Origin of the sequence: Pantoea sp. PNT03, from assembly GCF_014852515.1 — a bacterium.
Classification (GTDB): domain Bacteria; phylum Pseudomonadota; class Gammaproteobacteria; order Enterobacterales; family Enterobacteriaceae; genus Pantoea; species Pantoea leporis.
Genome location: NZ_JACVBT010000003.1, coordinates 115,343 through 346,028, shown reverse-complemented (window position 1 = coordinate 346,028; position 230,686 = coordinate 115,343). Strand labels below are relative to the sequence as shown.

Here is a 230,686-nt window from a genome sequence, read left to right as displayed (position 1 = left end):
TCACCAGACCGGCAATCGCGGGCGATAAAATGGAGCCGAAGCGCACCGTCAACATGGTGATAGCGCCCGCCTGCATAATGTTTTCCCTACCGACCAGCGCGGGCGTCGCCGCCAGCAGCGCGGTGACGCCAATCGCGCCGAAAAAGCCATCCCAGAAACCCAGCAGATAAACCGCGATCAGAGAGGGTTCTGGCAGCGCGGCGTTAATGGCCAGCGCGATAAAACCTAAGCCGCAGGTGGACCGGGCAAACAAAATCAGCTTTTTGCGTTCATGGCGATCCGCCAAAACGCCGCCGGTGAGCAGGCCGATAAACATGCCGGCAGCGGCCAGCGTCACCGCCAAGCCCACCAGCAGCGGTGAATGGGTCATGTGCTGAATCTGCACCGGCACCGCCACAGCGAGCATGCCGAGCGCGACAATCGAGATAAAACGCGCGATAAACACCGCGCGAAAAGCCGGGTGAGTTTTCAGCAGCGAGAGATCGATAAAGTGGGAAGATTTGTTCATGTGTTCGCCTTATTGCACCAATTTTCCTCATCGTCCGCGAGGCGAGTCATGGTAACATAGCTAAACGCGAGTAATAACGATAACCATTATCAAGTTACATCGCGCATGCGACGACGTTGAACAGTGAAGGTTTAGAACGCTATGCGCCAGATTCGTGCATTAGCAGGCTCAGGGATTCTGCTCTTGCTCCTCATTGCGCTCAGCTTAATGCTGGGGGCAAAATCAATACCGCTTCCCGATGTTTATCATTCGCTTACCACCTCCTGTCACAGCGCGGAGTGCGTCATCGTGCGTGACGCGCGCCTGCCGCGTACGCTGGCCGGTTTGCTGGCGGGCGTGGCGCTCGGCCTCGCTGGTGCGTTGATGCAGAGCCTGACGCGCAATCCGCTGGCCGATCCCGGCATTCTTGGCGTCAACGCCGGAGCAGGTTTCGCGGTGGTAATTGGCATTGCGCTGTTCGGTGCTGACTCGCCGGTGGATTGGCTCGGCTTCGCCTTTGGCGGCGCGCTGCTGGCGTCCGTGCTGGTGGCGATGACCGGCGCGATTGGCGGCGGGCGCGTCAATCCGGTGCGTCTGACGCTGGCCGGCGTGGCGCTGGGCGCGGTGCTGGAAGGATTAACTTCTGGCCTGTCGCTGCTCAATCCCGACATCTACGATCATCTGCGCTTCTGGCACAGCGGCTCGCTGGATATTCGCAATTTCACTACGCTGCGCACGCTGTTCCCAGCAGTGCTGATCGGCAGTGTGGTCGCCATTGCGCTATCGCAGGCGCTGAACAGTTTGAGTATGGGTGGCGACATGGCGACCGCGCTCGGTACGCGGGTGGCGCGCACCCAACTGCTGGGCCTGCTGGCGATTGCGCTGCTGTGCGGCGCAGCCACGGCGGCGGTGGGCCCGATTGCGTTTGTCGGTTTGATGACGCCGCACTTTGCCCGCTGGCTGGTGGGCAACGATCACCGCTGGATGCTGCCTGCGACCGCGCTGATCACGCCGATTTTGCTGCTCGCCGCCGATATCCTTGGCCGCCTGCTGGTGGCGGGCGAGCTGCGGGTTTCCATCGTCACGGCGATGCTCGGTGCGCCGATGCTGATTGTGCTGGTGCGCCGTAAATTGGGCCGGGGTGCACTATGACGCGTCGTGTCGGGTTACATACGCTTTGGCTGCTGTGCGCCTGCGCTCTGCTGGCTTATCTGGCGATGACGCGCGGTGCATTGCAGATCAGCGGTGATCAAATCTGGCAAATTCTGCTCGGGCAGGGCGCCAGCAACGTCAAACTGATCGTGCTGGAATGGCGCTTGCCGCGCGTGCTAATGGCGCTGCTGATTGGTGCGGCGTTAGGCATCAGCGGCGCGATTTTCCAGTCGCTGCTGCGTAATCCGCTTGGCAGCCCGGACATTCTCGGTTTCAACACCGGCGCTTACAGCGGCGTGCTGGTGGCGCTGGTGCTGTTTAATCAAAGCGTCACGGCGATGACCGGCGCAGCGTTGATTGGCGGCATCGCCACGGCGGCGCTGGTCTATCTGTTTGCCTGGCGCAACGGCGTAGAGACCTTCCGGCTGATTATCGTCGGCATCAGCGTGCGCGCGCTGCTGATGGCGTTGAATTCCTGGCTGATTATCAACGCCTCGCTGGAGTCGGCGCTGAGTGCGGGTTTGTGGAGCGCCGGATCGCTCAACGGCATTACCTGGGCAAAAACGCCGCCGGTGATTGCGGTGCTGCTGCTGGCGTTACTGTTGATGGCGCTGCTGGCGCGGCGGATGCGTTTGCTGGAGATGGGCGACGATACCGCCTGCGCGCTTGGCGTGCCTGTGGAGCGCAGCCGCATGTGGCTGATGCTGATTGGCGTGGTGCTCACGGCGGCGTCAACCGCGCTGGTCGGGCCGATTTCGTTTGTCGCGCTGCTGGCGCCGCAGATTGCCCGTCGTCTCGGCGGCGGCGTTAAAGGTGCCTTGCCGCTGGCGGCGCTGTGCGGCGCGCTGTTGCTGATTGCCGCAGACTTCGCCGCGCAGCATCTGTTCCTGCCTTATCAATTACCGGTTGGCGTGATAACCGTCATTCTCGGTGGACTTTATCTGATCGCTTTACTGGTGCGGGAGGCGCGACGCCAATGACCGATATCCCTTCACGTCTGCGCGGCGATAGCCTAACGCTGGGCTATGACAAAAAGGTGGTGGCAGAGAATCTGTCAGTGACGATTCCGCAAGGTGAGCTGACGGTGATTATCGGCCCTAACGCCTGCGGAAAATCGACGCTGCTGCGCACGTTGAGTCGCTTGCATACGCCGTTAAAAGGTGAGGTGTTGCTGGATGGCGCGGCCATTGCCAGCTATCCCACCAAAGAAGTGGCGAGGCGTTTGGGTTTGCTGCCGCAAAGTTCCAACGCGCCGGCGGGCATCAGCGTCACCGAGCTGGTGGCGCGCGGACGTTATCCGCATCAGGCGCTGTTTGGTCGCTGGCGTGCGGAAGATGAAGCGGCGGTGCAGAACGCGATGCGCGCCACCGGCGTGGCCGATTTGGCCCAGCAGTCGGTGGATACGTTATCGGGCGGTCAGCGTCAGCGCGTGTGGATTGCCATGGTGCTGGCGCAGGAAACGCCGCTGCTGCTGCTGGACGAACCGACCACCTGGCTGGATATCACCCATCAAATTGAGCTGCTGGAATTGATGCAGGAGCTGAATCAACAGCATGGGCGAACGCTGGTGGTGGTGCTGCACGATCTCAATCACGCTTGTCGCTATGCCACGCATTTGATTGCGATGCGTGACGGCAGGATTGTCGCCGAAGGGAAGCCGTCGGAGATCGTGACGCCCGCGTTGATCGAGCAGGTGTATGGCTTGCGCTGCGTGATTGTGGACGATCCGGTGGCGCATACGCCGATGATTGTGCCGCTGGGGCGCGGGGGATAATTAAACACGGTGCGCGCGGGCCCTCATCCCAGCCTTCTCCCGCTTGCGGGAGAAGGGGCCGACCCAGCTTGTATGTTACACCCGTTACCACACCTAAACATTCCCTCTCCCGTCAGCGGCTCCTGATTGTTCCCTCTCCCGCTTGCGGGAGAGGGTTAGGGTGAGGGAAAGATCGCTATCCCAACAACCGCTGCAACAACGGGCCAATCTGCTCAAACATCTGCGGTGAAATGATCTCCACGTGGGCGCAATCCATCGGCCACACTTCCAGTTCACCAACATACGGTGTCCAGGCGCGGCGCGCATCTTGTCCTGGCTGCTGCGTCTGTTCGGCGAGGAACAGCGTGGCGCGACCGTTGAAACGCGCGCTGCGTGCGGTCGCCAGCAGGCGCACCGAACTGGCGTAGTTGGCCTCGATGGTGTCGAACATCGCGCGCATCTCTTCACCGGCCTGATGGCGCTGCGCGGCGATAAACTGCTCGCGCTCGCGGTTCACCTCTTCCAGCACCGCCGGATCCAGCACGTTCTCGCCGCGTTTCTCATCCCAGTTTTGCGTTTCTGGTGGCCAGGTATCCAGCAGGCCGAGGAACGCCACCTCTTCACCGGCCGCTTCCAGCCGTGCCGCGATGCCCTGCGCCAGGGTTCCGCCAAGCGAATAGCCGAGGAAATAGTAAGGTCCGTGCGGCTGCACGTCGCGCAGGGTTTGCAGATGGGCGTCGCACACGTCATCCAGATGCGCGCTTTGGTTCAGCGGGCTGCTGATATCCGGCGACTGAATGCCGACCAGCGACCAGCGCGCATCGAGATAACGCTGCAGGATGCTGAACTGCCAGGCAAACCCCGACGCCGGATGGAAGCAGAACAGCGTTGGTCCGTTGCCCTGACGCAGCGGCAGCACCGCTTCGAAACCGGCTTGCTGATGTGACTGCGTATCACTGAGCAGCGTTGCCAGCTTCTCCACAGTGGAGGCCACCATGATTTGTCCCACCGACACCGGCTGTTGCAGCTCACGGCGCAGCTGCGCCGCTAAGCGCATCGCCAGCAGCGAATGGCCGCCGAGGGAGAAAAAGTCATCCTGCGCGCTGATTTCCTCGCGCGCCAGCAGCTGACAGAAAGCATTAGCTAAGGTGGTTTCCAGCCCAGCGTGCGGTGCACGTCCCGCACTGACGCCGGCGGATGCGGGCAACGGCAGCGCTTTGCGATCCAGCTTGCCATTGCTGCTGAGCGGGAAGGCATCGAGCTGCACAATAGCTACCGGCACCATATGCGCGGGCAAGCGTTGCGCCAGCGCCTGACGCAGCGCGTCGCGATCAACCGGCTGCCCGGCAATCACGTAACCGACCAGCTGACGCGCATCACCTTGCGCTGCCGTGCCGCCAAGCACCACCGCGTGTGTGACCGCCTGCTCAATGCCGGGCTGCGCGCTGAGCACATGATCGATCTCATTCAGTTCGATACGCTGACCGCGAATCTTCAGCTGATCGTCGCTGCGACCGAGATATTCCACCGCACCGTTATCCAGCCAGCGCGCCACGTCGCCGGTGAGATACATGCGCTCGCCGGGCATGAAAGGATCGGCGATAAAGCGGCTGGCAGTAAGATCGGGACGGCCGAGATAGCCATGCGCCAGCTGCACGCCGGTTAAGTAGAGATCGCCCGCCACGCCCGGCGGCACCGGCTGCATGCGGGCATCAAGGATGCGCAGGCCGGTATTCCACACCGGGAAACCAATCGGCACGCTGGCACCTTCGACGGCGGCCAGGGCAGCACCAAACGCCGGATACCAGCTGACATCCACCGCCGCTTCGGTTGGGCCATACAGATTGTGCAGCGGCACGCGCGTCAGTTTTTCCCACTCGCGCGATAAATCCGTCGGCAGCGCTTCACCGCTGCAGAACACGTTACGCAGGCTGGCGCAGCAGGCAATTGCCGGTTGATCATCCAGCGCCGCGACAAAGGCCGCCAGCATTGAGGGGACGAAATGCGTGGTGGTGACTTGGTAGCGGGCAAACAGCTGCTGCAGCGCTTCCGGGTCGCGATGGGCTTCTGGCGGTGCCATCACCAACTGCGCACCGACCAGCAGCGGCCAGAAGAATTCCCACACCGAAACGTCGAAGCTGCTCGGCGTTTTTTGCAGCACCACGTCATCGGCTTGCAGCGGATAGCGATCCTGCATCCACAACAGGCGATTGACGATGGCTTCATGCCCCACCAGCACGCCTTTAGGGCGACCGGTCGAACCTGAGGTGTAAATGATGTAGGCACCATCCTGCGGCGTCGGCGCGCTGGCCGGCTGCGGTGCATGGGCATTGTGATACAGCACATCAAAATGCAGTTGATTGACCGACGCGATGGCGCTGAAACGTGCGCTGAGCGCTGCGCAGGTGATCAGCGTTTTTGGCGCGGCGTCTTCCAGCATCAGCTGTAAGCGGTCATCCGGATAACCCGTATCGAGCGGCAAATAGGCAGCGCCGAGCGAAACAATCGCCTGTAGCGCCAGGGATAGCTGCACTGAACGCGGCAGCGCCACGGCGACAATATCGCCACGCTGCACGCCGGCGGCGCTGAGATCGGCGGCCAGCGCAAACACCTGCTGTTGCATCGAGCGATAGCTAAGCTGATGCTGCGCATCGGCCAGCGCCGGTGCATCGGGGGTGCGTGCCGCCTGCTGCGCTAACAGTGACGCCAGCGTTTCTGCTGGCAGCGGATAGGCGGTTTGGTTGATTGCGGCAATCTGCGCATGCTCTTCGGCAGTGAGCAGATCGAGTTCGCCGCACGGCTGCTGCGGCTGTTGCGCCAGCTGATCGAGCAGCAGGGCAAAGCGGCTGGCATGACGCTGCAAAGTTTGTTCGCTGTAGCGTTCGGCATTGGCCAGCAGCTCCAGCGTCAGTTCACCGTGCTCGCTGATGTAAATGGCGATCTCCAGATCGCGCACCGGCCCGGACGCCAGTTGATGGGTGATGCCTTCCACGCCAGCGAAATCGAGCTGGTAGTCAAACATCTTCAGGTTGATCACCGGACCGTACAGCGGATCGCCATCGCCGAGGCGGCCGAGATCGCGCTGCACCTGTTCGGCGTCATAGCGCTGATGACGACGCATCTTTTTCACTTCACCCGCCAGCTGCGCGGCGAGCGCGCCGATCGGCTGCACGGGATCGTAATGGATTGCCATCGGCAATACGTTGATCACCGGACCGGTGGCGCACAAGGCGGCCGAGCCGATGCGGCGCATAAAGATGAAGCCAGCGGCAAAGTCGTTTTGCCCGCTGAGACGCGCCAGCCACAGCGCCACCAGCGCAAAGGCGAGATCGGCCGCGCTAGCGTGCGGTTGCTGCTGCACCAGCGTCTGGAAGGTGCTGCGATCCAGCGTAACGCTATGGCGCAGCAGATCGGTGCTGGCGTGTTGACCGGCGAGCGGCAGTGGCGAGAGCGAAGCCGGTGAGGGCAGCGCCGACCCTTTTTCGCGCCAGAACTGGCTGTCACGTGCAAAAGATGAGGATTCGCGGTAGCGCTGATACTCGTCCACCACTTCGCTAAACGGAATAAACGGCGTCGGTTCAGCGGCTTGCTGGCGTACGGCCGCGCTGTAGAGATTGGCGATGCGGCGCGTCAGCGCGGTAAAGCTGAAGCCATCCACCACCAAATGATGGTAGCGCTGATACCAAAACCAATGCTGATCGTCGAGACGGAACAGGCGGTGATGCCACAGCTTTGCGCCGCTCAATACACGCAGATCGCTATTCATGTCGTCACGCATCAGCGCGCGCGCTTTGGCAGGCGCATCGGCCTCCGCGCGCAAATCGACAATCTGCGGCAGGCTAAAGGCGTGTGGCTGCGGCCACTGCAAGGCTTCGCCTTCCACCTCACCAAAGGCCATATTCAGCGTGTCGGCTTCCTGCATGCCCGCAACGATCGCCTGCGCCAACAGGGCGCTATCAATCTCACCACGCAGTTCGACAAAGTGCGCCACCGCGTAAGCGTTGTGGTGAGGTGACAGCTGATCGGCAATCCAGATGCCGGGCTGTGCCGCGACTAACGGCAAGGTTTGTTGGTCGGTCATAGGCTTATTCATCAGGGATTCGGACATGGATGCTCCGGTTTGCTCCACAGCGCTTGCAGGCCATTCAGCAGGCCGCCGCGCCAACAGAGCGCGTCATGGCCGCCTTCCACCGGCAGGTAATTCACCTGATAGCCGGCAGCGCTAAGCTGCTGTTTAAGTTGTTGATTAGCTTGCAGAATCAAGCCTTCGCGTTTGCCCGCTTCGAGCCAGAAACGCAGCGGTTGACGCGGTGCAAGACCGTTATCCAGCGCCTGCAGCAGCCAGCCGTGCGGATTGCCGCGTTCCGGCCACCAGAAGGAGCCCGATAAGCTGAGCGCGTTGCCAAAGGTTTCCGGCCAGTGCAGCGCGGCAAACACCGACGCCAGGCCGCCAAAGCTTTGTCCGGCGACGATGGTACTGTGCGCCTGCTGGCGATAAGGCGTTGATTGTGCAACTTGCGGTAACAGTTCTTGCTGAATGGCTTGCCAAAACTGCGCGTTACACGGCAGCTCGCGGCTGCGGTGTTCGCGGTCAATGATGTCGATAAACAGATACACCGCTGGCGGCAAAGAACCGGCATCAGTGAGCTGCTGCAGCGGTCCGGCAATCGGCATGCTGTGCGCCCAGAATTGCCCGTCAAGCATGATGGCCAGCGGACGCTGTGCGGGATTGGCTGCGCCGGTGGTGTAAATCCACACCTTGCGGCTGTTGCCTAATAGCGCGCTATCCCATTGCTGCTGTTGCAGTTCAATGGTTGGCGCTGTGCCGTTATCCACCGCTTGCCACAGCTGTTGATCGGGCGCGTGAGGCAGATGCAGCGGCGAGACGCCCATGCCGCGACCACCGGACCAGCCACGTAAGCTGTTCAAAGGATCGGCCTGCGCCGTCGGGAATTTGTCGCGCCACCAGTTGCGCAGCGTGGACATGTCGGCAACGCCAGTGAAGTCCGTGGCCTGTTCATCGGGCATCAAACAGTAACTGCCGCGCCAGTTGGCGGGCAGCGAGGTCTGCCAATACCAGACGTTGGTGCCCGCCACACGCATTAACGACTGCGGCGGGCGGCGCTGGTGGTGATCGGTCACGCCGGTAATGTTAATCCACACGCGCTGGGTCGACGATTGCGTCTCGTCGCCTTGCGGATCACGCCAGAAGAAGGTGACCTGACATTGGCCATCGTCTGCTAACTCAATGCGGGGAATGCCTTGGGATTGTTGCGCCTGCCACCAGGCTGCACTGCCGGTTACATCATTTCGCCAGGTCATAGGGCTGCCAGTCGGTGTTTACGCGGAGATTTACATAAGCCTGATGAATAATACTATTGATAATAATTTGCATTTGCAATAGGGTGACTGCGCTCAAAAATGAGCACGCCTGTTCCGCCAGAGGCTTACCGTTCGGTAAGGTTGCGCTACGGATGGTTTGAAGGGTCTGGAACTGGGCGCGATATGGACAGGGATCTTCTCACCGGCTCGCCAGTTAAGCATCCAACGGCTTTTTGCTGGCCATCCAGGAACGTATAAAATGAAAAATTACTCACGGTTATCGTTAGCCATTCTGATTGAACTGGGGCTCAGCGCCTCACTGCTTTCCAGCAGCGCCTGGGCAGCAGAGACTTCCTCCAGCAAAACCTCAGCCAGCACGACTGACGCACAATCAATGGACGGCGGCACTTTGATGGTCACCGCGCAGCAGCAGAACCTGCAAGCGCCGGGCGTCTCAACCATTACCGCCGACGAAATCAAAAAACATCCGCCCGCGCGTGATGTGTCCGAAATTATCCGTACCATGCCCGGCGTTAACCTGACCGGCAACTCCACCAGCGGCCAGCGCGGAAACAATCGCCAGATCGATATTCGTGGTATGGGCCCGGAAAACACCTTGATCATGGTGGACGGCATGCCGATCACCAGCCGCAACTCGGTGCGCCTTGGCTGGCGCGGCGAGCGTGATACGCGTGGCGACACCAACTGGGTGCCGCCGGAGATGATCGATCACATCGACGTGATTCGCGGACCTGCTGCGGTGCGTTACGGTAACGGCGCGGCGGGCGGTGTGGTGAATATCATCACTAAAAAACAGACCGATCAGCAATGGCACGGTTCCTGGAACACCTATTACAACGTGCCGGAACATAAAGCGGAAGGCGCCACTAAGCGCACTAACTTCAGTCTGGAAGGGCCGCTGGGCGATGATTTCAACTTCCGTTTGTACGGTGGTTTAGCCAAAACCCAGGCCGATGCCTATGACATCAACGAAGGGCATGCGGCGGCGCGCACTGGCAGCTATGCGGGCAGCTATCCGGCCGGTCGTGAAGGTTCGGTTAATAAAGATATTAATGCTTTGCTGAGCTGGGCGTTTGCACCGATGCAGACGCTGGAGCTGCAGGCCGGTTACAGCCGTCAGGGCAACCTGTATGCGGGTGATACGCAGAACACCAACACCAGCGCGCTGGTGAAAAGCCTGTACGGTGATGAAACTAACCGCCTGTATCGCCAGAACGTCTCATTAAAATGGACCGGCGCATGGGATAACGGCGTCAGCACCAATACCTACGCGCGCTATGAGAAAACCCGCAACTCGCGTATCAATGAAGGTTTGGCCGGCGGCACCGAAGGCATCTTCTCTAACAGCGGTTTCAACACCATTCAGCTGGATGACGTGCTGCTGCATAGCGAAGTCAGCATTCCGTTTGAGCTGCTGTTTAACCAAACGGCGACGCTGGGTACCGAATGGAACCAGCAGCGCATGAAGGATGGCTCTTCCAACACGCAGGCGGCGAGCTACGGTGCGGTGCCGGGCATCGATAACACCGGTCGCAGCCCGTATTCCCAGGCAGAGATTTTCTCGCTGTTTGCGGAAGACAACATGGAGCTGACCGACAGCACCATGCTGACGCCAAGCCTGCGTTTTGATCATCACTCGATTGTTGGCAATAACTGGAGCCCGTCGCTCAACCTGTCACAAGGTTTGGGCGATGACTTCACGCTGAAGATGGGGATTGGTCGCGCCTATAAAGCGCCGAGCCTGTATCAGACCAACCCGAACTACTTGTTGTACAGCAACGGTCAGGGTTGTGCGGCCAGCACCGGCGCCTGTTATCTGCAGGGTAACAGCGACCTGAAAGCGGAAAACAGCATCAACAAAGAGATTGGTCTGGAGTGGAAACACGAAGGTTATCAGGCCGGTTTAACCTGGTTCCGCAACGATTATCGCAACAAGATCGAAGCCGGTTACTCGCCTGTGAGCAAAGCATCCAATGGCACCACGGATATTTATAAGTGGGAAAACGTACCGAAAGCGGTGGTGGAAGGGCTGGAAGGCACCGTCAACGTGCCGTTCTCCGACAGCGTGATGTGGAATAACAACTTCACCTATATGCTGCAGAGTAAGAACAAAGAGACCGGCGATCGTTTATCGGTGATTCCGGAATACACGCTGAATTCGACGCTGAGCTGGCAGGCGACGCAGGATCTGTCGCTGCAAACCACGCTGACCTGGTACGGCACGCAGACGCCGAAGAAGTATGATTACAAAGGGAATCTTTCGACCGGCAGCGCAACGGATAAAGTGAGTCCTTACTCAATTATCGGTATGAGCGGTACCTACGATATCAACAAGTACGCCAGCGTCACGGTGGGCATCGATAACCTGTTCGATAAACGTCACTATCGCGAAGGTAATGCGCAAACCACCGGTAACGCCAACACCAACTCTTATCTGTATGGAGCGGGTGCAAATACCTACAACGAATCTGGTCGTACTTACTTTATGAGCCTGAATACCCACTTCTAACGGCGCTTAGCCAATCAGTTGATGCGGTAAATAGCAGCGGGCAATCAGCCCGCTGCGATCTTCACGGTTCACCAGCTCCAGCCTGCCGCGATGCATCTGCACGATGCGCAGCACGATATTCAAACCCAAACCGCTGCCGCCATAACGCTGATCGCGACGACGAAACGCCTGCGTCAGCTCTTCCGCAGCGGCGGCTTCAATGCCGGGACCCTGATCCCACACTTCGATGATCACCTGCTGCTGGTCCTGCTGCATCTTCACCGCGACTTCGCTGCCTTCCGGGCTGTAGCGCGAGGCGTTTTCCAGCAGATTGCGCAGCATCAGGCGCAGCAGTACCGCTTCACCTTGCTGCGGCACATCGTCGTTCTGCGGCCAGTGCAGGATTTGCTGACGCTGTTGATACAGCTCGGTCATTTCTGGCTCCAGCGGCTGCATGATGTCCTGTTGCCACTGCAACTGCTGATAGTGACCGCCCGCCAGCGCTTGCCCGGCGCGCGATAACATCAACAACTGTTCCACGGTGTGCATCAACTGATCGATACGTTCAATTAGCATCTCGCTCTGCGGCACGTTCTGCTGGTGGAGCAGCTCGAGATGCAGGCGCAATCCGGCCAGCGGCGTGCGCAGCTCGTGCGCCGCATCGGCAGTGAACAGGCGTTCCTGCTGCAACGTGTGATCGAGGCGTGAAAACAGTTGGTTGATCGAGGTGGTTACCGCCACGATCTCATCCATTTCGGAGTAGATCGGCAACGGTGTCAGATTATCCGCTGAACGATGCGCAAGGCTGTCCTGCAGCGATTTCAGCGGACGAATAATCCAGTTAATCGCCCAAAACGACAGCAGCAAGGTGAGGGCGACCATGACTAAGGAAGGCAGCAACAATGAGGCAATGGCTTCACGGATCTCGTTTTCTACCCGATCGTTACGCGCCTGCGCGGAGAGCGTTTCGTTGACTAAAAAACTGATCTGCTCGCGGCTTTCATGCCACAGCCAGATGGCGCTCATCACCTGACAGGTGAGGAGAATCAGCGCCAGCATAATCAATAACCGCTGACGCATGCTGTTCATTCGCGGATTTCCAGACGGTAACCGACGCCGCGCACGGTTTTTATGCGATCTTTCCCGAGCTTGCGACGCAAATTGTGGATGTGAACTTCGAGAGTGTTGGAGCCGGGATCGTCATTCCAGCTGTAGAGATCCTGTTGCAGCGTTTCGCGGTGTACGTTTTGCCCCACGCGCATCAGTAAGCGGGTGAGCAGTGCGAACTCTTTGGGCGTGATCTCCAGCGGCTGATCTTCCAGCAGAACCTGTTGTGAACTGAGATTGAGTGTCAGATCGCCCTGTTGCAGCAGGTTATCGCTGTGGCCCTGATAACGGCGGATGAGCGCCCGCACGCGTGCCTGCAGTTCAACCAATGCAAACGGCTTCACCAGATAATCGTCAGCGCCGGCATCCAGACCATCAACGCGATCCTCCAGCGCATCGCGCGCCGTGAGGATCAGTACCGGCACCGCAATGCCGTCACGTCGCCATTGTCGCAGCAGTGATGCTCCATCGCGATCCGGCAAGCCGAGATCGAGCACGATCAGGCTGTACTGACCGCTACGCAGCAGCGCGTTGCTCTCTGCGGCGGTACTGGCGCAGTCGATGGCGTAGCCTTGCGAGCTTAACGCCTGCGCAAGGCCCGATTGCAACAGCGCATCATCTTCAACGATTAGCAGTTTCATCAGTTGTTCTTGTTGATATCCGTATAGAGGCGGCTCTCAAAACGTACCAGCGGAATGCGGCGCGTTTTCTGATTTTCCGGCGGTACCGCGTAACCGGACAGGAACTGGACAAAGGCGACGCGCGCGCCGCTGGAGGTGGTGATGAATCCTGCCAGATTATAGACGCCCTGCAGCGAACCGGTTTTCGCCGAGACTTTGCCATCCAGCCCTGCTTCATGCAGACCGCCGCGATATTGCAGCGTGCCGTCGTAACCGGCCAGCGGCAGCATCGAAATGTAATTCAGCGTCGAATCATTTTTCGCAATGTATTGCAGCACTTGCATCATGGTCTCTGGCGCGATCAGGTCATGACGCGACAGCCCGGAACCATCAACCTGAATGCTGTTGCCGAGATCGACCCCGGCTTTTTCGCGCAGAATACGACGTACCGCATCTGAACCCGCGCGGAAGGTGCCCGGCACGTTGAAGTAATGATGGCCGATGGTGCGGAACACGGTGTCGGCAATCATGTTGTCCGACTTCTTCAGCATAGTGTGCAGCAGCGTGTGCAGCGGCGCTGATTGCGTTGAAGCCAACACGGTACCCGGCGACGTCACTTGCGCCTGGCGAACCAGATGACCGCTGTAATCAATATCGGCGGCGCGCAGTTCGGCTTTAAGTATCTCACCGGCCCACGCAGCACCATCCTGCACGGCAAAGGCCAGCGGTAGCGGCTCTGAACGTTGACGCATGCAGCCGGTTAAGGTGTAACGATTGAGCTCGCCTGGTACCACATCCAGCTCGCAATATTGTCCGTCACCGCTGTTGCGGCCAATGGTGCGCACCTGACTGAACATGTGGGCCGGATAATAGGAGGCGATACGCACAAAGGCGTTTTCGCCCGGTGTATTGGCGCTATACAGCGACACGGAGAAACAGTTTTTATCGACGATGGCCGCTGCAGGTGGCGCACTGAAGCACTGCGTCAAATCGTTCCACGGCCAGCCTGGCGCCATATCGTGGCTGGCGAACACCGAGGTGTCGATCACCAGATTGCCCTTAATATGGGTGATGCCCTGCTTTTTCAGCGCAGTAACCATGTTGCGCAGATCCTGGCGGCTCAGCGTAGGATCGCCGCCAAATCGTGCCACTAAATCGCCATTCAGGGTGCCATCATTGACCGCTCCTTTGGTTTCCATGGTGGTCTGGAAACGAAAATCGGGCCCGAGCTCTAGTAAAGCCGCCAGCGCTGTCACCACTTTCATGGTGCTGGCCGGTAACGCCATCTGTTTGCCGTGATAATCGATTATCGGGGTGGATGCGCCCACTTTTTGTACCATCAGCGCCAGGTTTGCGCCGTCTGGCAAATACTGCATGTATTCTTCAACGGGAGCTGCTTGTGCCTGCAGCATAAACGCACAGGTTAATCCGGTAACAAGTCGTGAAAATCGCATAATCTCGCGGTAACTGACGGGTGAGGGCGTCAATACTACGTCCCCGGACGGTGCAAAGTAAACGATGACCCACAGTGAACTCTGGGGTAAAATACGTATCAAAATGCAAAACCGAACCTGACCCGGAAAGCTTTCCGGGTCAGGCTTCTTTTGCTTGTGAAAAGAGGTAACGCGCTGCAGAAGCTGTTTTCTGCTGTCACCGGTCAGGATGACGCCGTTAACCAGGATAGATGACGAGGAGCCAAAATGAATCAGATTCCGATGACGTTGAAAGGCGCTGAGAAGCTGCGCGAAGAGCTGAACGAACTGAAAACTGTGAAGCGTCCGCGCATCATCGCCTCCATCGCCACAGCCCGTGAGCACGGCGATTTGAAAGAGAATGCCGAATATCATGCGGCTCGCGAAGAACAGGGTTTCTGCGAGGGGCGTATTCAGGAGATTGAAGCCAAGCTTTCCAATGCGCAAGTCATTGATGTGACTGCCATGCCGAAAACCGGTCGCGTGATTTTTGGCGCTACCGTTACCATTCTTAATGTGGATACGGATGAAAAATTCACCTACCGCATCGTGGGTGACGATGAAGCTGACTTCAAGCAGAACCTGATTTCAGTGAATTCGCCGATGGCGCGTGGATTGGTTGGAAAATCAGCCGACGATGTCGCGATTGTGAAAACCCCAGGCGGGGATGTGGAATATGAAGTCCTGAAGGTGGAATACCTTTAAGACATTGCTACGCTTTGCAATATGTCGCTGCATTTTGTAAAGAAAGGAAAAAGGCCGCATTGCGGCCTTTTATCACATGCAGGAGCGTGGCACTTTCTTTGCCCGTCGCCGCCTTTAAAGGCATGATTAACGCGGAAGAGTAATTTTACGCTCTTTGGCAGGGCGATACAGCACCAGCGTGTTGCCGATTACCTGTACGTTGCCTGCTTTAGTTTCACGCACGATAGCGTCCACGATCAGCTGCTTAGTTTCACGATCTTCCGAGGCAATTTTTACCTTGATCAATTCGTGATGTTCGAGCGCCAGTTCGATTTCGGCAAGCACGCCTTCGGTAAGGCCATTTCCGCCCAGCATGACAACCGGCTTAAGCGGATGGGCAAGGCCTTTCAGGTGCTGTTTTTGTTTGGTACTCAGATTCATCGTATTTTTTGCTTACTCAGGGATTGAAAACGGTTCATTCTACCGCCATCTCGGGTATATCGCCAAATCAACGCAACCATTGCGTGCTGATTTATCGCTACGATGACGATTTAATTGGAAAAATTATGACGGGTAAAAAGCGTTCGGCCAGTTCCAGTCGCTGGCTACAGGAACACTTTAGCGATAAATATGTGCTGCAGGCACAGAAAAAAGGGTTACGTTCGCGTGCCTGGTTTAAACTTGAAGAAATTCAGCAGGGTGACAAGATTTTCAAACCCGGGATGACGGTTGTTGATCTCGGTGCGGCACCCGGCGGCTGGTCGCAATATGTGGTTCAGCTTATCGGATCAAGTGGTCGTATCATCGCCTGCGATCTGTTACCAATGGATCCGATTGTCGGCGTTGATTTTTTGCAGGGCGACTTTCGTGATGAGGCGGTACTTAACGCCTTACTGGAGCGCGTTGGCGACCAAAAGGTGCAGGTGGTGATGTCTGATATGGCACCCAACATGAGCGGTACACCTGCGGTTGATATTCCACGTTCGATGTATTTGGTAGAATTGGCGCTGGAAATGTGTCGGGATATCCTGGCCCCAGGCGGCAGTTTTGTCGTGAAAGTGTTTCAGGGAGATGGCTTCGATGAATACCTGCGGGAAATTCGCTCCCTGTTTACGAAAGTAAAAATTCGTAAGCCGGACGCTTCGCGATTACGTTCGCGCGAAGTGTACATTGTGGCGACGGGGCGCAAACTTTAGCCCGAATTGCCGGAATCAAAGCAAGACGACCAATGCGTTTACTCTGATGTGTAATTCTGAGTTTCAGGGTAAACAAGCAAAATCATCCGCACTGCGATTCCAGGTATGAAGGATCTATAGTACCCTACGCTGTCTGTTAACATCGTTGTAATATGAGGTTAATCCCTTGAGTGACATGGCGAAAAACCTGATTCTCTGGTTAGTCATCGCGGTCGTGCTGATGTCTGTATTCCAGAGCTTTGGGCCCAGCGAGTCGAATGGCCGTAGGGTTGATTATTCAACTTTCCTATCGGAAGTGAACCAAGATCAGGTCCGCGAGGCACGAATTAACGGGCGTGAGATTAACGTTGTCAAAAAAGACAGCAATAAATACACCACCTATATCCCCGTCAACGATCCTAAGTTACTCGATAACCTGTTGACCAAAAACGTCAAAGTCGTTGGCGAACCGCCTGAAGAACCAAGCCTGCTGGCTTCCATCTTCATCTCATGGTTCCCAATGCTGCTGCTAATTGGCGTGTGGATCTTCTTTATGCGGCAGATGCAGGGCGGCGGCGGCAAGGGCGCGATGTCCTTCGGCAAGAGCAAAGCCCGCATGCTGACCGAAGATCAGATCAAAACCACTTTTGCTGACGTGGCCGGTTGTGATGAGGCCAAAGAAGAAGTTGGTGAGCTGGTTGAGTATCTGCGTGAGCCGAGCCGTTTCCAGAAGCTGGGCGGTAAAATTCCGAAAGGCGTCCTGATGGTCGGCCCTCCGGGTACCGGTAAAACGCTGCTGGCGAAAGCGATTGCTGGTGAAGCCAAAGTCCCGTTCTTTACCATTTCCGGTTCTGACTTCGTGGAAATGTTTGTCGGTGTCGGTGCATCTCGTGTGCGTGACATGTTCGAACAAGCGAAGAAAGCGGCACCGTGCATCATCTTTATCGATGAAATCGATGCGGTTGGCCGTCAGCGTGGCGCCGGTTTAGGCGGTGGTCACGATGAACGTGAACAAACGCTGAACCAGATGCTGGTTGAGATGGATGGCTTTGAAGGTAATGAAGGCATCATCGTTATCGCGGCAACTAACCGTCCAGATGTTCTTGACCCGGCGCTGCTGCGTCCAGGCCGCTTCGACCGTCAGGTTGTGGTGGGTCTGCCAGACGTGCGTGGTCGTGAGCAGATTCTGAAAGTCCATATGCGTCGTGTGCCGCTGGCAACCGATATGGATCCATCAGTTATCGCACGTGGTACGCCTGGTTTCTCCGGTGCGGATTTGGCTAACCTGGTCAACGAAGCTGCGCTGTTTGCTGCTCGCGGCAACAAGCGTGTTGTTTCGATGGTTGAGTTTGAAAAAGCCAAAGACAAAATCATGATGGGTGCGGAACGTCGCTCCATGGTGATGACCGAAGAGCAGAAAGAATCGACGGCTTATCATGAAGCGGGTCACGCGATCGTGGGTACGCTGGTTCCGGGTTACGATCCGGTGCACAAGGTCACCATCATTCCGCGTGGTCGTGCTCTGGGTGTGGCTTTCTTCTTGCCAGTAGGCGATGAGATCAGCGCCAACCGTCAGAAGCTGGAAAGCCGTATTTCTGTGGCTTACGGCGGACGTCTGGCGGAAGAGATCATTTATGGTCCGGACTATGTTTCTACCGGTGCTTCATCTGACATCAAAATGGCGACCAGCGTAGCACGCAACATGGTTACGCAGTGGGGCTTCTCTGAGAAGCTGGGTCCATTGCTTTACGCTGAAGAAGAGGGCGAAGTGTTCCTCGGTCGCTCAGTGGCGAAAGCAAAACACATGTCAGATGAAACGGCGCGCATTATCGATCAGGAAGTTAAACACCTTATCGATACCAACTACCAGCGTGCACGCCGTATTCTGAATGAAAACATGGACATCCTTCACGCGATGAAAGACGCGCTGATGAAGTATGAGACCATCGATGCACCGCAGATCAGCGATCTGATGGCACGCCGCGAAGTGCGTCCACCAGCAGGTTGGGAAGAGGCGAAAGTTGCTGTGGGTAACGGCGACTCTACGCAGGCTCCACGTCCTGTTGATGACCCGAAAACGCCGGGTTCAGACAAGATCATGTGATGGCATTCTGGCGGGATGCGTTGCTCACCGCCAGTTCTCCCTCCCGCAATACTTGTTACAATGCAAACCCCGGCCAGTCCGGGGTTTTTTACATTCCGTGATTCAGTGATTCCTCAAGGAGATTCTCGCCATGAAGTTGTTCGCCCGTGATTCCCATCTCGATCTCTCTTTTCCCCATGTGATGGGTATTTTGAATGTCACGCCGGACTCTTTCTCTGATGGTGGAAGTCACAACACGCTGGTCGATGCGCTGACGCACACCAATGAAATGGTGAATGCCGGTGCCACCATTATTGATGTGGGCGGTGAATCAACGCGTCCGGGCGCTGATGAAGTTAGCGTGGAAGAGGAGCTGGCACGCGTTATTCCGGTGGTTGAAGCCATCGCGCAGCGTTTTGAGGTGTGGATTTCGGTCGATACTTCCAAGCCAGAAGTGATCCGTGAAGCGGCGCGAGTGGGTGCTCACATTATCAATGACATTCGTTCTTTGTCCGAACCGGGCGCGCTGGCGGCGGCGGCAGAAACAGGCTTGCCGGTGTGTCTGATGCATATGCAAGGTGAACCGCGCACCATGCAGCAGGCACCGGAATATAACCACATCGTGAGCGAAGTGGATGCTTACTTCGCTGCACAGATTGCGCGATGTGAAGCAGCCGGCATCAAAAAAGATAATCTGATGCTCGATCCTGGCTTCGGTTTCGGTAAGAATCTCAGCCACAACTATGAACTGCTGGCCAACCTCAGCCATTTCCACCACTACGGCTTACCGCTGTTGGTAGGAATGTCACGCAAGTCGATGGTTGGGCAGTTGCTAAATGTCGGTCCGGCCCAGCGTCTGACCGGAAGCCTCAGCTGTGCGGTGATTGCCGCCATGCAAGGGGCGCAAATTATTCGCGTGCATGATGTGAAAGAGACTGTCGAAGCGATGCGCGTCGTCGAAGCGACACGGAGAGCAAAAGGATAAAGCATGAGTAATCGTAAATATTTCGGTACAGATGGGATTCGCGGCAAAGTCGGTGAAGCACCGATTACCCCTGATTTTGTCCTCAAGTTGGGCTGGGCGGCGGGTAAGGTGCTGGCGCGCCAGGGTTCACGCAAAGTATTGATTGGTAAAGATACGCGTATTTCAGGCTATATGCTGGAATCGGCACTGGAAGCTGGCCTGGCGGCGGCGGGATTGTCGGCGGCTTTCACCGGCCCGATGCCGACACCTGCAATTGCTTATCTGACCCGCACTTTCCGCGCGGAAGCGGGCATTGTGATTTCAGCTTCTCATAATCCCTTTGACGACAATGGCATCAAATTCTTCTCGGCTGAAGGTACCAAGCTGCCGGATGAAGTTGAAGAAGCCATCGAACTGGAGATGGAAAAGCCGATCACCTGCGTAGAGTCGGCTGAACTGGGCCGCGCCAGTCGCATTGTCGATGCTGCTGGTCGTTACATCGAGTTCTGCAAAGGGACTTTCCCAAGCGAGCTGAGCCTGAATGGGCTAAAGATTGTGGTCGATTGTGCGAATGGCGCGACGTATCACATTGCGCCTAATGTGCTGCGTGAGCTGGGTGCGAATGTGATTGCTATCGGCGTGCAGCCGGATGGCATGAACATCAACAAAGATTGCGGTGCGACCGATCTGCGTTTGCTGCAGCATCGCGTGTTGGAAGAGAAGGCCGATCTCGGACTGGCGTACGACGGTGATGGCGACCGCATCATGATGGTTGACCATTTAGGTCACAAAGTCGATGGCGATCAAATTCTCTACATCATTGCGCGTGAAGGGCTGCGTCAGGGCCAGCTGCGCGGTGGCGTGGTGGGCACGTTAATGAGCAACATGGGTCTGGAACTGGCACTGAAACAGCTGGGTATTCCGTTTACCCGTGCGAAAGTGGGCGACCGCTATGTGCTGGAAAAAATGCAGGAGAAGGGCTGGCGTCTAGGAGCCGAAAACTCCGGTCACGTCATTCTGCTGGATAAAACCACCACCGGCGACGGCATCGTAGCAAGTTTGCAAGTGCTTACTGCAATCGTACGCAACCATATGACGCTACACGACCTGTGCAGTGGCATGAAAATGCTGCCGCAGATTCTGGTCAATGTGCGCTTCGCTGGCGAGCACGATCCGCTGGAAAGCGAAAGCGTGAAAGCTGTCACTGCGGAAGCTGAAAAAACGCTTGCGGGACGCGGTCGCGTGTTGCTGCGCAAATCCGGCACTGAACCCCTGATTCGTGTGATGGTGGAAGGTGAAGATGAGGCGCAGGTCAGTGCGCTGGCGCATAAAATCGCGGATGCAGTAAAAGCGGTGTAAGTTTTCAGGCGGGGAGTTTTTAAACTTTCCGCCTGCAAAATCACCGGGATGGTGCTTTTTTCCGCAATCGAAAGCGATGGTGAAAATTGCACTTGCAGAGGTATGTGCCTTTGGTTAGTATTCACACCCGCTTCTGATGGGTGATGACGAGACTCCCCATCGATATTGGTTGAAGCTTTAACTGTGCAGATACGCGCAAGGAAACAGGTTGATTATGTACGAAGCTCTGTTAGTTGTTTTCCTTATTGTAGCGATTGGCCTCGTGGGTTTGATCATGCTGCAGCAAGGCAAAGGCGCTGATATGGGAGCCTCATTCGGTGCAGGCGCTTCTGGTACGCTGTTTGGTTCAAATGGGTCTGGCAACTTTATGACTCGTATGACCGCGGTACTGGCTACGCTGTTCTTCATCATCAGCCTGGTTCTGGGTAACCTGAACAGTAATAAAACAGCCAAAGGTAGCGAGTGGGATAACCTCACTGCGCCGGCGCAGTCTGAACAGCAGACTCAGCCAGCTAAACCGGCAACACCGGGCAATGATATCCCGCAGTAAGATCGTCAACGCTGTAGTGCGATAAAACAACGTCGCAGTCTAGTGATGTACCGAGGTGGTGAAATTGGTAGACACGCTACCTTGAGGTGGTAGTGCTCGAAAGGGCTTACGGGTTCAAGTCCCGTCCTCGGTACCAAATCTCAGTTTAACTTGCATTTTTTGCAAGGTCGGCGTATTATTCGCCACGTTTTCGGACGCGGGGTGGAGCAGCCTGGTAGCTCGTCGGGCTCATAACCCGAAGGTCGTCGGTTCAAATCCGGCCCCCGCAACCACTTTCCCTTAGAGTTCTTTTTCAAATATACTGTATGCATCGACGGACGCAATCTCAGTGATTTTTGAAAAAAATTCTTTTGGATTGTGCTCCGAAGCCGCTATGCGGCGTACAGGGTCCAGTCACAAAAAGCCCCGAATATTCGGGGTTTTTTGTTATCAGGAAATCGAAACACTGGGCTATAGGCCCTTTTTTTATGTCTTGGGGGTGGGCTTGTCCACATTAGAGCAAAAATTGACAGAGTTGATCTCTGCTCCAGTAGAAGCGCTTGGCTACGAATTAGTCGGTATTGAGTTTATTCGTGGTCGCACATCAACCCTGCGCATCTATATTGATAGTGAAGAGGGTATCAATGTTGATGATTGCGCCGATGTTAGCCACCAGGTTAGCGCAGTAATGGATGTGGAAGATCCAATTACCGTGGCTTACAACCTTGAAGTTTCCTCGCCGGGTCTCGAACGTCCTCTTTTCACTGCTGAACACTATGCACGTTTTGTCGGTGACGAGGTGAGCCTGGTACTACGCATGGCCGTACAAAACCGCCGTAAATGGCAGGGTATCATCAAGTCTGTTGAAGGCGAGATGATCACGGTGACCGTTGAGGGTAACGATGAAGTGTTCGCGCTGAGCAACATTCAGAAAGCGAACCTGGTCCCCCACTTTTAAAAGTCCGGATTGAGGCTAACCAGGATGAACAAAGAGATCTTAGCTGTAGTAGAAGCCGTTTCTAACGAAAAAGCCCTGCCGCGTGAGAAAATCTTCGAAGCGCTGGAGAGCGCTTTGGCCACTGCGACCAAAAAGAAGTATGAGCAAGAGATCGAAGTGCGTGTCAGCATCGATCGCCGCAGCGGCGATTTTGACACCTTCCGTCGCTGGCAGATTGTAGAAGAAGTCACGCAGCCGACTCGCGAGATCACGCTGGATGCAGCCCGTTATGAAGACGAAGCGTTCAATCTGGGCGAATTTGTCGAAGATCAGATTGAATCTGTCACCTTTGACCGTATCACCACCCAAACTGCTAAGCAGGTTATCGTACAAAAAGTACGTGAAGCTGAGCGTGCAATGGTGGTTGATCAGTTCCGTCAACACGAAGGCGAAATCATCACCGGCGTGGTGAAGAAAGTGAACCGTGACAACATTTCACTGGACCTCGGCAGCAATGCTGAAGCCGTGATTTTGCGTGAAGACATGCTGCCGCGTGAAAACTTCCGTCCAGGTGACCGTATCCGCGGTGTGCTGTATGCCGTTCGCCCTGAAGCGCGTGGCGCGCAGCTGTTCGTCACCCGTTCTAAACCAGAAATGCTGATCGAGTTGTTCCGCATTGAGGTGCCAGAAATTGGCGAAGAAGTTATCGAGATCAAAGCGGCAGCGCGCGATCCGGGTTCACGCGCCAAAATCGCGGTGAAGACCAACGATAAACGTATTGATCCAGTGGGCGCTTGCGTCGGTATGCGCGGTGCGCGTGTCCAGGCGGTTTCGAGCGAGCTGGGTGGCGAGCGTATCGACATTGTGCTGTGGGACGACAACCCGGCGCAGTTCGTTATCAACGCTATGGCGCCAGCCGATGTGGCGTCAATTGTGGTGGATGAAGATAATCACACCATGGATATCGCTGTTGAAGCCGGCAATCTGGCTCAGGCGATCGGCCGTAACGGCCAAAACGTGCGTCTGGCTTCCCAACTGAGCGGTTGGGAACTAAACGTGATGACCGTCGATGATCTGCAGGCTAAGCACCAAGCTGAAGCCCATGCAGCGATCGATATGTTCACCAAACATCTCGACATCGACGAAGAGTTCGCCACCATTCTGGTGGAAGAGGGCTTCTCTTCGCTGGAAGAATTGGCTTATGTGCCAATCAACGAGCTGCTGGAAATCGACGGCCTCGATGAAGAGACCATTGAAGCCCTGCGTGAACGAGCAAAAAATGCGTTAACCACCCTGGCATTAGCGAAAGAAGAGAGCCTTGGTAATCAGGAGCCCGCTGAGGATCTTCTGAATCTTGAGGGCTTGGATCGTGCGCTGGCGTATCGCCTGGCGTCGAAAGGCGTTTGCACGCTGGAAGATCTCGCTGAGCAAGGTGTTGACGATCTGACAGATATTGAAGGGCTGGATGACGAGAAAGCCGGTGCGCTGATTATGGCTGCACGTAATATCTGCTGGTTCGGCGATGACGCGTAATAACAGGAAGGAACAGCATGACAGATGTAACCGTAAAATCGCTGGCCGCCGAAATTCAGACCCCGGTCGATCGCCTGGTACAGCAATTTGCTGATGCAGGGATCCGTAAGTCTGAAAACGATGCGGTATCCCAGCAAGAGAAAGAAACCTTACTGTCTCACCTGAATCGTGAGCACGGTCAGACCGGTTCAAGCAAGCTGACTTTGCAGCGCAAGACGCGCAGCACCTTGAATATTCCCGTCACCGGGGGTAAAAGTAAGTCGGTACAAATCGAAGTCCGCAAAAAGCGCACATACGTGAAAGGCGATGCAGAGTCTGAGCAAGCTCAGGCAGAAGCGGAAGCCGAGGCGCAGCGTGAAGCGGAAGAGCAGGCGCGTCGCGAGGCGGAAGAACAAGCCCGTCGCGAAGCTGAACAGAAAGCGCAACGTGAAGCCGAAGACAAAGCCAAGCGCGAAGCCGCTGACAAGGCTAAACGTGAAGCAGCGGAAAAAGAGAAATTGACTAATCAACCTACCGATGTAGTAGCCAAGGCTGCGCAATCTGATAAAGCCCGTCGTGAAGCAGAAGCTGCCGAACTGAAACGTAAAGCAGAAGAAGAAGCACGCCGTAAGCTGGAAGAAGATGCGCGCCGCGTGGCTGAAGAAGCCCGCCGCCTGGCTGAAGAGAAAGGCGCTGAATGGGCAAAACCTGAAGAAGAGGATAAAGGCGACTATCACGTCACTACCTCTACTCACGCCCGTCAGGCAGAAGACGAGAACGATCGCCAGGTAGAAGCTGGCCGTGCACGTGCTCGCACCACCAAAGCGGCTCGTCCGGTTAAGAAAGGCAACAAGCATTCTGAAGCTAAAACCGATCGCGAAGAAGCGCGTGCTCAGGTGCGTGGCGGCAAAGGCGGTAAGCATCGTAAGCCAAGCACCCTGCAGCAGGGCTTTAACAAGCCGGCTCAGGCGGTTAACCGCGATGTTGTCATCGGTGAAACCATCACCGTTGCTGAACTGGCCAACAAAATGGCGATCAAAGGTTCTCTGGTCGTTAAAGCGATGATGAAGATGGGCGCCATGGCGACCATTAACCAGGTTATCGATCAAGAAACCGCTCAGATGGTTGCGGAAGAGATGGGTCACAAAGTGATCCTGCGCCGCGAGAATGAGCTGGAAGAAGCGGTAATGGACGATCGTGACACCGATGCTGCGCAGGAAAGCCGTGCGCCAGTCGTCACCATCATGGGTCACGTTGACCACGGTAAAACCTCGCTGCTTGACTACATTCGTTCAACGAAAGTGGCATCAGGCGAAGCGGGCGGTATTACCCAGCACATTGGTGCTTACCACGTTGAAACTGACAACGGTATGATCACCTTCCTCGATACCCCGGGACACGCCGCGTTTACCGCAATGCGTGCTCGTGGTGCGCAGGCCACGGATATCGTTATCCTGGTTGTGGCTGCTGACGATGGCGTGATGCCTCAGACCGTTGAAGCTATCCAGCATGCGAAAGCAGCCGGTGTGCCAGTGGTTGTTGCGGTTAACAAAATTGATAAGCCTGATGCTGATCCAGACCGCGTTAAGAACGAACTGACCCAGTACGGAATTCTTCCGGAAGAGTGGGGCGGTGAGAACATGTTCGTTAACGTCTCTGCGAAAGCCGGTACCGGTATCGACGACCTGCTGAATGCGATTCTGCTGCAAGCTGAAGTTCTGGAACTGTCTGCTATCCGTGAAGGTATGGCCAGCGGCGTAGTGATTGAATCGTTCCTCGACAAAGGTCGTGGCCCGGTTGCTACCGTGCTGGTACGTGAAGGAACGCTGAATAAAGGCGATATCGTACTGTGCGGCTTCGAATATGGCCGTGTACGTGCGATGCGTGACGAACTGGGTCGTGAAGTACTGGAAGCGGGTCCATCCATTCCAGTCGAAATCCTCGGTCTGTCCGGTGTGCCGGCTGCGGGTGATGAAGCGACTGTAGTACGTGATGAGAAGAAAGCGCGTGAAGTTGCACTGTATCGTCAGGGCAAATTCCGCGAAGTTAAGCTGGCGCGTCAGCAGAAGTCTAAGTTGGAGAACATGTTCGCCAACATGACTGAAGGCGAAGTGTCTGAGCTGAACATCGTGCTGAAATCTGACGTACAGGGTTCTGTTGAAGCCATCTCTGATTCGCTGCTCAAACTCTCTACCGACGAAGTGAAAGTACGCATTATCGGTTCAGGCGTGGGTGGTATCACCGAAACCGACGCCACGCTGGCTGCAGCATCCAACGCCATCATTCTCGGCTTCAACGTGCGTGCTGATGCATCTGCTCGCCGCGTGATTGACGCTGAAAACGTTGACCTGCGTTATTACTCCGTCATCTATAATCTGATCGACGAAGTGAAAGCTGCGATGAGCGGTATGCTGGCTCCAGAGTTCAAACAGCAGATTATCGGTCTGGCTGCGGTACGTGACGTGTTCAAATCACCGAAGTTTGGTGCCATCGCGGGCTGTATGGTCACTGAAGGTATCATCAAACGTCACAACCCAATACGTGTACTGCGTGACAACGTGGTTATCTATGAAGGCGAACTGGAATCACTGCGTCGCTTCAAAGATGACGTTAACGAAGTTCGTAACGGCATGGAATGTGGTATTGGCGTGAAGAACTATAACGACGTTCGCGTTGGCGATATGATCGAAGTGTTCGAAGTGATTGAAATTAAACGCACCATCGATTGATCATCATTTGATGTGTTGCAATTTGGGAGGCCTCTGGCCTCCCGAATTATTTGGGAGAAAGAATAATGGCAAAAGAATTTGGCCGCCAACAGCGCGTTTCTCAGGAGTTGCAGAAAGAGATCGCAATTATCCTGCAGCGCGAAATTAAAGATCCACGTCTCGGTATGATGGTGACGGTTTCGGGCGTCGAAGTGTCGCGCGATCTTGCCTATGCCAAGGTGTTTGTGACCTTTTTGAATGACAAAGATGAAGAAGCAGTGCAAAACGGCCTGAAGGCGCTGAAAGAAGCCTCTGGCTATATCCGTACGCTGGTAGGTAAAGCGATGCGCCTGCGCATCGTGCCGGAGCTAACCTTCTTCTACGACAACTCGCTGATCGAAGGTATGCGCATGTCGAACCTGGTCAGCAACGTTATTAAGAGCGATGTTGAGCGTCGTGGCGATAGCCCGGCGGAAGATGACAAGGAGGACTAATGAGTCGTCCTCGTCGTCGCGGTCGCGACGTCCACGGTGTGTTTCTGCTGGATAAGCACCAAGGCGCATCTTCCAATGATGTGCTGCAGAAAGTAAAACGTCTGTTCAACGCGAACAAAGCGGGCCACACCGGCGCCCTCGATCCTCTGGCGACCGGCATGCTGCCGGTTTGCCTCGGCGAAGCCACCAAGTTTTCGCAGTATCTGCTCGATTCGGACAAGCGTTATCGCGTCATTGCTCGCCTGGGTGAACGCACCGATACGTCTGATGCCGACGGTAATATTGTTGACACGCGTCCGATTACTTTTGATCAGGCGGCACTGGATGCAGCGCTGGACTATTTTCGTGGCGACACCATGCAGGTGCCGACCATGTTCTCCGCGCTGAAGTATCAGGGACGCAAGCTGTACGAGTACGCACGTGAAGGCATAACCGTGCCGCGTGAAGCGCGCCCGATCAAAGTGTTTGAGCTGCAGTTTATTCGCTGGGAAGGTGATGAACTGGAGCTGGAGATTCACGTCTCTAAAGGCACTTACATCCGCACTATCATCGACGATCTCGGTGAACGGCTTGGCTGCGGTGCGCACGTTATCATGCTGCGTCGTCTGCAGGTGGCGCGTTATCCGATCGAAAGAATGGTGACGCTGGAGCAGCTGCAGGAAGTGGCGGCCACCGTCAACATGGCGGAAACGCCGGATTACAGTGCGCTCGATGCGTTATTGCTGCCGATGGATAGTCCGGCAGAAGAGTTCCCGATAGTGAATTTGCTGCCTACGGTGGCGGCTTATTTCAAACAAGGTATGCCGGTTCAGGTGGCGGATGCGCCGGAACAGGGATTGGTGCGCGTGACGGAAGGTGATGAGCAAAAATTCATTGGTATGGCCGAAATCGCCGACGATGGGCGCGTGGCGCCGCGTCGTCTGGTGGTAGAATTTCCTGCGTAATCAAGCCTCCCGCATTTGACCTAACGGCGCATTTGCGTTGCTATCAGGCGAAGAGTAGAATGGCGCGGCTTTAAAAGCGGGCTGCTGAATTAGAGATCGGCACCCATACATTCATTATCCAACGGAGTTTATTATGTCTCTAAGCGTAGAAGCTAAAGCAGAGATCGTTGCTAAATACGGTCGTGGTACCAACGACAGCGGTTCAACTGAAGTTCAGGTTGCTCTGCTGACTGCTCAGATTAACCACCTGCAGGGTCACTTCTCTGAGCACAAGAAAGATCACCACAGCCGTCGCGGTCTGCTGCGCATGGTATCTCAGCGTCGTAAGCTGCTGGACTACCTGAAGCGTAAAGACGTTGCTCGCTACACCGGTCTGATCGAAAGCCTGGGTCTGCGTCGCTAAGTCTGAAGAATCTGATCAAGGATGTAGCGCATGCACCATGCAAAAAAACGCATCTGACGATCAGATTTGTGCGAGTTTCGCGAAAAGGGGGCCTTTATGGCCCCTTTTTTCGAGCAATCCGCAGCAATCCGGACCAAACTCATGTATTGTTGCAGAGAGTGATCTTTGCTTGCAGAGGTTCGCGCGGCTAATGAGAGGCTTTACCGCATGGGCGGTTAAGGTTGTCATTAGTCGCGAGGATGCAACTGAAGATCGGTAATCCCCGGCGCGCCAGAATGGGCTGCGCCTCTGAATTTAAGGACTTAAATTTTGCTGAACCCGATCGTACGCAAATTCCAATATGGTCAGCATACCGTCACGCTGGAAACCGGCATGATGGCGCGCCAGGCTACCGCTGCAGTAATGGTGAGCATGGATGACACTGCTGTATTCGTTACCGTTGTTGGCCAGAAAAAAACTAAACCAGGTCAGGATTTCTTCCCGCTGACGGTTAACTATCAGGAGCGTACTTACGCTGCTGGTCGTATCCCGGGTAGCTTCTTCCGTCGTGAAGGCCGTCCAAGCGAAGGCGAAACCCTGATCTCACGCCTGATTGACCGTCCAGTTCGTCCGCTGTTCCCGGAAGGCTTCATTAACGAAGTGCAGGTTATTGCAACCGTTGTTTCTGTTAACCCACAGGTTAACCCAGACATCGTTGCGATGATCGGTGCATCCGCTGCGCTGGCTCTGTCAGGTCTGCCGTTCAATGGCCCAATCGGCGCAGCGCGCGTGGGTTATATCAACGATCAGTACGTACTGAACCCAACTGCTGATGAAATCAATGAATCACGTCTGAACCTTGTTGTTGCCGGTACCCAGAACGCGGTGCTGATGGTGGAATCAGAAGCTGACATCCTGACTGAAGAGCAGATGTTGGGCGCTGTGGTATACGGTCACGACCAGCAGCAGATCGTTATCGAAAACATCAATGCGTTGGTTGCCGAAGCGGGTAAACCACGTTGGGATTGGCAGCCACTGCCAACTAACGATGCATTGATCGCACGCGTTACTGCATTGGCAGAAGCGGGCATCAGCGACGCCTATCGCATCACTGATAAGCAAGAGCGTTACACTCAGGTTGGCGCAGTGAAAGACGCGACCATCGCTGCACTGCAGGCTGAAGATGAAACGCTGGATGCTGGCGATATCGCTGACATCGTGCACGATCTCGAGAAGAGCGTTGTTCGTAGCCGCATCATCCGTGGCGAACCGCGTATCGATGGCCGTGAGAAAGATATGATTCGTGGCCTGGATGTGCGCACTGGCGTACTGCCACGCACGCACGGTTCTTCACTGTTTACCCGTGGTGAAACGCAAGCGCTGGTTACCGCAACATTGGGTACCGCACGTGATGCGCAGAATCTGGATGAGTTAATGGGCGAGCGTACCGATAGCTTCCTGTTCCACTACAACTTCCCTCCATACTGCGTGGGCGAAACCGGTATGGTTGGCTCACCGAAGCGTCGTGAAATTGGTCACGGTCGTCTGGCGAAGCGCGGCGTGCTGGCAGTAATGCCTAAGCAAGCTGATTTCCCCTACACCGTGCGTGTGGTTTCAGAGATCACTGAATCTAACGGTTCTTCTTCAATGGCTTCCGTGTGCGGTGCATCTCTGGCACTGATGGACGCTGGCGTACCGATCAAAGCTGCCGTAGCCGGTATTGCGATGGGTCTGGTTAAAGAAGCCGACAACTTTGTGGTTCTGTCTGACATCCTGGGTGACGAAGATCACCTCGGCGATATGGACTTTAAAGTAGCGGGTAGCCGCGATGGTATCACTGCGCTGCAGATGGATATCAAAATCGAAGGCATCACCCGCGAAATCATGCAGGTTGCTCTGAACCAAGCGAAGGGTGCGCGTCTGCACATTCTGAGCGTGATGGAACAGGCAATCAGCACGCCGCGTCAGGAAATTTCTGAGTTCGCGCCGCGCATTTACACCATCAAAATCAGTTCAGACAAGATCAAAGATGTCATCGGTAAAGGCGGCTCAGTGATCCGTGCGTTGACCGAAGAAACCGGCACCACCATCGAAATCGAAGATGACGGTACCGTGAAGATTGCTGCTACTGATGGCCTGAAAGCCAAAGAAGCCATTCGTCGTATCGAAGAGATCACTGCTGAGATCGAAGTTGGCCGCGTTTACTCTGGTAAAGTGACACGTATCGTTGATTTCGGTGCCTTCGTGGCAATCGGCGGCGGTAAAGAAGGTTTGGTGCACATCTCTCAGATCGCCGATAAGCGCGTAGAGAAAGTGACCGATTACCTGCAGATGGGCCAGGAAGTTCCAGTGAAAGTCATGGAAGTGGACCGTCAGGGCCGTGTACGCCTGAGCATCAAAGAAGCGACAGAGCAGAAACCAGCGGAAGAAGTTGCTACCGCTGCATCTGATGCATCTGACGCCGAGTAAGCGTTTACCGATTTACCTCTCCCTGCTTTGCGGGGAGAGGTGTTTAGATCATCGCGAGGGCGGGAATCCTTGTGCACAGCAGGAGGATGACAGGATGGTTGTCCCAATGTTTGTATTCGGGAGTGGGAAATGAAGCCTTTTTTGCGCTGGTGTTTTGTTGCGACAGCTATCACGCTGGCAGGATGCAGCAACTCCAATTGGCGTAAGAACGAAGTTCTGGCAGTACCTTTGCAGCCCACACTGCAGCAAGAGGTGATCCTGGCGCGAATGGAACAAATTCTTGCCAGTCGTGCCCTGACCGATGATGAACGCGCACAGCTATTATATGAGCGCGGAGTGTTGTATGATAGTTTGGGTCTGAGGGCATTAGCGCGGAACGATTTTTCGCAAGCGCTGTCTATAAGACCAGATATGCCTGAGGTATTTAACTATCTCGGTATATACTTAACGCAGGCAGGCAACTTTGATGCTGCCTATGAAGCGTTTGATTCTGTACTTGAGCTTGATCCAACTTACAACTATGCGCATTTAAACCGTGGTATCGCCCTCTATTACGGCGGTCGATACAAGTTAGCGCAAGATGATCTGCTGGCGTTTTATCAAGACGATCCTAACGATCCATTCCGCAGCCTTTGGCTCTATCTCGTTGAAAGCGATATGGATGCCGACAAGGCAAAAGTTACGCTGAGACAGCGTCATGACAAAGCGGTTCGCGATCAATGGGGATGGAATATTGTCGAGTTCTACCTTGGCGACATCAGTGAAAAAACGCTGATGGAACGTCTCAAGGCGGACGCAACGGATAACACCTCGCTCGCTGAACATCTCAGTGAAACCAACTTCTATTTAGGTAAGTATTACCTAAGTCTGGGGGAGAAGGACGACGCGAAAGCGTTGTTCAAACTGGCGGTGGCCAACAACGTAAATAACTTTGTTGAGCACCGATACGCATTGTTGGAACTGGCGCAACTCGGCCAGACACAAGACGATTTATCAGAATCTGACCAGCAATAGCTGACGAACTTTTATTGCCTGAATACCTGTAAAGTCATCATCTTCAGAGATGAGGGCTTTTCTGTTCGTCAAAACTTCTAATTTGAGCCGGTTCACACTTTTTGATGAAAATGACTGAAAGTTTTCACGACGAGTTATGTAGACTGGCCGCCGCAATCTAAGAGGCACGTGTACTACATGACTGATATTCAAACCACTTTTGCTGACCTTGGCCTGAACGCCGACATCCTCGAATCACTGAACGGTATGGGCTACGTAAAGCCTTCTCCAATCCAGGCTGAGTGTATTCCTCATCTGCTGGCTGGCCGTGACGTGTTGGGTATGGCGCAGACCGGTAGTGGTAAAACTGCGGCATTCTCACTGCCGCTGCTAAACAACATTGATGCTACTGTTAAAGCACCGCAAATTTTGGTGCTGGCACCTACCCGCGAATTGGCGGTACAGGTTGCTGAAGCCGTCACAGAATTCTCTAAACACATGCGTGGCATTAACGTGGTAGCTCTGTACGGCGGCCAACGTTATGACGTACAGCTGCGCGCACTGCGTCAGGGACCACAAGTTGTTGTGGGTACCCCTGGTCGTCTGCTGGATCACCTGAAGCGTGGCACGTTAGATCTGTCTAACCTGCGCGGTCTGGTGCTGGACGAAGCGGATGAAATGCTGCGTATGGGCTTCATCGAAGACGTTGAAACCATTATGGCGCAGATTCCAGACGGTCATCAGACCGCGCTGTTCTCAGCCACCATGCCAGAAGCGATTCGTCGTATTACCAAGCGTTTCATGAAAGATCCACAGGAAGTGCGCATCCAGTCAAGCCTGACTACGCGCCCGGACATTTCTCAGTCTTACTGGACCGCATACGGCCGTAAAACTGATGCGCTGGTTCGTTTCCTGGAAGCGGAAGATTTCGATGCAGCCATCATCTTCGTGCGTACCAAAAATGCCACGCTGGAAGTGGCCGAAGCGCTGGAGCGCAGCGGTTATAACAGCGCAGCACTGAACGGCGACATGAACCAGGCACTGCGTGAGCAGACGCTGGAGCGTTTGAAAGATGGTCGTCTCGACATCCTGATCGCGACCGATGTTGCAGCACGTGGTCTGGACGTTGAGCGTATCAGTCTGGTCGTAAACTTTGATATCCCAATGGATGCAGAGTCTTACGTTCACCGTATCGGTCGTACCGGCCGTGCTGGTCGTGCAGGTCGTGCGTTGCTGTTCGTTGAGAACCGCGAGCGTCGTCTGCTGCGCAACATCGAACGCACCATGAAGCTGACCATTCCAGAAGTTGAGCTGCCGAACGCAGAACTGCTGGGTGAGCGTCGTCTGGCTAAGTTCGCGGCGAAAGTACAGCAGCAGCTGGAAAGCAGCGATCTGGATCAGTACCGCGCACTGCTGAGCAAAATGCAGCCGGGCGAAGATCTGGATATCGAAACGCTGGCCGCAGCACTGCTGAAAATGGCTCAAGGCGAACGTCCACTGATTCTGCCACCAGAAGCACCGCGTCCAGCACGTCGCGAGTTCAGCGATCGTCCTGACCGTGGTGAGCGTCGTGATTCACGTGATTCTCGTGGTCCACGCGAAAGCCGTGACAGCCGCGATGGCGATCGTCCACGTCGTGAACGTCGTGACGTTGGCGAAATGCAGCTGTATCGCATTGAAGTGGGCCGTGATGATGGTGTTGAAGTTCGTCACATCGTTGGCGCGATCGCTAACGAAGGCGACATCAGCAGCCGTTACATCGGTAACATCAAGCTGTTTGGTACTCACTCAACCATCGAGCTGCCGAAAGGCATGCCGGGCGAAGTGCTGCAGCACTTTACTCGTACGCGTATTCTGAACAAACCGATGAATATGCAGCTGATGGGTGATGCGCCAGTGCACGAGCGTAGCGAACGTCGTCCATCTGCTGGCGGCGAACGTCGTGGCAATGGCGCACCGCGCGGTGATGGTGCTCCACGTGGCGAAGGCGCTCCACGTCGCTTCTCCGAACGTCGTGAAGGTGGCCGTGAAGGCGGACGCTTCAGCCGTGAAGGTGGTCGTGGCCCGCGTCCAGAAGGCGCTGCTGCACCACGTCGTCGTGACGCATAAGCGATAAACGCGAAAAGTAAAAAGGGACGCTGATGCGTCCCTTTTTTTATGCGCGTGGAAGGTAAATTTTACACGCCACCAGCAATCAGCACGCGTTCACCGCTGACGTAAGCTGACTCTTCTGACGCCAGAAACAGCGCCACCTGCGCCACATCTTCCGGCAAGCCAAAGCGTCCGAGCGGCGTTGCCGCTATCAGCTGTGCTTTCAACTCCGGGTGCATCTTCTTCGCCGCCAGCAAACCTTCAGTCAAAATAATGCCGGGTGCTAACGCATTGACGCGAATATTACGTGGCCCAAGCTCGCGTGCGAGGCCCTGCGTTAAGGTATCGATCGCGCCTTTGGTTGCTGCCCAAAGCACCGAGCCGGGCGTGCTGCGTTGGCTATTTAAAGCGCTAAGGTTGATGATGGAACCGCCGCGTGCGGGGAAATGTTTTGCCGCCTGCTGACACACCAGCAAGGTGCCCAGCAGATTCACATTCAGCTGCTGCTGCATCTCGCTGAGGCTAAGCCCGGCAAAGTCACCGTGGTGAAAAATCCCGGCGTTATTCACCACAATATCGGGCGCGCCAAACTGCTCAATGCTGCTAGCGAACAAGCGCTGCACATCGGCCTCGCGTGAAATATCAGCCTGTACGGCGATGGCGTCGCTACCCAGCGCCTGAATGTCGGTCACCACATCCGCCGCACCCACTTCGTCCTGAAGATAATTCACCACTACCCGAGCACCGGCCGCCGCGAAAGTCATGGCGATGGCGGCACCAATGCCTTTCGAAGCGCCCGTCACCAGCGCAATTTTACCTTCAAGTGTTTTCATCGTGTCTCTCCACCTGAGATTTCGGGGAAAATAAAGCATGCGCTGTCCATACAATCGGGTGGTAGCGCAATCCTGCAAGCTTCTTGCACGATCCTGCAAATCTGCTGTTCAAGGACTAGTCGCAGCGCCAACCACAAGCGAGAATATCAAATCAGTGATTTCTTACCGCGGAGCACCGAGCACATGATTCATCAGGAACAATGGCAGCAGTTGGTGGCAATTATTGCTCGCCACGCACCGCAGGATGGTCGTCACTATTGCCCAATCGACTTTCTCTCTTTCGGCCGCAGTTCTCAGCCCACCAGTTTGTCGCATGTGGCGACCTGGGCGAGCTTTGCCCTGATCGCGCAGGGGCAAAAAGCGCTGCGCATGGGTGATGAAGTGATGCATTACGGGCCGGGCGATTTACTGTTGGTGACGCTTGATATGCCGGTGCAATCCTGCGTGGTCATGGCAACGCCAGAGAAACCGAATCTTGGTGTGGGCATCACCATTAACGAAACGCGTCTGATGCGTTATCTGGAACACTTTCCGCACCATCAACTCGGCAGCACGGCGGTGAGCGAGCGCGGTATCGCCGTGCATAAAGTCGCGCCCCCGTTGGTGGATGCGGTGATGCGTTTAGTCGAATTGCTGGATCACCCGCAGGACATAGCGGCGCTGGCACCGTTGATTGAGCAGGAGATTTTCTATCGTTTGCTGACTGGGCCCGAAGGGCCGCGCATTCTCAACATGGCGTTGACGGAACGGCCAGGCAACAAAGTGGCGCGCGCCGCGCGTTGGCTACGCGAAAACTTTCATCAGCCGTTGAAAATGGATTTTCTGGCGAGCAGCGTAGGGATGAGTATTTCGTCGCTGCATCATCACTTTAAAGCAGTAACGGCGATGACGCCGATGCAGTATCAAAAGCAGCTGCGGCTCAACGAGGCGCGGCGTTTGATGTTGATTGAGAAGCTGGATGCCGGCACGGCGGGTTATCGGGTGGGTTATCAAAGTGCTTCGCAGTTCAGTCGTGAATACAGCCGTTTTCACGGTCAGTCACCGGCGCGAGACGTGCGAACCCTTGCGGTGGGCCCAGAGTGGTTAAACCCACCGCAATGAGGTTTACAGCGTGCGCGCCGCTTCCATTGCCAGCGCGAAGGAGCGCAGACGCGCCTGCGAATCGTAAATCTGGCCGTTAACCATAATTTCATCCGCCTGGGTTTCACGCATCAGCGCGGCGAGGCCGCTGCGGACTTTATCGCTATCGCCGACAATCGACATGCTGAGTGCCTGCTGCACGCCATATTGCTCGGACGGCGACCACAGATTATCCATGTTCTCCACCGGCGCAGGTAGCGGACCCGGTTTGCCGCGACGCAGGTTAATAAACTGCTGCTGCATCGAGGTGAATAGGAAGCGAGCGTCACGTTCGCTATCGGCTGCAACGACGTTGACGCACACCATCGCATACGGCTTCGCCAGACGCGCGGAAGGTTTGAATTTCTCACGATAGAGATGCAGCGCCTGGAACAGCAGATCCGGCGCGAAATGCGAGGCAAATGCAAACGGCAAACCCAGCTGAGCGGCCAGTTGCGCGCTGTACAGGCTGGAACCGAGCAGCCACACCGGAATTTTCAATCCTAAACCTGGAACCGGTTGTACTGGCGGATGTTCTCCCTCTTCGGCGTCAAACCAGCGAATCAGTTCAGAGACATCTTCCGGAAAACTATCTGCCTGGCCGCTGGAAAGATGACGACGCAACGCCAGCATGGTGCGTTGGTCGGAACCCGGCGCGCGGCCCAGTCCCAAATCGATGCGCCCAGGATAGAGTGACTCGAGGGTACCAAACTGTTCGGCGATCACCAGCGGCGCGTGATTGGGCAGCATAATGCCGCCTGAACCGAGGCGCAGCGTTTCGGTATTGGCCGCTAAATAGCCAATCAGCACTGACGTCGCGGCGCTGGCAATCCCCGTCATATTATGGTGTTCCGCCAGCCAGTAGCGGTGAAAGCCCAATGCTTCGGACTGACGGGCCAGTGCCAGCGAATTATGGAACGCGTCGCGTGCAGTGGAACCTTGTGGAATAGGGGCCAGATCCAACACGGACAGGCGAACAGTTTTTTTCTCAGACATGGGCACTCCAAATAGGGATGGCGCAGGTGTTTAGTCGGACCTGCGCTTGTGAGTATTACTCATCGTTACCTATATTAAAACTGCTAATAACAGCAGGAATATAGCCGGAATGTGCCTTTACCTGCCGCCTTCCAGTGCCATTCCCGCCAGGCGACGCCAATAACCATTACAATCACTGCCGCGCGCCATCATTAGCGGTGCCTGACCGGCTTCGTTGGCGCGGAAGCGATCCACTTCGGCGAGCGTACTTTCGCCCTGGGGCGACAAACGTACAATGTCGATCCAGTTATGCATGCCGCTCAGGTCATTGCCGAGGTTGTAACAATAGCCGCTCATGGTCTGAATGCCGTTGAGCACAAACACCTGCTGGCCTTCCTGCGAGAGCACGCGGCGGCCGGTTGGGTAATTGATGCAGCAGGTTTGGCAATCATCTTTGCCACGATTCTCAGCGCGTGCGGTAAAGCAGCGTGCTGACAGCGCCAGCGGCAGATGACCATAGCCGAGCACTTCCACCTCAAATTGTTCGCGCACACCCGCCGCATCGCACTGTTGCAGCAACTGAATCAGCCAGTCGCGGGACATCTCCACCGGGATGCACCAGCGCGTCATGCCTTCTTTCAGCAACAGTTGCAGCGTCTGCGCGTTATACACATTCAGCGTTGGGCCGGCGACAAACGGCAATTTGCGCTCCGCCGCCATATTTACGGTGCCGATATCATTGGCTTCCAGCAGGAACTCACCGTTCTCGACATAGCGGCGCAGCTCTTTGACTTCCGATGGCGACTGCAGCAGTGCCAACGTACTCAGCACCACTTGCTTGCCCTGCAGCGCCAGCATGCGCGCGATGTCCATCCATTGATGGAACGAGGTAGCGCGTCTTTTACTGCAGACGGCTTCGCCGAGATAAATGATCTCCGCGCTGCTCTCGGCGGCGCGTTGATAAAAGGTTTCCAGCGTTGCAGTTGGCCAGTACCACAGCACCGGCCCGATGGCGTATTTCATGCGATCTCCTTATTGCCAGTCACGGTGATAAGCACCGAGCGTGGTTTGGCTGCCTTCTGATAACTCGCCCAACGCCTGCATCCAGGGTTCCTGCACGGCATACTGTTCCGGCGATGCCATGCAGCGATCAATGGCCTGACGCCACACTTTCGCTACCTGCGCCACATAGGCCGGGCTGCGCTGGCGTCCTTCAATTTTCACCGAGGCAATGTTGGCGCGCAGCAGTTCAGGCAGCAGCGACAAGGTGTTCAGGCTGGTAGGTTCTTCCAGTACGTGATAGAGCTGGTTATCCACTTCATAACGGCCTTTGCACAAGGTGGGATAGCCAGCGCTCTCGTCGGGCGCATAACGGTCAATCAGCACCTCATTCAGGCGCGATTCCATGCCTTTTGGCGTCTGCTGCCAGCGGACAAATTTCGCCGGCGAGCAGGCTCCCGCGCTATTAGGCGACTCGCCGGTCAGCCAGGAAGAGAGGTAGCAGCGGCCTTCAGCCATAATGCACAGGCTACCGAAGGCGAACACTTCCAGCGGTACCGGCGTTTCACGCGCCAGCTGTTTGACCTGATGCATCGACAGCACGCGCGGCAGCACCACGCGGCTGAGTTGAAAATGACGATGGTAAAAATGGATGGCCTGCAGATTGGTGGCGGAGGCCTGTACCGAAAGATGACGCTCAACCTGCGGATAATGTTTTGCCGCGTACTCCAGCGTGGCAATATCGGCCAGAATCAACGCATCCGCGCCGTTCTGAGCGGCAACATCAATCGCGCTTTGCCAGCGATTGATGCCATCAGGATGGGCGAAGGTGTTGATTGCCACATGCAGTTTGCGCCGATGCTGATGCAGATAGCGTGCGGCTTCAGCCAGTTTCTTATCGGTAAAATTGAGGCCAGCAAAGTGGCGGGCATTGGTATCGTCTTTCAGGCCGACATACACCGCGTCAGCACCATGCTCCACCGCCGATTTCAGCGCAGGCAAATTCCCCGCCGGACACAGCAGTTCCATACATTTTCCTCCCCGGATTCTGAAGCCGAAGAGTGTAAATAACTGACCCGACAGCAATGTTGATTTAAGGCAGTGAAAGCGGCATTGATGATCGGGAGTGAAGGTTTTTCGTCCAGCCAGGCGGCGATTTCCTTGATCTCAGTGGAGGCGAAGCCGGTCAGATGTGGCAAAATAGATGAAACTTTCTGAAGGGAATGACGATGATGTTTGCGCGCTTACGCGGTCTGATTGTTGAAAAAGGGCCAGAATTCCTTGCTTTACCTGTTTCCATTACCCCTTTCCCGCTAAAAAAAACTATTCTGCAACAACTCCTAAACTGGCAATTTCGTCATGCTTTGTCTGAAGGTGAGTTAGACTTTCTGGAAGGGCGTTATCTGGGGATTGAGGTTGCCGATGTGAATCTGCGCTGGATCACCACCCTGCAAGCAGGGCGCCTGACCGTTTCGCGCGACACCGAGGCTGATGTCTGGTTTCGCGGTGAAGCCAACGATCTGTTGCTGGTGGCAGCACGCAAAGCGGATCCCGATATGTTGTTCTTTCAACGCCGTCTGGTGATTGAAGGTGACACTGAGCTGGGACTTGAGGTGAAAAACCTGATGGATGCCATTGAACTGGATGCCATGCCCACGCCATTACGCACGGGATTGCAGCAGCTCGCTGCTTTTATTGAGACAGGAATGAAACAGGACGCGAAGGCCGCTGAGGCGCGCGCGGGGATCTCATGTTGATTCGTACTGAAATTGGCGTTGATGCAGCAGGCATCGATAGCCTGTTAAAGCGCAGTTTTGCTACCGCTGCCGAAGCGGAACTGATACAACAACTGCGCGAAGATGGCTTGCTGACTCTCGGTGTAGTTGCCACGGATGATGAAGGTCAGGTGCTGGGTTATGCCGCTTTCAGTCCGGTGACCCTGCAGGGAGAAGACCGCAACTGGGTCGCGTTGGCGCCGCTCGCCGTGGATGAATCGGTGCGCAAACAGGGCCTTGCTAAACGGCTGGTGTATGAAGGGTTGGATTCACTGAATGAGTTCAGCTACAGCGCCGTGGTGGTGCTGGGCGATCCTGAGTTCTACAATCCACTCGGCTTTGAACCGGCGGCACGTCATGGTTTGCACTGTCGCTGGTTAGGCAGTGAAGCGGCCTTTCAGGTCTACAAACTGGCCGACGATGCGTTTGTCGGTGCAGAAGGACTGATCGAATTCGCGCTGCCGTTTAACCGTTTCGACTAAACCAGGCCACTAAGCAGGGCGGCTGCTGTGTAACCAGCAGCAGCTTTTGCGCGCGGCTCAGCTGCTTCACCTGATATTCCAGGCGTGACGCCGCCGCCCGATCGCCCGCATCGCAGTGAAACACCAGCGTCAGCGGGCCCTTGCCACGCAGCGAACGCGCGCCGCGTCCCTGCTGATGCTGTTGCAGCCGACGATTAACATCGGTGGTGATGCCGGTATATAGCATCCCTGCGGCGGTTTGTAGCAGATAAAGCTGCCAGCCTTGTTCCATCATACTTATCCAGAAAATTAGCTGGCAGGCAGTGTAGCGCGCTTCAGGCCGCATCGCTATTCGCCGCACGGAGTCCAATTTTGTCCGACCATGCTCATCTGATTCGCTACTTAAAAAAACAGCACGTGCTGTCGTTATCTGCCAGCCACGGCGACGATCTGTGGTGTGCCAACTGCTTTTATGTATTTGATGCCGCGAACATGGCGTTCTGGCTGATGACTGAACCAGACACGCGCCATGGCGCATTAATCCAGTCAAATCCGCGCGTGGCGGGCACGGTGAATGGCCAGCCAAAAAGTGTGCTGCTGATTAAAGGCGTGCAGTATCGCGGCGTGATTCAGCTGCTAAGCGGAGACAGGGAAGTTATTGCGCGTCACGCTTATCAGAAGCGTTTTCCAGTGGCAAAGAAAGTCACCGCACCGCTATGGGAAATCGTGCTCGACGAAGTGAAGATGACCGACAATGCGCTGGGCTTTGGCAAAAAGATTATCTGGACCCGGCCTTAGGGCCGCCATTCACGGCGACCCCAATGCAGGAAAAACTATCAGGCCGCGTTCAAAATCCGCAGCGACTCGCGATTAAACGCGGGCAGGTCTTCAGGCGTGCGGCTGGTGACTAACTTGTCATCATCCACCACCACTTCTTTATCGTAAAAATCCGCACCGGCATTACGCAGATCGATGGCGATGGCTTTTACGCTGGTCATTTTGCGGCCGCGCACGCCGTTCGCGCTGATCAGCAGCTGCGGGCCATGGCAAATGGCAAACACCGGCTTGCCGCTGGCGACAAACTCCCTGGTGAAGTTGACGAAACGATCGTCACCGCGCAGGGCATCCGGAGAGTGTCCGCCGGGCAGCAGCAGCGCATCGAACTCGGCTGCATTCACATCATCAATAGCCTTGTCGATGTTGACCTCAGCTTTACCCTGTTTCCCTTTAACGATGTTGCCGGCCTTAAACTCGATGGTAACCACTTCGTGGCCCGCCTGAGTGTAAGCCTCCGCCGGTGAGGTAAACTCTGAGTCTTCAAATTCATCGGTAATCAGTACCGCTATTTTCTTGCTCATCTTTTTTTCCTCCTTGTTGATCACGAACCTTATGTTCGTTGCACTTCTAACCCAACAAGTCTGGTAGCCATGTCGCAAAAAGCAAGCCAGCCGGCAATTCTTCCGGGAGGTAAATTTCCGCGCCGGATCAAGTTTAGGCGATTTCCACATGGCGCAATGAAATGACCTGAATGACACTACGGCCTTTCCGCCGCGTATCCTAACGCGGCATCGTTATTCAGTTGAATACGGAATTCCGTGATGACCCAACTCCCTTCTCATGCCCCGGCGACACGCTTCGCCTGGTGGAAACCGCTGCTGTTCCTCGCCGTGGTAGTAATCGGCCTGTGGTATGTCAAATGGCAGCCTTATTACGGCAAAGCCTTTACTGCTGCCGAAACGCATTCCATCGGTAAATCGATTCTGGCCAATGCGGCGGACTTACCGTGGCGCGCGGCGCTTGATTACGCCATGGTCTATTTCCTCGCCGTGTGGAAAGCGGCCGTGCTCGGGGTGATCCTCGGATCGTTGGTGCAGGTGCTGATTCCGCGCGCCTGGCTGCTGCGTCTGATGGGCAGCTCACGCTTTGGCTCGACGCTGATGGGCACTGGATTAGGTTTGCCGGGCATGATGTGCAGCTGCTGTGCGGCACCAGTGACCGCTGGCTTACGTCAGTCACAGGTTTCCAGCGGTGCGGCGATGGCGTTCTGGCTGGCGAATCCGCTGCTCAATCCTGCCACGCTGATTTTTATGGGCTTTGTGCTCGGCTGGCATTTTGCGGCGATTCGGCTGGTGGCAGGTTTGATGATGGTGTTGGGCATCGCGTGGCTGGTGCAGCGCAGCGTGCCGGATCAGGTCGTTACCGCGCCCGTTATCCCGGCCCGCGATGAACAGCCGTTTCTGTCACGCTGGCTGCGGGTGATGTGGCGACTGTTCTACAACACCATTCCGCTGTATATCGTCGCGGTATTATTTCTCGGCGCCGCGCGCGTGTGGCTGTTCCCGCACGCGGATGGCGCGGTGGGTAATACGCTGTTTTGGGTGATGTTGATGGCAGTCGCCGGCTGCCTGTTTGTGATTCCTACCGCCGCGGAAATCCCGATTGTGCAGACCATGATGCTGGCGGGCATGGGCATTGCGCCCGCGCTGGCGTTATTAGTCACGCTGCCCGCCGTGAGTGTGCCGTCGTTATTGATGCTGCATCGCGCCTTTCCCGCACGGGCGCTGTGGATCGCGCTGATCGGCGTGGCAGTCAGCGGCATGCTGCTCGGCGTGCTCGCCTTGTGGCTGGCGTAACCACCAAATCTTCTGATTGCGGCTGCCGCGCCACAGCAGCCGCGCATCTTTCTCCGCTTCGATAAAGCGTCCATCAATCAGCACATCAATTTCATCCACCACTTCGCGCTGCGCCGCACTGAGTTCCGCCATTTCATATCCGGTCCACAGCCAGATATCCTTATCCGGACACTCACGCCGCACGCGTTTCACCAGACGACGTATATGCGGCACGTTGTGCGGATGCAGCGGATCGCCGCCGCTCAGCGACAAGCCCTGGCGCGCAATGCGCCGATCGTTAAGATCGGCGATCAGCTGCTCTTCCATCTCCAGCGTAAACGGCACGCCGGAATCCAGCCGCCACGTGCTTTGGTTGTAGCAGCCGCGACACTGATGTTCGCAGCCCGCGACAAACAGCGTGCAGCGCGTGCCGGGCCCGTTAACGATATCGACCGGATAATAGCCGTGGATGCGCATCATCCCGGTTTTCCTGGCTCCAGATGTTTAACGCGCCGCTGTACTTCTTGCTGCTTACCGGCGTTAAACGGACGCGCATCCGGGCTGCCGAGATAGCCGCACACGCGGCGCGTCACCGACACGCGCGCCGGATCGTGATTACCACAGCATGGGCAGGTAAACCCTTTGCTGGTGCAGCTGAACTCGCCGCTAAAGCCGCATTCGTAGCACTCATCAATCGGCGTATTGGTGCCGTAATAGGGCACGCGGTGATAGCTGTAATCCCAGACATCTTCGAGCGCTTTGAGGTTGTGCTGGATGTTGGGATATTCCCCGTAACAGATGAATCCGCCGTTAGCGATGGCGGGATAGGGCGCTTCAAAGTCGATCTTGTCGTACGGATTGACCTTCTTCTCCACGTCGAGATGGAAGCTATTGGTGTAATACCCTTTGTCGGTAACGCCGGCCACCACGCCAAATTCGGCGGCATCGAGGCGACAGAAGCGGTCGCACAGATTCTCGCTCGGCGTGCTGTACAAGCTGAAGCCGTAGCCGGTTTCCGCTTTCCACGCATCCACCGCGCGGCGCAGGTGCGTGACAATCGCCACGCCTTTTTCCCGCAGGTAATCGGCGTCATACGGATGCACTTGGTTGCCGCTCAGCGCATTCAGCGTTTCATGCAAGCCGATGTAGCCAAGGGAAATTGAGGCGCGGCCGTTGCGGAAAATGGCGCCCACTTCGTCATCCGCTTTCAGGCGCACGCCGCAGGCACCTTCCATATAGAGAATCGGCGCTACGCGCGCTTTGGTTTTTTCCAACCGGGCGATACGCGTCATTAAGGCACGTTTCGCCAGCGCCAGACGTTCATCGAGCAAGCGCCAGAACTGCGCTTCATCGCCTTTGGCTTGCAGGGCGATACGTGGCAGATTGAGGCTAATGACGCCAATATTGTTGCGGCCTTCGTGAATCTGCTCGCCGTTCTCTTCATACACGCCAAGGAAGCTGCGGCAGCCCATCGGCGTTTTAAACGAGCCGGTGACTTCCACCACTTTTTCGTAGTTGAGGATATCCGGATACATGCGCTTACTGGCGCACTCTAGCGCCAGCTGCTTGATATCGTAATTAACATCGCCAGGCCGACGATTCACGCCTTCGCGGATTGCAAACACCAGTTTCGGGAATACCGCGGTTTTGTGATTTTTGCCCAATCCGGCAGTGCGGTTGCGCAGAATGGATTGCTGGATCAGGCGCGCGGCCCAGTCGGTGCCGAGGCCAAAGCCAAAGGTGACAAACGGCGTCTGGCCGTTGGCGGTGTGCAGCGTATTCACTTCATATTCCAGCGACTGAAACGCGTCGTAGCACTCTTTCTCGGTGCGAACGCGCGCATAGGCTTCGGCATCCGGAATCTGCCATTCCAGCGCCACCGCGCGGTGTTTTACCAGACTGAGCGTAACGAACGGTGCCAGCACTTCATCAATGCGATTGATGGTGGTGCCGCCGTAAATGTGGCTGGCGACCTGCGCGATGATCTGTGCGGTCACCGCCGTGGCGGTGGCGATTGATTTGGGCGGCTCGATCTCGGCGTTGCCCATCTTAAAACCGTGGGTCAGCATGCCGTGCAGATCGATCAGCATGCAGTTAAACATCGGGAAGAACGGGGAATAGTCGAGATCGTGATAATGGATGTCGCCGCGTTCATGCGCCAGCACCACATCGCGTGGCAAGAGTTGCTGCTGAGCGTAATGTTTGGCGACGATGCCAGCCAGCAGATCGCGCTGGGTGGGAATCACTTTGCTGTCTTTATTGGCGTTTTCATTGAGCAGCGCGGCGTTGGTTTGCTCCACTAAACCGCGAATAGCGTGATGCAGTTTACCGCGCTGCTCGCGTGCTAAATCGCGGTCATGGCGATATTCGATGTAGGCACGCGCCAGCTGCGGCCAGCGCCCGCTCATCAGCGTCTCTTCCACCGCACACTGAATGTCGCGGATATCCACTTCAGCCTTGTCAGCCAGCTGTTGACTGACCTGCGCCGCCACTTGCGTGCACCACGCCGTATCATCGATTTGTACCGCAGCTGCAGCCGCGTTGACTGCCGCCTCGATCCGCTGCGCATCAAACGGCACTCTGCAGCCGTCACGCTTAATCACCACCGTCGCCATTTCTTCTCCATGAAACTATATGTAGATAATTTTAAGGAGTTTAATCGCTATATGTGGTGTTTGCGCTGAGATTAATCGCCGGCGGTTTGACCTACAACAAAGAAGCCACAACCAGGAATGAAAGCCGCGCAATGGTAATCTGGCTAAAATACAAAAGTATTAACCCGCCTTGATTTCAGTTTGCGGCCACTTGCTTTGCAATGCGAAACAGGTTTAATGGGCCTTTTGCCCATTTTGGTCCGTTGTTTCATTTACAAGGATGCCCAGATGCCATTGCAAAGAACTCTGCTTGCCTGTTGTTTATCCATGACTTTTTCCGCCTTCGCCGCGCCGGCTGGAGATTTACCGTTGATGCCGTGGCCACAAAGCGTTGTGCAGCCAGGCGGCGGCGGGGCGTATACGTTAACACCGCAGCTCACGTTGCATATCTCGGGCGATCATCTGGAAGGTGCTGAATCGCGCTGGCGCGCGCGCATTGCGCGGCAAACCGGCTGGCCGCTGCTGCCGACCAGCGCATCCAGCGATCATCCCAGCATTCAGGTGCAAATCGCGCAGGCGGTTGATCCGCTTCCCCAGCCAGACAGCGACGAAAGTTATCATCTGCTGGTTAACAGCGATGGCGTCTTGCTGAAAGCCAACACGCGCTTTGGCGCGATGCGCGGCATGGAAACCGTGTTGCAGCTGATTGAAAACACCGAAAATGGCACCGAAATTCCCTACGTCACCATTGACGACAAACCGCGCTTTCCGTGGCGCGGCGTGCTGATCGATTCGGCGCGCCACTTCCTGCCAATTGAAACCGTGAAACGACAAATCGACGGCATCGCCGCCGCGCGTATGAATGTGTTTCACTGGCACTTAACCGACGATCAAGGTTGGCGATTTGCCTCCAGCCACTATCCGCAGCTGCAGGAGAAAGCCAGTGACGGCTTGTACTACACGCAGCAGCAGATGCGCGATGTGGTGCGCTACGCCACGCAGCGCGGCGTACGCGTGGTACCGGAAATCGATCTGCCCGGTCATGCGTCGGCGATAGCAGTGGCGATGCCGGAGTTAATGAGCGCGCCGGGACCGTATCAGATGGAGCGCGGCTGGGGCGTGTTTAAGCCGCTGCTCGATCCCAGCAACGAAGCGGTATTTCGCTTTATCGACACCTTAATGGGCGAAGTGACGGCGATCTTCCCCGATCCCTACATCCACATTGGCGGTGATGAGGTTGATCCAACCCAGTGGAATGATTCCACACGCATTCAGCAGTTTATGCGCGACCACGGTCTAAAGGATACGCATGCGCTGCAAGCCTGGTTTAATCAGCGCGTTGAGAAAATCCTTGAAGCGCATCAGCGCCGCATGATCGGCTGGGATGAGGTTTACCATCCTGATCTGCCTAAAAGCATTCTGATTCAATCGTGGCAAGGACAGGATGCGTTGGGCACGGTGGCGAAAAACGACTTCCGCGGCATCCTCTCCACCGGTTTCTATCTCGATCAGCCGCAAACCGCCGCTTACCACTATCGCAATGAACCCTGGCCGCAGGGGCTCAACGGCGCGGATCAGGTGCAGGCTGGTGAGCAGGCGCAGAGCTGGCAATTCACCATGCCGCGTTTGAAAGGCAGCGCGCTGAAAGGCAGCTTTACCCTGATAGAAGGGAAAAACGGCTGGCGCGGCTTTATCGATTTCAGCGGCAAAGCGCGTCGCATGGTCAGTGATATTCGCTGGCTGTCGCCCACACAGCTGACGTTCAGCGTCGATACGTGGATGGGGCCATTCCAGCCGATGGTGACGCTAACGCAAGACAAGCTGACCGGTTATATGCTGGTGGGCAACGTGCGCTATCCCGCAGAAGGCAGCAAGTTGCCGCAGGTGCCAGCCGGCATTGCGCCATCGCTGCCGACGCCGCAACAGATGCAGAACAACCTGATTGGCGGCGAAGCGGCGCTGTGGGCGGAGAATGTTAACAGCCGGGTAATCGATACACGCCTGTGGCCGCGCGCCTTTGTGGTGGCGGAGCGGTTATGGTCGGCGCAGGATGTCACCGACAGCGATAACATGTATCAGCGCCTGAGCGCGGTGGATCGCTGGGGCACTGTTTCAGTCGGCTTGCAGCAGCATCAGCAGGCTGAAGTGCAGATGATGCGACTGGCGAACAGCAGTGACATCACGCCGCTGCGCATATTGGCCGAAGTGCTGGAGCCAGCGCAGTACTACACGCGCCAGCATCTGAAATTTCAGGCGGGACATTATGACTATTTTGAACCGCTCAATCGTTTGGCGGATGTGTTGCCGGCCGAGAGCAATGCGGTGCGTGTGCTGGATAAGCAGGTGGATCGCTTGATCGCCAATCGCGCCGATCATGCGGCGGCGCATGCCATCCGTCAGCAATTGCAGCGCTGGCAGAACAACAGCGATGCGGTGATGCCGCTAATTCTGCGCAGCTATCAGCTCAAGCCGCTGCAGCAGCAAGTACAGCAAGTAGCAGAGTTGAGCCGGATGGGACTGGATTTGGTCAATGCGCTGGAACGTAATCAGGCGTATGGCGCAGGTGAGGTGGCGCAGATGCATTCACAACTTGATACGGCAGCGCAGGTGCAGGATGAAACAGTGCTGGCGCTGGTGCGGCCGCTGGAGAGGTTGCTGCGATCGTTTAAATAAATATTGTGCTGGCTGTCCCCCTCCTCGGTCCTCCCCCATAAATGGGGGAGGAAGAGGCTGCCATATGTCAGTGATGAAGCTGCATGTGGCAGCATCTCCTTCCCCCGCTTGCGGGGGAAGGCCGGGATGGGGGACAGCCAGCACCAACCAACCAAATCAACGACGTACCGCAATCGCCTCGATCTCAATCTTCACATCTTTCGGCAGGCGCGCCACTTCCACGCACGAACGCGCTGGGAAGCTGGCGTTGTGCTCGGTGAAGAACGCTTCATAGGTCGCGTTCACGGTGGCGAAGTCATTCAAATCCTTCACAAACACGGTGGTTTTCACGATATCGCCCACTTTCAGGCCGGCGGCTTCGACAATCGCCTTCACATTCTCCAGTGATTGACGTGCCTGCGCGGAAACATCGTCGGCCACGGCGCCAGTGGCCGGATCAACCGGGATCTGGCCTGAAGTGATGATCATGCTGCCGAGATCCACGCCCTGCACGTAAGGGCCAATCGCTGCGGGTGCGTTTGAAGTACTGATTTCGCGAGACATTATTTCTCCTTGAAAGTGCGCGGCCGACCGATGTCCGCCGCGAAATGAATCGTCCCATTATAGGGACGACGCGGGCGATTACCAGTGACCGAGCACCACGTGGCGCGCGAACTCTTTCTCGCAATATTTGCACTTCAGATGCACATCATCTTCGCGCTTTTTCACCGCAAAACTGGTGAATACCGGCTCGTTACGGCTGATGCAGTTGCTGTTCGGGCAGGTCAGCACGCGGTCAATACGATCCGGCAAGGTGGGGGCGATCTTCGCCACCACTTCGTATTCGTCAATGCGGTTTACCGTGGCGAGCGGCGCATACACCGCCAACTGATTGATCTGATCGTCGGTCAGGAAGGTATTTTCGATCTTGATCAGATCTTTACGGCCCATCTCGCCCGACGGCAAGTTAAGGCCGATGGTGATGCGCTGATCGGTTTCGGTCAGACGAAACAGCGAAAGTAACTTAAAGCCGACCTGCGCCGGGATATGGTCAATCACCGTGCCGCGTTTGATGGCTTCAACCTGCAATTTATTATCGTGAGTCATCGCTTTCTCCTTACAGTGCCAGTTCGCGATTCAGTACCAGCGCCAGCAGCGCCTGGCGAGCGAAGATGCCATTTCCAGCCTGCTGAAAATACCAGGCGTGCGGCGTGCTATCCACGTCGGTGGTGATCTCGTCGATACGCGGCAGCGGATGCAGCACTTTCATGTTGTCGCGCGCACCGGCTAAATCAGCGGCACGCAGAATGAACTGTGCTTTAACGTTGGCGTATTCCGACGGATCGAGGCGCTCTTTCTGCACGCGCGTCATATACAGAATATCGAGTTGTGGCATCACTTCTTCGATGGTGTCGTGGCGTGACCAGGCAATGTTCTGCTCATCCAGCATATCGGTGATGTACGCCGGCATCGCCAGCGCATCCGGCGCGATAAAGAAGAAGCGGTTGCCATCAAACTTCGCCAGCGCCTGCGTCAGTGAATGCACGGTGCGGCCATATTTCAGGTCGCCGACCATTGCCACATTCAGGTTATCCAGGCGATTTTGCGTTTCTCGGATGGTGAAGAGATCGAGCAGCGTTTGCGTTGGATGCTGGTTAGCGCCATCACCGGCGTTGAGGATTGGAATGCCGCCGGAGAATTCCGTCGCCAGACGCGCGGCGCCTTCCTGCGGATGACGCATCACGATGGCATCAACGTAAGTCCCAATCACCGAAATGGTATCGGCGAGGGTTTCGCCTTTCTTGCCGAGCGAGGTGTTGCTACCGTCGGCGAAGCCCACCACTGACGCGCCGAGACGATGCATCGCGGTTTCAAACGACAAACGCGTACGCGTTGAAGCCTCAAAGAAGCAGCTGGCGATCACGTTGTGTTTCAGCAGCTCCGGCTGGGGATTGGCTTTCAGCTGGGCAGCGGTATGCAGCACCAGCTCCAGCTCGTCGCGGTTGAGATCGTTGATGGAAATAATGTGCTTGCGATATAGCGGGTTGGCCATAGCGTTCTCCTCTGCGCTGCCGGATTGCGGACAAAAAAAAGCCCCTGCTTAAGGGGCTTTTTTTACGATCGATTGATGACGGAAAGAAACAGATGCGCCGCCCGCTGTCAGGCGTCGTTGAGCGTCAAATTGTGCGCTGCGCTGTTGCATGTTTCCTCCGGCAAATTGGGCCGCATTATACGCATTCACTGATTTGCATCAAGCAAATATCGCGCGCGAGGTAAACGTTTGCGGCGCCACCAATCATAGCTTGCCGAGCGTCGCGACCATCACCGCTTTAATGGTGTGCATGCGGTTTTCAGCCTGATCGAACACGATGCTGTGCGCAGATTCAAACACCTCATTACTCACTTCCATGCCATCGTGCAAACCGTGCTGCTCGGCCATTTGACGGCCCAGCGTGGTTTTGTCGTCATGGAAGGCCGGTAAGCAGTGCAGGAACTTCACCTGCGGATTGCCGGTCAGCGCCAGCATCGCGCTATTAACCTGATAAGGACGCAGCAGGGCGATGCGATCTTCCCACACCGATTTGGCTTCGCCCATCGACACCCACACATCCGTGTAGATGAAGTCGGCACCTTGCACGCCTTCGGCTATATCTTCAGTCAGGGTGATTTTGCCACCGGTTTGCTGTGCGGCCACGCGGCACTGCTCCACCAGTTCCGCTTCCGGCCAGCAGCCTTTTGGCGCCACCAGACGCAGATCGAGGCCGACCAGCGCAGCGGCTTCCAGCATGCTGTTGCCCATGTTGTTGCGCGCATCGCCGACGTAAACCAGCGTCATTTCATTCAGCGATTTACCCGGTAAATGTTCCTGCATTGTCAGCAGATCGGCCAGCAGTTGCGTGGGATGGAATTCGGTGGTCAGGCCGTTCCACACCGGCACGCCAGCGAATTCCGCTAAGGTTTCCACCAGTTCCTGGCCGTAGCCGCGATATTGAATACCGTCATACATGCGTCCCAGCACGCGCGCGGTGTCTTTCATCGACTCTTTATGGCCAATTTGGCTGCCGCTTGGGCCGAGATAGGTGACGTTAGCGCCCTGATCGTAAGCGGCAACTTCGAAAGAGCATCGGGTACGAGTCGAGTCTTTTTCGAAGATGAGCGCGATGTTTTTGCCTTTCAGGTACTGCGTTTCGCTGGCATTTTTCTTTGCGTGTTTTAATTCACCTGCCAGACTCAGCAGAGAATCGATTTCGGCTGGGGTGAAATCCAGCAATCTCAGGAAATGTCTTTGATGTAGCTGACTCATACAGCGCTCCGGATGACTACATTAAATGAATTAAAATTCAATTTAACCGTATGAATATGCATTTTCAACCCCGGCGTTAAGAAACTTGTTGTTTTGTGTAGTGGCGCGCGAGGCAGTGTGGGAAAATAATTGAATTCAGCCGAATATTTGAGGACACACCCATGGCATATGAAGCATTGCTGGAAGAACAGCGCGAAGAGACGCGACTGATCATTGAAGAGTTGCTGGAAGACGGCAGCGATCCAGATGCGCTTTACACTATTGAGCATCATCTTTCCTGCAACAACTTCGACTCGCTGGAGAAGGTCGCGGTTGATGCCTTCAAGCTGGGCTACGAAGTGAGCGAGCCAGAAGAGCTGGAGCTGGAAGACGGCACCACCGTAATGTGTGTGGATATCCTGAGCGAAGGCGCGTTGAAGCCAGAGCTGATTGATGCGCAGGTTGAGCAGCTGGTGAATCTGGCGGGCAGCTACAACGTCGATTACGACGGGTGGGGCACCTACTTTGAAGATCCTGATGCCGAAGATGAAGACGACGATGGCGAGTTCATCGACGACGAAGAAGACAACGGTGTGCGTCACTAAGCATTAATGGGCGGCACTCGCCGCCCTGAACACGTTTCCCCGTAAGACAAAAGACTGCCCATGAATTACGCTCCGCTATTAGAACCGATCTATCAATTCCTGCATTGCCGCACGCCACAAGCGTGGATTGATGAAGCGCGCAAGCCGGAAAATCTGACGTTGCTGCTCACCGATCACATGGTTTGTGAATTGAAAGCCGCGCAAACCGCGGTGTTCATCATCCGTAAATACGTGGCGGATAAGCCAAGTGGTGATGCCATTCTGGCGTGGCTCAAGCCGTATGAAGATTTTATCTACCGCGACGAGCAGGACGGTAACTTTATCAATGCCCACAAGAATCTGACCAAAAGCATTATCGTGCGCAACGAGCTGCCGTGGGCCGATGATTTGGTGGAGATGATGGTGCTGCTGGTGAAAGAGGAGTTGCACCACTTCTATCAGGTGTGGGAAATCATGCAGTCGCGCGGTTTGCCGTATCGCAAAATCACTGCCAGCCGCTATGCCAAAGGTTTGATTCGCGAGATTCGCACATACGAGCCGGAAGCGCTGGTGGATAAGCTGATTTGCGGGGCGTACATCGAAGCGCGATCCTGCGAACGTTTCGCCAGCCTGGCGCCGTATCTGGATGAGCAACTGGAGAAGTTCTATATTTCGCTGCTGCGCTCGGAAGCGCGTCACTATCAGGATTACCTGAAGCTGGCGCAGCAGATTTCGCCGAAGGAGATTGCGCCTCGCGTGCAGGTGTTTGGCGAGGCAGAAGCGCGCTTAATCAGCGAGCCGGATGGCGAACTGCGGTTTCATAGTGGAGTGCCGGCGGTTTAGGTTTGTGCGCGCTGTCCCCCATCCCGGCCTTCCCCCGCTAGCGGGGGAAGGAGATGCTGCCACATGCAGCTTCAACGCTGACATGTGGCAGCATCTTCCTCCCCCATTTATGGGGGAGGACCGAGGAGGGGGACAGCGAGCACACACAGCGAGCAAATCACAACACCTTCAGCATCCGCACTTCACAATCCACATGCCCGGTACAACCCATCGCGCTATCAATCAGCTCAAACCCCAACGACTCATACAACTTAATCGCACGCGTCAAACTGCCGGTGGTTTCCAGATAGCAGCGCTGAAAGCCCTGCTGACGGGCGAATTCCATGGCACGCAGCGCCAGATCGCGCGCCAGACCTAAGCCGCGCACCTGCGGCAGGAAATACATTTTCTGCAGCTCACAGATATCCGGCGCGCTACAGGCCAGCGGTGCAACGCCGCCGCCGCCCACCACCACACCATCATGTTCCACAATCCAGTAAGCGCTGTTGGCTTCGCTGTAGAGTTCGAACAGGCGATCGAGATGGGGATCGGACACGGTGTAGCCTTTATCCGCCGTCAGGCCAAATTCGGCTGACACATCACGGATCACCTGCGCAATCAGCGGGTTATCGGCGGCTGAAATGGGGCGCACCTTTAAATTGATGGGAGCGTCGCTGGTCATCATTATCTTCCGGTATAAAAAAGCCGGGCAGTGCCCGGCTTCGATTAAGCAGTTGGACTGAAGCGCTTACAATGCCGCAATCACGCCCTGCTGTTCAAACAGTTTTGCTTTTGATTGCTCAAGCTCAGCCACGCGCTCACGCTCTTTGGCGACAACCGCTTCCGGCGCACGTGAGACGAAGCCTTCATTGGCCAGCTTGGTCTGGATCTTCTCGATTTCGACATCAAGTTTCACCAGCTCTTTCGCCAGACGCTCCAGCTCGGCTTCTTTGTTGACCAGATCCGCCATCGGGATCAGCAACTCAGCGCCTTCAACAATCTTGGTGACCGAAACCGGGCCTTTCTCGCCTGCAGGCAGAATGGTCAGGCTTTCCAGACGCGCCAGACGCGACAGGAAGGTGCGGTTCTCTTCGACGCGACGCTGCGCAGCCGCAGAGCAGTCACGCAGCAGCACGTCGAGCGGCTTGCTTGGTGCGATGTTCATCTCAGCACGGATATTACGTACCGCGACAATCGCCTGCTTCATCCACTCGATATCGGCTTGCGCCTCGGCATCCTCTTTCGCCGCGTCATACTGCGGGAACGGCTGCAGCATGATGGTATCGTGATCGATGTTTTTCAGGCCTTTCACACGCTGCCAGATGGTTTCGGTGATGTAAGGAATGATCGGGTGCGCCAGACGCAGCAGCGCTTCCAGCACGGTGACCAGCGTATTACGCGTACCGCGCAGTTCCGCTTCGCTACCGCTGGTCATCACCGGCTTGGTCAGCTCCAGATACCAGTCACAGAACTGGTTCCAGGTGAAGTCGTACAGAATGTTGGCCGCGATATCAAAGCGATAGTTATCCAGCGCTTCGCGATAGGCTTTCACGCTGCGGTTGAACTCGCTCAGAATCCAGCGATCCGCCAGCGACAGCTTCATTTCGCCGCCATTTTGTCCGCAATCCTGCTCTTCGGTATTCATCAGCACGAAGCGGCTGGCGTTCCACAACTTGTTGCAGAAGTTGCGGTAGCCTTCGAGGCGCTTCATATCCCAGTTGATGTCACGACCGGTAGAAGCCAGCGCGGCAAGGGTGAAGCGCAGCGCATCGGTACCTGAAGGCACGATGCCGTCCGGGAACTGCTTTTCGGTACGTTTGCGGATCTTCTCAGCCAGCTGCGGCTGCATCATGTTGCCGGTACGTTTCTCCAGCAGATCTTCCAACGAAATGCCGTCAATCATATCCAGCGGATCGATGACGTTACCTTTCGACTTGGACATCTTCTGGCCTTCTTCATCGCGGATCAAACCGGTCATATAAACGGTTTTGAACGGCACCTGCGGCTTGCCGTTTTCATCTTTGATAAAGTGCATGGTCAGCATGATCATGCGCGCAATCCAGAAGAAGATGATGTCGAAGCCGCTCACCAGCACGCTGGTTGGATGGAAGGTACGCAGCGCTTCGGTATTCTCCGGCCAGCCCAGCGTCGAGAAGGTCCACAGACCGGACGAGAACCAGGTATCCAGCACGTCGTCGTCCTGGCGCAGCGCCACATCGGCGGCCAGATTGTTTTCCTGACGCACTTCGTCTTCGGTGCGGCCAACATAGACGTTGCCGTCGTTGTCGTACCATGCTGGGATGCGGTGTCCCCACCACAGCTGACGTGAAATACACCAATCCTGAATGTCACGCATCCATGAGAAGTACATGTTTTCGTACTGCTTCGGCACGAACTGGATATCGCCATTTTCTACCGCTTCAACCGCGACTTTCGCCAGCGGTGCGGTGCGCACATACCATTGGTCGGTCAGCATTGGCTCGATGACCACGCCGCCGCGATCGCCGTAAGGCACGGTGAGGTCGTGCGGTTTGATCTCTTCCAGCAGGCCAATCTCATCAATGGCGGCAACCATCGCTTTACGCGCGGCGAAACGCTCCATTTTCTGGAACTGTGCCGGGATGTCGTCTGCGCACGCGTCGCTGACTTCGCCATTGGTGTCGAACACTTCCGCGCGCTCGCGGATGTCGCCATCAAAGGTCAGAATGTTGATCATCGGCAGCTTATGACGACGACCCACTTCGTAGTCGTTGAAGTCATGCGCAGGCGTGATCTTCACGCAGCCGGTGCCTTTTTCCATATCAGCGTGTTCATCGCCAACGATCGGAATACGACGGTTCACCAGCGGCAGGATCAGCTCTTTGCCGATCAGATCTTTATAACGCGGATCTTCCGGGTTAACCGCGACGCCGGTATCGCCCAGCAGGGTTTCCGGACGCGTGGTTGCCACCACCAGATAATCTTTGCCTTCAGCGGTTTTCACGCCGTCAGCCAGCGGATAGCGGATGTGCCACATCGAGCCTTTGCTCTCGCGGTTTTCCACTTCCAGATCGGAGATTGCGGTACGCAGTTTTGGATCCCAGTTTACCAGGCGTTTGCCACGGTAAATCAGGTTCTCTTTGTACAGGCGGACAAACACTTCGCGCACGGCGTTGGACAGACCTTCGTCCATGGTGAAGCGCTCGCGCTCCCAGTCAACCGAGTTGCCGAGACGACGCATCTGGCGAGTAATGGTGCCGCCGGATTCCGCTTTCCACTGCCAGATTTTGTCGATGAATGCATCGCGGCCATAATCCTGGCGCGTCTTGCCCTCTTCAGCGGCGATTTTGCGTTCTACCACCATCTGCGTAGCGATACCGGCGTGATCGGTACCGGCCTGCCACAAGGTATTTTTACCCTGCATGCGCTGGTAGCGAATCATGGTATCCATGATGGTCTGCTGGAAAGCGTGACCCATATGCAAGCTGCCGGTGACGTTCGGCGGCGGGATCATGATGCAAAAGCTTTCCTGGCTGGTATCGCCATTCGGTTTAAAGTAGCCCTGCTGTTCCCAGTGCTCGTAGAGCGGCTGCTCGATATCTTGCGGGTTATATGTCTTTTCCATTTCTACACTGTCGTTTGCGGCGAGGGTGGCGTCGCCGTATTCAATTGGAAACCAACGCTGCGATAGGCTTTGTAGCGATCGCGCGCCAGTTGTTTTAGAGATTCTTCATAAGGAACGAAGTCTATCACTTCATGGAAACCAGTAGCAAAATCTGCGAACTGTGGCAGAAGGCTGATCAGCAGGTCGCGCGGTGAACTGCCGCGACGCTGTGGCCAGGCCAGCTCAACCGGAGCGCCGTAGCGCGGGCCTTCTCCAGCCAGGTTGTGCGGCACAAAGGCGTTAGCCGGAAGTTGCCAGAGCGCTTCATCCAGCCGATTGGCTTGTTCTTCGTTTTCGCAGGCAATCAGGATGCGTTTGCCGTCACGCCAGCGTGTTTCGGCAAGAGAGCACACCAACGCTTCGATGGCGGTTAGGCCGTCGTCGGCGCTCTCAGACTCCATCACATAGAAAGTGGCGTTTTTCATGGGATCCTTTGGATGAGAGGGGGAGCTGGGTGCTTGCTGTCCCCCACCTCGGTCCTCCCCCACAAGTGGGGGAGGAAGATGCTGCCCTATGTCAGTTGTGAATTCGCATGTAGCAGCGTCTCCTTCCCCCACTTGTGGGGGAAGGCCGGGATGGGGAACAGCCATCACCAAATCAATGATGGGCGACAGCCATCACCAAATCAATCGTCGCCGTTCAACCCTGCGCGATTCAGCAGGAACTGCGACAGCAGCGGTACCGGACGACCGGTTGCGCCTTTGGCTTTACCGGAACGCCATGCGGTACCGGCGATATCCAGGTGAGCCCAGTTAAACTTACGCGCAAAGCGCGCGAGGAAGCAGGCGGCGGTAATCGCACCGCCAGGACGGCCGCCAATGTTTGCCATATCAGCAAAGTTGGATTCCAGCTGCTCCTGATACTCATCCGCCATCGGCAGACGCCAGGCGCGGTCGCCGGACTGCTCAGATGCGCTGATCAGTTCGTGCGCAAGCGGATTGTGGTTCGACATCAAACCGCTGACATGATGACCCAGCGCAATCACGCAGGCACCGGTCAGCGTGGCCACGTCAATCACCACTTCTGGCTCGAAGCGTTCAACGTAGGTCAGCGCATCGCACAGCACCAGACGGCCTTCGGCATCGGTATTCAGCACTTCAACGGTTTGACCTGACATAGTGGTCAGCACGTCGCCCGGACGCATCGATTTGCCATCAGGCATGTTTTCACAGCCCACCAGCACGCCCACCACGTTCAGCGGTAAATTCAGTTCCGCCACCATGCGCATCACGCCGTAAACGGACGCCGCACCGCACATGTCGTACTTCATCTCATCCATGGAATCGGCGGGTTTGATCGAGATACCGCCGGAATCAAAGGTTAACCCTTTGCCGACCAGCACGATGGGGCGCGCTTCCGGATCGTGATTGCCTTTGTACTCAATCACCGACATCAGCGATTCATTGTGCGAACCTGCGCCAACCGCCAGATAGGCGTTCATCCCCAACTCTTTCATCTGCTGTTCGCCGATGACGCGGGTGGTGACATTTTTGCTGTACGCATCCGCCAGCTGACGCGCCTGCGACGCCAGATACGCGGCGTTACAAATATTTGGCGGCATATTGCTGAGATCTTTGGCGGCTTTCACACCGGCAGCTACGGCCAAACCGTGCTGAATGGCACGCTCGCCGCTGGTAAGTTCACGGCGGGTCGGCACGTTGAACACCAGCTTACGCAGCGGACGGCGCGGCTCGACTTTGTTGCTTTTCAGCTGATCAAAGTTGTAGAGCGCTTCTTTAGAGGTTTCGACCGCCTGACGCACTTTCCAGTAAGTATTGCGACCTTTGACGTGCAGTTCAGTCAGGAAGCACACCGCTTCCATTGAGCCGGTGTCGTTCAAGGTATTGATTGTCTTCTGAATGACCTGCTTATACTGGCGCTCATCAAGCTCACGCTCTTTACCGCAGCCGATCAGCAGGATGCGTTCGGAGAGGATATTCGGCACATGGTGCAGCAGCAGCGTTTGGCCCACTTTTCCTTCCAGTTCACCGCGGCGCAGCAGGGCGCTGATGTAGCCATCGCTGATTTTATCCAGCTGCTCAGCAATGGGTGACAAACGGCGCGGTTCGAAAACGCCAACAACAATGCAGGCGCTACGCTGTTTTTCCGGGCTACCGCTTTTTACACTGAACTCCATGCACTCTCCTGAATCTTAAAGACAACGGCCTTGGCTGTCGTTAGAATGTAGCGCGCTCGTAACTCATTAATTCGTTGCGACGCCATGACAATTCAACGCCGGTAGTCATAATGAGTGGTGGTGACAAGTATGTTGTTTTTTCACCACACTAACGCGTTCGTCATACTATTTTAGCTACGATGACGGCCATTGATGAAGAAAAATGGCTGATAAGCGTTGAAACTAGCGATTTTCCTGCAAAAAGACAAGTTATCACAGGCGTACTAAGCGTGATCATCATTAGATATCTGGTTCGGGAAACGCTCAAAAGCCAGCTGGCTATCCTCTTCATCCTGCTGCTGATCTTCTTTTGTCAGAAGTTAGTGCGGATTTTGGGAGCTGCGGTGGATGGCGAAATCCCAACAAACTTAGTTCTGACATTGTTAGGACTCGGCGTGCCTGAAATGGCACAACTTATCCTGCCCCTAAGCCTGTTTCTGGCGATTTTAATGACCCTTGGGCGGCTGTACACCGAAAGTGAAATCACGGTGATGCATGCCTGCGGCCTGGGCAAAAGTGTGCTGATTAAAGCCGCGATGATCATGATGCTGTTCACCTCGCTTGTGGCGGCAGTCAACGTCATTTGGTTAGGGCCATGGTCATCACGTTATCAGCAGGAAGTGACGCAAAATGCCAAATCTAACCCAGGCGCGGCGGCGCTGGCGGCTGGGCAGTTCCAGACCTCCAGCGACGGCAATGCGGTGCTGTTTGTTGAAGATGTGAAGGGCAATACCTTCGGCAACGTGTTCCTGGCGCAGCTGCGTCCGAAAGGCAACGCGCGTCCCTCGGTGGTGCTGGCTGATAGCGGCCACATGGAGCAACACAAAGATGGCTCGCAGGTGGTGACGCTGGATAAAGGCACGCGTTTTGAAGGCACCGCCTTGCTGCGTGACTTCCGCATCACGGACTTCGTCAACTATCAGGCGGTGATAGGCTACAAAGAAGCCACGCTCGATCCGAACGATGCCGATCAGGCGGATATTAGCACGCTGCTCAAGACCAAAACCCCGCAGTTCCAGGCGGAGTTGCACTGGCGCTTGACGCTGATCTTTGCCGTACTGGTTATGGCGTTGATGGTGGTGCCGCTTAGCGTGGTGAACCCGCGTCAGGGCCGCGTGCTGTCGATGCTGCCTGCCATGCTGCTGTATCTGATCTTCTTCTTACTGCAAAGTTCTCTGCGTTCCAACGCCGCGAAAGGCCGCTTCGATCCGGCCATCTGGATGTGGGTGGTGAACTTCTCCTATCTGGCGCTGGCGGTGCTGCTGAACATGTGGGATACCGTGCCGATGCGTCGCATCCGCGCGCGCTTTAGCCGTGGAGGATCGGTCTGATGTTTAAGGTTCTTGACCGCTATATCGGCAAAACCATCTTTAACACCATCATGCTGACGCTGTTCATGCTGGTGTCGCTGTCGGGCATTATTAAGTTCGTCGATCAGCTGCGGAAAACCGGGCAGGGCGCTTACACCGCACTCGACGCCGGTTACTACACGTTGCTCAGCGTACCGAAAGATATCGAAATCTTCTTCCCGATGGCGGCGCTGCTAGGCGCACTGCTCGGTTTGGGCACGCTGGCGCAGCGTAGTGAACTGGTGGTGATGCAGGCATCGGGCTTTACCCGTATGCAGGTGGCGCTGGCGGTGATGAAAACGGCGATTCCGCTGGTGCTGTTAACCATGGCGGTGGGCGAATTCGTTGCACCGCAGGGTGAACAGATGGCGCGTAACTACCGTGCGCAGCAGCTGTACGGTGGCTCGCTGGTTTCAACGCAAAACGGCCTGTGGGCGAAGGACGGCAACGACTTCATCTACATCGAGCGCATCAAAGGTGATAACGAGATTGATGGCGTCAGCATCTACAAGTTCAGCGATCAGCGCCGTTTACTCAGCGTACGCTATGCGGCGAGTGCCGCCTGGGATGCGGATAAAAAGGTCTGGGCGCTGTCGCAGGTCGATGAATCGGATCTGCAAGATGCCAAACAAATTACCGGCTCGCAAAGCCTGAGCGGCGAATGGAAAACCAACCTGACGCCTGACAAGCTCGGCGTAGTGGCGCTGGACCCGGACGCGCTCTCGATCACCGGCCTGTATAACTACAGCAAATACCTCAAGCAGAGCGGCCAGGTTGCCGGGCGCTACCAGCTGAATATGTGGAGCAAAATCTTCCAGCCGCTCTCTGTGGCGGTGATGATGCTGATGGCGCTGTCGTTTATCTTTGGTCCGCTGCGAAGCGTATCGATGGGCGTGCGCGTGGTGACGGGGATTAGCTTTGGCTTCCTGTTCTACGTGTTGGACCAGATTTTTGGCCCGCTAAGCCTGGTATACGGTTTGCCGCCGATTCTGGGTGCGATTCTGCCGAGCGGTGCATTCTTCGCCATCAGCTTGTTCCTGCTGATGAAACGCCGCTAAGCCTTGTAAGGTCGCCATTCATGGCGACCTTTTTACTGAATACGCTCGATCCAACCCGGCACCTGCGACAACACATACAAAATCAGCCCAATCGTCCCGCCAACCAGCGTGCCGTTAATGCGGATAAACTGCAGGTCGCGGCCGATATTCAGCTCAATTTGCTGCGACATATCGCGCGCATCCCAGCTTTTCACCGTATCGCTAATATGGCGCGTCAGGAAAGCAGCAAACTCAGGCGCCACGCTGCGTGCGGCATCTTCCAGATGCTGATTCATCGAGGCGCGCAGCGCTTCGTCAGCAGCCAGCGTCTCGCCCAGCCACAGCGCGGCCAGTCTGACGCGCTCCTGCACCCGTGAATCCTCACTATTTAGATCGTCTTTCAGCCAGCCCCGTAAATCCTGCCACAGCTCGCCAATGTAGCGATTGAACGACTCATCTTCCTTCAGCCAGCTCTTGATGTTTTCAGCACGTTCCGCCATTTCGGTATCGCTTTTCAGCCTCTCAATCAGCCGCTGCACCGCGCGGTCGAAGCCCAGGCGCAACTCATGCCCCTGATCGAGCGCGACCTGATCGAGTATCGAATCCACCGCATTCGCAACCAAATCGGCGCTGTGTTCGCCCAGCCATTCGGTTGGCAGCATTTTGGCTTTGATCGGATGTTCACGCTTGAGCCAGCGCACAATCTGCGCGGCGATAAACTCGCGCGTACCGGGCTTGTGCAGCAAGCGCAGCAGCTGTTGTACCGCCGCATCCAGCAGCTCCTGATGGCGATTATTTTTCGTCAGGCTATCCAGCAGCAGCGCGCTGGATTGGGTGAGATCGACCTTATCCAGCGCGCGATGCACCGCACGGCGCAGAAAGCGCTGAATGCGCTGATCATCGGTGAGATCGAGAAAACCGCGCATCACCTGCAACAGATGACGACCAATGCGATCGGCGTTGCCCGGCGTGTTCAGCCACTGCGCCAGCATCTGCGACGGATCGTGGCGGCGAATCAGCGCCAGCAGCGAATCGGTATCGAGGAATTTCTCCTGCACGAAGCGACCCAGATTCTCGCCAATGCGATCTTTATTGCGCGGAATAATTGCTGTATGACGCGAGATAAACGGCACCGGCACGCGCCGGAACAGCGCCACCACGGCGAACCAGTCGGCTAATGCGCCGACCATCGCCGCTTCTGCGATTGCCTTCAGCCCAAGCACCCAAAAGTTGGCTGGCAGAAACAGCGTCACAATAAAGGTGGCTGCCGCAATCAGCAGCAGTGACAGCGCCAGACGTTTGCTGCGCTTAAGTTGTTGGAATTTATCCATAGTTCCTTAAATACCCTAAATAATTCGAGTTGCAGGAAGACATACAGCTAACGCACCTGCGGCTTGAAGTATGCCGGGTATTAGCGACGGCGGCCGCCAAGAAGGCTTCCTAATACACCTCGAATGATCTGATTGGTGACCTGGCGCGCGGCACTCTTCGCCACGCTCTGCACCACGCCGTCGCGCTTGCCGCCGCGTGGGCCGGTGGTGCCGAACAGAATGTCCTTCAGGCCGCCGAGAATACCGTCATCAACGGCAACCTTGTTGCCTTTGGCTTCCGGCGCATTGGCTTGCTGCGTGGTGGCCTGCACGCCTTTTTGCAGCATTTCGAACGCCGACTCGCGATCGACTTCGCTATCGTATTTACCGTACAGCGGCGAATTGTTGATCAGGCCATTGCGTTCATCCTGCGTAACCGGCCCCATGCGCGAGCCGGGCGCAATCACCATCGCTCGCTGCACCATCGATGGACTGCCTTTTTCATCGAGAAAGGAGATCAGCGCTTCGCCGGTACCGAGCGCCTGAATCGCCTCGACGGTATCAAACGCCGGATTGGCGCGCATGGTTTCGGCGGCACTTTTTACCGCTTTCTGATCTTTCGGGGTAAAGGCGCGCAGCGCATGCTGAACGCGGTTGCCGAGCTGGCCCAGCACGTTATCGGGAATATCGGCGGGATTCTGCGTGACGAAATAGACGCCAACGCCTTTCGAACGGATCAGGCGAATCACCTGCTCAACTTTCTCCAGCAGCACCGGCGGTGCATCGGTAAACAGCAGATGCGCTTCGTCGAAGAAGAACACCATTTTAGGCTTATCGAGATCGCCGGCTTCGGGCAAGTGCTCATACAGCTCGGCCAGCAGCCAGAGCAGGCTGGTGGCGTAGAGTTTCGGCATTTGATAAAGCTTTTCTGCCGAGAGGATGTTGATAAAGCCTTTGCCGTTGCTATCGCAGCGCATCCAGTCGCGGATATCCAGCATCGGCTCGCCAAAGAAGTGCTCGGCACCTTGCTGCTCCAGCGCCAGTAATCCGCGCTGAATCGCCCCAACGGACGCGCTGTTGATGTTGCCGTATTGCGTCTGGAAGGCTTTGGCGTTGTCGCCGATGTATTGCGTCATGGCGCGCAGATCTTTGAAATCCAGCAGCAACAAGCCCTGATCGTCGGCGATGCGGAAGATGATTTGCAGCACGCCCGATTGCACGTCGTTAAGGTTGAGCAGCCGCGCCAGCAGCAGCGGGCCGAGATCGGATACCGTGGCGCGCACCGGATGGCCTTGCTGACCAAAAATATCCCACACCATCACCGGATTTTTCTGCGCCTGCCAGTCGCTGACGCCAATCTTCGCCAGGCGCGCCAGCAGCTTCTCGGATCCTTCGCCTGCGGTGGAAATGCCGGTGAGATCGCCTTTCACATCGGCCATAAACACCGGCACGCCGATATCGGAGAAGGATTCCGCCAGCTTTTGCAGCGTAACGGTTTTGCCGGTGCCGGTAGCGCCGGTGATCAAACCGTGGCGGTTCGCCATGTTGGAGAGAAGATGCAGTTGAACGTCAGGCGTTTGGGCAATCAGTAACGGAGTGGTCATGATTTTTTCGCTCTCAGGCAATAGGTTATGCCAGAAGGATAGCAAGCGGCGCGCGAGGAGGGAGGAGGATTGTGCCGAAAAAGGCGTAATTATGTGCCTGCTGTCCCCCATCCCGGCCTTCCCCCGTAAACGGGGGAAGGAGATGCTGCCACATGCAGCCTCAGCACTGACATATGGCAGCATCTTCCTCCCCCATTAATGGGGGAGGACCGAGGAGGGGGAAAGCGAGCACAATCCAAAACTATTTCTGCACCGTATCAAAAAACAGCAAACTCACACCAATCCCTTGCTGTACATGATTCACGTTATTCCGCACCGCAACCTGCTGCGCGCCCTGCAGCGTCACCACAAACGGTGAGTTCTGCTGCACGGTTTTCTGCAAATCGGTATAGAGCGCACGGCGCTTAACCGCATCGCTTTCACCGGCCGCTGCGCGGGTTTTCGCACTCAGATCCGGAATATCCCAGCCGACGCGCCACGCCAGGGTTTTGGAACCGCCCGGCACGTTATAGGCAAAGGCGCTGGCGTTGGTGTTTGGATCGACATAGTCTGCGCCCCAGTAAATGAAGATCGACTGGAAATCGCGACCGCGCATTTTGCTCCACAGCTCCGATTCCGCCACCGGCTGTAACTCAATCTGCACATCCGCTTTGGCGAAGCTGGCCTGCAGCGCCTGCGCCACGTCAATATAGGGCGGCTGATTGATCACCGTCAGCGCAAACTTCGTCCCCGGCTTGATGCCGCCTTTGGCTAAAATCTCTTTGGCTTTCGCCACATCGTAGTGGAACGGCTGATCGTCCAGCGCGCCGTCAAAACCCTGCGGCAGGAAGCTCTGATGAATGCGGTACTGACCTTTCAGCAAATCCCTCGAGAGGGTGTTGTAGTCCACCAACCAGCGCGCGGCTTGCCACAGCGCCGGATTGCCCAACGCCGGTTGCGCTTTATCTTTGGTATTGAAACCGAGGTAGTAAACCAGGCTGGAAGGGAAGGCTTCAATGCGCAGATTCTTGTCGCTCTTCAGCGCATCAATCTGATCCGGGCCAAGCTGATACGCCACATCAACATCGCCTTGCTGAATCAGCAGACGACGCGCACTGGCATCCGCCACGCCTTTAAGCAGAATGCGTTTCAGCTTCGGCTGCGGATTCGCTTGTTGGTTGGCGCTCAGCACCAGCGCCTGCTGCGGCACATATTGCTGAAGGATAAATGCGCCGCTGCCGGCGGAATGGGTATGCAGCCAGCCGTTGCCGAGATCGTTATTAGCGACGTGTTGCTGCACGGTTTTGCTATCCACCACCGAGGCCACCGGAGCGGTCAGCAGGCGCAGCGCCAGATTCTGACCAATCTGCGCTGGCCACTGAATCTCCAGCTGATGGTCATTCAGCACTTTGAACTGGCTGGCGATGTTTTCATTGGTCCAGCCAAATTCGGCGAGGATGAAAGAGGGCGCTTTGTTCAGCTGCACCGCGCGCGTCAGTGAGAAGATCACATCCTGCGCCGTCACCGGATTGCCGCTGGAGAAGTGTGCGTTGGGTTTGATGTTGAACACTAAGCTGTGCGGCGTGCTGCCTTGTTGCCAGTGGGTGGCCAGCAGCGGTGCCAGCTTCTGCGGATCATGACGATCCGCCTCCACTAATGTTTGGTAGATGTTGCGCTGCACGCTGTTACTGACGGTTTCGAAGCTTTCAGCGGGATCGAAGCTAATAATGCCGTCGAGCGAGACGGCGACGACAAGGGTATCTTTCGGTGTGGCGGCGTGCAGTGCAAAACTGCTGCCCCATAAAGCGACGAGCAAAATCAGTGAGCGCATTATTATTGTCCTGAGTGATAGATAAATTCACTCTATCTCTGCCGTCGCTTTGGCAAAATGCCGGTTTGTTCTGAGCTGTGCCGGAATATTACAATTGATTACCTGGGGGAATTATTGCGTTTATTTTGTGCGCGACTTGTTATTTCCGCTAAATAGATCGTTCATCTGCTGGTCAATAAAGTAAATAAGATGTTATAAATGAGAATAATTCTCTGGTATGGAAGTATGATTTTTTTTCATTGATTCATTTCTGCGATTATTTCTTTGCGCGATAATTCCTGGTCAAATGCCCACTGATTCGTGCCACTTTCCCCTCAAATGTACGGTTAAACCCTGTTTTTTCGCCTCGAAAACCTTTTACCAAGCCTTAACCTAAATTCAACATGATGACTGAATTTCATCAAAACACATCCATAATTGAATTTTTACATTCTGAAATACCTATATCCCTAAGATTGCCAGGTTATTTACCGATTTATAAAGCTATTAACAAAAATAATTATCTTTCTTAGCAAGTGAGAGTCGTCGCGCCATGCTTCTAAATAAACCGACCACCAGACGTAAGTTTTTACTTGGGTCGCTGTTGGCTTTGCCATTAAGTGACCTGGTATTTAAGGGATTAACTGCGGCGCAAGCTGCGGAAATGGCAGCACCAGAGCTCGCCGACTATAAACCGATCTTTTTCAGTACCGATGAGTGGCAATTTATTCTGGCCGCAACCGATCGCCTGATTCCAGCCGGCGGCAAAGGTAAAGCGCCAGGTGCACTGGAAACCAACGTGCCGATCTTTATCGATCAGCAGCTGCACAGCCCAGAGTTCGGGGCAGAGATCTACATGCAGGGTCCGTTCAACGTGCATGCACCTGCCACCATGGGTTATCAAATCCCGTTCACGCCACAGCAGATGTACCAAACCGGTATCAAGCTGGTGAATCAGTGGACGCAAAGCAACTTCCAGAAACCGTTCCATGAGCTGTCACTGGAAGAGAAAGATGCGGTGCTCACCAAAGTGAACAAAAACGACGGCATTGACTTCGCCGCCCTGGGCGAAGAGAACCTAAAGGCCTCGCAGTTCTTCGGCCAGCTGCTTGCAGATACCAAACATGGCTACCTCGCTGACCCGATGTACGGCGGCAACAAAGGCATGAAAGCCTGGATTGCCATCGGCTTCCCGGGCGCACGCGCCAGCTTTACCGAATGGGTGAAGCAGCACAACGTGCCGTACCCGCTGGGACCGGTCAGCCTCCTGGGTGAAAGCGCGTAAGCACACCCCCGTTTTTGGTATGTGAGACAGGATTAACATGGCACAGATTACAAAGAAAGAAGTCGACGTCGTCGTTTGCGGCCTCGGCTGGGCCGGCTCGTTGATGAGTATTGAACTGGCGATGGCGGGACTCGAAGTGCGCGCATTGGAGCGTGGCGGCGAGCGTGATTACCCGGATTTCGCTTATCCGAAACCGGCTGATGAATACGCCTACAACGTGCGTAACAAAGTGTTCGCTACGCCAAAAGAAGTGGCGGTCACGGTGCGTTACAACAGCAGCCAGACGGCGTTGCCGACCCGTAAATGGGGCGCGTTTGCGCCGGGAACCGGCGTGGGCGGCGCGGGCATGCACTGGACGGCGGTGCTGATTCGTCCAACCCCAACCGACCTGAAGTTGAAAACCTACGTCGATGAGGCCTACAAGCCGGGCATCCTGCAGGAAGATATGCGCGTGATGGACTTCCCGTTCACCTGGGAAGAGATCGAGCCGTATTACTACAAGTTTGAGCTGATCTGCGGTCAATCCGGCACCACCGGCAACCTGCGCGGCCAGATTCTGCCGGGCGGCGATCCGTTTGAAGGTCCGCGTTCTGAACCTTATCCGTTGCCTGCGCTGGAAGACACGCTGAACAACGTGATGTTCAAAGAGGCGGCCACCAAACTCGGCTACCATCCGTTCCCGAACCCATCTGCGTGCGTATCACGCGCGTGGAAAAACCCTTACGGCAACCAGATCGCGCCGTGTAACTACTGCGGCTACTGCTCGAAATATCCGTGCCTCAACTATTCAAAAGCCTCACCACAAACGGCGGTAATGGATGCGTTGAAACGTATGCCGAACTTCTCTTACGAAGTGCATGCGGAAGTGGTGAAAGTGGTACTGCATGACGACCAGAAAACTGCCAAGGGCGTGATTTACTACGATGTGGACGGCAACGAAGTGTTCCAGCCGGCGAAGATCGTGGTGCTCTCCAGCTTCCAGCTCTACAACGTACGCCTGATGCTGCTCTCCGGTATCGGCAAGCCGTATAACCCAATCACCGAAGAGGGTGTGGTGGGGCGTAACTACGCGTTCCTGTCGAACGGCGGCGCAACCCTGTTCTTCAAAGACAAAAACTTCAACTCTTACGCCACCGCCGGCGCCACCGGCCAGATGTTCAACGACATCTCGCCAGGCAACTTCGACGGTCCGGGCCTTGGCTTCCTTGGCGGCGCCAAGATCCACAGCTCGCAAGCCACCGGCACGCCAATGGCTGCTGCGCTGCCGAAAGGCACGCCATCGTGGGGCATGGGTTACAAAGAAGGTCTGGAGGAGTGGTACAACCACTCCATGAAGATCAGCATCACCACTACCTGCCAGTCGTATCGCGATATCTATCTGGATCTGGATCCGAATTACACCGACCATCGCGGTCAGCCGTTGCTGCGCATGACGTTCAACTGGAAAGAGAATGAACTGAAGCTGCAACAGCACCTGAAAGGCATCGTCGGCAACATCGCCAAAGAGCTGAACCCAGACAGTATGAGCATGAGCTTCCTGCCAATGGGCGCGGACTTTGACCTCACCAAATACGTTTCAACCCACAACGTGGGCGGCGCGGTGATGGGCGATAACCCGAAAACTTCTGCACTGAACAAGTACCTGCAGAGCTGGGATGTTCATAACGTGTTTGTACCGGGCGGCAACGCCTTCCCGCAAAACTTCCAGGCGAACCCGACCGATACCATCGGCGCGATCACCTTGATGGCGGCACAAGCCATTAAAGAACATTATCTGAAAAATCCCGGTCCACTGGTACAGGCATAAGCGCATGAAATTAAAATCATTGTTAATCGCCAACGCCGTGCTGCTGGGCAGCTTTGCACTGCAGGCACACGCGGAAGATGAAGCTCAATTGATCAAGCAGGGTGAATACCTGTCGCGTCTCGGCGACTGTATGGCGTGCCATACCGTTTCCGGCCAAGGGGATTACGCTGGTGGTTTGGCGATTGAGTCGAATCTCGGCACCATTTACTCCACCAACATCACGCCGGACAAAGAGCACGGCATCGGCAACTACAGCGAGCAGCAGTTCTCCGACGCGGTGCGCAAAGGCGTATTGCCGAACGGGTCGCGTCTCTATCCGGCGATGCCGTACCCGGATTACGCCAAAATCTCCGACGCCGATATGCACGCGCTTTACGTCTACTTCATGAAAGGCGTGAAGCCGAGCAGCGAGCAGCCGCCGGAAACCGATCTGAGCTTCCCGTTCAGCCAGCGCTGGGGCATGCGCTTCTGGAACTGGGCGTTCACCTCTGACAAGCCATTCCAGCCAATTGGCGGCGCGTCAGAAGAGGTTAATCGCGGTGCTTACATCGTGGAAAGCCTGGGTCACTGCGGCAGCTGCCATACGCCACGTGGCCTCGGCATGAACGAGAAAGCGCTGGATAGCGGCGACGATCAGTTCCTTGCCGGTGGCAGCCTGAACAGCTGGGATGTGCCGTCACTGCGCGGTCTGCCGCGCTGGAGCGAGCAGGAGATTGTCGATTACCTGCAAACCGGTCGTAACGATAAGGCAGCAGTGGGCGGTGAGATGAAGTCGGTGATTGAGCACTCGAGCTCGCACATGACCGATGCCGACTTGAAAGCGATTGCCTCCTATCTGAAGTTCCTTGGCGGCAACCCGGCGCTGCAGGCGTATGACGTGAAGAAACAGCAGGCGACGGAAGCGAAACTGACCGCTGCGAAAGGCTTGTCGGAAGGTGAGCGTCTATATATCGACAACTGCGGCGCCTGCCACTTTGTCACCGGTAAAGGTGCGCCGGGGATCTTCCCGGAGCTGGATCAGGCGACCATCGTCAATGCCAAGGATCCAGGTGGTTTGATCCACACCATTCTGGCCGGTGCGCAGCAGCCATCCACTGAGAAAGCGCCATCAACGCTGGCAATGCCTGGTTTTGCTAAGCGTCTGGATGATGATCAAGTGGCTAAACTGGCGACCTTCATTCGTCAGGGCTGGAGCAACAATGCGCCAGCGGTGAAGAAAGATCAGGTAGCAGAAGTGCGTAAAACGTTGAAAGGTGAGTAAATCGCTTAAAACTGCGTGATAAATCGCGCCGCTACGGATAGGCGCAAATACCGTAGCGGCGCAATTCATTGCGCGTCTTCAACGTGGTCTCAATGATAATTGTGAATCACTTCTAACACGCCATTAATCACGAACTGCACGCCCATACACACCAGCAAAAAGCCCATCAGACGTGAAATCGCTTCGATGCCACCTTTACCAACCAGCTTCATGATGGCGCCCGAGCTGCGCAGCGAAATCCACAAAATCACCGACACGGCCAAAAACGTCAGCACCGGCGCGACGGCAACCACCCACGCCGGGAAATCTACGCCCGATTTAACCGTCGACGCGGAACTGATGATCATCGCAATGGTGCCCGGCCCGGCGGTGCTCGGCATCGCCAGCGGCACAAATGCGATGTTGACGGTTTCACGGTTGCTGTCGGTCGCGTCCAGTTCATCCTGTTTGTGCTCGGCTTCGACCGAATGCCCGACCGGTTTCGCCGGAAATAGCATGCGAAAACCGATAAATGCCACAATCAATCCGCCCGCCATGCGCAGGCCGGGAATGGAGATGCCAAAGGTGTGCAATACCGCGCTGCCGGCATACCACGCCACCATCATGATCAGGAACACGTAGATCGAGGCCTGCATCGCCTGGCGATTACGCTCCTGGAAATTCATCTCTCCGGCCAGGCCGAGAAACAGCGCCACCGTGGTCAGCGGATTGGCGAGCGGCAAAATCACCACCAATCCCAGCCCGATGGCTTTAAACAACTCCAGCATGAAATGTCCCATTTGAAAAATTATTCGATAATCGCACGGCTCGTAACGGCGCAATTTATTGCGCGTTAAGAGGATGGAGAGTCGGTCAAAACCGCGCGATAAATCGCGCCGCTACGGTGTGTGCGTTCATTGATTAGTGCTTCGGCGTATCCAGCGCCTCGATCAGCTCAGGGAAGAAATCCTGCAGCAGCTCAGGCGTCATCAGTTCGGGATAATTGATTAAATGCTCGCGAATGCGCTCATTCACATCCGGCAGCAGGCGCTGGGCGGCGTCCTGCGCGCTGATCTTCTTCTGCTTCATCAGGCGCAGCACGTCATCCGGCAGATTGTCTTCATCTTCAACTTCATCCACACCTTCGAGATCGTCCAGCTCATCCAGCAGATCCATCAACGCTTCAATCTGCGGCGTGCGTGACTGGTATTCGGATGGCTGCTCGTTCTCCAGATAACGCAGCAACGCGCGCACCGGTGAACCATCGGGTTCGGCAGGCGGTTCGTTGGCGAACCAGGTCAAGAGATCGTGCTGCGTCACCTGATGGACGTGATAACCGTTATCCACCAACTCATCGGCAAGGATATCGGCGGTATCGTGCTCAATCAGGCAAATGTGGGTGCGATTAGGCGTGAACCGCTCCAGCCACTGATAGATCTCTTCAATTACGCTGTCGTCGTAAATAAAGTGTTGGCTGAGATAGCTGTCATCCTGCTGGTGAACGCAGATGTGAATCTGGTCGGGATCGAAGTAAATCGCAATGTTGATGCCTTTCATGTGCGCTGTCCTGTGTGGTGCAAAATCTCACTATAGCCTCAGGCAGCGCAGATGAACATGGTGCCGCCAGCAGCATGAGCGACTGGCGGTAAAAATTAACGTAAATCAGCACGATCCAACCCATAAGCGCTGTCCAGTGCGCCCGGTGTCATCTGCGACAGCACCATCAGGCGATTCCAGGTATTGATCACCGCGATACAGAACGTCAGCTCGCTGGTCTCCACTTCGGAGAAGTGCGCGCGCACCTCGCTATACAGCGCTTCGTCGATGCCGTTATCGCCCAGACGCGTCAGCGCTTCGGTCAGCGCCAGCGCCGCTTTCTCTTTGGCGGTGAACAGCGGGGATTCGCGCCAGATCGCCACATGATGCAGACGCAGCTCGCGCTCGCCATGCAGTTTGGCCTCTTTCACATGCATGTCGACGCAGAACGCGCATTGATTGAGCTGCGAGGCGCGCAGATCGACCAGATGCTTCAGTGAGGTTTCTAATGAAACATTACTGACGTTCATGGAGAGATCGGACATGGCTTTGACCAGTGTCGGTACGGTTTTAAAGTGGTTAACGCGTGCAGTCATGTTTTTTTCCTCAGGTGAGTCGTTTTTCAATGCGAAGGTGATGCGGGCATCTTAAACTTTCATGTCTGAGTGAAAAGGGTCAAAAAACGTGAAAACAGGTAGGGCATGGCGTGGGTTATAAAGAGATTTATGCGCGATATCGCCAGCAGATTCTTGCAGGGCAGCTGAAGCCGGGCGACCGCGTACCGGCGATCCGTACGCTGGCGAGTGAGTTGCAAGTGGCGCGAAAAACGGTGGAAGCCGCTTATGAAATCCTGATCGGCGAAGGCTATTTTGTCAGTCAGGGCGCGAAGGGCACGCGCGTTAATCCCGAACTGATTCTGCCGGAAACAATCGGGAAAACGGCAGTGCCTGCGCCGCCAGTGAGCGCGTTAATCCAGCGCGAGAGCAAAGGCGAGCTGCGGCTTGGCATCCCGGCGCTGGATGCGTTTCCGCACAAAAAATGGCTGCTGATTTCCGGCAAAGCGTCGCGCAGCCTGCGCGCGGATGAGATGATTTTGCCGCCGGTCATGGGTTATCAGCCGCTGCGGGAAGCCATCGCCAGCTACCTGAATATTTCGCGTGGACTTAACTGCCAGCCGGAACAGATTTTTATCACCAGCGGCTATCGCGCCAACCTGCGACTGATTCTGGCGGTGCTGGCGCAGCCAAGCGACAAGGTGTTGTTTGAAGATCCCGGCTATTTCTTCGGGCAAAAACTGCTGAAGCGCATCGCGCCGAATCTGCATTACGTGCCGGTCGATCGGCAAGGCATGGATGTGGATTATCTGCTGCGCTATCACGCCGATGCGCGTTTCGCCATCGTCACGCCTACGCATCACAGCCCGCTGGCGGTAACCTTATCGCTGCCGCGCAAACATCAACTGCTGGAGTGGGCACAGCACAACGACAGCTGGATCATTGAAGATGATTACGACGGCGAGTTTCACTACACGCGCAAAGTGATTCCGGCGCTGAAAAGCCTGGATGTGCACGATCGGGTGATTTACACCGGCACCTTCAGCAAAACCATGATGCCGGCGATGCGCGTGGGTTATCTGGTGATGCCGAAAGAGACCATCGCGCGCTTCAGCGAGTTGGGGGAAATCCTTGAAACCGGTATGTCGCTGCTGCCGCAAAAGATTCTGGCGCAGTTCCTCAGCGAAGGGCATTTCTATCGCCACATCAAAAAGATGCGCACGCTTTATCAGCAGCGACGCCGCATGATGCTGGATGCCTTGCAGGCATGTTTTCCGGATGTGTTTGATTTTGAACTGACGGATGGCGGCATGCACATTATCGCCTTCCTGCCGCATGGCACGCAGGACACAGCGCTGGCGGAGATATGGCAGCGGCATCAGCTGCGCGTATTGCCGCTCTCCGGCTGGTATATGCAGACGCAGAAACGCTATGGCCTGGTGATTGGCTATACCAACATTCGGTCGCTGGACCAGGCGCGGGAGTTGTTGCAGAGAACGGTGCTGGAGACGCGAGCGTTACTGGACTAAAGAAAAGGCGCGAGGGACAGCTCGCGCCTTGATATCGGCGCGTCCTTACATGCCGATATATTTTTTGCCTTGCTTCAGAACCACATCGCAGGCTTTGGTTTTCAGCTTCTCACCCATCGGCGAGTTGCTCAGGCTTTGCAAATTCAGTTGCTGACCGTTGCCGGTGTTAAGCAAGCCTTGCAAACCCTGCTGGTAATCGGTTTTCTGCTCTTGCGCGGTGGTGCTGTTCAGGCCGAGTTTGCTCAGCACCTGATCTTTTACCGACTTCACGTTGTTATCCACCACGTTGTGCTGCACGCAGTAGGACATCACGCCTGCAGCGTTGGTCATGCTGTTGGAACTCACCGCTTTATCGCCGCCGTTGAGCAGGCCGGTAAGCGATGAGAGCGACATGCCGCCGTTCTGCGTGGTGCTGGTGTTGCTGGTGCTGTTGTTTTGCTGTGACAGCTGCGATGCCGCGCTGCTCAGCTGATCCTGCCAGCTTGCTGCCGATGCGCTCCCCGCAACCATGGCTGCCGCGATGCCCCATCCCCAAATCATGCGTTGTACTTTCATCTCAACCTCGTTGTCTTTTATGTTCTGACTGCGTCAGTTTTGGTTAAGAGAGGTTTGAATTCGGAAAGTTCCAGTTAACCGGGCTGATTGGGGAAAATTGGGAGCGTTCTGGATTTAGGTTTTTGGGATCCGTTTGATGGGATCGATGTCATAACAAGCAGTTATCCGCGAAGTGATGTTTTTTTCAACGCTTAGCGCACATCCCTAACGATTCCGGTTGCGCACGCTGTTCGTAACGGTATAATCCCCAACGTTTTCCGCATCCTCTTCAGTGCCGAAGTGGCGAAATCGGTAGACGCAGTTGATTCAAAATCAACCGTAGAGATACGTGCCGGTTCGAGTCCGGCCTTCGGCACCATTCACTTTAATTTCTTATTAAACAGTGAGTTAGACGTAAAATTCTATCTCTTATGTATGTAAGAAATGATCTAAGCTTTCACCAGAAATTGCCACTTGGTCAGTAGTGGCAGATCTTCGGGAATACTATCTCATAGCGGCGTGTAGTTCCAAGCTTCAAACACGTACAGTTTTCAACTTGAAAAGCTATGACGCAGCCCACGTCTCTAAATATCCCAAAACAGTTTGATCGCACGCATTCAAGCCCGATGTGTGGCGTTTTCCAGCCCCAAAACAAGTCTATGGTGGTTCAACGTACCTGCATACGAAATGCAGGCTCTGCCAGCGTCTCACCGGCAGTTTAGGGATCGCAATAATCCCGAAAAGAATAATGAACAATGCGACCACCCGAGCGAAAACCGGGCGCTTAATGAAAAACTGAGCCATTTTACTCTCCGGCCTTCATGGTCAGTGTTGCAGGGGAAGCGGTTGAAATCACTGCCGCGACGTTCATGCCGTTGCCAAGCTTATCCATGCCCTGAACGACCACACGGCTGCCGGCAGGTAAGCCTTCGACAATGCGGTAGGCGCCATGGATTAGCTCCCCGACACGGACGTTGATCTGGCGGGCCTTTTGCTCATTGTCAACCACCCAGAGTACAGCGTGACCTTCCTGATGCGAGACAGCCTACTGGGGAACCATCAGCGCATCCTCATAATGCTGACGGGGGATCTCAACCCGCACAAACATGCCGGGCAGGAGTTCGCGATTCGGATTACTCACCTCGATGCGGACTATAACGTCGCCTGTCGCGGTATCGACGCTAATGCCGGAGAAAAGGATTCTGCCCGGCTGGTGATAGACAGCGCCACCGGGTAACAAAATCTTAACCGGCACGCCCGTCGTAGTGGCCTTCTGACTTGCCGACTGCTGGCGCAGCTGGTGGTAAACCCCGGCGGGCTGGTGGATGTCCACATAAATGGGGTCTTTCTGGTAAATGCGGGCCAGAGGAGTGCTGTCGCTGGCTGTCACATAAGCCTCTTCGGAAACCAGAGCCTGATCTATACGTCCGGATATCGGGGCCCCGACGGTGGCAAAACTCAGGTCGAGTTCTTTGCGCCTGAGCGCGGCGCTGGCCTGCGCCACATCTGCCGCGGCCTGGCGGGCATTCGCGATGGCCTCATCGAAACTCTGACGGCTCACCGCGCCCGTTTTCATCAGTGGCCGCAGATGGGCAGCCTGCTGTTGGGCTTTGTCATTGGCGGCTTTAGCACGCAGTAAACCGGCCTGCGCACTGGAGACTTCCGCTTCAAAAGGTGCCGCATTGATCTGGAAAAGAGGCGTCCCTTTTTTAATTTCTGCGCCCTGTTCAAACAGGCGGCGCTTAATGATACCGCTCACCTGCGGGCGTATTTCTGCTGTTTGCAGCGCGTTAACGCGGCCCGGAAGCGTCTCGCTGACCGCTAACACCTGTGGCTGAATCACCTCAACGGCAACCTGAGGTGCAGTGCTTCAGCTTCCGTAACGGCTTTATCATCGCAGCCTGTCAGCGCGGCAATTATGGCAACCAGAAGTAAAGGCAGAGAAAACAGTTTGAGGGACAACATGGGTTTCTCGTATTAAAGAGTGATGACCCATGTTACCGGACACGCGTTTATTCACCGTTGAGAGTGTGTTGAGATTGTGTGTAGAAGCAAAATGTTTTTCTCTATATAGGTACGTGTATTACCTGTGTGAAATGCGGGAGGCAAATGCAAAAAAATCCATATTTCCAACTTCAGAACAGCGTACGACCCGAGGGCATAATATCGCACCACTGTTTTTTGTAATACCAGTCTGGGTTATAGGCACCCAGAGAAAATATAAATTGCTTATCCAATGACGCGGCTAACGCTCTGGCGTGCTGGATGTTTTCCCAGAGCAAAACAGAGCCGACCCCCATAGATCTAAACTGCGGGTCGATCCCGCCATTAAAGTCCTCGAAGTAATACCATGATGGGCACTCAACTTTATAGTTGAGATCAAAAGCGCAGGGTGAGTCATTGATGAATAATATTTTGCCAAAGATCATGTCTCTGAACATGGAGAACGTCTCAGTCAGGATCCCGGTGTCAGTGCACTTAAGACTGTTTTGCCACCGCAAATCGAACAGGTGCTGATAGATAGCCGAAAGTTCAGCAGGGGAAAAAGAAGTCACATCCTCAATTGTTCCGCCCGCTTTTGTAAATCGTCGCACCTCTCCGATACGCTTCTTAGCGGTTTTCACGGAAAAATCGGACTTGATGTGAGCCATTTTTTTCTTAAACAGATTGTGACGGATGCTGTTAAATATGACACCCTGAGAATGAGGTGATAACCGCTTGGTTTTAAAAGGAAGTATGACTTTTACACCCGCTTTTATCGGCAGGATAAGATCATCAAAAACAAAGGGAAGCGTTGAATTTTTATATTCCAGAGAGCCATTGACAGAAAACACGCCAGCAATGGGTTGCCCGTCTTGCCTTTTCATATAGTACTGAATACGGACGCCTCCACGCTCGGAAAGATAAGCGAGAACGCGGGGATGGGTGCACACGCTCCCCCCGAATGCAGTGTAAATCTGAGCATACGCAGAAAGCGTGCATTCTTCCCAGCCGGTATTTTTAAGTTTTAAATATGTTGTAAACATGCCTGTTACCTAAAGTGAAATACAAGGGGCCGCTTAATGATTTGTGCGCAAATATTTCATGACAGGCAAGGGTATAATTGATGAGTATTAAACAAGGGGTAAACAAATGCAGGGGTTTATTCTATAAATTGTCTTTTTTAGCTTCTACACATGTTCTACACACAGTCTGAACTGATCCTCAATAAATAAGCACATAAAAGGTTCACTCACTAAATTAATTATTAGTTCGCAAAAAAATACAAATAAAGCTTGATCCTAAATGGAAAGAATTGTTCAAATCAGATTGTGAAATCAACAGGGTGGTAATGATTTTTAAGAATTGCTTCCTGCGCATGGAATATAAACATAAGCTAAATGAAAAAGTTCAATGAAGTATCTACACTGTTGTTGAGCCTGGCGATAGTTATTAGCTTTATACTGGTCTGGTTTACGACCTGATAAGTGATTAAATCGTCAGTGTGGGATCTAACGTCAATCCTTAATTTATCTTTAAATTCACCATAAATAATTAATTTATTTTTGTGTTTTTTTTGTGTTCGGAAGGCGTTCTGTTAAAGCTTTCCTTTGATCAACCAGAATGGAATGGCACTATCATGAAAAATATCCTTATTACTGGTTCAACAGGTTTATTAGGGGGCAGGGCTCTGGGTATTGATTATCAAAAGGTTTCCTATAAACAGCTTTCTGACAGCAGAAGAACATTTAAGGATCTGTTTGGCCCGAGCAACGAACGGATCATGCTGCGTGCGATGAACCTTTACGGCCATTTCTCAAATCTGAATGTGGTGTTTGATAATTCTAAACTGCTGCAGCTTGGTATGAGTAAGCCTTCCAGGTTCACCGATTATCTGGATCGCTGCGTGCTGACAACGCGTGACGCAACAATTGCCGAACCGATGCAGGTCGATTTTAAATAGTCAGGTATCCGAAAAGCAATAAATACTGAAGCGTAAGTGGGGGCAGGGATCGATTTATGTCGCCCTGTTCATTATGAGCAGGGCGTCCCTGGAATATCACAGTTTGCGAACAACGTTAACGCGTAGAGGGCTAACCTGCAGCCAGATTGCCACACAGATCCCCGCAGCGCGGAGGTACTCTCTGTAGCGCTCAGGAACCCCTGCTGCTTAACAAATCTGCGTACCCGTGTGGAGTGCTGCCATAGCGTGTCAGCCTGTGCCTGTGTGAGTTGACGGGCCTTGCGTGCCGTTATGATATCAGCCTGCAACACGTTGACCCTTGAGGAAATATTCGCATCAAGCAGATCTTCGATGATGCCTCCCGTTTCCGCTTTGACGTTACGCTGGGCCTGCAATGCCGCAGGAAGGGTAAGTCTGTGCAGATTTTATGCCTGCCATTGCCTGGCTGGATACCAGCATAATGAGTCCTACTGTGAGATATTTCATGTATATGACCCTGTAGGTTTTTTTCGCATTGAATGTAACCTTCCTCCGGGGAAGAATGCGTGGGTACAGACCATGGTTGAGTGTCCTGTCTGATCTCACAGAGATAGGGCGTAATATTAAAACGTTTGGATCTCGGCTGTGAGCGAGATGCCGAAGTATGAATGTTTGTTTAACTCCACTGGCTTTTATCCGCTCTTATCCCAGTTCTTCGCGAGTTGGACCTTGAAAGTAGATGCTGCTTATATGACAACTACGTGGCTGAGTCAGCAAAAAACGAACTGTTTCCCAGACTGAGTGCCCATTCATCAGACGTTCCCCCATTCTGGATTCTGTATCAAAAGACGTATCTAACCCTGTAAGTTCGAAATCCGGTGGATACAACCCGGTCACACGTATGTTTTCTTCGGACAACTGCTGTGACAGTTTGGTGATAAACCCGCTAAACCCATGTTTGCTGGCGAAAAAAGCAGGGTGCGCAATTGAATCCGTAAAATTCGGGATCCCACATGAAGATATAATTGAGACGATATCAGCATTGCCTGAACGTCTTAACCCGGGCAGCAGAGCCTGAGTCAGTAGAATCGAACCTGTCAGACCTGAACTGACGGTGTTGATAATTTCTGTGTCAGGCTGATCGTCTAATCTCCCTGACAACCACTGAGCAGCATTCAGGATTAAAATGTCTATCGGCTTGTTTGAAATTAACAACTGTGAAGAAAACTGAGAAAGGGATTCAGGGCGTGATAAATCACAGATATACCCTTTTGCAATGCCGCTTTCAGCAGTGATGCTGCTGCAGGTTTTTTAAATATCTTCAGCCCGCCGTCCGCAAAAATCCACCTCTACCCCCTCTCGTGCCAGCCACACGCACAGCGCCTGACCAAATCCCCCGCCGCCACCGGTAATAACAGCTCTTTTACCTCTCTGCATCTTCATTCATCCTTTTCCTGATGACTATGTGTGGATGTAGATATACATGAGGAAGTTAAGTGACATCTTTCAGTTAATGCCCTTTTTACATGAGGAACAGAAATAAGCTGCATTGCAAACTGTTTAGCGTGTGTCAGGGGATTAGCAATGTCCGCTTCTGGCACAAAGCGGACATTAGGTTAAATAAACGCGGGAGAAGGCGAGATGCTTCAAGCTCAGGTAACAACTTTCTAGCTGTAACTGGGCAGCATTTCAGCCATCCACAGGGCGTAAGAGCCAAGTGCACTCAATATGTAGAATGCGAGCTTTCGGCCACTTCAGCCCCTAAGCGCTATTTCTATCATTCCTATCGCGCTTACATTGAAGCCAACCGCCATAAGATTCCGCATAACATAAATATGTTTGACCTGCTACTTAAGAGCATCATTCGGTTGCGCGGGGCATCACTGACTAAAGCTTCACAAAAAGTCAGTGATGCAATCCAATCTCGATCTCACGGGAGAGAGCACGAGCGATTAGCTGCTAGGGTGCGATGAGCCCACAGCAATATGACTATATTTTCCGGCGAAAGCCGGTTTTTTACGTCCAGACTTCACCTGATATGAATGATAATCGTCACCCTGCACCAATCATTCACAGTATAAGGTTATGTTTCTAATCATAAAAATCAATAAGTGAATAATGTGAAGGATAATTATTAAAATCTTTTTTTAGGTGGAAAATGATTATGTGGATTTCAACCTTAGAACGAATCCGCCACATTAAGCAGGCTTTTACTTGAAACGGGCAATACAAAAATTTAGTGAAAGGATATCTATGAAGATTTCGCCAAAAAAAAGCGGGGGCACATAAGGGGGCATTAACAGTGATGGTTTGTTGTTTTTTATTTAAAATCAATCGCTTGAATTGATTATCGAGTCCGGCCTTCGGCACCATTTAAAGATACGAGAACTTCCGTAACAGTCCGCAAGTTACTAAAATTAAAGCCGAAAGGCTTTTTTTTGGTCCAAATCCGTCCGAGCCTTATTGTGGTTATGCTAAGGTCGACGGGGCACTTACTCTTCTATTGTCTTTTTCTCCTGAAGTACAATTCAACGCCCGCCCGATCAAAACCTGACCTTTTTCTTGTTGGTTTCGCTTTGCATCGTCACAGTGAGTTTTAACAGCAGCGCCTGTTGATGACCACGTCTTGATATTCCATCCTGCGAAATTGGAAATAAATTTAATTGATTGATATTGCTGATTTATATTTCCTTTATTAGTCTCAGTTAATTTTTCCATTCCTGCCGTTTTACTTACCTCATTTCTTATGATTTTCAGTAGACCCGCGGTGCGCGCGAAAAAGAAATCTCGCCAGCATCACAAAAATGAAAATCATCAGATACCTTTCTGTGACAAAAGACACAACCTGATTACAACTTCAGGCACAGAAGGGCGTTTGTCGAGATAATGATTGTACTCTGTACATCTAAGTTTTACACAGTACAACAATCGGCATTGCGAACATATCATCGCGTAAGGCCATGACAAACTTGTGAGGATTATCATGTCTGAGAAAAAGCACACCACGTCTTTCTCTGCCGATATAGAGCAGCAGACCGTTAAGAAGGTGGTTTGGCGCATTTTGCCCTTTCTCATCGTCTGCTATCTGATTGCCATCATTGACCGTGGCAACATCGGTATGGCCTCGCTACAGATGAATGAAGATTTGGGATTATCTAAAGCCGTTTTTGGTCTGGCCAGTAGCCTGTTCTTTGTGGGTTACTTTCTTTTTGAAGTACCCAGCAACCTTGCGATGCAGAAAATCGGTGCGAAGATTTGGATCTCTCGCATCATGGTCTCGTGGGGCATTATCTCGGTCTGTACCGCCTTCGTTGAGAGTGCCAATACACTTTACGTATTGCGTTTTTTACTGGGTGCAGCTGAGGCCGGATTCTTCCCTGGCGTGATTCTCTATCTGACTTACTGGATTCCGGGTAAATATCGCGCCCGCGTGATCGCCACCTTTATGGTTGCCATCCCCGCAGCGAATTTTATCGGCTCGCCCATTTCTGGGGCCATATTGTCACTTGATGGCTGGTACGGCATGCGCGGCTGGCATTGGTTGTTCATCCTGGAAGGCATTCCAGCGGTGGTTTTGGGTATTGCCGCCTTCTTTATGCTGAGCAACAGACCAAGCGATGCCAGCTGGTTAAATCAGGAACAAAAAGCGTGGCTGAATAGCACGCTTGAAGCCGAGAACGCGAAGAAGAAAGCGATCGGCCACATCTCTTTGTGGCAACTGCTGCGCCATAAACATATCTGGGTGATGGCGCTGATTTATGCCGGCGCTTCTGCGGCAGGCTCAACGCTGAGCGTCTGGTCGCCGCAACTGCTTAAATCATATGGCCTGGATAACTTTACCACCGGTTTGGTGAACGCCATCCCTTACGGTCTGGCATCTATCCTGATGATTGTGTGGGGCAGAAGCTCCGATCGCAGCGGCGAGCGTCGCTGGCATACCGCGTTAACCCTTTTCCTGATTGCGGGTGGTCTGTTATCTGCCTTTATCACCAACAGTTTGACGGGCAGCGTGGTGATTCTGTCGCTGGTACTGGTAGGCGCGTATTCAATGAAAGGTCCGTTCTGGGCGCTCGCATCGGGATGGATGTCTTCCACTACTGCGGCCGCCGGTCTGGCTGCGATTGGCGCCATGGCTAACCTGATCGGCGGCGGACTGATGGTCAACGTTTACGGCATCATCAACCAGGCCACGGGCAGCCACACACTGGCTATGGTGCCGCTGGCGATTCTGTGTGGTATTGGCGGTATCGCCGTGCTGATCATGGGCCGCAAAAAAGAGTTAAACATTGAAGTCGAAAACACCGCGTCGCCGGTGAGTAAATAACGTCACCCTCCCGCGGGCGCTTATCTGAGCGTCTGCGGGAGGCTTTTCTCCCATTCCTCCCACCATCAATCCACTCCAAAAGAAGTTCACGTTCCGCCTCATCCAAGCTATGCACTTCTCGTTATCAAGCCGCTAAACGTCAGTGAGATCTCAGTGACAAGTCTGGATTGGAAAGACGTAACTGTCTTATCGAAGGGGCAACGCTGAGGGAGTGACGGAGATTTGCAGTGATAGCCGAGGTTGATGAACGACCTTACCGGCAAGCAAGTTGGTAAGGTCGTTTAACAAATGGTGGGGAGGGTTAATGCATTAAGACAGGGCACTTTCACTTTTGATCGGTTCAGCCAGCACCTTCAAAACGTTACTCGCTGCAGCTGTTCCCATTTTCACGTATGAGTTGTCACTGACGCCACCAATGTGCGGCGACAGGATGACGTTATCAACAGCCTGCCAGACATGTGGTGCGGTCAGCGGCTCAACAGCAAAACTATCCAGAGCAGCCCAGCTAAGGGTGCCGTCACCCAGCGCCGTTAGAAGCGCGTTATCATCGATCAGGCCACCGCGTGCAGTATTGACGAGAATCGCGCCTTTTTTACACTGACTCAGCCTGTCGCTGTTGATCATGTGCTGTGTCTGTTCCGTCAATGGGCAGTGCAATGAAATCACATCTGCCTGTTGTAGCAGAGCTTCAAGCGTGGAGGATTCACACTCGTCGGGAAAGGACCTGGCGAACGGGTCATAGGCAAGGACTTTCATACCAAACGCTTTGCCAATGCGAGCGACCCGACCGCCAATCGCACCCAACCCAATCAGACCCAGCGTTCGGCCTTCAAGCTCAACCGACTTGTGGGTCGATTTGTCCCAATGTCCCTGACGCATTCGGCGATCCAGCGGGAGAACCGCTTTGGCGCAGGCCAATATCATCGTCCATGTATGTTCAGCCACCGCTGCTGCATTAGCACCGGGCGCTGACTGCACGCTGATATGGCGCTCAGCCGCCGCTTTTTGATCGATAACATCAATGCCGCTGCCGTGCTTGGAAATAACCCGCAGGTGAGGTGCGGCATCCATGATGCGGGCGTTGATTTTGCCGTATCGAACAATAATCGCCACCGGATCGTGTTGGTGACACAGCTGACACAATTCGTCTTCACTGGGCTTTATGCCTGCGTAAACGATATCAAAGCCCTTGAGCAGGCCTAACGCTTCCTGCGCCAAATCGCTGCCAGTTACCAAAATTACGGGATGAGAAGATGCCATTACAATTCCTCCCCTTCATTCAACATTCCAGCCGCAAGCAGGGCTTTTTCCAGCCAGGGTGCGCGAATATCGCCTTCACGGATGGCGGCAATGCGTTTGGTCTCGGCATCCAGTTTTTTCTGTGCCAGTTCAATCAGCGCCGGAACGGCTTCACGTGGCAGAACGACCACGCCGTCGACATCACCAATGATCAAATCACCAGGCTGGATTGCCGCTCCGGCCACAGAAACAGGATAGTTAACGCGGCCCGCGACAGATTTGGTTGGGCCACAAGGATTCAGACCTGCGGAAAACACCGGGAAGCCGTTTTCGCACAGTGCGTCGGCGTCGCGAACTGCACCATCGATGATGATTCCTGCGATGCCCGACGCTTCTGCCTGAGTGGACATGATTTCACCAATCAAAGCACAGCTGATATCGCCTTTACCGTCGACGACGATAACATCGCCAGGCTGAGCGATGGCGAGCGCCGCGTGAATGGCAAGGTTATCGCCCGGCCGAACCTCAACCGTGATGGCGGGGCCAGCAACTTTCATGGTGGGTGAAACGGGCTTTACGCGACCGTGCAGCGTACCGCGACGTCCGGCAACATCGGCAAGAATAGCGGCCTGAAACTCAGCAGCCTGTTTGACCAGCTCGGGCGCTGTACGGGTAAGGTCGCGCTTGATGAACGTATTCTCTGCGTGTGGCATAAATCACCTCTTCATGTTTTACCTGATACAACTATGTTGTACTATGTAAAACCACTATATCGATGTTAAATCAGATCGCACCAGCGTTAAGCTTTCATTTGTGATGTAAATACGATGTGAATCACAAATTGCACGGTAAACTCTTACCGTCGCAAACAGGAGACCGTACCGATGGGGAATGAAGGCGTAATTGCCGTTGAGAAAGCGCTGGCACTACTGGATTGTTTTAAGCCTGGCGAAGAGGCGTTGACGCTCACCGCTCTGGCACAATTTTCGGGCTACCATAAAACGACGGTTTACCGTCTTATGAACTCACTTGAACGCATGAACTACGTCATCAGACGCGACAGCGGCGTTTACACGTTGGGTCCCAGACTGCTTTATCTTGGCAAGCTCTATGAACAGTCATTTCATCTGGCCAGTATTGTCCAGCCTGAACTGCACGCGCTGGCAACGGCGACGGGTGAAAGCGCCACATGGTATGTGATTGAGAACGGTCAAAGGCTTTGCTTATTCAGAGCGGAGCCCTCCGAAGGATTACGAGAAACGCGCTTACCCGGTACTTTTTTGCCGCTGGATAATTCAGCAATAGGGCAAGTGCTTCGCCATTGGGGACTCAATGAACCGCTTCTTGAATCTGCCCCAGAATTACCGCTCTTTACCTCCGGCATGCGTGATCCGCACATTGCTGCATTCTCTCTTCCCGTTTTTGGTGAGGGAAATAAACTGCTCGCGGCGCTGGCATTAACAGGTCCGTCATCGCGTTTAACGAAATCGATGCGCGACAGCGGTGTGGGCAAGATAATGAAAGAGACGGCTTACAGCCTCTCCCTGAAGCTCGGCGCCCCTAAGATCAAATGTGATCATTTTTATTCGCTCTAGCTGGCCTGGATAGGTTCGCTTTGTAAATGATATGCCGCGAGTATTGCTAACTTCAGCAGTATGAATGCTAACTATTTCACCTGGGTATGAAGAAGATAACCGGGTGAATCGCACAGCGAAAGCAATCCTGCATCGCTACCAGCTTAATTAAGTCGCTTACGAGCGCTTTTTATGTGTCTGAAATTCTGTCTGGCTCCGTAGAAAAATGCCCAAAATGAAGTTCATTACACATTCGCCATCAGTAAGTATTCAAAAAGTTAAAACTACGGTTCGTCGTTTCAACATTATTGTTGGAATCTTTTATGCGAACTCCTAATTTAAAATTGAGGGTGTTTCCCTCCGCATTTCTATCAGTTTTAAAACATCGATTCCAATACAGCATCTAAATAAAAATTTGCTCTAAACACCATGAAATAACTGTGTGTTATTGGTTTTTTTGTGTATCCTCGCTTAAAGGATGAACAAAAAAAGGACGATGTAAAATGCCTATTCCAGCAAATCTCTGGCTAAAAGATGATGGCGGGGCTGATATTCGTGGCTCCGTTGATGTGCAAAATCGTGAGGGCAGTATTGAAGTTACCGGATTTTCTCATAACGTTAGACTCCCAACTGAGCCTCAAACAGGTAAACCCACTGGCACACGAAAGCATGCACCTATAATCATTCAAAAAGAATTTGATGCTTCTTCACCGTATCTTTACAAGGCTGTAGCAACAGGTCAAAACTTAGCATCAGCTGAATTTAAGTGGTATCACATTAATGATGCTGGACAGGAAGTCGAATATTTCAATATCCTGATCGAAGGTGTGAAAATAATTGGTGTGTCACCAGTAATGCACGATACAAAAGACCCTGCAAAAGAGAAGCATAATCACCTCGAATGTGTTGAGTTTGCATACGAAAAAATTACATGGAAATATTGTGACGGCAATATTATGTTCTCTGATAGCTGGAATGAGAGAGCATAATCAATGCGCTATCCAACTTTGGCTGCATCGCCGCAGCCGCCATTTGATATTATCTCGTTTAGCCCGCCGGGAGTTTCAATCCTCAACAATATGATGCTGGCTCGTTTGCACAAAGGCCCGTCAGCCATGACCTATGTGTGGTTTTATAGTCAAGTGAGAGGACATGGCCCATGGGATTATAAAAATCAAAGTGGTAAACAGTATGCCAACTTTGGGAACTTCAATTATGGTGCTGTTGGACATGCGGCTGGAATTACCGAGGCTGTATTATTAAGAGCGGCAGGATGGGCGCAAAGTCGCGCAGGAACAAGCAACATAGAATTTGGAAGTTGGTATGGTTCTAGCCCATTTGGCGACGATCCGGAAGACCAGTATTGGATAAGAGCAGGAATTGAATATGCTAAACGCTCAGGCTTTTAAGAAGCGTCATGCCTTAATAATGTTTATTATAATGATGATTTTTTTAGGTGCTTATTTTTTATCAAAATTATCTCCGTTGGAACAATCAATTGTCCATGAGCAGGCGGTTAATACTCATGCTACTGTTTTCATAACTGAGGCAAGTGCAGGCGCTACGACGGATTTTTCCTATCGTTTTTACTTATACGATGCAAGTAAAACCGTGGAGGAATTCAAGAAGGCTTTAAGTAATGATTATTCACCCTTCCTCATTACTTCTGATTCCAAAGCACTAAATAAGATTGAAAATGGAGTGATTTATTTAAATGTGAAAGGTAAGGTTTTTTCTTTTAATAATCTCCCTGCTTATAAATACAATAATTCCATTTATACCATTCCCGTCGTTATCACGGCAAAGCCATACTGATTCTGTGCAAAGTTAGTGCTGATGTGTGGTCCTTAAGATCTTGTTAAGAACTCTTCGTATAATAGCGCCCATCAATGTAAACCAAGAGTTCACCATGAAAAACACCCTGATTTCCCTTTCGATTCTTTTCTCTGCTTTGACCGTGACGTCTGTTCAGGCTGCCAACCCAGCCACCGGCTGCGCCGCTAAAAAGCAGGATATCCAGCAAGAGCTGGCGATGGCGCGTGAGCATGGCAATGCTGCGCGCATCGCTGGTCTGGAAAAGGCGTTACGCGAAACCAGTGCAAATTGCACCGACAGCGGCTTGCTCAAAGCGCGCCAGCAGAAAGTGGCCGAGAAGCAATTGAAAGTGCAGGAACGCGAACAAGATCTAAGGGAAGCGCAGGCCAAAGGCCGCAGCGATAAAATTGAGAAGCAGCAGCGTAAACTGGCTGACGCGCGAGATGAGTTGAAAGAAGCGCAGGATGCATTAACGCAATAAACCAGGCATCCCGGCTGGAAAACTGGCTCTTTGTCTCAAAATTCTCCTGCAGAGATTTTTTTCATCCAACTGTTGGGATTGCATGGCAGAATGGCGCTCCGGTGAAATCAGTGGAGGTGCAGAAGCGATGACAGTTGAAATTGAGCAGCGTATCTACGAGTTGGTGCGACGTTACGATGGCGTTTACCTGTTTAAGCAAAAAACGCTGACGCCGCAAATTGATATCGATAGCGATCTTAACTTCGAGCGTGAAGAAGCCGCTGCGCTGATGGATGAGTTCTTCGGCGAGTTCAGCGTCGATCGCGGCGGATTCGTCATTGAAACCTACTATCCCGATGAGCCCTCGCTGGCGCAGATTCTCAATCCATTCAATAAGCGTGAAGTGCCGGTGGTACCCGATTTCACGCTGGGAATGTTGATTGAATCAGCAAAAGCGGGGCGCTGGCTGTACGAGTAACAGCAGGCTCAGCGTCGAGTCTGCCACCTTTCACCGCTTCACATGCACGCCAAAGCCACTCTCTTCCGGGACAAACTCCGCCTTTAAGGTCAGCGCAGGAATCTCATAGTCGCCGCTGTTCTGCTGACGGTAGGCAATGGGCGCGGTTCCCGCCAACGTATCCAGCCTTGTAGCCAGCGCATCGCACCAGCCAGCAAATCGTTCTGCTGCTGACTTTTGTACCCGATAGAAAACCAGCGGCGGCAGCACGCTAAAGCCGGGATAAAACAGCATGCCGTGCTGAATCGGAAACAGCAGATCGTTGATCGGGCCGTTAATGCCGCGCGGGCTGTAATGCGATTCCCATCCGCCGGTCGTCACCACCAGCATTGCACGTTTGCCGCTAAGATTGCCTTCGCCGTAACGATCGCCCCAATGCTGTTCGTTGTGCTCGCCCACGCCGTAAGCAAAACCGTTGGCGTAAACGCGGTCAAACCAGCCTTTCATGATGGCGGGCATCGAAAACCACCACAGCGGAAATTGGAAAATCACCGTATCGGCCCAGCGCAATTTTTCCTGCTCCGCGGCGATATCGGCGGCCTGTAGCTGATGATCGTAGGCGAAGCGAGAATCCAGCGTCGCATCGAAGTGATCGCCCATAAATGGGGCGCGCGTGTCGGCAGCGTCGAGCGGCGCTTTCCACTGCATCGCATAGAGATCAGAGACCTGCACCTGATGTCCGGCATGCTGCAAATGCTGTATGGCAAAGTCTTTAAGTGAACCGCTCAGCGAACGCGGTTCCGGATGGGCATACACAATCAGTACATTCATGGGCTTAATCCTGTGAGATGAAAACCACTGCAGACTAAGTCGGCGCTGGCTATAGTGGAAATCAATTGCTGATATCTCAGGTATAGCCATAGTGAATATCGACTCGCTGGATTTGAATCTGCTGCAGACGCTCAACGTGCTGTTAAGCGAACTCAACGTCACGCGCGCGGCGCAGCGTTTGCATCTCTCGCAGCCTTCCGTCAGCGCTCAGTTGGCGCGATTGCGTAGGCATTTTGACGATCCGCTATTGTTACCGGGGCCGCGTGGCATGCTGCCAACGGCGCGCGCAGCAGCTCTGCGTGAGCCGCTGCGTCTGGCGCTGGAAGCGGTTGAGCGTGCGGTCGCGCCGCCCGATGCCTTTAATCCGGCCAATGCCGATGACACCTGGCGCATCGCCGCCACCGATTACACCTCGTCAGCGTTGGTGCTGCCTGCGCTCAACCTGATCCGCGCTGCTGCGCCGCAAAGTCGCATGGCGATATTGGCGCTGAATCCGCCGCTGGTGGCGCAGCAGTTGGAAAAAGGCGAGCTGGATGTGGTGTTTCATACGGGCGATAACGCGCCGCCGACGCTGCATCAACGCAAACTGTTCAGCGAGCGCTACGTGCTGGCGGGACGGTGCGATCACCCGCAGTTGCAACGTCTGCCGACGCTGGATCAATTCTGTCAGCTGGAATTTGTCATGGTATCGCCCGATGGCGGTGGCTTTAGCGCCGCCACCGATAATGCGCTGGCGAAGCTCGGGCGTTCACGCCGCGTGGTGCTGTCGGTGCCGCACTTCTTGTTTATGCAGGAAACGCTGGCGAGCAGTGATTTAGTGGCGGTGCTGCCCGAGCGGTTGGTGCGTCACGCTTCGCACCTCGCGGTTGTCGATCTGCCGCTGGAGGTGCCGGGCTTTGATATTTTGCTGCTGTGGCATGAACGTCTGCACCGCGATCCGGCCCAGCAGTGGCTGCGGAAACAGATTGTAGCGGCGCTGTAAATCAGCATCGCCGCAAAAAATTCACTTCTCCCGCGTCACAAAAATCATCACACTAGCCACCTTTACCATTATGGAGAGATGGCATGATTACCCGATTGCTGCTGGCGATGTCGCTACTTGCCAGCCTGAGTGCGCCGCTGTTGGCAGATCAAGACGGCGTCTCCTTTAGCCACAAAGACTGGGAACTGGCCTGCGATAACACGCTGACCTGTCGTGCCGCTGGTTACAGCGCCGAAGAGGGCGCGGGCGGCTCGGTGTTGCTGGTGCGCGCGGGCGGTCCCAATGCGGTGACGCACGGCCGTGTGGTGCTGGCCGATACCGGCGATGACGATTCTAAAGTGGTGAACAACTTAGCGTTGTGGATTGATGACCGTGCGCTGGGCGACGTGGCGAAAGCCGATAACGAAGAATGGACGCTGACGGATGAACAAACCCAGGCGCTAATTAACGGCATTAAAGGCAGCGGCAAAGTGGAGTTTCGCGGTGGTGAAGAGCCTTTCGATCTCTCCAGCAATGGCGCATTTGCTGTGCTGCTGAAGATGGATGATGCGCAAGGTCGTCTTAGTACGCCGGGCGCGTTGGTGCGCAAAGGCAACAAGCCGGAAAGCAGCGTACCGGCAGCGCTGCCGATGCCGGTGATTCAGCAGGTAAAAGTGGCTAAGGCCGATGCGCGTCCGTTGACGGCCGATGAGCTGGCGCTGTTGAAGCCAAAGCTGATTGCCTCACTCACCGACGACGACAGCTGCGACAATCTGGCTCCGTCCGACGATCAGCCGGAAGAGGGCGCGGAGCCGCTGACCTTAACGCCGGTTGATGATGCGCATGTGCTGATCGCCGCGCTGTGCTGGCGCGGAGCGTATAACGAAGGTTATGGCTATTGGCTGATCGATAAAGCATTGCAGGGCACGCCGCAGCTGGTGACGGATTCCGGCTCTGATTACAGTGAAGGTGTGATCTCAGAAGCGCAGAAAGGGCGCGGCATCGGCGATTGCTGGAGTACAGCGGCGTGGGTGTGGGATGGCAAAGCGTTTGAGCAGAGCAGCGATGCCACCACCGGCATGTGCCGCGCGATTCGTGCGGGCGGCGCATGGCAGTTGCCAACCTGGGTGACCGAGGTGAAACCGGCTCCCTGAAAAAAAACGCACATATCGGTAGCGGCGCGATTAAAAGGCCAGGGACGCGCAATAAATTGCGCCGCTACGGAAGGTGCAAATATTATTTACCGCAGCACTGCTTATATTTTTTACCGCTGCCGCACGGGCAAGGATCGTTACGGCCGGTTTTCTCGCCGGCAAAGTGCGGCAGTTGAGGTTCAGGATCGGGCTGCGCCATGCGCTGTTCCTGCCAGTATTCATGCAGCTCCAGCGCTGCGGGGCGAATCGCCTCGATGCTGGCTTCAAACTCTTCCGGGGTGAAGGCTTCGCGCTTCGCCAGATGATCTTCGCTGCCGTGCAAGGCAATCGCCTCCATCATCGGCTGCAGTGATTCTGGCAGTAGCGACCAATCCGCATCCAGCGCCACGCCGCGCAAATAGCCATAGCACCAATCTTCCACCACGGTGAATTCCTGGCCTTCCATCTCTTGGGTGCCAAACAGCGGATCAAACTGCTCCGGGAACTCGGCCAGACGCTCGGCGATGTCGTTCAGATGCTGGAAGGTCAGCGTCATAAAGCGATCCATCTCGCGCTCATTCGACCACTTTGGAATGTGCTTTTTGCCGCCCCACATCGCCACCAGCCATTCGCTCGGTTCGATGTCGTTCGGGCCTGAGAGCAACGCCGTCAGCATGCCGTCCAGCTCAGCGGTATCCACCACCGAGTGTTCATTGCCGTATTTCTCCAGCATATCTTCAAGCCAGTTGAGCTCTTTTTCGGTTAACGGACCCTGGTTCATACGGCGTCTCCTGCTGTTCATTGATGGGCCATGCCCAAAGTTAATTGGCGGCGATTATAGCGGGAAGCGGGCACGATTTATCGCTTTTTGCATATCGATTGCTGAACCTCTCCTAAAAATGATTCGCCATAACTTATCGCGCAACAGTATTGGCTGCATTTGTCAGCAGATGGCAGCGTAAAGGCAGAATTTTTCTGCATGAAGGATGCAAAAGTATGGCCAGCACATTGCCGGTACTGGATTTAGCCCTGCTGGAACTGCCGGATGCGGAACAGGCGCAATACCTCGCCGAGCTGCGCGAAACCGCGCGTGACGTCGGCTTCTTCTATCTGGTGAATCATGGCATCAATCCGCAGCTGTTAAAGAACGTGCAAAGCATCACGCACGCGTTCTTTGCCTTGCCGGATGAAGAGAAGCAGCGCGTTTCGATGATCCATTCACCGCATTTTCGTGGCTACAACCGCGCGGGCGTGGAATACACCCGTGAGCAGCGCGATCAGCGTGAGCAGTTTGATATCGGTGCAGAACGGGCCGCCCTGACGTTGCAACCAGACGATCCGGCGTGGAAGCAGCTGCAAGGACCCAATTTGTGGCCGCAGGCGCTACCGCAGCTGCGTCCGGTGATCCACGCGTGGCAGCAGGCGATGACTGACGTGGCGCTGCGTTTACTGCGCGCCTTCGCCAAATCTCTGTCGCTGCCGCCGGACGCGTTTGACGCGCTGTACGGCACGCACCCCAACGAACATGTGAAGCTGATTCGCTATCCTGGTCAGGATGCCGCTGCTAGCCAGCAAGGTGTCGGCGCGCATAAGGATTCCGGCTTTCTTACCTTTCTGTTGCAGGACGATCAACCCGGATTGCAGGTTGAAGTCACGCCGGATCAGTGGATTGATGCGCTGCCGAAACCGGGTGCTTTTGTGGTGAACATCGGCGAACTGCTGGAGATCGCCACCAACGGTTATCTGCGCGCCACCGTGCATCGTGTAGTGTCGCCGCCGGCAAAACAGCAGCGCATCTCCATCGCTTTCTTCCTCGGCGCGCAGCTCGACGCCGAAGTGCCGTTGTACCAATTACCGCCGCAGCTAGCGGCAGAAGCGCGCGGACCGACCAGCGATCCCAGCAATCCGTTGCTGCGTGAAGTGGGCTGGAACTATCTCAAAGGGCGTTTGCGATCGCATCGCGACGTGGCGCAGCGTTATTACGCTGACACTCTCAATAGCGTTAAATCATAAGAAACTAAGGGAAGCAGATGAATAAAAAGGTGATAGCCGCGTTGGCGATGGTTTCGGTGTTCAGCACTTACGCCTCGGCGGCCGCGCTGCGCGTGGCGGCCGATGCCGTACCGCACAGCGAAATCCTCAACCACATCAAACAGAGCGACAAGAAACTCGATCTCAAAGTGATTGAACTCAACGGCAACCTCAACGCCAACGAACTGCTGGCGCGCGGTGACGTGGATGCCAACTACTTCCAGCATGTGCCTTATCTGCGCGATCAGGAAAAAGCGCTGGGCGAGAAATTTTCTGTGGTCGCCACCGTGCATATTGAGCCACTTGGCATCTACTCGCACAAAGTGAAATCACTGAAAGATCTGCCTGATGGCGCGCAGGTGGCGGTACCGAATAATGTCACCAATCTGAGCCGCGCACTTTATCTGTTGCAGGCCAATGGTTTGATCAAACTGAAAAGCAGCAGCGCCAATACGCTGGTGACTTCCGCAGACATTACTGACAACCCGCACCATCTGAAGATTATCGAAGTGGAAGCGCCGCAGCTGCCGCGCGCGCTGGATGATGCGCAATTGGCGATCATCAATGGCAACTACGCGTTGCAGGCCGGTTTAGTGCCGTCGAAGGATGCGCTGGCGCTGGAACAGGCGAAAGATAATCCGTATGCCAACGTGCTGGTCACCACGCCGAAACTGGCGCACGATCCGCGTATTCTGGAACTAGCGAAAGATCTGGAGTCAAAGCAAACTGCTGAATTTATTAACCAGCACTATAAAGGATCGGTTATTCCCGTTAATCAATAATCCCCGCCGCCACCTGTTTTTGGCAGGTGGCGCTGACTTTCTTCTGTGCTATATTTCGCCACCAACACCCGTCGCACCCTTTATAAAACATAAAAATTCGCTCAATCCATTGCCATGATTACCTTCGCCAGGAATAAACGGGTGCTGTGCCATCGTTTAACAATATGCATCATTGTGCTGGGCATGAGCGTATTGCTCAGCGCCTGCGGCACCTTGTCGCAAACCTCCGCGCCCGTCAGCGATAAAGTCTATCTTTCACACGCGACTTTTAATGAAAACGTCGATGACATCGTGCGCCATTACATGCAGCAAAAGCAGGTTTCTGGCATCAGCATCGCCATTATCCATCAACGCAGCCAGCCTGAATTTTACAGTTTTGGTGTCACCGATGCGCTGCACCGTTATCCCATTACGCCAGACACTTTATTTGCGCTCGGCTCGCTGAGTAAAGGCATCACCGCGGAGGTGATTATTGAGCTGGTGGATCGCGGTGAACTGCACTGGAACGACACCTTAGCGACGCTTTTGCCGCCCAACGTGCCGCTGAGCGCCGATGCCAAACGCATCACGCTGTTGCAGCTGGTAACGCACACCTCGGGCTTGCCGCGTCAGGATATGGATTTGCCGATGTTCATGAAATTTATGGGCTATCTGCGTAGCGGCGAGAACTTTTATGGCAACCTCGACAGCGACGCCGTGCTGGATTATCTGGCCGACTTTGACGCGCCCGCGCATCCTGGCGCGCGCTATTCCAATCTCGGCTATGCGCTGTTGGGCTACATCCTTAAATATCGCTTCCATCAGGACATCGAAACGCTGGCGCAGCGTAATCTGTTCCAGCCGCTGGGCATGACCAGCAGCAGCTTCAAGCCGCAGAGCCTGCGCGGCTATCCTTGGCGTGCGCTCGGCCATGCCGGCGATCAGCCTAAGCTGATTCCTCGCGGGCAAATCACGCCGGACTGGGCGTTTAACAACAATATGGTGGCGGCCGCCAGTCTCTACAGCAACGCGCGCGATTTGATTCGCTATCTTGATGCGCACCTGCATGACGGCGCGGGCGCTTCGCTCAATGCGGCGTTTGCGCAGGTCAATCACGGCTACGAACAGCACGGCAATCAGTCACAAAATATCGCCTGGGTTACTGATACCTACGGCGATCAGCAGATTACCTATCAGGTTGGCTATATCGGCGGTTACTCCAGCTTTATTGGCTTTGATAAACAGAACGGCAATGCGATTGTGGTGCTGCAGAACGCGTTTAACTGGAGTAACTATCTGGGCATCGCGTTATTGATGGATCTGGCAAATAAAGCGCACGACAAAAACTAACATGGTTGCTTGCAATTTTACTGCGCCAAAAAGCGCCTGAGCTGAGGTATGCTGAGCAGCGAAATTTGACGCGCTAAGCGCGCCGGGGGAACCTTCTGCGTGCTTAACGTGTCAGTTAAATGGACAGTTAATAATTAACCAGAGTGGAAATCACCCATGCGCAGGACACACGTCAATCTTCTTTCTGCAGGAATTTTTCTGGGCGCTTTAAGCCTTGCTCCGGCCGCGCTGGCGGAAGGCGAGCAAACAGACGCCGTACCCATGCCGCCACAGGTGCAGCAAACCGCACCCGACGCGCAAACCCAGGCACCCGCCGCTGATGCACCCGCTCAGGCGCCGGCCGCCGATGCGCCTGTCAGCAATGAACCGGCTGAATCCAGCGGCGATGTCGCGCCGATTCGTCCACCGCAAAGCGGCAATGCGGCTGCGCCAAACAACTACGATCTGAACACCATCATCATCGACTACAAAGAGTATAAAGTGGGCGATGTGGTGCCAGATGAGTACCGTAAAAAGCAGTACACCATTGTTGAGTGGAAGCCACGCCATCTGCCAGCGCCGCAGCCAGGCACGCACTGGGCGTACATCAATGCCAACTACATCCTGATCACCGATGACACCGGTAAGATCGTGATGGGCAAATCAGGCGAAATCTTCTTCCGCGGTTAATTCCTGCGCAGCAGACGCGCTAACTGCGCGACGCCCGCCGTAATCTGGCTGGTGCTGGTGTTACCGTAACCCAGCACCAGCCCTTGTTGCTTCTGCTCACCGAGATAAAATCCCGACAGCGCGCCCGGCGCGTAGCCACTCTGGATCAGCCGATCCACCAATGCCATATCGTTTTGATCCGCAGCCAGTGATAACACCAGATGCATGCCGCATTCGCCGCCCAGCAACGGAACCTGTGCGCCAAACGTTTGCTGCAATGCCTGTCGCAACGTCGCCTGCCGTTGGCGATACAGACGGCGCATTTTGCTCAGATGACGGCTAAAATCACCGCTGCGTAAAAACAGCGCCAGCGCCTGCTGCTCAGGACGATTACCACCGCGCAGCAGTTCATGCAGCGCAGGGCGCAGCGGCGCGACCAGCTGCGGCGGCAACACCATAAACCCGAGCCGTAGCGCCGGAAACAGCGTTTTGCTGAACGAGCCGACGTAGATCACCGGCGTTGGCTGCGTCATGCCTTGCATGGCGGCGATTGGCTCGCCGCTGTAACGAAAATCGCTGTCGTAATCATCTTCGATAATCCACGTTTGCTGTTGCCGCGCGGCCGCCAGCAGCGCCAGACGACGCGGTGCGCTCATGATTGCGCCGGTGGGATATTGGTGCGTTGGCGTGGTGTAAATCAGGCGCGGCGGACGCTGCTGCCAGTCCTGCGGCTGCGGCGCCAGACCTTGTGCATCGACCGCTATCGGTTCAATACGCATATCTCCCAGCCGCATCGCCGCTTTGGCCCCGCGATATCCCGGCTCCTCCACCCAACCGATGTCGCCAGGGCTGCTGAGCAGCGCCACGCACAGCGTTAATGCCTGCTGCGCGCCTTCGGTAATTACGATTTGTTCGGGCGTACAGCGCACGCCGCGCGCTAATGCCAGATGCTGCGCCAGCGCGGCGCGTAGCGTGCGTTCGCCGAGCGGATCGCCATAGCCCAGCAGTTGCTGCGGCTGATGCAGCATCACGCGGTTCAGCGCCCGTCGCCACTGAGCCAACGGGAAATGTGCTAACGAAGGAACGCCGGGCCGCAGCGCCATCTCCTGACTCAATGTGCGATGGCTGGATCGCAACTGAGCGATGCGCGGTGACAAGACAATTTCGCTGCTGGCGGGCGGCTGAGTTTCCTGCGATAGCTGCGCCATATTGCTGATGCGACTGCCCTGGCGATCGCTCAGCAAAAATCCTTCAGCCTGCAGTTGCGCCCAGACGGCGATCACCGTATTGCGTGAAACCGCGAGATCCAGCGCCAGCTGGCGTGTTGCGGGCAAACGCGTACCGGCAGCGAGTTTGCCGGTCAGAATCGCCTGCTTGATACGCTGGAACAGCTGCTGTTGCAGCGTCAGCTCGCCGTTGGTCTCTAGTGGGGCCAACAATAATCGGTGCAGTGAAATATCACTCATTTACGCGGTTCCGTGGATCCATCAATTTCAACCATTGTGGCGCTTTTTAACACACCAGCAAAGTGGCACTCTGCGATTCTGGCCCTGACTGATAAAGGAATTAAGCTATGTCGCAACACACGAATGATTACGGACAACCGGTAGGATTTCCGCTGCCAGATTGGCAACCCCGCGCCTGGCCGAGCTATGAAACCTTCACCGGTGACTATTGCCGCCTTGAACCGCTGAGTGCCGAGCGTCATGGCCGCGAACTCTATGCTGCCTATGCGCTGGCTGAAGATGGCCGTGACTGGACCTATATGTTCGCCGAACCTTTTGCCGATGAAGCGGCCTATATTGCCTATGCGCGTCAGCTGGAAAACGGGCGCGATCCGATGCATTTCGCGGTGATCGATCCCGTTAGCAACCGCGCGGTCGGTAGCCTGGCGTTAATGCGCATCGATGCGACAAACGGATCGGTGGAGATCGGCCACGTCGCCTTCTCGCCGTTGCTCAAACAAACGCGCATGGCCACTGAAGCGCACTATCTGCTGATGCGCTACGCCTTTGAGCAACTGGGCTACCGTCGCTACGAGTGGAAGTGCGACAGCTGCAATCAGCCATCACGAAACGCGGCACAGCGTTTAGGGTTTCAGTTCGAAGGGACTTTCCGTCAGGCGATTGTCTATAAAGGCCGCAGCCGGGATACCTGCTGGTTCTCGATTATTGATAGCGATTGGCCGCAGGTGAAACAGGGCTTCGAACGCTGGCTGGCGGCAGAGAACTTTACGGCGGAGGGGACGCAACGCGAAAAGCTGGAGGCGCTGCGCACCCTACGTTAGTTTTACGGAATTATTTTTATATCCACCATGCCGATCCCCAGTTTGCGGGGATCCTGGCCGATAATATTGCCGACATTTGACTCCTGCGGCTCCGGCGGCGCAATGATCAAATTGCGGCTGCCGGTTGGATTGGTGAAATGCAGCGTGGTGGTGGAGAAATCCTCACCTAAATTCAGTTGCTGCTCTTCATCGCCAACCCGCACCGGAATCGGACGGTGCGCATTCGGACCGAACGCCCGCGCGGTGATCACCACGTCAAAGCGTTCTGGCAGCGGATCGGTGTACTCAATATTCACTTCCGGCGCCAGATTGGCATTTGACCAGCGTCCCCACTCTTCCGGGCGAGATATCCCTTTAAAACTCTTCACGCTGGTTGGCGCGCCAGGCACTGACAACAGGAAGCTGTCCGCGTTGTAGCGAATCGCGTTGTCTTCAATCCGAATCTGCTGCTCGTTGAGCTGGAAGGTTGCCGCACTCACTTCGGCTTTGGGGAAGCTGACTTTCGCTTTCCACTGCGGTTTATCAATGCGGGTAACGCTCGGTTTGGCGCCCATCTGTCCCATCGAAACACACAAATCGTTCGACAGAGCTAAATCTGGCTGCCACAGGCGCGCCATTTTAAAGCAGCGATCGACCCAAACGAATTTGTCGTCGGCAGCAAATTTAGCCAGCTGATAACGCAGTGGCTCCGCGTATTCGCCTTCGGGCAGCGGTTCAACATGCTTATCGGAGACGCGGAACAGAATCGGCAATTTGAAGGTTGCGCCGGAGAAGCTGAAGGTGTTTTTTTGTTGATCGACGGTAAAGCTGTCCATCTTACTGGGGAAATTCCACAGTTGAATGATATCCGCTTTCCACGCCGTGACGCGCTTCGCCATGTCTTCAAACTCGGTTGACAGCGAGGTGGAAGAGAGGCCGCTGCGACCAAGTCCAATCGCGTTATCCCCACCGAGAATATCCAGCACCGTGGCGCCGTTATCCAGCGTACTGCGTTTGGCGTCGAGCACTTCCGCCTGTGGCTGATCGCCACGAATCACCATAAACAGGTCACGGCGCGGTTGCTTGATCAGGTATTGATGCGCGGTGTTATTCATTGCCAGATGATCGGAGGTCACCACGATGATGGTGTTTTTAAACCACGGCGACGCTTTGATGCGTTCAATCAGACGCGCCACATGCTCCTGCGAGCAGGCGACCGCGCTAAAGGATTGGTTTGGTTTGCCATCATAGCTGTAGCTTTTGCGCTGGCAGCTGCGCGAGATAAAACCATCCGGGTGATGGGTGTCGACGGTAAGGGTGAACAATGCGAAGCGTTTTTGCGCGCGCGACAGCTCTTCGTATTTCTCAAACACCTCGTCCATCACCGTGTCATCGTAGTAGCCCCAGTTATTACGATAGCCGGGATCGGCGACGCGACTTTTCAGCTCCTGCGAGCCATACATGTTGGCCGCATCAAAGCCATGCGACAGCAGAAAAGTGTCTTTACCGGCGAAGCGTAAATCGGCGCCCTGAATAAACCAGTTCTCATAGCCAGAGTTTTTCAGGATGTCGCCCAGACAAATATTCTGCGGATAGAAGCTGGAGAGCGAGGCCGAGGCGTTGCCATCAAAAGGCGCAAACAGCGGGATGCCGCACTGGGAAGCCACCATGCCCGCGATGGTGTAATCAGTGCCAGGCAGTTGTTCAGTTTGGCTGAAATCGATGCTGTTATCTTTTTCGCGGCTGAGTTCCGGGGCCAGACCGGGAAATGCCTGCTGATCGAAGTAGGTGCGTTCAAGACTTTCGCCATAAATGTAGACCAGGTTGAGCTTTGGCTCGGCGATCACCTTATTAGGCGTTTTGTAATAGGTTTCGAAGTCCGAATCGGCGAGGCGCGAATGTGAGGCGATCAGCTCTTTCACCTGGCGGAACGCAGGCGTGGTTTGTACCGAACCCGCAGCACAGGCAATCGCCAGCAAACTCCAGCCGAGGTGATGCGGCCGCTTACGGCGGCGCAGTAACCATGAAAGCAGGCAAAATAGCGAGAACAGCGCGATGATCAGTCCGATGGCTGGCACCACATATTTGCTCACGCCCGCGCCGGTCAGGCTGTTGGTCAGGGTATACAGCACCGCGTCGTTAATGCCATCGCCGGTAAAATAGTTGCTGGCGACCAGCGTGACGTTAAGCACGATAAACAGCGTGAGCAGCAGCAGGATCAGACTAAACCAAAATTTATTTCGCCCGGCTTTGAAGGAGTAGACTGCAATCGCAGCCAAAAAGAGTACAACCGAAACCAATTCGGACAACGTCAGATCCTCATTTTGAATGAATACGCAATCCTTGCGCCAACGACCCTCTGCGGGGATTTTGCGACAATCTATATTGGGTGTCACATGGCTGCAACACATCCAACCAGATTTGTGCGATGCATTCCGATTCGTTTAAGGCGGGTTCAGGCTGACTGTGGTTTAGCTTGGCAGCAACGGACGGGCTGCTGCCAGTGAGGGCAGAGAAGGGAATCAGAGTTTTCCAGTGAGGTATTGCGCTTCGCCGTCGGCAAAGCTCCAGTCGCCTTTACTGTTGGTGATAAAACTAATCATCAAATCCGTGCCCTGTACGCCACAATTTTCCAGCAGCTCGCGTGCTAACTCTGCCATAAACAGGCACTTCTGTTCTTCACTTCTCGGGCTGGTATATACGCGCACCATGACCAGATTGTCGGTTCGCGCAAAGCCCAAGCCGGTATCCTGAAAGACCATCTGATAACCTTTGTTTTCGTGAACAATCTGATAACGATCGCGCGCCGGGACTTTGAAGGCGGTTAAGACCGCACGGTGTGCGGCATCCAGCAATGTGCGGATTTCTGATTCTGAACGGCCCTGAATAACGTCGAATGTCAGTAACGGCATAAATAAAACCTCGTTTTTGCTCACATGAAAAGAGTAGGATGTGGCGCTATGCTGCCGCTTGCTGCCGGAAAGAAAAAGCGCGCTGGTTGAATTTATTATTTATTATTTTGAACAATCGATATGAAAGAAATTAAAACCGATAGCCTTTGGGTCCATTTGCACTGGTTAACCGTGCTGGCTGAGCTCGGCAGTTTTACGCGCGCGGCGGAACGATTAGACGTCAGCAAAGCGGCGATGAGTCAGAAGATTAAAGAACTGGAAAAGATGGCGGGCGTGGCCTTGGTGCAGCGCACCACGCGCAGCGTGCGACTGACTTCCGCCGGTGAAAAGCTGGTGGATGAGCTGCGCGATCCCTTCGCGCGTATCGCGCAGAGCTTTTTCAGCGTGCGTGATGAAGCCGGTCCGGTGCGTGGCATGGTGCGCGTCACAGCGCCGGTGGCGTTTGCGCGTCAGCAACTGGTGCCGATCATTGGCGATTTCCTGCGCGACTATCCGCAGGTGCGCTTGCAGCTGGATGTCACCGATCGTCTGGTGTCGCTCGGCAGTGAAGGCTTTGATCTGGCGATTCGCCACAGTGATAGCCTGCCTGAAACCCATGTTGCGCTGCCGCTGTGTGAAACCCGCGCGCTGCTGGTGGCGTCGCCGGCATATCTGGCGCAAAACGGCCTGCCGGATTCACCGCAGGCGTTGCAGCAGCATAATTGTCTTTATTATCCGCGCGGACTCGAATCGCCGCAGTGGCGCTTTCGATTAGCGGACGGCGGCAGCGAAACCGTGCAGGTGAAGATTCAGGGCAACTTTGCCACCAACAACAGCGAGTCGATCCGCGATGCCGCATTGCAGGGTTTGGGCATTGCGATGCTGCCGGATTTCAGTGCCAGCGCGGCACTCGCCAGCGGCACGCTGCAGCAGGTGCTGCCGCAGTGGCAAGCGGTGGATGCGTTCGCCGACCGGTTGTGGGTGGTGCGCCCGTATGCCGCACAGGTACCACGGGCGGTGACCACCTTAATTCACTGGTTACGCGCGCGCTTTGTTGATGGGTGATGCCAGCGCGATCGGCGCAGGCGTTTGCATCATCTGACCCAACAAACTGCCGCGGTTGTAGTTGCCGAGCCGCAGGTTGAAGTCGAGATGCAACTGCTCATTGCCGCTGAGTTTAATCACCGGTGGCGGCGTGAGTGGACGCTGGTGAAACAGCACCGCGTGGGCAAACGCCTCGCTTTTCCAGCCGCTTAAACGCTGATAGTAATAAGCGTTCGCCTCGCATTTACGCAGATAGAGATTCACCCGGCGATGTTCACGCATGGCGATCTGCTGCGCCAGAGAACCTAATTGCTGCTGCGGCTGCGCAATTTTCTGCGTCAGCAGGGAATAATCATCGCGCTTGGTCAATTCACTGAAGTAATTCTGTTCGCCGAGATGTTTGATCGGCGCGTAATGTTTTTGCCACTCGCGGATAAAGGGATTATTGGCGGTTGCCGCCAGGAACCAGCTCTCAATCACCGGCGCGAGATAGTTGACGGTGGCGTTTTCGTGATAATAACCAATCACATCCATGCGACGTTCATGATGCGCGCGATGTACCCAGGAGAGATCTTCAAATAATAAAGTGCTGCAATCAATGGCAATGCCGCCATAACGCAACAGTAATTCCAGACGAATCACTTCGCTGCGTTGTTGGGCGGTTAATTGGGTCGAGGTAAAGATAAAATCCGGTAAAACTTCTTTTATCGTTAAACGATTTAATAAATGAATTTCATGATCGGGATTATCCTGACGAATCTTTTTAATATTTAACGCCATTGATTTCGGTAAATATTCATTATCCCAATACATCCAGACTTTCTTTGGAATCTCTGGCAGATCTTTTTCGCCAGAAAGTAACACGATATTGTCCTCCTGGCTGGGATCGTATTCCGGCGCACAGAGCGCATTATGCTGTTTTTTCTGCAGGAAAGTCTGGCTGGTAAAAGCGAGTCTTTTCCAGTTATGCCAGAGGGTTAACGCTGGCTGAAGGCGTTTTTTATTCATGATGCACCTGATTATTGTGATTATGGTGGCAAGGCGTCCCTGATCGCGGCGCTGAGCGCTCTTGATTGTCCTTTAGGCTGTGTGTAAAAAAGTACTCTCCTATGCTTAATAAAACATTCTGTGCGGCGCGGCTATCACTTTTTGATCCTTTCAGATAAACCGGAAAATCAAGGATCCGTTAAGCTTTAAATTAACGATAAATAACCGCGTGGATTGTTGATTATTCTATTTTATCTCATTGAGACTATTCCTAATAAAATAACAATAGCGTGGCGTAAGTCGCGGGGCGGATTAAAAATTGCGTGTGAGATCACGTGTTAACCTCGCTGCATTTTTCGCTGGCCTGCCGCGAAAATCCCCTCCTGATTGCGGGTTGGCTACGCTTAAAGGAGGTGACGAACAAAAGGAGACACTATGCAGCGACACCACCGTGGATTACTGGCGGTCGATAAGCAGGGCAATCGCGTGCTGTTTCTCAATCCCGAAACCTTTGCCGTTGAACGAGAGTTAAATGCCTTTCCGCCGCGTCCACACGAGCTTCTGATGCTGCCGCAGCTGGAGAAAGCTTACGTGCCGATCTACGGCGACGGCATTCACGGCGACAATCCGCATCCCGGGCGCAAAGTGGCGATCATCGATCTGCGCCTGCGGCAGATCAGCGGTTTTATCGATCTGTCGCCGTTAAAAGCACCGCACAGCGGCCAGCTGGGACGAGACGGTAAAGTTTATCTCTGCTGTGAAAACAGCGCGGCGGTGGCGGTGATTGATCCCGTTAGCGATCGCGTGGAGAAAACCATTCAGCTGCCTTCGCACAATGCGCACCGACTCACTTTGTCGCCCAGCGGTCGCAAGTTGTTCACCGAGAATGAAGAGGACGCCAGCATTACCGTGGTGGATCTGTGTGAGGCGGAAGGGCGGATTATTGACAATATTCTGATGCCCGGCTCGATTTCCGGCATCGCCGCCTCGCCGAAACATCCTTATCTGGTGGCGAGCGCCGCCGATGCGCCGCTGCTGTATGTGGTGGATCGGCAAAGCCATCGTATCCGCCAGCGCCTGACGTTGCCGGGCCATCAGCAACCGTGTCAGGTGGTGCGCTTCAGTGCCAACGGCGAGCGGCTGGTGGCGATTGGCGATCAGGAGCCGGTGGTGACGCTGTTTGACGAGCTGCTCAATCCGCTCGGCGATATTCATGTCGGCAACAAGCCGATGGATGGCTGCTTCAGTGAGGATAATCACAGCTTGCTGATTGCTAATGAGGGCGACGGTTCGCTCAGCCTGATTGATCTGCAGCAGATGAAAGTGATTGCCACGCCGCAGGCCGGTACCGGTTGTGAAGTGCTGAGTTACTTTCAGCTCAAACCTTAAATAAACGGGCGATGATAGATCGCACTGCTCCAGTGGCGGCTGCTGGCATGTTTTTCGGCCTGCCAGCCGCGCTTGCGTAACTCGCGTGCAATCAGCTTATTCATGATGCCGTGCCCAACCAATAACACCGTGCCTTGCTGTGACAGCACCACCAGTTTATCCGCCGCCAGACGGGCACGTTCACGCGCATGCTGCACCGATTCGACATGGCCGGCATAGCCGCACAGCCACAACAAGCGCAATAGCGCCAGCCAGACGTTGAGCGGCAGATGTAAACGCTCAAACGGCAACGTCGGTATCGCCACTTCGCTAAAAACCTCATCCACCGCGTGCGGCTGCAAGCCCAGCCGCGTTAACGACGAGCGGGCGCGCGGCAGCGGGCTGGTGGCGATCACACTCGCCAGGCGCGCAATAGTCTGACTGCGCGGCGGCGGGGAGTCGCAAATATCAGCCTGATCGTAACCTTCACACCAGTCGGCCAGCGCCCGAGCCGTGAAGCGCCCCGTGACCGGATGATTGGGTTTACCGTGTCGCATAAGAATAATGGTCATAGCGCTCCTGAGTGATCTTTCTCCAGTGTAATGCAGACGCTGAGTCAGTCGCGCACCGGTGACGGCATTTAAGAATATTGCGGGTGTGTCATTAAACTTTAACTGAACTGTGCGAAAACCAGCGCGATGAAGATGCAGTATGCGCCGTTAAATGGTAAGCAATAATCGTTAATTACGTTGTAATCAGACATTTCTTGCATACGCGCATTAGATGTAATGTCATGAATTAACGCCTCTTTTATCTTGTGCTCATGAGTTATAGTGAAGTTTATCTAATAAATTTCACTATTTTTGCTTGATTTATCTACGCGCGTAGATAGACTATGCCCATAGTGATAACTCACGGTGCCAGAGACGAAGTTGGCCTTGAGATGACCCAGTTACATTTGCCTTACTAATGCGATCGATGAAAATTACATCGGCGGGAACAGGCGAAGAAGCGGATTCCAACACCAGGGAATTCATTACTGATTTTTCATCCAGGTTTGCCTACTGAACGTTGCCACCGGGGAGTTCCGCTTGTTGCAAGGGAACTGACCCACGGAAGGGCGTTTGCTGTTTTTACCTCATTCAGGGATTGGGTTATGACGGTTTCGCAACAAAGCTCACTGACATCCTCCTCAGCTGCCGACGCGCGGCTTGAAACATCATCCGGCCGCAAAGATTTCTGGCGCGCCACGTTCTCGTGCTGGCTCGGCACCGCGATGGAATATGCAGATTTTGCGCTGTATGGCCTCGCTGCCGGCATTATCTTTGGTGATGTCTTCTTCCCCGAAGCCACGCCGACTATCGCCTTGCTCTCGAGTTTTGCCACCTGGTCGGTTGGCTTTATTGCCCGCCCGATTGGTGCCTTGCTTTTCGGCTGGATCGGCGATCGTAAAGGCCGCAAAACGGTGATGATCTCGACCATCATTCTGATGGGCGCCTCCACAACATTAATCGGTTTGATTCCCTCCTATGCCAGCATTGGCGTTTGGGCACCGGCGTGTCTGGTGCTGCTGCGCTTTACCCAGGGGTTGGGGGCGGGCGCAGAGTTGTCCGGCGGCACAGTGATGCTGGGCGAATACGCGCCGGTTGAGCGTCGTGGTTTGGTCTCATCGGTGATTGCGCTGGGCTCGAACAGCGGCACGCTGATCGCCTCGCTGGTTTGGCTGGCGGTGATCCAGATGGACAAAGAGAGCTTACTGGCGTGGGGCTGGCGTATTCCGTTCCTCAGCAGCGTGTTGATTGCGGTGGTGGCGTTGTGGATTCGTCGTCATCTGCGAGAAACGCCGGTGTTTGAACGCCAACAGGCGGAATTGCAGGCCGAACGAAACGCCACGCTGGCGCAGGTGAAAGCAGAAGTGGATACGCGCAGTTTCTGGCGTCGCACCCGGGCCTTCTGGACCATGGTGGGTTTACGCATCGGCGAAAACGGCCCTTCTTATCTGGCGCAGGGCTTTATCGTCGGTTACGTCGCCAAAGTGCTAATGATCGATAAGTCGGTGCCCACCACCGCGGTATTCATCGCCTCGTTACTTGGCTTCGTGATTATTCCGTTTGCCGGTTGGCTGTCGGATCGCTTCGGTCGCCGTATAACCTATCGTTGCTTCTGCTTATTGCTGATGTTCTACGCCTGGCCCGCCTTTAGCCTGATGGACAGCCGCGACCCGACGATTGTCATCGCGGTGATTGTGGTCGGCATGGCGCTGGCATCGCTGGGTATTTTCGGCGTGCAGGCAGCGTGGGGCGTCGAGATGTTTGGCGTGAAGCGTCGTTATACCAAGATGGCGGTAGCGAAAGAGCTGGGGTCTATCCTTTCAGGAGGCACCGCACCATTAGTGGCGGCGGCGCTGCTGTCGTTTACCGGACACTGGTGGCCGATCGCGGTTTACTTCACGGCGATGGCCAGCATCGGTTTTCTCACCACTTTCGTGGCGCCGGAAACGCGCGGACGCGATCTCAATCTGCCGGAAGATGCCATCTGACCAGCAGGATCGCGTAAATCACAACCCCCATTGGCCGGATATTCCGGCCAATGGCATTTACGCAGGGGCAAAGGAATGGCGAAATCTCCAACCGGAAACGTAACGCGCACGGACGTGGCAAAAATCGCCGGCACCTCGGTGGCGGTGGTCAGTTACGTGATCAATAACGGCCCGCGTCCGGTGGCAGAAGCCACGCGTCAGCGCGTGCTGGAGGCGATCAAACAGACCGGCTATCGCCCCAACGCGGTGGCGCGCGCGCTGGCTTCGGGCAGCACTAAAACCTTTGGTTTAGTGGTGCCAAACATCGGCAATCCCTTTGTTGCCTCGATGGCGCACATGCTGTTGCAGGAGTCGATGAATCACGGCCACGTCATGCTGTTGGGGGATGCCGGCGACGATCGCAAACGCGAGCTGGAGATTATTCAGGGCCTGTTAAATCGTCAGGTTGATGGCCTGTTTTACAACAGCGTCGATCGCCATCCCTACATCGATGTGATTCAGGCCAGCGGTACGCCGCTGGTGATGCTGGATCGCATTGAGCCGCGTCCAGGCGTTGGCATGCTGCGCGTCAATGAGCGCGAAGCGGCGTGCCAGGTGACCGCGCATCTGCTCAGCCACGGTTATCAGCAGGTGGGCATGATCAGCGGTCCACTGGACATGCTTAACGCGCAGGACCGTATTCACGGCTGGCGCGATGCGCTGGCGCAGAAAGGGTTGCTGGCCGATGAGGCAATGATTTTCCCTGCCAGCTACACGCGGCAGGGCGGTTACGACGCCGCGCAGCGCATGGTGGCCAGCGGTCGTGTGCCGCGCGCGCTGTTTACCAGTAATGAAGGCCAGGCGATTGGCTGCATTCGGGCGCTGTCGGAGCATGGACTGCGCGTGCCGCAGGATGTCGCGCTGGTGTGTTTTAACGGTACCGATCAGTCGGCGTTTCATGTGCCGACGCTCACCACCGTACGTCAGCCGCTGCGCGATATGGCGCGCAGTGCGATTGCTATGCTCAAAAATTGGGATGGCGACGCGAAGCTGGCGGAATTTCCTCACCATTTAGAAATCGGTGAGTCCTGTGGCTGCCAGCTTACTCAACAAGAATAAAATTATAACACTATGAAAAGATTGATTATTGATTGTGATCCGGGAAACGGTATAGCGGGCGCCAACACCGACGATGGCCTCGCGCTGGCGTTAGCATTGGCCTCAAAGTCACTGTCGCTGGAACTGATTACCACTGTGACCGGCAACACGCCGAGCGCGGTGGGTGCGCAGGTTGCGAAAGATCTGCTGCAGCGGCTGGGACGCAACATTCCGGTGGTGCAGGGCGCGCTGCAGGCGCTGCGTGAAGATCCTGCGCCGTGGCGTGCGCGTCTTGACCACGTTGCTGATGAAAAGCTCGGTGAACTGTGGCGCGGCGTTCGTCAACCGCAGCGTATTCCGGCGGATGGACATGATGCGGCTGGCGTAATGGGCCAACTGATTTGTGACAATCCCGGCGAGTTTACGCTGGTAGCCATTGGCCCGTTGACCAACGTGGCGCTGGCACTGCAGCGTTATCCAGAGATGGCTGAATCGGTGGCAGAGATTGTGATTATGGGCGGCGTGTTCGCGCTGGATGATTACATCAAAGACACCAATTTTGGCCTCGATCCGGAAGCCGCGCATCAGGTGCTGCACAGCGGTGCTGCCATCACGCTGGTACCGATGGACGCCACCACGCAAACTCTGATGACGCAGCAGGATCTCACGCGGCTGACCGCTAACGATCATCCGTTGCCGCAGTTTGTGCGCGAGACGTTGCGGCCGTGGATCGATTATTCGATCCGCACCCGTCATCTGCCAGGTTGCTGGATACACGACGCGCTGGTGGTGGCGTGGCTGCTGAATCAGCGTGTCGCCGACGGCGTGGATTATCATGTGGATATTGAGCTGCGGCCTGGCGCCACGCGCGGCAAAAGCTGGCGTTATCGCACGCCGCTGCGGCTGGATATTGGCGTGCCACCGCAGACCGGCGCCTTGGTGCATGTGATTCAAACCGTTAATAATGCGCTGCTGCTTGAGATGATCGAAAAGGCATTTAATCAGTTATAAAACCGTTGACTGCACCTGCCGTAACGGCGCGATAAAACGCGCCGCTACAGGATATTACCTCCATCAATGACACGTTTTTTTACACCGCGCATCACTCGCTGACAATTCCTACCACAGCCCGCCTTTCTGACATGCTATATACAAATAGTTAACAAATTAGTAACCCGTGAAATTATTTGCGCGGTAACTTCTACTATAAATCCGGCCAACGAACCGGAAGCTCATCAGACAGGATACCAACATGTTCAACTGGACTGCGACCCAGCGCAACGTGGCTTTTGCCAGTTTCGCGAGCTGGACGCTGGATGCGTTCGACTTCTTCATCTTAGTGTTTGTCCTCAGCGATCTTGCCCAGTATTTCCATACCAGCGTCTCCGATGTTTCTCTTGCCATCATGCTCACGCTCGCCGTGCGTCCGATCGGCGCGCTGTTGTTTGGTCGGCTGGCGGAGAAGTATGGCCGCCGACCGATTTTGATGCTCAATATCGTGATGTTCTCGGCGTTTGAGCTTCTGTCGGCGTGGTCGCCCACCTTCACGGCGTTCCTCGGTTTCCGCGTGATTTACGGCGTGGCGATGGGGGGGATTTGGGGCGTGGCGTCGTCGCTGGCGCTGGAAACCATTCCGGATCGCTCGCGCGGCTTGATGTCCGGCATCTTCCAGGCTGGTTATCCGTGCGGCTATCTGCTGGCGTCGGTGATTTTTGGTTTGTTCTTCGAAACGGTCGGCTGGCGCGGCATGTTCCTGATTGGCGCGTTGCCGATTCTGCTGCTGCCGTTTATCTACTTCAAAGTGCCGGAATCGCCCGTGTGGCTGGCGGCGCGCGAGCGGAAAGAGAGCAATGCGCTGCTGCCGATTATCCGCCAGCACTGGAAAATCTGTATCTATATGGTGCTGCTGATGGCCTGCTTTAACTTCTTCAGCCACGGTACGCAGGATCTCTATCCCACCTTCCTGAAAGTGCAGCATCAGTTTGATCCGCACACCGTCAGCATCATTGCCATCAGCTACAACATCGCGGCGATGCTGGGCGGCATTACCTTTGGTGCATTGTCCGAGCGCATTGGCCGCAAGCGCGCGATTATTCTGGCGTCATTCCTCGCGCTGCCGGTGTTGCCGCTGTGGGCCTTCTCCAGTGGTTCATGGATGATCGGTATCGGCGCGTTCCTGATGCAGTTTATGGTGCAGGGCGCGTGGGGCGTGGTGCCGACCTATCTCACCGAACTGGTGCCCGCCAATGCGCGCGCGGTGCTGCCGGGCTTTGTCTATCAGCTGGGGAATTTGATCGCCTCCGTGAATGCGACGCTGCAGTCGCGTATCGCCGAGGCGCACGGCGGCAATTATGGTTTGGGCATGGCGATTGTCGCCGGAACGGTGGCGGTGCTGATTTGCGTATTAGTGGCCTTTGGTCGCGAGACGCGCGGCATCGAAATCTCCGGTGCCGCCGCGCGCGAGTCGTCTTAAAGCGCCTCGCAGACGTCAACCCATTTCGCCGCGGTGAGTTCCGCCATGCGCTGCGGCGAAATGCGCACCGCGCTATGAATCGATCCGGCTGCGGGCAGCACTTCATCAAAGCTGCGCAGCGACACATCGCAATAGACGGTAAGCGGATTTTCCAGCCCGAACGGGCAAACGCCGCCGACCGGATGTCCGGTCCAGTTCACCACCTCATCCACGCTTAACATGCGCGCCTTGGCGCCGAGCGCAGCTTTCAGCTTGCGGTTGTCGAGACGCGCATCGCCGCGCGTAACGATCAGCACGATGGCATCTTTCACTTTCAGCGACAGGGTTTTGGCGATTTGCCCAGGCTGAACGCCATGAACGCGTGCGGCCAGCTCAACGGTGGCGGTGCTTTCCGGCATCTCGATGATGTCGATATCCGGTGCATGTTCGGCAAAGAAGTGCCGTACCGACTCCAGGCTCATTGTTATCTCCGGTAAAAACAGAGCCGAAAAAATGCCATAAGCCTGGAAAAGTGTAAACGGGAGAAAAGGAGAATCTGTAACAGAATGCGCGGGGGCTACACCGCTTTTAACGTGCAGTTACCGCAACGTTCTACATCGGGGATACGATAGCGCTGGCAGCAGCTGCGTCGTTCCATTTCGCCATTACGCGGGATCATGGTGCGATACAGCGGATTATCGCTGCCATCGAGCAGGGATTTGCTGAAAAATAGCGCCTGTTCCAGCTGCAAAATCGTCTCTTCTGGCAACTGGTTTTTCAATTCGCCAAGGAACCAGTAAAACGAAAAGCCCATGTTGTTCCAGATAAGCTTCGCATTGATATCACCGTGCTGCGTCATGCCGTTAACCGCCGGAATCAGGCATTGCTGAATCAGGCGATCGATACGCTGCTGGGCATTGAGGTAGCGCGCATCCTCATCTTCCTGCACATCCAGCCAGAATGCGCACGGATGGCCGTTTTCGTGAAACTCAACGTGAATCAGATGCGGCGAGCAGTTCAGCGCACGCGGTTCCTGCAATAACGCCATCATCAGCGGTGGCAGCAGCAGGCCAAAATACCACTGCGCCCACAGCGATTGCAGCGGCTTAGCTTCCTGCTGCGCATCAGGATGATCGCGATAGAGATAATCGCTGTAGCGCTGCGTCAGGCGGCGATAGTGAAGCGGATTGGACCATTCAGCCAGGGTTAACGTCCCGGCGGGTGCCGGCTGGCCAAGCTTGAGGTTATCCAGCATGTAGCTGCGTTGATCGCGCATCAGATCTTCCAGCGCGCTTGCTAAACTGCGATCGCTCTGCATAAAGATCAGTGGATGCTCGCTGAAGCGATGATCCTGACGCGTGATGATGGCCATGCCGGTCCTGAGTGATAACGGGAATCGAGAGACAAATGATAATCGTTCCCAGCATTTTGAACAACATTTCTGCACATGCGTCTGTTAACGCACATTTCGTCGCGGCACGTTTTATCGCGCAATAAATTGCGCCGCGACGAGGTGTGCGTTGGGTAATGACGAGGCCTTATATCAGTTCATTACTCGCCTGCGTCAATTTCGGCAAATCTTCCCACGCCAGAATAGTGTTACGTCCCTGATTTTTCGCCACATACAGCGCGCGGTCAGCATTGGCGACCGCCTGGTCGAAATCATCAGCAAAGATGGGCGCGATACCAGCGCTGATGGTGACGTGCGTCGAGACTTTATCATTGAAGCGGTGCGGAATTTCCAAATCCACCACGTACTGACGAATGCGTTCAGCCAGTTTCATTGCGATTGAGGCGTTTACATTGGTCATCAGCACCAGAAACTCTTCGCCACCGTAGCGTGTGACCACATCGCGCGAACGCACCGCGTCGCGGATCGCCACGGACACGCGCGCCAGCGCCTGATCGCCCATCGCATGGCCGTAATTGTCGTTGTAGGCTTTGAAGTGGTCGATATCCAGCAGCAGCACAAAGTGGCTGCCGGCGTGGTTTTCCAGAATGGTATCAAGGCGATTCTTCAATCCACGGCGGTTGTACAAGCCGGTAAGCGGATCGAGCATGCTCAAATCGCTGAAGCTCTCTTTTTCCTCATACAGCTGGCTAACCAGCCGACGGGTGAAGGTATCAAAGCGACGACGCATTAAATGGTGCAGTGAAAAGCCGATTAATGGCAGCGTAATGGTGAATAAGATCATCATTAAATGCTGACCATCATCCAATAACAGCACGGTTAATACCGGCGGTGTAATGTGTAGACAGAATGCAATCAAATAATCACTCAGCGCAATGGCACTGATAAAGAACACGCTTAACAGGCTGATAATTAAAAAGCTGCCATCAAAATAGTAAACCAGATGATATCTGTGGTTAATATGCCACGCCCACAGCGCACCCAAAATAAAAGCCACAGGATTTAATAGCGGTAATTTTTGTTTTGACGCCATTAAGCAAATAACCAGCAGCGTGGAGCTGAAGCCCGCTACAACGTCCACCGGCAGCGAGCGTATTGGGCTATCGCTGCCTAAAATCGGCAGCAGGCAAAAAAGCGAAACGGCGACATTAAGAAACAGAAAAAGCATCAGCGACAGCCGATATTTACTCTGTTTCAACTCATCATAAGATTGTAATTTCATTATTATTCTCGTGACAGCCCTGATATATCAAAGCGCTACCCGCAAGTAATAGTTTACCTACCCGGATAGAGAGCACGTTATTGTTGTGTTAGCGATATTGTTATCGGCGGCAATTTAGCATTTTCCAGTAATTCTGTCATCCGGCATGGCTTGCGACAAAAATTCGCTGCAAGATGAGAAATATTGTCATATGATAATGCGAATATTTATCATTTGAGGGTTGCGCGATGATCATGGCGATAATATCCGCCTGCGGACTATGGGGCGTGAGCTGGGTAATGGGTAAACGTCTGGATAGCGGTTGGGGCGTGTTATTACCCTGCGCGGCGATGCCGATTTTTGCGTTATGGGAACCGAGTTTCAGTCAATGGCGAGTGGTGATGATTGTGGCACTGCTGCTGACCGTGGTGATGCTGTTTCACCATCGCCTGCGTCACTATCTGTTGCTGCCATCTTGTCTGGCATTGGCGGGCGGCTTAGCGGCGGTGTCGGTCAATTTCCACGTTATCTGATCAAATCGCAGAAACGACAACATCACGCTGAGAGCGTGAAGTTCGTTGAAAAATCTTTCGGGGGATTTACTGCTCGAAAGGAGTGACAACTGTTGGTGCGAAGGGAGGGACTTGAACCCTCACGTCCGTAAGAACACTAACACCTGAAGCTAGCGCGTCTACCAATTCCGCCACCATCGCATCTTAGTTGTCTGTTTATATCGTCGCATTGGTGCGAAGGGAGGGACTTGAACCCTCACGTCCGTAAGAACACTAACACCTGAAGCTAGCGCGTCTACCAATTCCGCCACCATCGCTCAGTGCGCAGATATAAACTGTGTGATTTTAGTTTGGTGCGAAGGGAGGGACTTGAACCCTCACGTCCGTAAGGACACTAACACCTGAAGCTAGCGCGTCTACCAATTCCGCCACCATCGCAAACTAACAACACCCTAAAGTATTGCTAACCACGGAGGCGCATTTTAGAGATTTTACTCATTGCGTCAACACATATTTCGCGACGGCAAAACGATCGCTGTAAAAAGCAACGTTTCTGCCGCCGCGCTGCTGTTAACGCGTTTTGGCACCGCGACCATATACGGCGCGATAGACTTTGAAGCGTCCGGTTTGCGCCAGCACTTCGTGATTGCCGAAGGTTTCATCCAGAATCTGTGGATACGGCAGGAAGGCGTTAGCCACGATACGCAGTTCGCCGCCGCTGTTCAGATGCTTAAGCGCACCGCGAATCAGCGTGTTAGCCGCTTCAAGGCTGGTTTGCAGGCCATCGTGGAACGGCGGGTTGGAGATGATCATATCGAAACGGCCGGTAACGTCAGAGAAAACGTTACTGGCAAACACTTCACCTTCCAGTTCATTGGCGGCCAGCGTGGCTTTACTCGCTTCAATCGCAGCAGCATGCACATCACACAGCCACAGACGCACGCGCGGCGACACTTTCGCCATCACAGTTGCCAGCACGCCGCTGCCACAACCGATATCCAGCACTTTGCCACGGAAATGCGGCGTCAGCGTGGAGAGCAGCAGATCGCTGCCGATATCCAGACCATCACGGCTGAACACGCCCGGCAAGGTATGGATGGTGAGATCCTCGAGCTGATAAGTATGGCCGTAGCTGCTGGCATCAAAGGTTGGCTGCTTATCGAGACGACCGTGATACAGGCCACAACGACGCGCGCTATCAACTTTCTCCAGCGTCGCCCACGCTTCCAGCATGCCTTCGGCGCTGCGCACGCCGCTGCGGTTTTCACCCACCACGAAGATATCGCAGCCTACCGGCAGCAGAGAGAGCAGGTTTTGCAGCTGGTACTGCGCTTCGGGTTTGTTCTTCGACCAGTAATAAACCAGCGTATCGCAGCCTTCAACATCGGCAGCGGTTGCAACCATGCTGTAAACCGCACGTTCACCAAGGCGATGGCTAAGGTTCTGCCAGTGATGATATTGCTGGGTATGCACGCGGCTCGACGCGGTTTCTAGCTGGGCGGGCAGGTCATCCTGCAGGTCGCCAGCAAACAAAACGTTGCGGGCGGTAAATTCATCACTGTGGCGCAGAATCACTTCGCTGGCCGGGGTAAAAGCAGACATGGAACGCTCCTGTTAAATCAGAGCCGCGATTATAGTGCTTTGTTGGCGCATGTTCGATGGGTTTGCTAGCATAGCGTCGCATTCTGGCAGCATAACGGGTAATAGCATGAGCACAAGGCGCGACTGGCTTCTACAGCAAATGGGGATTACGCAGTATCAGCTGCGGCGTCCGCGCGTGCTGCAAGGGGAAATTGCCGTCACGCTTTTGCCCGACACGCGTTTGGTTTTGGTGGCCGAACAGGCACCCACGCTACAAGAACCGCTGATTCGCGACGTGCTGCGCGCGCTGAACATTCAACCCGCGCAGGTCATGGCGTTAACGCCAGACCAGCTGCAAATGCTGCCGGAGCAGGTCGATTGCGCCGGTTGGCTGCTGGGCGTTGAGAGCGAACATCCCTTTAACGGCATTACCTTCAACACCGCCGTTTTCAATGAACTGATCAGCAGCGGCGCAGCAAAACGCGCCCTGTGGCAACAGATGTGTAACCATGACAGCCATCTCTTTAGTCACCCCTGAAGACCAGCCGCAGCTGCTAGCGATTGAGCGCCGCGCGCATGCCTTTCCGTGGAGCGAGCAGACGTTTAGCAGCAATCAAGGCGAACGTTTCGTTAATTTCCGCATTGAAGTTGAAGGTAAGCTGGCCGGATTTGCCATCACCCAAGTGGTGCTGGATGAAGCGTCGCTGTTCAATATTGCGGTGGATCCCGACTTCCAGCGCCGCGGCCTGGCGCGCCAGCTGTTGCAGCATCTGATTGCTGAGCTCGAGCAGCGCGACGTGATGACGCTGTGGCTGGAAGTGCGCGCCTCAAATATGCCGGCGATTGCGTTGTATGAGCAGCTGGATTTCCATCAGGTGAGCGTACGCCCCAACTATTATCCCACTGCCAGCGGACGAGAAGATGCCATCATTATGGCGCTAACGCTTTAAGGAGCACCATGCTAAACGATTGGGACTGCATCCTGTTTGATGCAGACGAAACGCTTTTCCATTTCGATGCTTACGCTGGTTTGCAGCGCATGTTTGCCCGCTATGACGTGCAATTTTCTGCGCAGGATTACACCGATTATCAGGCGATCAACAAGCCGCTGTGGGTCGATTACCAGAACGGCACCATTTCCGCACTGCAGCTGCAAACGCGCCGCTTCACCTTGTGGGGCGAAAAGCTGAGCGTCGCACCCGAAGTACTCAACAGTGATTTCCTCAGCGCAATGGCCGATATCTGCCTGCCGCTGGAAGGCGCAGCCCACCTGTTATCAACGCTGAAAGGCAAAGTGAAAATCGCTATCATCACCAACGGTTTCACTGCGTTACAGCAGGCGCGACTTGAGCGTACCGGATTCCTCGATGTGTTTGATGCGCTGGTGATTTCTGAAGAAGTTGGCGTACCGAAACCTGACGTGGCGATTTTTGATCACACGCTGGCCTTGCTGGGCAACCCGGATCGCAGCCGCGTGCTGATGGTCGGCGATACGCCAGAATCAGATATTCTCGGCGGCATGAATGCCGGCCTGAAGACCTGCTGGATCGATCACGGTACGCGTCCGTTACCCGATCACATCACGCCAACCTGGCAGGTGAAAACGCTGGCCGAGCTGGAAACGATTCTGACGGAAGGTTAAAAGTATCTATTCATCGTTACCATCGTGATGATGCTGAGAAGCCCGCTGTGCGGGCTTTTTTTTATGTTATTATCTATGCATGAATCTATTCATCAATCTATTCATCAGGTAAGGTGGCGGCAATGGCTGAGCTACAAAGTTTGCTGCTGGAAGGACCGCTTAGCGCGGCGGATCTGCTGGCTCGATTGCATATCAGCCAGGCCACGCTTTCGCGCCAACTGCGTCAGCAGCCGCAGATTATCAAATGGGGCAAAGCGCGCGCGACGCGTTATGCGTTGCTGCGGCCCATCCGGGGTGAAAGCCGCTTCCCGCTGTATCGTATTTCTGCTGAAGGTCAGGCATCGCCCGCTGGCATCCTTTTGCCAACCTGGCCGCAGGGCAGTTGTCTGCATCTGGACCAGCACGATCAAGGCCGCTTTTATGACGGCTTACCGTGGTTCCTGCAGGAGATGCGTCCGCAAGGTTTTCTGGGCCGACAATGGGGCCGTGAATACGCGCCACAGCTCGCGCTGACGGATGATATTCGTCTCTGGAGTGATGAGCAGTGCCTGATGGCGCTGGCAAGCGGCGGCATCGATATGCCGGGCGCTTTTATTGTTGGCGACATGACATACCAGCGTTGGCTGCAACAGCCCGCACCGCAAGCCATCAGCGAGGCGCAAAAAATCGCGCGTTATCCGCTGATGGCACAACAGGCGCTGAGCGGCGATGAACCGGGCTCATCGGCTGGCGGCGAACAACCGAAATTCCTGTGCTATGCCGCAACGGCGAATGGCGATCGTCATTGTCTGGTGAAATTTACCGTCGCCCGTCAAAGTGATAATGCTGAGCGCTGGCGTGATTTGTTACGCGCGGAGCATCTGGCGTTGCAACATTTACTGGCGGCGGGATTGCCTGCCGCACATAGCCAGCTGATTGATAGTGAAGGACAATTGTTTTTCGAAGTGCAGCGTTTTGATCGCATTCATCAACGTGGTCGACGCTGCATGAGTTCATTAGAAGCGGTAAGCGCAGAGTTTATCGGCCATCAACAACACTGGCCGGATGCGCTGCGTGAGTTGCAGCGTCAGCAACGTGTTGATGCGGTAGCGGTTGAACGCGGGACTTTGCAGTGGGCGTTTGGACGACTGATTGCCAATAGCGACATGCACGCGGGCAATCTGTCTTTCTTTACTGATGAAGAACGTTTCAGCCTGACACCGGCTTACGACATGCTGCCGATGGCGCTGGCGCCCAATTCTCAGGGGCACATGCGCGATGAAGTCAAACTGACGCTGGATTTCGCGCTGCCAGGCGCCGTGTGGCGCGCTGCCAGCGCTATGGCGAAAATCTACTGGCAAGCGATTGCAGAGGATGCTGAGTTTAGCGCGAACTTCCGCAGCATTGCCGGGCAGGCATTACAGCAACTGGAAGCGATGGAAGTAACAATGCATAAAATGGCTTAACGCTCTTTTTCAGTCTCTGTGGTTGCCGCCGCCGCCTCTTCTTGCTCTTTCTCTTTATCCTCTTTCACCGTGCGGCTCGCCGTTAGCAGGAACGGCGATTGCTGCCAGCGGGTGCGGCGGTCGCGCAGCAGGGTGCGCGTCAGGATAATGCCGATGGCCAGCGCCAGTAACATCATCAGGCGCAGGATGTTGGTGGTGTTATCCACCTGACGTGATTCCGTCACCAGCACGTGAGTATCCAGCGTGACGCGCAGGAAACCTTGCGGGCCATCTTTGCCTTCCAGCGGCTGCACAATTTGATGGTTGAAGTAGCTACCAGCGCGTTTGCCATCCAGCGACAGCCGATCGCGCACATTAATGCTTTCGCCGCTGTGCGCCACCAGGCTGCCATCATCGGCGTAGACGGAAGCATCAAGAATGCGGCTGTTGTCGGTCATCTGATTGAGGATGGCGGCAATCTGCGTGCGGTTATCGTCGCTGTTATCCATCAACGGTTTAAGGCTAAACGCCACCTGTTTGGTCAACGTGCGCGCCAGTTCTTCCACTTGTTCAGAGCGAGCCATTTGATGGCCGAGGCTAAACCAGGATGCGCCTTGCATCAGAACCACTAACAGAGCCAGCGAGATAAGAACAATCACCGTGCGATGCAGGCGAAATTTCAGTGCGGTTTTAACCATCAGAAACCCGTGTGATGTAACAGCAGAAAGGCTGGCAATTATGTTGCCAGAACCCGCGCAGACAAGGTAGCCTCTTGCGTGGTTTTGTTGTCCCTACAGGAGCTGTAATGCCAAATCGTCTTACCTGGTGCGATCTGCCCGCCGATGTTTCACTTTGGCCGGGTTTACCCCTTTCCCTCAGCGGTGATGAAGTGATGCCGCTGGATTACCGTGCTGGTCGGACTGGCTGGTTGCTGTATGGGCGCGGGCTCGATAAACAAAAACTCACCGATTATCAGCATAAGCTGGGGGCGGCGATGGTGATCGTCAGCGCCTGGAATGTCGATGAGTATCAGGTGATACGTCTGGCAGGCTCGCTGACGCCGCGCGCCAGCAAACTGGCGCATGAAGCCGGTTTTGATGTGGCACCGCTTGGCAAAATCCCGCATCTGAAAACGCCAGGTTTGCTGGTGATGGACATGGATTCCACCGCGATCCAGATTGAGTGCATCGATGAGATCGCCAAACTGGCGGGCTGCGGCGAGCAGGTGGCGGAAGTCACCGAGCGCGCGATGCGCGGCGAGCTGGATTTCAAAGCCAGCCTGCGCGAGCGCGTCGGCATCCTGGCGGGCGCCGATGCCAATATCCTGATGCAAGTGCGCGATGCGCTGCCGCTGATGCCAGGCTTAACCACGCTGGTGCAGAAGCTGCAGGCGCTGGGCTGGCAGGTGGCGATCGCCTCGGGCGGCTTTACCTTCTACGCCGACTATTTGCGCCATACGCTGCATTTAGCCGCGGCGGTGGCCAACGAGCTGGAAATTCGCGACGGCAAGCTAACCGGCCAGGTGCTGGGACAAATTGTCGACGCCCAATTTAAAGCCGATACCCTGAACGATCTGGCAAAGCGCTTTGAAATTGCGCCGGAACAAACCGTGGCGATTGGTGATGGTGCCAACGATCTGCCGATGATTAAAACCGCGGCGCTGGGTATCGCCTATCATGCTAAACCTAAAGTGAATGAGCAGACGGAAATCATCATCCGTCATGCTGACCTGATGGGTGTGTTCTGCATCCTGACCGGCAGCCTGATTCACGAAGAGCGTTAACTGAGGATTTGATTTGGCCAAAGCGGCAAAACGCGCCTTCGTTTGTAACGAATGCGGCGCTGATTATCCGCGCTGGCAGGGGCAATGCAGCGCCTGTCATGCGTGGAACACCATTACCGAGGTGCGCATTGCCGCCTCGCCTGCGGCGGCGCGTAATGAGCGCCTGAGCGGTTATGCCGGCGGCAACGCGGGCGTTAGCCGCGTGCAGAAGCTGTCGGAGATCAGCCTCGAAGCCCTGCCGCGTTTCTCAACCAGTTTCAAAGAGTTCGATCGCGTATTGGGCGGCGGCGTGGTGCCGGGCAGCGCCATCTTAATTGGTGGTAATCCGGGTGCCGGTAAATCGACGCTGCTGCTGCAGGTGATGTGCAAGCTGGCAGAAGGGATGAAAACTCTGTATGTCACCGGCGAAGAGTCACTGCAACAGGTGGCGATGCGCGCCCATCGTCTGGGATTACCGACCGAAAACCTCAATATGTTGTCGGAAACCAGCATCGAGCAGATCTGCCTGATCGCCGAGCAGGAGCAGCCGAAACTGATGGTGATCGACTCGATTCAGGTAATGCACATGGCGGAGATCCAATCCTCGCCGGGCAGCGTAGCGCAGGTGCGTGAAACGGCCGCCTACCTGACACGCTTCGCCAAAACGCGCGGCGTGGCGATCATCATGGTCGGTCACGTCACCAAAGACGGTTCGCTGGCCGGCCCGAAAGTGCTGGAACACTGTATCGACTGTTCGGTGATGCTGGATGGCGACGCTGATTCCCGTTTCCGCACCTTACGCAGCCATAAAAACCGCTTTGGCGCGGTGAATGAGCTCGGCGTGTTCGCCATGACCGAACAAGGCATGCGCGAAGTCAGCAATCCGTCGGCCATCTTCCTGTCACGCGGTGATGAGATCACCTCGGGCAGTTCGGTGATGGTGCTGTGGGAAGGTACGCGTCCGCTGCTGGTCGAGATTCAGGCGCTGGTGGACCATTCGATGATGGGCAACCCACGCCGCGTCGCGGTGGGTCTGGAGCAGAATCGCCTGGCAATCCTGTTAGCGGTACTGCATCGCCACGGCGGCTTGCAGATGGCGGATCAGGATGTATTCGTTAACGTGGTCGGCGGCGTAAAAGTCACCGAAACCAGCGTCGATTTGGCGCTGCTGATGGCGATGGTATCGAGCTTCCGCGATCGTCCGCTGCCGCAGGATCTGGTGATCTTTGGTGAAGTGGGCCTTGCCGGCGAAATTCGCCCGGTGCCGAGCGGCCAGGAGCGCATTTCCGAAGCGGCGAAACACGGCTTTAAGCGCGCCATCGTCCCGGCCGGTAATGCACCGAAGAAACCGGTCGAAGGGATGAAGGTGTACAGCGCGAAGAAGCTGGCGGATGCGTTAGCGATTCTGGATGAGTTGTAAGTTTTACCGGTCGGCATGAATGCCGACCCTACGTTTGTAGGGTGCGCATTTATGCGCACCGTCTTAAAGGCCGCACCGCCCTTTATTCCACGCAGGAGGCACTAAATGTCATCGTTTGACTACCTGAAAACAGCCATTCGCCAGCAAGGCCACACGCTGCAGCAGGTTGCCGACGCCAGCGGAATGACCAAAGGCTACTTAAGCCAGCTGCTCAACGCCAAAATTAAAAGCCCGAGCGCGCAGAAGCTGGAAGCGCTGCACCGTTTTCTTGGCCTGGAATTTCCGCGCCGCGATAAAACCGTTGGCGTGGTGTTCGGGAAATTTTATCCGCTGCATACCGGCCACATCTATTTAATCCAGCGCGCCTGCAGTCAGGTGGATGAGCTGCATATCATCATGGGCCACGACGAGCCGCGCGATCGTGAACTGTTTGAAAACAGCGCCATGTCGCAGCAGCCGACCATCAGCGATCGACTACGCTGGTTGCTGCAAACCTTCAAATACCAGAAAAATATCCGCATCCATTCGTTTGATGAAGAGGGCATTGAACCTTATCCGCACGGCTGGGATGTGTGGAGCGGCGGCGTCAAAACCTTTCTGGCTGAGCAGGGCATTGAGCCGAATTGTATCTACACCAGTGAAGAGCCCGATGCCGCGATGTATGAGCAGCACCTCGGCATTCCGGCGGTGGTGATCGATCCCAATCGATCCTTTATGAACATCAGCGGCGGCCAGATTCGTCAGGATCCATTCCGCTACTGGGAATATATTCCGACCGAAGTGAAGCCGTTCTTCGTGCGCACCGTGGCGGTGCTGGGCGGCGAGTCGAGCGGCAAATCAACGCTGGTGAACAAGCTGGCGAACATCTTCAACACCACCAGCGCATGGGAATATGGCCGCGATTATGTCTTCTCGCACCTCGGTGGCGACGAAATGGCGCTGCAATATTCCGACTACGACAAAATCGCGCTCGGTCAGGCCCAGTACATCGACTTCGCAGTGAAGTACGCCAGTAAAGTCGCCTTTATCGATACCGATTTCATCACTACGCAGGCGTTTTGCCTCAAGTACGAAGGTCGCGAGCATCCGTTTGTGCAGGCGTTGATTGATGAGTACCGTTTCGACCTGGTGATTTTGCTGGAAAACAACGTGCCCTGGGTGGCGGATGGATTGCGCAGCCTCGGCAGCTCAATGGATCGTCGCGAGTTCCAGACCATGCTGATCACCATGCTGCGTGAAAACAATATCGAGTTTGTGCACGTTAAAGAAGATGACTATGACACGCGCTTCCTGCGTTGTGTCGAGTTAGTAAAGCAGATGCTGGGCAGCTGATTCAGCCATAAAAAAAGGCGCCTAATGGCGCCTTTTTCACAGCAACAGACTTACTTCGTCATACGCTTGTACTTGATACGCTTCGGCTCGAGCGCGTCGGCGCCGAGGGTGCGTTTCTTGTACTCTTCGTACTCGGTAAAGTTACCTTCGAAGAACTCCACCTTGCCTTCATCCTGATAATCGATGATGTGGGTGGCGATACGGTCCAGGAACCAACGGTCATGCGAGATCACCATGGCACAGCCCGGGAATTCCAGCAGGGCGTTTTCCAGCGCGCGCAGAGTTTCGATGTCGAGGTCGTTGGTTGGTTCATCGAGCAGCAGCAGGTTGCCGCCGACTTGCAGCAGCTTGGCGAGGTGCAGACGACCGCGCTCACCCCCTGACAGCTCACCCACGCGTTTGCCCTGATCGGTGCCTTTAAAGTTGAAGCGACCGACGTAAGCACGGCTTGGCATCTCGGTGTTGCCAACGCGCATAATGTCCTGACCGCCAGACACTTCTTCAAACACGGTTTTGGAATTGTCCATTGCGTCACGGAACTGATCAACTGACGCCAGCTTGACGGTTTCGCCCAGCTCGATGGTGCCGGAATCCGGTTGCTCCTGACCTGACATCATGCGGAACAGCGTAGATTTACCCGCGCCGTTCGGGCCGATGATGCCAACAATCGCGCCTTTCGGTACAGAGAAGGTCAGATCGTCGATCAGCACGCGATCGCCATACGATTTCTTCAGGTTGGTCACTTCCAGCACTTTGTCGCCGAGGCGAGCACCAGGTGGAATGAAGAGTTCGTTGGTTTCGTTACGCTTCTGGTAATCGGTGTTGTTCAGCTCTTCAAAGCGTGCCAGACGGGCTTTGCCCTTCGACTGACGGCCTTTCGCGCCTTGACGCACCCACTCCAGCTCTTTCTCGATAGATTTGCGACGCGCCGCTTCAGAAGAAGCTTCCTGCGCCAGACGCTGATCTTTTTGCTCCAGCCAGGAAGAGTAGTTACCTTCCCACGGAATACCTTCACCGCGGTCCAGTTCCAGAATCCAGCCAGCCACGTTATCCAGGAAGTAACGGTCATGCGTGATCGCCACAACGGTGCCTTCGAAGTCGTGCAGGAAGCGCTCGAGCCACGCCACGGATTCGGCATCCAGGTGGTTGGTCGGTTCGTCGAGCAGCAGCATGTCTGGCTTTTCCAGCAGCAGACGGCACAGCGCCACGCGGCGGCGCTCACCACCGGAAAGGGTAGCGATTTTGGCATCCCAGTCTGGCAGACGCATCGCGTCGGCGGCACGGTTCAGCTGGGTATCGAGGTTGTGACCATCGTGCGCCTGGATCACTTCTTCCAGACGGCCCTGTTCAGCGGCCAGCTTGTCGAAATCCGCATCGGGATCGGCATACAGCGCATACACTTCGTCGAGGCGCTTCAGCGCGCCAACCACTTCTGAAACCGCTTCTTCAACGGATTCACGCACGGTGTGCTCCGGGTTCAACTGCGGTTCCTGCGGCAGATAACCCACATTGATGCCCGGCTGTGGGCGTGCTTCCCCTTCGATATCGGTATCGATACCGGCCATGATGCGCAGCAGCGTCGATTTACCCGAGCCGTTCAGGCCGAGTACACCGATTTTTGCTCCAGGGAAGAAGCTAAGAGAAATATTCTTCAGGATGTGACGCTTCGGCGGAACGACCTTGCCGACGCGATGCATGCTATAGACGAATTGAGCCACGTTGTATTGAGCCTTTTGGTCTGTGAGTTATGAACTTTAGGTACAGAAGTTTAGCTGTTTTCACCCTTTATTCATACCCGTCATACTTCGCGCTGCAGGTGCATTGGCTGCGTGTGCCCACCCCAGTCACATACTAATGTATGCTCCTGGGGATGAACCCACTTGCCGCCTTCCTGCAACACGAAGTATTTAGGGTCTGGTTTTATTTCCCGGTAATAGAAACAGAGGAATTCTAAGCTTTAGGCAATCGCAGCGGAATATTCTGTTGTGCCAGCCAGCTCTTCAGCGCCGGTTCGGGTGCGCTATCGCTGACCAGCAAATCAAAACGGCGCAATTCACCGATACGCGCGGGCAGCACTTTGCCAAATTTACTGCTGTCCGCCACCAGCACGCGCTGACGTGCGCGCAGCATCGCGTGGTGCTTCATCGCCAGCTCGTTAATGTTGTAGCAGGTGGCGCCCTGTTCCTGATCGATACCTGCCGCCGAAATAAAGGCCAGCGTCGGGCAGAGATCGTCGAGGATCGAATGCGCGCCAATCGGCGTGAACAGCGCGTTATCGGCGTGGAACTCACCGCCGCTCAGGATCACGTTGCAGGCCGGTTTCTCTTTCAACGCCAGGAAAGTGTTCATCGCGCAGCAGATGGCGGTGAACGGCAAGGTGTCAGGAATCGCATCTACGATGTACGGCAGCGTGGTGCCGCAATCAAAAAATACCGTGTCATTTTCACTGATCAGATCCGCAGCAGCCTGCGCCAGGCGCTGTTTGCGTGCGGCGTTCTGACCGTGCTGATCGGAGATGAAATAGTGTCCGGCGTGGCTTTTCGGATCGCTGACGATATAGCCGCCCAGCAGTACCACGGTTGAAGCCGGTTCGGTGAGATCGCGGCGGATGGTCATTTCCGACACGCCCAGCAGCTGCGCCGCGTCTTTCAGGTGCAGTTTATCGGTGCGTTTCAGCGCCTGAGCCAACTTGTGAATACGTTCGTCGCGCCGGGTTTCCATGATCATCTCTGCGTAATTAATCCTGAAGTCGAAGTGGCCTGGTCAAAAATCACGATAAATCTCACATATTTTAATGATTTGCGACGTATCCAGCAGGCCAGTTTTCAATCTTACCTGTAATGAGATCGGCCCGCAAACCTCATGCAATGCCGCCAACGTGTTGCTCTCAAGCCGCTTCGCTCTGATTCTCAATGTTGTTTCATTGTTAGAATAATAACATTCATTTCTACCAATTAATGGCTGTTTATCGGCTTTTTATCAGGATGTCGAGGTGTGAAATTTATCACACAATTAACTTTATTAACCTGATATTGTTATTTTAATAACATTATAAAGTTAAAAATTCACCGGGAGAAAACAATGGATATTGCGGTTATTGGGTCAAATATGGTGGACCTCATTACCTATACCAATCAGCTGCCTAAAGCGGGCGAAACGCTGGAAGCACCTGATTTTGCCATCGGCTGCGGGGGTAAAGGTGCCAATCAGGCTGTGGCAGCGGCGAAGATGGGCGGCAGCGTGATGATGGTGAGTAAAGTCGGCGACGATCTGTTCGCGCCGAATACCGTGGCCAATCTGCAGCAGCAGGGCGTTGATACCCGCTTCGTCACCACCGCGCCAGGCACCTCCAGCGGCGTGGCACCGATCTTCGTCGACGATGAGTCGCAGAACCGCATTCTGATTATTAAAGGTGCCAACCAACAGTTGAAGCCAGCCGATATCGATGCCGCCGCTGACGCGTTGAAAAGCTGCCAGTTGATCATCCTGCAGCTGGAGATCCCGCTGGAGACCGTTTATTACGCCATTGATTTTGCCCGTCAGCATGACATCAAAGTGATCCTCAATCCGGCACCGGCGGTGGCGGATCTCAATATCGACTACGCCTGCAAATGCGACTTTTTCATGCCGAATGAAACCGAGCTGGAGATCCTCACCGGCATGCCGGTCACCACGGATGAAGAGGTGAAGCTGGCGGGGCAATCGCTGCTCAAACGCGGGCTGAAAAACCTGATCATCACGCTGGGCGGGCGCGGTTCGCTGTGGATGTCTGGCGACAGCGTGCATCAGGTTGCCCCCACCGCGGTAAAAGCGGTGGATACCAGCGGCGCGGGCGATGCCTTTATCGGCTGCTTCGCCCACGAGTTGGTGAAAAGCGGCGATATCCCGGCCGCGATGGCGCAAGCCTCGGCTTATGCCGCCTGCAGCGTGACCGGTCGCGGCACGCAGCGCTCCTATCCCGACGCGGAAACCTTCCAGCGTTTTCTCAACGTTCACTGAGGTCGAGTTATGCAACCGAACATTGTTCAGCAATCTGATGGCTATCTGAATAAAACGCCGCTGTTCCAGTTCATTTTGCTCTCGTGCCTGTTCCCGTTGTGGGGCTGTGCGGCGAGTCTGAACGACATCCTGATCACCCAATTCAAAAGCGTGTTCGCGTTAAGCGATTTCGCCAGCGCGCTGGTGCAGAGCGCGTTCTACGGCGGCTACTTCCTGATCGCTATTCCGGCCTCGCTGGTGATCCGCAAAGCCACCTATAAACTGGCGATTTTATTGGGACTGGCGCTGTATATCGTGGGCTGCGTGCTGTTCTATCCCGCGTCGCACATGGCAACCTACACCATGTTCCTGGCGGCGATTTTCGCCATCGCCATCGGTTTGAGCTTCCTCGAAACCGCCGCCAACACCTACAGCTCGATGATTGGTCATCGCGATCACGCCACGCTGCGCCTGAATATCAGCCAGACCTTCTATCCGGTGGGCGCACTGATGGGCATCGTGCTGGGCAAATATCTGGTGTTTCAGGAGGGCGACAGTCTGGAAAGTCAGCTGGCCGGCATGAATGCGGAACAGGCGCATGCGTTCCGTCTCACCATGCTGGAGCATACGCTGGAACCCTACAAATATCTGGTGATGGTGCTGGTTGTAGTGATGCTGCTGTTCCTTTTCACCCGCTATCCGCGCTGCAAACCGGAAAGCAGTGAAAAATCGTTGCCGTCGCTCGGCGAGACTTTCCGCTACCTGGCGGCGAATCGTCACTTCAAACGCGGGGTTCTGGCGCAGTTCTTGTATGTCGGCATGCAGGTGGCGGTATGGTCGTTCACCATTCGTCTGGCGCTGACGCTCGGCGCGGTCAATGAGCGCCATGCCTCTAACTTTATGATTTACAGCTTCATCGGCTTCTTTATCGGTAAATTTATCGCCAACGTCCTGATGACGCGCTTCCGTGCGGAAAAAGTGTTGATTGCCTACTCGCTGCTGGGTGTTCTGGCGCTGGCGTATGTGATGTTTGTGCCGAACTTTACCGCTGTCTATGCCGCCATCCTGGTCAGTGCGCTGTTTGGTCCGTGCTGGGCGACGATCTACGCTGGAACGCTGGCGACCGTCGATAACAAATACACCGAAGTGGCGGGCGCGTTTATCGTGATGTCGATTGTCGGTGCTGCCTTTATTCCTGCGATTCAGGGCTTCGTCTCCGATCATCTGGGATCGATGCAGCTGGCGTTCGGCGTTTCGCTGCTGTGCTTCGCCTGGGTGGGTTACTTCTTCTGGGGCGAGCTGCGTCATAAAAAACAGGCAGAAGCAGCCGGTCGTTTAGTTGAGGAGATGCCATGAAAACCCGTTTACCGTTACGTCGTGAGCAGTTTCATGAAACGCCAGCCACGCTGCTGCGCAACGAGACGTTCCACGTCGAGCTGTTTCGCTATCCCGCAGGCGTGGAAGCGGTACGCATCAGCAATCCACGCGGCACGGTGATCGTACTGCCGTTTTACGGTCAGATGGTGTGGGACGCCAACTTTGACGGCCATTCGCTGACCATGAGCCACAGCTTTAAGCAGCCGCTGCCCGGCAGTTCGATCATTGATACCTACGGCTGTTTCGCTTTCCACTCCGGGCTGCTGGCCAACGGCTGTCCGGCAGAGGATGACGATCATCCGCTGCATGGCGAAATGGCCTGCGCGCGCATGGACAGCGCATGGATCGTGCTGGAGGACGATCGCCTGTCGCTGGAGGGCGAAACCGAATATGTGAAGGGCTTTGGCCATCACTATCTTGCCGCACCGGCGGTGCGCCTTGAGGCCAATGCTGCGCGCCTGCACATTGAGATGAACGTCACTAACCTGGCAGGCGCGCCGATGCCGCTGCAGTATATGTGTCATCTGAACAGCGCCTGGCTGGATCAAGGGCGTTTCCAGCAGTCAATTCCGACCGATGCGTTCCAGCTGCGCAGTTCGATCCCGGCGCACGTCAAACCTACCCCGCAGTGGCGCGCATACACCGATCAACTGGCGCGCGATCCGCAGGCGTTTCAGCAGCTGGATCAGCCGCAGATGTGCGATCCGGAGATCGTGTTTTTCGCCGACGATCTCCAGCAGTACGGTGATGAGATGCAGTTCGAGCTGCACTCACCGCAAGGGTTTGCTCTGATGACACGCTTCTCCAGCCAACAGTTCCCGCACGCCACGCGCTGGATGCTGCATAACCGCGATCAGCAGGTCGCCGCCTATGTGCTGCCGTCAAGCTGCCGCCCGGAGGGTTTCAAAGCCGCACAGCGCGCCGGCACGCTGATTGAGCTGGCCCCCGGCGAACAGCGCCATTTCAGCGTTGAGACCGGGATTTTATAGGGGCGCCATTCATGGCGTAATGCCAATAACTCAAGCGCAGTGCGACTTTCGTTCGCCTTAAGCTTAGGCAGTTACAGCATCTTTGTGCGGCGACCGAGCAGAGGGCGCCTGGCCGCGCCCTCTGCACTCCCGGGCCTTGCGCCAGCCCAACCCGCCGCTACGCGGTCCCTTCACTCCTTCACGATTCCTGACGGACCGGTGTCGATTCGCTCCTGCTCAGCGCCACCTCTCGCCGCATCCATGCGGCTCGCCCTGGAATCCCTCACTCGTTCAGCGGGTTGGGATGTCGCCTCAACACCCACGCTGCGGCTGCAGTGCATTTCCAGTCTCAAAATCGCTATAAATCCCTTAGGGGCGCCATTCATGGCAACCTGATTTCCAGCTATGCATAAATGCGCACCGTACAAAGAAACGGTGCAACTAAATCGCTACTAATCCGCGTACGCCCTCGGCTTCCATGGCGGATCCGGCGCCGCGCTGCACGATCTCGCCGCGCGACATCACCAGATAGCTGTCGGCCAGTTCGGCGGCGAAATCGTAAAACTGCTCGACCAGCAGGATCGCCATATCACCGCGCTGCGCCAACTGGCGGATCACCGCCCCGATCTCCTTGATCACCGACGGCTGGATCCCTTCGGTTGGCTCATCGAGGATCAATAGCTTTGGTGAACAGGCGAGGGCGCGGCCAATCGCTAATTGCTGCTGTTGTCCGCCCGACAGGTCGCCGCCGCGGCGCGCTTTCATCTCACGCAGCACCGGAAACAGTTGATAGATCTCCTCCGGCACCGCTTTGGCCTGTGCGCCAGAAAAACGCGCCAGCCCCATCAGCAGATTCTCTTCCACCGTCAGACGCGGGAAGATTTCGCGCCCCTGCGGCACATAAGCGATACCGGCCTGCACGCGCTGATGCGGCTTGCGGCTGTTGATCACATTATCCTGCCAGCGAATTTCGCCGGATTTAGCCGGAATCAGCCCCATCAAACATTTCAGTAACGTGGTTTTACCCACGCCGTTACGTCCCAGCATGCAGGTAATTTCACCCGGCTTCGCTTCAAACGACAGGCCGCGCAGAATGTGGCTGCCGCCGTAATATTGATTCAGTTCCGCGACTTGCAGCATGTTAACGCCCCAGATAAACGTCGATAACCCGATCGTCCGCCTGCACTTCGCGTAACGATCCCTCGGCCAAAACCTGGCCCTGATGCAGCACGGTGACGTGATCGGCAATGGTTTCAACAAAGCCCATGTCGTGCTCGACCACCATCAGCGAATGCTTACCGGCGAGGCTGCGAAACAGCTCGGCGGTGTATTCGGTTTCGGCATCGGTCATGCCGGCTGCCGGTTCATCCAGCAGCAGCAGATGCGGGTCCTGTACCAGCAGCATGCCGATTTCCAGAAACTGCTTCTGGCCGTGCGACAGCAAACCGGCTTTGCGCTGGCGTTCGGCACCCAGCCGCAGCAGTTTTAGCACCTCATCAATGCGATCCTGCTGCTCGCCGTTCAGCCGCGCACGCAGGCTGGCCCACACCGATTTGTCGTTTTTCAGCGCGATTTCCAGATTCTCAAATACCGTTAGCGCTTCGAATACCGTGGGTTTCTGAAACTTGCGCCCAATACCGGCGCGCGCGATCTCCACCGGCGACATTTTGCTGAGATCGGTATCCTGGTCGTAGATCACCTGGCCATTATCCGGCCGGGTTTTACCGGTGATCACATCCATCAGCGTGGTTTTTCCCGCGCCGTTGGGGCCGATCACGCAGCGCAGTTCGCCCACGCCGATCTTCAGTGAGAGATCGGTGAGCGCACGAAAGCCGTCGAACGAGACGTTGATCTTCTCCAGCTGCAATACCGGATCGCTTTGTTCACGATAGCGATCCGAGGGATGAGGTTGGGTAAACAGTTGTTCAGTCATCACGCCTCCGGCGCAGCAGGCCAATCACGCCACGCGGCAGGAACAGCGTGACCAGGATAAACATCAGGCCAAGGAAAAACAGCCAATATTCCGGGAAGGCGACGGTGAACCAGCTTTTGGCTCCGTTAACGATGGCGGCACCAAGCAGCGGACCAATCAGCGTGCCGCGTCCGCCCAGCGCCACCCATATCGCCGCTTCAATCGAGTTGGTTGGCGACATTTCGCTGGGGTTGATAATGCCAACCTGCGGCACGTAGAGCGCGCCCGCCAGCCCGCACAGCACCGCCGACAGCGTCCAGACAAACAGCTTGAAGCCTTTGGGATCGTATCCGATGAACATCAGGCGGTTCTCCGCATCGCGCACCGCGGTCAACACGCGGCCAAACTTGCTGCGTGCCAGCGCGAAGCCAATGCCGAGGCTGACCAGCAGCAGCAGCACCGTGGCGACAAACAGTCCAATACGCGTGCCGGTAGCGGTGACGTTAAAGCCGAGCAATGTGGTGAAGCCGGTAAAGCCGTTATTACCGCCGAAGCCAGTTTCGTTGCGGAAAAACAGCAGCATGCCAGCGTAGGTCAGCGCCTGCGTCATGATTGAGAAGTAAACGCCTTTGATTTTCGAGCGGAAGGCGAAGAAGCCAAACACCAGCGCCAGTAAACCCGGCACCAGCATGATCAGGCACAGCGCCCAGGCAAAATGTTGCGTGCCCGCCCAAAACCACGGCAGCTTACTCCATGAAAGAAAAGACATGAACGCAGGCAGGCCGTCGCCGGATGCCTGGCGCATCAAATACATGCCCATCGCATAGCCGCCAAGCGCGAAGAACAGGCCGTGACCGAGCGACAGCAGCCCGGCGTAACCCCACACCAAATCGAGCGCCACTGCGACCACGGCGTAACAGAGAATCTTGCCGACCAGCGTTAGCGTGTAAGTGGAGATCGCCAGCGGATGGGTGGCGGGCAGCAGGGCGCAGAACGGCAGCGCCAGCAGCAGCACAGCGATCACCACGCCGAGGCTGAGCGTCAGGCGTGGCGCTTTGCGCGCAATAGTTAACGTCATTGGCTGGCTCATCAGTCAATCACCCTCCCTTTGAAGGCAAACAGGCCCTGCGGACGTTTCTGGATAAACAGCACGATCAGCACGAGAATGAGGATTTTTCCCAGCACCGCGCCAATCTGCGGCTCCAGCACTTTGTTAAGAATGCCAAGACCAAAGGCCGCGACCACGGTGCCCGCCAGTTGGCCGACGCCACCCAGCACCACCACGAGGAAGGAGTCGATGATGTAGCCCTGACCGAGCTCCGGCCCGACGTTGCCGAGCTGCGACAGCGCCACGCCGCCGAGTCCGGCGATGCCAGAACCGAGGCCAAACGCCAGCATATCGATACGTCCGGTCGGCACGCCGCAGCAGTCGGCCATTGCGCGGTTCTGCGTCACGGCGCGCACGCTCAGGCCGAGACGGGTTTTATTCAGCAGCAGCCAGGTGAGGGCCAGTACGGCAAACACGAACAGGATCACCGCGATACGGTTGTACGGCAGCACCAGATTCGGTAATAGCTGCAGCCCGCCGGAGAGCCAGCCTGGGTTAGCCACTTCCAGGTTCTGCGCGCCAAACAGCATGCGCACCAGTTGAATCAGCATCAGGCTGATACCCCAGGTGGCGAGCAGCGTTTCCAGTGGACGTCCGTACAGATGGCGGATGATGGTGCGCTCCAGCAGCATGCCCATGCAGGCGGTGACCAGAAAGGCCACCGGCAGCGCCAGCAGCGGATACCAGGCCAGCCACTGCGGTGCGAACTGCTGGAACAGGCTTTGCACAAACCAGGTGGCGTAGGCACCCAGCATCAGCATTTCGCCGTGCGCCATGTTGATTACGCCCAGCAGGCCGTAGGTGATCGCCAGACCGAGCGCGGCCAGCAGCAGAATCGAACCGAGCGACAGGCCGGTAAACGCCTGACCGAGCAGATCGCCCCACATCAGGCGCTGTTTAATCTGCTTCAGGCTGGCGGCGGCGGCATCACGCACGCTGGTATCGGGTTCATTGCTGGCCTGGGTTAAGCGCGTGAGGCTGGCTTGCATGTTGGGATCGCTGGATTCGCCGAGCAGTTTGACAGCCTTCAGGCGCAGCGCGGCATCCGGGCTGGCGAGCTGCAGGTTGGCCGCGGCCATCAGCAGTACGTCGTGCACTTTCGTGTCTTTTTCCAGCGCGAGACGCTGCTCAATCAGCGGCAGCATATCGGCGACGCCATCGTTTTGTAGTTGTTGTGCGGCATGTAAACGGATCGCGGCATCATCGCTCACCAGCTGATGGGCGGCGAGGGCGCTGGCAATCAATACGCGCAGGCGGTTGTTCATGAACAGCTTTTTGGTGTCGCCGTCGGGCTGTTGCGCGCTGTCGAGCGGCTGCAACGCTTCGCCTTGTTTGCTGAACGGCTGCTGTTTTTGGTCGATGACCACGGTTTCATTGCGCAGCGCCTGCAGCAGCGGCAAGCGACTGGCCTGCGGTGCGGCGGCCCACTGCTGGAGCAGCGTGGCTTGTTGCGCGCGGCTGGCGGCCGCGAAGTCTGCGCCATCGCCCGCCTGGGCGAGCCAGGGCAGCAGTAACAGCAGACAGCAGAGATAACGGCGGATTGTCATGGTTCTGGCCCTGATGGTGAGAAGTTGTTTTGGTTTGGATTGGTGTGGCTGTCCCCCTCCTCGGTCCTCCCCCATAAATGGGGGAGGAAGACGTTGCCCAATGCCAGCAATGAACATGCATGTGGCAGCGTCTCCTTCCCCCATTTATGGGGGAAGGCCGGGATGGGGGACAACCAGCACAACCCCTACTGCGTTGATTTCACCGGATGGTCCGGCTTCTTATCGTTACCCGCGATGTACGGGCTCCACGGCTGGGCGCGTACCGGTTGCTCGGTCTGCCACACCACGTTGAACTGACCGTTCTCTTCCACTTCACCAATCATCACTGGCTTATGCAGGTGATGGTTGGTTTTATCCATGGTCAGGGTGAAACCGTCCGGGGCTTTAAAGGTCTGTCCCGCCATCGCCGCGCGCACTTTATCCACATCGGTGGTGCCCGCTTTCTCTACCGCCTGCGCCCACATGTGCAGGCCAACGTAGGTCGCTTCCATCGGGTCATTCGTCACCACGGTGTTGGCGTTCGGCAGGTTGTGCGCCTTAGCGTAGGCGCGGTAATCCGCGACGAACTTCTGGTTAGTTGGGTTATCCACCGACTCGAAGTAGTTCCACGCCGCTAGCTGACCGACCAGCGGTTTGGTATCAATGCCGCGCAACTCTTCCTCGCCGACGGAGAAGGCGATCACCGGGATATCCGTGGCTTTGATGCCCTGATTGGCCAGCTCTTTGTAGAACGGCACGTTGGAGTCGCCGTTGATGGTGGAGATCACCGCGGTTTTGCCACCGGCAGAGAACTTCTTAATGTTGGAGACGATGGTCTGATAATCGCTGTAACCAAACGGCGTATAGACCTCTTCGATGTCTTTATCCTGTACCCCTTTGGTGTGCAGGAAGGCGCGCAGTATCTTGTTGGTGGTGCGCGGATAGACGTAGTCGGTGCCCAGCAGGAAGAAGCGTTTCGCGCTGCCGCCATCTTCACTCATCAGGTATTCCACCGCCGGAATCGCCTGTTGGTTCGGCGCGGCGCCGGTGTAGAACACGTTCGGCGACATCTCTTCGCCTTCGTACTGCACCGGATAGAACAGTAGGCCGTTCAGCTCCTCAAACACCGGCAGCACCGATTTACGCGATACCGAAGTCCAGCAGCCAAACACCGCCGCCACTTTGTCCTGGGTCAGCAGCTGGCGCGCTTTCTCAGCGAACAGCGGCCAGTTGGAGGCCGGATCGACCACCACAGGTTCCAGCTTTTTGCCCAGCACGCCGCCTTTGGCGTTGATCTCATCGATAGTCATCAGCGCCACATCCTTTAGCGGCGTTTCGGAGATCGCCATGGTGCCGGAGAGCGAGGACATAATGCCGACCTTGATGGTGTCAGCAGCCTGCGCCGCAAAGGCAAAGCCCATGCTGGCCACAGAGGCAGAGAGCGCGAAAGCCTTGAGCAACGAACGTCTTTTCATCAGTAAACCCCTCACGATGTTTGTATTGTTATTCAATGGGTTGAAGTCGAGCCTGCTGTAACATATGCAATGTGATCTTTCTGACCTCTGCCTTACTGACGGCAATGTGGTCGGTTAAAATGCGCTGCGCCTCCTCAGTTTGTTGCTGGAAAATCGCCCGTAAAATCTGAGCGTGCTCGCGGTATGTCGCCTCCATTCGGTCGTTTCGGGTAAAATCGAGACGGCGAATGATGCGGATTTTTTCGGTCAGTTCGGCGTGGATGCGCGCCATCTCCTGATTGCCAGCGGCGGCCACCAGCGCCATGTGAAAGGCTTCATCCTGCGCCGAAACCGCTTTGCCATCGGCCAGCGGCGGTGCATCCATCCAGAAGCTTTTCAGCGCGGTGAGCATGTCGATGCACTGCGGTGCGGGCAGTGCGCACAAGCGGCGCACCGCTTCGCACTCCAGCACGGTGCGAAAGTCGTACAGCTCTTCGAAATATTCAAAGTCAAACGGCTTCACCTGCCAACCGCTGCGGAACCACACTTCGACGTAGCCCTCGCGCTCCAGCCAGAACAGCGCCTGACGCACCGGCGTGCGGCTCACTTCCAGCCGATCGGCGATTTCGTTTTCGCTGAAGCGATCGCCCGGCATCAGTCGGAACTCAAAAATGTCCTGTTTCAGCGCCTGATAAACCTTCTCGGCCAGCGCTTCCGGACGACCTTTGCTACGAGGGCTCGTGTTCATGCCGACTCCTTATTCCAGCCACAGCAGGGCATCGCCCGGACTCACCGGACGTCCAGCCTGGCAGGCAATGCGTTTCACCGTGCCGGCCTGCGGCGCGACAATCGCCAGTTCCATTTTCATCGCTTCCACGATGACCAGCGTTTGACCGGATTCCACCGCGTCGCCCGGCTGCACCAGCACTTTCCAGATGTTGCCGTTCATATCGGCGCACACCGCCAGCGCACCGTCGTCGACTTCCGCCACCACCAAGGTTTCTTCGCTGGTGAGCGGCGCGTTCTGCTCTTCCTGCGCCCACAGCGTCACTTCCTGTTCGAAAGCGGCGGACTGACGCTGGCGGAAATCGCTGATCGATGCGGCATTTTCCGCCAGGAATTGATGATGGGCGGCGAAGTCGAAGACCGTTTCTTCGATGCGCACCGTGGCGCGGCCTTCGCGGAAGTCATCGCGCAGCTGCGTCAGTTCGTTTTCCGTTACCGGATAAAAGCGCACCTGATCGAAGAAGTGCAGCAGCCACGGCTCGTCGGCCGCAAACTGCTCGTTTTTCAGGAACTTGTTCCAGATTGGTAGTGTGCGGCCCACCAACTGATAGCCGCCGGGTGAATCCATGCCGTAGATGCACATGTACATGCCGCCAATCCCGACCGTGCCTTCGGCGGTAAAGGTGCGCGCCGGGCTGTATTTGGAGCTCAGCAGGCGATGGCGTGGATCGATCGGTACCGCGCACGGCGCGCCGAGATAGACATCGCCGAGGCCGAGAATCAGGTAGCTGGCATCAAAAAGGGTGTCGCGCACCGCTTCGCGGCTCGCTAAGCCATTAATACGCTGGATAAAATCGACGTTATTTGGCAACCACGGCGCGCTGGCACGCACAGTTTCCTGATAACGTTCGACCGCGCCGAGCGTGGCGCTGTCTTCGAAGGCCATCGGCATCCAGACAATGCGCGACGGCACTTTCAGCTGGCTGACATCGCCGAGCCCGGCTTCCAGTTCCAGCAGCAGCTGCATCAGCTGTTTCTGGCTGAGAATCAGGCTGTCGTAGCGCACCTGCAGAGAGCGTACGCCTGGCGACAGCTCTTCTACGCCCGGCACCGCGCGTTCACGTAGCGCATTCATCAGCAGATGCACGCGCAGACGCAGCGCCAGATCCAGCACGTTATCGCCGTACTCAATCAGCACATATTTGTCGCCCGCCTGGCGATAAACCGCCGCTGGCGTGGTTGCCGTGGCGGGGAGCGCCGCCAGCAAGGTGGCGGAACCGATAGCGCTGGCTGCTAAAGAGGGCACCGCAAAGGCCGGCGCGTGGCTGCTGCGCAGCGTGGCCACGCTGTGCGCCTGGGCTTTTTCCAGCGCCACCGCTTCGTCGGCGCTGATTGGGTGGAAGCGAATTTTATCGCCCGGTTTCACCTGGCCGACTTTCCACAGTTCGGCTTTGGCGATGGTCACCGGGCAGACGAAGCCGCCGAGGCTAGGGCCGTCGTGCGTCAGGATCACCGGGAAGTCGCCGGTGAAGTTCACCGCGCCGATGGCGTATTCGCAGTCATGCACGTTGGACGGATGCAGGCCGGCTTCCCCGCCGTTGGCGCGCGTCCATGTCGGTTTCGGGCCAACCAAACGCACGCCGAGGCGGTTGGAGTTGTAGTGCACCTGCCAGTCGCTGGCAAAGAACTCATCAATCGCCGCCTGAGTGAAGAAATCCGGTGCGCCATGCGGTCCATACAATACGCCGATGCGCCATTCAGTGCCGTAGTGCGGCACCAGCGCATGATCGAGCGCCTGCGGAGCGCTGACCGGCGCGGGCGTGGTGCAGGCGGCAAGCTGCGGCTGGGAGATTGGCAGCATATCGGCGACGCGCAGAGTGCGTCCGGCGTGGCCGCCAAACTGGCCGAGTGAGAAGGTGGATCGGCTGCCGAGATATTCCGGCACATCGAACCCGTTGCGTACCGCTAAGTAGGTGCGGCAGCCGCTCTGCGCGCGGCCCAGCGTCAGGGTTTGTCCCGCTTTGACGCTGACGGGCTGCCAGTAGGCGATGTTTTCGCCATCGACGTCGGCTGGGCAATCAGCGCCGGTCAGGGCGATAACGGCATCGCTGTGGAAGCGCAGCGTGGGGCCTTGCAGCGTGAATTCCAGTCCGGCGGCGCTGTCGTGGTTGCCGACAATGCGGTTGGCGAGGCGGAAGGCGAAATCGTCCATTGGGCCGGATGGCGGCACGCCGATATCCCAATAGCCGAGGCGGCCAGGAAAATCCTGAATGCTGCTGAAGGTGCCGGGTTGCAGCACTTCAATCACGCTGGCGGCTGGTGTGAAGCTATCGAGGAAGCGCGTCCACACGTTGCCGCTGCGGAAGGCGTCGGTGGCGACGATCTGGCGCAGATAATCGAGATTGCTGGCGATGCCGTGCAGCTGCGTGGCGTCGAGCGCCTGCTGCATCTTCGCCAGCGCCGCTGCGCGCGTGTCGGCATGCACGATCAGTTTGGCGACCATCGGATCGTAAAACGCCGAGACTTCGGTACCGGTAGCGATCCAGCCATCAACGCGCACGTCATCCGGGAAACTGACGTGGGTCAGCACGCCGGGGCTGGGCTGGAAGTTTTTCAGCGGATCTTCGGCGTAGATACGCACTTCAATCGATGCGCCAGCGGGCGCTTGCTGCAGGCGCGCCCAGTCGATGGCATCGCCAGCGGCGACTTTCAGCATGCACTCAACCAGATCGAGGCCGGTGACGCATTCGGTGACCGGATGTTCAACCTGCAGGCGGGTGTTCACTTCGAGGAAGTAGAAGGCATCTTGTTCGGCGTCGTAGATGTACTCCACCGTACCGGCGCTGCGATAATTCACCAGCTCGCCAAGGCGCACCGCAGAAGAGAGCAGCGCTTCACGCGTTGCCTGCGGCAGATTGGGGGCAGGCGTCTCTTCCACCACTTTCTGGTTGCGGCGCTGCAGCGAACAGTCGCGTTCGCCGAGCGCGATCACTTTGCCGCTGCCGTCGCCAAAAATCTGCACTTCAACGTGGCGCGCGCGATCGATGCAGCGTTCTAAAAACACGCCCGCATCGCTGAAGAACTGCTCGCCAAGGCGGCGCACGCTCTCCCACGCATTGCGCAGCGCATCGGCGTCGGCGCAGCGCGTCAGGCCAATGCCGCCACCGCCTGCGGTGCTTTTCAGCATCACCGGATAGCCGATGGTGTCGGCGGCGCTTAAAGCTTCTTCCAGCGAACTCAGCAGCGGCGTGCCCGGCGTCATCGGCACGCCTGCGCTGGCGGCGAGCTCACGCGCGCGGTGTTTCAGGCCAAACTCGCCAATCTGCTGCGCGGTGGGGCCGACAAAGGCGATGCCGGCTTTTTCACAGGCATCGGCAAACGGCAGGCTTTCTGACAGGAAACCGTAGCCCGGCCAGATGGCTTGCGCGCCGGTTTCCTGTGCGGCGGCGAGGATTTTATCGATGCGTAAATAGCTGTCGCTGGCTTTGTCGCCGCCGAGGGCGATGGCGACGTCGGCTTCTTTGACGTGGCGCGCGTTGCGGTCAGCATCGGAATAGACGGCGACGCTTTTCACGCCGAGGCGTTTTAAGGTGCGAATGGCGCGGCAGGCGATTTCGCCACGGTTAGCAATCAGAACGGTGCTGAACATGCTTATTTACTCCCCAGAGAGGCCAGCCAGTTGCGCCAGCCGCCAAATTCGGTAATTTCCAGCGCCTGCGACAGCACCGCCGGTTCACAGATAAAGCCTTTGACGATGCGTCCGTCGGCCAGCGTCAGCGAGCCAATGCCGAGCGGGGCCGGGATTTCCGCCACGAACTCGCCAAAGCGCGCCAGCGGGATATCCCACAGTTCCACGGTGATCGCCGCACCGCTCTCGCCACGCAGCAGGCCCGGCTTCTTAATCGGGCCATCGAGCAGGGCGAACAGACGGTAATGGCTGGCGGTTTGCGTCTCCTCGACCAGCACCGCCTGGCGCGTGGTGAGCTGGAAGTTGAGCGGCATGCCGGTGAGATGCGCGCCCACCACCGCCACGCGGACGTGATCGGCGGAAACCGGCAATGCGCCTTGCTGAGCAGGCTGCGCCTTGCCGGTGGCACCGAGCGGCAGCGCCATCTGCTGCTGCCAGCGCAGGCCAAAACCAGCCAGCGCGCGATCGTGCCACGCAGGCGCAATCAGCGTGATGCCGGCAGGCAAACCATCGGCGCGGAACGGCGCAGGCAGCGCCAGCGCGCTGAGATCGGCCAGGTTGGTGAAATTGGTGTAGGTGCCGAACTGCGAGTTGTAGTGCACCGGCTCCTGCTGCATTTCGTCCAGCGTATGGATGGTTGGCGAGGTGGGCACCACCAGCGCATCGAACTGCGCCAGCGTTTGCTGAATCTGGCGCGTCAGTTCGGCGCGTAGGTATTCCGCCTGATAGGCTTCCACCGCCGTGTATTTCAGGCCGCTGCTGACGATGCCGTACACCACCGGATCCATCTCTTCCGGGCGATGGATCATCTCGCCCACCGCCACGGTGCGCTCGGCAACCCACGGACCGTAATAGAGCTGTTCGGCGAGTTGATGGAACAGAGAAAAATCGATTGGATGCAGTGTGGCGCCGCCGGCCTGCAATTGCTCCAGCGCCGCCAGCCAGGCCGCTTCGGCTTGCTTGTCGCCGAAGAATTCAGGCGTGGCGGGAATGGCGAAATCGGGCTGCGCTTTGAAGCTGGCTGGCGCGGTGTGCGGATTGCTGCGCGAATAGGCATCGCCCGCGTCATAGCCGCCCGCTGCGGTAGCCACCGCGAAGGCATCTTCGACCGTTAACGCGAACACGGAAATGGTGTCATTGAGGCGGCAAGCGGGCACCACGCCGCTGGCAGAGAACCAACCTTTGGTCGGCTTGAGGCCGACAATGTTGTTAAAACCGGCGGGCACGCGGCCCGAACCGGCGGTGTCGGTGCCGAGTGAGAAGCCCACCAGACCGCGCGCCAGCACCGACGCAGAACCGGAGCTGGAACCGCCGCTGACGTAATCAGGATTGAAGGTGTTGCTCACGGCACCAAACGGCGAACGCGTGCCGACTAAGCCGGTGGCGTATTGGTCGAGGTTGGTTTTGCCAATCACCACCGCGCCTGCTGCTTTGAGCTGCGCGACAACAAAGGCATCGGCTTCGGCGGTGTAGGTGAAGGCCGGGCAGGCGGCGCTGGTCGGCCAGCCGGCGACATCAATATTATCTTTTACCGCAAACGGCACGCCAAACAGCGGCAGCGCCGCCGGGTTGCGCTGATAGCTCGCCAGCAGCGGTTCAATCTGTGCCTGCAGCTGCGCGGGCGTGGCAAGATAGAGCCACGCGTTATCCTGCGCGTCGATGGCGTCGAGATGAGCCGCCAGCAAGGCGGTAATCTGTTGTGGATCCTGTTGGTAACTGCGTTGCCAATCCTGGAGCGTAAAGCCAAAGGTCGATGCCATGAGTGAATTCCAACTGGTATACAAGATGGAATTCAACAGAGCAAAGCGCGTGCCATTTTTGTAAGCCGATGAAACCGCGTAGTTAATTGATGTGTAATACGTTTTTCTGATGATAAATTGCACAACGGCGGCGCAAACGCTGCGCAATGGCGGTGCGCGAGCGTAAATTTTGTGAAGAACATGGCAAGAGACGGTTGGCCTGGTTAGCATGAAAGAAGTCTGGCATGAGCTGGATCGCAGCACTGAGAGGAGAGCGTAATGGAGAAGTGGCGTTACTGGATGCTAGGGATCTGTCTGGCCAGCACGGCCAGCAGCGTATGGGCCGATTCGCTGGATCAGCAGCGACAGCGCTATGCGCAAATCAAGCAAGCCTGGGATAACAAACAGATGGACCAGGTGACGCAGCTGATGCCGACGCTGCAGGATTATCCGCTCTACCCGTATCTGCAATATCGCCTGCTGGCGCAGGATCTCGATCAAGAGACGCCGCTGGCGGTGAAGAACTTTATTCAACAGTATCCTACGCTGCCACCGGCGCGCTCGCTCTCAACGCGCTTTGTGAATGTGCTGGCAAACCGTCAGGATTGGCAGGGCGTACTCAGCTTCAGCCCGGATGAACCGAAACCGGTGCAGGCGCGCTGTAACTGGTATTACGCTAAGTGGGCGACCGGCCAGCAGCAGGCGGCGTTTGCCGGTGCGAAAGAGATTTGGCTGCGCGGCACCGCGTTACCGAACGACTGCGACAAGCTGTTTTCGGTATGGCAAGCCAGCGGGCAACTCTCGCCGATCACCATTCTCGAGCGTATTCGTCTGGCGATGAAAGCCGGTAACGACAGCCTGGTGAATTACCTGGCGAAAATGCTGCCGGCGGATTATCAAACCACCGCCAGCGCGCTGATTGCGCTGCAGCAGAATCCGCAAACCGTCACCACCTTTGCCAGCAGCATGGGACCCACCGATTTCACCCGCATGGCGACCAGCTACGCCTTCGCCCGCGTGGCGCGTGAGGATATGGATAACGCGCGCATGATGATCCCGCAGCTGGTGCAGGCGCAGAAGATGAGCCAGGCCGATGAGCAGGATCTGAAAGAGACCGTGGTGTGGCGCATGATGGGCGCGGATCTCACCAGCGAGCAGGCGCGCTGGCGTGATGCGGTGGTGATGAACAGCGAATCTACCGCGCTGGTGGAGCGCCGCGTACGCCTGGCGCTGAGCCAGAACGATCGTCGTGGTCTCAATACCTGGATCGCGCGTTTGCCGGTGGAAGCCAAAGAGAAAGATGAGTGGCAATACTGGCAGGCGGATTTGCTGATTTCGCAGGGCCGCAAAGAGGAAGCCAACGATATTCTGCGGAAGCTGATGCAGGCGCGCGGCTTCTATCCTATGGTCGCGGCGCAGCGTTTGGGCGTGGAGTATCCGTTGCAGGTCGACAAAGCTCCGGCAGCCGACAGCAGCGTGACGCAAGGTGCGGAAATGGCGCGCGTGCGTGAGCTGATGTATTGGGGGCTGGATAACCTGGCACGCAGCGAGTGGGCCAATCTGATCTCCAGCAAAACCCGTTCGCAGCAGCAGATGCTGGCGCGTTACGCTAACGAGCAGGATTGGTGGGATCTCAGCGTGCAGGCCACCATCACCGCGAAAATGTGGGATAGCCTGAAAGAGCGCTTCCCGCTGGCGTGGCAAAACCTTTACCAGCAATACACCAGCGACAAAGGCATTCCGCAGAGTTATGCGATGGCGATTTCACGCCAGGAGAGCGCGTGGAATCCGAAAGCGCGTTCACCGGTGGGCGCCAGCGGATTGATGCAGGTGATGCCCGCTACGGCGACGCATACCGTGAAGATGTATAACATTCCCGGCTATGTGAACAGCAGCCAGCTGCTGGATCCGCAGACCAATATTCAGATCGGTACGCAGTATCTGGAGTATGTCTATCAGCAGTTTGGTCAGAACCGAATCTTCTCTTCGGCCGCCTATAATGCCGGTCCGGGACGCGTGCGCAGCTGGCAGAAAACCAGCGGCGGTAATCTGGATGCGGTGGCGTTTATCGAAACCATCCCGTTCTCCGAAACGCGTGGCTACGTGAAAAACGTGCTGGCCTACGATGCCTATTACCGTTACTTCATGGGCAAACCGGACAAGATTCTCGCCGACAGTGAGTGGAATCGCCAGTATTGACTGTGCTATGCTTCCGTACTCGTTAATGAGTACGGAAGCCCTTCATGCGCCAACCCCTTTCTTCCCAGCCGGAATCGGCTCAGCCTGTTGAAGATAACTGGCTGCGATTTATCGAACTGATGCAAAATGCCTTTGCCGATGGCGTGGCGCTGCCGTTATTACAACTGATGATGACGCCGGATGAACGTGAATCCTACGGGACGCGTTTGCGCATTATTGAAGAGCTGATGAACGGCGATATGAGCCAGCGTGAACTAAAGAATGAGTTGGGCGTCGGCATCGCCACCATCACGCGCGGGTCTAATAGTCTCAAAGAGGCGCCGCCAGAGCTAAAACGCTGGCTGGAAGCGCGTCTCGGCCGCGGTTAACGCTGGCTGTAGAGCGGATGGGTGAACGGACACAGCGCCAGAATCAACGCCTGATGGTAGACGCTGGAGCGGCTAAGCAGGCCGTGGGTGAGGGCACCAATCGCGCCACCTTTGTGTTTGATATTCTCCACGCCGGTTAAGCGTGCCATCTCATCACCCAGTTCATGCCCGGCAGCCAAGCCTGCCACGACAATCGGCGGCAGCGTAAAGCTGGCCGAACGTGATTCTCCGCGCTGCTGCGCGTTTTCAATCACCATCCAAGCAAAGGCGCAATCGCCTTCGATTCCCGCTTCGATCGCCACCCAGTAATCGGCCCGTGGACGCGTTTGACGCGCGTTCTCTACCCGCTGACGTGCGCCAGTTCGCGTTTCAACATCACTAAGTGGCTGGGCTGCGACGCCGCTCTCGACCTCAACCCCTTCGATGTGGCAGGATCCTTCGCCGAAAACGTCGTTGAACGCCTGAGCAATCGCGCGAATTTTTGCCGGGTTGATGGTGGCTGCGACAACATGGTACATAATTGTTTGAACCCTCGAGGCAAATTTGTCGCAGTATAACGGAAATTAAGCATGCTACAGGTCTATCTTGTTCGTCACGGTGAAACGGTATGGAATGCGGCTCGGCGCATTCAGGGGCAGTCTGACAGCCCGTTAACGGAAAAAGGTGAGCAGCAGGCTCAGCAAGTGGGCGAGCGAGTGAAATCGCTGGGCATTACCCATGTGATTGCCAGCGATTTGGGACGGACGCAGCGTACGGCAGAGATTATCGCCGATGCGTGTGGCTGCACCGTGACGCTCGATGCGCGTTTGCGCGAGCTCAACATGGGCTGCCTGGAACAACGTCCACTCGATGGCTTAACCGAAGAAGAGGAAAACTGGCGGAAAACGCTGGTGGATGGCACCACTGCTGGACGTATTCCGGGTGGCGAATCGATGGCTGAGATGGCGACGCGGATGCACGAAGCGCTGAATGCGCTGCTGGAGCTGCCTGCTGGTAGCCGTCCGCTGATTGTCAGCCACGGGATGGCGCTGGGCGTGCTGGTCAGCACCATTCTCGGTTTGCCTGCGCATGCGGAACGTCGTTTGCGTCTGCGTAATTGCTCGATCTCGCGCGTGGATCATCAGCAGAGCGCGTGGCTGGCGGCCGGTTGGGTGGTTGAGACGGCGGGCGATGTGTCGCATCTGGATGCGCCAGCGTTAGACGAGCTTCAACGCTAAGCCAAAATAAAAATGCCGTCGCGATGACGGCATTTTTTTATTAGTTATTCTGTTGGCGAATCGGAATCAGGTATTCGCAGCGGATTTCCGTTGGCGGCTCGCTACGTTTTTTACCCCCGTGCGTGTAGAAACGCTCGATGTCCTGTCCCTGACGACGCACTAATCCCAGCGTTGGCATACAAGTGCCGTACAGCAGCAGGATAAATTCACCCAGCGCGCTGCGCGCACCGTTGTAGGTGAACTGCACGTAATCACCGGCTTCCACAATCACACTCTGATTCGACTGCATGCTTTTTGCCAGCTGATCGGCAGGCACCGCAGTGGTGTAGAGAATCTCCTGCTCATCATCTTTTTCATGGCTGGCGCGCACCTGATGCAAGCCATACAGCACCGGCGGCACCGTGTCGGTTTCCAGCAGGAACTGCTTCCAGAAATGCAGGCGCATCTCATCGCGATAGCTGGAAATCTGCTCCAGCGTACAGGAGTAACTCTGCGTCTGGCCGACCAGCACCGTTTCTGGCAGCGTGACAAACTGCGCTTCCGGCATGCTGTTATTGTCGAGACGAATTGGCGGGCGAATGCCAAACGAGTTCCACTCCGATGAGCGACGATACCAGGCCGGCGTTTGGTTGAATTGCTTTTTAAACGCACGGGTAAAGGTCTGCTGCGAATCGAAGCGATATTGTAACGCGATGTCGAGGATGGGGCGGCTGGTCAGGCGAAGCGCCACCGCGGCTTTCGACAGCCGACGCGCGCGAATGTACGCACCAATCGCGTGGCTGGTTACTTCCTTGAACATCCGCTGTAGATGCCACTTGGAGTAGCCTGCTTTCTGCGCAACGTTATCTAATGAAAGCGGTTGATCCAGATGGCTCTCCAGCCAGACAAGCAAATCGCGAATGATACCGGCTTGGTCCATAAAACATCCTCATAACTCTCTGGTGGCGCAACTATGAAGTCGTCGAATAATAGCACGAAATGCACAAAAGCGTGGGGGCGGTTTGCTAATCGAGTGTGCTAAGTCAAAGCGGGTTAAAACCCTTTTAGGTTTGGTTCTCTGTTCGATTGACAGTACATTACATTCTCATCTATTCGATTGGCAATGGTAACTCAATGACAATAGCTCGTATTCTTATAATCACGTTGGCAACATATGTATTCAGTGCTGGCGTTCAGGCCGAAGAGATCGGCTCAGTTGACACGGTATTCAAGATATTTGGCCCCGATCATAAGATCGTGGTAGAAGCCTTCGATGACCCCGACGTTAAAAATGTAACCTGTTATATCAGCCGGGCAAAAACCGGCGGTATCAAAGGGGGATTAGGTTTGGCGGAAGACACGTCCGACGCGGCCATCTCCTGTCAACAGGTGGGACCGGTAGAGCTTAGCGAGAAAATCGCACAAGGCAAGGCGCAAGGTGAAGTGGTGTTCAAAAAACGCACATCACTGGTGTTTAAAAAGCTGCAGGTGGTGCGCTTCTTTGACCAGAAACGTCATGCGCTGGTGTACCTAAGCTATTCCGACAAGGTGGTGGATGGATCGCCGAAGAATGCGCTGAGCGCCGTGCCGATTATGCCGTGGCATTAATGCAGGCATAAAAAAACGCCCTCACGGGCGTTTTTTCTTTCAACGCTTAATCCTGCAGTTCGCCGCAGAAGCGGTAACCTTCGCCGTGAATGGTGGCGATGATTTCTGGCGTGTCTGGCGTGGATTCGAAATGCTTACGGATGCGGCGGATGGTGACATCCACGGTACGGTCATGCGGTTTCAGCTCGCGGCCGGTCATCTTCTTCAGCAAGTCACCACGCGTCTGGATTTTGCCAGGGTTTTCACAGAAGTGCAGCATGGCGCGGAATTCACTGCGCGGCAGCTTGTACTGGTCGCCGTTCGGACTGATCAGTGAGCGGCTGTTGATATCCAGCTCCCAACCGTTGAAGCGATAGCTTTCAACGGTACGGCGTTCTTCACTTGGCATCGCCAGATTCATGGTGCGCGACAGCAAATTGCGTGCACGAATCGTCAACTCACGCGGGTTGAACGGTTTGGTGATGTAATCATCGGCACCGATTTCCAGACCGAGGATTTTATCCACTTCATTATCACGGCCGGTAAGGAACATCAGCGCGACGTTTGCTTGCTCACGCAATTCGCGCGCCAACAGCAAACCGTTTTTACCTGGCAGGTTGATATCCATAATCACCAGATTGACGTCATTTTCCGTCAAAACCTGATGCATCTCGGCGCCGTCGGTGGCTTCATAGACCACGTAACCTTCTGCCTCAAAGATACTTTTGAGGGTGTTACGCGTGACCAGTTCGTCTTCAACGATAAGAATGTGCGGGGTCTGCATGTTTCGCTACCTAAAATTTGCCAACAAATCGAAAACAGGGCGTACGTCGGTTACGCTAATCTGCTGCAACCGGTATACGAAATAATCTTCGGAATACACCATCCATCTACGTCAACTTCAGTGTTAGCTCAGCCAGTCAGGATGGATATTTGCACGCCCCGAGGATCTCGGACAGGCGCTCATCCTAACCGTATTAACAGCAACCTAACAGCACCAACAACAACCGATAAGCATAAAAACAACGCTTCGTTGACTTATATCAAATGCAAGTGTAGCACGTTAACACTTTTATGAAAAACTTCTCCAGGATTGCTAGTTTAGCTCACAAAATGCAGCATTTTTGCTACATTCCGTCCTTATAAAACCAAAACTAAAACACGCAGGAAATTATATTTCAATGATATGAAAGAAAAGGGTTTTATATTCAATAGGTCCGATAATTTTGCTTATGCCCGCTAATTCCCACTACAGCTGGATTTATCCCTCTTTTAACATTGTTAACATCTTATTTTCTCCTCTAGCCGCAGTTGGTATTTTCTCTCCTGCATGCCAACATAATGCGAGTTGTTAACAGTTCGATGGAAAAATCATGCATTTCCCCTTAATCCTTGTCTCTCCCGCCCGTCCAGAAAATATCGGTGCGGCTGCTCGCGCTATGAAAACCATGGGATTTAGCGAGCTGCGCATTGTCGCCAGCGATGCCTGGCAAGATCCCGCAGCACGTCGAGTGGCGCACGGCGCCGGTGAGATCCTCGATAACGTCAAAACCTACGCCACGCTGAGCGAGGCGCTAAAGGATGTCGATTTTTCCGTAGCGACCACCGCACGTAGCCGCGCGAAATTCCGCTATTACGCTACGCCCAGCCAGGTTGAAAACATCCTGCAGGAGAAGCGCCAATGGCTGAGCCGCATCGCGTTGGTGTTTGGCCGTGAAGACAGCGGCTTAACCAATGAAGAGCTGGAGCAGGTCGATCTATTAACCGGTATTCCGATGGCCAATGATTATCCGTCGCTGAATCTCGGTCAGGCGGTGATGGTGTATTGCTATCAGCTGTCGGCGCTCAATCAGATTGCGGCTGAGACCGCAGAAGTGGCGAATGAGCAGCAGTTGCAGGCATTGCGCCAGCGCTTTCATCAGTTACTGGTCAAGCTGGATGTGAGTGATGACGTTAAAATGGCGGACTGGATCGATCAGCGCATCGGCCTGCTGGAACAGCGTGACAGCGCCATGCTGCATCGTTTGTTACACGACGTAGAAAAAAAACTTATAGATAATTGCTCGGATAAATCCTGAGATGCTAGTGACTGATGCGGCAATCCGCCGCATCTCCTGAACGATCGCGATAATTTTTGCCTCAGCAAGCGCAGCACTGCGCAACGCCAGGGACGGCGCGGCTAAGACAAATTCGTTGACTTAACGTGCGCTTTGCTTTACTTCTGGAAGGCAGACGGACAAGACAAAGACAGACAGAAAAAAATCTAAATGCGTAAACTCAGCCTGAACACCACAATTATTATTACCACCACCATTACCACAGGTAACGGTGCGGGCTGACGCATACAGGAAAAACAAAGAAAAAAGCCCGCACCTAAACAGTGCGGGCTTTTTTTTCGGCAAAAATTCAGGAGAGCTTCAAATATGCGAGTGCTGAAATTCGGCGGAACCTCAGTAGCCAATGCGGAACGTTTTCTCCGTGTGGCGGATATTCTGGAAAGCAATGCACAACAGGGACAGGTTGCGACCGTACTCTCTGCACCAGCAAAAATTACCAATCATCTGGTGGCGATGATTGAGAAAACCATCAGCGGCCTGGACACGTTGCCGAATATCAGCGATGCCGAACGTATTTTTGCCGATCTGTTGCAAGGCTTGCGTGATGCGCAGCCGGGCTTTGATTATGACGGACTGAAAACCCGCGTTGAACTGGAATTTGCACAGCTGAAACAAGTGCTGCACGGCATCAGCTTGCTGGGCCAATGTCCGGACGCTGTGAATGCCGCCATCATCTGCCGTGGCGAAAAGCTGTCGATTGCTATTATGGAAGCGCTGCTGCAGGCGCGCGGCCACAAAGTTACCGTTATCGATCCGGTGGAGAAGCTGCTGGCGATTGGTCATTACCTTGAATCCACCGTTGATATCGCCGAATCCACGCGTCGCATCGCCGCCAGCCAGATCCCTGCCGATCACTTTATCCTGATGGCCGGTTTCACCGCCGGTAATGAGAAGGGCGAACTGGTGGTGCTGGGCCGCAACGGTTCTGACTACTCCGCTGCCGTGTTGGCTGCGTGTTTGCGCGCTGATTGCTGTGAAATCTGGACCGATGTTGACGGTGTGTATACCTGCGACCCGCGTCAGGTGCCTGATGCGCGCTTACTGAAATCGATGTCGTATCAGGAAGCAATGGAGCTCTCCTACTTCGGCGCCAAAGTCTTGCATCCGCGTACCATCGCGCCCATCGCCCAGTTCCAGATTCCTTGCCTGATCAAAAACACCGCTAACCCGCAAGCGCCGGGCACCTTAATTGGTGGCGAAGGCGAGCTGGATGAGAATCCGGTGAAAGGCATTACTAACCTGAATAACATGGCGATGTTCAACGTGTCAGGTCCGGGCATGAAAGGCATGGTCGGCATGGCGGCGCGCGTTTTCGCCGCAATGTCACGCACCGGCATCTCCGTGGTGCTGATCACCCAATCCTCTTCGGAATACAGCATCAGCTTCTGCGTACCGCAAAGCGAGCAGGCGCGTGCGCGTCGCGTGCTGGAGGAGGAGTTCTATCTGGAGTTGAAAGATGGCTTACTCGATCCGCTGGACGTGCTGGAACAGCTGGCGGTGATCTCAGTGGTCGGCGATGGCATGCGCACGCTGCGCGGCATCTCGGCCAAATTCTTCTCGGCGCTGGCGCGTGCCAATATCAATATCGTGGCGATTGCGCAGGGCTCGTCTGAGCGTTCCATCTCGGTGGTAGTGAGCAACGATGAAGTCACCACCGGCGTGCGTGTGGTGCATCAGATGCTGTTCGCTACCGATCAGGTCATTGAAGTGTTCGTGGTCGGCGTTGGCGGTGTGGGCGCAGCGTTGCTGGATCAGCTGCATCGCCAGCAGACGTGGCTGAAACAGAAGCACATCGATCTGCGCGTGTGCGGCATCGCTAACTCGCGGGCGCTGTTGACCAACGTACACGGTATCGATCTCAGCAACTGGAAGGCAGAACTGAACGAAGCCAAAGAGCCGTTCAATCTCGGTCGCCTGATGCGTTTGGTGAAAGAGTATCATCTGCTAAACCCGGTGATCGTCGATTGTACCTCCAGCCAGGCGGTTGCCGATCAGTATGCCGATTTCCTCGCCGAAGGTTTCCATGTCGTCACGCCGAACAAAAAGGCCAACACGTCGTCGTGGAATTATTACCAGCAGATGCGTGCAGCGGCAGCAAAATCGCGCCGTAAGTTCCTATACGACACCAACGTTGGTGCCGGTTTGCCGGTGATCGAAAACCTGCAAAACCTGATGAATGCCGGGGATGAACTGATCAAGTTCTCCGGTATTCTCTCTGGCTCGCTCTCCTTTATCTTCGGCAAGCTTGATGAGGGCGTTTCGCTGTCGGAAGCGACCAAAATGGCGCGTGAGATGGGCTTTACCGAGCCGGATCCACGTGACGATCTTTCTGGCACCGATGTGGCGCGTAAGCTGCTGATTCTGGCGCGTGAAGCGGGGCATCAGCTGGAGCTTAGCGATATCGATATCGAACCGCTGCTGCCCGCCAGCCTGACGGAGATCGCCGACGTGGAGCAGTTTATGCAACGTCTGCCGGAGCTGGATAACGCCTTTGCCGCGCGCGTTGCCAAAGCGCGTGACGAAGGTAAAGTATTACGCTTCGTCGGCGCGATAGAAGAGGGTGGCGTCTGCAAAGTGAAGATTGACGCGGTGGACGGCAACGATCCTCTGTACAAAGTGAAGAACGGTGAGAATGCGCTGGCATTCTACAGCCGCTACTATCAGCCCATCCCGCTGGTTCTGCGTGGATATGGTGCAGGGAATGATGTCACAGCAGCGGGCGTGTTTGCTGACCTGCTGCGTACGCTGTCGTGGAAGTTGGGAGTTTGATGATGGTAAAAATTTATGCACCGGCCTCGATAGGTAACGTCAGCGTCGGCTTTGATGTGCTTGGCGCGGCGGTTTCGCCGGTGGATGGCACCTTGCTGGGTGACTGCGTTTCCGTGGAAGCCGCCGACAGCTTTAGCCTGGTGAACTCGGGGCGTTTTGTCAGCAAACTGCCGACCAATCCGCAGGAGAACATCGTTTATCAGTGCTGGGAGCGTTTTTGCCAGGCGATTGGTAAACAAATTCCGGTGGCGATGACGCTGGAAAAGAATATGCCGATTGGTTCCGGACTCGGCTCAAGTGCTTGTTCGGTGGTTGCCGGTTTGATGGCGATGAACGAATTCTGCGGCAAACCGCTCAACGACACCGAACTGCTGGCGCTGATGGGCGAGCTGGAAGGGCGTATTTCCGGCAGCGTACACTTTGATAACGTTGCGCCGTGCTTCCTTGGCGGCGTGCAGCTGATGATTGAAGAGAACGGCATCATCAGTCAGGACGTGCCGTGCTTTGACGAATGGCTGTGGGTGATGGCGTATCCGGGGATTAAAGTCTCCACCGCCGAAGCGCGTGCCATTCTGCCGGCACAGTACCGCAAAGAGGATGCCATTAAGCATGGCCGTCTGCTGGCGGGCTTTATTCACGCTTGTCATACGCGTCAGCCTGGGCTTGCGGCTAAACTTATGCAGGATGTTATCGCCGAGCCGTATCGCACCAAACTGCTGCCAGGCTTCGCCGATGCGCGTAAAGCAGCGCAGGATATTGGTGCGCTGGCGTGCGGCATTTCGGGCTCCGGCCCGACACTTTTCGCCGTTTGCAACGAGATGGCAACGGCACAGCGGATGGCGGACTGGCTGAGCCAGCACTATCTGCAGAATGAAGAAGGTTTCGTCCACATCTGCCGTCTTGATACGGCTGGCGCACGTAAATTGGGATAACGCATGAAACTCTACAACCTTAAGGATCACAACGAGCAGGTTAGTTTTGCTCAGGCCGTTAAACAGGGCCTCGGCTCGCAGCAAGGGCTGTTTTTCCCGCTCGAACTGCCGGAATTCGAACTGACCGATATCGATGCCATGCTGGAGATGGATTTCGTCAGCCGCAGCAGCAAAATTCTCTCTGCCTACATTGGTGATGAAATTGCGGCGCATCAGCTGGCCGAGCGCGTAAAAAACGCCTTTGCTTTCCCGGCGCCGGTGGCAAAGGTCAGCGATGATGTAGCCTGCCTCGAGCTGTTCCACGGTCCAACGCTGGCGTTTAAAGACTTCGGCGGCCGCTTTATGGCGCAGATGCTTTCCTATGTGAGCGGTGCGGATGAGCAGATCACCATTCTGACCGCCACGTCCGGCGATACCGGCGCCGCCGTGGCGCATGCCTTCTACGGCATGGAAAACGTGCGCGTGGTGATTCTCTATCCGCAGGGTAAAATCAGCCCGCTGCAGGAGAAACTGTTCTGTACGCTGGGCGGCAACATCGAAACCATCGCGGTTGAAGGCGATTTCGATGCGTGTCAGGCGTTGGTGAAACAGGCGTTTGATGATGAAGAGCTGAAAAAGGCGATTGGCCTGAACTCGGCGAACTCCATCAACATCAGCCGTCTGCTGGCGCAGATTTGCTACTACTTCGAAGCGGTGGCGCAGCTGCCACAAGAGAAGCGTAATCAGCTGGTGGTGTCGGTGCCGAGCGGAAACTTCGGTGACTTAACGGCTGGCCTGCTGGCGAAATCATTGGGTCTGCCGATCAAGCGCTTTATCGCTGCGACCAATGCTAACGATACCGTGCCGCGTTTCCTCGGCAACGGCGCATGGCAGCCAAACGCCACGGTAGCAACGCTGTCGAACGCCATGGATGTCAGCCAGCCGAACAACTGGCCGCGCGTGGAAGAGCTGTTCCGCCGCAAAACCTGGCGTTTGACCGATCTGGCGTACGGCGCGGTAACCGATGAAACCACCAAATCCACCATGCGCGAGCTGGCGGAGATTGGCTACATCTCTGAACCGCATGCGGCGATTGCTTACCGTTTGCTGCGCGACAACCTGCAGGAGGGCGAATATGGCCTGTTCCTCGGGACTGCGCATCCGGCGAAGTTCAAAGAGAGCGTGGATGAGATTCTGGGTCAGGATCTGCCGCTGCCAAAAGAGCTGGCCGAGCGCGCCGATTTGCCGCTGCTGTCGCACAACCTGAAAGGCGATTTCGCGGAGCTGCGGGCGTTCTTGCTGAAGTAAGTGCTGACTGGGGTCAGTGCTCGCTGTCCCCCATCCCGGCCTTCCCCCGCTAGCGGGGGAAGGAGACGCTGCCACATGCAGCCTCCAAACTCACATATTGCAGCATCTTCCTCCCCCATTTATGGGGGAGGACCGAGGAGGGGGGCAGCGAGCACAATCCATTGCAGCGCTTGCTGAACTATTTCTGCTCGCGGCGCTTAAACACCAGTTCGTTCTCGCTGCTTTCTGCACCGTCCAGAAAATACCCATCCACATCGAATTTCTTCAGCTGCGCAGGGTTGGTCAGGCGGTTCTGAATCACATAGCGGCTCATCAAACCGCGCGCTTTCTTGGCGTAAAAGCTGATGACTTTAAATTTGCCATTCTTCTCATCGAGGAACACCGGCTTGATCAACTCGGCGTTGAGTTTCTTCGGCTTGATGGCTTTGAAATACTCATCGGATGCCAGATTGATCAGCACGTCATCGCCTTGCTCAGCAATCGCCTCGTTTAACTTCTCAGTCAGCAAATCGCCCCAGAAGCCGTAAAGATCTTTCCCGGCCGGATTCGCCAGCTTAATGCCCATCTCCAGGCGATAAGGCTGCATCAAATCGAGTGGGCGCAGCAGGCCGTAAAGACCCGACAACATGCGCAGGTGCTGCTGGGCAAAGTCAAAATCGTCGTCGCTAAAAGTTTCGGCCTGCAAACCGGTATACACATCGCCTTTGAACGCCAGGATCGCCTGACGCGCATTCTCCAGCGAGAAGGGCGGCTGCCATTGGTTAAAACGATCGGCATTCAGGTGCGCCAGCTTGTCGCTAATGCCCATCAGTGAGCTGATTTGCGCCGGTGAAAGATCGCGCGCAACGTCAATTAATTGGTGTGATTTTTCTAACAGCGCCGGTTGGGTAAAGCGTTGTGTCGCCAGCGGGCTTTCATAGTCCAGTGTCTTCGCTGGTGAGATAACCATCAGCATCGTGTACGTCCTCTTTGACCCGCAGGTTTATCAGGGAATTGAAGGGAAAATGTCGCAAGGAGTGTAGCAAAAAAGCGGCATGGATCGGCAAATCGCTCCCATTTGTTAGCGCTATCGTAAAGGGCACTTCGTGGTGTTGCGCCGTCACTTGTGCGTGATATTATCGCAACAGCCTTTTACACCCTGACAGTCAACCTAAGAGAAAGAGAACCATGACGGACAAACTTACTTCCTTGCGTCAGCTGACTACTGTGGTCGCCGACACCGGTGATATCGCGGCGATGAAACTTTACCAGCCGCAGGACGCGACCACGAACCCTTCTTTGATTCTCAACGCCGCTCAAATCCCTGAATACCGCAAACTGATTGACGAAGCCATTACCTGGGCACGTCAGCAGAGCAGCAACAAAGAAGATCAGCTGGCGCTGGTTTCTGACAAGCTGGCCGTCAACATTGGTCTGGAAATTCTCAAACTGATCCCTGGTCGCATCTCGACTGAAGTCGATGCGCGCCTCTCTTACGACACTGAAGCGAGCATCGCTAAAGCGCGTAGCCTGATCAAACTGTACAACGATGCGGGCATCAGCAATGACCGTATCCTGATCAAACTGGCGTCAACCTGGCAGGGCATTCGTGCTGCTGAGCAGCTGGAAAAAGAAGGTATCAACTGTAACCTGACGCTGCTGTTCTCCTTCGCGCAGGCGCGTGCCTGTGCCGAAGCGGGCGTGTTCCTGATCTCCCCATTCGTTGGCCGTATCCTCGACTGGTACAAGCAGAACACCGATAAGAAAGAGTATGCAGCCCACGAAGATCCAGGCGTGGTGTCTGTGGCTGAAATCTACAGCTACTACAAGCAGCACGGTTATGAAACCGTGGTAATGGGCGCAAGCTTCCGTAACGTTGGTGAAATCATTGAGCTGGCTGGCTGCGACCGTCTGACCATCTCTCCGGGCCTGCTGAAAGAGCTGGCTGAGAGCGAAGGCACCGTTGAGCGTAAACTGAGCTACACCGGCGAAGTGAAAGCGCGTCCAGCGAAGATGACCGAAGCTGAGTTCTTCTGGCAGCACAACCAGGATCCAATGGCCGTTACCAAACTGGCTGAAGGTATCCGCAACTTTGCCATCGATCAGGGCAAACTTGAGAAGATGATCGCCGAGCTGCTGTAAGGTGATTGGCCGTGGCGGCAACCGCTGCCACGGTTTTACGTTTTTTCCCCCGCTTCTTGTATTATCCTTCTAACTACTCACGTCATTTGCTGCCATGCAGCTAACCACAGCGATAACTCTATGGATACTTTACGAATTGGATTAATTTCCGTTTCCGATCGTGCTGCTAACGGCATCTATCAGGATCAGGGCATTCCGGCGTTAGAGAGCTGGCTCACCGCCGCGCTGGCTACGCCGTTTGAAATTGAAACGCGTCTGGTGCCGGATGAGCAGCCAATGATTGAGCAGGCGATTTGCGAGCTGGTCGATGAGCTGTTCTGCAATTTGGTCCTCACCACCGGCGGCACCGGACCGGCGCGGCGTGATGTGACGCCAGATGCCACATTGGCGGTTGCCGACCGTGAAATGCCGGGCTTCGGCGAGCAGATGCGCCAAATTAGCCTGCAATTTGTGCCGACCGCTATTTTGTCTCGCCAGGTTGGCGTGATCCGCAAGCAGTCGCTGATCCTCAATCTGCCGGGCCAGCCAAAATCCATTAAAGAGACGCTGGAAGGGCTGAAAGCGGAAGATGGAACGGTAAAGGTGCCGGGGATTTTTGCCGCTGTACCTTATTGTTTACAGCTACTGGAAGGGCCGTATGTGGAAACTCATGCCGATGTGGTAGCAGCTTTTCGCCCCAAAAGCGCCCGTCGTGAGACAAATGACTAAAAATCGGCATTTTCAGGCATAAAATCCAGCGGCACTGGTGTGGCAAAATATTGACGGTATAGTAATTCAATCTTTACATAAGTTGTTTTGCCTCTGGATACCGCTGGATTATGGATACGCACGCAACGCGCCGACTCAACGGGCAGGATTACAAAACCCTGTCGCTGGCCGCCCTTGGTGGGGCGCTGGAATTCTACGACTTCATTATCTTCGTCTTCTTTGCCGCCGTGATTGGCGAACTGTTCTTCCCGCCTGACATTCCTGAATGGTTGCGTCAGGTGCAGACTTTCGCCATCTTTGCTGCGGGTTATCTGGCGCGTCCGTTAGGCGGCATTATCATGGCGCACTTTGGTGACAAAGTGGGGCGTAAGAAGATGTTCAGCCTCAGTATTCTGCTGATGGCGCTGCCGACGTTGGCGATGGGCGCATTGCCCACTTATGCCAGCATTGGCATCGCTGCGCCGTTATTGATGCTGCTAATGCGCGTGCTGCAAGGCGCGGCTATCGGCGGTGAAGTGCCTGGCGCGTGGGTGTTTGTCGCCGAACATGTGCCTGAAAAACGCATTGGTTTTGCCTGCGGCACGCTGACCGCAGGCTTAACCGCAGGGATTCTGCTCGGTTCGCTGGTGGCAACGGTGCTGAACACCACGCTGTCACCGGCTGCGATGCGCGATCATGGCTGGCGCATTCCTTTCTTCCTCGGCGGTGTGTTTGGCTTGCTGGCGATGTATCTGCGTCGCTGGCTGCATGAAACCCCGGTGTTCCAGCAGATGCAGCAGCGTAAAGCGCTGGCAGAAAAAATGCCGCTGCAAACCATTTTTGCCAGCCATAAGCGCGGCATCGTAATTTCGATGCTGCTCACCTGGCTTCTGTCGGCCTGCATTGTGGTGGTGATTTTGATGGCGCCGACGCTGATGCAAAAACAGCATGGCATTCCCGCCGCGCTCAGTCTGCAGGCCAACAGCTTCGCCACCATTATGCTGCTGCTGGGTTGTGTTATCGCCGGATGGCTGGTGGATCGCTTCGGCGCGGCGCGTTCGCTGATGGTCGGTTCAATACTGCTGGCGATCGGCAGCTGGAACTTCTTCCATCAGTTAAGTAGCACGCCGGAAATGCTGTTTGTTTGGTACGGTTTAGCGGGCCTGAGCGTGGGGGTCGTCGGTGTAGTGCCGTTGGTGATGGTGCGCGCATTCCCGGCGGCGGTGCGCTTTACCGGCATCTCATTCTCGTACAATGTTGCTTACGCGATTTTCGGTGGTCTGACGCCGATTAGCGTAACGCTGATGATGAGCCTGACGCCAATGGCGCCTGCCTGGTATGTGCTGGCGCTGGCGATAATTGGCTTTATGGTGGGAATCTGGCTGTGGCGCGATAGCCGTCAGCAGTATGCGCAGTTAGATATGTCGCTGCACTCGTCATAATGCAAAAAGCGGAGCCAAACAGCTCCGCTATTCATTTGTCACTCGCCGATCGGCAATACCGTACGACCAAACTTCTCGTTCAGCACTTCGCCCATCGCCAGATAGAACGCACTCGAACCGCAAATAATGCCAATCCAGCCGGCAACGCGCAGCAACCCCGCGTTGTCGGTCAGGTGGCCGATAGCCAGCAGCGCAAACAGCAGCGTCAGGCTGGCGAAGATGAACTGCAGCATTTTCGGTGACTTCAGCGTGCCGAAAAACAGGAATGCAGTGAACACGCCCCACAGCGCGAGATACGCGCCAAGGAAGTGGCCGTCGGCCGCCTCTGCCAGCCCCAGTTTCGGCAGCAGCAGAATTGCCACCAACGTTAACCAGAAGCTGCCGTAAGAGGTAAAGGCGGTCAGCCCGAAGGTGTCGCCTTTCTTATATTCCAGCAGCCCGGCAAAAATTTGCGCGATGCCGCCGTAGAAAATCCCCATCGCCAGGATGATCACATCCATCGCAAACAGGCCGGTGTTGTGTAAGTTGAGCAGGATGGTGGTCATACCGAATCCCATCAGGCCCAACGGGGCGGGATTCGCCAGCGTGGTATTGCTCATAATTCCTCAGAAGCAGCGTTGAAGATGTTGTTCGTGTTTTACACCCGCGCAAACCGCTGGGGGCGCGAGGCGCTGCATAATAAGCGGCCTCTTTTTGGCCAACTTTGATCTGAATCGACGAGAGAATGAAATTTTTTTTAGTTTTAACCCTTGATGCGCATCGAACCGGCCCCATTTACTTGTCATCGAGCGTTGTGAGGCAGCAAAAAAAGCCTGCTTCAGCAGTTGAAAGCGGTCAGTTTGACCGCATCTCTGTTTCACAACCCAAATTGGCAAAGAATTTAAGTAGGAGACGTTTAGATGGGCAAGATTATTGGTATTGACTTGGGTACAACCAACTCATGTGTTGCAGTTATGGATGGTGGTAAAGCACGCGTACTGGAAAACGCCGAAGGCGATCGCACCACGCCGTCGATCATTGCGTATGCACAGGATGGCGAAACTCTGGTGGGTCAACCGGCTAAACGTCAGTCTGTGACCAACCCGCAGAACACCCTGTTTGCGATCAAGCGCCTGATTGGCCGTCGCTTCCAGGACGAAGAAGTACAGCGTGATATTAAAATTATGCCGTACAAAATCATCGGCGCAGATAACGGCGACGCATGGCTGGACGTAAAAGGCCAGAAAATGGCACCGCCGCAGATTTCTGCTGAAGTGCTGAAAAAGATGAAGAAAACCGCGGAAGATTTCCTCGGTGAAGCCGTCACTGAAGCGGTTATTACCGTTCCAGCTTACTTCAACGATGCGCAGCGTCAGGCGACCAAAGACGCCGGCCGTATCGCGGGTCTGGAAGTAAAACGTATCATCAACGAACCAACCGCAGCTGCACTGGCTTACGGCCTGGATAAAGGTCAGGGCAACCGCACCATCGCGGTATACGACCTGGGCGGTGGTACTTTCGATATCTCAATCATTGAGATCGATGACGTTGATGGCGAGAAAACCTTTGAAGTTCTGGCAACCAACGGTGATACCCACCTTGGTGGTGAAGACTTCGATAGCCGTCTGATTAACTATCTGGTGGCTGAATTTAAGAAAGATCAGGGCATCGATCTGCACAACGATCCGCTGGCCATGCAGCGTCTGAAAGAAGCGGCAGAGAAAGCCAAGATCGAGCTGTCTTCAGCACAGCAGACCGACGTTAACCTGCCGTACATCACGGCGGATGCGACCGGTCCTAAGCACCTGAACATCAAAGTAACACGTGCGAAACTGGAATCACTGGTTGAAGACCTGGTTTCTCGCTCTATCGAGCCGTTGAAAGTGGCTCTGCAGGATGCGGGTTTGTCTGTTTCAGACATCAACGACGTGATCCTGGTGGGCGGTCAAACGCGTATGCCAATGGTTCAGGCCAAAGTGACTGAGTTCTTTGGTAAAGAGCCACGTAAAGATGTGAACCCGGATGAAGCGGTCGCCGTGGGTGCTGCGGTTCAGGGCGGCGTGTTGGCGGGTGAAGTGAAAGACGTTCTGCTGCTGGACGTGACTCCGCTGTCGCTGGGTATCGAAACCATGGGCGGCGTGATGACTTCGCTGATTAGCAAGAACACCACCATCCCAACCAAGCACAGCCAGGTGTTCTCTACCGCTGAAGACAATCAGTCTGCCGTGACCATTCACGTGCTGCAGGGTGAGCGCAAGCGTTCAGGCGATAACAAATCCTTGGGCCAGTTCAACCTCGACGGTATCCAGGCTGCACCGCGCGGTATGCCGCAGATCGAAGTCACCTTCGATATCGATGCAGATGGTATCCTGCACGTGTCTGCGAAAGACAAAAACAGCGGTAAAGAGCAGAAGATCACCATCAAGGCTTCTTCTGGTCTGAATGAAGAAGAGATCGAAAAAATGGTGCGTGACGCGGAAGCGAACGCCGAGTCTGACCGCAAGTTCGAAGAGCTGGTTCAGACCCGTAACCAGGGCGATCAGATTTCGCACAGCACCCGTAAGCAGCTGGACGAAGCGGGCGACAAACTGTCTGCTGACGACAAAGCGCCAATCGAAGCTGCGTTGACCGAGCTGAACACCGCGCTGAAAGGCGAAGACAAAGCAGAAATCGAAGCCAAAATGCAGGCATTGATGGAAGTGTCCAGCAAACTGATGGAGCTGGCACAGCAGCAGGGTCAGGCAGCTGATGCAGGCGATGCTTCTGCACAGAAAGAAGACGACGTTGTCGACGCTGAGTTCGAAGAAGTTAAAGACAAAAAATAATTGCCCCTGACCGGGCGCGACGGCTGGCCTGACAGCCGTTGAAACCAGCACGGGCGTAGGAGATCTCTCCACGCCCGTGCGATCATGTTAAGGGCAGAACAAATATGGCTAAGAGTGATTTATACGAGATCTTAGGCGTCTCTAAATCCGCAGATGAGCGTGAAATCAAAAAGGCTTATAAGCGCCTGGCGATGAAATACCATCCGGACCGTAATCCGGACAATAAAGAAGCCGAAGCGAAGTTTAAAGAAATTAAGGAAGCCTACGAAATTCTGACCGACGCACAGAAGCGTGCGGCCTACGACCAATATGGTCACGCAGCCTTTGAACAAGGCGGCATGGGCGGCGGTGGTGGCTTCGGCGGCGGCGGTGCTGACTTCAGCGATATCTTTGGCGACGTATTTGGCGATATTTTTGGTGGTGGCCGCCGTCAGCGTGCCGCTCGTGGCGCCGATTTACGCTACAACATGGAGCTAACGCTGGAAGAAGCGGTACGCGGCGTGACCAAAGAGATCCGCATTCCAACACTGGAAGAGTGCGATGTCTGCCACGGCAGCGGCGCGAAAGCGGGGACCAAACCGCAGACCTGTCATACCTGTCATGGCGCAGGCCAGGTGCAGATGCGTCAGGGCTTCTTCACTGTGCAGCAGGCGTGTCCGACCTGTCACGGTCGCGGTTCAGTGATCAAAGATCCTTGCAATGCTTGTCATGGTCACGGTCGCGTTGAGCGCAGTAAAACCCTGTCGGTGAAAATTCCAGCAGGCGTGGATACCGGCGATCGCATTCGTCTGACCGGCGAAGGTGAAGCGGGCGAACAGGGCGCACCAGCGGGCGATCTGTACGTTCAGGTTTCGGTGAAAAAGCACCCGATCTTCGAGCGTGAAGATAACAACCTATATTGCGAAGTGCCGATTAACTTTGCGATGGCAGCATTAGGTGGCGAGATTGAAGTGCCGACGCTTGATGGACGTGTGAACCTGAAAGTGCCTTCTGAAACGCAAACTGGCAAGCTGTTCCGCATGCGCGGTAAAGGCGTGAAATCGGTGCGTGGCGGTGCGGTAGGCGATTTGCTGTGTCGTGTGGTGGTGGAAACGCCAGTTAGCCTCAATGACAAACAGAAAGCGTTACTGCGTGAACTGGAAGAGAGTTTTGGCGGCCCGAGCGGCGAGAAAAACAGCCCGCGCTCCAAAAGCTTCCTCGACGGCGTGAAGAAGTTTTTTGACGATTTAACACGTTAATCCCGTCTGGCATGCTTAATAAAGCGGAGAGGAAACTCTCCGCTTTTTTTATGTTTTCCCGCCAACGCGTCGCTCCTGATAGAAGCTCAATCTGCCTGGCGTGAGATAAAAGCAGAAACCCTCTCGTAATGCATCGGTATTATCGAGTCGTTAACGAGACATAAGCTGCTTTTAACGAGGTGTATGAGTCGCTACACTTCCCAGCCTAAATGTCTCTACTCAGGAGGAGTTGTGAACAAACCCCGTTCTCTTCGAAGCTTACTGAAAAGCTTTATTGCCAGTGATGCCAGCAACGGCATGGTGCTGATTCTGGCGGCCGTCGCGGCAATGATTTTGGCTAACAGCGTGGAAACCGCTCAAGCTTATCAATCGTTTCTCGCCGAGCCGGTGCAGATTCGTTTCGGTGCATTAGACATCAGCAAAAACCTGCTGCTGTGGATCAACGATGCCATGATGGCGCTGTTTTTCCTGTTAATAGGTTTGGAAGTGAAACGTGAACTGATCACCGGTGAACTCGCCAGCCGCGATCGCGCCATTTTCCCGGTGATTGCGGCAATTGGCGGCATGGTTATGCCGGGACTGATTTTCCTGATGCTTAATCATGGCGATCCTATTGCACGTAACGGCTGGGCAATTCCTACTGCTACTGATATCGCCTTTGCTTTGGGCGTGCTGGCACTGTTGGGCAGCCGCGTGCCAACCGCGCTGAAAGTGTTCCTGATGGCGCTGGCGATTATTGATGATCTCGGCGCTATCGTGATTATCGCGCTGTTCTACACCAGCGATCTCTCCGTGCTGTCGCTGAGCGTAGCGGCAGGTGCGATTGTGCTGCTGGCGATTCTCAATCGTTGCGGCGTGCGTAACATTGCCATCTATATGTTAGTCGGCATTGTGCTGTGGACGGCGGTGCTTAAATCGGGTGTGCACGCAACGTTAGCAGGCGTGATTGTTGGCTTCTTCGTGCCGCTGGAAGAGAAGAACGGCCATTCTCCAGCCGAGCATTTGGCGCATGGTTTAATGCCGTGGGTAAACTGGCTGATTCTGCCGCTGTTCGCTTTTGCCAACGCCGGCATTTCGCTGAGCGGCATTACCTTTATGGATACGCTGTCGCCAGAGCCGCTGGGCATCATTCTCGGCTTGCTGATTGGTAAACCGTTGGGTATCACGCTGTTCTGCTGGCTGGCGGTGAAGTGGCGGCTGGCGGTGTTGCCGGCGGGCACCACGATACGCGATATCATGGCGATTGGTGTGCTGTGCGGTATCGGCTTCACCATGTCGATCTTTATCAGTTCGCTGGCGTTTGATGCCGCCCATGAGCAACTGGTGACCTTCTCCAAGCTGGGGATTCTCAGTGGCTCGCTGCTCTCGGCGGTGATTGGTTACACGCTGCTGCGCATCAAATTGCGTTAAAAGAGGAAGGAGGCGAAAGCCTCCTTTTTTGCCGATGAATCAGCTGAACTTTAATCATCTCTACTATTTCTGGCAGGTGTGTAAAACCGGTTCGGTAGTGCGCGCGGCGGATGTGCTGTGCCTGGCGCCACAGACGGTTACTGGCCAGATTAAATCGCTGGAAGAGCAACTCGGTGGCGTGCTGTTTCGTCGTCAGGGGCGCGGTTTAGTGCCGACGGAGCTTGGTCAGCTGGTGTTCCGCTATGCCGACCGCATGTTCATGCTGAGCCAGGAGATGCTCGATATCGTTAACTACCGCAAAGAGTCGCATCTGCTGTTTGATGTTGGCGTAGCGGATGCCTTGTCTAAGCAACTGGTGAGCAAGGTGCTGCAGGCTGCGGTGGTGGCTGAAGAGGGAATCCATCTGCGCTGCTTTGAATCAACGCACGAGATGCTGTTGGAACAGTTAAGCCAGCACAAGCTGGATATGATTCTTTCCGATTGCCCAATTGATTCGACTCAGCAGGAAGGGCTGTTTTCGGTCAAGCTGGGCGAGTGTCCGATCAGCTTCTGGTGCAACACACCGTTACCGACGCTGCCGTTTCCTGCCAGCCTGGAAGAGCGGCGTTTGCTGATTCCGGGGCGTCGCTCGATGCTGGGTCGCAAACTGCTGAACTGGATTCACAGCCAGGGATTGCAGGTGGAGATTCTGGGCGAGTTTGATGATGCGGCATTAATGAAAGCTTTTGGTGCGCTGAACAACGCGATATTTGTGGCTCCGACGCTGTATGGCGACGAGATTTATCGGGATGACGCCATCAAAGAGATTGGGCGGTTGGATGCGGTAATGGAGGAGTATCACGTGATCTTTGCCGAACGGATGATTCAGCATCCGGCGGTACAGCGGATCTGTCATCGCGACTTTAGTGCGCTGTTTACCCCTGAATTGCAGGCATAAAAAAACCGGCTAAGCGCCGGTTCTTTTTTACAAAGCGATTAACAGACGGGCGATTAAGCCAGTTTGTTGATCTGAGCAGTCAGGTTTGCTTTATGACGTGCAGCTTTGTTTTTGTGGATCAGACCTTTAGCAGCCTGACGGTCCACGAGTGGTTGCATTTCGTTGAATGCGTTCTGCGCAGCAGCTTTGTCGCCTGTTGCGATAGCCGCGTATACTTTCTTGATGAAAGTACGCATCATTGAACGGTTGCTTGCGTTATGCTTGCGACGTTTCTCAGATGTTACGGCGCGTTTCTTAGCTGATTTGATATTAGCCAAGGTCCAACTCCCAAATGTGATCTATATGGACAAATCAAAGGCCGAGGACTATGCCTTTTGCGCCTTCTTATGTCAATGGATTTGTGCAAATAAGCGTCGTTTTATAAACAACACTCGATTACGTAATTGATGGCGCAGGATTCTACCAGCAACGCGGCGTTGAATACAGTATTTCGCAGCAAAAATCTTCAGATCCTTGCTAAGCAATTGCCCACGCGTGGAATAAGCCGCTCCAGAAGCAGGAAAGGCACGTATACGGGTTAACCTAAACGCCATTCAAGGGTATAATCCGCCGATTTCCACCGGTTTGAGTCAGCCATGAAGTTTATCCGCGGTATTTATAATCTGAAAGAGCAGCATCGCGGCTGCGTCCTGACCATTGGCAATTTCGACGGCGTACATCGCGGCCACCAGGCTTTGATGGCGCAGCTGATTGCCGAAGGACGAAAACGCAATCTGCCGGTGGTGGTGATGGTATTTGAGCCACAACCGCTTGAGCTGTTTGCCGGCGACAAAGCCCCGGCGCGCCTTACGCGTTTGCGTGAAAAGCTGAAGTACCTCGAACAAGCGGGCGTTGATGCCGTACTCTGCGTACGTTTTGATCGTCGCTTCGCTGCGCATTCGGCGCAGAGTTTTATTTCCGAATTGCTGGTAGACAAGCTCAACGTCAAGTTCCTGGCCGTCGGCGATGATTTCCGCTTCGGCGCTGGTCGCCAGGGGGATTTCCTGTTATTACAGAAAGCCGGTGCGGAGTATGGCTTTGAGGTTATCAGCACCCAGACTTATTGTGACAGCGGCAAGCGCATCAGCAGTACCGCCGTTCGTCAGGCGCTGGCGCAGGATGATTTTGCGCAAGCCGAAGCGCTGCTGGGCCATCCGTTCAGCATCTCAGGCCGCGTAGTGCACGGCGATGCACTCGGGCGCACTATCGGTTTCCCAACGGCTAATCTCCCTTTGCGTCGCACCGTTACGCCGGTTAAAGGCGTGTTTGCGGTGGCAGTGTTGGGCCTTGGCGATCAGCCGCTGCCCGGCGTGGCCAATATTGGTACGCGCCCAACGGTAAAAGGTTTACGTCAGCAGCTTGAAGTTCATCTGCTCGACACACATATGAATCTCTATGGGCGTCACATTGAAGTGGTGCTGAAACAGAAGATTCGCGATGAACAGCGTTTCGCTTCGCTGGACGCGCTGAAAGAACAAATTGCGAAAGATGTGGTGACAGCCCGCCAATTCTTTGGGCTAAAAACACCGGTTTAATGACCGAAATACGGAATCGAGAATCTGATGAGTGACTATAAATCTACCCTGAATTTGCCGGAAACGGGGTTCCCGATGCGTGGCGATCTGGCCAAGCGTGAACCGGGAATGCTGCAACGTTGGTATGATGACAACCTGTACGGCATCATCCGCGAAGCCAAAAAAGGGAAAAAAACCTTTATTTTGCACGATGGCCCTCCTTATGCGAACGGCAGCATTCATATTGGTCACTCAGTTAACAAGATTCTGAAAGACATTATCGTTAAGTCGAAAGGCATGGCGGGCTACGACTCGCCGTACGTTCCAGGTTGGGACTGCCACGGCTTGCCGATTGAGCACAAAGTTGAGCAGATGATTGGTAAGCCGGGCGAAAAAGTGAGCGCGGCTGAATTCCGTGCCGCTTGCCGCCAATATGCGGCAGAGCAGGTTGAAGGCCAGAAAAATGACTTCATCCGCCTCGGCGTGCTCGGTGACTGGGATCGTCCTTATCTGACGATGAATTTCCAGACCGAAGCCAACATCATCCGTGCGCTGGGTAAAATCATCGGCAACGGCCATCTGCACAAAGGCGCTAAGCCGGTGCACTGGTGCATGGATTGCCGTTCGGCGCTGGCTGAAGCGGAAGTGGAGTATTACGACAAAACTTCGCCATCCATCGATGTGATGTTCAATGCCGTGGATGCCGATGCGGTGCGCGCGAAGTTTGGCGTCGCTGCTTCAGAAGGCCCGGTTTCACTGGTGATTTGGACCACCACGCCGTGGACCATGCCAGCTAACCGCGGTATCTCGCTGCATCCAGAATTTGAATACCAGCTACTGCAGATCGACGGTCGCAGCCTGATTCTCGCCAAAGAGATGGTTGAGAGCGTGATGAAGCGCGCGGGTATCAGCGACTGGACCGTGCTGGGCGAATGCAACGGCGCGGCGCTGGAGCTGCAGCTGTTCCAGCATCCGTTCCTCGAGCAGATCCAATCGAAAGTGGTATTGGGTGATCACGTGACGCTGGAGGCCGGTACCGGTGCGGTACATACTGCGCCAGGCCACGGCCCGGATGACTATGTTATCGGTCAGAAATACGGTCTGGAAACCGCCAATCCGGTGGGGCCGGATGGCGCGTATCTGCCAGGCACCTACCCGACGCTGGATGGCGTAAACGTCTTTAAAGCCAACGACATGATCGTTGAGCTGCTGAAAGAGAAGGGCGCGTTGCTGCACGTGGAGAAACTGCTGCACAGCTACCCGCACTGCTGGCGTCATAAAACGCCAATCATCTTCCGTGCCACGCCACAATGGTTCATCAGCATGGATCAGAAAGGCCTGCGTGCGCAGTCGCTGAAAGAGATCAAAGGCGTGCAGTGGATCCCGGATTGGGGCCAGGCGCGTATCGAAGCGATGGTAGCGAACCGTCCGGACTGGTGTATCTCCCGTCAGCGTACGTGGGGCGTGCCGATGGCGCTGTTCGTGCATAAAGAGAGCGAGCAGCTGCATCCGGATACGCTGGAGCTGATGGAGAAAGTCGCGAAACGGGTTGAGCAGGACGGCATCCAGGCGTGGTGGGATCTCGATCCGCGCGACCTGATGGGCGACGACGCTGACCACTACGTCAAAGTGCCAGACACCTTAGACGTCTGGTTCGACTCCGGATCAACCAGCTACGCGGTGGTGGATGCGCGTCCGGAATTCGGCGGCCATACGCCAGATATGTACCTGGAAGGTTCGGATCAGCATCGCGGCTGGTTCATGTCTTCTCTGATGATCTCCACGGCGATGAAAGGCAAAGCGCCTTATCGTCAGGTACTGACGCACGGTTTCACCGTGGATGGTCAGGGCCGCAAGATGTCGAAATCGATCGGCAACACCGTGGCGCCGCAGGATGTAATGGATAAGCTGGGTGCGGACATTCTGCGTCTGTGGGTCGCTTCTACCGATTATTCCGGTGAGATGGCGGTCTCCGACGAAATCCTGAAGCGTGCCGCAGACAGCTATCGTCGTATCCGTAACACCGCGCGTTTCCTGCTGGCAAACCTTGCTGGCTTTAACCCGGCGACCGATTGCGTCAAGCCGGAAGAGATGGTGGTGGTGGATCGCTGGGCGGTTGGCCGTGCGCTGGCAGCGCAGCAGGATATCGTGCACTCCTACGAAAACTATGATTTCCACGAAGTGGTGCAGCGTCTGATGCACTTCTGCTCAATCGAAATGGGCTCGTTCTATCTCGATGTGATCAAAGATCGTCAGTACACCGCAAAAGGCGACAGCCTGGCGCGTCGCAGCTGCCAAACCGCGCTGTGGCACATTGTTGAAGCGCTGGTACGCTGGATGGCGCCAATCATGTCCTTCACCGCAGACGAAATCTGGGGCTACCTGCCGGGCGATCGCGCGAAGTACGTGTTCACCGAAGAGTGGTATCAGGATCTGTTTGGTCTGGCAGATAACGAAACGCTGAACGATGCCTATTGGGATGATGTGCTGAAAGTCCGCGGTGAAGTGAACAAGGTGATTGAGCAAGCGCGTAGCGACAAACGCATCGGCGGCGCACTGGAAGCGACGGTTACGCTGTATGCGGATGCCGAGCTGGCAGCCAAGCTGCAGGCGCTGGGTGATGAGCTGCGTTTCGTGCTGTTAACTTCAGGCGCGACCGTGGCGGATTACGCCACTGCCAGCGATGAAGCGCAGCAGAGCGAGCTGTTCAAAGGTCTGAAAATCGCGCTGCATAAAGCAGAAGGCGAGAAATGTCCGCGCTGCTGGCATTACACTACTGACGTTGGCCAGAATCCGGAGCATGCTGCGGTGTGTGGTCGTTGCTACACCAACGTCGCCGGCAATGGCGAACAGCGGAAATTTGCCTGATGAGTAAAGCGCTCTCTTCAACCGGTTTGCGCTGGCTTTGGCTGGTGCTGGTGGTGATTGCCATCGATTTTGGCAGCAAGATGTGGGTCATCAACAACATGATGCTGCATGAAACGCAGCCGCTGATGCCGTTCCTGAACCTGTTCTACGCGCATAATTATGGCGCGGCGTTCAGCTTCCTGGCCGACAAAGGCGGTTGGCAGCGCTGGTTCTTCGCCGGCATCGCCATCGCTATCGTGGTGGCGCTGTTGGTGATGATGTATCGCAACGCTGCCAGCAACAAATTAACCAATATTGCCTACGCCCTGATTATCGGCGGGGCATTGGGTAACCTGTTTGACCGTTCGTATCACGGCTTTGTGGTCGATTTTATCGACTTCTATGTCGGTGACTGGCACTTCGCGACTTTTAACATCGCCGACTGTGCCATCTGCATCGGCGCGGCGCTGGTGGTGCTGGAAGGTTTTCTCAGCCCGAACGGCAAACCGGCTAAACAGAAAGGGTAACTGATGACAGACTTAGTTCAGCGCGATAGCGCGTTGCTGGTGCATTTTACGCTGAAGCTGGAGGATGGCTCGACGGCCGAATCCACGCGCGCCAACGGCAAACCTGCGCTGTTCCGTCTGGGTGATGGCAGCCTGTCGGGCGCGCTGGAACAGCAGCTACTCGGACGTAAAGTGGGCGACAAGCACGCATTTACGCTGGAGCCGGAAGATGCGTTTGGCGGCACCAGCCCGGATCTGGTTCAGTACTTCTCACGTCGTGACTTTAACGATGCGGGCGAGCCGGAAGTCGGTGCCATCATGCTGTTCAGCGGCCGCGGCGGCAGCGAAATGCCTGGCGTGATCCGTGAAGTGTCCGGTGACTCGATAACCGTAGACTTCAACCATCCGCTGGCGGGCCAGCGCATTCAGTTTGACATTGAAGTGCTGGAGATTGATCCGGCGCTGGAGGCCAACGATGCAAATCCTGTTAGCTAACCCACGCGGTTTCTGCGCAGGCGTTGATCGCGCCATCAGCATCGTTGAGCGCGCGCTGGAGATGTACGGCGCGCCCATCTACGTGCGTCACGAAGTGGTGCATAACCGCTACGTGGTGAGTAGCTTGCGCGAACGTGGGGCGATCTTTATTGAAGAGATCGCTGAAGTGCCGGATAACGCCATTCTGATCTTCTCCGCGCACGGCGTATCGCAAGCGGTTCGCGCCGAAGCCAAAGCGCGTAACCTCACTATGCTGTTTGATGCGACCTGCCCGCTGGTGACCAAAGTGCATATGGAAGTGGCGCGCGCTAGCCGTAAAGGTGTTGAAGCGATTCTTATTGGTCACGCGGGGCATCCGGAAGTGGAAGGCACCATGGGCCAGTACAGCAATCCTAACGGCGGCATGTATCTGGTGGAATCGCCGGAAGATGTGTTCAAACTGAACGTCAAAGATGAGAGCAACCTGTGCTTTATGACGCAGACCACACTTTCAGTCGATGATACTTCGGACGTGATTGATGCACTGCGTCAGCGCTTCCCGGCGATTATCGGTCCACGTAAAGATGACATCTGCTACGCCACCACCAACCGTCAGGAAGCGGTACGCGTCTTAGCGCGTGATGCTGAAGTGGTGCTGGTAGTGGGATCAAAAAACTCCTCTAACTCGAACCGTCTGGCCGAACTGGCGCAGCGTGCTGGTAAGCTGGCGAAGCTGATTGATTCGGCTGATGACATCCAGGAAGAGTGGGTCAAAGACAAGCAGGTCATCGGCGTCACAGCGGGCGCTTCTGCTCCTGATATTCTGGTGCAACAGGTGATTCAGCGTCTGCGTGAGCTCGGCGGTGAAGCGGCGATTGAGCTGATTGGCCGTGAAGAGAACATCGTGTTTGAAGTACCAAAAGAGCTGCGCGTCGACGTGCGAAACGTGCAGTAAGCGGTTTACACCGCAGTAAAATCAGGCCGACATTGTTCGGCCTTTTCTTTGCCTGTCGCTGTAGAAAATCCTACTTCCAGCATGCGGGATTGCTTTTACTGATAATGTTTCGCGGCTGGCATAAAATTCTTATATCCCTTTATTATTGTGGCGTGACTGTTATCTGACCGTTAACCTGTTTACGCTTTACATGCATAGATTTGTATCAGGAATGAATAATTATGAGTGAAATCCGCATTGCTATCGTTGGTGCGCCGGGTCGCATGGGACGCAATTTGATTCAGGCCGTACAGCAGGCGGAAGGTGTTGCGCTTGGCGCAGCACTGGCGCGTAGCGGTTCGTCATTGCTGGGCGTAGATGCTGGCGAACTGGCGGGCATCGGCAAAACGGGCGTGATCGTCTCTGACGACCTGCAAAAGGTGGTTAACGACTTCGATGTCCTGATCGATTTCACCCGTCCGGAAGGCACGCTGGAGTATCTGGCATTTTGCCGACAGCACAGCAAAGCGATGGTGATCGGTACCACCGGTTTTGATGAAGCCGGTAAAGCGGCGATTCGCGCGGCTGCTGAAGAGATTGGCATCGTGTTCGCCGCTAACTTCAGCGTGGGCGTCAACCTGGTGCTAAATCTGCTGCAGCAGGCGGCGAAGGTGATGGGCGACTACGCGGACATTGAAATCGTTGAAGCGCACCATCGTCACAAAGTTGATGCACCATCAGGTACTGCGCTGGCGATGGGCGAAGCGATTGCCGATGCCATGAAGTGGAATCTGGATGAGCACGCGGTGTATACCCGTGAAGGTCATACCGGTGAGCGTAAAGCGCAAACCATCGGATTTGCTACCGTGCGCGCTGGTGATATCGTCGGCGAACATACCGCGATGTTTGCAGATATTGGTGAGCGCGTAGAGATTACCCATAAGGCTTCCAGCCGTATGACCTTTGCAAATGGTGCAGTTAAAGCGGCAAGCTGGTTAAAGAACAAGAAATCTGGCCTTTATGATATGCGTGATGTGCTGGATTTGTCGATGTTGTGAGTGTTGTGAACCATCGTGATGTGGTTATTTCAATTGGTAAGACTTTGATTGACGAGGGCAATGTGATCATTGCCCTTTATTTTATACGTAAATGACTGTTTTGCTATGTTATGGGTTCGAAATGCTTATTTATCGTAGTTAATGAGTGATTATCAGACTTGCGATGGCTAATTTTGACCGTTTGGTCAAAAATTAATGCGCGCCAGCACCAGTTTGCCATTATCGCCGTCAGGCAACCGATTATTTTTCCGAGTTATCTCACTCTTTTATCGCCTTTCACCGTTTTTAACATTCAGTTGCCCGAAATATACAAAAAAATAACCACATGTTGTAGACAAGGTGCGGGGCGATCATTAGAATGCGCGCAATTTGCCAAAATTCGAGTACTCAGGCGGGTTTTGCATTGATTCTGGTACTGCTTTTGAATTAATATGCAAATATTGTGACTGTTTATTCCCTGGAGGATGTTTTGATTAAGTCAGCGCTCTTGGTTCTGGAAGACGGAACCCAATTCCACGGTCGGGCCATCGGGGCTACGGGGTCGGCAGTGGGGGAAGTTGTTTTCAACACTTCAATGACCGGTTATCAAGAAATCCTCACTGATCCTTCCTATTCCCGCCAAATCGTTACCCTCACTTATCCCCATATCGGCAATGTTGGCGTTAACGCCGCCGATGAAGAATCCAGCCAAATCCATGCTCAAGGCCTCGTTATTCGCGATCTGCCGCTGATTACCAGCAACTTCCGCAGTGAAGAAAGTCTGGCAGCTTACCTGCAGCGCAATAACATCGTTGGCATCGCCGATATCGACACGCGCAAACTGACCCGTTTGCTCCGCGAGAAGGGTGCACAGAGCGGCTGCATTATTGCGGGTGATAATCCGGATGCCGCACTGGCGCTGCAGAAAGCGCAGGCGTTCCCAGGCTTGAAAGGCATGGATCTGGCGAAAGAAGTGACCACCGCGGAAACCTACGCGTGGCAGCAAGGTAGCTGGACACTGGAAGGTGACCTGCCGGAGCAGAAAACGGCGGAAGAGCTGCCGTTCCATGTGGTGGCGTACGATTACGGCGCTAAGCGCAACATCCTGCGTATGCTGGTGGATCGCGGCTGCCGCCTGACGGTCGTGCCGGCGCAAACTCCGGCGGAAGAGGTTCTGGCACTTAATCCAGACGGTATTTTCCTGTCGAACGGTCCTGGCGACCCGGAGCCATGCGACTACGCCATTAACGCCATTCAGGCGTTCCTGAAAACCGATGTTCCGGTATTCGGTATCTGCCTTGGGCACCAGCTGTTAGCGCTGGCGAGCGGTGCCAAAACCATCAAGATGAAACTCGGCCACCACGGCGGCAACCATCCGGTGAAGGATCTTGATAACAACACCGTGATGATCACCGCACAGAACCACGGTTTTGCGGTTGATGACAGCCAATTACCGGCCAATCTGCGCGTTACGCATGTGTCGCTGTTCGACCAAACCGTGCAGGGCATTCATCGCACTGACAAACCGGCCTTCAGCTTCCAGGGACACCCGGAAGCGAGCCCAGGCCCGCACGATGCGGCGCCACTGTTCGATCACTTTATCGAATTGATCAAAGCATACCGTTCTAACGCGAAGTAATCAGGAGCCCACGATGCCAAAACGTACAGACATAAAATCCATCCTGATTCTTGGTGCTGGCCCGATCGTTATCGGCCAGGCATGTGAATTTGACTACTCCGGTGCGCAGGCGTGTAAAGCGCTGCGTGAAGAGGGCTACCGCGTCATTCTGGTGAACTCGAACCCGGCAACCATTATGACCGACCCGGAAATGGCTGATGCGACCTATATCGAGCCGATTCACTGGGAAGTCGTACGCAAGATTATCGAAAAAGAGCGTCCGGATGCGGTGCTGCCAACCATGGGCGGCCAGACAGCGCTGAACTGTGCGCTGGAGCTGGAGCGTCAGGGCGTGCTGGCTGAGTTCGGCGTCACCATGATTGGTGCAACTGCCGATGCCATTGATAAAGCCGAAGATCGTCGTCGCTTCGACGTGGCGATGAAGAGCATTGGTCTGGGCACCGCTCGTTCCGGTATCGCGCATACCATGGAAGAAGCGCTGGCGGTGGCCGAAGACGTTGGCTTCCCGTGCATCATCCGCCCTTCCTTTACAATGGGCGGCACTGGCGGCGGTATCGCCTATAACCGCGAAGAGTTCGAAGAGATTTGCGAACGCGGTTTAGACTTGTCGCCAACCAATGAGCTGCTGATTGATGAGTCGCTGATTGGCTGGAAAGAGTACGAGATGGAAGTGGTACGTGATAAAAACGACAACTGCATCATCGTCTGCTCGATCGAAAACTTCGATGCAATGGGCATCCACACCGGTGACTCTATCACCGTGGCGCCCGCGCAAACTCTGACCGACAAAGAGTATCAAATCATGCGTAACGCCTCGCTGGCGGTACTGCGTGAAATCGGTGTCGAAACCGGTGGTTCGAACGTCCAGTTCTCGGTGAACCCGAAAGATGGCCGTATGATCGTCATCGAAATGAACCCACGCGTATCGCGTTCATCAGCGCTGGCTTCAAAAGCGACCGGCTTCCCGATTGCCAAAGTGGCGGCGAAACTGGCGGTGGGCTTTACCCTTGATGAGCTGATGAACGACATCACCGGCGGCTTAACGCCTGCGTCGTTCGAACCCTCTATCGACTACGTCGTTACCAAGATTCCTCGCTTCAACTTCGAGAAGTTCGCCGGTGCCAACGATCGTCTGACCACGCAGATGAAATCGGTCGGTGAAGTGATGGCGATTGGCCGCACGTTCCAGGAATCGATGCAGAAAGCGCTGCGCGGTCTGGAAGTCGGTGCCAACGGTTTCGACCCGAAAGTTAGCCTCGACGATCCAGAAGCGTTAACGCGCATTCGCCGCGAACTGAAAGATGCCGGTTCTGACCGTATCTGGTACATCGCCGATGCGTTCCGCGCCGGCATGTCAGTTGATGGTGTGTTCAACCTCACCAACATTGATCGCTGGTTCCTGGTGCAGATTGAAGAGCTGGTGCGTCTGGAAGAGCAGGTTGAACGCGAAGGTGTGAACTCGCTGAACGCGGAGTTCCTGCGCGCGCTGAAGCGTAAAGGCTTTGCTGATGTCCGTCTGGCCGCGCTGGCGGGCGTATCTGAGGGCGAAATCCGTAAGCTGCGTCAGCAATTTAACCTGCACCCGGTTTATAAACGCGTTGATACCTGCGCCGCTGAATTCGCCACCGACACCGCCTATATGTACTCAACCTACGAGGAAGAGTGCGAAGCCAATCCAAACCAGGATCGTGAAAAAATCATGATTCTGGGCGGCGGTCCAAACCGTATCGGCCAGGGCATCGAGTTTGATTACTGCTGCGTGCATGCGGCGCTGGCGCTGCGTGAAGACGGTTACGAGACCATCATGGTCAACTGTAACCCGGAAACCGTCTCAACCGACTACGACACCTCGGATCGCCTCTACTTCGAGCCGGTCACGCTGGAAGATGTGCTTGAAATCGTGCGTATCGAGAAGCCGAAAGGCGTCATCGTACAGTACGGCGGCCAGACGCCGCTGAAACTGGCACGCGCGCTGGAAGCGGCTGGCGTGCCGGTGATTGGTACCAGCCCGGACTCGATTGACCGTGCAGAAGACCGTGAGCGTTTCCAGCAGGCGGTTGATCGCCTGAGCCTGAAGCAGCCGGCTAACGCCACCGTTGCCACGCTGGAACAGGCCGTTGAGAAAGCAGCTGGGATCGGTTATCCGCTGGTGGTGCGTCCTTCTTATGTGCTGGGCGGCCGCGCGATGGAGATCGTTTACGACGAAATCGACCTGAAGCGTTACTTCCAGACGGCGGTGTCGGTCTCTAACGATGCGCCAGTGCTGCTGGATCGCTTCCTCGATGATGCGGTTGAAGTGGATGTCGATGCGATTTGCGACGGCGAGCGCGTGCTGATTGGCGGCATCATGGAGCACATCGAGCAGGCGGGCGTGCACTCCGGTGACTCCGCGTGTTCACTGCCGGCCTACACGCTGAGCACTGAAATCCAGAACGTGATGCGTCAGCAGGTGGAAAAACTGGCCTTCGAGCTGAACGTACGTGGCCTGATGAACGTGCAGTTCGCGGTGAAGGACAATGAAGTTTACCTGATTGAGGTGAATCCACGTGCCGCGCGTACCGTGCCGTTCGTGTCGAAAGCCACTGGCGTGGCGCTGGCGAAGGTTGCCGCGCGCGTGATGGCAGGTAAAACGCTGGCTGAGCAGGGCGTCACTAAAGAAGTGATTCCACCGTATTACTCGGTGAAAGAAGTGGTGCTGCCGTTCAACAAGTTCCCAGGCGTTGACCCGATTCTCGGCCCAGAGATGCGCTCTACCGGTGAAGTGATGGGCGTCGGTCGCACCTTCGCTGAAGCCTTCGCCAAAGCGATGCTGGGTGCCCAGAGCAACATGAAGAAAACCGGTCGCGCGTTGCTGTCAGTGCGTGAAGGCGATAAGAAACGTATCGTCGACCTGGCGGCAAAACTGCAGAAGTTTGGTTTCGAGCTGGATGCGACACACGGTACCGCTGTGGTGCTGGGCGAAGCGGGCATCAATCCACGTCTGGTAAACAAGGTGCATGAAGGTCGTCCGCACATTCAGGATCGCCTGAAGAATGGCGAATATACCTACATCGTCAACACCACGGCGGGACGTCAGGCGATTGAAGACTCCAAGCTGATTCGTCGTAGCGCGCTGCAGTACAAAGTGCATTACGACACCACGCTGAACGGCGGTTTTGCCACAGCGATGGCGCTGAACGCGGATCCGACAGAGCAGGTAATTTCGGTGCAGGAAATGCACGCGCAAATTAAAGGCTGATTCCAGCTGGCTACCCATTCACGGCTCCTGCGGGGGCCGTTTTTTTATCCTTTTACCAATGCCCGCATTTCCTTATCTGTAAAAATCCTATTGATTTGACATATGTTTTATCAGTTGATGCGGAAAGCGTTACACCTCGGAATATCCGCACAAAATTATAAATAAGATCCCAGTTAGCGCACCGTACTATTTCGCTCGCTCACCAATAGAGCGCTCACCTTAACTGGGATATAAAAAATGCAAATGCGTGCTTTCACTCTCAGCGCTATTGCTGCGTTACTCGCAGCGGCGCCACTCGCCAGCCAGGCGGAAATTACTTTACTCAAGCAGGATCCACAGGCGGGCGATGCGCTAAGCCGTCTCGACTTCAAAGTGGGCGGCAGTATTCGTCCGCAGTTCCAACATCAGAATGGCGTAAACGACAAATCGTACAAACGTAATGGCTACGACGGTGGCTCACGCTTCCGCTTCAGCGCCAATTATTACCTGTTCGACGACGTAAGCTGGGTCGGTTACTACGAGCTGGGCGTTAACTTCCCGGCCTGGTGGGGTTGGGACAATCATCATGCAGATGGTGCGAATAACACCTCGCGCCGCCAACTTTATACTGGCTTCAAAAGCGCTACCTTGGGTGAGCTCTACTTTGGTCAGCAGAACAGCGTTTACTACGATGTCGTAGGAGCGAAGACCGATATCTGGGATTACGACATGCTGGCGCAGGCGCCGGGCAATGGCATCAATGGTGATTACGATGGTTCTTACCGTTCGCGCAAAATGCTGAAGTACAAAAATACCTTCGGCGATGCGGATGTGTATGCGTCGTACCTGTTTGAAGATAATGAGTTCCTGCCAGGCAACGGCCTACGCTACAAGCGTAAAGGCGGCGGCTCGCTGGGTGTGAACTACCACATCACCAAAGACCTGGCGTGGGGAACCGCGTGGAACTATACCCGCGCCGATATCCGCAATCCAGGCAATGGCGACAGCAAACGCTATGACCAGAATATCTACGGTACCGCATTGAGCTGGACGCCGGATAACTGGACGCTGTCAGCCGGTGCGGGTTGGTATGAGAACTTCTCCCCAACCAAACGTAATACCGTTAACAATTACTTCGCGGATGACGCGTGGGGCATCGAATACTTTGCCGGCTACAAATTCCCAATTGGCCAGTATGCGGTGAAATCTATTCAGCCTTACTTCATGGGCGACCGTCTGGAGTTCGTCAACGGACGTGACTACAAGCGTATTGATAACGGCGTTGGTGTGAGTGCCCAGCTGGATTACGGCTTCCGTGTCGACTACGAATATGTCATCACCTCCAGCACCGACAAGTCACTGGGCAACGTGAACCTGGTGCGTCTACGCTACGATTTCTAAAGCGTTTCAACGGCTCCAGCGGGAGCCGTTTTCTTTTTTTGCACAGAGTGCGCTTTTCTTTACACTGCGATACCAATAACGCGACGTTTCGCGCCGAGTTGTGCCGCCTCGTCAGCAATTTCTGGCTCCTCGCCCCGCAATTGCCGGGAAAGTCGGTGTAAAACTCTGTCCAATAACAAAAGTGCGGTGGCATCGGAGCTTTACGCAAATAGCGGGGGCGGCCTATCGACGAAAGTTTCGCCTTTACGTATGATGGCGCCAATTTTTTCCAGTAGGTCTTTTAACATGATTAGTCTGATCGCGGCACTGGCAGCGGATCGCATTATTGGTATGGAAAACGCCATGCCATGGAACCTGCCAGCAGATTTGGCATGGTTCAAACGTAATACCTTGAATAAGCCGGTGATTATGGGTCGTCTGACCTTTGAATCGATTGGCCGCCCGCTTCCTGGACGCCTGAACATTGTGGTCAGCAGCCAGCCGGGCAACCACGAAGGCGTTACCTGGGTGACATCGCTGGAAGAGGCGGTAAAAGCGGCGGGTGATGTCGAAGAGATGATGGTGATTGGTGGTGGACGCGTTTACGAGCAGATGCTGGCTCGCGCGGATCGCCTCTACCTGACCCATATCGATGCGGAAGTGGAAGGGGATACGCAGTTCCCGGATTACGAACCGGACGAGTGGCAGTCAACCTTCAGCGAATTCCATGACGCCGATGAGCAGAACTCGCACAGCTACTGCTTCGAGATCCTGGATCGCCGCAAGTAACGTTGCCAGTGATGGCGACCCATAAAAAACCCCGCTTATGCGGGGTTTTTTATTTACGGCGTATCACTTAACGGTGGATGCGCACTCACCGCGCTTTCGGCCATTGCCTGTTCGCGATTGGATGCCTGTACGTAATACTGTTTGGTTTCCCAATGCAGCAGCGTCAATGTTCCACCCCAGCAGCAGCCGGTATCCAGACCAATCACATGTTCCGGTGTGCCTTTACCTTCCAGCGATGCCCAGTGACCAAAGATCTGCGTATAGTCGCTGTCGATTTTGCCCGGCACCTTAAACCACGGCTTGAGCGGCGGCGGCGCTGATTCAGGCGACTCTTTGCAGATCATATCCAGCTGGCCGTTCGGGAAGCAGAAGCGCATGCGCGTCAGCGCATTAGTGCTAAAGCGCAGTCGCGCCAGACCGCTGAGTTCCGGCGTCCAGTTGTTTGGCATGTCGCCATACATCGCATCCAGAAACAGCGGATAGCTGTCGCTGGAGAGCACCGCTTCCACTTCACGCGCGCACAGCTGCGCCGTCTCTAAATCCCATTGCGGCGTAATGCCCGCATGCGCCATCAACAGCTTCTTCTCTTCATCTACCTGCAACAGTGGCTGACGACGTAACCAGTTAATCAACTCATCGGCATCATCGGCTTCCAGCAGCGGCGTCAGGCGATCTTTCGGCTTGTTACGGCTGATACCGGCATACACCGCCAGTAAATGCAGGTCGTGATTACCCAGCACCAGGCGCACGCAATTTCCCAGCGATTTTACATAGCGCAGCACATCGAGCGAACCGGGGCCGCGCGCCACCAAATCGCCGGTAAGCCATAAGGTGTCCTGCTGCGGATCGAAGTCAACCTGCGCCAACAGCGCACGAAGCTCGTCATAACAGCCATGAACATCGCCAATCAGGTATGTACTCATTGTCAGTCCGATTAAAACGCGCCGCCCGGACGGGCCGGGCGGAGGAGGATTAGTGAATGTGGGTTTGCACCGCGAGTCGGAACACCGGAATCTCGACGTGGAACTCTTCGCCCGCATCGTCGATCATCACATAGTGGCCTTGCATGGTGCCCATCGGCGTCTCCAGAATCGCGCCGCTGGTGTACTGATACTCGCCGCCGGCCGCAATGTGCGGCTGTTCGCCGACCACGCCTTCACCTTGCACTTCAGTCTCGCGACCGTTGCCGTTGGTGATCAGCCAATAGCGGCTACGCAGCTGGACGTTGCTGCGCCCCAAATTGCGAATGGTGATGGTGTAGGCAAACACGTAGCGATCCTCGTCGGGCAAGGATTGCGACTCCACATACTGACTATGCACATGGATACAGACGCGGGCCAAATCACTCATGCACTCAACTCTCCGGAGTTTCTGCCTGATGCTTGCTCAACCAGTTTGCCAGTTGGCAATATTGCGCCACAGAGACGTTCTCTGCACGCAGCGAGGCATCGATTTCTAATTGATCCAGCGCACCAGCCGCAAAAATATGAGCCAGGCTGTTGCGCAGCGTTTTACGGCGTTTACCAAAGGCTTCCGTGGTGATACGGCTCAGCAGACGAATATCGCTGACCGGATACTGTGGCTGCATATACGGCACTAAACGCACCACGGCCGATTCCACTTTCGGTGCCGGCGTGAAGGATTCTGGTGGCACTTCGAGCACAGGAATAACCTGGCAATAGTACTGCGCCATCACGCTCAAACGACCGTAAGCTTTGCTGCCCGGACCGGCGACTAAACGATTCACCACTTCTTTCTGCAGCATAAAGTGCATATCTTTAATCGAACCAGTATAGCTGAAAAGGTGGAACATCAGCGGCGTCGAGATGTTGTAGGGCAGGTTGCCGAACACGCGCAGCGGCTGACCTTTCTCTTGCGCCAGCGCAGAGAAATCAAAGGTCATCGCATCCTGCTGGAAAATGGTCAGCTTAGGACCGAGGAACGGGTGCGTTTGCAGACGCGCAGCAAGGTCGCGGTCCAGCTCGACCACGGTCAGCTCATCCAGACGTTCGCCTACCGGCTCGGTTAATGCACCCAGGCCGGGGCCGATTTCCACGATAGCTTCACCTTTTTGCGGGTGAATGGCGGAGACAATGCTATCGATAATGTACTGATCGTTCAGGAAGTTCTGCCCGAAACGTTTACGGGCGTAATGCCCCTGATGGACGCGATTATTCATTACTGCTCTTGATCATAGTGATGGCGAGATTAAGCGCCGTGATAAAGCTGCCCGGTTCTGCCTGACCGAGACCGGCTAATTCAAGCGCGGTGCCGTGATCGACAGAAGTCCGGATAAAGGGCAGGCCAAGTGTGATATTCACCGCGCGGCCAAACCCCTGAAATTTTAGCACCGGCAAGCCCTGGTCGTGATACATCGCCAGAACCGCATCGGCATGTTGCAGGTATTTCGGCTGGAACAGCGTATCGGCTGGCAGAGGTCCGGTAAGTTGGATGCCTTGCTGGCGCAGTTCGTTAAGGGCCGGAATGATGGTATCAATCTCTTCACGGCCCATATGGCCGCTCTCGCCGGCATGCGGATTAAGGCCGCAGACGAAAATATGAGGATGCGGTAAACCAAACTTCTGCTGCAGATCCCGATGCAGAATGGTGATCACTTCATGCAGCGTGTCGCGGGTAATTGCGGCAGAAACATCTTTCAGCGGCAGATGTGTGGTAGCCAATGCCACACGCAACTCTTCTGTTGCCAGCATCATCACCACTACATCGCCACCGGCGCGATCGGCAAAAAATTCGGTATGACCGGTAAACGGAATGCCCGCATCGTTGATCACGCCTTTGTGCACCGGACCGGTAATCAGCGCGGCAAATTCGCCGTTCAGACAACCGTCACAGGCGCGCATCAGGGTTTCCAGCACGTAGTGACTGTTTGCGACGCAGAGTTCTCCTGCGGTCACTGGCTGAGCGGTATCGACCTGCAGCAGCGTAAGCGTGCCGGCCTGCTGCGGTTGTGCCGCAACGCCAGGTTGATAGTCACGCAGCGTCAGCGGCAAACCCAATAAAGCAGCGCGACGGCGCAAAAGCTCGCCGTCGCAGCAGACCACCAATTCAACCGGCCAGTTTTGCTGCGCCAGTTGCAGGGTGAGGTCGGGACCAATCCCGGCGGGTTCGCCGGGCGTGATCACCACACGATAATTACTGACCATTGTTATCCAGAATTTTCACGTAAGCACTGGCGCGCTGTTCCTGCATCCAGGTTTGCGCCTCTTCCGCGAATTTACGGTTGAACAGCATGCGATAGGCGCGCTCTTTCTGCGCGGCATCGGTCTTATCAACCTGACGCGTATCCAGCAACTGAATCAAGTGCCAGCCAAATGAGGAGTGAACCGGCTGGCTGACCTGGCCTTTCTGCAACTTCAGCAATGCATCGCGGAATGCCGGATCGTAAATCTCTGGAGATGCCCAGCCGAGATCGCCGCCCTGGTTAGCTGAACCCGGATCGTCGGAGAACTGTTTGGCCGCTGCGGCGAAGGTGGTTTTACCACTTTTAATATCCGCTGCAATCTGTTCGATTTTGGCCTGCGCCTGAGCGTCGGTCAGGATCGGTGACGGCTTCAGCAGAATGTGACGCGCATGCACCTCAGTCACAGAAATGCTTTTGCTTTCGCCACGCAGGTCGTTCACCTTCAGGATGTGGAAACCAACACCTGAACGGATTGGACCGACGATATCGCCTTTCTTCGCGGTGCTCAGCGCCTGCGAGAACAGCGTTGGCAGCTCTTCAATTTTGCCCCAACCCATGTTGCCGCCTTTCAGCGCCTGCGGATCGGCTGAGTAAGTCACGGCCAGCTTGCCAAAGTCGGCACCGCCTTTCAGCTGAGCAACCAGTTGGCGCGCCAGCGTTTCCTGATCGTCAACCTGCTGCTGCGTCGGGTTTTCTGACAGCGGCAGCAGAATCTGGCTGATATTCAGCTCAGTACCTTGCGTATTCTGCGCACCCACCTGCGTAGCCAGCGTATCCACTTCCTGCGGCAGGATAGTGACGCGGCGACGCACTTCGTTGTTACGCACTTCTGAAATCAGCATCTCTTTGCGGATTTGCGCACGGTAATCGTTGTAGTTCATACCGTCGTAGGCCAGACGGCTACGCAGCTGATCGAGGCTCATGCGGTTTTGGGCGGCAATGTTCTGAATTGCCTGATCCAGCTGCTGATCGGTAATCTGCACGCCCGCTCTTTCACCCATTTGCAGAATGATGGCATCCATGACCTGGCGTTCAAGGATCTGATGACGCAAGGTTTTGTCATCAGGGAGTTGCTGGTTTGCCTGCTGCGCCTGTGATTTCACGGTGCGCATCATGTTATCAACGTCACTTTCCAGTACCACGCCGTTGTTCACGACTGCGGCAACTTTATCAACCACTTGTGGGGCTGCGAACGCAGTGTTAGCGGTAATCGCTACACCAAGAATCAGCATTCTCCAGTTCTTCATACTTTATCCATTGTTGTTTCCGCACTGCGGGAGAGCCTGTCAAACATCACAACATCAGAAAGCGCGCTGGTAAGGGATGATGCCCTGACGCAGCATTTCGTTGGTGCCTAAGCCATAGTTAGAACTCAGACCACGCAGCTCAATGTTGAATGAGATTTGGTTGTCATACTTACTGTCGTTGTTTTCCCAACCGTTGATCTTGCGTTCGTAACCCAAACGAATGGCATAGCAGCACGAGCTGTACTGCAGGCCGACCAGCTGTTCAGCCGGACGACTATTGCGGGTATCGTAGTAATAACCGCCCACCAGTGACCAGGCATCCGCAATCGGCCAGCTGGCTGTCGCCCCCACCTGTGAAATCCCGTTTTTGTAGATTGGGTCAGTCACCAGGTTGGAGTTATTCAGCGCCTGCGCCACATATTCCGGGCTGCTGTAGCGATAGCTCAGCTGCACCATACGATCGGCATCCTGACGATACTCAACTACCGCATTGCCCTGCGCGACGTTATCGAGGCGGGTGTCATATTGCAGGCCGCCACGCGCCCCCCAGCGATCGCTGATTTTCCAGTACGTGTCGCCGGCCCAAACCAAGCTGCCGGTGTCATCTTCTTTGTTCGTCTGGTTTACGCCGGTACGAGACGGGGTAAACGAGTAGATTTGACCCACAGAAACGTTAAAACGTTCAACCAGATCGTTATCATAAATGCGCGTAGTTACCCCGGTCGCCACTTCATTTGCTGAAGCGATGCGATCCAGGCCGCTGTAGGTACGATCGCGGAACAGCCCGGTGTAGTCGGTTTGCAGCAACGTCGAGTCGTACGGATAGATATTGCTCTGGTTACGATAGGGGACGTAAAGGTACTGAACACGCGGTTCCAGCGTTTGCGTATAGCCTGGTTCCCAGTCCATATCGCGGTCAAACACCAGGCGGCCATCCACTTTGAACTGGGGCAGCGTGCGGTTAACGGAACCATCAAGGCGGCCGCTTGAGTTATAAGCGCCAGGGTTGCTGTTATAGCTATCAAGATTTTCTTGTTGATAGTGAGTAGCAAGGAACTTTGCTTCGGTGTCAAGGCTTGCCCAGCCGTTAGACAATGGCAGATTCAGTGTAGGTTCCACATGCAAACGCGTTGCTTCTGGCATGTTACTACTCACACTTGTGAACTTAACCGCTTGAGCATAAATTCGGCCATCGAACGGTCCAATATCGTTCTGATAGAAATTCAAATCGAGCTGTGGCTGCGCGCGATAGACTCTGCTGTTGCTCGTCTGACCGAATACCTGGAAATCTTTAGATGAAAGTGTCGCGTCCCAATTAGTATCGGCGTAACCAAAGCTAAACTTTTGCGTAGCATAACCGTCGGTTGAGCTGTAGTACTTGGACTCCAAATCGTTGAAATAATACGGATCGCTAACTTTGGTGTAATTAGCATTAAAGCGCCAATGCTGATCGTAAACGCCGGCGTGTTGCCAATAGAACAACCAGCGATCGTCATTCGTATCGTTTTGGACTGAAGGGCGAGACGATTTATCGCTGTCGTACTGCTTATCTGACTGCAGATAATCCAGCTCCATCAAGCCTGCGCCAAACACCGTCAAATAGCGGAATTCGTTCTGCAGCTGCAGACCGCGTTTTTCCATATAGTGCGGCGTGATGGTGGCATCGGCCTGCGGCGCGATGTTCCAGTAATATGGCAGCATGAATTCGAAGCCGTTATTACTGCCGTATTTCGCATTCGGGATCAGGAAACCGGAGCGGCGGCGATCGCCAATCGGTAGCTGTAAATAAGGGCTGTAGAATACCGGCACATTGCCGAGCTTAAAGCGGGCGTTCCAGATTTCCGCGACTTCTTCTTCGCGGTCCTGAATCACTTCGGAACCGACAACGCTCCAGCTGTTGGAACCCGGCAAACAAGAGGTAAAGCTGCCGTTTTCTAGAATGGTGTAGCGATTGTTACCGCGCAGTTTCATCTGATCGGCATCGCCGCGGCCCTGACGGCCAACCATCTGATAATCACCGTTCCACACGTTGGTGTCTTTGGTGTTCAGATTTGACCAGGCTTTCGGACCTTTGAGGATGACCTGATTGTCGTCATAGTGCACATTACCCAGCGCATCCACGGTACGAACCGGCGTGGTTTGTCCTTCCTGCTGACGTTGATGCAGCTGCACTTCGTCGGAACGCAGGCGGCTATTGCCTTGCTGTACATCGACGTTACCGGTGAACACCGCATCATCCGGATAGTTGCCTTTGGCGGAATCAGAATGGATGGTGACCGGCAGCGAGTTGGTGTCGCCATTGACCAGCGGGCGGTTGTAACTCGGCACGCCCAGCATGCACTGCGACATCAGATCGTCGGCGAGTGATGACTGGCTATAAAGCGCTGCACCAATCATGGTAGCCAGCAAGGTAGGTATACGTTTTTTCATACGCGGTTTCGATAATTCCATGAAAACTGGCATCATGCCGACAATCCGGTCAGAGACTAACTTACTGCCCGGCGTTGCGCCAGTGTTAATCCTTGTCTGTCCGCGTTGCCGTTAGGCGCTGAGATAAATGACAGGTATGATAATGCAATTTTCAGCCGCAAGCATGGCGAATTGAGGAGTTTATGCGCTACTGGGGAAAAGTAATTGGTCTGGCGCTTGGGATATTTTCCGGGGCAGGCTTTTGGGGCATTGTACTGGGTCTGATCATTGGTCACATGTTTGACAAAGTGCGCAGCGTAAAAGGACAGGGCTATTTCGCCAATAACCAGGCGCGTCAGACGCTGTTTTTCAGTACCACATTCCAGGTGATGGGCCATTTGACCAAATCAAAAGGGCGCGTCACCGAAGCGGATATCCAGATTGCTTCCTTATTCATGGATCGCATGCAGCTGCATGGCGATGCGCGCACTGCCGCGCAGCGTGCGTTCCGTGAAGGTAAACAGAGCGACTATCCGCTGCGCAGTAAACTGCGCGAGCTGCGCAGCGCCTGCTTTGGCCGGTTTGATCTGATTCGGATGTTTCTGGAAATCCAAATCCAGGCCGCCTTCGCCGATGGTTCACTGCATCCCAACGAACGCCAGGTGCTGTATGTGATTGCCGAAGAGCTGGGTATTTCACGCGCACAGTTCGATCAGTTCCTGCGCATGATGGAAGGCGGTCAGCAGTTTGGTGGCGGCGGTTCTTCCCGCGGCGGCGCCTATCAGCAGGCGCAACGCGGTCCTACGCTGGAAGATGCCTGTAGCGTGCTGGGCGTGAAAAGCAGCGATGATGGCACCACCATCAAGCGCGCGTACCGTAAGCTGATGAGCGAACATCATCCTGACAAGCTGGTGGCGAAAGGTTTACCGCCGGAAATGATGGAGATGGCGAAGCAGAAAGCGCAGGAGATTCAGGCGGCTTACGATCTGATTCGTAAGGAGAAAGGGTTTAAATAATTTTATTGCTGTCCCCCATCCCGGCCTTCCCCCGCAAACGGGGGAAGGAGATACTGCCACATGCAGCTTCATCACTAACATGTAGCAACATCTTCCTCCCCCATTTATGGGGGAGGACCGAGGTGGGGGGCAGCAAGCACGGAGCGAGGAGGGGGACTGCAAGCACGGACCGAGGAGGGGCAGCATCTCCAACACTAAAATCCCGCCGGCTGCCTGAACGTCATGCTATTGCCAAACGCCGGATGGGTGATCGTCAGCGACTCCGCATGCAACTGCAAACGCGACGCCATCGCCAGCGCCTCATCATGTGCATAAAAGCGGTCGCCAAGAATCGGATGCCCCAGCGCCAGCAGATGCACACGCAGCTGGTGTGAGCGTCCGGTAATTGGCTTAAGCTTGACGCGCGCACTGTTCGTGGCTTCATACTCCAGCACCTGATATTCGGTCTGCGCCGCTTTGCCGTTCTCGAAACACACCATCTGCTTCGGCCGATTCGGCCAGTCGCAAATCAGCGGCAGATCGATCAAACCCTCTTCTGCCGCCGGATGGCCCCACACGCGCGCCACATAGTATTTGGAAGGCTCGCGCTCACGGAACTGGCGCTTGAGCTCACGCTCAGCCGCTTTATTCAGGGCCACGACGATCACGCCGCTGGTTGCCATATCGAGACGGTGCACCGATTCCGCCTGTGGGAAATCACGCTGGATGCGCGTCATCACGCTATCCTTGTGCTCTTCGAGACGGCCCGGCACCGACAGCAACCCGCTCGGTTTATTCACCACCATAATGTGCTCGTCCTGATACAGAATATGCAGCCAGGGTTCGAGCGGCGGGTTGTAAGCTTCCATCAGCATGATGTCGCGGTCCTGAACATTATTGGTGCGTGACAACGATCAGACGCAGCGCATCGAGACGCCAGCCTGCATCGCCCAGGCTTTCCAATACCTGTTCGCGATTGCTTTCCAGCGCTTCAACCTCGTCATCACGGATGTTGGGGTTAACCGCGCGCAGCGCTTCGAGACGTGACAGCTCAGCACCGAGTTTCTCTTCGGCTTCCACTTTCGCTGCCGCGATAATCGCCTGCGCTTCCGGAACGATCGCTTTTTCGGCCTGGGTCAGAATCTCATGCACATCTTGCTGCACCGCATTCACCAGCTTGCTGCCGGTATGGCGATTCACCGCATTCAGCTGACGGTTAAAGCTTTCAAACTCCACTTTGCCTGCCAGATTGTTCCCGGCGCGATCCATCAGCAAACGTACCGGCGTTGGCGGCAGGAAGCGGGTGAGCTGCAGGCTTTTCGGCGCTTGCGCTTCAACCACATAGATCATCTCGACCAGCAGCGTCCCGACCGGCAGCGCCTTGTTCTTCAGCAGCGACAGCGCACAGCTACCGGTATCGCCCGAAAGAATCAGGTCGAGGCCGTTGAGGATCAGCGGATGTTCCCAGGTAATAAACTGGGTATCTTCACGCGACAGCGCCTGGTTACGGTTAAAGGTCACGGTGCAACCCTCTTCCGGCAGGCCAGGGAAATCAGGCACCAGCATGTGATCGGACGGCGTCAGCACGATCAGGCTATCGCTGCGGTCTTCCTGATTGATGCCGACGATATCGAACAGGTTCAGCGCAAAGTTAACCAGATCGGTATCGTTGTCCTGCTCGCCGATGGCATTTGCCAGCTCCTGAGCGGCTTCACCGCCGTTGGAGTTCAGTTCCAGTAAGCGATCGCGTCCCTGTTCCAGCTGTGCTTTCAGCGCATCGTGCTGCTTGCGGCTTGCGCTGATGAACTCATCGAGTCCCTGCGGATTTTCCGGCGCGGCAAGATATTCAATCAGCTGATTATACTCGTTGTCATAAATGGCGCGGCCAGTTGGGCAGGTGTGTTCGAACGCATCCAACCCTTCGTGATACCAGCGCAGCAGCACCGCCTGCGCGGTTTTTTCCAGCCACGGCACCAGAATCTGGATGTCATGCATCTGGCCGATACGATCGAGACGCCCGATACGCTGCTCCAGCAGATCCGGGTTAAACGGCAGATCGAACATAACCAAACGGCTGGCGAACTGGAAGTTACGGCCTTCAGAACCGATTTCGGAACACAGCAACACCTGCGCGCCATCCTCTTCGGAGGCGAAGAAGGCTGCTGCGCGGTCGCGTTCGATAATCGACAAGCCTTCGTGGAACACGGCGGCACGGATGCCTTCGCGCTCACGCAGCACCTGCTCCAGCTGCAGCGCGGTGGCGGCTTTGGCGCAGATCACCAGCACTTTCTCTTTGCGGTTGCTGGTGAGGTAACCCATCAGCCACTCAACGCGCGGATCGAAGTTCCACCATGTGCCGCTATCGCCTTCAAATTCCTGATAAATCTGCTCGGGATACAGCATGTCACGCGCGCGCTCTTCTGCGCTTTTGCGCGTGCCCATGATGCCGGAGACTTTAATCGCGGTTTGATACTGCGCGGGCAGCGGCAGACGAATCTGGTGCAGCTCGCGTTTCGGGAAGCCTTTCACGCCGTTACGGGTGTTACGGAACAGCACGCGGCTGGTGCCGTGGCGATCCATTAGCATCGAGACCAGCTCTTTACGCGCGTCTTCTTTGCCATCGCGATCGCTGTTCGCCACTTGCAGCAGCGGCTCGATATCCTGTTCACCGATCAGATCGTTAATCAGGTTCATCTCATCTTTGCTGATGGCGTGGTCGGCCAGCAGCGAGCTCACCGCATCGGCCACCGGACGATAATGCTGCTGCTCTTCGACAAACTGGCCGAAATCGTGGAAACGATTTGGGTCGAGCAGACGCAGACGCGCAAAGTGGCTCTCTAAGCCCAGCTGTTCTGGCGTGGCAGTCAGCAGCAGTACGCCAGCGGTTTTCTCTGCCAGCTGCTCGATAACCTGATATTCGCGGCTTGGTGCGTCTTCGCTCCATGCCAGATGGTGCGCTTCATCAACCACCAGCAGATCCCACTCGGCATCGGCCAGCAGCTCAAGACGCTGCTTGTTACGGCGTACAAAATCGAGCGAACAGATAATCAGCTGCTCGGTTTCAAAGGCATTGTCGCTGTCGTGCTGCGCTTCGGTGTAGCGATCGTCATCAAACAGCGCAAAGCGCAGGTTAAAGCGACGCAGCATTTCCACCAGCCACTGATGTTGCAGCGTTTCCGGCACCACAATCAGCACGCGCTCGGCACGACCGGCCAGCAGCTGTTGCTGGATGATCATCCCGGCTTCAATGGTTTTACCCAAGCCCACTTCATCCGCCAGCAGCACGCGCGGCGCGTGGCGACGGCCGACATCGTGAGCGATGTGCAGCTGATGCGGAATCAAATTGGTGCGCATCCCGCGCAGGCCGCTGATCGGCAGGCGGTATTGCTCGCTGTGGTATTTGCGTGCGCGGAAACGCAGCGCAAAACGGTCCATGCGGTCGAGCTGACCGGCGAACAGGCGATCCTGCGGCTTGCTGAACACCAGTTTGCTGTCCAGCATCACTTCGCGCATGACGACGCCCGCTTCTTCGGTGTCGAGACGTGTGCCGATGTAAGTCATTAAATCGTTTTCGTTGCGGACTTCATCGACGGTCATCTGCCAGCCTTCGTGGCTGGTGATGGTGTCACCCGGATTGAAAATCACACGAGTGACCGGAGAATCGTTTCGGGCATACAGGCGGTTTTCGCCGGTTGCCGGAAAAAGCATGGTGATCATGCGCGTATCGAGCGCGACCACCGTGCCCAATCCCAGTTCACTTTCCGTATCACTAATCCAGCGCTGACCCAGTGTAAAAACCATATATTTTTTGCTCGACTCTCTGACATGCCATAAAGAAGTTCACCTGTACTCAGGCAATACCCAACCGCCAAACGGGTGTTTGGTCAGATTGTGAGTGCGGTGAGAATCAGGAAGGGCGCTATGGTACTGGATGGCAAGGCATTCGTCACCTGTCAAAAAAGCCCCAGCTGCCCAGTAATGAGTGTAGCAAAGTCGTCACCGACGAACGGCAAAATGCCGTCAGCCACCGGCTGCAGCTGTTTGGTGACGTAATGATCGTAGTCGAGGGGCGTATTGCGCGCCTCGAGCGGTTCCGGTCCGGCCGTGGCCATCACATAGCGGATCGAGCCACCGTTTTGATACTGCAGCGGGCGCTGCAGCTTGCGATTTTGCTCATCGGCGAGACGCGCAGCGCGCACATGTGGCGGCACATTGCGCTCGTAATCTTTCAGCGCGCGCCGCAGGCGTTTTTTATACACCAGCTGATCGTCGAGTTCACCGTTCAGCAGCTGCGCCACCGTTTCGCGAATGTAATCCTGCCACGGCTCGCCACGGAAAATACGGCCATACAGATTTTGCTGGAACTGCTGCGCCAGCGGCGTCCAGTCGGTGCGCACTGATTCGAGGCCTTTAAACACCAGCCGCTCGCCGCCCTCGCTGCGAATCATCCCGGCATAGCGCTTTTTGCTGCCCTGTTCGGCGCCGCGAATGGTAGGCATCAGGAAACGGCTGAAGTGCGTTTCATACTCCAGCTCCAGCGCGCTCTCCAGCCCATAAGTTGATTGCAGATGCTGCCGCCACCAGCCGTTAACCTGTTCAGCGAGATGACGACCAATCGCCGTCGCCTCCGCTTCACTGTGCGCGCCTTTCAGCCAGACGAAGGTGGAATCGGTATCGCCGTAAATCACATCAAAGCCTTCCGCTTCAATCAGCTCGCGCGTTTGCTGCATGATGGCGTGGCCGCGTAGGGTGATGGATGACGCGAGGCGCGGATCGAAGAAGCGGCAGGCGCTGGTGCCGAGCACGCCATAAAAAGCATTCATGATGATTTTCAGCGCCTGCGACAGCGGTTTGTTGTTGTCGCGCTTGGCGGCTTCACGCCCTTGCCAAATCTGCTCGACAATCGCCGGTAAACAGTGGGTCTCACGGGAAAAGCGCGCATTGCGGAAGCCGGGCACGGAATCGGCGTCATCCGGGTGCGCCAGGCCTTCCACCAAACCCACCGGATCGATAAGGAAGGTGCGAATAATTGAGGGATAGAGGCTTTTGTAATCCAGCACCAGCACCGAATCGTACAGGCCGGGCCGCGAATCCATCACGTAACCGCCGGGGCTGGCTTCCGGCGCCACTTCGCCGAGATTCGGCGCCACGAAACCGGCGCGGTGCATGCGCGGGATATAGAGATGACCAAAGGCCGCCACCGAACCGCCGTGACGATCCACCGCTAAACCATTTACCGTGGCGCGTTCCAGCAGGAACGGCATGATGGCGGTGTGCTGGAAGATGCGCGTCACCAGCTCGCAATCCTTGAGATTATATTTCGCCAGCGCCGGTTTATCGTTGGCAAAGCGCCAGTTGATCTCTTCCATGCGATCCCACGGATTATTGATGGCCTTGCCTTCACCGAGCAGCTGGCGCGAGACCGCTTCGAGGCTGAACGACGGGAAATCCCAAAACGCGGATTTGAGCGCGTCGATACCATCAATAATTAAGCGGCCCGTTGCCTGCGCGAAGAACACACCAGGTTTGAAGCCGTGCTCGCGCCACTCCAGCGCCTGCTTCTGACGCCCTAAACGCAGCGGAATGCCGTAGCGATCGGCGTGTTTCTGCAGTACGCGCAGATCGAACTGCACTACATTCCAGCCAATAATCACATCCGGTTCATGCCGCTCGAACCATGCGTTGAGCTGCTCAAGCAGCTGCGGGCGGCTATCAACATAGATCAGTTCAAAATCGAGCGTGCTGGCATCGCCGTTAGGCGGACCGAGCATGTAAACCTGGCGCTGGCCGCAGCCTTCCAGCCCGATACAGTAGAGCTCACCGTGCTGCGTGGTTTCGATATCCAGCGATACCCATTTCAGCTGCGGACGGTAATCAGGATGCGGTTTCAGACGCGCGTTGACCACGCTGTCACCGCGTGTTTCACCGCTAAACCACACCGGCGCGGTGATAAAGCGCTCCATCAAATAGCGTTCGGGTGGCCGAATATCCGCTTCATACACCGGAATGCCGTTTTCACGCAGGCGCTTTTCCAGATTTTGCAGCTGGCGATTGCTGCGGCAATAGAGGCCAAACACCGGACGACGACGGAAATCCTTCAGCTCCAGCGTTTGCAGGCGCGTATGACGTTCGTCGCGAATCAGCGCTTCGGTTGGCGTGCGAAACTCTTCAGGCACAAACGCCACGGATTCCTGGGCAGGCAGCACCAGCCGCTGCGGGCCGCTGTCGGTGGCCAGCCACAGCACCACTTCGCTGCCGGTCGGCGTATCTCGCCAATGTCGGGTAAGCAGAAAACCTGCGCGCGGATCGGTCACGTGAACTCCAGAGAATGAATTGCATTGAGTATAACATGGATGTTTATACAGTGTCCTGCAGGCGAAATTGTCACCACTTTGTCAACATCGTTCTACAATTCTTGCCTTGACGACCATGTGTATGCTCTGGACAATCCAGCCTCTATATTCCGCAGAGGATATTTATGGAAGCCTGGATTCAACACCTGTTTTCGCAATCGCTGGAGTACGCGCTGATCGCTGTGGCGCTGGTGACCTTCCTTGAGTCGCTGGCCTTCGTGGGATTGCTGTTGCCGGGCACGGTATTAATGGCCAGCCTTGGGGCGCTGGTCGGAAGCGGACAAATTGGTCTTTACCCTGCGTGGGCGGCCGGATTCGTTGGCTGTTTAATCGGCGATTGGGTCTCTTACGGCATCGGCTGGAAGTTTCAGGGGCCGCTGCATCGCTGGAAATATCTGAAAAAGTACAAGGGTTTGCTGGATAAAACCGAGCATGCGCTGCATCAACACAGCATGTTCACCATTCTGGTGGGGCGATTTGTCGGCCCGACGCGTCCGCTGATTCCGCTAGCAGCGGGCATGCTGGAGTTGCCGGTGCGCAAATTCCTGCCGCCTAACCTGATTGGCTGCATTCTCTGGCCGCCCGCGTATTTGATGCCGGGCATTCTGGCGGGCGTGGCAATTGATGTACCACAGGCCGCGCAGGGCGGCAGCTTTAAATGGCTGCTGTTGCTGGTGGCGCTGCTGCTGTGGATCGGTGGCTGGTTGCTGTGGCGCTGGTCGCGCAGCGGTAAAACGGTGGATTGGGCGACAAAGTATCTGCCTGCATCGCGTCTGCGCTGGTTGGCACCGCTGATGGCGGCGATTGGCCTGGGCGCGTTTATCGCAATCCAGTTCCATCCGATGATGCCAATCTTCCGCCACCTGCTGTGGAAAGTTTTCTTCGCTTAACGCGCTGTCACGCCAAGGATGGCGGCCGCGGCACTTTCACCGCGCACCAAACTCTCTGTACTGCCATCCCAATAGATGCGCCCGTCGACGATCACCAAACTGCGCGGCGCAATCTGCTGAGCATCTTCCAGGCTGTGCGACACCATCAACAAGGTGATGTTGCGGTTTTCGCATACCGAACGTACCAGCTGCAGCATCTCGTTGCGCAGCGCCGGATCCAGCGCTGAGAAGGGTTCATCCAGCAGCAAAATCGGTTGATTGCGCAGCAGGCAACGCGCCAATGCCACGCGCTGACGCTGTCCACCGGAAAGCTGACCAGGCAAACGCGTGAGCATCGCCTGCAAGCCGGTTTGCTCGGCGATATCCACCACTTGCTGCTGCTGTTCGCGCGTCAATTTCAGGCCCGGATGTAAGCCCAACGCCATGTTTTGCTGCACCGTGAGATGCGGAAACAGATTGTTCTCCTGGAACAGCATGGAAACCGGGCGCGCCGACGGCACGCTGTGGGTATGATCAACGCCGTTCATCATCAGCGCGCCTTGATTGATCGGCAAAAAGCCGCCAATCAGACTCAGCAAGGTACTTTTCCCCGCGCCGCTCGGACCGAGGATCGCCAGACGTTCACCCGCCTGCGCCGCAAAACTGAAGCGCATCGGCAGATGCTGATAAAGGTAAGTAAGGTTATTCAGTGTCAGCATGGCGACCCGGTAATTTTTCCATCAGAGTAAAAAGTAGTAAGCAGAGCAGCAGCAGCAGGAGTGCGGTGACGGCACCGTCCGCACCGCGATAGGCGCCAATCTGTTGGAACAGATAGAAGGGCAGCGTGCGGAAATCGGCGCTGCCAAACAACGCGACGACGCCAAAATCGCCAATCGACAGCACGCAGGCAAACGCCAGCGCCTGAGCAATCGGGCGTTTCAGCGCGCGCAGCTCAATCAGCCGCAAGCGGTTGAAACCGGAGATGCCGAGTGAAGCGCAGAGCTGGCTGTAACGGGCGTTGATATCGCGCATCGGATTCTCCAGCACTTTCATCGCATAAGGAATGGCGATCAGGGCGTTAGTGAAGATCACCAAACCATCGGCGCGCTGCGGCAACCCCACGGTGGCGTTGAACAGCAGAAAGAAACCGCTCGCCAGTACAATGCCCGGCATCGCCAGAATCAGCATGCCGCTCATCTCCATCGCCTGCGCGGCGACTCTGTTCTGGCGCTGCCGCAGTTCGCGGCTGCTCCACAGCAGCATCATGGTCAGCAGCACGCAGAGCACGCCGGCGCCTACGGCAATACGCAGCGAGGTAAAGGTGGCTTGCCACAGCGCCGCTTGTTGCAGCGCACCGGCAACGCCGCCGCGCAAACCATCGACGATTACTGCCGCCAGCGGCGGTAACAGCAGCAGCAGCGCCAGGCCAATCAGCACCGTATCGCTGATGCGCGCCTGCCATGAATCCTGCGGATCGCGCCAGCCGCGAATGCTCTGGCTGCCAGTGGGAATGGCTTTGCTAAAGCGCAGGCTCAGCATTACCAGCAGCAAACAGCAAGCGAGCTGTAACAGCGCCAGCAGCGCCGCGCGGCCCGGATCGTAATCGAAATTTAGCGCCTGATAGATCGCCAGTTCCAGCGTGGTCGCTTGTGGTCCGCCGCCCAGCGCCAGCACCGTGGCGAAGCTGGCGAAACAGAGCATAAAGATCAGTGCCGCCGTCGGCAGAATCTGACGGCGCAGCCACGGCCACTCCAGCAAGCGAAACAGATTCCAGCCGCGCAGGCCAAGCTGGGCGGCGACCTGGCGCTGCTCGCCGGGAATGCTCTCCAGCGCCTGTAACAGCAGGCGCGTCGCCAGCGGCAGGTTAAAGAAGACGTGCGCCAGCAGAATGCCCTGCAGGCCATACGGCGAAAAGTGGTAGTCAAAGCCGATGGTCGCGCACAGTTGTGCCAGCCAGCCGCTGCGACCGTACACGCTGAGCAAGCCAAACACCGCCACCAGCACCGGCAGCACCAGCGTCATGGCGCACAGACGTAGCAACAGATTGCGTCCCGGAAAACGGCGGCGGTAGAGCGCGCGCGCCAGCAGGATCGCGGGCAGCACCGAAAGCAGCGCCGACAGCAGCGCCTGCTCAAACGAGAACAGCAGCACATGATGCAAATAGCTGTCGTCGAGCAGCGCGCGCCAGTCGGTGGCCGGAGCGACCATCACCAAGGCGCCAAACGCCAGCAGCGCCACCGCGCACAGCAACAGCGCGATGGCGCTACCGGGAATCAACCAGCCGGGCATTAACGGCTAACGGCGCGTTGCCATGCGCTGATCCACGCGGCGCGATGGTCGGCGACTTCGGCTGACGTGAATTGCAACGCCTTCGCGGGCACCTGCAGCGCTTGATAACCGGCTGGCAGATCGCTTTTGATCACCGGATACATCCAGTTGCCGGTGGGAATGGTCTGCTGGAAGGCCGGAGAAACCATAAACTGCATGAACTGCTGCGCCAGCTTGGGCTGTTTACTGCTGGCGAGCTGCGCGGCGACTTCCACCTGTAAATAGTGGCCTTCGCTGAATTCGGCCGCGGCGTAGTTCTCTTTCTTCTCTTCGATAATGTGATAAGCCGGAGACGTGGTGTAGCTCAACACCAGATCGCCTTCACCTTTCAGGAACAGGCCGTAAGCTTCGCTCCAGCCTTTAGTGACGGTAACGGTTTTTTGCGCCAGCTTCTGCCACGCATCAGCTGCGTTATCGCCATACACTTTTTGCATCCACAGCAGCAGGCCAAGACCCGGCGTGCTGGTGCGCGGATCTTCATAAATCACGCGCCATTTTTCCGGGCTTTCGACCAGCTCTTTCAGGCTTTTCGGCGGGTTCTTCAGTTTGTTTTTATCGTAGACGAAAGCGAAGTAGCCATAATCGAACGGGATAAAGGTTTGATTGTTCCAGCCATCCGGCAGTTTTAGGCTGCGGGTATCGACGCTGCTGTTGGCAAACAAGCCGGTTTTCTCCGCTGCCTGCACCAGATTGTTATCCAGCCCCAGCACTACATCGGCTTTGCTGTTTTTGCCTTCCATGCGCACGCGATTGAGCAGCGATACACCATCTTCCAGCGCCACATACTTCAATTCGCAGTCGCACTGCGCTTCAAAGGCTTTTTTTACCGCCGGACCGGGGCCCCAATCGGCAGAGAACGAATCGTAGGTGTAGACGGTCAGAACCGGTTTAGCAGCGAAAGCCGGAGCCGTAACCAGCAGCAACATAGGCAGAACTTTGTTTAACACTTTGCGCTCCTTGAGGAGAAGAGATGTTGAGTCGCAAAGGATCTGAGGCGTGAGGCATCTCAAATCCCTACGCCGGTATTAGCCGGATCAGGTTCGACGGGTTTCTCTCAGCCCTGATATCAAGGCACCCCGTTGAGAACGGCTCATTCTAGACATTTATATGACAGCGCGAAAGGATCACAGCTCCGGTGGTGCAAACCAGGCTGATTTGAAGTCAAACCAGCCGAGCGTATTCAGCCGCACGCCGCGCATACTGCGTTGCCCTTCCAGTAGCAGCCAGTGATGGAACAGCGGATGCAGATAGTCGCGGTCGATCAGCTGTTTGCTCCATTCCGCCAGCGGTAACGCTTTCTGCCGCCAGCGCGCGGCATCGGCTTGCCAGTCAATCGGAATGCAGTGATGCATCAACGGCAACTCGAACAGTTGCGCGAACAGCGCGTACTCCAGCGGCAGGGTAAAGTTGACGCTGCCAAGCCAGATATCACTTTCACCTTCGCCCTCGAACCACGCTTCGTAGCTCACGACACGAGTAATTAGCTCAACACCTTGCTGCGCCAGCAGCGGTCGCAGCGCGTTAGCAATACCTTCATGCTCAACGTGATGGCTGTACCAGCTCAGCGTCAGCTGAGTTAAGCCTGCCGGTTTATCGGCGGAGGTGAGATCGCGGCGATGGTGCCAGCGCGGCAGCAAGCCATAAGCTGGGAACCAGTAACGCTGATAGCCGACGCCAGCATGATTCAGTAAGGCGATGGGATTAAACAGATAGCTTACCCAGCGGCGGAAATGGGCATCGCGACCCAACTCGGAGCGCTGATCGTACAGCAGGAAGTAGCAGCCTTCTTCCAGACGACTCTCTTCCGATTTTTCATCGGCGGTTTCGCCCTGCAATTTAACCCCGGCATACACCAGCTCGTCGCTGATCTCCGGCAGCACCCAAATCGACACATCGTCAATCAGCGCGCGATAGCCAAAGTAATCATCAAAGGCGGCGATTTTCAGCTGCGTTTGCTGATTGCGCACCACGCTGTACGGACCGGTGCCAAGCGGCTGGCGGGCAAACTGGCGCAGCGTTGGCCATTCGCGCGGCAGGATCATCGCGCTGACGCTGGCCAGCAGCCACGGCAACCAATCGTCCGGCTGGCTCAGATGGATATCCAGCGTCCAGGGCGCGGGCGAATCCAGTTTACTGATGTGAGAAAACAGCGGCTGGCTGCGCACGCGCTCCAGCGAAGCAATCACATCCGCCATTTCCAGTTCACGGCCATGATGAAAACGAATCGCCGGGCGCAGGAAGAAACGCCACTGCAGCGGCGAGGTTTGCTGCCAGTGATGGGCGATATCGGGTTCGATTTCCCCCTTTTCCTCATTTATGCGCATCAGGCCGTTGAAAATTTGTCGTGCCAGATGGGTTTCCGAGCGGCGCAGCGGCGAACCGGGCAGCAAATTGGGCAGCGGGCGATAATAGAGCACGCGCAGGATGTGTTTACCCTGGCGGAAGCTGCGGCCTAAATGTGCCGCAATCATCTGGCGCACCTGGTTTTTATCGCCCACCAGCTGCACTAACTGTTCGATACGATCTTGTTCCAGCAGATCCTCGGCGCGCTGCTGCTGGAGCGCCAAGCCGGTGTAGCAAAAACTCAGCATTGAGCGCTTGCCACGTCCCGCTTCTGCCTGCCAAATCAGCCAGCCTTGGCTTTGCATGGCGTTGAGCAGGTTACGCATATGGCGACGTGAGCAGTGCAGCAGATCGGCCAGCTCGCTGAGCGTGGTTTCCTGATCCTGCCCCTGACAGCTTTGCCATAGGCGGATAAATTGCTGCTGCAGACGTGAAGAGGACATAAAAGGGGAACTCCTTGTCAGAATCGCTCAGTTTTTCCTGCCTCATATTAGAGGCATACTGCCCGGCAATGGAAGAGCGGGAGGCATTCAGTAATGAATGGCGCTCTGCCAGCGGTTCCGCCGACGTGGAACCCCCTTTCTGAGTAGGGTGCATTTTCACCGCCAGCAGCGCTTTATCTGCTGGCTTTTTTCGTTTTACTGTAGAATCTTCTACCCTCATTTCTCTACCTTTTTTATTCGCAAAGGGATTTCTGCATGAAATCGCTGTTAACGCGTCAACGTCGCATCAATCCGGTCTACCTCTCGTTTATGGCGGTGTCGTTTATGACCGGCGTGGCCGGTGCACTACAGGCGCCGACGCTGAGCCTGTTTCTGACGCGCGAAGTACAGGTAAGTCCGTTCTGGGTCGGCTTGTTCTTTACCATCAATGCGATCGCGGGGATTGTGGTCAGCCTGCTGATGGCGAAACGCTCCGATAATCAGGGCGATCGCCGCAACCTGATTCTGTTTTGCTGCCTGATGGCCACGCTGAATGCGCTGCTGTTTGCCTTCAATCGCCACTATTTAACGCTGGTGACGCTGGGCGTGTTTTTGTCGGCGCTGGCCAGCGTGTCGATTCCGCAGGTGTTCGCCCTCGCGCGTGAATATGCCGATCATTCGGCGCGTGAAGTGGTGATGTTCAGCTCGGTGATGCGTGCGCAGCTGTCGCTGGCGTGGGTGATCGGGCCACCGCTGTCGTTTGCGCTGGCGCTTAATTACGGTTTTGTGACGCTGTTTTGCGTGGCGGCGGGGATTTTCCTGCTAAGCATGCTGCTGATCTGGCGCACCTTGCCCTCGGTGCCGCGCGTGGTGGTCTCGCCTGAAGAGGTGCTGACGCAGCTGAGCCCGTGGAAGGACAGTCAGGTGCGGTTACTGTTTATCGCCTCGGTCACCATGTGGGCATGCAACACCATGTATATCATTGATATGCCGCTGTATATCAGTACCACGCTTGGCCTGCCGGAGAAGCTGGCGGGCTTGCTGATGGGCACCGCCGCCGGGCTGGAGATTCCTATTATGCTGCTGGCCGGGCATTACGCGCGGCGCACCGGCAAACGCAACCTGATGTTGCTGGCGCTGGTGGCGGCGATTGTGTTTTATCTCGGATTGGTGATGTTCCAGTCGCGGACAGCGTTGATGGTGCTGCAACTGTTTAATGCCGCGTTTGTTGGCATCATCGCCGGAATTGGCATGTTGTGGTTCCAGGATTTAATGCCGGGCCGCGCAGGTGCGGCGACGACGCTGTTCACCACCTCAATCTCCACCGGCATGATTATCGCTGGCATCATTCAGGGCACCATGAGTGAACGCTTTGGTCATGAGTCGGTTTACTGGCTGGCGTTGGGGCTGGCGGTGCTGGCGTTGGGATTGGCGTCGCGCGTGCGGGATGTGGTTGATAGATAGCAAAGAGAAGGGCGACAGGATGTCGCCCTTGTTGCCTCAGCGTAAGAACGCGGGCTGATTGGTCTCGTAGCTGGAGATAGACGCTTCGTGTTGCAGCGTCAGGCCAATGCTGTCGAGGCCGTTGATCATGCAGTGACGGCGGAAGCTGTCGATTTCGAAGCTATAAGTCTTATCGCCTGCGGTTACAGTTTGCGCTTCCAGATCCACGGTGAAGGTAATGCCCGGCTGCGCGGCAACCAGTTTGAACATCTCATCCACTTCTTCATCGCTCAGCTTCACCGGCAGCAGCTGGTTGTTAAAGCTGTTGCCGTAGAAAATGTCGGCGAAGCTTGGCGCAATCACCACATGGAAGCCGAAGTCGGTCAGCGCCCACGGCGCGTGCTCACGCGATGAACCACAGCCAAAGTTCTCACGCGCCAGCAAAATGCTGGTGCCTTTGAACTCCGGTTTGTTCAGGACAAAGCTGGCGGTTGGCACGGTGCCCGCATCATCTTCAAAACGCCAGTCGTGGAACAGATGCGCGCCAAAACCGGTGCGCGTCACTTTCTGCAGGAACTGCTTTGGAATAATGGCATCAGTATCGACGTTGGCCGCATCCAATGGCGCCACAATGCCGGTATGTTGAGTAAATTTGTTCGCCATGGCTTACGCTCCCTGAGTCAATTCACGAATGTCGGCAAAGCGACCGGTTACGGCAGCCGCAGCAGCCATTGCCGGGCTCACCAGGTGAGTACGTCCACCGCGGCCCTGACGGCCTTCAAAGTTACGGTTGCTGGTTGATGCGCAACGTTCGCCTGGATTGAGGCGGTCGTTGTTCATGGCCAGACACATGGAGCAACCCGGTAAACGCCATTCAAAACCGGCTTCGAGGAAGATTTTGTCCAGACCTTCGGCTTCGGCTTGTGCTTTTACCGGACCCGAACCTGGCACCACCATCGCCACCACGCCCGGCGCCACTTTACGGCCTTTGGCAATCGCAGCAGCGGCGCGCAAATCTTCAATACGTGAGTTGGTGCAGGAACCGATAAACACTTTATCGATCGCCACGTCAGTCAGTTTGATGCCGGGCTGCAGATCCATGTAAGCCAGCGCTTTCTCTGCTGAGGCGCGCTCAACCGGATCGGCAAAGGATTGTGGATTCGGGATCGCCTGATCTACCGCCATTACCTGGCCTGGATTGGTGCCCCAGGTCACTTGCGGAGCGATATCTTCCGCGTGCAGCGTGACGATGCTGTCGAATTTGGCATCGCTGTCAGACTTCAGCGTGCGCCAGTAAGCGACCGCTTGTTCCCACTGCTCGCCCTTCGGCGAGAACTGCTTGTCTTTCAAATAATTGAAAGTGGTGTCGTCTGGCGCGACCAGGCCCGCTTTGGCGCCCATTTCAATCGCCATATTACACAGCGTCATGCGGCCTTCCATGCTCAGCGCTTCGATCGCTGGGCCACAGAATTCGACAACGTGACCGGTACCGCCAGCGCTGCCGGTTTTACCGATAATGGCCAACACAATGTCTTTGGCGGTAATGCCTGGCGCCGCTTCGCCCAGCACTTCAATCTTCATGGTCTTCGCGCGGCCCTGTTTCAGGGTTTGCGTGGCAAACACGTGCTCAACTTCGGAAGTACCGATACCGAATGCCAGCGAACCAAACGCGCCGTGCGTGGCGGTGTGGGAATCACCGCAGACGATGGTCATGCCCGGCAACGTCATACCTTGCTCTGGCCCAATGACGTGCACGATGCCCTGGAATGGGTGATTCAGGTCATACAGCTGAATGCCGAACTCAGCACAGTTTTTCATCAGCTCTTGCATCTGGATACGCGCCATCTCGCCAGACGCATTGATGTCTTTGGTCTGCGTCGAAACGTTGTGATCCATGGTGGCGAAGGTTTTCGATGGCTGACGCACTTTGCGCCCGTGCGCACGCAGACCATCAAAGGCCTGCGGCGACGTCACTTCATGGATCAGATGGCGATCAATATAGAGTAACGGCGTTTCGTTCGGGGTTTCGTTAACGACATGTGCATCAAATAACTTCTGATATAAGCTTTTCATTTTATTATTTTTCCTCGGCGATGAAACCGGCAATGATGCTGCCCATCTCATCTGTGCTCACGGCTTTGCCGTCACCGGCCAAATCACGGGTGCGATAACCCGCTTCCAGCGCACGGCTCACGGCGCGTTCAATGCTTGCGGCGGCTTCATCCGCATTCAGGCTGTAACGCAACAGCAGTGACAGCGACAGAATCTGCGCAATCGGGTTAGCGATGTTCTGACCGGCGATATCCGGTGCGGAACCGCCCGCTGGCTCAAACAGGCCAAAACCTTCTTCATTCAGGCTGGCGGAAGGCAGCAAGCCCATCGAACCGGTAATCATCGCGCATTCGTCTGACAGGATGTCGCCAAACAGGTTAGAACACAGCAGCACGTCAAACTGTGATGGATCTTTAATCAGCTGCATGGTGGCGTTATCGATGTACATGTGGCTCAACTGCACATCCGGATAATCTTTTGCCACTTCGTTCACAATTTCGCGCCACATGACGGAAGTCTGCAAAACGTTGGCTTTGTCAATTGAGGTGACGATGTTGCGGCGCTTACGCGCGGATTCAAACGCGATACGCGCGATGCGCTCGATTTCGAAACGATGATAAACCTCAGTATCGAAAGCGCGCTCGTGCGGGCCGCTGCCTTCGCGGCCTTTCGGCTGACCGAAGTAGATGCCGCCGGTCAGTTCACGCACGCACAGGATGTCGAAACCGCGTCCGGCGATATCGCTACGCAGCGGGCAGAACGCTTCCAGGCCTTTATACAGCGCAGCAGGGCGCAGGTTGCTGAACAGCTTGAAGTGCTTACGCAGCGGCAACAGCGCACCGCGCTCGGGTTGCTGCGCAGGTGGCAGATGTTCCCATTTCGGGCCACCTACGGAGCCAAACAGAATTGCATCTGCCTGCTCTGCGCCAGCAACGGTAGCCGGTGGCAGCGGTTCACCATGACGATCGATGGCGATACCGCCAACATCATATTCGCTGGTGGTGATACGCATGTCGAAACGCGTACGAATTGCATCGAGAACTTTCATGGCCTGCGCCATCACTTCCGGACCAATTCCGTCGCCTGGCAATACCGCGATATGAGAAGACTTAGACATAGTTACACCGTTTCCTTCTGATCTTTAAATTTACGCTGCAGTTCTTTTTCCACCTGCTTAGCACGCCAAATATTGTTCAACGCGTTCACCATCGCTTTCGCCGATGATTCGACGATATCGGTCGCCAGGCCAACGCCGTGGAATTTACGACCGTTGTAGTTGACCACGATATCGACCTGACCCAGCGCGTTCTCGCCGTGGCCTTTCGCCGTCAGCTTGTAGTTAATCAGCTCAGCTTCAAAGCCGGTGATGCGGTTGATTGCCTGATAGACCGCATCAACCGGACCGTTACCGGTTGCGGCGTCGGCTTTGGTCTCTTCACCGCAGCCCAACTGCACGGAGGCCGTTGCGGTTACGCTGGAGCCGGTCTGCACGTTGAATTCGTTGAGCTCGAAATATTCTGGCTCTTCGTTCTGCTTGTTGATAAAGGCCAACGCTTCCAGGTCGTAATCGAACACCTGACCTTTCTTGTCGGCCAGCTTCAGGAAGGCGTCGTACAACGTGTCGAGGTTGTAATCGGACTCTTTGTAACCCATCTCTTCCATGCGGTGTTTCACCGCAGCGCGGCCAGAACGGGAAGTCAGGTTCAGCTGGATTTTGTGCAGGCCGATAGATTCTGGCGTCAGAATTTCGTAGTTTTCGCGATTCTTCAGCACGCCGTCCTGGTGAATACCGGAAGAGTGGGCGAAGGCGTTAGAACCGACCACCGCTTTGTTGGCTGGAATCGGCATGTTGCAGATTTGGCTCACGGTTTGGCTGGTGCGGTAGATTTCCTGATGATTGATGTTGGTGTGGACGTTCATGATCTGCTGGCGGGTTTTGATCGCCATAATCACTTCTTCCAGCGCACAGTTACCGGCGCGTTCGCCTAAACCGTTCAGCGTACCTTCAACCTGACGCGCACCGGCCAATACCGCAGCGATGGCGTTGCCGGTCGCCATACCCAAATCGTCGTGGGTGTGAACCGACAAGATGGCTTTATCGATATTTGGAACGCGTGCCACCAGTTGGCCAATGATGTTGGCGTATTCGCCTGGCAAGGTGTAGCCGACGGTGTCCGGAATGTTGATGGTGGTTGCACCGGCATTGATCGCGGCTTCAACCATGCGGCACAAATCGTCGATTGGCGTACGCCCGCCATCTTCACAGGAAAACTCAACGTCGTCGGTGTAGTTGCGGGCGCGTTTGATCATGTGCACTGCGCGTTCAATCACTTCTGGCAATGTGCTTCGCAATTTGGTGGCGATGTGCATCGGCGAAGTCGCGATGAAGGTGTGAATACGGAACGCTTCAGCCACACGCAGTGATTCGTATGCGGCGTCAATGTCCTTCTCAACGCAGCGTGCCAGTCCGCAGACGCGGCTGTTTTTAATGGTACGAGCGATGGTTTGTACGGATTCAAAATCGCCTGGAGAGGAAACGGGGAAGCCCACTTCCATTACATCCACGCCCATACGTTCCAACGCCAGAGCGATTTGCAGTTTTTCTTTAACACTCAGGCTGGCCTGTAAAGCCTGTTCGCCATCACGCAGAGTGGTATCGAAAATAATAACTTGCTGGCTCATCGTAATCTTCCTTATGCATTAACTTTGCCGGTGCTACGAGCATAAAAAAACCCGCGCATTGGCGCGGGTTTCTTAAACTTCTGCAGGTTCGAATCAGTTGTTGATTCCGCCCACGAGTCTACCGCGCAAACTGGATGCGTTTAGTAGTAGACCGAGTAGGCGGAAAGAATGAAACATGAGTCAAACCTCGTAAATTGAGTGCTGCACATATTGGTACTGGAATTGACGTGTGAAGTCAACCTTAAGTGCAAGGGTATTTCCATGAAGTCATAAGGGCGATGTGCTGTGATTTTTCGGCTGCGCAGAGCAATGACATTAATTAGCAACAGAATAAGTGAATCCATCCACTTAAAAAAATCGTTTAGAAAATAGAATTTATTTTAAATATTTGATAATTAACATCTTAAGTTGATAATGCGCATTGCTGATAAAACAAGATTAGGCTTGTTGTTAAGAAGAATATGATGTGATCAGGCCGTTTTATAGATAATCACGCCAGAAAGTAATTATCACAAAAGATTGTGGACTGAGTGGTCAGGCAATATGAAAATCATATTTCTTAGAACACGCTGCAAATAATCTATAAACCAGCATTTTCCTCTGTGGTTATGACGAAGCATTAGTTTAATCCTCGCAGGCAATAATCACGCATCAGTGCCTTTATTGCCGGATCGGGCGCGACGTGGCGTCCTGGCGTTTGCAGGGCGGGTTGTCTGCGGTTATGGTAATCGACCTACTCTCATATAATTAACTCAAGTAGATTCCCTGTACCTGGAAGGTGGACAGAACGCCGCCTTCTGAGCATAAACATAAGGTTTTGATCTTAATTGGCGATCGGGGGCCGGATATCAGTGGCGTGCGGGAAACGCGAACGTCAGTGGATTCAGTCCCTCAAGCCTGGAGGCAGAAAATGGAGATGTTGTCAGGAGCCGAAATGGTCGTCCGTTCGTTAATCGATCAGGGCGTTAAGCAGGTATTCGGTTATCCGGGCGGAGCGGTGCTCGATATTTACGATGCGCTGCAAACGGTCGGTGGTATTGACCACGTATTGGTCCGTCATGAACAAGGCGCGGTGCATATGGCCGATGGCCTTGCGCGTGCGACCGGTGAAGTGGGCGTGGTGCTAGTGACTTCCGGTCCGGGCGCCACCAACGCGATTACCGGTATTGCAACCGCCTATATGGATTCGATCCCGATGGTAATTCTGTCGGGTCAGGTGCCTTCGTCACTGATTGGTTACGATGCGTTCCAGGAGTGCGACATGGTCGGCATCTCCCGCCCGGTGGTGAAGCACAGCTTCCTGGTGAAAAACGCCGAAGAGATCCCAACCGTGTTGAAAAAGGCCTTCTGGCTGGCAGCAAGCGGTCGGCCGGGACCGGTGGTGATCGATCTGCCAAAAGATATCCTGAATCCCGCCAACAAGCTGCCGTACGTCTGGCCGGAAACGGTGAGCATGCGCTCATACAATCCGACCATTCAGGGCCATAAAGGACAGATCAAGCGCGCGCTGCAAACGTTACTGGCAGCACACAAGCCGGTGATTTACGCCGGCGGCGGCGCGATTATGTCGGGCTGCGAAGCCGAGCTGCTGCAGCTAGCAGAGCAACTGAATATTCCGGTAACGACCTCGCTGATGGGCTTGGGCGTGTTCCCTGGCACACATCGTCAGTGCGTCGGCATGCTGGGGATGCACGGCACTTACGAAGCCAACATGACCATGCACAATGCCGATCTGATTTTCGGTATTGGCGTGCGCTTCGACGACCGCACCACCAACAATCTGGCGAAGTACTGCCCGAACGCCACCATCATGCATATCGATGTCGATCCGACGTCGATCTCCAAAACGGTCAGCGCCGACATTCCAATCGTTGGCGATGCGAAGCAGACGCTGGCACAGATGTTAGAGCTGCTGGCGCAAAGCGATGCGAAGCAGGAACTTGATAGCCTGCGCGACTGGTGGCAGACCATTGAAGGCTGGCGCGGTCGCAAGTGCCTGGAATTCGATCGTACCAGCGACAAAATCAAACCGCAGGCAGTCATCGAGACCATCTGTCGTTTGACCAAAGGCGAAGCTTACGTGACGTCTGACGTTGGTCAGCATCAGATGTTTGCCGCACTTTACTACCAGTTCGACAAGCCGCGTCGCTGGATCAACTCCGGCGGCTTAGGCACCATGGGCTTCGGCTTGCCTGCAGCGTTAGGCGTGAAGATGGCGCTGCCGGATGAGACGGTTATCTGCGTGACCGGCGATGGCAGTATCCAGATGAACATTCAGGAGCTGTCGACCGCGTTGCAGTACGATTTACCGGTGCTGGTATTGAACCTCAACAACGGCTTCCTCGGCATGGTTAAGCAGTGGCAGGACATGATTTACTCGGGCCGCCACTCGCAGTCCTACATGCAATCGCTGCCTGACTTCGTGCGTCTGGCCGAAGCGTATGGGCATGTGGGCATTTCCATTGCGCATCCGGCGGAGCTGGAAGAGAAGCTGCAGCTGGCACTGGATACGCTGGCGAAAGGCCGTCTGGTGTTTGTCGATGTAAACATTGACGGCAGCGAGCACGTTTACCCGATGCAAATTCGTGGTGGTTCGATGGATGAGATGTGGCTGAGCAAAACGGAGAGGACTTAATTATGCGTCGTATTTTATCGGTTCTGCTGGAAAACGAATCCGGCGCATTGTCCCGCGTAGTGGGGCTGTTCTCTCAACGTGGCTATAACATCGAAAGCCTGACTGTGGCACCGACCGATGATCCCACCTTGTCACGCATGACCATTCAAACGGTCGGCGATGCGAAAGTGCTGGAGCAGATTGAGAAGCAGCTGCACAAGCTGGTGGACGTGTTACGTGTCAGCGAGCTGGGTCAGGGCGCTTACGTTGAGCGTGAGATCATGCTGGTGAAAATCCAGGCCAGCGGTTACGGCCGTGAAGAAGTGAAGCGTAGCGCGGAAATTTTCCGTGGGCAGATTATCGATGTCACGCCAACGCTTTACACGGTTCAGCTGGCAGGCACCAGCGATAAACTCGATGCGTTTCTCAACACCGTGCGTGACGTGGCAGAAATTGTCGAAGTGGCGCGCTCAGGAATTGTGGGTGTGTCGCGCGGCGATCGCGTGATGCGTTAATCACCCAAAGTAACGATTTCATCTGATTCTAACCCGGCGAAATGCCGGGTTTTTTTATTTTATGCGCTTAACCAGGATGCGAGAGAAAAGCGGTTGCTCGGCGTAGTGTTCTGCGGTTAGATGTTACAAATGTTTTACCCATAGCTACTCTGCGGATATTTTCGTCAGCGCTGGCTTATCAGAATTAAGGTGTCACCGTGAAACTGGATGAAATTGCGCGCCTGGCAGGCGTGTCGCGCACCACGGCCAGCTATGTAATTAATGGCAAAGCGCGGCAGTATCGTGTCAGCGAAAAAACCGTCGAAAAAGTGATGGCGGTGGTGCGTGAACACAACTATCACCCCAATGCCGTCGCGGCTGGGCTGCGCGCCGGGCGCACACGTTCGATTGGCCTCGTGATCCCCGATCTGGAAAACACCAGTTACACGCGCATTGCGAATTATCTGGAGCGTCAGGCGCGTCAGCGCGGCTATCAGCTGCTGATTGCCTGCTCAGAAGATCAGCCAGACAACGAAATGCGCTGCATCGAGCATCTGTTGCAGCGCCAGGTTGATGCCATCATTGTTTCAACCTCACTGCCACCAGAGCATCCGTTCTATCAGCGTTGGATCAACGATCCGTTACCGATTATCGCGCTGGACCGTGCGCTGGATCGTGAACACTTTACCAGCGTAGTGGGTGCCGATCAGGATGATGCGCAGGCGCTGGCGGCTGAATTGCGTCAGCTACCGGTGAAAAATGTGCTGTTCCTCGGCGCGCTGCCTGAGTTGTCGGTCAGCTTCCTGCGTGAGTTAGGTTTCCGCGATGCGTGGAAAGATGATGAGCGGCCAATTGATTACATCTACTGCAACAGTTTCGATCGGGCCGCCGCTGCCGCGCTATTTGAGAAGTACCTCGAAGATCATCCGATGCCGGAGGCACTTTTCACTACGTCGTTTGGGCTACTGCAGGGCGTAATGGACATTACGCTGAAGCGTGATGGTCGCCTGCCGACGGATTTAGCGATCGCCACCTTTGGCGACCATGAATTGCTGGATTTCCTCGAGTGCCCGGTGCTGGCGGTGGGGCAACGTCATCGCGACGTGGCTGAGCGCGTGCTGGAACTGGTGTTAGCCTCGCTAGATGAACCACGTAAACCCAAGCCGGGTTTAACCCGTATTCGTCGCAATTTATTCCGCCGCGGACAATTAAGTCGCCGCTCTAAATGAAATGCTGGGCAGTTCGCTGCCCAGCATTTATTAATCCTGTAGATATTTTCTGAGAACCTTACGGCGTAAATAAGCGTAAATAATCGCCACTCCAGCTAACAATTTAACCTTACTGACTTTTCTTAATTGTTTACATGTTCATCAGTGAGGCGTGGCAGAGCTGGCGCGATGATGCTGGGCTTCCTTTCAGAAATCCCCTAAAATGCCGCCGCTGTCGCAGATTGCGGGGCAATTATACTTTTGCGCCGAAGCGCTTTATTTTTCGCCATTTATCCTCGTGCGGAAATTTTTATTCAATTATTCATCAGGTTAATTTTTTATTTTGCGAATCCATGTCGATTAATTCCCTCATTGATTAATTTCACCCGATGTAAATAGTGATATTCACTTGCCGTTGCGGCTTGACAAGGATTTCATCGGCTCCGTAAACTCGTTTCGTGGTAAAAAGTGGGATAAAGTGGTGAAAACGGGTGATTGAGGGGTAAGGCTGGCATGTTCCGTGGAGCAACGTTGGTCAATCTCGACAGCAAAGGACGATTAGCAGTACCAACGCGCTATCGTGAATTGCTTGTCGCAGAGTCTCAGGGGCAAATGGTATGCACCATTGACCTCCACCAGCCATGCCTGCTGCTTTATACCCTGCCCGAATGGGAAATCATTGAGAAAAAGCTGTCTCGCTTATCCAGCATGAATCCTGCCGAGCGTCGCGTACAGCGACTGCTGTTGGGACATGCCAGTGAATGCCAGATGGATAATGCGGGTCGTTTGTTGTTGGCGAACACGTTACGTCAACATGCCGGCCTGACCAAAGAAGTGATGCTGGTTGGACAGTTCAATAAGTTTGAGCTGTGGGATGAACAGACCTGGTATCAACAAGTTAAGGATGATATTGACACAGAACAGTCGGCTCAGGAGCCTTTATCTGAGCGGTTGCAGGACTTGTCGCTATAGCTATGCAGGAAAATTTCAAACACACCACAGTGCTGCTGGATGAGGCGGTAAACGGCCTCAATATCAGGGAAGACGGCATTTATATTGATGGCACTTTTGGTCGCGGCGGTCACTCGCGCTTAATCCTTTCGCAGCTTGGTGAGAAAGGGCAACTGATAGCGATTGATCGCGATCCGCAAGCGATAGCCGCAGCCGCTGAGATAAACGATCCGCGCTTCTCGATCGTCCACGGGCCGTTTTCGGCTTTGGCGGAATACGTCGAAGAGCGTGGATTGACCGGCAAGATCGATGGCGTTCTCCTCGATCTGGGCGTCTCTTCTCCGCAACTGGATGATGCTGAACGTGGCTTCTCCTTTATGCGTGATGGGCCACTGGATATGCGTATGGATCCAACACGCGGGCAATCGGCCGCCGAATGGCTGATGAGCGCAGAGGAGGCGGATATCGCTTTCGTGATCAAGACCTACGGTGAAGAGCGTTTCGGTAAACGGATTGCGCGCGCCATCGTAGAGCGTAACCGCGACCAGCCGATGACACGCACCAAAGAGCTGGCGACGGTGATTGCCGCCGCAATGCCCGTCAAAGACAAATTTAAGCACCCGGCAACGCGTACTTTCCAGGCGATTCGTATCTGGATCAACAGTGAGCTGGAAGAGATCGATACCGCGCTGAAAGGGGCCTTGTCGGTTCTCGCGCCAGGCGGCAGGTTGTCGATCATCAGCTTCCACTCACTGGAAGATCGCTTAGTGAAGCGTTTTATGCGCGATCAGAGCCGCGGTCCTCAGGTGCCAGCAGGCATTCCGATGACGGAGTCGCAGCTTAAAGCCTTAGGCGGCCGTGAGCTGAAAACGCTGGGCAAATTGATTCCTGGCGAAGCCGAAGTGAACGAAAACCCACGTGCGCGCAGTTCGGTGTTGCGTATCGCGGAGCGAACGGCCTCATGATTGGCAACGAGCGCCACAGCTTACCCGGTGTCATTGGTGGGGACTTGCTGCGATTTGGCAAGATCCCGCTGTTGCTGTTGATCGCGGTGTTGGTGTCCTCGGTAATGGTCGTGACCACCACGCATAAGACGCGCCTGTTAACGGCGCAGCGTGAACAGCTGGTGCTGGAGCGTGATGCGCTCGATATCGAATGGCGCAACCTGATTCTTGAAGAGAACGCACTGGGCGATCACAGCCGTGTAGAGCGGATAGCAACCGATAAACTGCAAATGCAGCATGTAGATCCTTCGCAGGAAAATATTGTGGTGCAGAAATAAGGAATCGCAGAACTCAATGAGTGGCGCAGGCAAAACGCTGAAGTTAAAAAAACAAGAAGATAAGGCCAGCTTTGTAAGCTGGCGCTTTGCGTTACTGTGCGGGTGCATTTTACTGGCGCTGGGCGGACTGCTGTCGCGCGTAGCGTGGCTGCAGGTGATCAACCCTGACAAGCTGGTGAAAGAGGGCGATTTGCGTTCGCTGCGCGTGCAATCGGTGCCAACCGCGCGCGGTATGATTAGCGATCGTGCCGGTCGTCCGTTGGCGGTGAGCGTGCCGGTGAATGCGATCTGGGCCGATCCGAAAGAGCTGACCGAACACGGCGGCGTCTCGCTGGATAGTCGCTGGAAAGCGCTGTCGGATGCCTTATCGATCCCGCTCGATCAACTTGCTGCACGTATCAATGCCAACCCGAAAGGGCGCTTTGTCTATCTGGCGCGTCAGGTGAATCCAGCGATTGGCGAGTATGTGAAAAAGCTTAAGCTGCCGGGCATCTATCTGCGTGAAGAGTCGCGCCGCTACTATCCGGCGGGCCAGGTGACTGCGCACCTGATTGGTTTTACCAACATTGATGGCCAGGGCATTGAAGGCATCGAAAAAAGCTTCGACAAATGGCTGACCGGCGCACCGGGTGAACGTACGGTGCGTAAAGACCGCAACGGCCGCGTCATTGAAGATATCTCCTCGGTAGATAGCCGCGCCGCGCACAACCTGACGCTGAGCATTGATGAACGTCTGCAGGCGCTGGTGTACCGCGAACTGAATAATGCCGTGGCGTTCAACAAAGCCGAATCAGGCACCGCGGTGCTGGTGGATGTAAACACCGGCGAAGTGCTGGCGATGGCGAACAGCCCCGCTTACAACCCGAATAATCTCAGCAACACGCCGAAAGACGTGATGCGTAACCGCGCTATTACCGACATCTTCGAGCCAGGTTCCACCGTGAAACCGATGGTGGTGATGACGGCTTTGCAGCGCGGTGTGGTGAAAGAGAACAGCGTACTGAATACCGTGCCGTACCGCGTCAATGGTCATGAGATCAAAGACGTGGCGCGCTACAACGAATTGACCCTTACCGGGGTTTTACAGAAGTCGAGTAACGTCGGGGTTTCACGTTTGGCGTTAGCGATGCCCTCCTCAGCACTTGTAGATACTTACGCGCGCTTTGGACTGGGTAAACCGACCAATTTGGGGCTGGTCGGGGAAAGTAGTGGCTTATACCCTCAAAAACAACGGTGGTCTGACATAGAGAGGGCCACCTTCTCTTTCGGCTACGGGCTAATGGTAACGCCGTTACAGTTAGCGCGAGTCTACGCAACCATTGGCAGCTACGGCATCAATCGCCCGCTGTCGATCACCAAAGTTGACCCGCCAGTGGCGGGTGAACGCGTTTTCCAGGAAGACCTGGTGAAAACGGTGATGCACATGATGGAAAGCGTTGCGTTGCCTGGCGGTGGTGGGGTTAAAGCCGCCATCAAGGGCTATCGCATTGCCATCAAAACCGGTACCGCCAAGAAAGTTGGACCGGATGGACGTTACGTCAACAAATACATTGCTTATACCGCAGGCGTTGCGCCTGCCAGCCGTCCTCGTTTTGCGCTGGTGGTGGTGATCAACGATCCCCAGGCCGGTAAATATTATGGTGGTGCGGTTTCAGCACCGGTGTTTGGCGCCATCATGGGCGGCGTATTGCGTACCATGAATATCGAACCTGATGCGCTGCCAACAGTTGATAAGAACGAGTTGGTGAAGAATAGAAGTGAGGAATCAAGTGACAGATCGTAACCTGCGCGACTTACTGGCCCCGTGGGTGCCGGGTGCGCCGGCGCGTCCACTCCGTGACATGACACTAGATAGCCGCGCGGCGGCTTCTGGCGATCTGTTTATCGCCGTGGCGGGTCATCATGCTGATGGACGTCGTTTTATTCCGCAGGCTATTGCACAAGGCGTAGCAGCAGTGATTGCCGAAGCCGAAGGCGAAGCCAGCGATGGAGATATCCGCGAGATGCATGGCGTCCCGGTTATCTATCTGGCGCAGTTGCAGCAGCGTCTCTCTGCACTGGCCGGACGCTTTTATCAGCAGCCTGCAAGCAAACTGAAATTGATTGGTGTTACTGGCACTAACGGCAAAACCACCACCACGCAACTGATGGCGCAGTGGGCCAATCTGCTCGGTGAAACCGGCGCAGTGATGGGCACGGTAGGCAATGGCCTTTACGGTCAACTGGTGGCAACCGAAAACACCACCGGTTCTGCGGTGGATGTGCAGCATGTGCTGAATGATTTAGTCGGGCAGGGCGCAACCCTGACGGCAATGGAAGTCTCCTCACACGGCCTGGTGCAGCATCGCGTTGCCGCCTTGCCGTTTGCGGCCGCGGTATTTACTAACCTGAGCCGCGATCACCTCGATTATCACGGTGATATGCAGAGTTATGAATCCGCTAAATGGTTACTGTTCTCTGAGCATCAGGTCGCTGAAGCCATCATCAATGCTGATGATGAAGTGGGCCGTCGCTGGCTGGCGAAATTGCCGGATGCGGTAGCGGTCACCATGGAAGACAATCTGCAATCGGGCTGTCATGGCCGCTGGCTGAAAGCCACGGCGGTGGATTATCACGACGGCGGTGCGCATATTCAGTTCAGCTCCAGCTGGGGCAACGGCGAGTTTGATAGCCGCCTGATGGGCGCTTTCAACGTGAGCAACCTGTTGCTGGCGCTGGGTACGCTGCTGGCGCTGGATTACCCGCTTGATGCGCTGGTTGCCACTGCACCGCAGCTGCAGCCAGTATGTGGTCGCATGGAAGTATTCACTGCGCCAGACAAACCTACGGTGGTTGTCGATTACGCTCACACGCCGGATGCGCTGGAAAAAGCGCTGGAAGCGGCGCGTCTGCACTGTAAAGGCCAGCTGTGGTGCGTGTTTGGCTGCGGTGGCGATCGTGACAAAGGCAAACGTCCGCTGATGGGCGCAATTGCTGAGCAATTCTCCGACATCGTCGTGATCACCGACGATAATCCGCGCAGCGAAGAGCCGATGGCGATTGTGAATGACATTCTCACCGGCTTGCTCGATCCGGGCCGCGCACGCGTGGTTTCCGGTCGTGCGCAGGCGGTCACCAACGCCGTGATGCAAGCTGGCGCCGATGACATCGTGTTGGTGGCCGGAAAAGGCCACGAAGATTATCAAATCATTGGCAACCGCCGTTTGGATTACTCCGATCGCGACACCGTCGCCCGTTTGTTGGGGGTGATGGCATGATTCCCGTTTCTCTCAATACGCTGGCCGAAATCAGCAGCGGTCAACTGCATGGCGCGGATTTAACCCTTGCCGATGTCACCACCGATACCCGCAAAGTCACCGCCGGCAGCCTGTTTGTGGCGCTGGTGGGTGAACGTTTTGATGCTCACGACTTCGCTAACGATGCCATTGCTAACGGCGCGCAGGCGCTGCTGGTCAGTAAGCTGCTGCCGGTTTCTGTACCGCAGGTGGTTGTGGCTGATACGCGGATTGCTTTTGGGCAACTCGCCGCGTGGGTACGCCAACAGGCGAACGCTCGCGTGGTTGCGCTGACCGGTTCATCCGGCAAAACCTCGGTCAAAGAGATGACCGCCGCGATTTTGCGTCAGTGTGGCGAAACGCTTTACACGGCCGGCAACCTGAACAACGACTTCGGTGTACCGATGACGCTGCTGCGTCTCACCAAAGAGCATGCTTACGCGGTGATCGAGTTAGGTGCCAACCATCAGGGTGAAATTGCTTACACCACCGATCTGGTGCGTCCGGAAACTGCGCTGGTGAATAACCTTGCTGCTGCCCATCTGGAAGGCTTTGGCTCGCTGGCGGGTGTGGCGAAAGCCAAAGGCGAAATTTTTGGCGGCTTGCCGGTACACGGCACCGCGATCGTCAACGCTGACAGCAACGATCTGGCCAACTGGAAATCACAGTTTGCAGATAAAACCTTGTGGCGCTTCTCGCCGCAGCCGATGGCTGATGCAGAGTTCCGCGCCAGCGAAATCGTGCTGCGAGCCGATGCCACGCTGTTCACGCTGCATACGCCACGCGGTGATATCGCCGTGGAGCTGCCGCTGCCGGGCCGTCATAACATCTCGAATGCGTTAGCCGCTGCAGCGTTGGCATTGTCAGTAGATGCGCCGCTGTCGGCGATTCAAACTGGCCTTAAAACCTTGCAGGCTGTTCCTGGTCGACTGTTCCCGATTCGCCTGGCGGTCAATCAACTGCTGCTGGATGACAGTTACAACGCCAATGTCGGTTCTATGACTGCCGCCGCACAGGTGCTAGGCGATATGCCGGGCTACCGCGTGATGGTAGTGGGCGATATGGCTGAATTGGGTGATGAAGCCGAACTGTGTCATCGCCAGGTCGGCGATGCGGCCAAAGCGGCCGGTGTCGATCGCGTGCTGAGCATTGGGACTCTGAGCCAGCTGATTGGCGAAAACAGCGGTAAAGGCGAGCATTTCGCCACAAAAACCGCGCTAACTGAACGTTTACGCACATTGCTGTCCGAACATCAGGACATCACTATTTTGGTTAAAGGTTCACGTAGTGCCGCCATGGAGCAGGTAGTACAGAGCTTACAGGAGAAAGGAACATGCTAGTCTGGCTGGCCGAACATCTGGTCGCATTTTATTCCGGCTTTAACGTCTTCTCGTATCTGACGTTTCGCGCCATTGTCAGCCTGCTGACCGCCTTGTTCATTTCTCTGTGGATGGGCCCGCGCCTGATTGCCTGGCTGCAGAAGCTGCAGATCGGTCAGGTGGTGCGTAACGACGGTCCAGAGTCACACTTCAGCAAACGCGGCACGCCAACCATGGGCGGCGTGATGATCCTCACCTCAATCACCATTTCGGTGCTGATGTGGGCCTATCCGTCTAATCCATACGTCTGGTGCGTACTGGTGGTGCTGGTCGGTTTTGGCATCATCGGCTTTGTGGATGACTATCGTAAGGTGGTGCGCAAAGACACCAAAGGCCTGATCGCGCGCTGGAAATATTTCTGGATGTCAGTAATTTCGCTGGCGGTTGCGTTCGCGCTGTTTATCGCCGGTAAAGATACGCCAGCAACGCAGCTGGTGGTGCCGTTCTTTAAAGACGTGATGCCGCAGCTGGGCCTGTTCTATGTGGTGCTGGCCTACTTCGTGATTGTCGGTACCGGCAACGCGGTTAACTTAACGGATGGTCTTGATGGCTTAGCCATTATGCCAACGGTGTTCGTGGCAGCAGGCTTTGCGCTGGTGGCGTGGGCGACCGGTAACGTTAAATTTGCCGAATATCTGCACATTCCTTATTTACGGCACGCGGGCGAATTAGTGATTGTCTGCACCGCGATTGTCGGAGCCGGACTCGGATTTTTGTGGTTCAACACCTATCCAGCGCAAGTGTTCATGGGCGATGTCGGCTCATTGGCGCTGGGTGGTGCGCTCGGCACCATCGCCGTGCTGCTGCGCCAGGAATTTTTGCTGTTAATCATGGGCGGCGTATTTGTGGTTGAAACGCTGTCGGTGATTCTGCAGGTGGGATCGTTCAAGCTGCGCGGTCAACGTATTTTCCGCATGGCGCCGATTCACCATCACTATGAATTGAAAGGCTGGCCGGAGCCGCGCGTCATTGTGCGCTTCTGGATTATTTCGCTGATGCTGGTGCTGATTGGCCTGGCAACGCTGAAGGTACGTTAATCATGGCTGACTATCGGGGCAGAAAAGTCGTCATCATTGGATTAGGCATTACTGGCCTCTCCTGTGTTGATTTCTTCCTCGCGCAAGGCGTAACGCCACGCGTGATGGATACCCGTGTCTCGCCGCCGGGGCTGGACAAACTGCCAGCTACGGTGGAGCGCTATGTTGGCGGTATTAATAGTGATTGGCTGCTGGCCTCCGATCTGATTATCGCCAGCCCCGGGATCGCGCTGGCGCATCCTGCATTGAGCGAAGCAGCCGATGCCGGGATTGAAATCATCGGCGATATTGAGCTGTTCTGCCGTGAAGCGCAGGCACCGATTGTGGCAATCACCGGTTCGAACGGCAAAAGCACTGTCACGACGCTGGTGGGTGAAATGGCGCGCGCAGCAGGTTGGCAGGTAGGCGTGGGCGGTAACATCGGTTTGCCGGCGCTGACGCTGTTGAAATCGCCAGCACAGCTTTATGTACTCGAACTCTCCAGCTTCCAGCTGGAAACCACGCATAGCCTGAAAGCGGCGGCGGCGACGATCCTCAATCTCACCGAGGATCACATGGATCGCTATCCGCTCGGCATGCAGCAGTATCGTGCCGCCAAGCTGCGCATTTACGAAAACGCCAGCGTCTGCGTGGTGAATGCTGACGATGGCATGACCATGCCGGTGCGCGGTGTTGATCAGCGCTGCGTAAGCTTCGGCATCAACCTCGGCGATTATCATCTTAATCAGCAGCAGGGCAGCACCTGGCTGCGGGCGAAGGGCGAGAAAGTCCTGAACACCGATGAGATGACGCTGGTGGGCCAACACAATTATACCAACGCGCTGGCAGCGCTAGCATTGGCCGACGCGGTGAATATTCCACGCGCTTCCAGCCTGAAAGCGTTAACCACCTTTACCGGCCTGGCGCATCGCTTCCAATTGGTGCATGAAGCCCACGGTGTGCGCTGGATTAACGATTCCAAAGCCACCAATGTTGGCAGCACCGAAGCGGCGCTGAATGGCTTGCAGGTGAAAGGTACCTTGTGGCTGCTGCTGGGCGGCGACGGCAAGTCGGCTGATTTCAGCCCGCTGGCGCGCTATCTGCAGGGCGACAACGTGAAGCTGTTCTGTTTTGGTCGAGATGGTGATGCGTTAGCGGCATTGCGTCCGGAGATCGCCACGCGCACTGAAACCATGCAGCAGGCGATGACGCAGATTGCCGCCCAGGTCAAAGCCGGCGATATGGTGCTGTTATCACCGGCCTGCGCCAGCCTTGACCAGTTCCGTAATTTTGAACAGCGCGGCGATCAGTTCGCGCAACTGGCAAGGGAGTTGAGCTGATGCGCATTCCTGGAGCCGGTATCGCCAACTATCTGTCGTTGCGCCTGCGTGAATGGGTGATGGGCGCGCGCGACAGTGATGATGCGCCGGTGGTGCTGTACGATCGCACGTTGCTGTGGCTGACCTTTGGGCTGGCGCTGATTGGTTTTGTGATGGTGACGTCGGCGTCGATGCCGGTCGGTCAACGTCTGAATGAAGATCCGTTCTACTTTGCCAAGCGTGATGCATTCTATATCGCTTTGGCGTTTGGTATGGCGCTGGTGACCTTGCGCATCCCGATGGATTTCTGGCAGCGCTACAGCAACGTGATGCTGATGGTGTCCGTGGTGATGCTGCTGATCGTATTGGTCGTCGGTAGCTCGGTGAACGGTGCATCGCGCTGGATTGCCCTTGGCCCGCTGCGTATTCAGCCGGCCGAGCTTTCGAAGTTGACGCTGTTCTGCTATCTCGCCAGCTATCTGGTGCGCAAAGTCGAAGAGGTGCGTAACAACTTCTGGGGCTTCTGTAAGCCGATGGGCGTGATGGTGGTGCTGGCCGTGCTGCTGCTGGCGCAGCCGGATCTCGGTACCGTCGTTGTGCTGTTTGTTACCACGCTGGCGATGCTGTTCCTCGCCGGGGCGAAAATGTGGCAGTTCCTGGCGATCATCGGCTCCGGCATTTTCGCCGTGGTGCTGCTGATCATTGCCGAACCGTACCGTATGCGCCGTGTGACCTCCTTCTGGAACCCGTGGGAAGATCCCTTCGGCAGCGGCTACCAGCTGACGCAATCGTTGATGGCGTTTGGGCGCGGTGAGTTCTGGGGGCAGGGCTTAGGCAACTCGGTGCAGAAACTGGAATATCTGCCGGAAGCACATACCGACTTCATCTTCTCCATCATCGGTGAAGAGTTGGGTTATGTCGGTGTGGTTTTAGCGCTGTTGATGGTATTCTTCGTCGCTTTTCGCGCGATGTCGATTGGTCGCCGTGCTCTGGAGATCGATCAGCGCTTCTCAGGCTTCCTCGCTTGCTCAATTGGCGTGTGGTTTAGCTTCCAGGCGCTGGTTAACGTGGGTGCAGCTGCTGGCATGCTGCCGACGAAAGGTCTGACGCTGCCGCTGATCAGTTACGGTGGTTCGAGTCTGATCATCATGTCGACCGCCATCGTGTTTTTATTGCGCATAGATTATGAAACGCGTCTGGCAAAAGCGCAGGCGTTTACCCGAGGTGCACGATGAGTGGCAAACGGTTGATGGTCATGGCAGGCGGCACTGGCGGACATGTGTTCCCCGGTCTGGCCGTTGCCCATCACCTGATGGAACAAGGCTGGCAGGTGCGCTGGCTGGGAACCGCTGACCGAATGGAAGCGGATTTGGTGCCGAAACACGGCATTGAAATTGATTTTATCCGCATCAGCGGTTTACGCGGTAAAGGTGTAAAAGCGCAGTTGCTGGCACCGGTACGCATCTTCAATGCATGGCGCCAGGCGCGTCGCATCATGAAGAGCTGGCAGCCGGATGTGGTGCTGGGAATGGGTGGCTACGTTTCGGGTCCTGGCGGTTTAGCGGCGTGGAGCTGCGGTATTCCGGTGGTGCTGCATGAGCAGAACGGCATTGCCGGACTGACCAACAAGTGGCTGGCGAAGATCGCCACCAAAGTGATGCAGGCGTTTCCGGGAGCGTTTCCAAATGCTGAAGTGGTTGGCAATCCGGTGCGTACCGACGTGTTAGCGCTGCCGTTACCGGCAGAGCGACTGAGCGCACGTTTCGGCCCGATTCGCGTGCTGGTGGTTGGCGGCAGCCAGGGCGCGCGCATCCTTAACCAGACCGTGCCGCAAGTGGCCGCAGCGTTGGGCGAAGCCATTACGGTTTGGCATCAAACCGGTAAAGGCGGACTGGAAACCGTGCAGCAGGCTTACCGCGCAGCGGGTCAACCGCAGCACAAAGTCACCGAGTTTATCGATGACATGGCCGAAGCTTACGCCTGGGCCGATGTCGTAGTGTGCCGTTCGGGCGCATTGACGGTAAGTGAAGTGGCGGCCGCAGGTTTACCGGCAATTTTCGTACCGTTTCAGCACAAAGATCGTCAGCAGTACTGGAATGCGTTGCCGCTGGAAAAAGCGGGCGCAGCCAAAATTTTCGAGCAGCCGCAGTTCACCGCGGCTGTGGTAGCGGACACGCTGCGTCACTGGGATCGCGCCACATTGTTGGCGATGGCAGAAAAAGCCCGTCAGGTCGCGATTCCCGATGCAACCGAGCGGGTTGCAAATGAAGTGGCGCGCGTCGCGAAGTAAATTAATCGGCCAGTTGATTTGGCCCGTACCTTCAGCAGGTACAAACGGGAAAAACAGGTAATTGAAACAGATGAATACACAACAATTGGCAAAACTGCGTTCTATTGTGCCCGAGATGCGTCGCGTCCGGCACATTCACTTTGTCGGCATCGGTGGTGCTGGCATGGGCGGTATTGCCGAGGTGTTGGCGAACGAAGGCTATCACATCAGCGGTTCTGATTTGGCGCCGAACGCGGTGACACAGCATCTGGCTGCGCTGGGTGCGACGATTTATTTCAACCATCGTCCGGAAAACGTCACCGATGCCAGCGTTGTCGTGGTGTCGACGGCCGTAGCGCAGGATAACCCTGAACTGGTTGCCGCCCGTGAGCAGCGTATTCCCGTGATTCGTCGTGCTGAGATGTTGGCTGAACTGATGCGTTTCCGTCACGGCATTGCGGTTGCGGGCACGCACGGTAAAACCACCACCACCGCGATGGTGACCAGCATTTACGCGGAAGGCGGGCTGGATCCCACCTTCGTTAACGGTGGCTTGGTTAAAGCCGCAGGCACGCATGCGCGCCTGGGCAGCAGCCGTTATCTGATTGCTGAAGCAGATGAAAGTGATGCGTCCTTCCTGCATCTGCAACCGATGGTGGCAATTGTCACCAACATCGAAGCGGATCACATGGACACTTATCAGGGCGATTTCGAGAACCTGAAGCAGACGTTCATTAACTTCCTGCACAACCTGCCATTCTATGGACGCGCGGTAATGTGCGTGGATGATGCAGTGATTCGTGACCTGATCCCACGCGTAGGCCGCCAGGTAACCACCTACGGCTTCAGCGATGACGCGGATGTGCGTATCGAGAATTACGAGCAGCGTGGCGCACAAGGACACTTCACCATTATTCGTCAGGATAAGCCGGTGCTGAAAGTGACGCTGAATGCGCCTGGCCGTCATAACGCGCTGAACGCAGCCGCCGCGGTAGCTGTTGCCAGCGAAGAGGGGATTGAAGATAACGCGATTCTGGCCGCGCTGGAGAGCTTCCAGGGCACCGGACGCCGCTTTGACGTGCTGGGCGAGTTCGATACCGCCGCCGTCAATGGTAATCCAGGCAGTGCGATGCTGGTCGACGATTACGGCCACCATCCCACCGAAGTGGATGTCACCATCAAAGCCGCACGTGCGGGCTGGCCTGACAAGAAGCTAGTGATGGTGTTCCAGCCGCATCGCTACACGCGTACGCGTGACCTGTTTGATGATTTCGCTAATGTGCTGTCGCAGGTGGATGTGTTGTTGATGCTGGATGTCTATCCGGCGGGTGAAGCGGCGATTCCCGGCGCTGATAGCCGCTCGCTGTGCCGCGCGATTCGTAACCGTGGCAAAGTTGATCCGATTCTGGTCTCTGAGCATGACGCACTGCCAGATGCGCTGGCACCGTTGCTGTCGGGCGACGATCTGGTGATCGTGCAGGGTGCAGGCAACATCGGCAAGATTGCCCGCAAGCTGGCCGAAAACGAATTACAGCCTGCCGTTAAGTCGGAGGCGCGCCATGACTGAGAAGGTTGCAGTATTGATGGGCGGCACCTCGGCCGAGCGTGATGTGTCGCTGATGTCCGGTGCGGCAGTGCTGGCCGGACTGCGTGAAATGGGCATTGGTGCGCATGCAGTCGATACGCGTGATGTGTCGGTGCTTGACCTGAAACAGCAAGGTTTCGCTAAAGCGTTTATTGCTTTGCACGGTCGTGGTGGTGAAGACGGCACGCTGCAAGCGGTGCTGGAGTTTCTGCAACTGCCCTATACCGGCAGCGGTGTGATGGCTTCCGCCATCACCATGGATAAGCTGCGCAGCAAATTGCTGTGGCAGGGCAGGGGATTACCCTCAGGCAAATTTGTTTGGCTGACGCGTCAGCAGCATGAACAAGGTTTAAACGCGGATACTACCAAAGCCATTGAGGCGCTGGGTTTACCGCTATTTGTCAAGCCAAGCTGCGAAGGTTCTAGCGTCGGTATCAGCCGCGTGAACCATGCGGATGCATTACCCGCAGCGCTTGAAGAAGCCTTTCGTCATGATGATGACGTGCTGATCGAAGCTTTTCTGAGCGGCGCGGAATACACCGTGGGCATCGTGGGTGAGCAAATTCTGCCTTCTATCAGAATTAAAACCGCCAGCGAGTTCTATGACTATGAAGCTAAATACATTTCTGACGATACTGAATACTTCTGCCCGAGCGGATTAAGCGCCGAGCAGGAAGCAGAATTGCAGACGTTGGTGTGGTCAGCCTGGCGCGCATTGGGTTGCAGCGGCTGGGGTCGCGTGGACGTGATGGCTGACGGTGAGGGCAACTTCCAGCTGCTGGAAGTGAATACTTCGCCCGGCATGACCAGCCACAGTTTAGTGCCGATGGCCGCGAAGCAAGCGGGATACAGCTTCCCGCAGCTGGTGGCGCGTATTCTGGAGCTGGCTGACTGATATGTCTCAGGCAGCGATACGAGTACGCAATCGCGAACCTCAGGAGCGGACACGCTCCGGGCGCAGCAACGGTGCGCGACTGTTTGGCATGGTGTTCCTGTTGATTGTGTTGGGCATTATGGTGGCGGGTGGCCTCGTGGTGCTGAAGTGGATGAATGACGCGTCACGCTTGCCGTTATCGAAGCTGGTGGTGACCGGGCAAACCCACTACACCACGCATGATGATATTCGTCAGGCCATTTTATCGCTTGGCGCGCCGGGAACCTTCATGTCGCAGAACGTGGATATCATCCAGCAGCAGATTGAGCGTTTACCCTGGATTAAGCAGGTCAGTGTGCGCAAGCAGTGGCCTGATGAGCTGAAGATAAATCTGGTGGAGTATGTTCCGGTTGCACGCTGGAATGACTCACATATGGTGGACGCAGCTGGCGTCTCCTTCAGCGTTCCGGCCAGTCACGTTGGCAAAGAAACGTTGCCGATGCTGTACGGTCCGGAAGGCAGTGAAAACGAGGTGTTAGCCGGCTATTACACCATGAGTGATGTATTAAAGGCTAACAAGTTTACCCTGAAGGTCGCGTCGATGACGGCGCGGCGCTCGTGGCAGTTAGTGACCAGTGACGATGTGCGCATCGAATTAGGTCGTAGCGATACCATGAAGCGTCTGAACCGTTTTATTGAGCTTTATCCGGATTTGCAGCAGCAGGGCCAGAGTCAGAACCAGCGCATCACGTACGTTGATTTGCGCTACGATTCGGGCGCCGCAGTCGGTTGGGCCGCTGCACCGATAGAGCCACAGGACAGTAATCAGCAACAGAACCAGGCACAGGCTAAACCACAATGATCAAGGCAACGGACAGAAAACTGGTAGTAGGACTCGAAATTGGCACCGCGAAGGTGTCCGCCCTGGTTGGGGAAATTCTGCCCGATGGTATGGTCAATATTATTGGGGTGGGCAGTTGCCCGTCTCGCGGCATGGATAAAGGCGGCGTAAACGATCTGGAATCGGTGGTGAAATGCGTACAGCGCGCCATCGATCAGGCTGAATTGATGGCGGACTGCCAGATTTCCTCGGTCTACCTTGCTTTATCGGGCAAACATATCAGTTGCCAGAACGAAATCGGGATGGTTCCGATTTCGGAAGAGGAAGTGACTCAGGATGATGTAGAGAACGTGGTGCATACGGCGAAATCCGTTCGCGTGCGTGATGAGCATCGTATTCTGCATGTTATCCCGCAGGAATACGCCATCGATTATCAGGAAGGCATTAAGAATCCAGTGGGACTTTCTGGCGTACGTATGCAGGCGAAAGTACATTTGATCACGTGCCACAACGATATGGCAAAAAATATTGTCAAAGCCGTTGAACGTTGCGGCCTGAAAGTTGACCAACTGATTTTTGCCGGGTTGGCATCCAGTTTCTCCGTACTAACGGAAGATGAACGTGAGCTGGGCGTCTGTGTTGTTGATATCGGTGGCGGTACAATGGATATCGCTGTCTATACTGGCGGTGCACTGCGTCACACTAAAGTGATCCCGTATGCCGGGAACGTGGTAACTAGCGATATCGCTTACGCTTTTGGTACACCGCCGACCGACGCAGAAGCGATTAAAGTGCGTCACGGTTGTGCATTGGGCTCGATTGTCGGCAAAGACGAAAATGTCGAAGTGCCGAGCGTAGGTGGACGTCCACCACGTAGCCTGCAGCGTCAAACGCTGGCTGAAGTCATCGAGCCGCGTTACACCGAACTGTTGAATCTGGTCAACGACGAGATTCTGCAATTACAGGAGCAGCTGCGCCAGCAAGGCGTGAAACACCATCTGGCGGCCGGTATCGTGCTGACCGGTGGTGCGGCGCAGATTGAAGGTTTGGCAGCTTGCGCACAGCGCGTGTTTCACACGCAAGTGCGCATCGGACAGCCGCTTAACATCACCGGCCTGACGGACTATGCGCAGGAGCCGTATTACTCTACGGCGGTTGGTCTGCTGCATTACGGCAAAGAGTCACACATGAACGGTGATGCAGAAACGGAAAAACGTGCTTCAGTGGGCAACTGGTTCAAGCGAATCAACAGCTGGCTGAAGAAAGAGTTTTAATTTTTGAAAAAGGAGATCATGCTGGCAATGTTTATGATCTCCAGGCGACAGGCACATAACGGAGAGAAATCATGTTTGAACCTATGGAATTAACCAATGACGCGGTGATTAAAGTCATCGGCGTCGGCGGTGGCGGTGGCAACGCCGTAGAGCACATGGTACGCGAGCGTATCGAAGGTGTGGAATTCTTCGCTGTGAACACCGACGCGCAAGCGTTGCGTAAGACAGCGGTCGGCCAGACGATCCAGATCGGGACCAATATCACCAAAGGTCTTGGTGCAGGTGCGAACCCAGAAGTGGGCCGTAACTCTGCAGAAGAGGATCGCGAAGCACTGCGTGCTGCGCTGGATGGTGCAGACATGGTGTTCATCGCAGCTGGCATGGGCGGCGGTACCGGTACTGGTGCAGCGCCAGTTGTGGCTGAAGTGGCAAAAGATTTGGGTATCCTGACCGTTGCGGTGGTAACTAAACCGTTCAACTTTGAAGGCAAAAAGCGTATGGCTTTTGCTGAGCAAGGTATCGCTGAACTGTCTAAGCATGTCGATTCACTGATTACTATTCCAAACGACAAGCTGCTGAAAGTTCTGGGTCGCGGTATTTCTCTGTTGGATGCGTTCGGCGCAGCCAACGACGTATTGAAAGGCGCTGTACAGGGTATCGCTGAACTGATTACCCGTCCTGGCCTGATGAACGTTGACTTTGCGGACGTGCGTACCGTGATGTCAGAAATGGGTTACGCCATGATGGGTTCAGGCGTGGCATGTGGTGAAGATCGTGCGGAAGAAGCGGCAGAGATGGCTATCTCTTCTCCGCTGTTGGAAGACATCGATCTGTCTGGCGCGCGCGGCGTGCTGGTCAACATTACTGCGGGCTTCGACCTGCGTCTTGATGAGTTTGAAACCGTGGGTAACACCATCCGCGCCTTCGCTTCTGACAACGCAACCGTGGTTATCGGTACTTCTCTGGATCCAGAGATGAACGACGAACTGCGTGTGACCGTAGTTGCAACCGGCATCGGCATGGATAAGCGTCCGGAAATCACGCTGGTGACCAACAAGCCGGCCACTCAGCCAGTGATGGATCATCGCTACCAGCAGCACGGCATGGCGCCGCTGCCGCAGGAGCAGAAACCGGCTGCGAAAGTGGTGAATGACCAACCGGCGGCATCCAGCAAAGAACCCGATTACCTTGATATTCCAGCCTTCTTGCGTAAGCAAGCTGATTAAGAATATCCCGAGAATTGGGATTCTCCGCTCTTTGTGCTAAAGTATTCGCCCGCTGGTAATTTATACTGGCGGTCGGACAGGTAATATTGCGAGATAAAGCGATGATCAAACAAAGGACATTAAAACGTATTGTTCAGGCGACTGGTGTCGGTTTACATACCGGCAAGAAAGTCACACTGACGTTACGCCCTGCGTCGGCTAACACCGGGGTCATCTATCGTCGCACTGACTTGAATCCACCGGTAGATTTCCCGGCTGATGCAAAATATGTGCGCGACACCATGCTGAGTACTTGCCTGGTGAACGATGAAGGCGTGCGTATTTCAACCGTTGAACATCTGAACGCCGCATTGGCGGGCTTGGGCATCGACAACATTATTGTTGAAGTTGATGCACCGGAAATCCCGATCATGGATGGCAGTGCCGCGCCTTTTGTCTATTTGCTGATGGACGCTGGCATCGAAGAGCTAAGCAGCGCGAAGAAATTCGTACGCGTTAAGCAAACGGTGCGTGTGGAAGATGGCGATAAGTGGGCCGAGATCAAGCCGTATAACGGTTTCTCACTTGACTTTACTATCGACTTCAAACATCCAGCGATCGACTCAAGCTCGCAGCGTTACCAGCTCAACTTCTCAGCTGAGAACTTTGTTCGCCAAATCAGCCGTGCGCGCACCTTTGGCTTTATGCGTGAAATCGAATATCTGCAGTCTAAAGGCCTGTGCCTGGGCGGTAGTTTAGATTGTGCGATTGGCCTTGATGATTTCCGCGTATTAAACGAAGACGGTCTGCGCTTTGAAGACGAATTTGTTCGTCATAAAATGCTCGATGCGATCGGCGACCTGTTCATGTGCGGTCATAATGTTATTGGCGCGTTTACCGCCTTTAAATCGGGCCATGCGTTGAACAACAAGTTGCTGCAAGCGGTTCTGGCTAAACAGGAAGCCTGGGAATGGGCGACCTTCGAAGATGAAGCTGAACTGCCACTGGCATTCAAAGCACCAAATTTAGTTCTGGCGTAAGTCAGACATAAAACGGCAGGTTTCGCTGACACCCTCTCCGGTCAGTTTAATCTGCCGTTTTTTATTGCCTCATTTTTATTCCTGCCAAGCCGATCTCAATTCGCTGTAGCAACTGGCGAAACCCTGTACAAAAAAACGTGAATTCCGCCGAAGCCCCTTTAATCACTGGTGTCGTAGCCCCACATAAGTGCTATCATCTGGCGCTCACATAAGCTGGGTAACGCAGATTTTTGCTACCGCTTTATTACTTTATTCAATGCATTGTGGACGGATTGTGATCGGGATTTTCTCACGCTGGCGACAATTAGGCAGACGCTATTTCTGGCCACATCTCCTGTTGGGGATGGTGGCGGCCAGTTTAGGTTTGCCTGCCTGTGCGCAAAGTTCTGAGCCTAAAGCAAATGATTCGCCGATCAGCAGCCTGTTTGTCGGCAATGTTGTCCATTTTGACCATCTGATTCGTCTGCAGGAAAGCGCGCGTCGACCGAATTTCAACGTCGATTACTGGCACCAGCATGCGATTCGCACCGTTATTCGCCACCTTTCCTTTAGTATGACGCCGCCCGCTCAGGCGGAAGCCGATCAAGCTGTGCCGCTGGCGGCACAAAAGCTGGCGTTGATAGGTTCGCTTCAGGCGTTGCTGACTTCTCCGGCGCAATCGCTGACCGTTGTTGAGCCGCAACAAAACCTGCGTCACAACGAACCACAAATCCTTTCCTCTGCTGATTGGCAAGCTGCTATTCATGGCATCCGCGCCGGGCCTTTCATTGCTTAACTGCTAACGTTTTTTCCACATCCTGAATCAGATTTTGCAGCCCGTGAAATAACGGCTGAATTGAGAAAAATTTATCATGTTAATCAAATTATTAACTAAAGTATTCGGCAGCAGCAATGATCGTACTCTGCGCCGTATGCGCAAAATCGTCGACGTCATCAATAAGATGGAGCCGGATTTCGTAAAGCTCTCTGACGATGAACTGAAAGCGAAAACTGACCTGTTCCGCGAGCGCCTGAAAAAAGGCGAAAGCCTTGAGAGCCTGATTCCTGAGGCCTTTGCCACCGTACGTGAAGCAAGTAAGCGCGTCTTCGGTATGCGTCACTTTGATGTGCAGCTGATTGGCGGCATGGTGCTCAACGAACGTTGCATCGCAGAGATGCGCACCGGTGAAGGTAAAACCCTGACCGCGACTCTGCCCGCTTACCTGAACGCGCTGAGCGGCAAAGGCGTGCACGTTGTTACCGTCAATGACTATCTGGCGCAGCGTGATGCCGAAAATAACCGTGCACTGTTTGAATTCCTTGGCCTGACCATCGGCATTAACCTGCCAAACATGCCAGCCGTGGCTAAGCGTGCAGCTTATGCCGCTGACATCACCTACGGCACCAACAACGAATACGGCTTCGACTACCTGCGCGACAACATGGCGTTCAGTCCGGAAGAGCGCGTCCAGCGTAAGCTGCATTACGCTTTGGTGGATGAAGTCGACTCAATCCTGATCGATGAAGCACGTACGCCATTGATCATCTCTGGTCCGGCGGAAGACAGCTCTGAGCTGTATACCAAAGTTAACAAGATCATCCCGCATCTGGTGCGTCAGGAAAAAGAAGACTCTGAAACCTTCCAGGGCGAAGGCGATTTCTGGGTCGATGAAAAAGCGCGCCAGGCACACATGAGCGAGCGCGGCCTGGTAAAAGTTGAAGAGCTGCTGGTTAGCCAAAACATTATGGTAGAGGGCGAGTCACTCTACTCCCCAACCAACATCATGCTGATGCACCACGTTACTGCGGCGCTGCGTGCTCATGCACTCTTCACCCGCGATGTTGATTACATCGTTAAAGATGGCGAAGTGGTCATCGTTGATGAACACACCGGCCGTACCATGCAAGGTCGCCGCTGGTCAGATGGTCTGCATCAGGCGGTTGAAGCGAAAGAAGGCGTGGAAATCCAGAATGAAAACCAGACGCTGGCTTCCATTACCTTCCAGAACTACTTCCGTATCTACGAGAAACTGGCCGGTATGACCGGTACCGCAGATACCGAAGCATTCGAATTCAGCTCCATCTATAAGCTCGACACGATCGTGGTGCCAACCAACCGTCCGATGGTGCGTAAAGATATGGCCGATCTGGTCTACATGACCGAGAAAGAGAAGATTGACGCCATTATCGAAGACATCCGTGCCTGCACTGCTAAAGGGCAGCCGGTGTTAGTGGGTACAATTTCGATTGAGAAATCTGAAGTCGTTTCCAATGAACTGACGCGCGCGGGCATTAAACACAGCGTACTGAATGCCAAATTCCATGCCAGCGAAGCGGATATCGTTGCTCAGGCGGGTCAACCTGCAGCGGTTACTATCGCAACCAACATGGCCGGTCGTGGTACCGATATCGTGCTGGGCGGGAGCTGGCAGGCTGAGCTCGCCGCAATGGACGAGCCAACCGAAGAGCAGATTCAGGCGATGAAAGAAGCGTGGAAACTGCGTCACGATGCGGTGCTGGCTGCAGGCGGTCTGCACATTATTGGTACTGAGCGTCACGAATCTCGCCGTATCGATAACCAGCTGCGTGGTCGTGCGGGTCGTCAGGGTGATGCCGGTTCTTCACGCTTCTACCTGTCGATGGAAGATGCATTAATGCGTATCTTCGCTTCAGATCGCGTATCGAACATGATGCGTAAACTGGGCATGAAGCCAGGCGAAGCAATCGAGCATCCATGGGTGACTAAAGCGATTGCCAACGCGCAGCGTAAAGTGGAGAGCCGCAACTTCGATATTCGTAAACAGCTGTTGGAATACGATGACGTTGCCAACGATCAGCGTCGCGCCATCTACAGCCAGCGTAACGAACTGCTGGATGTGTCTGATGTGTCTGAAACCATCAATAGCATCCGTGAAGATGTCTACAAAACTACCATTGATACCTACATTCCGCCGCAGTCACTGGAAGAGATGTGGGATGTTGCCGGCCTGGAAGAACGTCTGCGTAACGACTTCGATCTGAACTTGCCTATTGCTGAGTGGTTGGATAAAGAGCCCGATCTTCACGAAGAGACGCTGCGCGAACGTATTATGACCCACGCCGCGGAAAGCTATGCTGCTAAAGAAGAAGTGGTTGGCAAAGAGATGATGCGTAACTTTGAGAAAGGCGTGATGCTGCAAACGCTGGATTCGTTGTGGAAAGAGCATCTGGCAGCGATGGATTACCTGCGTCAGGGCATCCACCTGCGCGGTTATGCCCAGAAAGATCCGAAGCAGGAATACAAGCGTGAATCCTTCTCTATGTTTGCGGCGATGCTTGAATCACTGAAGTACGAAGTGATTAGCACCCTGAGCAAAGTTCAAGTGCGCATGCCAGAAGAAGTGGAAGCGATGGAGCAGCAGCGCCGTGAAGAAGCGGAGCGTTTAGCGCAACAGCAGCAGCTGAGCCATGTTGATGATGCCACCGCAGCAGCCGAAGCGTTAGCCGCACAAGGCGGGGAGCGTAAAGTGGGCCGTAATGATCTCTGC

198 protein-coding genes, 6 tRNA genes, 2 pseudogenes, 1 riboswitch and 1 other annotated feature (2 of these 208 cut by a window edge) are annotated in these 230,686 nt (G+C 55.3%); of the genes and pseudogenes, 119 read left to right on the top strand and 87 right to left on the bottom strand.

The genetic code is table 11. The features are described from left to right. On the bottom strand, positions 1-508 hold the start of the coding sequence (gene entS, locus IB226_RS13340; RefSeq protein WP_192235872.1) for an enterobactin transporter EntS. The gene continues 743 nt to the left of window position 1, outside the view; only the first 508 of its 1,251 coding nucleotides appear in the window; it begins with the start codon at positions 506-508; the stop codon falls past the left edge of the window. A 141-nt stretch (positions 509-649) separates the two neighbouring features. Here entS and fepD point away from each other — a divergent pair, with 141 nt between their 5' ends. The 3 genes from fepD to IB226_RS13325 are packed head-to-tail and all read left to right on the top strand — an operon-like array spanning position 650 to position 3,413. Beyond that, positions 650-1,639, top strand: a complete 990-nt coding sequence (gene fepD, locus IB226_RS13335; RefSeq protein WP_192235870.1) for a Fe(3+)-siderophore ABC transporter permease — start codon at positions 650-652, stop codon at positions 1,637-1,639. Further along, positions 1,636-2,619, top strand: a complete 984-nt coding sequence (gene fepG / locus IB226_RS13330; RefSeq protein ID WP_192235868.1) for an iron-enterobactin ABC transporter permease — start codon at positions 1,636-1,638, stop codon at positions 2,617-2,619. The genes fepD and fepG overlap by 4 nt, the downstream gene beginning before the upstream one ends. After that, positions 2,616-3,413, top strand: a complete 798-nt coding sequence (locus IB226_RS13325; RefSeq protein WP_110868073.1) for an ATP-binding cassette domain-containing protein — start codon at positions 2,616-2,618, stop codon at positions 3,411-3,413. Before fepG ends, IB226_RS13325 begins: the two co-directional genes overlap by 4 nt. 175 nt (positions 3,414-3,588) lie before the next feature. Here the strand turns inward: IB226_RS13325 and IB226_RS13320 are convergent, their stop codons facing one another. Then, the gene (locus IB226_RS13320; RefSeq protein WP_192235866.1) at positions 3,589-7,500 is read right to left on the bottom strand and encodes an enterobactin synthase subunit F; all 3,912 of its coding nucleotides are present in this window, start codon (positions 7,498-7,500) and stop codon (positions 3,589-3,591) included. Further along, a complete protein-coding gene (gene fes / locus IB226_RS13315) occupies positions 7,485-8,714 on the bottom strand; it encodes an enterochelin esterase (protein WP_192235864.1) in 1,230 nt (409 codons plus the stop codon). The genes IB226_RS13320 and fes overlap by 16 nt, the downstream gene beginning before the upstream one ends. A 259-nt stretch (positions 8,715-8,973) precedes the next feature. Here fes and IB226_RS13310 point away from each other — a divergent pair, with 259 nt between their 5' ends. Further along, positions 8,974-11,244, top strand: a complete 2,271-nt coding sequence (locus IB226_RS13310; protein ID WP_110868070.1) for a TonB-dependent siderophore receptor — start codon at positions 8,974-8,976, stop codon at positions 11,242-11,244. 6 nt (positions 11,245-11,250) lie between these two features. Here IB226_RS13310 and pmrB read toward each other — a convergent pair whose 3' ends face one another. The 3 genes from pmrB to dacB are packed head-to-tail and all read right to left on the bottom strand — an operon-like array spanning position 11,251 to position 14,404. After that, positions 11,251-12,312, bottom strand: a complete 1,062-nt coding sequence (gene pmrB / locus IB226_RS13305; protein ID WP_101762258.1) for a two-component system sensor histidine kinase PmrB — start codon at positions 12,310-12,312, stop codon at positions 11,251-11,253. After that, positions 12,309-12,971 (bottom strand): two-component system response regulator PmrA, encoded by a 663-nt coding sequence (pmrA, locus tag IB226_RS13300; RefSeq protein WP_101762257.1) that lies wholly within the window; start codon positions 12,969-12,971, stop codon positions 12,309-12,311. Before pmrA ends, pmrB begins: the two co-directional genes overlap by 4 nt. Further along, entirely contained in the window at positions 12,971-14,404 is a 1,434-nt protein-coding gene (dacB, locus tag IB226_RS13295; RefSeq protein ID WP_137386837.1) for a serine-type D-Ala-D-Ala carboxypeptidase, read from the bottom strand. The genes pmrA and dacB overlap by 1 nt, the downstream gene beginning before the upstream one ends. A 246-nt stretch (positions 14,405-14,650) precedes the next feature. On the opposite strand from dacB, the gene greA reads away from it, so the two are divergent. Next, complete coding sequence (gene greA / locus IB226_RS13290; protein ID WP_192235862.1) at positions 14,651-15,127, top strand: transcription elongation factor GreA; 477 nt, start codon at positions 14,651-14,653, stop codon at positions 15,125-15,127. 126 nt (positions 15,128-15,253) lie between these two features. Here greA and yhbY read toward each other — a convergent pair whose 3' ends face one another. After that, positions 15,254-15,547 (bottom strand): ribosome assembly RNA-binding protein YhbY, encoded by a 294-nt coding sequence (yhbY, locus tag IB226_RS13285; RefSeq protein WP_007886683.1) that lies wholly within the window; start codon positions 15,545-15,547, stop codon positions 15,254-15,256. Between the two features lie 125 nt (positions 15,548-15,672). Here yhbY and rlmE point away from each other — a divergent pair, with 125 nt between their 5' ends. The 17 genes from rlmE to IB226_RS13200 all read left to right on the top strand — a co-directional run bounded on the left by rlmE (position 15,673) and on the right by IB226_RS13200 (position 33,764). Then, positions 15,673-16,302, top strand: coding sequence for a 23S rRNA (uridine(2552)-2'-O)-methyltransferase RlmE (rlmE, locus tag IB226_RS13280; protein WP_007886684.1), 630 nt, complete (start codon positions 15,673-15,675; stop codon positions 16,300-16,302). A gap of 175 nt (positions 16,303-16,477) precedes the next feature. Continuing rightward, positions 16,478-18,385 carry an ATP-dependent zinc metalloprotease FtsH gene (gene ftsH / locus IB226_RS13275; RefSeq protein ID WP_036620266.1) on the top strand — a complete coding sequence of 636 codons (1,908 nt, stop codon included), beginning with the start codon at positions 16,478-16,480 and terminating at the stop codon, positions 18,383-18,385. Between the two features lie 130 nt (positions 18,386-18,515). Continuing rightward, positions 18,516-19,349, top strand: coding sequence for a dihydropteroate synthase (gene folP / locus IB226_RS13270; protein ID WP_192235860.1), 834 nt, complete (start codon positions 18,516-18,518; stop codon positions 19,347-19,349). A 3-nt stretch (positions 19,350-19,352) separates the two neighbouring features. Further along, positions 19,353-20,687 carry a phosphoglucosamine mutase gene (gene glmM / locus IB226_RS13265; protein WP_101762253.1) on the top strand — a complete coding sequence of 445 codons (1,335 nt, stop codon included), beginning with the start codon at positions 19,353-19,355 and terminating at the stop codon, positions 20,685-20,687. Between the two features lie 214 nt (positions 20,688-20,901). Further along, complete coding sequence (secG, locus tag IB226_RS13260; RefSeq protein WP_007886689.1) at positions 20,902-21,237, top strand: preprotein translocase subunit SecG; 336 nt, start codon at positions 20,902-20,904, stop codon at positions 21,235-21,237. Positions 21,238-21,286: 49 nt separating this feature from the next. Then, positions 21,287-21,373, top strand: a tRNA-Leu gene (locus tag IB226_RS13255). A 59-nt stretch (positions 21,374-21,432) separates the two neighbouring features. Then, a tRNA-Met gene (locus IB226_RS13250) sits at positions 21,433-21,509 on the top strand. A 212-nt stretch (positions 21,510-21,721) separates the two neighbouring features. Continuing rightward, a complete protein-coding gene (gene rimP, locus IB226_RS13245; RefSeq protein ID WP_137386838.1) occupies positions 21,722-22,174 on the top strand; it encodes a ribosome maturation factor RimP in 453 nt (150 codons plus the stop codon). Between the two features lie 24 nt (positions 22,175-22,198). Further along, complete coding sequence (nusA, locus tag IB226_RS13240) at positions 22,199-23,686, top strand: transcription termination factor NusA (protein ID WP_101762251.1); 1,488 nt, start codon at positions 22,199-22,201, stop codon at positions 23,684-23,686. A gap of 17 nt (positions 23,687-23,703) precedes the next feature. Beyond that, positions 23,704-26,394, top strand: a complete 2,691-nt coding sequence (gene infB, locus IB226_RS13235) for a translation initiation factor IF-2 (RefSeq protein ID WP_064737725.1) — start codon at positions 23,704-23,706, stop codon at positions 26,392-26,394. A 65-nt stretch (positions 26,395-26,459) separates the two neighbouring features. Then, complete coding sequence (gene rbfA / locus IB226_RS13230) at positions 26,460-26,867, top strand: 30S ribosome-binding factor RbfA (protein WP_101762250.1); 408 nt, start codon at positions 26,460-26,462, stop codon at positions 26,865-26,867. Beyond that, positions 26,867-27,811 carry a tRNA pseudouridine(55) synthase TruB gene (gene truB / locus IB226_RS13225; protein ID WP_192235858.1) on the top strand — a complete coding sequence of 315 codons (945 nt, stop codon included), beginning with the start codon at positions 26,867-26,869 and terminating at the stop codon, positions 27,809-27,811. Before rbfA ends, truB begins: the two co-directional genes overlap by 1 nt. A 133-nt stretch (positions 27,812-27,944) precedes the next feature. Continuing rightward, on the top strand, positions 27,945-28,214 hold the full coding sequence (gene rpsO, locus IB226_RS13220) for a 30S ribosomal protein S15 (RefSeq protein ID WP_036620269.1): 270 nt from the start codon (positions 27,945-27,947) through the stop codon (positions 28,212-28,214). A 309-nt stretch (positions 28,215-28,523) separates the two neighbouring features. Further along, entirely contained in the window at positions 28,524-30,662 is a 2,139-nt protein-coding gene (gene pnp, locus IB226_RS13215; RefSeq protein WP_101762248.1) for a polyribonucleotide nucleotidyltransferase, read from the top strand. 129 nt (positions 30,663-30,791) lie between these two features. Next, positions 30,792-31,676, top strand: coding sequence for a lipoprotein NlpI (gene nlpI, locus IB226_RS13210; RefSeq protein ID WP_008104288.1), 885 nt, complete (start codon positions 30,792-30,794; stop codon positions 31,674-31,676). Positions 31,677-31,780: 104 nt separating this feature from the next. Continuing rightward, positions 31,781-31,837, top strand: coding sequence for a protein YrbN (yrbN, locus tag IB226_RS23435; protein ID WP_098053093.1), 57 nt, complete (start codon positions 31,781-31,783; stop codon positions 31,835-31,837). A gap of 16 nt (positions 31,838-31,853) precedes the next feature. After that, positions 31,854-33,764, top strand: coding sequence for a DEAD/DEAH family ATP-dependent RNA helicase (locus IB226_RS13200; RefSeq protein ID WP_101762247.1), 1,911 nt, complete (start codon positions 31,854-31,856; stop codon positions 33,762-33,764). Positions 33,765-33,832: 68 nt separating this feature from the next. On the opposite strand, the gene IB226_RS13195 is transcribed toward IB226_RS13200, so the two are convergent. Next, the gene (locus tag IB226_RS13195) at positions 33,833-34,579 is read right to left on the bottom strand and encodes an SDR family NAD(P)-dependent oxidoreductase (protein ID WP_101762246.1); all 747 of its coding nucleotides are present in this window, start codon (positions 34,577-34,579) and stop codon (positions 33,833-33,835) included. Between the two features lie 183 nt (positions 34,580-34,762). Between IB226_RS13195 and IB226_RS13190 the strand changes: the two genes are divergently transcribed. Then, the gene (locus IB226_RS13190; RefSeq protein ID WP_192235856.1) at positions 34,763-35,680 is read left to right on the top strand and encodes an AraC family transcriptional regulator; all 918 of its coding nucleotides are present in this window, start codon (positions 34,763-34,765) and stop codon (positions 35,678-35,680) included. A gap of 3 nt (positions 35,681-35,683) precedes the next feature. Here the strand turns inward: IB226_RS13190 and IB226_RS13185 are convergent, their stop codons facing one another. From IB226_RS13185 to IB226_RS13175, 3 genes are all read right to left on the bottom strand, one after another. Next, positions 35,684-36,694: a luciferase-like monooxygenase gene (locus tag IB226_RS13185; RefSeq protein ID WP_137385066.1), complete on the bottom strand. Its 1,011-nt coding sequence runs from the start codon at positions 36,692-36,694 to the stop codon at positions 35,684-35,686. A gap of 117 nt (positions 36,695-36,811) precedes the next feature. Next, positions 36,812-37,696 carry a U32 family peptidase gene (locus IB226_RS13180; protein WP_101762243.1) on the bottom strand — a complete coding sequence of 295 codons (885 nt, stop codon included), beginning with the start codon at positions 37,694-37,696 and terminating at the stop codon, positions 36,812-36,814. A gap of 9 nt (positions 37,697-37,705) precedes the next feature. Continuing rightward, positions 37,706-38,701, bottom strand: a complete 996-nt coding sequence (locus IB226_RS13175) for a peptidase U32 family protein (RefSeq protein ID WP_137385068.1) — start codon at positions 38,699-38,701, stop codon at positions 37,706-37,708. A 203-nt stretch (positions 38,702-38,904) separates the two neighbouring features. Between IB226_RS13175 and IB226_RS13170 the strand changes: the two genes are divergently transcribed. Both IB226_RS13170 and IB226_RS13165 read left to right on the top strand, forming a co-directional pair. Then, positions 38,905-39,429: an SCP2 domain-containing protein gene (locus IB226_RS13170; RefSeq protein WP_192236085.1), complete on the top strand. Its 525-nt coding sequence runs from the start codon at positions 38,905-38,907 to the stop codon at positions 39,427-39,429. After that, positions 39,423-39,929, top strand: a complete 507-nt coding sequence (locus tag IB226_RS13165; protein WP_101762241.1) for a GNAT family N-acetyltransferase — start codon at positions 39,423-39,425, stop codon at positions 39,927-39,929. Before IB226_RS13170 ends, IB226_RS13165 begins: the two co-directional genes overlap by 7 nt. Here the strand turns inward: IB226_RS13165 and IB226_RS13160 are convergent. Next, a complete protein-coding gene (locus tag IB226_RS13160; protein ID WP_192236083.1) occupies positions 39,913-40,200 on the bottom strand; it encodes a GIY-YIG nuclease family protein in 288 nt (95 codons plus the stop codon). The genes IB226_RS13165 and IB226_RS13160 overlap by 17 nt on opposite strands. Positions 40,201-40,280: 80 nt before the next feature. On the opposite strand from IB226_RS13160, the gene IB226_RS13155 reads away from it, so the two are divergent. Further along, on the top strand, positions 40,281-40,706 hold the full coding sequence (locus IB226_RS13155; protein ID WP_192235854.1) for a YhbP family protein: 426 nt from the start codon (positions 40,281-40,283) through the stop codon (positions 40,704-40,706). Between the two features lie 38 nt (positions 40,707-40,744). Here IB226_RS13155 and IB226_RS13150 read toward each other — a convergent pair whose 3' ends face one another. Continuing rightward, the gene (locus tag IB226_RS13150) at positions 40,745-41,266 is read right to left on the bottom strand and encodes a type 1 glutamine amidotransferase domain-containing protein (RefSeq protein ID WP_101762238.1); all 522 of its coding nucleotides are present in this window, start codon (positions 41,264-41,266) and stop codon (positions 40,745-40,747) included. 240 nt (positions 41,267-41,506) lie between these two features. Between IB226_RS13150 and IB226_RS13145 the strand changes: the two genes are divergently transcribed. Next, positions 41,507-42,541, top strand: a complete 1,035-nt coding sequence (locus IB226_RS13145) for a permease (RefSeq protein WP_192235852.1) — start codon at positions 41,507-41,509, stop codon at positions 42,539-42,541. On the opposite strand, the gene nrdG is transcribed toward IB226_RS13145, so the two are convergent. Together nrdG and nrdD are read right to left on the bottom strand one after the other, a co-directional pair. Then, positions 42,434-43,000, bottom strand: coding sequence for an anaerobic ribonucleoside-triphosphate reductase-activating protein (gene nrdG, locus IB226_RS13140; RefSeq protein ID WP_192235850.1), 567 nt, complete (start codon positions 42,998-43,000; stop codon positions 42,434-42,436). The genes IB226_RS13145 and nrdG overlap by 108 nt on opposite strands. Then, entirely contained in the window at positions 42,997-45,135 is a 2,139-nt protein-coding gene (gene nrdD / locus IB226_RS13135; RefSeq protein ID WP_192235848.1) for an anaerobic ribonucleoside-triphosphate reductase, read from the bottom strand. The genes nrdG and nrdD overlap by 4 nt, the downstream gene beginning before the upstream one ends. Positions 45,136-45,402: 267 nt before the next feature. Between nrdD and IB226_RS13130 the strand changes: the two genes are divergently transcribed. Then, complete coding sequence (locus IB226_RS13130; RefSeq protein ID WP_192235846.1) at positions 45,403-47,787, top strand: beta-N-acetylhexosaminidase; 2,385 nt, start codon at positions 45,403-45,405, stop codon at positions 47,785-47,787. Positions 47,788-47,943: 156 nt separating this feature from the next. Here the strand turns inward: IB226_RS13130 and ridA are convergent, their stop codons facing one another. The 4 genes from ridA to argF form a co-directional block, all read right to left on the bottom strand. Then, positions 47,944-48,330, bottom strand: coding sequence for a 2-iminobutanoate/2-iminopropanoate deaminase (gene ridA, locus IB226_RS13125; protein ID WP_061718232.1), 387 nt, complete (start codon positions 48,328-48,330; stop codon positions 47,944-47,946). Between the two features lie 78 nt (positions 48,331-48,408). Next, positions 48,409-48,873, bottom strand: coding sequence for an aspartate carbamoyltransferase regulatory subunit (pyrI, locus tag IB226_RS13120; protein ID WP_007886734.1), 465 nt, complete (start codon positions 48,871-48,873; stop codon positions 48,409-48,411). 10 nt (positions 48,874-48,883) lie between these two features. Then, positions 48,884-49,819, bottom strand: coding sequence for an aspartate carbamoyltransferase (gene pyrB / locus IB226_RS13115; protein ID WP_101762233.1), 936 nt, complete (start codon positions 49,817-49,819; stop codon positions 48,884-48,886). A gap of 243 nt (positions 49,820-50,062) precedes the next feature. After that, a complete protein-coding gene (gene argF / locus IB226_RS13110) occupies positions 50,063-51,070 on the bottom strand; it encodes an ornithine carbamoyltransferase (protein WP_137385078.1) in 1,008 nt (335 codons plus the stop codon). A gap of 161 nt (positions 51,071-51,231) precedes the next feature. Here argF and rraB point away from each other — a divergent pair, with 161 nt between their 5' ends. Beyond that, complete coding sequence (rraB, locus tag IB226_RS13105; protein ID WP_008104254.1) at positions 51,232-51,654, top strand: ribonuclease E inhibitor RraB; 423 nt, start codon at positions 51,232-51,234, stop codon at positions 51,652-51,654. Positions 51,655-51,714: 60 nt separating this feature from the next. Next, positions 51,715-52,476 carry a tRNA-(ms[2]io[6]A)-hydroxylase gene (locus tag IB226_RS13100; protein WP_101762230.1) on the top strand — a complete coding sequence of 254 codons (762 nt, stop codon included), beginning with the start codon at positions 51,715-51,717 and terminating at the stop codon, positions 52,474-52,476. A gap of 157 nt (positions 52,477-52,633) precedes the next feature. On the opposite strand, the gene IB226_RS13095 is transcribed toward IB226_RS13100, so the two are convergent. The 4 genes from IB226_RS13095 to pepA all read right to left on the bottom strand — a co-directional run bounded on the left by IB226_RS13095 (position 52,634) and on the right by pepA (position 58,235). After that, the gene (locus tag IB226_RS13095; protein ID WP_192236081.1) at positions 52,634-53,137 is read right to left on the bottom strand and encodes a GNAT family N-acetyltransferase; all 504 of its coding nucleotides are present in this window, start codon (positions 53,135-53,137) and stop codon (positions 52,634-52,636) included. A gap of 66 nt (positions 53,138-53,203) precedes the next feature. Beyond that, complete coding sequence (locus tag IB226_RS13090) at positions 53,204-56,059, bottom strand: valine--tRNA ligase (RefSeq protein WP_101762228.1); 2,856 nt, start codon at positions 56,057-56,059, stop codon at positions 53,204-53,206. Between the two features lie 2 nt (positions 56,060-56,061). After that, complete coding sequence (locus IB226_RS13085) at positions 56,062-56,523, bottom strand: DNA polymerase III subunit chi (RefSeq protein ID WP_061718226.1); 462 nt, start codon at positions 56,521-56,523, stop codon at positions 56,062-56,064. Between the two features lie 200 nt (positions 56,524-56,723). Continuing rightward, positions 56,724-58,235 carry a leucyl aminopeptidase gene (gene pepA, locus IB226_RS13080; protein ID WP_101762227.1) on the bottom strand — a complete coding sequence of 504 codons (1,512 nt, stop codon included), beginning with the start codon at positions 58,233-58,235 and terminating at the stop codon, positions 56,724-56,726. Positions 58,236-58,504: 269 nt separating this feature from the next. Here pepA and lptF point away from each other — a divergent pair, with 269 nt between their 5' ends. Together lptF and lptG are read left to right on the top strand one after the other, a co-directional pair. After that, the gene (gene lptF / locus IB226_RS13075; protein ID WP_192235844.1) at positions 58,505-59,605 is read left to right on the top strand and encodes an LPS export ABC transporter permease LptF; all 1,101 of its coding nucleotides are present in this window, start codon (positions 58,505-58,507) and stop codon (positions 59,603-59,605) included. Beyond that, complete coding sequence (gene lptG, locus IB226_RS13070) at positions 59,605-60,681, top strand: LPS export ABC transporter permease LptG (protein WP_101762225.1); 1,077 nt, start codon at positions 59,605-59,607, stop codon at positions 60,679-60,681. The genes lptF and lptG overlap by 1 nt, the downstream gene beginning before the upstream one ends. Before the next feature lie 32 nt (positions 60,682-60,713). Here the strand turns inward: lptG and IB226_RS13065 are convergent, their stop codons facing one another. From IB226_RS13065 to IB226_RS13055, 3 genes are all read right to left on the bottom strand, one after another. After that, on the bottom strand, positions 60,714-61,991 hold the full coding sequence (locus tag IB226_RS13065) for a DUF445 domain-containing protein (protein ID WP_192235842.1): 1,278 nt from the start codon (positions 61,989-61,991) through the stop codon (positions 60,714-60,716). Between the two features lie 80 nt (positions 61,992-62,071). Continuing rightward, positions 62,072-63,574 carry a helicase HerA-like C-terminal domain-containing protein gene (locus IB226_RS13060; protein ID WP_192235840.1) on the bottom strand — a complete coding sequence of 501 codons (1,503 nt, stop codon included), beginning with the start codon at positions 63,572-63,574 and terminating at the stop codon, positions 62,072-62,074. Positions 63,575-63,815: 241 nt separating this feature from the next. Then, positions 63,816-65,384 (bottom strand): ABC transporter substrate-binding protein, encoded by a 1,569-nt coding sequence (locus IB226_RS13055; RefSeq protein ID WP_192235838.1) that lies wholly within the window; start codon positions 65,382-65,384, stop codon positions 63,816-63,818. A 532-nt stretch (positions 65,385-65,916) separates the two neighbouring features. Here IB226_RS13055 and IB226_RS13050 point away from each other — a divergent pair. From IB226_RS13050 to IB226_RS13040, 3 genes are read left to right on the top strand one after another with little or no spacing between them, the layout of a single operon-like run. Continuing rightward, positions 65,917-66,648, top strand: a complete 732-nt coding sequence (locus IB226_RS13050) for a gluconate 2-dehydrogenase subunit 3 family protein (RefSeq protein WP_192235835.1) — start codon at positions 65,917-65,919, stop codon at positions 66,646-66,648. A 37-nt stretch (positions 66,649-66,685) separates the two neighbouring features. Continuing rightward, positions 66,686-68,455, top strand: a complete 1,770-nt coding sequence (locus IB226_RS13045) for a GMC family oxidoreductase (RefSeq protein ID WP_192235833.1) — start codon at positions 66,686-66,688, stop codon at positions 68,453-68,455. Positions 68,456-68,459: 4 nt separating this feature from the next. Beyond that, on the top strand, positions 68,460-69,716 hold the full coding sequence (locus tag IB226_RS13040; protein ID WP_192235831.1) for a cytochrome c: 1,257 nt from the start codon (positions 68,460-68,462) through the stop codon (positions 69,714-69,716). An 89-nt stretch (positions 69,717-69,805) separates the two neighbouring features. On the opposite strand, the gene IB226_RS13035 is transcribed toward IB226_RS13040, so the two are convergent. The 3 genes from IB226_RS13035 to IB226_RS13025 all read right to left on the bottom strand — a co-directional run bounded on the left by IB226_RS13035 (position 69,806) and on the right by IB226_RS13025 (position 71,827). Continuing rightward, positions 69,806-70,483 (bottom strand): MarC family NAAT transporter, encoded by a 678-nt coding sequence (locus IB226_RS13035; protein WP_110868046.1) that lies wholly within the window; start codon positions 70,481-70,483, stop codon positions 69,806-69,808. Between the two features lie 133 nt (positions 70,484-70,616). Beyond that, the gene (locus tag IB226_RS13030; protein WP_192235829.1) at positions 70,617-71,252 is read right to left on the bottom strand and encodes a hypothetical protein; all 636 of its coding nucleotides are present in this window, start codon (positions 71,250-71,252) and stop codon (positions 70,617-70,619) included. A gap of 95 nt (positions 71,253-71,347) precedes the next feature. Next, complete coding sequence (locus IB226_RS13025; RefSeq protein WP_192235827.1) at positions 71,348-71,827, bottom strand: carboxymuconolactone decarboxylase family protein; 480 nt, start codon at positions 71,825-71,827, stop codon at positions 71,348-71,350. 110 nt (positions 71,828-71,937) lie between these two features. On the opposite strand from IB226_RS13025, the gene IB226_RS13020 reads away from it, so the two are divergent. Then, a complete protein-coding gene (locus IB226_RS13020) occupies positions 71,938-73,314 on the top strand; it encodes a PLP-dependent aminotransferase family protein (RefSeq protein WP_192235824.1) in 1,377 nt (458 codons plus the stop codon). A gap of 45 nt (positions 73,315-73,359) precedes the next feature. Here IB226_RS13020 and IB226_RS13015 read toward each other — a convergent pair whose 3' ends face one another. Beyond that, positions 73,360-73,869 (bottom strand): DUF2501 domain-containing protein, encoded by a 510-nt coding sequence (locus IB226_RS13015; RefSeq protein ID WP_101762213.1) that lies wholly within the window; start codon positions 73,867-73,869, stop codon positions 73,360-73,362. A 273-nt stretch (positions 73,870-74,142) separates the two neighbouring features. Between IB226_RS13015 and IB226_RS13010 the strand changes: the two genes are divergently transcribed. Beyond that, a tRNA-Leu gene (locus IB226_RS13010) sits at positions 74,143-74,227 on the top strand. 311 nt (positions 74,228-74,538) lie between these two features. Here IB226_RS13010 and IB226_RS23430 read toward each other — a convergent pair. The 4 genes and pseudogenes from IB226_RS23430 to IB226_RS12990 all read right to left on the bottom strand — a co-directional run. After that, positions 74,539-74,652: pseudogene (locus IB226_RS23430) on the bottom strand (efflux RND transporter permease subunit); the annotation flags it as partial. Position 74,653: 1 nt separating this feature from the next. Beyond that, complete coding sequence (locus tag IB226_RS13000; protein WP_192235822.1) at positions 74,654-74,857, bottom strand: hypothetical protein; 204 nt, start codon at positions 74,855-74,857, stop codon at positions 74,654-74,656. Positions 74,858-74,893: 36 nt separating this feature from the next. Then, a complete protein-coding gene (locus tag IB226_RS12995) occupies positions 74,894-75,691 on the bottom strand; it encodes an efflux RND transporter periplasmic adaptor subunit (protein WP_192235820.1) in 798 nt (265 codons plus the stop codon). Positions 75,692-75,983: 292 nt separating this feature from the next. Beyond that, positions 75,984-76,874 (bottom strand): transcriptional regulator, encoded by an 891-nt coding sequence (locus IB226_RS12990; protein WP_192235818.1) that lies wholly within the window; start codon positions 76,872-76,874, stop codon positions 75,984-75,986. Positions 76,875-77,467: 593 nt separating this feature from the next. Here IB226_RS12990 and IB226_RS12985 point away from each other — a divergent pair. After that, a complete protein-coding gene (locus IB226_RS12985; protein ID WP_225608297.1) occupies positions 77,468-77,791 on the top strand; it encodes a hypothetical protein in 324 nt (107 codons plus the stop codon). A 681-nt stretch (positions 77,792-78,472) separates the two neighbouring features. On the opposite strand, the pseudogene IB226_RS12980 reads toward IB226_RS12985, so the two are convergent. Both IB226_RS12980 and IB226_RS12975 read right to left on the bottom strand, forming a co-directional pair. Further along, positions 78,473-79,207, bottom strand: a pseudogene (locus IB226_RS12980) (SDR family oxidoreductase). Positions 79,208-80,239: 1,032 nt separating this feature from the next. Then, a complete protein-coding gene (locus tag IB226_RS12975; RefSeq protein WP_192235816.1) occupies positions 80,240-80,488 on the bottom strand; it encodes a hypothetical protein in 249 nt (82 codons plus the stop codon). 265 nt (positions 80,489-80,753) lie between these two features. On the opposite strand from IB226_RS12975, the gene IB226_RS12970 reads away from it, so the two are divergent. Next, entirely contained in the window at positions 80,754-82,094 is a 1,341-nt protein-coding gene (locus tag IB226_RS12970) for an MFS transporter (RefSeq protein ID WP_110867458.1), read from the top strand. A 309-nt stretch (positions 82,095-82,403) separates the two neighbouring features. On the opposite strand, the gene IB226_RS12965 is transcribed toward IB226_RS12970, so the two are convergent. Both IB226_RS12965 and IB226_RS12960 read right to left on the bottom strand, forming a co-directional pair. Continuing rightward, entirely contained in the window at positions 82,404-83,354 is a 951-nt protein-coding gene (locus IB226_RS12965) for an NAD(P)-dependent oxidoreductase (RefSeq protein ID WP_192235814.1), read from the bottom strand. Beyond that, positions 83,354-84,046, bottom strand: coding sequence for an RraA family protein (locus IB226_RS12960; RefSeq protein ID WP_192235812.1), 693 nt, complete (start codon positions 84,044-84,046; stop codon positions 83,354-83,356). Before IB226_RS12960 ends, IB226_RS12965 begins: the two co-directional genes overlap by 1 nt. Positions 84,047-84,217: 171 nt before the next feature. On the opposite strand from IB226_RS12960, the gene IB226_RS12955 reads away from it, so the two are divergent. From IB226_RS12955 to IB226_RS12930, 6 genes are all read left to right on the top strand, one after another. After that, positions 84,218-84,928, top strand: coding sequence for an IclR family transcriptional regulator (locus IB226_RS12955; RefSeq protein WP_192235810.1), 711 nt, complete (start codon positions 84,218-84,220; stop codon positions 84,926-84,928). A gap of 482 nt (positions 84,929-85,410) precedes the next feature. Next, positions 85,411-85,896, top strand: a complete 486-nt coding sequence (locus IB226_RS12950) for an Hcp family type VI secretion system effector (RefSeq protein WP_110867462.1) — start codon at positions 85,411-85,413, stop codon at positions 85,894-85,896. Between the two features lie 3 nt (positions 85,897-85,899). Continuing rightward, positions 85,900-86,316 (top strand): polymorphic toxin type 44 domain-containing protein, encoded by a 417-nt coding sequence (locus IB226_RS12945; protein ID WP_110867463.1) that lies wholly within the window; start codon positions 85,900-85,902, stop codon positions 86,314-86,316. Continuing rightward, complete coding sequence (locus IB226_RS12940) at positions 86,294-86,722, top strand: hypothetical protein (RefSeq protein WP_192235808.1); 429 nt, start codon at positions 86,294-86,296, stop codon at positions 86,720-86,722. Before IB226_RS12945 ends, IB226_RS12940 begins: the two co-directional genes overlap by 23 nt. Positions 86,723-86,816: 94 nt before the next feature. Then, positions 86,817-87,203: a DUF1090 domain-containing protein gene (locus IB226_RS12935; protein ID WP_192235806.1), complete on the top strand. Its 387-nt coding sequence runs from the start codon at positions 86,817-86,819 to the stop codon at positions 87,201-87,203. 127 nt (positions 87,204-87,330) lie between these two features. Next, the gene (locus tag IB226_RS12930; RefSeq protein ID WP_008107769.1) at positions 87,331-87,660 is read left to right on the top strand and encodes a DUF1493 family protein; all 330 of its coding nucleotides are present in this window, start codon (positions 87,331-87,333) and stop codon (positions 87,658-87,660) included. Positions 87,661-87,690: 30 nt separating this feature from the next. Here IB226_RS12930 and IB226_RS12925 read toward each other — a convergent pair whose 3' ends face one another. Continuing rightward, complete coding sequence (locus IB226_RS12925; protein WP_192235804.1) at positions 87,691-88,470, bottom strand: NAD(P)H-dependent oxidoreductase; 780 nt, start codon at positions 88,468-88,470, stop codon at positions 87,691-87,693. Between the two features lie 88 nt (positions 88,471-88,558). Here IB226_RS12925 and IB226_RS12920 point away from each other — a divergent pair, with 88 nt between their 5' ends. Next, positions 88,559-89,452, top strand: a complete 894-nt coding sequence (locus IB226_RS12920; RefSeq protein WP_192236079.1) for a LysR family transcriptional regulator — start codon at positions 88,559-88,561, stop codon at positions 89,450-89,452. An 83-nt stretch (positions 89,453-89,535) separates the two neighbouring features. Then, positions 89,536-90,585: a DUF1176 domain-containing protein gene (locus IB226_RS12915; protein WP_192235802.1), complete on the top strand. Its 1,050-nt coding sequence runs from the start codon at positions 89,536-89,538 to the stop codon at positions 90,583-90,585. Positions 90,586-90,667: 82 nt separating this feature from the next. On the opposite strand, the gene IB226_RS12910 is transcribed toward IB226_RS12915, so the two are convergent. Next, positions 90,668-91,345 carry a YecA family protein gene (locus IB226_RS12910; RefSeq protein ID WP_176970789.1) on the bottom strand — a complete coding sequence of 226 codons (678 nt, stop codon included), beginning with the start codon at positions 91,343-91,345 and terminating at the stop codon, positions 90,668-90,670. Positions 91,346-91,560: 215 nt separating this feature from the next. Between IB226_RS12910 and IB226_RS12905 the strand changes: the two genes are divergently transcribed. The 4 genes from IB226_RS12905 to IB226_RS12890 all read left to right on the top strand — a co-directional run bounded on the left by IB226_RS12905 (position 91,561) and on the right by IB226_RS12890 (position 95,375). Next, complete coding sequence (locus tag IB226_RS12905; RefSeq protein ID WP_192235800.1) at positions 91,561-92,577, top strand: isopenicillin N synthase family oxygenase; 1,017 nt, start codon at positions 91,561-91,563, stop codon at positions 92,575-92,577. 17 nt (positions 92,578-92,594) lie between these two features. Next, positions 92,595-93,377 carry a MetQ/NlpA family ABC transporter substrate-binding protein gene (locus IB226_RS12900; RefSeq protein WP_101762205.1) on the top strand — a complete coding sequence of 261 codons (783 nt, stop codon included), beginning with the start codon at positions 92,595-92,597 and terminating at the stop codon, positions 93,375-93,377. 183 nt (positions 93,378-93,560) lie between these two features. Next, complete coding sequence (locus tag IB226_RS12895; RefSeq protein ID WP_225608296.1) at positions 93,561-94,706, top strand: serine hydrolase; 1,146 nt, start codon at positions 93,561-93,563, stop codon at positions 94,704-94,706. 156 nt (positions 94,707-94,862) lie between these two features. Continuing rightward, positions 94,863-95,375, top strand: coding sequence for an RcnB family protein (locus IB226_RS12890; protein ID WP_101762204.1), 513 nt, complete (start codon positions 94,863-94,865; stop codon positions 95,373-95,375). Here the strand turns inward: IB226_RS12890 and IB226_RS12885 are convergent. After that, positions 95,372-96,820 (bottom strand): PLP-dependent aminotransferase family protein, encoded by a 1,449-nt coding sequence (locus IB226_RS12885; RefSeq protein WP_192235796.1) that lies wholly within the window; start codon positions 96,818-96,820, stop codon positions 95,372-95,374. The genes IB226_RS12890 and IB226_RS12885 overlap by 4 nt on opposite strands. Positions 96,821-96,927: 107 nt before the next feature. Here IB226_RS12885 and IB226_RS12880 point away from each other — a divergent pair, with 107 nt between their 5' ends. Then, complete coding sequence (locus IB226_RS12880; RefSeq protein ID WP_110867471.1) at positions 96,928-97,641, top strand: GNAT family N-acetyltransferase; 714 nt, start codon at positions 96,928-96,930, stop codon at positions 97,639-97,641. Positions 97,642-97,643: 2 nt separating this feature from the next. Here IB226_RS12880 and opgB read toward each other — a convergent pair whose 3' ends face one another. Continuing rightward, complete coding sequence (gene opgB, locus IB226_RS12875; RefSeq protein WP_192235794.1) at positions 97,644-99,929, bottom strand: phosphatidylglycerol--membrane-oligosaccharide glycerophosphotransferase; 2,286 nt, start codon at positions 99,927-99,929, stop codon at positions 97,644-97,646. Between the two features lie 213 nt (positions 99,930-100,142). Then, a complete protein-coding gene (locus tag IB226_RS12870) occupies positions 100,143-100,532 on the bottom strand; it encodes a tautomerase family protein (RefSeq protein WP_101762200.1) in 390 nt (129 codons plus the stop codon). Positions 100,533-100,652: 120 nt separating this feature from the next. Between IB226_RS12870 and IB226_RS12865 the strand changes: the two genes are divergently transcribed. Continuing rightward, entirely contained in the window at positions 100,653-101,576 is a 924-nt protein-coding gene (locus IB226_RS12865) for a LysR family transcriptional regulator (RefSeq protein WP_101762199.1), read from the top strand. On the opposite strand, the gene IB226_RS12860 is transcribed toward IB226_RS12865, so the two are convergent. Beyond that, on the bottom strand, positions 101,550-102,563 hold the full coding sequence (locus IB226_RS12860; RefSeq protein WP_192235792.1) for a glycosyltransferase family 32 protein: 1,014 nt from the start codon (positions 102,561-102,563) through the stop codon (positions 101,550-101,552). The genes IB226_RS12865 and IB226_RS12860 overlap by 27 nt on opposite strands. 414 nt (positions 102,564-102,977) lie before the next feature. Between IB226_RS12860 and IB226_RS12855 the strand changes: the two genes are divergently transcribed. Then, entirely contained in the window at positions 102,978-103,931 is a 954-nt protein-coding gene (locus tag IB226_RS12855; RefSeq protein WP_192235790.1) for a YncE family protein, read from the top strand. Here the strand turns inward: IB226_RS12855 and IB226_RS12850 are convergent. Next, positions 103,928-104,482 (bottom strand): histidine phosphatase family protein, encoded by a 555-nt coding sequence (locus IB226_RS12850; RefSeq protein ID WP_110867474.1) that lies wholly within the window; start codon positions 104,480-104,482, stop codon positions 103,928-103,930. The genes IB226_RS12855 and IB226_RS12850 overlap by 4 nt on opposite strands. Before the next feature lie 584 nt (positions 104,483-105,066). Here IB226_RS12850 and IB226_RS12845 point away from each other — a divergent pair. The 4 genes from IB226_RS12845 (at position 105,067) to IB226_RS12830 (ending at position 109,999) form a co-directional block, all read left to right on the top strand. After that, positions 105,067-106,449 (top strand): MFS transporter, encoded by a 1,383-nt coding sequence (locus tag IB226_RS12845; protein ID WP_192235788.1) that lies wholly within the window; start codon positions 105,067-105,069, stop codon positions 106,447-106,449. Between the two features lie 75 nt (positions 106,450-106,524). Continuing rightward, on the top strand, positions 106,525-107,547 hold the full coding sequence (locus IB226_RS12840) for a LacI family DNA-binding transcriptional regulator (RefSeq protein WP_101762194.1): 1,023 nt from the start codon (positions 106,525-106,527) through the stop codon (positions 107,545-107,547). A 12-nt stretch (positions 107,548-107,559) separates the two neighbouring features. Further along, positions 107,560-108,537, top strand: a complete 978-nt coding sequence (locus tag IB226_RS12835; protein ID WP_110867476.1) for a nucleoside hydrolase — start codon at positions 107,560-107,562, stop codon at positions 108,535-108,537. A 241-nt stretch (positions 108,538-108,778) separates the two neighbouring features. After that, positions 108,779-109,999 carry an MFS transporter gene (locus IB226_RS12830; RefSeq protein WP_101762192.1) on the top strand — a complete coding sequence of 407 codons (1,221 nt, stop codon included), beginning with the start codon at positions 108,779-108,781 and terminating at the stop codon, positions 109,997-109,999. On the opposite strand, the gene IB226_RS12825 is transcribed toward IB226_RS12830, so the two are convergent. The 3 genes from IB226_RS12825 to IB226_RS12815 form a co-directional block, all read right to left on the bottom strand. After that, positions 109,996-110,460: a YbaK/EbsC family protein gene (locus IB226_RS12825; RefSeq protein ID WP_008107722.1), complete on the bottom strand. Its 465-nt coding sequence runs from the start codon at positions 110,458-110,460 to the stop codon at positions 109,996-109,998. The two genes, IB226_RS12830 and IB226_RS12825, sit on opposite strands and share 4 nt — an antisense overlap. A 95-nt stretch (positions 110,461-110,555) precedes the next feature. After that, positions 110,556-111,350 (bottom strand): siderophore-iron reductase FhuF, encoded by a 795-nt coding sequence (gene fhuF, locus IB226_RS12820; protein ID WP_110867477.1) that lies wholly within the window; start codon positions 111,348-111,350, stop codon positions 110,556-110,558. Between the two features lie 166 nt (positions 111,351-111,516). Beyond that, a complete protein-coding gene (locus IB226_RS12815) occupies positions 111,517-112,611 on the bottom strand; it encodes a diguanylate cyclase (RefSeq protein ID WP_101762189.1) in 1,095 nt (364 codons plus the stop codon). A gap of 227 nt (positions 112,612-112,838) precedes the next feature. Between IB226_RS12815 and IB226_RS12810 the strand changes: the two genes are divergently transcribed. Next, complete coding sequence (locus IB226_RS12810; RefSeq protein WP_192235786.1) at positions 112,839-113,123, top strand: DUF1435 domain-containing protein; 285 nt, start codon at positions 112,839-112,841, stop codon at positions 113,121-113,123. Positions 113,124-113,216: 93 nt separating this feature from the next. On the opposite strand, the gene IB226_RS12805 is transcribed toward IB226_RS12810, so the two are convergent. The 4 genes from IB226_RS12805 to rsmC all read right to left on the bottom strand — a co-directional run bounded on the left by IB226_RS12805 (position 113,217) and on the right by rsmC (position 114,704). Continuing rightward, positions 113,217-113,303: transfer RNA gene (locus tag IB226_RS12805), tRNA-Leu, on the bottom strand. A 29-nt stretch (positions 113,304-113,332) separates the two neighbouring features. Continuing rightward, positions 113,333-113,419 (bottom strand) — tRNA-Leu (locus IB226_RS12800). Positions 113,420-113,453: 34 nt separating this feature from the next. Further along, a tRNA-Leu gene (locus IB226_RS12795) sits at positions 113,454-113,540 on the bottom strand. A gap of 132 nt (positions 113,541-113,672) precedes the next feature. Then, the gene (gene rsmC, locus IB226_RS12790; protein ID WP_101762187.1) at positions 113,673-114,704 is read right to left on the bottom strand and encodes a 16S rRNA (guanine(1207)-N(2))-methyltransferase RsmC; all 1,032 of its coding nucleotides are present in this window, start codon (positions 114,702-114,704) and stop codon (positions 113,673-113,675) included. 106 nt (positions 114,705-114,810) lie between these two features. Here rsmC and IB226_RS12785 point away from each other — a divergent pair, with 106 nt between their 5' ends. The 4 genes from IB226_RS12785 to yjjJ all read left to right on the top strand — a co-directional run bounded on the left by IB226_RS12785 (position 114,811) and on the right by yjjJ (position 117,770). Further along, complete coding sequence (locus tag IB226_RS12785) at positions 114,811-115,221, top strand: DNA polymerase III subunit psi (protein ID WP_101762186.1); 411 nt, start codon at positions 114,811-114,813, stop codon at positions 115,219-115,221. Continuing rightward, positions 115,193-115,633, top strand: a complete 441-nt coding sequence (rimI, locus tag IB226_RS12780; RefSeq protein WP_192235784.1) for a ribosomal protein S18-alanine N-acetyltransferase — start codon at positions 115,193-115,195, stop codon at positions 115,631-115,633. Before IB226_RS12785 ends, rimI begins: the two co-directional genes overlap by 29 nt. 8 nt (positions 115,634-115,641) lie before the next feature. Next, the gene (gene yjjG, locus IB226_RS12775; RefSeq protein WP_101762184.1) at positions 115,642-116,325 is read left to right on the top strand and encodes a pyrimidine 5'-nucleotidase; all 684 of its coding nucleotides are present in this window, start codon (positions 115,642-115,644) and stop codon (positions 116,323-116,325) included. Positions 116,326-116,447: 122 nt separating this feature from the next. After that, a complete protein-coding gene (gene yjjJ, locus IB226_RS12770; RefSeq protein ID WP_192235782.1) occupies positions 116,448-117,770 on the top strand; it encodes a type II toxin-antitoxin system HipA family toxin YjjJ in 1,323 nt (440 codons plus the stop codon). Here the strand turns inward: yjjJ and IB226_RS12765 are convergent. Then, a complete protein-coding gene (locus tag IB226_RS12765; protein WP_101762182.1) occupies positions 117,767-118,447 on the bottom strand; it encodes a YtjB family periplasmic protein in 681 nt (226 codons plus the stop codon). The genes yjjJ and IB226_RS12765 overlap by 4 nt on opposite strands. Before the next feature lie 107 nt (positions 118,448-118,554). Between IB226_RS12765 and serB the strand changes: the two genes are divergently transcribed. The 3 genes from serB to nadR all read left to right on the top strand — a co-directional run bounded on the left by serB (position 118,555) and on the right by nadR (position 122,263). Continuing rightward, positions 118,555-119,532, top strand: coding sequence for a phosphoserine phosphatase (gene serB, locus IB226_RS12760; RefSeq protein ID WP_192235780.1), 978 nt, complete (start codon positions 118,555-118,557; stop codon positions 119,530-119,532). 13 nt (positions 119,533-119,545) lie between these two features. Next, complete coding sequence (gene radA / locus IB226_RS12755; protein WP_007886867.1) at positions 119,546-120,931, top strand: DNA repair protein RadA; 1,386 nt, start codon at positions 119,546-119,548, stop codon at positions 120,929-120,931. A 105-nt stretch (positions 120,932-121,036) separates the two neighbouring features. Beyond that, positions 121,037-122,263 carry a multifunctional transcriptional regulator/nicotinamide-nucleotide adenylyltransferase/ribosylnicotinamide kinase NadR gene (nadR, locus tag IB226_RS12750; protein ID WP_110867484.1) on the top strand — a complete coding sequence of 409 codons (1,227 nt, stop codon included), beginning with the start codon at positions 121,037-121,039 and terminating at the stop codon, positions 122,261-122,263. 50 nt (positions 122,264-122,313) lie between these two features. On the opposite strand, the gene ettA is transcribed toward nadR, so the two are convergent. Together ettA and deoR are read right to left on the bottom strand one after the other, a co-directional pair. Beyond that, positions 122,314-123,981 (bottom strand): energy-dependent translational throttle protein EttA, encoded by a 1,668-nt coding sequence (ettA, locus tag IB226_RS12745; protein WP_008101764.1) that lies wholly within the window; start codon positions 123,979-123,981, stop codon positions 122,314-122,316. Positions 123,982-124,213: 232 nt separating this feature from the next. After that, positions 124,214-124,984, bottom strand: coding sequence for a DNA-binding transcriptional repressor DeoR (deoR, locus tag IB226_RS12740; protein WP_101762370.1), 771 nt, complete (start codon positions 124,982-124,984; stop codon positions 124,214-124,216). 360 nt (positions 124,985-125,344) lie between these two features. On the opposite strand from deoR, the gene rbsK reads away from it, so the two are divergent. The 3 genes from rbsK to IB226_RS12725 are packed head-to-tail and all read left to right on the top strand — an operon-like array spanning position 125,345 to position 128,607. Continuing rightward, positions 125,345-126,262, top strand: coding sequence for a ribokinase (rbsK, locus tag IB226_RS12735; protein WP_110867485.1), 918 nt, complete (start codon positions 125,345-125,347; stop codon positions 126,260-126,262). Positions 126,263-126,271: 9 nt separating this feature from the next. Further along, entirely contained in the window at positions 126,272-127,597 is a 1,326-nt protein-coding gene (gene fucP / locus IB226_RS12730) for an L-fucose:H+ symporter permease (protein WP_192235778.1), read from the top strand. Then, positions 127,594-128,607: an aldose 1-epimerase family protein gene (locus tag IB226_RS12725; RefSeq protein WP_192235776.1), complete on the top strand. Its 1,014-nt coding sequence runs from the start codon at positions 127,594-127,596 to the stop codon at positions 128,605-128,607. Before fucP ends, IB226_RS12725 begins: the two co-directional genes overlap by 4 nt. A 420-nt stretch (positions 128,608-129,027) precedes the next feature. On the opposite strand, the gene urtE is transcribed toward IB226_RS12725, so the two are convergent. The 8 genes from urtE to atzF form a co-directional block, all read right to left on the bottom strand. After that, a complete protein-coding gene (gene urtE, locus IB226_RS12720) occupies positions 129,028-129,726 on the bottom strand; it encodes an urea ABC transporter ATP-binding subunit UrtE (RefSeq protein ID WP_192235774.1) in 699 nt (232 codons plus the stop codon). A gap of 1 nt (position 129,727) precedes the next feature. Beyond that, positions 129,728-130,519 (bottom strand): urea ABC transporter ATP-binding protein UrtD, encoded by a 792-nt coding sequence (gene urtD / locus IB226_RS12715; protein WP_110867489.1) that lies wholly within the window; start codon positions 130,517-130,519, stop codon positions 129,728-129,730. Beyond that, positions 130,512-131,588, bottom strand: a complete 1,077-nt coding sequence (gene urtC, locus IB226_RS12710; protein ID WP_192235772.1) for an urea ABC transporter permease subunit UrtC — start codon at positions 131,586-131,588, stop codon at positions 130,512-130,514. The genes urtD and urtC overlap by 8 nt, the downstream gene beginning before the upstream one ends. Next, positions 131,588-133,153 (bottom strand): urea ABC transporter permease subunit UrtB, encoded by a 1,566-nt coding sequence (gene urtB, locus IB226_RS12705; protein ID WP_192235770.1) that lies wholly within the window; start codon positions 133,151-133,153, stop codon positions 131,588-131,590. The genes urtC and urtB overlap by 1 nt, the downstream gene beginning before the upstream one ends. 185 nt (positions 133,154-133,338) lie before the next feature. Next, the gene (gene urtA, locus IB226_RS12700; RefSeq protein ID WP_110867492.1) at positions 133,339-134,607 is read right to left on the bottom strand and encodes an urea ABC transporter substrate-binding protein; all 1,269 of its coding nucleotides are present in this window, start codon (positions 134,605-134,607) and stop codon (positions 133,339-133,341) included. 28 nt (positions 134,608-134,635) lie between these two features. Next, a complete protein-coding gene (locus tag IB226_RS12695) occupies positions 134,636-135,334 on the bottom strand; it encodes a GntR family transcriptional regulator (protein WP_192235768.1) in 699 nt (232 codons plus the stop codon). A gap of 9 nt (positions 135,335-135,343) precedes the next feature. Beyond that, positions 135,344-138,961, bottom strand: a complete 3,618-nt coding sequence (gene uca / locus IB226_RS12690; protein ID WP_192235766.1) for an urea carboxylase — start codon at positions 138,959-138,961, stop codon at positions 135,344-135,346. A gap of 2 nt (positions 138,962-138,963) precedes the next feature. Continuing rightward, positions 138,964-140,760, bottom strand: a complete 1,797-nt coding sequence (gene atzF / locus IB226_RS12685) for an allophanate hydrolase (protein WP_192235764.1) — start codon at positions 140,758-140,760, stop codon at positions 138,964-138,966. A 258-nt stretch (positions 140,761-141,018) separates the two neighbouring features. Between atzF and sltY the strand changes: the two genes are divergently transcribed. Both sltY and trpR read left to right on the top strand, forming a co-directional pair. Continuing rightward, positions 141,019-142,938 (top strand): murein transglycosylase, encoded by a 1,920-nt coding sequence (gene sltY, locus IB226_RS12680; RefSeq protein ID WP_192235762.1) that lies wholly within the window; start codon positions 141,019-141,021, stop codon positions 142,936-142,938. Positions 142,939-142,982: 44 nt separating this feature from the next. Continuing rightward, on the top strand, positions 142,983-143,306 hold the full coding sequence (gene trpR / locus IB226_RS12675) for a trp operon repressor (RefSeq protein ID WP_192235760.1): 324 nt from the start codon (positions 142,983-142,985) through the stop codon (positions 143,304-143,306). Here trpR and yjjX read toward each other — a convergent pair. After that, a complete protein-coding gene (gene yjjX, locus IB226_RS12670) occupies positions 143,303-143,824 on the bottom strand; it encodes an inosine/xanthosine triphosphatase (protein ID WP_101762164.1) in 522 nt (173 codons plus the stop codon). The genes trpR and yjjX overlap by 4 nt on opposite strands. A gap of 51 nt (positions 143,825-143,875) precedes the next feature. Here yjjX and gpmB point away from each other — a divergent pair, with 51 nt between their 5' ends. Next, positions 143,876-144,523 (top strand): 2,3-diphosphoglycerate-dependent phosphoglycerate mutase GpmB, encoded by a 648-nt coding sequence (gene gpmB, locus IB226_RS12665; protein ID WP_192235758.1) that lies wholly within the window; start codon positions 143,876-143,878, stop codon positions 144,521-144,523. 40 nt (positions 144,524-144,563) lie between these two features. On the opposite strand, the gene robA is transcribed toward gpmB, so the two are convergent. Next, complete coding sequence (gene robA, locus IB226_RS12660; protein ID WP_110867499.1) at positions 144,564-145,442, bottom strand: MDR efflux pump AcrAB transcriptional activator RobA; 879 nt, start codon at positions 145,440-145,442, stop codon at positions 144,564-144,566. A 194-nt stretch (positions 145,443-145,636) separates the two neighbouring features. On the opposite strand from robA, the gene creA reads away from it, so the two are divergent. Then, positions 145,637-146,110, top strand: coding sequence for a protein CreA (creA, locus tag IB226_RS12655; RefSeq protein WP_101762161.1), 474 nt, complete (start codon positions 145,637-145,639; stop codon positions 146,108-146,110). 46 nt (positions 146,111-146,156) lie between these two features. On the opposite strand, the gene arcA is transcribed toward creA, so the two are convergent. Beyond that, positions 146,157-146,873, bottom strand: a complete 717-nt coding sequence (gene arcA / locus IB226_RS12650) for a two-component system response regulator ArcA (protein ID WP_008108686.1) — start codon at positions 146,871-146,873, stop codon at positions 146,157-146,159. A 589-nt stretch (positions 146,874-147,462) separates the two neighbouring features. On the opposite strand from arcA, the gene IB226_RS12645 reads away from it, so the two are divergent. From IB226_RS12645 to thrC, 5 genes are all read left to right on the top strand, one after another. Further along, complete coding sequence (locus IB226_RS12645; RefSeq protein ID WP_101762160.1) at positions 147,463-148,167, top strand: tRNA/rRNA methyltransferase; 705 nt, start codon at positions 147,463-147,465, stop codon at positions 148,165-148,167. A gap of 189 nt (positions 148,168-148,356) precedes the next feature. Then, positions 148,357-148,428, top strand: a complete 72-nt coding sequence (gene thrL / locus IB226_RS23425) for a thr operon leader peptide (RefSeq protein WP_071531027.1) — start codon at positions 148,357-148,359, stop codon at positions 148,426-148,428. Further along, positions 148,364-148,486 (top strand) — a sequence feature (Thr leader region). It overlaps the preceding gene by 65 nt. Before the next feature lie 26 nt (positions 148,487-148,512). Then, complete coding sequence (gene thrA / locus IB226_RS12635) at positions 148,513-150,975, top strand: bifunctional aspartate kinase/homoserine dehydrogenase I (RefSeq protein WP_110867500.1); 2,463 nt, start codon at positions 148,513-148,515, stop codon at positions 150,973-150,975. Positions 150,976-150,977: 2 nt separating this feature from the next. Further along, on the top strand, positions 150,978-151,907 hold the full coding sequence (gene thrB, locus IB226_RS12630; RefSeq protein ID WP_192236077.1) for a homoserine kinase: 930 nt from the start codon (positions 150,978-150,980) through the stop codon (positions 151,905-151,907). Positions 151,908-151,910: 3 nt separating this feature from the next. Beyond that, positions 151,911-153,194 carry a threonine synthase gene (thrC, locus tag IB226_RS12625; RefSeq protein WP_008108676.1) on the top strand — a complete coding sequence of 428 codons (1,284 nt, stop codon included), beginning with the start codon at positions 151,911-151,913 and terminating at the stop codon, positions 153,192-153,194. A 178-nt stretch (positions 153,195-153,372) separates the two neighbouring features. Here thrC and yaaA read toward each other — a convergent pair whose 3' ends face one another. Then, positions 153,373-154,149, bottom strand: coding sequence for a peroxide stress protein YaaA (gene yaaA / locus IB226_RS12620; RefSeq protein ID WP_137385128.1), 777 nt, complete (start codon positions 154,147-154,149; stop codon positions 153,373-153,375). 212 nt (positions 154,150-154,361) lie between these two features. Between yaaA and tal the strand changes: the two genes are divergently transcribed. The 3 genes from tal to IB226_RS12605 all read left to right on the top strand — a co-directional run bounded on the left by tal (position 154,362) and on the right by IB226_RS12605 (position 157,444). Further along, positions 154,362-155,315: a transaldolase gene (gene tal, locus IB226_RS12615; protein ID WP_137385129.1), complete on the top strand. Its 954-nt coding sequence runs from the start codon at positions 154,362-154,364 to the stop codon at positions 155,313-155,315. Between the two features lie 120 nt (positions 155,316-155,435). Further along, positions 155,436-156,023: a molybdopterin adenylyltransferase gene (mog, locus tag IB226_RS12610; protein WP_101762156.1), complete on the top strand. Its 588-nt coding sequence runs from the start codon at positions 155,436-155,438 to the stop codon at positions 156,021-156,023. A gap of 110 nt (positions 156,024-156,133) precedes the next feature. Then, positions 156,134-157,444: an MFS transporter gene (locus tag IB226_RS12605; RefSeq protein ID WP_192235756.1), complete on the top strand. Its 1,311-nt coding sequence runs from the start codon at positions 156,134-156,136 to the stop codon at positions 157,442-157,444. A 38-nt stretch (positions 157,445-157,482) separates the two neighbouring features. Here the strand turns inward: IB226_RS12605 and satP are convergent, their stop codons facing one another. Then, the gene (gene satP / locus IB226_RS12600; RefSeq protein WP_192235754.1) at positions 157,483-158,043 is read right to left on the bottom strand and encodes an acetate uptake transporter; all 561 of its coding nucleotides are present in this window, start codon (positions 158,041-158,043) and stop codon (positions 157,483-157,485) included. 300 nt (positions 158,044-158,343) lie between these two features. Between satP and dnaK the strand changes: the two genes are divergently transcribed. From dnaK to nhaR, 4 genes are all read left to right on the top strand, one after another. After that, positions 158,344-160,248, top strand: a complete 1,905-nt coding sequence (gene dnaK, locus IB226_RS12595; protein WP_101762153.1) for a molecular chaperone DnaK — start codon at positions 158,344-158,346, stop codon at positions 160,246-160,248. A gap of 104 nt (positions 160,249-160,352) precedes the next feature. Continuing rightward, positions 160,353-161,486: a molecular chaperone DnaJ gene (gene dnaJ / locus IB226_RS12590; protein WP_101762152.1), complete on the top strand. Its 1,134-nt coding sequence runs from the start codon at positions 160,353-160,355 to the stop codon at positions 161,484-161,486. A gap of 231 nt (positions 161,487-161,717) precedes the next feature. After that, positions 161,718-162,896, top strand: coding sequence for a Na+/H+ antiporter NhaA (nhaA, locus tag IB226_RS12585; protein WP_192235752.1), 1,179 nt, complete (start codon positions 161,718-161,720; stop codon positions 162,894-162,896). A gap of 34 nt (positions 162,897-162,930) precedes the next feature. Next, positions 162,931-163,833, top strand: a complete 903-nt coding sequence (nhaR, locus tag IB226_RS12580) for a transcriptional activator NhaR (protein ID WP_101762150.1) — start codon at positions 162,931-162,933, stop codon at positions 163,831-163,833. A 53-nt stretch (positions 163,834-163,886) separates the two neighbouring features. Here the strand turns inward: nhaR and rpsT are convergent, their stop codons facing one another. Next, a complete protein-coding gene (rpsT, locus tag IB226_RS12575) occupies positions 163,887-164,150 on the bottom strand; it encodes a 30S ribosomal protein S20 (protein WP_036619798.1) in 264 nt (87 codons plus the stop codon). A gap of 318 nt (positions 164,151-164,468) precedes the next feature. Between rpsT and ribF the strand changes: the two genes are divergently transcribed. From ribF to folA, 10 genes are all read left to right on the top strand, one after another. Beyond that, positions 164,469-165,407 (top strand): bifunctional riboflavin kinase/FAD synthetase, encoded by a 939-nt coding sequence (gene ribF, locus IB226_RS12570; protein ID WP_101762149.1) that lies wholly within the window; start codon positions 164,469-164,471, stop codon positions 165,405-165,407. 27 nt (positions 165,408-165,434) lie between these two features. After that, positions 165,435-168,254 carry an isoleucine--tRNA ligase gene (gene ileS, locus IB226_RS12565; protein WP_192235750.1) on the top strand — a complete coding sequence of 940 codons (2,820 nt, stop codon included), beginning with the start codon at positions 165,435-165,437 and terminating at the stop codon, positions 168,252-168,254. After that, positions 168,254-168,760 (top strand): signal peptidase II, encoded by a 507-nt coding sequence (gene lspA, locus IB226_RS12560; RefSeq protein WP_101762147.1) that lies wholly within the window; start codon positions 168,254-168,256, stop codon positions 168,758-168,760. Before ileS ends, lspA begins: the two co-directional genes overlap by 1 nt. 3 nt (positions 168,761-168,763) lie before the next feature. Beyond that, positions 168,764-169,234, top strand: a complete 471-nt coding sequence (gene fkpB / locus IB226_RS12555) for an FKBP-type peptidyl-prolyl cis-trans isomerase (RefSeq protein ID WP_101762146.1) — start codon at positions 168,764-168,766, stop codon at positions 169,232-169,234. Continuing rightward, on the top strand, positions 169,215-170,168 hold the full coding sequence (gene ispH / locus IB226_RS12550) for a 4-hydroxy-3-methylbut-2-enyl diphosphate reductase (RefSeq protein WP_064737614.1): 954 nt from the start codon (positions 169,215-169,217) through the stop codon (positions 170,166-170,168). The genes fkpB and ispH overlap by 20 nt, the downstream gene beginning before the upstream one ends. A 221-nt stretch (positions 170,169-170,389) precedes the next feature. Then, positions 170,390-171,205, top strand: coding sequence for a 4-hydroxy-tetrahydrodipicolinate reductase (gene dapB / locus IB226_RS12545; protein ID WP_192235748.1), 816 nt, complete (start codon positions 170,390-170,392; stop codon positions 171,203-171,205). 469 nt (positions 171,206-171,674) lie between these two features. Next, on the top strand, positions 171,675-172,823 hold the full coding sequence (gene carA, locus IB226_RS12540; protein WP_101762144.1) for a glutamine-hydrolyzing carbamoyl-phosphate synthase small subunit: 1,149 nt from the start codon (positions 171,675-171,677) through the stop codon (positions 172,821-172,823). A 13-nt stretch (positions 172,824-172,836) separates the two neighbouring features. Further along, entirely contained in the window at positions 172,837-176,061 is a 3,225-nt protein-coding gene (carB, locus tag IB226_RS12535; RefSeq protein WP_101762143.1) for a carbamoyl-phosphate synthase large subunit, read from the top strand. 237 nt (positions 176,062-176,298) lie between these two features. Further along, a complete protein-coding gene (locus tag IB226_RS12530; RefSeq protein WP_101762142.1) occupies positions 176,299-177,441 on the top strand; it encodes a porin in 1,143 nt (380 codons plus the stop codon). Positions 177,442-177,726: 285 nt separating this feature from the next. Then, a complete protein-coding gene (folA, locus tag IB226_RS12525) occupies positions 177,727-178,209 on the top strand; it encodes a type 3 dihydrofolate reductase (RefSeq protein WP_101762141.1) in 483 nt (160 codons plus the stop codon). Positions 178,210-178,262: 53 nt separating this feature from the next. On the opposite strand, the gene apaH is transcribed toward folA, so the two are convergent. From apaH to lptD, 6 genes are read right to left on the bottom strand one after another with little or no spacing between them, the layout of a single operon-like run. Then, on the bottom strand, positions 178,263-179,132 hold the full coding sequence (gene apaH, locus IB226_RS12520) for a bis(5'-nucleosyl)-tetraphosphatase (symmetrical) ApaH (RefSeq protein ID WP_110867508.1): 870 nt from the start codon (positions 179,130-179,132) through the stop codon (positions 178,263-178,265). Between the two features lie 49 nt (positions 179,133-179,181). Beyond that, complete coding sequence (gene apaG / locus IB226_RS12515; RefSeq protein ID WP_101762139.1) at positions 179,182-179,559, bottom strand: Co2+/Mg2+ efflux protein ApaG; 378 nt, start codon at positions 179,557-179,559, stop codon at positions 179,182-179,184. Between the two features lie 4 nt (positions 179,560-179,563). Continuing rightward, entirely contained in the window at positions 179,564-180,388 is an 825-nt protein-coding gene (gene rsmA / locus IB226_RS12510) for a 16S rRNA (adenine(1518)-N(6)/adenine(1519)-N(6))-dimethyltransferase RsmA (protein ID WP_192235746.1), read from the bottom strand. Further along, positions 180,381-181,373, bottom strand: coding sequence for a 4-hydroxythreonine-4-phosphate dehydrogenase PdxA (gene pdxA, locus IB226_RS12505; RefSeq protein ID WP_110867509.1), 993 nt, complete (start codon positions 181,371-181,373; stop codon positions 180,381-180,383). The genes rsmA and pdxA overlap by 8 nt, the downstream gene beginning before the upstream one ends. Further along, positions 181,363-182,658: a peptidylprolyl isomerase SurA gene (gene surA / locus IB226_RS12500; protein ID WP_101762137.1), complete on the bottom strand. Its 1,296-nt coding sequence runs from the start codon at positions 182,656-182,658 to the stop codon at positions 181,363-181,365. Before surA ends, pdxA begins: the two co-directional genes overlap by 11 nt. Before the next feature lie 54 nt (positions 182,659-182,712). Further along, a complete protein-coding gene (gene lptD / locus IB226_RS12495; RefSeq protein ID WP_225608295.1) occupies positions 182,713-185,088 on the bottom strand; it encodes an LPS assembly protein LptD in 2,376 nt (791 codons plus the stop codon). Between the two features lie 182 nt (positions 185,089-185,270). Between lptD and djlA the strand changes: the two genes are divergently transcribed. Next, positions 185,271-186,083, top strand: a complete 813-nt coding sequence (gene djlA, locus IB226_RS12490) for a co-chaperone DjlA (RefSeq protein ID WP_061718138.1) — start codon at positions 185,271-185,273, stop codon at positions 186,081-186,083. A 194-nt stretch (positions 186,084-186,277) separates the two neighbouring features. Here the strand turns inward: djlA and rluA are convergent, their stop codons facing one another. From rluA to polB, 3 genes are all read right to left on the bottom strand, one after another. Beyond that, positions 186,278-186,937: a bifunctional tRNA pseudouridine(32) synthase/23S rRNA pseudouridine(746) synthase RluA gene (rluA, locus tag IB226_RS12485; protein WP_101762135.1), complete on the bottom strand. Its 660-nt coding sequence runs from the start codon at positions 186,935-186,937 to the stop codon at positions 186,278-186,280. A 19-nt stretch (positions 186,938-186,956) separates the two neighbouring features. Continuing rightward, on the bottom strand, positions 186,957-189,863 hold the full coding sequence (gene rapA, locus IB226_RS12480) for an RNA polymerase-associated protein RapA (RefSeq protein ID WP_110867512.1): 2,907 nt from the start codon (positions 189,861-189,863) through the stop codon (positions 186,957-186,959). Between the two features lie 152 nt (positions 189,864-190,015). After that, entirely contained in the window at positions 190,016-192,376 is a 2,361-nt protein-coding gene (polB, locus tag IB226_RS12475) for a DNA polymerase II (protein ID WP_192235741.1), read from the bottom strand. Positions 192,377-192,540: 164 nt separating this feature from the next. Between polB and IB226_RS12470 the strand changes: the two genes are divergently transcribed. Continuing rightward, positions 192,541-193,305: a DedA family protein gene (locus IB226_RS12470; protein WP_101762132.1), complete on the top strand. Its 765-nt coding sequence runs from the start codon at positions 192,541-192,543 to the stop codon at positions 193,303-193,305. Here the strand turns inward: IB226_RS12470 and thiQ are convergent. The 4 genes from thiQ to sgrR form a co-directional block, all read right to left on the bottom strand. Further along, on the bottom strand, positions 193,302-194,003 hold the full coding sequence (thiQ, locus tag IB226_RS12465; RefSeq protein ID WP_192235739.1) for a thiamine ABC transporter ATP-binding protein ThiQ: 702 nt from the start codon (positions 194,001-194,003) through the stop codon (positions 193,302-193,304). The genes IB226_RS12470 and thiQ overlap by 4 nt on opposite strands. Then, positions 193,987-195,573, bottom strand: a complete 1,587-nt coding sequence (gene thiP, locus IB226_RS12460; RefSeq protein WP_192235737.1) for a thiamine/thiamine pyrophosphate ABC transporter permease ThiP — start codon at positions 195,571-195,573, stop codon at positions 193,987-193,989. The genes thiQ and thiP overlap by 17 nt, the downstream gene beginning before the upstream one ends. After that, complete coding sequence (gene thiB / locus IB226_RS12455; protein WP_192235735.1) at positions 195,573-196,559, bottom strand: thiamine ABC transporter substrate binding subunit; 987 nt, start codon at positions 196,557-196,559, stop codon at positions 195,573-195,575. The genes thiP and thiB overlap by 1 nt, the downstream gene beginning before the upstream one ends. A 46-nt stretch (positions 196,560-196,605) precedes the next feature. Then, positions 196,606-196,701, bottom strand: a riboswitch (TPP riboswitch). Between the two features lie 35 nt (positions 196,702-196,736). Further along, complete coding sequence (sgrR, locus tag IB226_RS12450; RefSeq protein WP_192235733.1) at positions 196,737-198,398, bottom strand: HTH-type transcriptional regulator SgrR; 1,662 nt, start codon at positions 198,396-198,398, stop codon at positions 196,737-196,739. A 255-nt stretch (positions 198,399-198,653) separates the two neighbouring features. Here sgrR and IB226_RS12445 point away from each other — a divergent pair, with 255 nt between their 5' ends. Beyond that, the gene (locus tag IB226_RS12445; RefSeq protein ID WP_192235731.1) at positions 198,654-199,841 is read left to right on the top strand and encodes an MFS transporter; all 1,188 of its coding nucleotides are present in this window, start codon (positions 198,654-198,656) and stop codon (positions 199,839-199,841) included. 36 nt (positions 199,842-199,877) lie between these two features. Here IB226_RS12445 and leuD read toward each other — a convergent pair whose 3' ends face one another. The 5 genes from leuD to leuL form a co-directional block, all read right to left on the bottom strand. Further along, a complete protein-coding gene (gene leuD / locus IB226_RS12440; RefSeq protein WP_101762126.1) occupies positions 199,878-200,483 on the bottom strand; it encodes a 3-isopropylmalate dehydratase small subunit in 606 nt (201 codons plus the stop codon). 3 nt (positions 200,484-200,486) lie between these two features. Continuing rightward, positions 200,487-201,893, bottom strand: a complete 1,407-nt coding sequence (gene leuC / locus IB226_RS12435) for a 3-isopropylmalate dehydratase large subunit (protein WP_101762125.1) — start codon at positions 201,891-201,893, stop codon at positions 200,487-200,489. A 4-nt stretch (positions 201,894-201,897) separates the two neighbouring features. Next, the gene (gene leuB / locus IB226_RS12430) at positions 201,898-202,989 is read right to left on the bottom strand and encodes a 3-isopropylmalate dehydrogenase (RefSeq protein WP_101762124.1); all 1,092 of its coding nucleotides are present in this window, start codon (positions 202,987-202,989) and stop codon (positions 201,898-201,900) included. Positions 202,990-202,991: 2 nt separating this feature from the next. Next, the gene (gene leuA, locus IB226_RS12425; protein ID WP_101762123.1) at positions 202,992-204,554 is read right to left on the bottom strand and encodes a 2-isopropylmalate synthase; all 1,563 of its coding nucleotides are present in this window, start codon (positions 204,552-204,554) and stop codon (positions 202,992-202,994) included. 93 nt (positions 204,555-204,647) lie between these two features. Continuing rightward, a complete protein-coding gene (gene leuL, locus IB226_RS23420; protein WP_099686952.1) occupies positions 204,648-204,731 on the bottom strand; it encodes a leu operon leader peptide in 84 nt (27 codons plus the stop codon). 733 nt (positions 204,732-205,464) lie between these two features. Here leuL and ilvI point away from each other — a divergent pair. The 21 genes from ilvI to secA form a co-directional block, all read left to right on the top strand. Next, positions 205,465-207,189 (top strand): acetolactate synthase 3 large subunit, encoded by a 1,725-nt coding sequence (gene ilvI, locus IB226_RS12415; protein ID WP_137385150.1) that lies wholly within the window; start codon positions 205,465-205,467, stop codon positions 207,187-207,189. Positions 207,190-207,191: 2 nt separating this feature from the next. Beyond that, a complete protein-coding gene (gene ilvN, locus IB226_RS12410) occupies positions 207,192-207,683 on the top strand; it encodes an acetolactate synthase small subunit (protein ID WP_007885011.1) in 492 nt (163 codons plus the stop codon). 197 nt (positions 207,684-207,880) lie between these two features. Then, on the top strand, positions 207,881-208,891 hold the full coding sequence (cra, locus tag IB226_RS12405) for a catabolite repressor/activator (RefSeq protein ID WP_101762121.1): 1,011 nt from the start codon (positions 207,881-207,883) through the stop codon (positions 208,889-208,891). Positions 208,892-209,383: 492 nt separating this feature from the next. Continuing rightward, positions 209,384-209,842, top strand: coding sequence for a division/cell wall cluster transcriptional repressor MraZ (mraZ, locus tag IB226_RS12400; RefSeq protein WP_007885013.1), 459 nt, complete (start codon positions 209,384-209,386; stop codon positions 209,840-209,842). A gap of 2 nt (positions 209,843-209,844) precedes the next feature. Then, positions 209,845-210,786, top strand: a complete 942-nt coding sequence (gene rsmH / locus IB226_RS12395; protein WP_101762120.1) for a 16S rRNA (cytosine(1402)-N(4))-methyltransferase RsmH — start codon at positions 209,845-209,847, stop codon at positions 210,784-210,786. Next, entirely contained in the window at positions 210,783-211,103 is a 321-nt protein-coding gene (gene ftsL / locus IB226_RS12390; protein ID WP_101762119.1) for a cell division protein FtsL, read from the top strand. Before rsmH ends, ftsL begins: the two co-directional genes overlap by 4 nt. A 16-nt stretch (positions 211,104-211,119) precedes the next feature. After that, entirely contained in the window at positions 211,120-212,886 is a 1,767-nt protein-coding gene (locus IB226_RS12385; protein WP_008108616.1) for a peptidoglycan glycosyltransferase FtsI, read from the top strand. Then, positions 212,873-214,360 carry a UDP-N-acetylmuramoyl-L-alanyl-D-glutamate--2,6-diaminopimelate ligase gene (gene murE / locus IB226_RS12380; RefSeq protein WP_137385152.1) on the top strand — a complete coding sequence of 496 codons (1,488 nt, stop codon included), beginning with the start codon at positions 212,873-212,875 and terminating at the stop codon, positions 214,358-214,360. The genes IB226_RS12385 and murE overlap by 14 nt, the downstream gene beginning before the upstream one ends. After that, a complete protein-coding gene (gene murF, locus IB226_RS12375; RefSeq protein ID WP_192235729.1) occupies positions 214,357-215,718 on the top strand; it encodes a UDP-N-acetylmuramoyl-tripeptide--D-alanyl-D-alanine ligase in 1,362 nt (453 codons plus the stop codon). Before murE ends, murF begins: the two co-directional genes overlap by 4 nt. Then, positions 215,712-216,794, top strand: coding sequence for a phospho-N-acetylmuramoyl-pentapeptide-transferase (gene mraY / locus IB226_RS12370; protein ID WP_007888613.1), 1,083 nt, complete (start codon positions 215,712-215,714; stop codon positions 216,792-216,794). The genes murF and mraY overlap by 7 nt, the downstream gene beginning before the upstream one ends. A gap of 2 nt (positions 216,795-216,796) precedes the next feature. Next, positions 216,797-218,113 carry a UDP-N-acetylmuramoyl-L-alanine--D-glutamate ligase gene (murD, locus tag IB226_RS12365; protein ID WP_192235727.1) on the top strand — a complete coding sequence of 439 codons (1,317 nt, stop codon included), beginning with the start codon at positions 216,797-216,799 and terminating at the stop codon, positions 218,111-218,113. Further along, positions 218,113-219,327, top strand: a complete 1,215-nt coding sequence (gene ftsW, locus IB226_RS12360; protein WP_101762115.1) for a cell division protein FtsW — start codon at positions 218,113-218,115, stop codon at positions 219,325-219,327. Before murD ends, ftsW begins: the two co-directional genes overlap by 1 nt. Then, a complete protein-coding gene (gene murG, locus IB226_RS12355) occupies positions 219,324-220,382 on the top strand; it encodes an undecaprenyldiphospho-muramoylpentapeptide beta-N-acetylglucosaminyltransferase (RefSeq protein WP_192235725.1) in 1,059 nt (352 codons plus the stop codon). The genes ftsW and murG overlap by 4 nt, the downstream gene beginning before the upstream one ends. A gap of 70 nt (positions 220,383-220,452) precedes the next feature. Next, on the top strand, positions 220,453-221,928 hold the full coding sequence (gene murC / locus IB226_RS12350) for a UDP-N-acetylmuramate--L-alanine ligase (RefSeq protein WP_101762113.1): 1,476 nt from the start codon (positions 220,453-220,455) through the stop codon (positions 221,926-221,928). Next, complete coding sequence (locus IB226_RS12345) at positions 221,921-222,841, top strand: D-alanine--D-alanine ligase (protein WP_101762112.1); 921 nt, start codon at positions 221,921-221,923, stop codon at positions 222,839-222,841. Before murC ends, IB226_RS12345 begins: the two co-directional genes overlap by 8 nt. A gap of 1 nt (position 222,842) precedes the next feature. Beyond that, the gene (gene ftsQ / locus IB226_RS12340; protein ID WP_192235723.1) at positions 222,843-223,682 is read left to right on the top strand and encodes a cell division protein FtsQ; all 840 of its coding nucleotides are present in this window, start codon (positions 222,843-222,845) and stop codon (positions 223,680-223,682) included. Then, positions 223,679-224,935 (top strand): cell division protein FtsA, encoded by a 1,257-nt coding sequence (ftsA, locus tag IB226_RS12335; protein ID WP_007888634.1) that lies wholly within the window; start codon positions 223,679-223,681, stop codon positions 224,933-224,935. The genes ftsQ and ftsA overlap by 4 nt, the downstream gene beginning before the upstream one ends. A gap of 71 nt (positions 224,936-225,006) precedes the next feature. Beyond that, a complete protein-coding gene (ftsZ, locus tag IB226_RS12330) occupies positions 225,007-226,161 on the top strand; it encodes a cell division protein FtsZ (RefSeq protein ID WP_008108602.1) in 1,155 nt (384 codons plus the stop codon). A gap of 101 nt (positions 226,162-226,262) precedes the next feature. Beyond that, a complete protein-coding gene (gene lpxC / locus IB226_RS12325) occupies positions 226,263-227,180 on the top strand; it encodes a UDP-3-O-acyl-N-acetylglucosamine deacetylase (protein ID WP_097094933.1) in 918 nt (305 codons plus the stop codon). A 274-nt stretch (positions 227,181-227,454) separates the two neighbouring features. Then, positions 227,455-227,955: a secA translation cis-regulator SecM gene (gene secM / locus IB226_RS12320; protein ID WP_338064763.1), complete on the top strand. Its 501-nt coding sequence runs from the start codon at positions 227,455-227,457 to the stop codon at positions 227,953-227,955. Positions 227,956-228,031: 76 nt separating this feature from the next. After that, positions 228,032-230,686, top strand: partial view of a preprotein translocase subunit SecA gene (secA, locus tag IB226_RS12315; RefSeq protein WP_192235720.1) — the 5' portion only. Its footprint extends 51 nt past the window's final position; the window shows 2,655 of its 2,706 coding nt (coding positions 1-2,655); it begins with the start codon at positions 228,032-228,034; its stop codon lies off the right edge, out of view.

Excerpts from the sequence above, each read along its gene's own strand:
- fepG (WP_192235868.1), top strand. The coding sequence starts at position 1,636 with ATGACGCGTCGTGTCGGGTTACATACGCTTTGGCTGCTGTGCGCCTGC.
- ileS (WP_192235750.1), top strand. The coding sequence starts at position 165,435 with ATGAGTGACTATAAATCTACCCTGAATTTGCCGGAAACGGGGTTCCCG.
- IB226_RS13100 (WP_101762230.1), top strand. The coding sequence starts at position 51,715 with ATGAATTACGCTCCGCTATTAGAACCGATCTATCAATTCCTGCATTGC.
- IB226_RS13150 (WP_101762238.1), bottom strand. The coding sequence starts at position 41,266 with ATGAGCAAGAAAATAGCGGTACTGATTACCGATGAATTTGAAGACTCA.
- lptD (WP_225608295.1), bottom strand. The coding sequence starts at position 185,088 with ATGAAAAAACGTATACCTACCTTGCTGGCTACCATGATTGGTGCAGCG.
- IB226_RS12830 (WP_101762192.1), top strand. The coding sequence starts at position 108,779 with ATGTTCAACTGGACTGCGACCCAGCGCAACGTGGCTTTTGCCAGTTTC.
- IB226_RS12970 (WP_110867458.1), top strand. The coding sequence starts at position 80,754 with ATGTCTGAGAAAAAGCACACCACGTCTTTCTCTGCCGATATAGAGCAG.
- rpsO (WP_036620269.1), top strand. The coding sequence starts at position 27,945 with ATGTCTCTAAGCGTAGAAGCTAAAGCAGAGATCGTTGCTAAATACGGT.
- argF (WP_137385078.1), bottom strand. The coding sequence starts at position 51,070 with ATGAGTCAGCTACATCAAAGACATTTCCTGAGATTGCTGGATTTCACC.
- pmrB (WP_101762258.1), bottom strand. The coding sequence starts at position 12,312 with ATGAACAGCATGCGTCAGCGGTTATTGATTATGCTGGCGCTGATTCTC.
- IB226_RS13090 (WP_101762228.1), bottom strand. The coding sequence starts at position 56,059 with ATGGAAAAGACATATAACCCGCAAGATATCGAGCAGCCGCTCTACGAG.
- IB226_RS12725 (WP_192235776.1), top strand. The coding sequence starts at position 127,594 with ATGAAAACCCGTTTACCGTTACGTCGTGAGCAGTTTCATGAAACGCCA.
- nrdD (WP_192235848.1), bottom strand. The coding sequence starts at position 45,135 with ATGGCGACGGTGGTGATTAAGCGTGACGGCTGCAGAGTGCCGTTTGAT.
- rsmC (WP_101762187.1), bottom strand. The coding sequence starts at position 114,704 with ATGTCTGCTTTTACCCCGGCCAGCGAAGTGATTCTGCGCCACAGTGAT.
- nusA (WP_101762251.1), top strand. The coding sequence starts at position 22,199 with ATGAACAAAGAGATCTTAGCTGTAGTAGAAGCCGTTTCTAACGAAAAA.
- apaG (WP_101762139.1), bottom strand. The coding sequence starts at position 179,559 with ATGAGTGATTTGGCCCGCGTCTGTATCCATGTGCATAGTCAGTATGTG.
- lspA (WP_101762147.1), top strand. The coding sequence starts at position 168,254 with ATGAGTAAAGCGCTCTCTTCAACCGGTTTGCGCTGGCTTTGGCTGGTG.
- IB226_RS12930 (WP_008107769.1), top strand. The coding sequence starts at position 87,331 with ATGACAGTTGAAATTGAGCAGCGTATCTACGAGTTGGTGCGACGTTAC.
- IB226_RS12855 (WP_192235790.1), top strand. The coding sequence starts at position 102,978 with ATGCAGCGACACCACCGTGGATTACTGGCGGTCGATAAGCAGGGCAAT.
- leuL (WP_099686952.1), bottom strand. The coding sequence starts at position 204,731 with ATGTTTCATTCTTTCCGCCTACTCGGTCTACTACTAAACGCATCCAGT.
- urtB (WP_192235770.1), bottom strand. The coding sequence starts at position 133,153 with ATGACAATCCGCCGTTATCTCTGCTGTCTGCTGTTACTGCTGCCCTGG.
- pepA (WP_101762227.1), bottom strand. The coding sequence starts at position 58,235 with ATGGAGTTCAGTGTAAAAAGCGGTAGCCCGGAAAAACAGCGTAGCGCC.
- rraB (WP_008104254.1), top strand. The coding sequence starts at position 51,232 with ATGGCATATGAAGCATTGCTGGAAGAACAGCGCGAAGAGACGCGACTG.
- folP (WP_192235860.1), top strand. The coding sequence starts at position 18,516 with ATGAAGTTGTTCGCCCGTGATTCCCATCTCGATCTCTCTTTTCCCCAT.
- leuC (WP_101762125.1), bottom strand. The coding sequence starts at position 201,893 with ATGAAAAGCTTATATCAGAAGTTATTTGATGCACATGTCGTTAACGAA.
- rluA (WP_101762135.1), bottom strand. The coding sequence starts at position 186,937 with ATGCTGATGGAAGCTTACAACCCGCCGCTCGAACCCTGGCTGCATATT.
- serB (WP_192235780.1), top strand. The coding sequence starts at position 118,555 with ATGCCAAATCGTCTTACCTGGTGCGATCTGCCCGCCGATGTTTCACTT.
- deoR (WP_101762370.1), bottom strand. The coding sequence starts at position 124,984 with ATGGAAACCCGGCGCGACGAACGTATTCACAAGTTGGCTCAGGCGCTG.
- ilvN (WP_007885011.1), top strand. The coding sequence starts at position 207,192 with ATGCGTCGTATTTTATCGGTTCTGCTGGAAAACGAATCCGGCGCATTG.
- ispH (WP_064737614.1), top strand. The coding sequence starts at position 169,215 with ATGCAAATCCTGTTAGCTAACCCACGCGGTTTCTGCGCAGGCGTTGAT.
- trpR (WP_192235760.1), top strand. The coding sequence starts at position 142,983 with ATGCGCCAACCCCTTTCTTCCCAGCCGGAATCGGCTCAGCCTGTTGAA.
- yjjG (WP_101762184.1), top strand. The coding sequence starts at position 115,642 with ATGCTAAACGATTGGGACTGCATCCTGTTTGATGCAGACGAAACGCTT.
- IB226_RS13055 (WP_192235838.1), bottom strand. The coding sequence starts at position 65,384 with ATGCGCTCACTGATTTTGCTCGTCGCTTTATGGGGCAGCAGTTTTGCA.
- IB226_RS12825 (WP_008107722.1), bottom strand. The coding sequence starts at position 110,460 with ATGAGCCTGGAGTCGGTACGGCACTTCTTTGCCGAACATGCACCGGAT.
- IB226_RS13175 (WP_137385068.1), bottom strand. The coding sequence starts at position 38,701 with ATGGAACTGCTGTGTCCGGCGGGGAATTTGCCTGCGCTGAAATCGGCG.
- murG (WP_192235725.1), top strand. The coding sequence starts at position 219,324 with ATGAGTGGCAAACGGTTGATGGTCATGGCAGGCGGCACTGGCGGACAT.
- dnaK (WP_101762153.1), top strand. The coding sequence starts at position 158,344 with ATGGGCAAGATTATTGGTATTGACTTGGGTACAACCAACTCATGTGTT.
- nhaR (WP_101762150.1), top strand. The coding sequence starts at position 162,931 with ATGAATCAGCTGAACTTTAATCATCTCTACTATTTCTGGCAGGTGTGT.
- yjjX (WP_101762164.1), bottom strand. The coding sequence starts at position 143,824 with ATGTACCATGTTGTCGCAGCCACCATCAACCCGGCAAAAATTCGCGCG.
- IB226_RS13145 (WP_192235852.1), top strand. The coding sequence starts at position 41,507 with ATGACCCAACTCCCTTCTCATGCCCCGGCGACACGCTTCGCCTGGTGG.
- dapB (WP_192235748.1), top strand. The coding sequence starts at position 170,390 with ATGAGTGAAATCCGCATTGCTATCGTTGGTGCGCCGGGTCGCATGGGA.
- pdxA (WP_110867509.1), bottom strand. The coding sequence starts at position 181,373 with ATGGTCAGTAATTATCGTGTGGTGATCACGCCCGGCGAACCCGCCGGG.
- thiQ (WP_192235739.1), bottom strand. The coding sequence starts at position 194,003 with ATGCTGACACTGAATAACCTTACTTACCTTTATCAGCATCTGCCGATG.
- ridA (WP_061718232.1), bottom strand. The coding sequence starts at position 48,330 with ATGTCTCGCGAAATCAGTACTTCAAACGCACCCGCAGCGATTGGCCCT.
- thrB (WP_192236077.1), top strand. The coding sequence starts at position 150,978 with ATGGTAAAAATTTATGCACCGGCCTCGATAGGTAACGTCAGCGTCGGC.
- IB226_RS12385 (WP_008108616.1), top strand. The coding sequence starts at position 211,120 with ATGAGTGGCGCAGGCAAAACGCTGAAGTTAAAAAAACAAGAAGATAAG.
- IB226_RS12645 (WP_101762160.1), top strand. The coding sequence starts at position 147,463 with ATGCATTTCCCCTTAATCCTTGTCTCTCCCGCCCGTCCAGAAAATATC.
- IB226_RS12905 (WP_192235800.1), top strand. The coding sequence starts at position 91,561 with ATGGCCAGCACATTGCCGGTACTGGATTTAGCCCTGCTGGAACTGCCG.
- IB226_RS13060 (WP_192235840.1), bottom strand. The coding sequence starts at position 63,574 with ATGACCACTCCGTTACTGATTGCCCAAACGCCTGACGTTCAACTGCAT.
- gpmB (WP_192235758.1), top strand. The coding sequence starts at position 143,876 with ATGCTACAGGTCTATCTTGTTCGTCACGGTGAAACGGTATGGAATGCG.
- rsmH (WP_101762120.1), top strand. The coding sequence starts at position 209,845 with ATGCAGGAAAATTTCAAACACACCACAGTGCTGCTGGATGAGGCGGTA.
- IB226_RS13045 (WP_192235833.1), top strand. The coding sequence starts at position 66,686 with ATGGCACAGATTACAAAGAAAGAAGTCGACGTCGTCGTTTGCGGCCTC.
- robA (WP_110867499.1), bottom strand. The coding sequence starts at position 145,442 with ATGGACCAAGCCGGTATCATTCGCGATTTGCTTGTCTGGCTGGAGAGC.
- IB226_RS13325 (WP_110868073.1), top strand. The coding sequence starts at position 2,616 with ATGACCGATATCCCTTCACGTCTGCGCGGCGATAGCCTAACGCTGGGC.
- creA (WP_101762161.1), top strand. The coding sequence starts at position 145,637 with ATGACAATAGCTCGTATTCTTATAATCACGTTGGCAACATATGTATTC.
- IB226_RS13065 (WP_192235842.1), bottom strand. The coding sequence starts at position 61,991 with ATGGATAAATTCCAACAACTTAAGCGCAGCAAACGTCTGGCGCTGTCA.
- IB226_RS13160 (WP_192236083.1), bottom strand. The coding sequence starts at position 40,200 with ATGGAACAAGGCTGGCAGCTTTATCTGCTACAAACCGCCGCAGGGATG.
- mog (WP_101762156.1), top strand. The coding sequence starts at position 155,436 with ATGGATACTTTACGAATTGGATTAATTTCCGTTTCCGATCGTGCTGCT.
- IB226_RS12940 (WP_192235808.1), top strand. The coding sequence starts at position 86,294 with ATGCTAAACGCTCAGGCTTTTAAGAAGCGTCATGCCTTAATAATGTTT.
- ftsL (WP_101762119.1), top strand. The coding sequence starts at position 210,783 with ATGATTGGCAACGAGCGCCACAGCTTACCCGGTGTCATTGGTGGGGAC.
- IB226_RS12785 (WP_101762186.1), top strand. The coding sequence starts at position 114,811 with ATGAGCACAAGGCGCGACTGGCTTCTACAGCAAATGGGGATTACGCAG.
- fhuF (WP_110867477.1), bottom strand. The coding sequence starts at position 111,350 with ATGGCCATCATCACGCGTCAGGATCATCGCTTCAGCGAGCATCCACTG.
- IB226_RS12840 (WP_101762194.1), top strand. The coding sequence starts at position 106,525 with ATGGCGAAATCTCCAACCGGAAACGTAACGCGCACGGACGTGGCAAAA.
- yjjJ (WP_192235782.1), top strand. The coding sequence starts at position 116,448 with ATGGCTGAGCTACAAAGTTTGCTGCTGGAAGGACCGCTTAGCGCGGCG.
- IB226_RS12915 (WP_192235802.1), top strand. The coding sequence starts at position 89,536 with ATGATTACCCGATTGCTGCTGGCGATGTCGCTACTTGCCAGCCTGAGT.
- IB226_RS12870 (WP_101762200.1), bottom strand. The coding sequence starts at position 100,532 with ATGCCGTTACTGACATTCGACGTTATTCAGGGCCGTTCAGAATCAGAA.
- fes (WP_192235864.1), bottom strand. The coding sequence starts at position 8,714 with ATGACCTGGCGAAATGATGTAACCGGCAGTGCAGCCTGGTGGCAGGCG.
- secG (WP_007886689.1), top strand. The coding sequence starts at position 20,902 with ATGTACGAAGCTCTGTTAGTTGTTTTCCTTATTGTAGCGATTGGCCTC.
- thrA (WP_110867500.1), top strand. The coding sequence starts at position 148,513 with ATGCGAGTGCTGAAATTCGGCGGAACCTCAGTAGCCAATGCGGAACGT.
- IB226_RS13170 (WP_192236085.1), top strand. The coding sequence starts at position 38,905 with ATGTTTGCGCGCTTACGCGGTCTGATTGTTGAAAAAGGGCCAGAATTC.
- ftsZ (WP_008108602.1), top strand. The coding sequence starts at position 225,007 with ATGTTTGAACCTATGGAATTAACCAATGACGCGGTGATTAAAGTCATC.
- IB226_RS12975 (WP_192235816.1), bottom strand. The coding sequence starts at position 80,488 with ATGGAAAAATTAACTGAGACTAATAAAGGAAATATAAATCAGCAATAT.
- uca (WP_192235766.1), bottom strand. The coding sequence starts at position 138,961 with ATGTTCAGCACCGTTCTGATTGCTAACCGTGGCGAAATCGCCTGCCGC.
- folA (WP_101762141.1), top strand. The coding sequence starts at position 177,727 with ATGATTAGTCTGATCGCGGCACTGGCAGCGGATCGCATTATTGGTATG.
- IB226_RS12470 (WP_101762132.1), top strand. The coding sequence starts at position 192,541 with ATGGAAGCCTGGATTCAACACCTGTTTTCGCAATCGCTGGAGTACGCG.
- rbsK (WP_110867485.1), top strand. The coding sequence starts at position 125,345 with ATGGATATTGCGGTTATTGGGTCAAATATGGTGGACCTCATTACCTAT.
- atzF (WP_192235764.1), bottom strand. The coding sequence starts at position 140,760 with ATGGCATCGACCTTTGGCTTTACGCTCCAGGATTGGCAACGCAGTTAC.
- pmrA (WP_101762257.1), bottom strand. The coding sequence starts at position 12,971 with ATGAAACTGCTAATCGTTGAAGATGATGCGCTGTTGCAATCGGGCCTT.
- djlA (WP_061718138.1), top strand. The coding sequence starts at position 185,271 with ATGCGCTACTGGGGAAAAGTAATTGGTCTGGCGCTTGGGATATTTTCC.
- satP (WP_192235754.1), bottom strand. The coding sequence starts at position 158,043 with ATGAGCAATACCACGCTGGCGAATCCCGCCCCGTTGGGCCTGATGGGA.
- mraY (WP_007888613.1), top strand. The coding sequence starts at position 215,712 with ATGCTAGTCTGGCTGGCCGAACATCTGGTCGCATTTTATTCCGGCTTT.
- greA (WP_192235862.1), top strand. The coding sequence starts at position 14,651 with ATGAATCAGATTCCGATGACGTTGAAAGGCGCTGAGAAGCTGCGCGAA.
- IB226_RS12345 (WP_101762112.1), top strand. The coding sequence starts at position 221,921 with ATGACTGAGAAGGTTGCAGTATTGATGGGCGGCACCTCGGCCGAGCGT.
- mraZ (WP_007885013.1), top strand. The coding sequence starts at position 209,384 with ATGTTCCGTGGAGCAACGTTGGTCAATCTCGACAGCAAAGGACGATTA.
- murD (WP_192235727.1), top strand. The coding sequence starts at position 216,797 with ATGGCTGACTATCGGGGCAGAAAAGTCGTCATCATTGGATTAGGCATT.
- IB226_RS12900 (WP_101762205.1), top strand. The coding sequence starts at position 92,595 with ATGAATAAAAAGGTGATAGCCGCGTTGGCGATGGTTTCGGTGTTCAGC.
- ribF (WP_101762149.1), top strand. The coding sequence starts at position 164,469 with ATGAAGTTTATCCGCGGTATTTATAATCTGAAAGAGCAGCATCGCGGC.
- thiP (WP_192235737.1), bottom strand. The coding sequence starts at position 195,573 with ATGCCCGGCTGGTTGATTCCCGGTAGCGCCATCGCGCTGTTGCTGTGC.
- IB226_RS12960 (WP_192235812.1), bottom strand. The coding sequence starts at position 84,046 with ATGCCACACGCAGAGAATACGTTCATCAAGCGCGACCTTACCCGTACA.
- IB226_RS12835 (WP_110867476.1), top strand. The coding sequence starts at position 107,560 with ATGAAAAGATTGATTATTGATTGTGATCCGGGAAACGGTATAGCGGGC.
- rbfA (WP_101762250.1), top strand. The coding sequence starts at position 26,460 with ATGGCAAAAGAATTTGGCCGCCAACAGCGCGTTTCTCAGGAGTTGCAG.
- fucP (WP_192235778.1), top strand. The coding sequence starts at position 126,272 with ATGCAACCGAACATTGTTCAGCAATCTGATGGCTATCTGAATAAAACG.
- IB226_RS12955 (WP_192235810.1), top strand. The coding sequence starts at position 84,218 with ATGGGGAATGAAGGCGTAATTGCCGTTGAGAAAGCGCTGGCACTACTG.
- murC (WP_101762113.1), top strand. The coding sequence starts at position 220,453 with ATGAATACACAACAATTGGCAAAACTGCGTTCTATTGTGCCCGAGATG.
- IB226_RS12605 (WP_192235756.1), top strand. The coding sequence starts at position 156,134 with ATGGATACGCACGCAACGCGCCGACTCAACGGGCAGGATTACAAAACC.
- IB226_RS12695 (WP_192235768.1), bottom strand. The coding sequence starts at position 135,334 with ATGAACACGAGCCCTCGTAGCAAAGGTCGTCCGGAAGCGCTGGCCGAG.
- IB226_RS13085 (WP_061718226.1), bottom strand. The coding sequence starts at position 56,523 with ATGAAAAACGCCACTTTCTATGTGATGGAGTCTGAGAGCGCCGACGAC.
- IB226_RS12950 (WP_110867462.1), top strand. The coding sequence starts at position 85,411 with ATGCCTATTCCAGCAAATCTCTGGCTAAAAGATGATGGCGGGGCTGAT.
- ilvI (WP_137385150.1), top strand. The coding sequence starts at position 205,465 with ATGGAGATGTTGTCAGGAGCCGAAATGGTCGTCCGTTCGTTAATCGAT.
- yaaA (WP_137385128.1), bottom strand. The coding sequence starts at position 154,149 with ATGCTGATGGTTATCTCACCAGCGAAGACACTGGACTATGAAAGCCCG.
- IB226_RS13015 (WP_101762213.1), bottom strand. The coding sequence starts at position 73,869 with ATGAAAGTACAACGCATGATTTGGGGATGGGGCATCGCGGCAGCCATG.
- IB226_RS13025 (WP_192235827.1), bottom strand. The coding sequence starts at position 71,827 with ATGACTGCACGCGTTAACCACTTTAAAACCGTACCGACACTGGTCAAA.
- nlpI (WP_008104288.1), top strand. The coding sequence starts at position 30,792 with ATGAAGCCTTTTTTGCGCTGGTGTTTTGTTGCGACAGCTATCACGCTG.
- IB226_RS12890 (WP_101762204.1), top strand. The coding sequence starts at position 94,863 with ATGCGCAGGACACACGTCAATCTTCTTTCTGCAGGAATTTTTCTGGGC.
- IB226_RS13040 (WP_192235831.1), top strand. The coding sequence starts at position 68,460 with ATGAAATTAAAATCATTGTTAATCGCCAACGCCGTGCTGCTGGGCAGC.
- IB226_RS13180 (WP_101762243.1), bottom strand. The coding sequence starts at position 37,696 with ATGAAATACGCCATCGGGCCGGTGCTGTGGTACTGGCCAACTGCAACG.
- carB (WP_101762143.1), top strand. The coding sequence starts at position 172,837 with ATGCCAAAACGTACAGACATAAAATCCATCCTGATTCTTGGTGCTGGC.
- IB226_RS13030 (WP_192235829.1), bottom strand. The coding sequence starts at position 71,252 with ATGAAAGGCATCAACATTGCGATTTACTTCGATCCCGACCAGATTCAC.
- pyrB (WP_101762233.1), bottom strand. The coding sequence starts at position 49,819 with ATGGCCAACCCGCTATATCGCAAGCACATTATTTCCATCAACGATCTC.
- dnaJ (WP_101762152.1), top strand. The coding sequence starts at position 160,353 with ATGGCTAAGAGTGATTTATACGAGATCTTAGGCGTCTCTAAATCCGCA.
- IB226_RS12850 (WP_110867474.1), bottom strand. The coding sequence starts at position 104,482 with ATGACCATTATTCTTATGCGACACGGTAAACCCAATCATCCGGTCACG.
- pyrI (WP_007886734.1), bottom strand. The coding sequence starts at position 48,873 with ATGACTCACGATAATAAATTGCAGGTTGAAGCCATCAAACGCGGCACG.
- apaH (WP_110867508.1), bottom strand. The coding sequence starts at position 179,132 with ATGAGTACATACCTGATTGGCGATGTTCATGGCTGTTATGACGAGCTT.
- IB226_RS12815 (WP_101762189.1), bottom strand. The coding sequence starts at position 112,611 with ATGAAATTACAATCTTATGATGAGTTGAAACAGAGTAAATATCGGCTG.
- IB226_RS12865 (WP_101762199.1), top strand. The coding sequence starts at position 100,653 with ATGAAAGAAATTAAAACCGATAGCCTTTGGGTCCATTTGCACTGGTTA.
- IB226_RS12810 (WP_192235786.1), top strand. The coding sequence starts at position 112,839 with ATGATCATGGCGATAATATCCGCCTGCGGACTATGGGGCGTGAGCTGG.
- IB226_RS13190 (WP_192235856.1), top strand. The coding sequence starts at position 34,763 with ATGATTCATCAGGAACAATGGCAGCAGTTGGTGGCAATTATTGCTCGC.
- rsmA (WP_192235746.1), bottom strand. The coding sequence starts at position 180,388 with ATGAATAATCGCGTCCATCAGGGGCATTACGCCCGTAAACGTTTCGGG.
- fepD (WP_192235870.1), top strand. The coding sequence starts at position 650 with ATGCGCCAGATTCGTGCATTAGCAGGCTCAGGGATTCTGCTCTTGCTC.
- IB226_RS13185 (WP_137385066.1), bottom strand. The coding sequence starts at position 36,694 with ATGTCTGAGAAAAAAACTGTTCGCCTGTCCGTGTTGGATCTGGCCCCT.
- IB226_RS13195 (WP_101762246.1), bottom strand. The coding sequence starts at position 34,579 with ATGAAAACACTTGAAGGTAAAATTGCGCTGGTGACGGGCGCTTCGAAA.
- IB226_RS12765 (WP_101762182.1), bottom strand. The coding sequence starts at position 118,447 with ATGGTTAAAACCGCACTGAAATTTCGCCTGCATCGCACGGTGATTGTT.
- leuB (WP_101762124.1), bottom strand. The coding sequence starts at position 202,989 with ATGTCTAAGTCTTCTCATATCGCGGTATTGCCAGGCGACGGAATTGGT.
- thrC (WP_008108676.1), top strand. The coding sequence starts at position 151,911 with ATGAAACTCTACAACCTTAAGGATCACAACGAGCAGGTTAGTTTTGCT.
- IB226_RS12965 (WP_192235814.1), bottom strand. The coding sequence starts at position 83,354 with ATGGCATCTTCTCATCCCGTAATTTTGGTAACTGGCAGCGATTTGGCG.
- ftsA (WP_007888634.1), top strand. The coding sequence starts at position 223,679 with ATGATCAAGGCAACGGACAGAAAACTGGTAGTAGGACTCGAAATTGGC.
- IB226_RS12935 (WP_192235806.1), top strand. The coding sequence starts at position 86,817 with ATGAAAAACACCCTGATTTCCCTTTCGATTCTTTTCTCTGCTTTGACC.
- nrdG (WP_192235850.1), bottom strand. The coding sequence starts at position 43,000 with ATGATGCGCATCCACGGCTATTATCCGGTCGATATCGTTAACGGGCCC.
- urtD (WP_110867489.1), bottom strand. The coding sequence starts at position 130,519 with ATGACTGAACAACTGTTTACCCAACCTCATCCCTCGGATCGCTATCGT.
- leuD (WP_101762126.1), bottom strand. The coding sequence starts at position 200,483 with ATGGCGAACAAATTTACTCAACATACCGGCATTGTGGCGCCATTGGAT.
- urtA (WP_110867492.1), bottom strand. The coding sequence starts at position 134,607 with ATGAAAAGACGTTCGTTGCTCAAGGCTTTCGCGCTCTCTGCCTCTGTG.
- rapA (WP_110867512.1), bottom strand. The coding sequence starts at position 189,863 with ATGGTTTTTACACTGGGTCAGCGCTGGATTAGTGATACGGAAAGTGAA.
- IB226_RS12445 (WP_192235731.1), top strand. The coding sequence starts at position 198,654 with ATGAAATCGCTGTTAACGCGTCAACGTCGCATCAATCCGGTCTACCTC.
- dacB (WP_137386837.1), bottom strand. The coding sequence starts at position 14,404 with ATGCGATTTTCACGACTTGTTACCGGATTAACCTGTGCGTTTATGCTG.
- ftsQ (WP_192235723.1), top strand. The coding sequence starts at position 222,843 with ATGTCTCAGGCAGCGATACGAGTACGCAATCGCGAACCTCAGGAGCGG.
- ftsW (WP_101762115.1), top strand. The coding sequence starts at position 218,113 with ATGCGCATTCCTGGAGCCGGTATCGCCAACTATCTGTCGTTGCGCCTG.
- IB226_RS12985 (WP_225608297.1), top strand. The coding sequence starts at position 77,468 with ATGAAAAATATCCTTATTACTGGTTCAACAGGTTTATTAGGGGGCAGG.
- ftsH (WP_036620266.1), top strand. The coding sequence starts at position 16,478 with ATGGCGAAAAACCTGATTCTCTGGTTAGTCATCGCGGTCGTGCTGATG.
- rimI (WP_192235784.1), top strand. The coding sequence starts at position 115,193 with ATGACAGCCATCTCTTTAGTCACCCCTGAAGACCAGCCGCAGCTGCTA.
- leuA (WP_101762123.1), bottom strand. The coding sequence starts at position 204,554 with ATGAGCCAGCAAGTTATTATTTTCGATACCACTCTGCGTGATGGCGAA.
- IB226_RS12990 (WP_192235818.1), bottom strand. The coding sequence starts at position 76,874 with ATGTTTACAACATATTTAAAACTTAAAAATACCGGCTGGGAAGAATGC.
- sgrR (WP_192235733.1), bottom strand. The coding sequence starts at position 198,398 with ATGTCCTCTTCACGTCTGCAGCAGCAATTTATCCGCCTATGGCAAAGC.
- IB226_RS12945 (WP_110867463.1), top strand. The coding sequence starts at position 85,900 with ATGCGCTATCCAACTTTGGCTGCATCGCCGCAGCCGCCATTTGATATT.
- IB226_RS13130 (WP_192235846.1), top strand. The coding sequence starts at position 45,403 with ATGCCATTGCAAAGAACTCTGCTTGCCTGTTGTTTATCCATGACTTTT.
- IB226_RS13310 (WP_110868070.1), top strand. The coding sequence starts at position 8,974 with ATGAAAAATTACTCACGGTTATCGTTAGCCATTCTGATTGAACTGGGG.
- truB (WP_192235858.1), top strand. The coding sequence starts at position 26,867 with ATGAGTCGTCCTCGTCGTCGCGGTCGCGACGTCCACGGTGTGTTTCTG.
- urtC (WP_192235772.1), bottom strand. The coding sequence starts at position 131,588 with ATGAGCCAGCCAATGACGTTAACTATTGCGCGCAAAGCGCCACGCCTG.
- nadR (WP_110867484.1), top strand. The coding sequence starts at position 121,037 with ATGTCATCGTTTGACTACCTGAAAACAGCCATTCGCCAGCAAGGCCAC.
- rlmE (WP_007886684.1), top strand. The coding sequence starts at position 15,673 with ATGACGGGTAAAAAGCGTTCGGCCAGTTCCAGTCGCTGGCTACAGGAA.
- murF (WP_192235729.1), top strand. The coding sequence starts at position 214,357 with ATGATTCCCGTTTCTCTCAATACGCTGGCCGAAATCAGCAGCGGTCAA.
- IB226_RS12530 (WP_101762142.1), top strand. The coding sequence starts at position 176,299 with ATGCAAATGCGTGCTTTCACTCTCAGCGCTATTGCTGCGTTACTCGCA.
- IB226_RS13320 (WP_192235866.1), bottom strand. The coding sequence starts at position 7,500 with ATGTCCGAATCCCTGATGAATAAGCCTATGACCGACCAACAAACCTTG.
- IB226_RS12845 (WP_192235788.1), top strand. The coding sequence starts at position 105,067 with ATGACGGTTTCGCAACAAAGCTCACTGACATCCTCCTCAGCTGCCGAC.
- IB226_RS12860 (WP_192235792.1), bottom strand. The coding sequence starts at position 102,563 with ATGAATAAAAAACGCCTTCAGCCAGCGTTAACCCTCTGGCATAACTGG.
- IB226_RS12885 (WP_192235796.1), bottom strand. The coding sequence starts at position 96,820 with ATGAGTGATATTTCACTGCACCGATTATTGTTGGCCCCACTAGAGACC.
- infB (WP_064737725.1), top strand. The coding sequence starts at position 23,704 with ATGACAGATGTAACCGTAAAATCGCTGGCCGCCGAAATTCAGACCCCG.
- lptG (WP_101762225.1), top strand. The coding sequence starts at position 59,605 with ATGTTTAAGGTTCTTGACCGCTATATCGGCAAAACCATCTTTAACACC.
- fkpB (WP_101762146.1), top strand. The coding sequence starts at position 168,764 with ATGACAGACTTAGTTCAGCGCGATAGCGCGTTGCTGGTGCATTTTACG.
- glmM (WP_101762253.1), top strand. The coding sequence starts at position 19,353 with ATGAGTAATCGTAAATATTTCGGTACAGATGGGATTCGCGGCAAAGTC.
- IB226_RS13200 (WP_101762247.1), top strand. The coding sequence starts at position 31,854 with ATGACTGATATTCAAACCACTTTTGCTGACCTTGGCCTGAACGCCGAC.
- surA (WP_101762137.1), bottom strand. The coding sequence starts at position 182,658 with ATGAAGAACTGGAGAATGCTGATTCTTGGTGTAGCGATTACCGCTAAC.
- lpxC (WP_097094933.1), top strand. The coding sequence starts at position 226,263 with ATGATCAAACAAAGGACATTAAAACGTATTGTTCAGGCGACTGGTGTC.
- urtE (WP_192235774.1), bottom strand. The coding sequence starts at position 129,726 with ATGCTGCAAGTCGCGGAACTGAATCAATATTACGGCGGCAGCCACATT.
- sltY (WP_192235762.1), top strand. The coding sequence starts at position 141,019 with ATGGAGAAGTGGCGTTACTGGATGCTAGGGATCTGTCTGGCCAGCACG.
- IB226_RS13050 (WP_192235835.1), top strand. The coding sequence starts at position 65,917 with ATGCTTCTAAATAAACCGACCACCAGACGTAAGTTTTTACTTGGGTCG.
- IB226_RS12880 (WP_110867471.1), top strand. The coding sequence starts at position 96,928 with ATGTCGCAACACACGAATGATTACGGACAACCGGTAGGATTTCCGCTG.
- IB226_RS12895 (WP_225608296.1), top strand. The coding sequence starts at position 93,561 with ATGAGCGTATTGCTCAGCGCCTGCGGCACCTTGTCGCAAACCTCCGCG.
- IB226_RS13095 (WP_192236081.1), bottom strand. The coding sequence starts at position 53,137 with ATGACCAGCGACGCTCCCATCAATTTAAAGGTGCGCCCCATTTCAGCC.
- yhbY (WP_007886683.1), bottom strand. The coding sequence starts at position 15,547 with ATGAATCTGAGTACCAAACAAAAACAGCACCTGAAAGGCCTTGCCCAT.
- IB226_RS12910 (WP_176970789.1), bottom strand. The coding sequence starts at position 91,345 with ATGAACCAGGGTCCGTTAACCGAAAAAGAGCTCAACTGGCTTGAAGAT.
- tal (WP_137385129.1), top strand. The coding sequence starts at position 154,362 with ATGACGGACAAACTTACTTCCTTGCGTCAGCTGACTACTGTGGTCGCC.
- IB226_RS13035 (WP_110868046.1), bottom strand. The coding sequence starts at position 70,483 with ATGCTGGAGTTGTTTAAAGCCATCGGGCTGGGATTGGTGGTGATTTTG.
- IB226_RS12925 (WP_192235804.1), bottom strand. The coding sequence starts at position 88,470 with ATGAATGTACTGATTGTGTATGCCCATCCGGAACCGCGTTCGCTGAGC.
- arcA (WP_008108686.1), bottom strand. The coding sequence starts at position 146,873 with ATGCAGACCCCGCACATTCTTATCGTTGAAGACGAACTGGTCACGCGT.
- IB226_RS13165 (WP_101762241.1), top strand. The coding sequence starts at position 39,423 with ATGTTGATTCGTACTGAAATTGGCGTTGATGCAGCAGGCATCGATAGC.